The 230,686-nt window shown below is 42.6% G+C and carries 190 protein-coding genes, 1 tRNA gene and 23 pseudogenes (2 of these 214 running past the window's edge); 118 read left to right on the top strand and 96 right to left on the bottom strand.

From position 1 onward, the window contains the following. On the bottom strand, positions 1–946 hold the 5' portion of the coding sequence (locus VL20_RS15345; protein WP_052276995.1) for an ABC-F family ATP-binding cassette domain-containing protein. 749 nt of this gene lie to the left of the window's left edge; the window shows 946 of its 1,695 coding nt (coding positions 1–946); the start codon lies at positions 944–946; its stop codon lies beyond the left edge, outside the window. Positions 947–1,119: 173 nt separating this feature from the next. Here VL20_RS15345 and VL20_RS15350 point away from each other — a divergent pair, with 173 nt between their 5' ends. Then, positions 1,120–2,724, top strand: coding sequence for a CocE/NonD family hydrolase (locus VL20_RS15350; protein WP_128575232.1), 1,605 nt, complete (start codon positions 1,120–1,122; stop codon positions 2,722–2,724). Here the strand turns inward: VL20_RS15350 and VL20_RS15355 are convergent. The 3 genes from VL20_RS15355 to VL20_RS15365 all read right to left on the bottom strand — a co-directional run bounded on the left by VL20_RS15355 (position 2,707) and on the right by VL20_RS15365 (position 6,588). After that, the gene (locus VL20_RS15355; RefSeq protein WP_002794004.1) at positions 2,707–3,282 is read right to left on the bottom strand and encodes a hypothetical protein; all 576 of its coding nucleotides are present in this window, start codon (positions 3,280–3,282) and stop codon (positions 2,707–2,709) included. The genes VL20_RS15350 and VL20_RS15355 overlap by 18 nt on opposite strands. Before the next feature lie 494 nt (positions 3,283–3,776). Further along, positions 3,777–4,736: an aldo/keto reductase gene (locus VL20_RS15360; RefSeq protein WP_052276997.1), complete on the bottom strand. Its 960-nt coding sequence runs from the start codon at positions 4,734–4,736 to the stop codon at positions 3,777–3,779. A 358-nt stretch (positions 4,737–5,094) separates the two neighbouring features. Next, on the bottom strand, positions 5,095–6,588 hold the full coding sequence (locus VL20_RS15365; protein WP_052276998.1) for a polysaccharide biosynthesis/export family protein: 1,494 nt from the start codon (positions 6,586–6,588) through the stop codon (positions 5,095–5,097). Positions 6,589–6,718: 130 nt separating this feature from the next. On the opposite strand from VL20_RS15365, the gene VL20_RS15370 reads away from it, so the two are divergent. Beyond that, positions 6,719–8,917 carry a phosphoketolase family protein gene (locus tag VL20_RS15370; RefSeq protein WP_052276999.1) on the top strand — a complete coding sequence of 733 codons (2,199 nt, stop codon included), beginning with the start codon at positions 6,719–6,721 and terminating at the stop codon, positions 8,915–8,917. Between the two features lie 68 nt (positions 8,918–8,985). Here VL20_RS15370 and VL20_RS15375 read toward each other — a convergent pair whose 3' ends face one another. Beyond that, complete coding sequence (locus tag VL20_RS15375) at positions 8,986–9,921, bottom strand: 2OG-Fe(II) oxygenase (protein WP_052277000.1); 936 nt, start codon at positions 9,919–9,921, stop codon at positions 8,986–8,988. 84 nt (positions 9,922–10,005) lie between these two features. Between VL20_RS15375 and VL20_RS15380 the strand changes: the two genes are divergently transcribed. The 3 genes from VL20_RS15380 to VL20_RS15390 all read left to right on the top strand — a co-directional run bounded on the left by VL20_RS15380 (position 10,006) and on the right by VL20_RS15390 (position 15,489). Further along, positions 10,006–11,133 (top strand): ABC transporter permease, encoded by a 1,128-nt coding sequence (locus tag VL20_RS15380; RefSeq protein WP_052277001.1) that lies wholly within the window; start codon positions 10,006–10,008, stop codon positions 11,131–11,133. A gap of 114 nt (positions 11,134–11,247) precedes the next feature. Next, complete coding sequence (locus VL20_RS15385) at positions 11,248–12,474, top strand: glycoside hydrolase family 10-like protein (protein ID WP_052277002.1); 1,227 nt, start codon at positions 11,248–11,250, stop codon at positions 12,472–12,474. A gap of 135 nt (positions 12,475–12,609) precedes the next feature. Continuing rightward, positions 12,610–15,489, top strand: a complete 2,880-nt coding sequence (locus VL20_RS15390; RefSeq protein WP_052277003.1) for a UPF0182 family protein — start codon at positions 12,610–12,612, stop codon at positions 15,487–15,489. 149 nt (positions 15,490–15,638) lie between these two features. Here VL20_RS15390 and VL20_RS15395 read toward each other — a convergent pair whose 3' ends face one another. The 4 genes and pseudogenes from VL20_RS15395 to uvrB all read right to left on the bottom strand — a co-directional run bounded on the left by VL20_RS15395 (position 15,639) and on the right by uvrB (position 21,145). Continuing rightward, the gene (locus VL20_RS15395; RefSeq protein WP_052277004.1) at positions 15,639–16,718 is read right to left on the bottom strand and encodes a hypothetical protein; all 1,080 of its coding nucleotides are present in this window, start codon (positions 16,716–16,718) and stop codon (positions 15,639–15,641) included. Positions 16,719–16,746: 28 nt separating this feature from the next. Beyond that, positions 16,747–17,791: pseudogene (locus tag VL20_RS28980) on the bottom strand (IS630 family transposase). Positions 17,792–18,117: 326 nt separating this feature from the next. Beyond that, positions 18,118–19,137: a hypothetical protein gene (locus tag VL20_RS15410; protein ID WP_052278483.1), complete on the bottom strand. Its 1,020-nt coding sequence runs from the start codon at positions 19,135–19,137 to the stop codon at positions 18,118–18,120. Between the two features lie 4 nt (positions 19,138–19,141). Further along, positions 19,142–21,145: an excinuclease ABC subunit UvrB gene (gene uvrB, locus VL20_RS15415; RefSeq protein ID WP_052277006.1), complete on the bottom strand. Its 2,004-nt coding sequence runs from the start codon at positions 21,143–21,145 to the stop codon at positions 19,142–19,144. A 191-nt stretch (positions 21,146–21,336) separates the two neighbouring features. On the opposite strand from uvrB, the gene VL20_RS15420 reads away from it, so the two are divergent. Both VL20_RS15420 and VL20_RS15425 read left to right on the top strand, forming a co-directional pair. Then, on the top strand, positions 21,337–21,828 hold the full coding sequence (locus VL20_RS15420) for a hypothetical protein (protein WP_002760830.1): 492 nt from the start codon (positions 21,337–21,339) through the stop codon (positions 21,826–21,828). A gap of 80 nt (positions 21,829–21,908) precedes the next feature. Beyond that, positions 21,909–22,658 (top strand): class I SAM-dependent methyltransferase, encoded by a 750-nt coding sequence (locus VL20_RS15425; RefSeq protein WP_052277007.1) that lies wholly within the window; start codon positions 21,909–21,911, stop codon positions 22,656–22,658. Between the two features lie 192 nt (positions 22,659–22,850). Here the strand turns inward: VL20_RS15425 and VL20_RS15430 are convergent, their stop codons facing one another. Then, entirely contained in the window at positions 22,851–25,964 is a 3,114-nt protein-coding gene (locus tag VL20_RS15430) for a hybrid sensor histidine kinase/response regulator (protein WP_052277008.1), read from the bottom strand. 106 nt (positions 25,965–26,070) lie between these two features. Here VL20_RS15430 and VL20_RS15435 point away from each other — a divergent pair, with 106 nt between their 5' ends. After that, a complete protein-coding gene (locus VL20_RS15435; RefSeq protein ID WP_002788937.1) occupies positions 26,071–26,733 on the top strand; it encodes a class I SAM-dependent methyltransferase in 663 nt (220 codons plus the stop codon). 103 nt (positions 26,734–26,836) lie between these two features. Here VL20_RS15435 and VL20_RS15440 read toward each other — a convergent pair. Then, positions 26,837–26,923: transfer RNA gene (locus VL20_RS15440), tRNA-Ser, on the bottom strand. Between the two features lie 239 nt (positions 26,924–27,162). Between VL20_RS15440 and VL20_RS15445 the strand changes: the two genes are divergently transcribed. The 9 genes from VL20_RS15445 (at position 27,163) to psbC (ending at position 37,173) form a co-directional block, all read left to right on the top strand. Then, complete coding sequence (locus VL20_RS15445) at positions 27,163–28,104, top strand: homogentisate phytyltransferase (RefSeq protein WP_002788939.1); 942 nt, start codon at positions 27,163–27,165, stop codon at positions 28,102–28,104. Further along, positions 28,101–30,347 carry a hypothetical protein gene (locus tag VL20_RS15450; RefSeq protein WP_052277009.1) on the top strand — a complete coding sequence of 749 codons (2,247 nt, stop codon included), beginning with the start codon at positions 28,101–28,103 and terminating at the stop codon, positions 30,345–30,347. The genes VL20_RS15445 and VL20_RS15450 overlap by 4 nt, the downstream gene beginning before the upstream one ends. Before the next feature lie 163 nt (positions 30,348–30,510). Then, on the top strand, positions 30,511–30,879 hold the full coding sequence (locus VL20_RS15455) for a 2Fe-2S iron-sulfur cluster-binding protein (RefSeq protein WP_052277010.1): 369 nt from the start codon (positions 30,511–30,513) through the stop codon (positions 30,877–30,879). 14 nt (positions 30,880–30,893) lie between these two features. After that, a complete protein-coding gene (locus tag VL20_RS15460; RefSeq protein ID WP_052277011.1) occupies positions 30,894–31,715 on the top strand; it encodes an inositol monophosphatase family protein in 822 nt (273 codons plus the stop codon). 32 nt (positions 31,716–31,747) lie between these two features. Then, positions 31,748–32,689: a J domain-containing protein gene (locus VL20_RS15465; protein WP_052277012.1), complete on the top strand. Its 942-nt coding sequence runs from the start codon at positions 31,748–31,750 to the stop codon at positions 32,687–32,689. Between the two features lie 536 nt (positions 32,690–33,225). Beyond that, positions 33,226–33,702 (top strand): YbjN domain-containing protein, encoded by a 477-nt coding sequence (locus tag VL20_RS15470; RefSeq protein ID WP_012266813.1) that lies wholly within the window; start codon positions 33,226–33,228, stop codon positions 33,700–33,702. Beyond that, positions 33,665–34,426 (top strand): lipoate--protein ligase family protein, encoded by a 762-nt coding sequence (locus tag VL20_RS15475; protein ID WP_052277013.1) that lies wholly within the window; start codon positions 33,665–33,667, stop codon positions 34,424–34,426. The genes VL20_RS15470 and VL20_RS15475 overlap by 38 nt, the downstream gene beginning before the upstream one ends. A gap of 325 nt (positions 34,427–34,751) precedes the next feature. Next, positions 34,752–35,807: a photosystem II D2 protein (photosystem q(a) protein) gene (gene psbD, locus VL20_RS15480; protein ID WP_002737445.1), complete on the top strand. Its 1,056-nt coding sequence runs from the start codon at positions 34,752–34,754 to the stop codon at positions 35,805–35,807. After that, entirely contained in the window at positions 35,791–37,173 is a 1,383-nt protein-coding gene (gene psbC, locus VL20_RS15485; protein ID WP_002739004.1) for a photosystem II reaction center protein CP43, read from the top strand. The genes psbD and psbC overlap by 17 nt, the downstream gene beginning before the upstream one ends. Positions 37,174–37,282: 109 nt before the next feature. On the opposite strand, the gene cobD is transcribed toward psbC, so the two are convergent. The 3 genes from cobD to VL20_RS15500 all read right to left on the bottom strand — a co-directional run bounded on the left by cobD (position 37,283) and on the right by VL20_RS15500 (position 39,015). Next, positions 37,283–38,350, bottom strand: a complete 1,068-nt coding sequence (gene cobD / locus VL20_RS15490) for a threonine-phosphate decarboxylase CobD (RefSeq protein WP_052277014.1) — start codon at positions 38,348–38,350, stop codon at positions 37,283–37,285. A gap of 31 nt (positions 38,351–38,381) precedes the next feature. After that, positions 38,382–38,666 carry an HU family DNA-binding protein gene (locus VL20_RS15495; protein ID WP_002759570.1) on the bottom strand — a complete coding sequence of 95 codons (285 nt, stop codon included), beginning with the start codon at positions 38,664–38,666 and terminating at the stop codon, positions 38,382–38,384. 145 nt (positions 38,667–38,811) lie between these two features. After that, positions 38,812–39,015, bottom strand: a complete 204-nt coding sequence (locus VL20_RS15500) for a hypothetical protein (protein WP_002759569.1) — start codon at positions 39,013–39,015, stop codon at positions 38,812–38,814. Positions 39,016–39,214: 199 nt separating this feature from the next. On the opposite strand from VL20_RS15500, the gene VL20_RS15505 reads away from it, so the two are divergent. Together VL20_RS15505 and ureE are read left to right on the top strand one after the other, a co-directional pair. Beyond that, a complete protein-coding gene (locus tag VL20_RS15505; RefSeq protein ID WP_052277016.1) occupies positions 39,215–39,700 on the top strand; it encodes a DUF4168 domain-containing protein in 486 nt (161 codons plus the stop codon). 271 nt (positions 39,701–39,971) lie between these two features. Next, positions 39,972–40,448, top strand: a complete 477-nt coding sequence (gene ureE / locus VL20_RS15510; RefSeq protein ID WP_002747017.1) for an urease accessory protein UreE — start codon at positions 39,972–39,974, stop codon at positions 40,446–40,448. A gap of 886 nt (positions 40,449–41,334) precedes the next feature. On the opposite strand, the gene VL20_RS15515 is transcribed toward ureE, so the two are convergent. Together VL20_RS15515 and VL20_RS34090 are read right to left on the bottom strand one after the other, a co-directional pair. Next, on the bottom strand, positions 41,335–42,006 hold the full coding sequence (locus tag VL20_RS15515; protein ID WP_052277017.1) for a Uma2 family endonuclease: 672 nt from the start codon (positions 42,004–42,006) through the stop codon (positions 41,335–41,337). A 95-nt stretch (positions 42,007–42,101) separates the two neighbouring features. Continuing rightward, positions 42,102–43,327: pseudogene (locus VL20_RS34090) on the bottom strand (ISL3 family transposase). A gap of 420 nt (positions 43,328–43,747) precedes the next feature. Here VL20_RS34090 and VL20_RS15525 point away from each other — a divergent pair. Beyond that, positions 43,748–44,029 carry a hypothetical protein gene (locus VL20_RS15525; protein ID WP_002788965.1) on the top strand — a complete coding sequence of 94 codons (282 nt, stop codon included), beginning with the start codon at positions 43,748–43,750 and terminating at the stop codon, positions 44,027–44,029. Between the two features lie 23 nt (positions 44,030–44,052). Here VL20_RS15525 and VL20_RS15530 read toward each other — a convergent pair whose 3' ends face one another. Next, positions 44,053–45,033, bottom strand: coding sequence for an aspartate carbamoyltransferase catalytic subunit (locus tag VL20_RS15530; protein WP_052277018.1), 981 nt, complete (start codon positions 45,031–45,033; stop codon positions 44,053–44,055). 83 nt (positions 45,034–45,116) lie between these two features. Here VL20_RS15530 and VL20_RS15535 point away from each other — a divergent pair, with 83 nt between their 5' ends. The 3 genes from VL20_RS15535 to VL20_RS15545 all read left to right on the top strand — a co-directional run bounded on the left by VL20_RS15535 (position 45,117) and on the right by VL20_RS15545 (position 47,788). Continuing rightward, the gene (locus tag VL20_RS15535) at positions 45,117–45,746 is read left to right on the top strand and encodes a GUN4 domain-containing protein (protein WP_052277019.1); all 630 of its coding nucleotides are present in this window, start codon (positions 45,117–45,119) and stop codon (positions 45,744–45,746) included. 84 nt (positions 45,747–45,830) lie between these two features. After that, a complete protein-coding gene (locus tag VL20_RS15540; RefSeq protein ID WP_052277020.1) occupies positions 45,831–47,288 on the top strand; it encodes an efflux RND transporter periplasmic adaptor subunit in 1,458 nt (485 codons plus the stop codon). A 5-nt stretch (positions 47,289–47,293) separates the two neighbouring features. Continuing rightward, on the top strand, positions 47,294–47,788 hold the full coding sequence (locus VL20_RS15545; RefSeq protein ID WP_052277021.1) for an ureidoglycolate lyase: 495 nt from the start codon (positions 47,294–47,296) through the stop codon (positions 47,786–47,788). Positions 47,789–47,801: 13 nt separating this feature from the next. Here VL20_RS15545 and VL20_RS31785 read toward each other — a convergent pair whose 3' ends face one another. From VL20_RS31785 to VL20_RS15565, 5 genes are all read right to left on the bottom strand, one after another. Beyond that, on the bottom strand, positions 47,802–47,954 hold the full coding sequence (locus VL20_RS31785; RefSeq protein WP_167341550.1) for a hypothetical protein: 153 nt from the start codon (positions 47,952–47,954) through the stop codon (positions 47,802–47,804). After that, positions 47,941–48,819 carry an SDR family oxidoreductase gene (locus VL20_RS15550; RefSeq protein WP_052277022.1) on the bottom strand — a complete coding sequence of 293 codons (879 nt, stop codon included), beginning with the start codon at positions 48,817–48,819 and terminating at the stop codon, positions 47,941–47,943. Before VL20_RS15550 ends, VL20_RS31785 begins: the two co-directional genes overlap by 14 nt. Positions 48,820–48,822: 3 nt before the next feature. After that, positions 48,823–49,131, bottom strand: coding sequence for a hypothetical protein (locus VL20_RS15555; RefSeq protein WP_002737657.1), 309 nt, complete (start codon positions 49,129–49,131; stop codon positions 48,823–48,825). A 179-nt stretch (positions 49,132–49,310) separates the two neighbouring features. After that, complete coding sequence (locus VL20_RS15560; protein ID WP_052277023.1) at positions 49,311–50,372, bottom strand: ABC transporter permease; 1,062 nt, start codon at positions 50,370–50,372, stop codon at positions 49,311–49,313. 156 nt (positions 50,373–50,528) lie between these two features. Next, positions 50,529–51,047 carry an adenine phosphoribosyltransferase gene (locus tag VL20_RS15565; protein WP_002742074.1) on the bottom strand — a complete coding sequence of 173 codons (519 nt, stop codon included), beginning with the start codon at positions 51,045–51,047 and terminating at the stop codon, positions 50,529–50,531. A 216-nt stretch (positions 51,048–51,263) separates the two neighbouring features. On the opposite strand from VL20_RS15565, the gene VL20_RS15570 reads away from it, so the two are divergent. The 5 genes from VL20_RS15570 to VL20_RS15590 all read left to right on the top strand — a co-directional run bounded on the left by VL20_RS15570 (position 51,264) and on the right by VL20_RS15590 (position 54,070). Continuing rightward, positions 51,264–51,890 carry a DUF3038 domain-containing protein gene (locus tag VL20_RS15570; RefSeq protein WP_052277024.1) on the top strand — a complete coding sequence of 209 codons (627 nt, stop codon included), beginning with the start codon at positions 51,264–51,266 and terminating at the stop codon, positions 51,888–51,890. Positions 51,891–51,892: 2 nt separating this feature from the next. Next, on the top strand, positions 51,893–52,546 hold the full coding sequence (locus VL20_RS15575) for a DUF4335 domain-containing protein (protein ID WP_052277025.1): 654 nt from the start codon (positions 51,893–51,895) through the stop codon (positions 52,544–52,546). Between the two features lie 160 nt (positions 52,547–52,706). Next, positions 52,707–53,114: an adenosylmethionine decarboxylase gene (gene speD / locus VL20_RS15580; RefSeq protein ID WP_002735723.1), complete on the top strand. Its 408-nt coding sequence runs from the start codon at positions 52,707–52,709 to the stop codon at positions 53,112–53,114. A 59-nt stretch (positions 53,115–53,173) separates the two neighbouring features. Beyond that, positions 53,174–53,479, top strand: coding sequence for a DUF6464 family protein (locus tag VL20_RS15585; RefSeq protein WP_052277026.1), 306 nt, complete (start codon positions 53,174–53,176; stop codon positions 53,477–53,479). Between the two features lie 78 nt (positions 53,480–53,557). Further along, complete coding sequence (locus VL20_RS15590) at positions 53,558–54,070, top strand: L,D-transpeptidase (protein WP_052277027.1); 513 nt, start codon at positions 53,558–53,560, stop codon at positions 54,068–54,070. Here the strand turns inward: VL20_RS15590 and VL20_RS15595 are convergent. The 3 genes from VL20_RS15595 to VL20_RS15605 all read right to left on the bottom strand — a co-directional run bounded on the left by VL20_RS15595 (position 54,032) and on the right by VL20_RS15605 (position 58,104). Beyond that, positions 54,032–54,682, bottom strand: coding sequence for a TIGR04282 family arsenosugar biosynthesis glycosyltransferase (locus tag VL20_RS15595; protein ID WP_052277028.1), 651 nt, complete (start codon positions 54,680–54,682; stop codon positions 54,032–54,034). The two genes, VL20_RS15590 and VL20_RS15595, sit on opposite strands and share 39 nt — an antisense overlap. A 229-nt stretch (positions 54,683–54,911) precedes the next feature. Next, entirely contained in the window at positions 54,912–57,716 is a 2,805-nt protein-coding gene (locus VL20_RS15600; RefSeq protein WP_052277029.1) for a caspase, EACC1-associated type, read from the bottom strand. A gap of 10 nt (positions 57,717–57,726) precedes the next feature. Further along, positions 57,727–58,104 carry a hypothetical protein gene (locus VL20_RS15605; RefSeq protein ID WP_052277030.1) on the bottom strand — a complete coding sequence of 126 codons (378 nt, stop codon included), beginning with the start codon at positions 58,102–58,104 and terminating at the stop codon, positions 57,727–57,729. Positions 58,105–58,725: 621 nt separating this feature from the next. On the opposite strand from VL20_RS15605, the gene VL20_RS15610 reads away from it, so the two are divergent. Continuing rightward, the gene (locus VL20_RS15610) at positions 58,726–58,953 is read left to right on the top strand and encodes a type II toxin-antitoxin system Phd/YefM family antitoxin (protein WP_052277031.1); all 228 of its coding nucleotides are present in this window, start codon (positions 58,726–58,728) and stop codon (positions 58,951–58,953) included. A 374-nt stretch (positions 58,954–59,327) separates the two neighbouring features. Here the strand turns inward: VL20_RS15610 and VL20_RS15615 are convergent, their stop codons facing one another. After that, positions 59,328–60,056 carry a GDSL-type esterase/lipase family protein gene (locus VL20_RS15615; protein WP_024968709.1) on the bottom strand — a complete coding sequence of 243 codons (729 nt, stop codon included), beginning with the start codon at positions 60,054–60,056 and terminating at the stop codon, positions 59,328–59,330. A gap of 222 nt (positions 60,057–60,278) precedes the next feature. Between VL20_RS15615 and VL20_RS15620 the strand changes: the two genes are divergently transcribed. The 4 genes from VL20_RS15620 to clpB all read left to right on the top strand — a co-directional run bounded on the left by VL20_RS15620 (position 60,279) and on the right by clpB (position 64,855). Next, complete coding sequence (locus VL20_RS15620) at positions 60,279–61,172, top strand: methylenetetrahydrofolate reductase (protein ID WP_002768920.1); 894 nt, start codon at positions 60,279–60,281, stop codon at positions 61,170–61,172. Positions 61,173–61,291: 119 nt separating this feature from the next. Beyond that, positions 61,292–61,594, top strand: a complete 303-nt coding sequence (locus VL20_RS15625) for a hypothetical protein (RefSeq protein WP_002749864.1) — start codon at positions 61,292–61,294, stop codon at positions 61,592–61,594. A 22-nt stretch (positions 61,595–61,616) separates the two neighbouring features. After that, positions 61,617–62,102 carry a GNAT family N-acetyltransferase gene (locus VL20_RS15630; protein ID WP_002788994.1) on the top strand — a complete coding sequence of 162 codons (486 nt, stop codon included), beginning with the start codon at positions 61,617–61,619 and terminating at the stop codon, positions 62,100–62,102. A 92-nt stretch (positions 62,103–62,194) separates the two neighbouring features. After that, positions 62,195–64,855: an ATP-dependent chaperone ClpB gene (gene clpB / locus VL20_RS15635; RefSeq protein ID WP_052278484.1), complete on the top strand. Its 2,661-nt coding sequence runs from the start codon at positions 62,195–62,197 to the stop codon at positions 64,853–64,855. A 97-nt stretch (positions 64,856–64,952) separates the two neighbouring features. Here clpB and VL20_RS15640 read toward each other — a convergent pair whose 3' ends face one another. The 5 genes from VL20_RS15640 to VL20_RS15660 form a co-directional block, all read right to left on the bottom strand. Next, complete coding sequence (locus VL20_RS15640) at positions 64,953–65,501, bottom strand: zinc ribbon domain-containing protein (protein ID WP_052277032.1); 549 nt, start codon at positions 65,499–65,501, stop codon at positions 64,953–64,955. A gap of 157 nt (positions 65,502–65,658) precedes the next feature. Beyond that, complete coding sequence (acsF, locus tag VL20_RS15645; protein WP_002742302.1) at positions 65,659–66,735, bottom strand: magnesium-protoporphyrin IX monomethyl ester (oxidative) cyclase; 1,077 nt, start codon at positions 66,733–66,735, stop codon at positions 65,659–65,661. Positions 66,736–67,079: 344 nt separating this feature from the next. Next, positions 67,080–67,295, bottom strand: coding sequence for a hypothetical protein (locus VL20_RS15650; protein ID WP_052277033.1), 216 nt, complete (start codon positions 67,293–67,295; stop codon positions 67,080–67,082). Between the two features lie 138 nt (positions 67,296–67,433). Further along, positions 67,434–67,898 (bottom strand): hypothetical protein, encoded by a 465-nt coding sequence (locus tag VL20_RS32845; protein WP_284525814.1) that lies wholly within the window; start codon positions 67,896–67,898, stop codon positions 67,434–67,436. Beyond that, complete coding sequence (locus tag VL20_RS15660) at positions 67,847–68,581, bottom strand: hypothetical protein (protein WP_128575233.1); 735 nt, start codon at positions 68,579–68,581, stop codon at positions 67,847–67,849. Before VL20_RS15660 ends, VL20_RS32845 begins: the two co-directional genes overlap by 52 nt. Before the next feature lie 523 nt (positions 68,582–69,104). On the opposite strand from VL20_RS15660, the gene VL20_RS15665 reads away from it, so the two are divergent. From VL20_RS15665 to VL20_RS29000, 4 genes and pseudogenes are all read left to right on the top strand, one after another. Beyond that, positions 69,105–70,223: a hypothetical protein gene (locus tag VL20_RS15665; RefSeq protein WP_052277034.1), complete on the top strand. Its 1,119-nt coding sequence runs from the start codon at positions 69,105–69,107 to the stop codon at positions 70,221–70,223. Positions 70,224–71,399: 1,176 nt separating this feature from the next. Continuing rightward, positions 71,400–72,134 (top strand): hypothetical protein, encoded by a 735-nt coding sequence (locus VL20_RS15675; RefSeq protein WP_128575234.1) that lies wholly within the window; start codon positions 71,400–71,402, stop codon positions 72,132–72,134. Continuing rightward, entirely contained in the window at positions 72,083–72,547 is a 465-nt protein-coding gene (locus VL20_RS32860) for a hypothetical protein (protein WP_284525815.1), read from the top strand. Before VL20_RS15675 ends, VL20_RS32860 begins: the two co-directional genes overlap by 52 nt. A gap of 202 nt (positions 72,548–72,749) precedes the next feature. Then, positions 72,750–73,488: pseudogene (locus VL20_RS29000) on the top strand (IS1 family transposase); the annotation flags it as partial. 643 nt (positions 73,489–74,131) lie between these two features. Here VL20_RS29000 and trmD read toward each other — a convergent pair. Then, on the bottom strand, positions 74,132–74,827 hold the full coding sequence (gene trmD, locus VL20_RS15690; RefSeq protein WP_052277036.1) for a tRNA (guanosine(37)-N1)-methyltransferase TrmD: 696 nt from the start codon (positions 74,825–74,827) through the stop codon (positions 74,132–74,134). 373 nt (positions 74,828–75,200) lie between these two features. Between trmD and VL20_RS15695 the strand changes: the two genes are divergently transcribed. The 3 genes and pseudogenes from VL20_RS15695 to VL20_RS15705 all read left to right on the top strand — a co-directional run bounded on the left by VL20_RS15695 (position 75,201) and on the right by VL20_RS15705 (position 81,478). Continuing rightward, positions 75,201–76,055 carry a cyanophycinase gene (locus VL20_RS15695; protein WP_043995965.1) on the top strand — a complete coding sequence of 285 codons (855 nt, stop codon included), beginning with the start codon at positions 75,201–75,203 and terminating at the stop codon, positions 76,053–76,055. A 107-nt stretch (positions 76,056–76,162) separates the two neighbouring features. Continuing rightward, positions 76,163–78,795, top strand: a pseudogene (cphA, locus tag VL20_RS15700) (cyanophycin synthetase). 31 nt (positions 78,796–78,826) lie between these two features. Further along, a complete protein-coding gene (locus tag VL20_RS15705; RefSeq protein ID WP_052277037.1) occupies positions 78,827–81,478 on the top strand; it encodes a DNA methyltransferase in 2,652 nt (883 codons plus the stop codon). Between the two features lie 167 nt (positions 81,479–81,645). On the opposite strand, the gene VL20_RS15710 is transcribed toward VL20_RS15705, so the two are convergent. Continuing rightward, a complete protein-coding gene (locus tag VL20_RS15710) occupies positions 81,646–82,287 on the bottom strand; it encodes a cofactor assembly of complex C subunit B (RefSeq protein WP_052277038.1) in 642 nt (213 codons plus the stop codon). Positions 82,288–82,296: 9 nt separating this feature from the next. Then, entirely contained in the window at positions 82,297–83,025 is a 729-nt protein-coding gene (rpaB, locus tag VL20_RS15715; RefSeq protein ID WP_002734727.1) for a response regulator transcription factor RpaB, read from the bottom strand. Between the two features lie 233 nt (positions 83,026–83,258). Here rpaB and radA point away from each other — a divergent pair, with 233 nt between their 5' ends. The 10 genes and pseudogenes from radA to VL20_RS15760 all read left to right on the top strand — a co-directional run bounded on the left by radA (position 83,259) and on the right by VL20_RS15760 (position 89,902). Continuing rightward, a complete protein-coding gene (radA, locus tag VL20_RS15720) occupies positions 83,259–84,785 on the top strand; it encodes a DNA repair protein RadA (RefSeq protein WP_052277039.1) in 1,527 nt (508 codons plus the stop codon). A 45-nt stretch (positions 84,786–84,830) separates the two neighbouring features. Further along, the gene (gene petL / locus VL20_RS15725; protein ID WP_002752397.1) at positions 84,831–84,932 is read left to right on the top strand and encodes a cytochrome b6-f complex subunit PetL; all 102 of its coding nucleotides are present in this window, start codon (positions 84,831–84,833) and stop codon (positions 84,930–84,932) included. A 72-nt stretch (positions 84,933–85,004) separates the two neighbouring features. Then, positions 85,005–85,460, top strand: a complete 456-nt coding sequence (locus VL20_RS15730) for a DUF29 domain-containing protein (protein WP_052277040.1) — start codon at positions 85,005–85,007, stop codon at positions 85,458–85,460. Between the two features lie 11 nt (positions 85,461–85,471). Beyond that, positions 85,472–85,927, top strand: coding sequence for a DUF29 domain-containing protein (locus VL20_RS15735; protein WP_052277041.1), 456 nt, complete (start codon positions 85,472–85,474; stop codon positions 85,925–85,927). Positions 85,928–85,938: 11 nt separating this feature from the next. Continuing rightward, a pseudogene (locus tag VL20_RS15740) lies at positions 85,939–86,220 on the top strand (DUF29 domain-containing protein); the annotation flags it as partial. Between the two features lie 103 nt (positions 86,221–86,323). Next, positions 86,324–86,497, top strand: a pseudogene (locus VL20_RS29010) (DUF29 family protein); the annotation flags it as partial. An 11-nt stretch (positions 86,498–86,508) separates the two neighbouring features. Beyond that, positions 86,509–86,967, top strand: a complete 459-nt coding sequence (locus VL20_RS15745; RefSeq protein ID WP_052277042.1) for a DUF29 domain-containing protein — start codon at positions 86,509–86,511, stop codon at positions 86,965–86,967. After that, on the top strand, positions 86,960–87,889 hold the full coding sequence (locus VL20_RS15750; protein WP_002789021.1) for a lysylphosphatidylglycerol synthase transmembrane domain-containing protein: 930 nt from the start codon (positions 86,960–86,962) through the stop codon (positions 87,887–87,889). Before VL20_RS15745 ends, VL20_RS15750 begins: the two co-directional genes overlap by 8 nt. 266 nt (positions 87,890–88,155) lie before the next feature. Further along, a pseudogene (locus VL20_RS15755) lies at positions 88,156–89,006 on the top strand (Uma2 family endonuclease). Positions 89,007–89,281: 275 nt separating this feature from the next. Beyond that, positions 89,282–89,902 (top strand): metalloprotease, encoded by a 621-nt coding sequence (locus tag VL20_RS15760; protein WP_052277043.1) that lies wholly within the window; start codon positions 89,282–89,284, stop codon positions 89,900–89,902. 51 nt (positions 89,903–89,953) lie between these two features. On the opposite strand, the gene VL20_RS31790 is transcribed toward VL20_RS15760, so the two are convergent. From VL20_RS31790 to petP, 5 genes and pseudogenes are all read right to left on the bottom strand, one after another. Further along, the gene (locus VL20_RS31790) at positions 89,954–90,124 is read right to left on the bottom strand and encodes a high light inducible protein (RefSeq protein ID WP_002742489.1); all 171 of its coding nucleotides are present in this window, start codon (positions 90,122–90,124) and stop codon (positions 89,954–89,956) included. 88 nt (positions 90,125–90,212) lie between these two features. Next, positions 90,213–90,941, bottom strand: coding sequence for a Bax inhibitor-1/YccA family protein (locus VL20_RS15765; protein ID WP_043996014.1), 729 nt, complete (start codon positions 90,939–90,941; stop codon positions 90,213–90,215). Positions 90,942–91,307: 366 nt separating this feature from the next. Beyond that, positions 91,308–92,287, bottom strand: a pseudogene (gene chlG / locus VL20_RS15770) (chlorophyll synthase ChlG). 6 nt (positions 92,288–92,293) lie between these two features. After that, on the bottom strand, positions 92,294–93,370 hold the full coding sequence (locus VL20_RS15775) for a Get3/ArsA fold putative tail anchor-mediating ATPase NosAFP (protein ID WP_052277044.1): 1,077 nt from the start codon (positions 93,368–93,370) through the stop codon (positions 92,294–92,296). A 22-nt stretch (positions 93,371–93,392) separates the two neighbouring features. Beyond that, on the bottom strand, positions 93,393–93,584 hold the full coding sequence (petP, locus tag VL20_RS15780; RefSeq protein WP_002742483.1) for a cytochrome b6f subunit PetP: 192 nt from the start codon (positions 93,582–93,584) through the stop codon (positions 93,393–93,395). Positions 93,585–93,970: 386 nt separating this feature from the next. Between petP and VL20_RS15785 the strand changes: the two are divergent. Beyond that, a pseudogene (locus VL20_RS15785) lies at positions 93,971–94,582 on the top strand (IS4 family transposase); the annotation flags it as partial. Between the two features lie 103 nt (positions 94,583–94,685). Then, a pseudogene (locus VL20_RS15790) lies at positions 94,686–95,483 on the top strand (IS4 family transposase); the annotation flags it as partial. A 258-nt stretch (positions 95,484–95,741) separates the two neighbouring features. Here the strand turns inward: VL20_RS15790 and VL20_RS15795 are convergent. From VL20_RS15795 to VL20_RS15810, 4 genes and pseudogenes are all read right to left on the bottom strand, one after another. Further along, the gene (locus VL20_RS15795) at positions 95,742–96,074 is read right to left on the bottom strand and encodes a hypothetical protein (RefSeq protein WP_052277045.1); all 333 of its coding nucleotides are present in this window, start codon (positions 96,072–96,074) and stop codon (positions 95,742–95,744) included. A 143-nt stretch (positions 96,075–96,217) separates the two neighbouring features. Then, positions 96,218–97,114 carry an ABC transporter permease gene (locus VL20_RS15800; protein WP_052277046.1) on the bottom strand — a complete coding sequence of 299 codons (897 nt, stop codon included), beginning with the start codon at positions 97,112–97,114 and terminating at the stop codon, positions 96,218–96,220. 173 nt (positions 97,115–97,287) lie between these two features. Next, complete coding sequence (locus VL20_RS31220) at positions 97,288–97,716, bottom strand: hypothetical protein (protein ID WP_158499356.1); 429 nt, start codon at positions 97,714–97,716, stop codon at positions 97,288–97,290. Positions 97,717–97,882: 166 nt separating this feature from the next. Further along, positions 97,883–98,767 (bottom strand): annotated as a pseudogene (locus tag VL20_RS15810) (Uma2 family endonuclease). Positions 98,768–99,287: 520 nt separating this feature from the next. On the opposite strand from VL20_RS15810, the gene VL20_RS15815 reads away from it, so the two are divergent. The 3 genes from VL20_RS15815 to VL20_RS15825 all read left to right on the top strand — a co-directional run bounded on the left by VL20_RS15815 (position 99,288) and on the right by VL20_RS15825 (position 100,772). Then, positions 99,288–100,181 (top strand): Rpn family recombination-promoting nuclease/putative transposase, encoded by an 894-nt coding sequence (locus VL20_RS15815; RefSeq protein ID WP_052277048.1) that lies wholly within the window; start codon positions 99,288–99,290, stop codon positions 100,179–100,181. Positions 100,182–100,215: 34 nt separating this feature from the next. Next, entirely contained in the window at positions 100,216–100,476 is a 261-nt protein-coding gene (locus VL20_RS15820; protein WP_072927499.1) for a DUF4351 domain-containing protein, read from the top strand. Between the two features lie 86 nt (positions 100,477–100,562). Beyond that, positions 100,563–100,772, top strand: coding sequence for a hypothetical protein (locus VL20_RS15825; RefSeq protein WP_002789010.1), 210 nt, complete (start codon positions 100,563–100,565; stop codon positions 100,770–100,772). Positions 100,773–100,808: 36 nt separating this feature from the next. Here VL20_RS15825 and VL20_RS15830 read toward each other — a convergent pair whose 3' ends face one another. From VL20_RS15830 to VL20_RS15840, 4 genes are all read right to left on the bottom strand, one after another. Then, positions 100,809–101,558, bottom strand: a complete 750-nt coding sequence (locus VL20_RS15830; RefSeq protein WP_052277049.1) for a Uma2 family endonuclease — start codon at positions 101,556–101,558, stop codon at positions 100,809–100,811. 186 nt (positions 101,559–101,744) lie between these two features. Then, entirely contained in the window at positions 101,745–102,848 is a 1,104-nt protein-coding gene (locus VL20_RS15835) for an IS4 family transposase (protein WP_052277050.1), read from the bottom strand. A 186-nt stretch (positions 102,849–103,034) separates the two neighbouring features. Then, positions 103,035–103,247 (bottom strand): hypothetical protein, encoded by a 213-nt coding sequence (locus VL20_RS32865; protein WP_052275239.1) that lies wholly within the window; start codon positions 103,245–103,247, stop codon positions 103,035–103,037. Then, positions 103,222–104,055 carry a transposase gene (locus VL20_RS15840; protein ID WP_284525807.1) on the bottom strand — a complete coding sequence of 278 codons (834 nt, stop codon included), beginning with the start codon at positions 104,053–104,055 and terminating at the stop codon, positions 103,222–103,224. The genes VL20_RS32865 and VL20_RS15840 overlap by 26 nt, the downstream gene beginning before the upstream one ends. Positions 104,056–104,239: 184 nt before the next feature. Between VL20_RS15840 and VL20_RS15845 the strand changes: the two genes are divergently transcribed. Continuing rightward, positions 104,240–104,812: an ISAs1 family transposase gene (locus VL20_RS15845; protein WP_284525816.1), complete on the top strand. Its 573-nt coding sequence runs from the start codon at positions 104,240–104,242 to the stop codon at positions 104,810–104,812. A gap of 8 nt (positions 104,813–104,820) precedes the next feature. Here the strand turns inward: VL20_RS15845 and VL20_RS15850 are convergent, their stop codons facing one another. Then, positions 104,821–106,014, bottom strand: coding sequence for an IS4 family transposase (locus tag VL20_RS15850; RefSeq protein WP_052276899.1), 1,194 nt, complete (start codon positions 106,012–106,014; stop codon positions 104,821–104,823). Positions 106,015–106,113: 99 nt separating this feature from the next. Here VL20_RS15850 and VL20_RS15855 point away from each other — a divergent pair, with 99 nt between their 5' ends. From VL20_RS15855 to VL20_RS15880, 7 genes and pseudogenes are all read left to right on the top strand, one after another. Further along, positions 106,114–106,758, top strand: coding sequence for an ISAs1 family transposase (locus tag VL20_RS15855; protein ID WP_128575235.1), 645 nt, complete (start codon positions 106,114–106,116; stop codon positions 106,756–106,758). Between the two features lie 328 nt (positions 106,759–107,086). Continuing rightward, positions 107,087–108,421 carry an AAA-like domain-containing protein gene (locus tag VL20_RS15860; protein ID WP_002740891.1) on the top strand — a complete coding sequence of 445 codons (1,335 nt, stop codon included), beginning with the start codon at positions 107,087–107,089 and terminating at the stop codon, positions 108,419–108,421. 167 nt (positions 108,422–108,588) lie between these two features. Continuing rightward, a complete protein-coding gene (locus VL20_RS15865) occupies positions 108,589–110,421 on the top strand; it encodes a carotenoid oxygenase family protein (RefSeq protein ID WP_052277052.1) in 1,833 nt (610 codons plus the stop codon). Further along, positions 110,418–116,569: pseudogene (locus tag VL20_RS15870) on the top strand (AAA family ATPase). The gene VL20_RS15865 and the pseudogene VL20_RS15870 overlap by 4 nt, the downstream one beginning before the upstream one ends. Before the next feature lie 101 nt (positions 116,570–116,670). Then, entirely contained in the window at positions 116,671–116,820 is a 150-nt protein-coding gene (locus tag VL20_RS31225) for a hypothetical protein (RefSeq protein WP_158499357.1), read from the top strand. 142 nt (positions 116,821–116,962) lie between these two features. After that, positions 116,963–117,409: pseudogene (locus tag VL20_RS15875) on the top strand (glycosyltransferase family 39 protein); the annotation flags it as partial. Positions 117,410–117,697: 288 nt separating this feature from the next. Continuing rightward, the gene (locus VL20_RS15880) at positions 117,698–118,987 is read left to right on the top strand and encodes a hypothetical protein (RefSeq protein ID WP_284525818.1); all 1,290 of its coding nucleotides are present in this window, start codon (positions 117,698–117,700) and stop codon (positions 118,985–118,987) included. 257 nt (positions 118,988–119,244) lie between these two features. Here the strand turns inward: VL20_RS15880 and VL20_RS15885 are convergent, their stop codons facing one another. Then, entirely contained in the window at positions 119,245–121,323 is a 2,079-nt protein-coding gene (locus tag VL20_RS15885) for a thioredoxin domain-containing protein (RefSeq protein WP_052277054.1), read from the bottom strand. A gap of 77 nt (positions 121,324–121,400) precedes the next feature. Here VL20_RS15885 and VL20_RS15890 point away from each other — a divergent pair, with 77 nt between their 5' ends. Beyond that, positions 121,401–122,009: a chromophore lyase CpcT/CpeT gene (locus VL20_RS15890; RefSeq protein ID WP_052277055.1), complete on the top strand. Its 609-nt coding sequence runs from the start codon at positions 121,401–121,403 to the stop codon at positions 122,007–122,009. Here VL20_RS15890 and hemB read toward each other — a convergent pair. The 3 genes from hemB to def form a co-directional block, all read right to left on the bottom strand. Then, on the bottom strand, positions 122,006–122,986 hold the full coding sequence (gene hemB, locus VL20_RS15895) for a porphobilinogen synthase (RefSeq protein WP_052277056.1): 981 nt from the start codon (positions 122,984–122,986) through the stop codon (positions 122,006–122,008). The genes VL20_RS15890 and hemB overlap by 4 nt on opposite strands. A gap of 235 nt (positions 122,987–123,221) precedes the next feature. After that, positions 123,222–123,878, bottom strand: coding sequence for a GTP cyclohydrolase I FolE (gene folE / locus VL20_RS15900; RefSeq protein WP_002758386.1), 657 nt, complete (start codon positions 123,876–123,878; stop codon positions 123,222–123,224). Between the two features lie 863 nt (positions 123,879–124,741). Next, positions 124,742–125,200, bottom strand: a complete 459-nt coding sequence (gene def / locus VL20_RS15905) for a peptide deformylase (RefSeq protein ID WP_052277057.1) — start codon at positions 125,198–125,200, stop codon at positions 124,742–124,744. Between the two features lie 336 nt (positions 125,201–125,536). Between def and dnaA the strand changes: the two genes are divergently transcribed. Continuing rightward, entirely contained in the window at positions 125,537–126,871 is a 1,335-nt protein-coding gene (gene dnaA, locus VL20_RS15910) for a chromosomal replication initiator protein DnaA (RefSeq protein WP_052277058.1), read from the top strand. Between the two features lie 161 nt (positions 126,872–127,032). On the opposite strand, the gene VL20_RS32870 is transcribed toward dnaA, so the two are convergent. The 3 genes from VL20_RS32870 to VL20_RS15920 form a co-directional block, all read right to left on the bottom strand. Then, positions 127,033–127,161: a hypothetical protein gene (locus VL20_RS32870; RefSeq protein WP_284525819.1), complete on the bottom strand. Its 129-nt coding sequence runs from the start codon at positions 127,159–127,161 to the stop codon at positions 127,033–127,035. Further along, the gene (locus VL20_RS15915; protein ID WP_016516960.1) at positions 127,136–128,086 is read right to left on the bottom strand and encodes a heme o synthase; all 951 of its coding nucleotides are present in this window, start codon (positions 128,084–128,086) and stop codon (positions 127,136–127,138) included. The genes VL20_RS32870 and VL20_RS15915 overlap by 26 nt, the downstream gene beginning before the upstream one ends. Positions 128,087–128,197: 111 nt before the next feature. After that, complete coding sequence (locus tag VL20_RS15920) at positions 128,198–129,109, bottom strand: COX15/CtaA family protein (RefSeq protein ID WP_081417887.1); 912 nt, start codon at positions 129,107–129,109, stop codon at positions 128,198–128,200. Positions 129,110–129,532: 423 nt separating this feature from the next. Between VL20_RS15920 and VL20_RS15925 the strand changes: the two are divergent. The 3 genes and pseudogenes from VL20_RS15925 to VL20_RS15935 all read left to right on the top strand — a co-directional run bounded on the left by VL20_RS15925 (position 129,533) and on the right by VL20_RS15935 (position 132,959). After that, a pseudogene (locus tag VL20_RS15925) lies at positions 129,533–130,497 on the top strand (cytochrome c oxidase subunit II). 29 nt (positions 130,498–130,526) lie between these two features. Continuing rightward, a pseudogene (gene ctaD / locus VL20_RS15930) lies at positions 130,527–132,201 on the top strand (cytochrome c oxidase subunit I). A 134-nt stretch (positions 132,202–132,335) separates the two neighbouring features. After that, a complete protein-coding gene (locus VL20_RS15935) occupies positions 132,336–132,959 on the top strand; it encodes a cytochrome c oxidase subunit 3 (RefSeq protein WP_052277060.1) in 624 nt (207 codons plus the stop codon). 112 nt (positions 132,960–133,071) lie between these two features. Here the strand turns inward: VL20_RS15935 and VL20_RS32875 are convergent, their stop codons facing one another. Genes VL20_RS32875 through VL20_RS15945 form a run of 3 tightly spaced genes read right to left on the bottom strand, consistent with a single transcriptional unit; the run spans position 133,072 to position 135,318 of the window. Beyond that, a complete protein-coding gene (locus VL20_RS32875; RefSeq protein ID WP_284525821.1) occupies positions 133,072–133,203 on the bottom strand; it encodes a hypothetical protein in 132 nt (43 codons plus the stop codon). Next, entirely contained in the window at positions 133,179–133,541 is a 363-nt protein-coding gene (locus tag VL20_RS15940; RefSeq protein WP_002755494.1) for an acyl carrier protein, read from the bottom strand. The genes VL20_RS32875 and VL20_RS15940 overlap by 25 nt, the downstream gene beginning before the upstream one ends. Beyond that, positions 133,519–135,318 (bottom strand): acyl-CoA dehydrogenase family protein, encoded by a 1,800-nt coding sequence (locus VL20_RS15945; RefSeq protein WP_052277061.1) that lies wholly within the window; start codon positions 135,316–135,318, stop codon positions 133,519–133,521. Before VL20_RS15945 ends, VL20_RS15940 begins: the two co-directional genes overlap by 23 nt. A 162-nt stretch (positions 135,319–135,480) precedes the next feature. On the opposite strand from VL20_RS15945, the gene VL20_RS31230 reads away from it, so the two are divergent. From VL20_RS31230 to VL20_RS15955, 3 genes are all read left to right on the top strand, one after another. Further along, positions 135,481–135,627: a hypothetical protein gene (locus tag VL20_RS31230; protein ID WP_158499358.1), complete on the top strand. Its 147-nt coding sequence runs from the start codon at positions 135,481–135,483 to the stop codon at positions 135,625–135,627. Positions 135,628–135,756: 129 nt separating this feature from the next. Beyond that, a complete protein-coding gene (locus VL20_RS15950) occupies positions 135,757–136,884 on the top strand; it encodes a DUF262 domain-containing protein (RefSeq protein ID WP_052277062.1) in 1,128 nt (375 codons plus the stop codon). Beyond that, complete coding sequence (locus tag VL20_RS15955; RefSeq protein WP_052277063.1) at positions 136,884–137,540, top strand: MAE_28990/MAE_18760 family HEPN-like nuclease; 657 nt, start codon at positions 136,884–136,886, stop codon at positions 137,538–137,540. The genes VL20_RS15950 and VL20_RS15955 overlap by 1 nt, the downstream gene beginning before the upstream one ends. 274 nt (positions 137,541–137,814) lie before the next feature. Here the strand turns inward: VL20_RS15955 and VL20_RS15960 are convergent, their stop codons facing one another. Continuing rightward, positions 137,815–138,240, bottom strand: a complete 426-nt coding sequence (locus VL20_RS15960; protein ID WP_052277064.1) for a DUF29 domain-containing protein — start codon at positions 138,238–138,240, stop codon at positions 137,815–137,817. Between the two features lie 384 nt (positions 138,241–138,624). On the opposite strand from VL20_RS15960, the gene VL20_RS15965 reads away from it, so the two are divergent. Beyond that, positions 138,625–139,497 carry an FkbM family methyltransferase gene (locus tag VL20_RS15965; protein WP_052277065.1) on the top strand — a complete coding sequence of 291 codons (873 nt, stop codon included), beginning with the start codon at positions 138,625–138,627 and terminating at the stop codon, positions 139,495–139,497. 205 nt (positions 139,498–139,702) lie between these two features. Here VL20_RS15965 and VL20_RS15970 read toward each other — a convergent pair. The 6 genes and pseudogenes from VL20_RS15970 to sufB all read right to left on the bottom strand — a co-directional run bounded on the left by VL20_RS15970 (position 139,703) and on the right by sufB (position 148,391). Continuing rightward, positions 139,703–140,926: pseudogene (locus tag VL20_RS15970) on the bottom strand (RNA-guided endonuclease InsQ/TnpB family protein). Positions 140,927–141,616: 690 nt separating this feature from the next. Then, a complete protein-coding gene (locus tag VL20_RS15975; RefSeq protein ID WP_052277066.1) occupies positions 141,617–143,122 on the bottom strand; it encodes an RluA family pseudouridine synthase in 1,506 nt (501 codons plus the stop codon). A 33-nt stretch (positions 143,123–143,155) separates the two neighbouring features. Continuing rightward, a complete protein-coding gene (locus VL20_RS15980) occupies positions 143,156–144,418 on the bottom strand; it encodes a SufS family cysteine desulfurase (protein WP_052277067.1) in 1,263 nt (420 codons plus the stop codon). Between the two features lie 55 nt (positions 144,419–144,473). Beyond that, positions 144,474–145,798, bottom strand: a pseudogene (gene sufD, locus VL20_RS15985) (Fe-S cluster assembly protein SufD). 223 nt (positions 145,799–146,021) lie between these two features. Beyond that, a complete protein-coding gene (gene sufC, locus VL20_RS15990) occupies positions 146,022–146,792 on the bottom strand; it encodes a Fe-S cluster assembly ATPase SufC (protein WP_002795094.1) in 771 nt (256 codons plus the stop codon). A gap of 156 nt (positions 146,793–146,948) precedes the next feature. Then, complete coding sequence (gene sufB, locus VL20_RS15995; protein ID WP_052277068.1) at positions 146,949–148,391, bottom strand: Fe-S cluster assembly protein SufB; 1,443 nt, start codon at positions 148,389–148,391, stop codon at positions 146,949–146,951. A gap of 223 nt (positions 148,392–148,614) precedes the next feature. Between sufB and sufR the strand changes: the two genes are divergently transcribed. Next, positions 148,615–149,253, top strand: coding sequence for an iron-sulfur cluster biosynthesis transcriptional regulator SufR (sufR, locus tag VL20_RS16000; protein ID WP_052277069.1), 639 nt, complete (start codon positions 148,615–148,617; stop codon positions 149,251–149,253). A gap of 10 nt (positions 149,254–149,263) precedes the next feature. Here sufR and VL20_RS16005 read toward each other — a convergent pair whose 3' ends face one another. From VL20_RS16005 to VL20_RS16040, 6 genes are all read right to left on the bottom strand, one after another. Further along, positions 149,264–149,974 carry a Uma2 family endonuclease gene (locus VL20_RS16005; protein ID WP_052277070.1) on the bottom strand — a complete coding sequence of 237 codons (711 nt, stop codon included), beginning with the start codon at positions 149,972–149,974 and terminating at the stop codon, positions 149,264–149,266. 239 nt (positions 149,975–150,213) lie between these two features. Further along, positions 150,214–151,770 (bottom strand): CPBP family intramembrane glutamic endopeptidase, encoded by a 1,557-nt coding sequence (locus tag VL20_RS16010; RefSeq protein ID WP_052277071.1) that lies wholly within the window; start codon positions 151,768–151,770, stop codon positions 150,214–150,216. 139 nt (positions 151,771–151,909) lie between these two features. Continuing rightward, positions 151,910–153,136 (bottom strand): glycosyltransferase family 4 protein, encoded by a 1,227-nt coding sequence (locus VL20_RS16015; protein WP_052277072.1) that lies wholly within the window; start codon positions 153,134–153,136, stop codon positions 151,910–151,912. 210 nt (positions 153,137–153,346) lie between these two features. Then, the gene (gene purD / locus VL20_RS16020; RefSeq protein WP_052277073.1) at positions 153,347–154,612 is read right to left on the bottom strand and encodes a phosphoribosylamine--glycine ligase; all 1,266 of its coding nucleotides are present in this window, start codon (positions 154,610–154,612) and stop codon (positions 153,347–153,349) included. Between the two features lie 1,136 nt (positions 154,613–155,748). After that, positions 155,749–156,971, bottom strand: a protein-coding gene (locus tag VL20_RS29045) for an ISAzo13-like element ISMae28 family transposase (protein WP_128575236.1) whose coding sequence is annotated in 2 segments (ribosomal slippage) — positions 155,749–156,491 and positions 156,491–156,971 — 1,224 coding nt in all. Because the reading frame shifts where the segments join, the coding sequence is not laid out codon by codon here. A gap of 611 nt (positions 156,972–157,582) precedes the next feature. Continuing rightward, positions 157,583–158,851: a hypothetical protein gene (locus VL20_RS16040; RefSeq protein ID WP_052277077.1), complete on the bottom strand. Its 1,269-nt coding sequence runs from the start codon at positions 158,849–158,851 to the stop codon at positions 157,583–157,585. A gap of 443 nt (positions 158,852–159,294) precedes the next feature. Here VL20_RS16040 and VL20_RS16045 point away from each other — a divergent pair, with 443 nt between their 5' ends. From VL20_RS16045 to VL20_RS16060, 5 genes are all read left to right on the top strand, one after another. Further along, on the top strand, positions 159,295–160,659 hold the full coding sequence (locus VL20_RS16045) for a UDP-N-acetylmuramoyl-tripeptide--D-alanyl-D-alanine ligase (RefSeq protein WP_052277078.1): 1,365 nt from the start codon (positions 159,295–159,297) through the stop codon (positions 160,657–160,659). Positions 160,660–160,666: 7 nt separating this feature from the next. Further along, positions 160,667–161,617, top strand: a complete 951-nt coding sequence (locus VL20_RS16050) for a hypothetical protein (protein WP_052277079.1) — start codon at positions 160,667–160,669, stop codon at positions 161,615–161,617. 380 nt (positions 161,618–161,997) lie between these two features. Next, positions 161,998–162,120 carry a hypothetical protein gene (locus VL20_RS32880; RefSeq protein WP_284525823.1) on the top strand — a complete coding sequence of 41 codons (123 nt, stop codon included), beginning with the start codon at positions 161,998–162,000 and terminating at the stop codon, positions 162,118–162,120. A gap of 387 nt (positions 162,121–162,507) precedes the next feature. Next, a complete protein-coding gene (gene hemJ, locus VL20_RS16055; protein ID WP_002739167.1) occupies positions 162,508–163,095 on the top strand; it encodes a protoporphyrinogen oxidase HemJ in 588 nt (195 codons plus the stop codon). A 360-nt stretch (positions 163,096–163,455) separates the two neighbouring features. After that, positions 163,456–164,919, top strand: a complete 1,464-nt coding sequence (locus VL20_RS16060; protein WP_052277080.1) for a DNA phosphorothioation system restriction enzyme — start codon at positions 163,456–163,458, stop codon at positions 164,917–164,919. An 11-nt stretch (positions 164,920–164,930) separates the two neighbouring features. Here VL20_RS16060 and VL20_RS31495 read toward each other — a convergent pair whose 3' ends face one another. Further along, positions 164,931–165,071 (bottom strand): hypothetical protein, encoded by a 141-nt coding sequence (locus VL20_RS31495; protein ID WP_162490492.1) that lies wholly within the window; start codon positions 165,069–165,071, stop codon positions 164,931–164,933. Here VL20_RS31495 and nusB point away from each other — a divergent pair. After that, a complete protein-coding gene (gene nusB / locus VL20_RS16065; protein ID WP_052277081.1) occupies positions 165,057–165,710 on the top strand; it encodes a transcription antitermination factor NusB in 654 nt (217 codons plus the stop codon). The genes VL20_RS31495 and nusB overlap by 15 nt on opposite strands. A 215-nt stretch (positions 165,711–165,925) precedes the next feature. Here nusB and VL20_RS16070 read toward each other — a convergent pair whose 3' ends face one another. The 7 genes and pseudogenes from VL20_RS16070 to VL20_RS32885 form a co-directional block, all read right to left on the bottom strand. Then, positions 165,926–166,393 carry a CYTH domain-containing protein gene (locus VL20_RS16070; RefSeq protein ID WP_052277082.1) on the bottom strand — a complete coding sequence of 156 codons (468 nt, stop codon included), beginning with the start codon at positions 166,391–166,393 and terminating at the stop codon, positions 165,926–165,928. Positions 166,394–166,673: 280 nt separating this feature from the next. Next, positions 166,674–167,201, bottom strand: a pseudogene (locus VL20_RS29055) (ISAs1 family transposase); the annotation flags it as partial. Positions 167,202–167,386: 185 nt separating this feature from the next. Further along, positions 167,387–167,959 (bottom strand): annotated as a pseudogene (locus VL20_RS29065) (ISAs1 family transposase); the annotation flags it as partial. 178 nt (positions 167,960–168,137) lie between these two features. Continuing rightward, positions 168,138–168,449, bottom strand: coding sequence for an MgPME-cyclase complex family protein (locus VL20_RS16090; RefSeq protein ID WP_002789077.1), 312 nt, complete (start codon positions 168,447–168,449; stop codon positions 168,138–168,140). Positions 168,450–168,516: 67 nt separating this feature from the next. Beyond that, positions 168,517–169,239, bottom strand: coding sequence for a pyridoxine 5'-phosphate synthase (locus VL20_RS16095; protein WP_211571677.1), 723 nt, complete (start codon positions 169,237–169,239; stop codon positions 168,517–168,519). Positions 169,240–169,298: 59 nt separating this feature from the next. After that, positions 169,299–169,643, bottom strand: a complete 345-nt coding sequence (locus VL20_RS16100) for a YbaB/EbfC family nucleoid-associated protein (RefSeq protein WP_052277085.1) — start codon at positions 169,641–169,643, stop codon at positions 169,299–169,301. A gap of 151 nt (positions 169,644–169,794) precedes the next feature. Next, positions 169,795–169,917: a hypothetical protein gene (locus VL20_RS32885; RefSeq protein WP_260441193.1), complete on the bottom strand. Its 123-nt coding sequence runs from the start codon at positions 169,915–169,917 to the stop codon at positions 169,795–169,797. Between VL20_RS32885 and VL20_RS29070 the strand changes: the two genes are divergently transcribed. Next, the gene (locus VL20_RS29070) at positions 169,907–171,103 is read left to right on the top strand and encodes a DUF4377 domain-containing protein (protein ID WP_221634784.1); all 1,197 of its coding nucleotides are present in this window, start codon (positions 169,907–169,909) and stop codon (positions 171,101–171,103) included. The genes VL20_RS32885 and VL20_RS29070 overlap by 11 nt on opposite strands. Before the next feature lie 638 nt (positions 171,104–171,741). On the opposite strand, the gene VL20_RS16115 is transcribed toward VL20_RS29070, so the two are convergent. Continuing rightward, positions 171,742–172,563, bottom strand: a complete 822-nt coding sequence (locus tag VL20_RS16115; protein WP_052277086.1) for a hypothetical protein — start codon at positions 172,561–172,563, stop codon at positions 171,742–171,744. A gap of 422 nt (positions 172,564–172,985) precedes the next feature. Between VL20_RS16115 and VL20_RS16120 the strand changes: the two are divergent. The 8 genes and pseudogenes from VL20_RS16120 to VL20_RS32895 all read left to right on the top strand — a co-directional run bounded on the left by VL20_RS16120 (position 172,986) and on the right by VL20_RS32895 (position 179,397). Then, a pseudogene (locus tag VL20_RS16120) lies at positions 172,986–175,237 on the top strand (ribonuclease R family protein). A gap of 2 nt (positions 175,238–175,239) precedes the next feature. Next, positions 175,240–176,022 carry a DUF3153 domain-containing protein gene (locus VL20_RS16125; protein ID WP_052277087.1) on the top strand — a complete coding sequence of 261 codons (783 nt, stop codon included), beginning with the start codon at positions 175,240–175,242 and terminating at the stop codon, positions 176,020–176,022. 305 nt (positions 176,023–176,327) lie between these two features. Then, entirely contained in the window at positions 176,328–177,374 is a 1,047-nt protein-coding gene (gene fbp, locus VL20_RS16130; RefSeq protein WP_052278488.1) for a class 1 fructose-bisphosphatase, read from the top strand. 27 nt (positions 177,375–177,401) lie between these two features. Continuing rightward, a complete protein-coding gene (locus VL20_RS16135; RefSeq protein ID WP_052277088.1) occupies positions 177,402–177,860 on the top strand; it encodes a hypothetical protein in 459 nt (152 codons plus the stop codon). Between the two features lie 51 nt (positions 177,861–177,911). Continuing rightward, a complete protein-coding gene (locus tag VL20_RS16140; protein WP_002734063.1) occupies positions 177,912–178,103 on the top strand; it encodes a hypothetical protein in 192 nt (63 codons plus the stop codon). Further along, the gene (locus VL20_RS16145) at positions 178,096–178,440 is read left to right on the top strand and encodes a type II toxin-antitoxin system PemK/MazF family toxin (RefSeq protein ID WP_002752537.1); all 345 of its coding nucleotides are present in this window, start codon (positions 178,096–178,098) and stop codon (positions 178,438–178,440) included. Before VL20_RS16140 ends, VL20_RS16145 begins: the two co-directional genes overlap by 8 nt. A gap of 175 nt (positions 178,441–178,615) precedes the next feature. Beyond that, positions 178,616–178,966, top strand: coding sequence for a hypothetical protein (locus tag VL20_RS32890; RefSeq protein WP_284525824.1), 351 nt, complete (start codon positions 178,616–178,618; stop codon positions 178,964–178,966). Next, a complete protein-coding gene (locus tag VL20_RS32895) occupies positions 178,963–179,397 on the top strand; it encodes a hypothetical protein (protein WP_284525825.1) in 435 nt (144 codons plus the stop codon). Before VL20_RS32890 ends, VL20_RS32895 begins: the two co-directional genes overlap by 4 nt. A gap of 741 nt (positions 179,398–180,138) precedes the next feature. Here the strand turns inward: VL20_RS32895 and VL20_RS16160 are convergent. Together VL20_RS16160 and VL20_RS16165 are read right to left on the bottom strand one after the other, a co-directional pair. Continuing rightward, a complete protein-coding gene (locus tag VL20_RS16160) occupies positions 180,139–180,525 on the bottom strand; it encodes a type II toxin-antitoxin system VapC family toxin (protein WP_012265532.1) in 387 nt (128 codons plus the stop codon). Between the two features lie 5 nt (positions 180,526–180,530). After that, the gene (locus VL20_RS16165) at positions 180,531–180,755 is read right to left on the bottom strand and encodes a DUF2281 domain-containing protein (protein WP_002796731.1); all 225 of its coding nucleotides are present in this window, start codon (positions 180,753–180,755) and stop codon (positions 180,531–180,533) included. A gap of 763 nt (positions 180,756–181,518) precedes the next feature. Between VL20_RS16165 and VL20_RS16170 the strand changes: the two genes are divergently transcribed. From VL20_RS16170 to VL20_RS16215, 10 genes are all read left to right on the top strand, one after another. Further along, positions 181,519–182,985 (top strand): cation:proton antiporter, encoded by a 1,467-nt coding sequence (locus VL20_RS16170; RefSeq protein ID WP_052277089.1) that lies wholly within the window; start codon positions 181,519–181,521, stop codon positions 182,983–182,985. Between the two features lie 143 nt (positions 182,986–183,128). Next, positions 183,129–183,476, top strand: a complete 348-nt coding sequence (locus VL20_RS16175) for an NADH-quinone oxidoreductase subunit K (protein ID WP_002796737.1) — start codon at positions 183,129–183,131, stop codon at positions 183,474–183,476. After that, positions 183,473–184,909 carry a cation:proton antiporter gene (locus VL20_RS16180; RefSeq protein ID WP_052277090.1) on the top strand — a complete coding sequence of 479 codons (1,437 nt, stop codon included), beginning with the start codon at positions 183,473–183,475 and terminating at the stop codon, positions 184,907–184,909. The genes VL20_RS16175 and VL20_RS16180 overlap by 4 nt, the downstream gene beginning before the upstream one ends. Next, entirely contained in the window at positions 184,906–185,289 is a 384-nt protein-coding gene (locus VL20_RS16185) for a Na+/H+ antiporter subunit E (RefSeq protein ID WP_052277091.1), read from the top strand. The genes VL20_RS16180 and VL20_RS16185 overlap by 4 nt, the downstream gene beginning before the upstream one ends. Then, positions 185,286–185,537, top strand: coding sequence for a hypothetical protein (locus VL20_RS16190; RefSeq protein WP_002771873.1), 252 nt, complete (start codon positions 185,286–185,288; stop codon positions 185,535–185,537). The genes VL20_RS16185 and VL20_RS16190 overlap by 4 nt, the downstream gene beginning before the upstream one ends. After that, positions 185,534–185,803 (top strand): monovalent cation/H(+) antiporter subunit G, encoded by a 270-nt coding sequence (locus VL20_RS16195; protein ID WP_002752066.1) that lies wholly within the window; start codon positions 185,534–185,536, stop codon positions 185,801–185,803. Before VL20_RS16190 ends, VL20_RS16195 begins: the two co-directional genes overlap by 4 nt. Positions 185,804–185,811: 8 nt before the next feature. Further along, the gene (locus VL20_RS16200) at positions 185,812–186,354 is read left to right on the top strand and encodes a DUF4040 domain-containing protein (protein WP_052277092.1); all 543 of its coding nucleotides are present in this window, start codon (positions 185,812–185,814) and stop codon (positions 186,352–186,354) included. Continuing rightward, positions 186,354–187,016, top strand: coding sequence for a Na(+)/H(+) antiporter subunit B (locus VL20_RS16205; RefSeq protein ID WP_052277093.1), 663 nt, complete (start codon positions 186,354–186,356; stop codon positions 187,014–187,016). Before VL20_RS16200 ends, VL20_RS16205 begins: the two co-directional genes overlap by 1 nt. A 163-nt stretch (positions 187,017–187,179) precedes the next feature. Next, positions 187,180–189,279 carry a DEAD/DEAH box helicase gene (locus VL20_RS16210; RefSeq protein WP_052277094.1) on the top strand — a complete coding sequence of 700 codons (2,100 nt, stop codon included), beginning with the start codon at positions 187,180–187,182 and terminating at the stop codon, positions 189,277–189,279. 7 nt (positions 189,280–189,286) lie between these two features. Beyond that, positions 189,287–189,874, top strand: a complete 588-nt coding sequence (locus VL20_RS16215) for a DUF2290 domain-containing protein (RefSeq protein WP_052277095.1) — start codon at positions 189,287–189,289, stop codon at positions 189,872–189,874. Here VL20_RS16215 and VL20_RS16220 read toward each other — a convergent pair. Together VL20_RS16220 and VL20_RS16225 are read right to left on the bottom strand one after the other, a co-directional pair. Continuing rightward, positions 189,845–191,131, bottom strand: a complete 1,287-nt coding sequence (locus tag VL20_RS16220) for an RNA-guided endonuclease InsQ/TnpB family protein (RefSeq protein WP_052277096.1) — start codon at positions 191,129–191,131, stop codon at positions 189,845–189,847. The two genes, VL20_RS16215 and VL20_RS16220, sit on opposite strands and share 30 nt — an antisense overlap. 672 nt (positions 191,132–191,803) lie before the next feature. After that, positions 191,804–193,975, bottom strand: a complete 2,172-nt coding sequence (locus VL20_RS16225; RefSeq protein WP_052277097.1) for an EF-hand domain-containing protein — start codon at positions 193,973–193,975, stop codon at positions 191,804–191,806. A 368-nt stretch (positions 193,976–194,343) separates the two neighbouring features. On the opposite strand from VL20_RS16225, the gene lepB reads away from it, so the two are divergent. Beyond that, the gene (lepB, locus tag VL20_RS16230) at positions 194,344–194,946 is read left to right on the top strand and encodes a signal peptidase I (protein WP_052277098.1); all 603 of its coding nucleotides are present in this window, start codon (positions 194,344–194,346) and stop codon (positions 194,944–194,946) included. 53 nt (positions 194,947–194,999) lie between these two features. On the opposite strand, the gene VL20_RS16235 is transcribed toward lepB, so the two are convergent. The 3 genes from VL20_RS16235 to VL20_RS16245 all read right to left on the bottom strand — a co-directional run bounded on the left by VL20_RS16235 (position 195,000) and on the right by VL20_RS16245 (position 198,826). Then, entirely contained in the window at positions 195,000–195,959 is a 960-nt protein-coding gene (locus VL20_RS16235; RefSeq protein WP_249264883.1) for a ribose-phosphate pyrophosphokinase, read from the bottom strand. A gap of 216 nt (positions 195,960–196,175) precedes the next feature. Beyond that, positions 196,176–197,969: a translational GTPase TypA gene (gene typA / locus VL20_RS16240; RefSeq protein ID WP_002796752.1), complete on the bottom strand. Its 1,794-nt coding sequence runs from the start codon at positions 197,967–197,969 to the stop codon at positions 196,176–196,178. 152 nt (positions 197,970–198,121) lie between these two features. After that, the gene (locus VL20_RS16245; protein ID WP_052277100.1) at positions 198,122–198,826 is read right to left on the bottom strand and encodes a DUF1997 domain-containing protein; all 705 of its coding nucleotides are present in this window, start codon (positions 198,824–198,826) and stop codon (positions 198,122–198,124) included. 124 nt (positions 198,827–198,950) lie between these two features. On the opposite strand from VL20_RS16245, the gene VL20_RS16250 reads away from it, so the two are divergent. After that, positions 198,951–199,610: an SDR family oxidoreductase gene (locus VL20_RS16250; protein WP_052277101.1), complete on the top strand. Its 660-nt coding sequence runs from the start codon at positions 198,951–198,953 to the stop codon at positions 199,608–199,610. Between the two features lie 186 nt (positions 199,611–199,796). Here the strand turns inward: VL20_RS16250 and VL20_RS16255 are convergent. Together VL20_RS16255 and VL20_RS16260 are read right to left on the bottom strand one after the other, a co-directional pair. After that, a protein-coding gene (locus VL20_RS16255; protein WP_128575130.1) for an IS5 family transposase occupies positions 199,797–201,301 on the bottom strand; the annotation gives its coding sequence in 2 pieces (ribosomal slippage) (positions 199,797–200,542 and positions 200,542–201,301; 1,506 coding nt in all). A gap of 401 nt (positions 201,302–201,702) precedes the next feature. Beyond that, positions 201,703–202,068 (bottom strand): annotated as a pseudogene (locus tag VL20_RS16260) (Uma2 family endonuclease); the annotation flags it as partial. Between the two features lie 21 nt (positions 202,069–202,089). On the opposite strand from VL20_RS16260, the gene VL20_RS16265 reads away from it, so the two are divergent. After that, entirely contained in the window at positions 202,090–202,296 is a 207-nt protein-coding gene (locus VL20_RS16265; protein ID WP_052277103.1) for an ATP-binding protein, read from the top strand. A gap of 53 nt (positions 202,297–202,349) precedes the next feature. Here the strand turns inward: VL20_RS16265 and VL20_RS16270 are convergent, their stop codons facing one another. Further along, complete coding sequence (locus VL20_RS16270) at positions 202,350–202,652, bottom strand: hypothetical protein (protein ID WP_052277104.1); 303 nt, start codon at positions 202,650–202,652, stop codon at positions 202,350–202,352. A gap of 170 nt (positions 202,653–202,822) precedes the next feature. Then, on the bottom strand, positions 202,823–203,515 hold the full coding sequence (locus VL20_RS16275) for a response regulator transcription factor (RefSeq protein WP_002758477.1): 693 nt from the start codon (positions 203,513–203,515) through the stop codon (positions 202,823–202,825). A gap of 45 nt (positions 203,516–203,560) precedes the next feature. Between VL20_RS16275 and VL20_RS16280 the strand changes: the two genes are divergently transcribed. The 3 genes from VL20_RS16280 (at position 203,561) to VL20_RS16290 (ending at position 208,458) form a co-directional block, all read left to right on the top strand. After that, the gene (locus VL20_RS16280) at positions 203,561–204,925 is read left to right on the top strand and encodes a sensor histidine kinase (RefSeq protein ID WP_052277105.1); all 1,365 of its coding nucleotides are present in this window, start codon (positions 203,561–203,563) and stop codon (positions 204,923–204,925) included. A 586-nt stretch (positions 204,926–205,511) separates the two neighbouring features. Continuing rightward, the gene (psb27, locus tag VL20_RS16285; protein WP_043998990.1) at positions 205,512–205,913 is read left to right on the top strand and encodes a photosystem II protein Psb27; all 402 of its coding nucleotides are present in this window, start codon (positions 205,512–205,514) and stop codon (positions 205,911–205,913) included. 175 nt (positions 205,914–206,088) lie between these two features. Then, positions 206,089–208,458 carry an endonuclease MutS2 gene (locus VL20_RS16290; RefSeq protein WP_052277106.1) on the top strand — a complete coding sequence of 790 codons (2,370 nt, stop codon included), beginning with the start codon at positions 206,089–206,091 and terminating at the stop codon, positions 208,456–208,458. A 509-nt stretch (positions 208,459–208,967) separates the two neighbouring features. On the opposite strand, the gene VL20_RS29095 is transcribed toward VL20_RS16290, so the two are convergent. The 3 genes and pseudogenes from VL20_RS29095 to VL20_RS16300 all read right to left on the bottom strand — a co-directional run bounded on the left by VL20_RS29095 (position 208,968) and on the right by VL20_RS16300 (position 213,051). Further along, positions 208,968–209,174 carry a hypothetical protein gene (locus VL20_RS29095; protein ID WP_128575238.1) on the bottom strand — a complete coding sequence of 69 codons (207 nt, stop codon included), beginning with the start codon at positions 209,172–209,174 and terminating at the stop codon, positions 208,968–208,970. 12 nt (positions 209,175–209,186) lie between these two features. Further along, positions 209,187–212,290, bottom strand: a pseudogene (locus VL20_RS16295) (efflux RND transporter permease subunit). 83 nt (positions 212,291–212,373) lie between these two features. Then, positions 212,374–213,051 (bottom strand): C40 family peptidase, encoded by a 678-nt coding sequence (locus VL20_RS16300; protein WP_052277107.1) that lies wholly within the window; start codon positions 213,049–213,051, stop codon positions 212,374–212,376. 767 nt (positions 213,052–213,818) lie between these two features. On the opposite strand from VL20_RS16300, the gene VL20_RS16305 reads away from it, so the two are divergent. From VL20_RS16305 to trpE, 11 genes are all read left to right on the top strand, one after another. Beyond that, entirely contained in the window at positions 213,819–215,207 is a 1,389-nt protein-coding gene (locus tag VL20_RS16305; protein WP_052277108.1) for an LCP family protein, read from the top strand. Between the two features lie 2 nt (positions 215,208–215,209). Beyond that, positions 215,210–215,710: a pentapeptide repeat-containing protein gene (locus tag VL20_RS16310; protein ID WP_052277109.1), complete on the top strand. Its 501-nt coding sequence runs from the start codon at positions 215,210–215,212 to the stop codon at positions 215,708–215,710. A gap of 127 nt (positions 215,711–215,837) precedes the next feature. Continuing rightward, positions 215,838–216,425 carry an anthranilate synthase component II gene (locus VL20_RS16315; RefSeq protein ID WP_052277110.1) on the top strand — a complete coding sequence of 196 codons (588 nt, stop codon included), beginning with the start codon at positions 215,838–215,840 and terminating at the stop codon, positions 216,423–216,425. A 61-nt stretch (positions 216,426–216,486) separates the two neighbouring features. Continuing rightward, a complete protein-coding gene (locus tag VL20_RS16320; protein ID WP_052277111.1) occupies positions 216,487–217,296 on the top strand; it encodes an MBL fold metallo-hydrolase in 810 nt (269 codons plus the stop codon). Between the two features lie 180 nt (positions 217,297–217,476). After that, on the top strand, positions 217,477–217,704 hold the full coding sequence (locus VL20_RS16325; RefSeq protein WP_002758463.1) for a hypothetical protein: 228 nt from the start codon (positions 217,477–217,479) through the stop codon (positions 217,702–217,704). Further along, positions 217,704–218,144: a type II toxin-antitoxin system VapC family toxin gene (locus VL20_RS16330; RefSeq protein ID WP_002758462.1), complete on the top strand. Its 441-nt coding sequence runs from the start codon at positions 217,704–217,706 to the stop codon at positions 218,142–218,144. The genes VL20_RS16325 and VL20_RS16330 overlap by 1 nt, the downstream gene beginning before the upstream one ends. A 41-nt stretch (positions 218,145–218,185) precedes the next feature. Further along, positions 218,186–218,392 carry a Tse2 family ADP-ribosyltransferase toxin gene (locus tag VL20_RS16335; RefSeq protein ID WP_052277112.1) on the top strand — a complete coding sequence of 69 codons (207 nt, stop codon included), beginning with the start codon at positions 218,186–218,188 and terminating at the stop codon, positions 218,390–218,392. 29 nt (positions 218,393–218,421) lie between these two features. Next, positions 218,422–218,949 (top strand): hypothetical protein, encoded by a 528-nt coding sequence (locus VL20_RS16340; protein ID WP_052278489.1) that lies wholly within the window; start codon positions 218,422–218,424, stop codon positions 218,947–218,949. A gap of 65 nt (positions 218,950–219,014) precedes the next feature. After that, on the top strand, positions 219,015–220,652 hold the full coding sequence (locus VL20_RS16345) for an ABC transporter permease (protein ID WP_052277113.1): 1,638 nt from the start codon (positions 219,015–219,017) through the stop codon (positions 220,650–220,652). Between the two features lie 168 nt (positions 220,653–220,820). After that, positions 220,821–221,246 (top strand): photosystem I reaction center subunit II PsaD, encoded by a 426-nt coding sequence (locus VL20_RS16350; RefSeq protein WP_002740397.1) that lies wholly within the window; start codon positions 220,821–220,823, stop codon positions 221,244–221,246. Between the two features lie 134 nt (positions 221,247–221,380). Beyond that, the gene (gene trpE / locus VL20_RS16355) at positions 221,381–222,901 is read left to right on the top strand and encodes an anthranilate synthase component I (protein WP_052277114.1); all 1,521 of its coding nucleotides are present in this window, start codon (positions 221,381–221,383) and stop codon (positions 222,899–222,901) included. A gap of 998 nt (positions 222,902–223,899) precedes the next feature. On the opposite strand, the gene VL20_RS16360 is transcribed toward trpE, so the two are convergent. Beyond that, positions 223,900–225,060 carry a PulJ/GspJ family protein gene (locus VL20_RS16360; protein WP_052277115.1) on the bottom strand — a complete coding sequence of 387 codons (1,161 nt, stop codon included), beginning with the start codon at positions 225,058–225,060 and terminating at the stop codon, positions 223,900–223,902. A gap of 420 nt (positions 225,061–225,480) precedes the next feature. Here VL20_RS16360 and gloA point away from each other — a divergent pair, with 420 nt between their 5' ends. Next, positions 225,481–225,891: a lactoylglutathione lyase gene (gloA, locus tag VL20_RS16365; protein WP_002758448.1), complete on the top strand. Its 411-nt coding sequence runs from the start codon at positions 225,481–225,483 to the stop codon at positions 225,889–225,891. 217 nt (positions 225,892–226,108) lie between these two features. Next, positions 226,109–227,200 (top strand): annotated as a pseudogene (locus tag VL20_RS16370) (ISAs1 family transposase). A gap of 575 nt (positions 227,201–227,775) precedes the next feature. Here VL20_RS16370 and VL20_RS16375 read toward each other — a convergent pair. After that, positions 227,776–229,416 carry a DUF655 domain-containing protein gene (locus tag VL20_RS16375; RefSeq protein WP_052277116.1) on the bottom strand — a complete coding sequence of 547 codons (1,641 nt, stop codon included), beginning with the start codon at positions 229,414–229,416 and terminating at the stop codon, positions 227,776–227,778. A 350-nt stretch (positions 229,417–229,766) separates the two neighbouring features. Between VL20_RS16375 and VL20_RS16380 the strand changes: the two genes are divergently transcribed. Then, a protein-coding gene (locus VL20_RS16380; RefSeq protein ID WP_052277117.1) for a dynamin-like GTPase family protein crosses the window boundary here: on the top strand, positions 229,767–230,686 show its 5' portion. The gene runs 1,507 nt beyond the window's last position; 920 of the gene's 2,427 nt are visible here — the first part of the coding sequence; its start codon is at positions 229,767–229,769; the stop codon falls past the right edge of the window.

The following is a 230,686-nucleotide window of genomic DNA, read 5'->3' on the forward strand; positions in this document are numbered from 1 at the left end:
GAGGAAACTGGAATTTTAAGGTACGCACATCGGCAATTGGTGCTTCAATTTTTTCTACCTTTTCTAATTGTTTTTCCCGGCTTTTTGCTTGGGTACTGCGGGTGGCACTGGCCCGGAACCGATCCACGAAAGCTTGCTGTTTTTCTAGTTCTTTTTGCTGACGTTCGTAGGCACTTAACTGAGCAGATTGTTGTTCGTATTTTTGCTGTAGGTAGGCAGAATAATTACCTAAATAAGTGGTAGAAACTCCCCTTTCAGTTTCGACAATTTTGGTACAGAGACGATCAAGAAATTCCCGGTCGTGGGAAACTATGACCATGGGAGTGGTTAAATCCTTGAGGAATTTTTCTAACCATTCAATGGTTTCTAAGTCTAAATGGTTAGTCGGTTCATCGAGGAGTAAAATATCGGGAGTTTGCAGGAGAATTTTACCTAAACTCATCCGCATTTGCCAACCACCACTAAAGGAACTTACCAAGCGATCGCCGTCATCGCTAGTAAAGCCCATTTCTGGTAAAATTTTCTCGATGCGCGCTTCTAATCCGTAACCATCTAACGCTTCAAATTGTCTTTGTAGGCGATCCAATTGATGAATTAAGCGATCTAATTCTTCGGGATCAGCTTTTTCCATGCGCTGGGGAATTTCTATTAGTTGATGGTGGACTTGATTCGCTTCTTGAAACACCGTCCAAAATTCCTCCCGTACCGTCCGACGGGGATCCACTTCAAATTCTTGGGTAAGATAGCCGATATGGAGACTGGTAGGACGGATGATCTCCCCGGCGGTGGGTTCCACTTCCCCCATAATAATTTTCAGCTGGGTGGATTTTCCGGCCCCATTGACTCCCACCAACCCGATGCGATCGCCAGTTTTTACTTCCCAAGTGACATCTTTTAACACTTCTCCCGTCGGGTAAATCTTACTAATTCTCTCTAGTCGTAGCATCGCTGATTTTTCTCCAGTCCTAGGCAGTTGAGGCAGTCCGCCTCTATTGTAACATTTAGTTAAGCTTTATCTGGTCTTTGTCAAGTTTTCTCGATTGAGCCACCCGACAGTATTTTTGATCTGAAAGAGATAATAATGTTTAATCCCTACCCATAAAAAAAGAAACGGCTAGTTTGATCACCAAAGATGGCATTAGTTTAGCTGCCGATATTTATCTTCCCGATAGTAGGGAATCTTTTCCCATTTTACTAATGCGACAACCCTACGGAAAAACGATCGCTTCCACGGTGGTTTATGCCCATCCTAGCTGGTATGCACGTCAGGGTTATATTGTAGTAATTCAGGATGTCCGGGGACGGGGAAACTCGACGGGAAATTTTAATTTATTTGCCCATGAAATTAGCGACGGATTAGAAACCATTGAATGGGTTTTAACTATTCCTAATAATACGGGTGTGGTGGGAATGTATGGTTTTTCCTATCAGGGAATGACTCAATTATACGCCGCTACTAATGGTCATGCTGCTTTAAAAACTATTTGCCCAGCAATGATAGCTCACGATTTATATCGAGATTGGGGCTATGAAAATGAAGCATTTAATTTACAATATAATCTCGCTTGGGCAATACAATTAGCGGCGGAAACAGCTAGATTAAAAGGGGACGAAACTGCCTATCAAAAACTCTGGGTAGCTTCCCGAAATTTACCCCTTTTTTATCCTATTGCTGCCTCTCCCCAAATTCTGCAAGATTTAGCTGCTGATTCTTTTTATCACGATTGGATTACTCGTTATCTTCCCGATGACTATTGGCAAAATTTATCACCGCAAAACCTGTTAAAAAATATCGATTTACCGATGTTACATATCGGGGGTTGGTTCGATCCTCATCTCCGGGGAACTTTGGGTTTATACCAAGAAATGCAAGCGCGTTCTATCTATCCCCAACAGCTAATTATTGGTGCTTGGACTCATCTACCCTGGGGGAGAAAAGTAGGAGAGATAGATTATGGTCAAGAGGCAATTAGTCCCGTGGATAAAATGCAGCTGCAATGGTTTGATTATTTCTTAAAAGGTCAGGAAACGGAATTATTAAAAAATCCTCCTATGTATCTATTTCAAATGGGGTCTAATCAATGGCGATATCTGGAGAAGTTTCCCAGAGAAAATCAGCAAATTTATTATCTTGCTAGTCAAGGTTTAGCCAATCTGCGCGAGGATGAGGGGAAATTAAGCGCGATTTTGTTAGAACCTGCGATCGAGGATACCATCGTTCACGATCCTTGGCGACCAGTGCCATCTTTAGGAGGTCATAGCGCCCTACCGGGGGGAATATTCGACCGCACCATGCTAGACTGTCGCAGTGATGTGATTACCTACACTTCTCCCCCCCTAGGGAAAGATTTAACGATTTTGGGCAGTCCCCGTCTGGATTGTTATTGTCAAGCAGATGCGGTTAGTTTCGATATCTGCGCGGTGGTTTCTCAAGTTACCCCCGATGGTCGGGTTTTTAATATCACTCAGGGTTATAAACGGGTAAATAATCCCGAATCGCCCCTAAATATTGCCATGCAAGCCACTTTTATCACTATTCCTCAAGGTCATAGCTTGCGTTTGAGTCTCAGTGCCTCTTGCTTTCCTGCACATCCCGTCAATGCGGGGACCGGCAGCTATCCCCACGCGAGTCGGGCGATCAATTTTTCTATTATCACAATTAAGGTTTTTTGTCAAGGAAATTTTCCTGCAAAATTGTTATTACCTTTAGTCGGGGAAAGCTAAACCGCTGCGGGGATCGCGAATGTATAAACCTAACACCAGCGAGGAGATAACCGTATCCCAGACGGGGGTGAATTTGTCCGCATCATCGACCCAATAATCCATAGTAATTAAACATTGAACACCAGAACCAATACCCACGGCAATGCGCGAATAAGCTGGTCGATTTTCTTGGGGGTCGATGAATTGAATTTGCACCCAAACAATGCGGACAGTTTGGCGTTTTTCTTGGATAACTTCGCCAATTTCGTGAGGATTGCGGCTATCTTCACGAGCTAATTTTTTGACCATTCCTTTCAGGGGCAATTCTTTCCAATCTCCGGGGGGAAGTAAATTATAGGAAACCTCTAAACGACAATCATCATTGGGGGGTTTTCTATCCAAAAAACGAAAGGAATTATCATCGGGTTCAAAATGCCAATCTTGAGGAACTTCAAAGCGAACTGCACCGCGACCAGCTACAAAAATACTATTACCCGGACTAGATTTCCAGTTATGATCTGGATTTAAGTCGAGGGTTTCTTTAATCCATTGCAGATTGTGTTTTTTCGATTTAGCCATAGGGATAATCCTGCGGTAAGAATCGGACTATAGCTATCATTATACAGGCTTTTTCCTAAGAATTAAATAGGGTGCATCTCACTTTTGTAAATCTACTAAGTAAAACGTAGGGTGCGTTACTAACGCACCACCTATCATCAACTAAGTAGCCAGTTACAATCAAAGAACAGGAACTGAATCTCACTTTCGTAAATCTACTAAGTTGGGATTTGTAAAGGGAACTCTCTTTTAAAATTGGGCGTTACTTTCGATTTTATCACTCAATCCAAGCTTTTGGGGGGTTCTACCCCCCAAACCCCCCGTTGGGGTCGTGGCGCCGCCCCCAAACCCCGGAGCGCATTAGTTTTTCGGTGGGATGCTTAGACGCGATTGTTCATATTTTTGTACCAATTTAAGAGTCACTGATAATTGCTGATTGTCGGTATTTCTGCAAATGTTGAGATGCACCCACCAAAACTTCTGTCTTCACCATTAGGATAACTGCTGCATAATTTTTAAAAATCCCACAGCACAGGATTATCATCCAAGAAATCAGTTACCTGTTTACCAATATTATCAATTAATTGTAGGTCTTCTGGGGTTAAATTAATTGTCATTGCTTGAGCGTTATTAACTGCTTGAGCGGCATTTCTTACCCCAGCAATTGCATTAGTTTGGGGTTGTTTAATTAACCAAGCAAGAGATAATTGAGCTAGGGAACAATTATAGCGTTTAGCAATGGGTTCTAATTGAGTTAAAGCCGCTTGTACCCTCTGAAAGTTTTCGCCATGAAAGAGTTTATTTTTAATTCTATGATCCTCCGCTGCCAACTGATAACCATTTCTAAATTTTCCTGTTAATAAACCTTGGGCAAGGGGAGAATAGGCCAAAATAGAAATATTATTCTCTATACAATAGGGCATAATTTCCTTTTCTACCGAGCGCCAAAAGAGAGAATAGGGAGGTTGAATACTCTCAATTCTGCCGTATTGACTGGCTTCTTCCAGTTGAGAGCGGGAGAAATTGGAAACCCCTATAGCTCGAATTTTTCCCTGTGCCTTTAGATAATTAAGAGCGGCCATAGTTTCAGAAATAGGCACTATTTCTGTGTTCCATGAGCCACTAGGCCAATGAATTTGGTAAAGATCGATATAATCAGTTTGGAGGTTTTTTAAAGAGCGCTCGCAAGCTGCGATAACTTGCTCATATTTGAGGTGATTAGCAAAGACTTTGGTGGCATAAATTACCTGTTCTCGCACATCGGCTAAAGCTTGAGCGACAATCAATTCTGAGTGACCTTCCCCGTAGATTTCGGCTGTATCTACAGTGGTAATTCCTGCCTCAAAAGCTGCACGAATAGCCTTAATACTTTCCTCATCTTCAATACCTGCCCACATCTTTTTTCCTGCTTGCCAAGTACCCACAAGAAGGGGAGTAATTTCTATATTAGTCTGACCGAGATAGCGTTTTTGCATAACAGTTTTTTTGATGGGTTATGTATGCTTAGGGTTTTAGTCGGGTTTAGGGTTTAAAATCTCAGCTAAAGAGGACTAAAGTGACAAGGATAAAAACCTTTACCAGTAGGGGTGTAAAGAACAAACTTAACAAGCCACAAAAAAGACCTAATAAGCGGGTACTGAGGCTAATTATTTCGCCTTGAACATTATAGCTAATCGACAGGGCGATGAGGGCTAGAGTAAGGAGAAAAATCATAGTTTTCTTTCCTGAGTCTATTGAGCAGAAAAGCCGTGACTGCTCACGACTTTTTGCCGTTTCTATATCTATTATTAGCTCGATTACTGGGCTAATGACATCGGGGTAAAGTGAACTTTTTTAACGGAAAAGATTTAAAAATCCGTTGAAGAGGCCTGTCAGACCGGTAAAGGGACTTAAAACCGTGCCGAGGGTGTCGGTGGCAGAGGCCAGACCGCTACGATGAACCACAACCACATCATTATTACGGAGAATCGGGTTAGTTTTCTCGTTGATACCCTGGGAAAAATCGATGTTAATTGAGTTTTTGGTGACAGTCCCGTTAGGATTGAGACGAATTAATTCCACTGTGGACTGATTGGCGCGACGCTTATCAAAGTCTCCTGCGGTTAAAATTGCCTGATTGAGAGGGGTATTGGGAGGAACTTCAATTGTCCCCGGTTTTTTCACTTCCCCGACCACTTTCACGTTAATGGTTTTGGGGGCAAAACTGGCCGATGCTAGGGTTTCCGATTCCTTGGCCGAGATTTCAGTAGCGGTGGGGATAATCACCGTATCCCCTTCTTGGAGGATGATATCAGCGGTCATATCGCCTTTATCGAGCAAACTCCAGAGATCTACGGGGATTTTCTGCTGGGAACCGTCACGGGTGTAACGCAGCACTTGCACCTGTCGGATATCGGCGAGGGGTTTGATACCTCCCGCTTCTTGGATAGCTTGGGTTAGTCGGGCCGGTTGTCGTCGAATTCCCCGATTATTCTCTGTGGTGACGGTGTTAACTTGATTGGGGACAATGCGATGGGACCCCGGACGATAAACTTCTCCCACCACAGTAACATTAATTTCTCGATCGCTATCTAGTCCAAAATTGGCATCAGCTAATTGATTGACTTCCCCGACGCTAAGGGTCGTTTTAGTGGGAATAACGATGCTATCACCATCTCTAAGGCTAACATCTTGGGTTTTATCGCCTTTTTGGATTAATTGCCAGAGATTGGCTTGAATTAGCTGTTCTTGTCCCTTGAGGTTGCGTCGGATTTGAACTTGACCAATATCGGCCACGGTGGTTACTCCCCCCGCTTGCCGGATTATTTCGGTCAATAGGGGCGTTTTTTGGCTTTGTTCGGGGTTAATTGTATAAGTACCCGGACGATTGACTTCCCCCGCGATGGCGATTTGCAGAGGCCGGGGAGTGAGAATGCTAACAGTAACCACGGGACGCTTGAGATAGGTGGTGTAACGCTTGGCCAAGGTTTGGCCGGCTTCGGTGACGGTCATTCCCTCCACTTTGACGCTACCAATCAGAGGTAAAGTCAGGGTTCCATCGGCTAAAACAAGGAAATCGCCGCTTAAATCCGCGACTTGGTAGACGGTGACGCGCACTTTATCCCCTTCTCCTAGGGTGTACTCTTTGCTTTCTGCGGGGATAGGAGCAATCGCCTCTTTAGCGGGTGCAGCGCTACTAGGAGGAGTAGCTTGGACTGGGCGAGCTTCTAAGGAAGTTAGAGGGGCAATAGTGCCGATAATTAATAGATAACGCAGTGATTTGCTGATTAAATGCTGTAATTGGCCGCTATTTAACATGATCAATAGGATTAATTTTATCGTTAACATTGGCGATTAGTGTAGCACAAATAGTCGATCGCCTATGGAAACCCCCTGTAATATCGCATCTATCGAGAGTTACCGCTAACTGTAAGATAGTTTTAATGATTGCCTGTATGTAAAGGGGTATATTAATTTTATGACAGCTACTAGCACAATTCCCGATTTTTGTCAAGGGATAAAATATTTTGGGACTTCCTTACCCGAATTTGATAAATATGCAGGAAAAGCCGCTATCGCTGAGGGAAAAACCGCTATTATTGCCGCTAATGACCCAAATGCTATCTATCAAACTCTCCTAGCCGCCGATGCTTTGCGTTACCTCACCCTGCAAATCACCGCTACCAAAGAATCGGGACACCCCGGCGGTTTTGCCAGCGCTGCCGACGTAATTGCCTCTTTGATGATGTTAGGCCAGAAAAATATCTTCACCGAAGTGGGCCATCATGCCCCCGGTTTTTATAGTAACGTCTTTCTCGATCGCTCTCTCGAAGCCATGGGCATCAGCAACGTCAGGGAATTGGGAGAACGTTTTCGGGAAAAACACGGACTTTTAGGGCATCTTTCCGGACAAATCCCCGGACTGCTCGGGCCGGCTGGTCCTTTGGGCCAAGGCCAACATTTCGCCATGGCGGCGGCCAAATTACACCCTAATACCCTTTTCCCTGTGACTATCGGGGATGGTGGTTTAGGAGAACCGTATATTATGAGTAGTTTCGGTCATTTTCACACTGCTTATCCAGAAATTACCAATTTTCTGCCGATTTTAGTTTGGAATGGCTATTCCCAAGAACACCATAGCATGGTGTCCCTGAAAACTAACGCCGAAATGGAAGCCTATTGGCGCGGTAATGGTTTCGAGGAAGTGATTCTCATTAATGCCAAAGACTTCGATGATGCTAATCAAAATGGGGAATATGTAGATAGCACCAAATTCTCTTTTAACCAGCGTCTGGAGTTCATGAAAGCGGTGTTAATGGCCACGGATAAAGCCGCCCAATTAGCCCTAGGTGGTAAACTAACGGTGATCATTATTAAACAACTTAAAGGGGCGGGAGTTCACAAACGGGGAGCAGCTTCCCATAATCTTTATCCGGGAGATTCTTTAGAAAAAGATTATATCGTTACTGCCTTACAAGAACGCGCTTTACCCCCTGAAGCTTGGGCAATTGTTCGTACTAATTTCGAGCGCTCTGGAGGGGGTCCAGCAGCGGAAACAGTGGTAACGGAAAAAGTCTTCCCGCTGCCGGATTTAGGAACCTTACCGATGACCGAATATACTGTGGGTGGCGATAAAAAAGTGGCCACCACTGCTATGGGGGAATTTGTGGTAGCTGTGGGTAAAGCTGACCCCAATTTTGTCGTCACTAATGCTGATGGTAATGCCGCTTCGGGAATTAATAATATTAACGTCGGTTTAAAGATTATTCACCCCACCAGCGATGATACCTATTTCCAGAGTCCGAAAGGTCAAGTTTATGAGCCTTTAAGCGAGGATGCCTGTGCCGGATTAGCCGTCGGTTTATCTCTCTTGGGAGCGCGGACTTTATGGTGTTCCTACGAGTCTTTTGCTATCAATGGTTTACCGATTTGGCAGACTGTAACCCAAGCGATGGCCGAGTTACGTCGTCCCACCCCTTCTACTATTACTTTATTCACCGCCGGAGCCTTGGAGCAAGGACGTAATGGTTGGACACACCAACGCCCAGAGATTGAAAATTATTTCGCCGCTATGATGCGAAATGGTAATATTTTCCCTCTCTTTCCCTGCGATGCTAACAGTATTCAAGTCTGTTATGAATGGGCGTTAGGAACCAGCAATAAAGGCATTACAATCACCGCTAGTAAATCGCCTTTACCGGTGCGAACCACCTTTGAGCAAACCCATCAAGCTTTAGAAAAAGGCGGCGTAATTCTCCAGGAATCGGAAGGCAGTAAAAAAGTCGTTTTTGCCGTCATTGGTGATATGACTTTATTACCCGTCTTTGAGTCTGCACAACAGTTAGAAGCAGCGGGAATCGGTGTAAAAATCGTCTCGGTAATTAATCCCCGTCGTCTCTACCGTCCTAGCGATGTGATGAGTGAAACTAGCTCGCAAGCGGATAATAATTTCCTTGATGATGCTGGTTTTGATAGTCTCTTTGCTGGTGATGCTGTAATCGGAGTAACCGGTGGTACAAGTGCCATGTTAGAACCGATTATGTTACGCAGTAATGCGCGTCGGGATGTCTTTGCTTGGAAACGGGGAGAAACCACCGCCAGTGCTGGGGAAATTATGGCCTATAATGGCTTAACTGCCAATGCTTTAACTGCGCGTGCTACTCAGTTATTAGGTTAAGTTCCCAGTTAGTTTTTTTGGTTATTCCCTACTTTCCAATCAAAGAAAGTAGGGATTTTTTTCTCAGGTCATTTTCGCCAACGGAGTAAACTTTTAATAATTTGCCATAGGCGAGGATATTGGAGGGATAGATAGCGTTTAATATGGGATTTTAAACTAACTAAATCCTGAGATTCTTTCAGTTCTCTATCTTGATAAAAACGAATTAAATCATCCCGTCTTTTCAATAAAATTTTAATTTGTTGGTAATCTTCCGAGCTTAAAACTTGATGGGGTTGAATATTTTCTGGCAGCGGGCGCGGGATGTAAAAAGTTGTATGAGATGGGGATAATTCTTCGATAGGACGTTCTTTGCTATAGAGATAGATAGAAAGAGATTTCCGGGATAAATGCCGTTGATTTTCTGGTAAATTAATCTGAGAAAATCCATGCCATGAATATTCATTGGTTTCAAAAATAAGACAACGATTAAAGATAGGTACAAAAGATTTAATCCTATTCTCTTCCGGTTGACGAGGATTGGAATGTAACTCTAGATTCCCTCCCCAATCTGCTTGCCATTGGGGATTTAAATAGATTAATAAATTCAAGCGGCGATGATACCAGTGACGCTCATCAAGGTTAAAATCAATGTGAGGGTCTAATTCTTGACCGTGTAAATTTTCGTGGGTTCCACCCCCATAAAAACTAGGGTCTGGAATTAAATTATCGATACCAGTTAATTGGGAAATTAACTCTAAAAACTCTTGAGCTTGAACGTAGCGGCCAAACTGTTGATAAACACCCCCCAAACCGATTAAATCCTCATTAACCGCCTTCCCGCCAACTTTTCCTAACTCACTAATGGCTTTTTGCGGATTAAAACTCGGAAAATTTTCCAGCAAAATTTGCGCTTGCTCCCTAACTAAAAAATTATCGATGACCAAATGCTTAAACGGTTGCGCTGTCTCAAAATCTTGACGATAGACAGAAGATTTCTCATAAACAAGGGGATTGATAAACATTAGACAGCTTTTTTGTTGGTATGATGAATTGTAGCAATCAAACTAGCAAAATAAAGATTAACTCTCCTATTGACCTCATCGCCTATGGACTGGTGGCACAAACTCAAAGATAATCCTCTCGCCCGTTGGGGAGCAGTTTTACTGTTAATCTTCTATTTAAGCGTAATGGCGGCGGATTTTGTCGCTCCCTACTCTCCCTACTCCTCTCAACCCGGTCAGTCTCTCCTCCCCCCCACCCAAATCTTTTGGCGCTCGCAGTCGGGAAGTAACAAGGGTGAGTGGATTGGCCCCCACGTCTATCCCACCACTCAAAGTGCTATTAATATAGAAACTGGTGAGCGGAAGCTAATTAGAGATTTTAACAACCCCTTGCCGCTGCGTCTCTTGGTTAAGGGTGAAACCTATAATTTTGGTCAAATTCGCCTACCTTTGCCGCCAAAATGGGAGGAAGTAACTTTATTCCCCGGTATCCCTTTTGATCGCCATCTGTTCGGGGTCATCGGCGATGGTAGAATCAATATATTGGGAACTGACGAATCGGGACGCGATAGTTTTAGTCGCTTGATTTTCGGGGGCAGAATTAGTTTATTTATCGGTTTGGTCGGGATTTTAATTTCTTTCCCTATCGGTTTATTTGTTGGTGGCGTTTCTGGCTATTTTGGCGGTTGGTTAGATGCGATTTTAATGCGTTTTGTGGAAGTTTTAATGACTATCCCCGGCATATATTTACTCGTGGCTCTGGCAGCCGTTTTACCCGCAGGATTAACCAGCACCCAACGCTTTTTATTAATCGTCCTGATTACTTCTTTTATCAGTTGGTCGGGATTAGCGCGGGTAATTCGCGGTCAAGTTTTATCCCTGAAAGAACAGGAATTTATTCAGGCCGCTAAAGCTATGGGAGCAAAACCCCTTTATATTATTCTGCGTCATGTGCTGCCCCAAACTGCCAGTTATATCATTATTTCTGCTACGTTAGCCGTGCCGGGTTTTATCGTGGCCGAATCGGTTTTAAGTTTAATTGGTTTGGGAATTCAACAACCAGATCCTAGTTGGGGAAATATGCTTTCTCTGGCTACCAATGCCTCAATTATTGTTCTACAACCCTGGTTAATTTGGCCAGCTGCTTTGTTAATTATTCTCACCGTTTTAGCTTTTAATTTACTCGGTGATGGTTTACGCGATTCTCTAGATCCTCGCAATTTAGAGAGATAATTTAGTTATTATCAGTTATCAGTTATCAGTTATCAGTTATCAGTTATCAGTTATCAGTTATCAGTTATCAGTTATCAGTGAACTGATAACTGTAAAGTCTCCCCACTTCCCATTATGAATAAAATCAGTAAAAGTTTTAATAATTTCGCCGATAGTTTGGTGATTTATAGTCAAAGATACGGAAAAATAAGCTGGGTAATATTTTTAATTATCTTTGCTTGTATCATGACGATAACCTTTAATTATCCGGCACAATCGACCAATCAACCCCAAGAAAAACCCGAAATTCGTGGAGTTTGGTTAACTAATATCGATAGTGAGGTATTATTTAAACCGCAAACCCTAAAAGATGCCCTTGATAGGTTGGCTGATTTAAACTTTAATACTATTTATCCCACGGTCTGGAATTGGGGTTATACACTCTATCCTTCTAAGGTAGCAGAAAAAGTGACAGGACGAGCGATCGATCCCCATAAGTCTTTAAAAAATCGCGACTTTTTAGAGGAAATAATTAGCCAAGGTCATCGGAAAAAATTAAGAATTATTCCTTGGTTTGAATTTGGTTTTATGGCTCCTGCGGATTCAGAATTAGCCAAACGACATCCCGATTGGTTAACCCAAAGACAGGATAAAAGCGTGATTTGGTGGGAAGGAAAAGTGCATCAACGGGTGTGGTTAAATCCCTTACATCCACAAGTACAAAACTTTATTACCGATTTAGTCAGCGAGATTATTACTAACTACGATATAGAAGGAATTCAGTTTGATGACCATTTTGGTTATCCCGCCGATTTTGGCTATGATGAAACCACAATTAAACTCTATCAAAGGGAACATTCGGGACAATTACCACCGCAAGATTACCAAGATAAAGCATGGATTCAATGGCGGGCCGATAAAATTACTGACTATATGAATAGTTTGGCCCAGACGATTAAAAAGCAGCAACCTAGAGCGATTATTTCCCTATCTCCTAATCCCTACACTTTCTCCCTAGAATCCTATCTTTTAGATTGGCAAAAATGGCAAGAAAAAAACTTGATTGATGAATTAATAGTGCAAGTGTATCGAACTGATATGAACGCCTTTGACTGGGAATTATCCCAACCAGAATTACAGCAAGCTAGACAATCTATCCCCGTAGCTATTGGGATTTTATCTGGTTTAAAAGGTCGTCCGATTCCGATGGTTAATATTACTCAACAAGTGGAAAAATCGAGACAACAAAATTTTGGTGTTTCTTTCTTTTTCTACGAAACTTTATGGAATATCAGCAATGAATCCCCTTCCTATCGACGCAGGATTTTTCGGGAAATACTCCAGTCTGCTAATCCTAGCTAAAATGGCTGACTTTAAGCGAAATTATTGCCCTAACCTAGTCATAGTTTCTTAAGTTTATCTTTAAATTAAGAAAAAGCAGCAGGGAGAAACTAAAATCGCTAGAATGAAAAAAGACTCTCCCTTATCACTTTATCCATGTTGATCAGACATAACCGAAGCTCGATCGCTAAACCTATTTTACTGTTTCTCGGCTGCCTTGTGATCGGGGAGTTGGGGATATTAGTTTTAGCCAATAGCCTCTGGTTTACCGAGATGGGTTATTTAAACACTTTCCTGAAACAATTGTCTTGGCAACTAGGATTAGGTTGGGGAAGTGCGATTCTTTCTCTACTCTTTATTTTTACTAATTTACGTTTAGCCCAGCGTTTTCGTTGGCAAAAACCCAAAGAAGATAGTTATCCTCTTAGTCCTCAATCTCCTAGTATTAATTTACTCGGCCTTTTGATTATCACAACGGGAATTGGAGCTTGGATTGGGTCAATGTTATTGTATTACAGTAAACTAGCCCTCAGTCTCTGGACACCAGATTTTAATCTCCCTAACCTTAGTTCTTCCCTAAGTTCTCCTCTGCAAATAGTTTGGATTAGGCAAGTATTAACCGATATTTCCAGTAATCTTTGGCAAGGGGTAATTATCGCTTTTTTAGTCTTGGGATTATTAATTAAAACCGAGTATTTTTTGCGAATAATATCTATAGTATTAACTGTCATGCTATCTTTTATTATTGCTGGGCAGTGGGCGAACTTTTTAAAATATTTTTATGGTGTTCCTTTCAATATTAACGATCCTCAATACGGGAATGATTTAGGTTTTTATATCTTTCAATTACCCCTGTGGCAGTTACTAGAATTATGGCTCGGTGGTGTGGGAATATATACTCTTTTTGCTGTTAGTTTAACCTATCTTTTTTCGGGTGATAGTCTTTCTCTGGGAACATTTCCGGGGTTTTCTCGTCCGCAACTGCGTCATTTATACGCCCTGTGGAGTGGGTTAATGGGGCTGCTAGTATTACACCATATTATTCAGCGTTACCTGCTACTTTACTCTCCGGAAGGGGTAGTTTATGGTGCGGGTTATATCGATGTTCATGTTGGTCAATTTATTGAAATTATTCTGGGAATTATTGCAGGAATAACCTCTATATGGTTAGGAGAAAAAGCATTATTTGGTAAAAAAGACCGTCGCAAGTTATACAAAAACACTAAGAAAAAGTTGGTATTTTACCCCTACTTAGTTCCTGTATTTCTCTATTTAATTGTTTGGATAAGTGGCACAATTATCAGTGGACTATTACAAAGAACTGTCGTACAACCGAATGAATTAGTGAGAGAAAGACCCTATATTGAAAGAAGTATTCAATCCACAAGAGCGGCTTTTTCCTTAGATAGAATTGATGCCCAAGTTTTCGATCCACAGGCCGAATTAAATGCCGAAGTTTTAGAGAGAAACCATCTAACTATCGATAATATTCGTCTTTGGGACACCAAACCACTGCTAGAAACTAACCGACAATTACAGCAAATTCGCTTATATTATAAATTCCCTGATGCTGATATCGATCGCTATCGGGTACGCGTAGGACTGCCTGAAAAAATCGAGGAACGTCAAATATCTGAAAAACAACAGACCATTATTGCCGCTAGAGAATTAGATTATAGTGCGGTTCCCACTTCTGCTAACACTTGGGTGAATAAACACCTCGTTTATACCCACGGTTATGGGTTCACTCTTTCTCCGGTTAATTTAGTAGCTGCTGCGGGTTTACCTTACTATTTTGTCAAAGATATCGGCACAAATAAAGACGAAGGAGCCCTCCAAACTTCTAGCGAATTAATTGATTATAGTATTCCCATTGGTAAACCCCGCATTTACTACGGGGAATTAACTAATAATTATGTGATGACTCCCACCACCGTAGAAGAATTGGATTTTCCTAGCGGGGATGGAAATGTCTATAATACCTACGATGGAAAGGGAGGAATCTTAGTGGGGAAGGGGTGGAGACGTTGGCTATTTGCCCTTTATCTGCGGGATTGGCAAATGTTATTTAGCCAAGATTTTACTCCCGAAACTCGCTTGTTAATGCGTCGTGATATCCAAAATCGCGTGCAAACTATCGCACCTTTTTTAAATTATGATCGCAACCCCTATTTAGTAGCGGCAGATGTGGGCGATAGTAGTAGTAAATTACATTGGATTATTGATGCTTATACTATCAGCGATCGCTATCCCTATTCTGACCCGGGGAAAGATAAATTTAACTATATTCGCAATTCGGTGAAAGTGGTAGTGGATGCCTATCATGGAACAGTGAATTTCTATGTTGCCGATGAAAATGATCCAATCATTCAGACGTGGAGTAAAATCTTTCCTCATCTCTTTAAATCTTTAGCAGAAATGCCAAAAACTCTCCGCAGTCATATCCGTTATCCCGAAGATTTATTTAGTACCCAAGCAGAAAGATTATTAACCTATCACATGACCGATCCGCAAGTATTTTATAATCGGGAGGATCAATGGGAAATTCCCCTAGAAATTTATGGCACGGAACCCCAGGCTGTATCACCCTATTATTTAATCATGAAACTGCCCGATTCCGACAAAGAAGAATTTATTCTTCTCCATCCCTATACTCCCTCTAGTCGGCAAAATTTAATCGCTTGGTTGGCAGCTCGTTCAGATGATAGAGAGTATGGTAAGTTATTGCTCTATCAATTTCCTAAACAAAGGTTAGTGTACGGGCCGAATCAAATTGAGGCTTTAATTAACCAAGATCCAGATATTTCTCAACAGATTTCTCTTTGGAATCGGGACGGTTCTAAAGTTTTGCAAGGACACCTATTAATTATTCCCATTGAACAATCGCTGCTTTATGTAGAACCTTTGTATCTAGTGGCAGACCAAAATAGTGTCCCGACAATCGCTAGAGTAACAGTTGCTTATCAAAATAAAATTGTCATGGAACCAACCTTGAAGGAAGCTTTAGAAAAGCTATTCCAACGTCATCAGAGTTAAATTGCCGCTAATTGGCCACAAATTAGCAAGAAAGCTGATGCTGGTTCCAGAACGATCCTCAATATCCCCGAATTTGCCCAGAAAATTGCCTGCTCTGGTTAATCAGCCAATTTCAAAATCCAGTATCATTAAAGGATTGAGTTATTCTTTTAATTGGAAAAGTGGGCAATTAATTCTGTGCGAGATGAATTAATTATTAAAGGGGTAAACTCCTCCACTGGTAATAATAAAATGCGCTCGATGATTACGGACAAATCTGGGTCTAAACTACCAAAACGAGCTTTCAATAAATTTTCTATCACCAGACGTTCTCCTTGTTGAAGACCCTGTTGAAGACCCTGTTGAAGACCTTGTTGAAGACCTTGTTGAAGACCCTGTTGAAGACCTTGTTGAAGACCTTGTTGAAGACCCTGTTGGAGACCCTGTTGGAGACCCTGTTGAAGACCTTGTTGAAGACCTTGTTGAAGACCCTGTTGAAGACCCTGTTGAAGACCCTGTTGAAGACCCTGTTGACGGCCAGCATCCAGTTCTTCCTGAAGACGGGAAGTGTATAAAGGTGATAATCTCATAATTAACTCTCTGTCCTCCTGTTCAAGCTCTTGATCGTTAGTTAAAGAAGTTCTCAAGTTTAATAATAATTCTAGAGCATTTACCCGAAAAGGATGATCCTCTGGTAACGATTCTAGCTCATCGATCGCCCTTGCTTGTACTTTTCCCCGGCCTAAAATTCTTAACCAGAGAGTTGCTTCTGTTGGGGGTAATTGATGGATAACGGTGATTGCCGTGCGTAAAGAGGGAGCTAAAAAATAGATACCTTTCCCCCAATTCTCCTCATCTAATTTAGCTCCGAATCCTCCTAACAGTTGCGAGGAAGCGGTGGGAGTCAAAATCCAGAGACGGGGGATTTCTGCCTCGTTAACATTCGTTTTCTGACGATTTGCTTGACGATTAATTTCTCCTTCCACTTCCAACAGTTTTAACAGACAAGTCCTAATTTCTGTAGCAGTGACAGGATTGCGAAAGGGTTCAAATAAACAGGGATTAATCGCCATTTTTCCCAGTAATCCTAGCAGTTCTCTCGGATTATTATCGAGCATCTGGGGTGAAAACCAGACATCGATTTCTCGTACTTCTCCTCGTACAACCCGTGCCGATTTTACTTCTCCCAGAGAAGATAATAATTCTTCGAGATAATCTTTGGCAAACTGGTCATGAATAAATCTAGTCATAGGTTTATCTAAGATGATTTAATATACTTTAGACGTTCATAATCTGAGATTTATTAAACTTCTGAAATCGTAGAGTCAGCAAGGAATCCAGTTCTTTTTTATGTTTCAGATGGGCATCATTCAGACATTCATAAATAGCTGAAGAAAAGTCAGAAAAGTTCTCATAATATTTACCATATAAACATTTCTTTTTGACCAATTTCCACAGCCTTTCAATTAAATTTAGATTAGGTGAATAAGACGGCAGATAGAGCAGTTCTATTGACAAAGAAAGAGCTAATTCTTCAACAATTTTACATTTTTGATAGCGGGCATTATCTAAGACTAGAGTGATGGGAATCATTAGTCCTAAAGCAGCTATTTTTGACGTGAGTTCACATACTTGAGTTGCTGTAATATAAGTTTCATATGTTACCAGAATAACTTCATGGGTTATCGCATTTAATGCTCCTAAAACCTTAAAGCGTTTACGCCCGCTCGGTGACTTAACAAAAAGTCTCTCAAAACACCAAACAAAACCGAGAAATGCTCCCATAACAAAGTGAGGCGCATCAACAAAAAAAACAGCCCTTTTTCCTTCTTTAGCCTCATTTAGTCTGGGTTCTAGCTTTTTTTCTTTGTAGTCCTCTTGTTCATCTGGGTCAGCTTTAGAAGGAAGAGAACCTACTTTTAAACATTTCATTCCCATTGATTTTAAGAATTTTCTCACTTGGGTAGGACTTCGTTTTATTCCCGTCAATTCTTCTATCCTAATATACAGCTTCATTTATTGTGGCTGGTGGATTTTTCTCGAAGTATTTTTTGAGGGTTTCTTTTTGAGACTCTAATTCACTTTTAGGGCGATAGAAGTTGATTTCTTTTAATTTTTCTATTCCGCCTTCTTCATAATCTCGAAGATAGGTTGATAAGGTATTTGGCGAGATTCCTGCTAACTGACAAATTTTTTGGTGCGGTATCTTTTGGCTTTTTAACCAGAGAACTTCCATCTTCAGTTGAACCTGGGGATGAGGATGATGAAATCTTTCATAATACAGTGAGTTCTTTTCTTCTTCCGTGAATTCTAGGTTAATCATGTTTTTAATGAGTGCTTTGCTTCTAATTATGACTCTTAAACTATATTATTGTCCTTGAGTAAAAAATGCAAGTTGTAGCCGTGCAAAGTATAACTTAAGTGGGTGGGTGGAATTAAATATAAGATGAACGTAGGTTGGGTTAAAGCATGAAACCCAACGCCCGATTATGTTACGCTACCGCTAACCCATCCTACAAATAATTGTGCCTCCCTACTTATCTCGCGATTGCTTAATCCGAAATATCCCCAATTTGCCCAGAAAATTGCCTGCTCTGGTTAATCAGCCAATTTCAAAATCCAGTATCATTAAAGGATTGAGTTATTCTTTTAATTGGAAAAGTGGGCAATTAATTCTGTGCGAGATGAATTAATTATTAAAGGGGTAAACTCCTCCACTGGTAATAATAAAATGCGCTCGATGATTACGGACAAATCTGGGTCTAAATTACCAAAACGAGCTTTCAATAAATTTTCTACCACCAGACGTTCTCCCTGTTGAAGACCCTGTTGAAGACCTTGTTGAAGACCTTGTTGAAGACCCTGTTGAAGACCCTGTTGAAGACCTTGTTGAAGACCTTGTTGAAGACCTTGTTGAAGACCCTGTTGAAGACCCTGTTGAAGACCCTGTTGACGGCCAGCATCCAGTTCTTCCTGAAGACGGGAAGTGTATAAAGGTGATAATCTCATAATTAACTCTCTGTCCTCCTGTTCAAGCTCTTGATCGTTAGTTAAAGAAGTTCTCAAGTTTAATAATAATTCTAGAGCATTTACCCGAAAAGGATGATCCTCTGGTAACGATTCTAGCTCATCGATCGCCCTTGCTTGTACTTTTCCCCGGCCTAAAATTCTTAACCAGAGAGTTGCTTCTGTTGGGGGTAATTGATGGATAACGGTGATTGCCGTGCGTAAAGAGGGAGCTAAAAAATAGATACCTTTCCCCCAATTCTCCTCATCTAATTTAGCTCCGAATCCTCCTAACAGTTGCGAGGAAGCGGTGGGAGTCAAAATCCAGAGACGGGGGATTTCTGCCTCGTTAACATTCGTTTTCTGACGATTTGCTTGACGATTAATTTCTCCTTCCACTTCCAACAGTTTTAACAGACAAGTCCTAATTTCTGTAGCAGTGACAGGATTGCGAAAGGGTTCAAATAAACAGGGATTAATCGCCATTTTTCCCAGTAATCCTAGCAGTTCTCTCGGATTATTATCGAGCATCTGGGGTGAAAACCAGACATCGATTTCTCGTACTTCTCCTCGTACAACCCGTGCCGATTTTACTTCTCCCAGAGAAGATAATAATTCTTCGAGATAATCTTTGGCAAACTGGTCATGAATAAATCTAGTCATAGGTTTATCTAACATGATTTAATAACTTATCTCGTAATTGCTTAATCCGATCACGATATTTAGCTGCTGACTCGAATTCTAGATTTTTCGCCGCTTCTTTCATTTGCGCTTCTAGTTGTTGAATTAACTCGGGAATTTGTTCCAAAGAAAGCTCTTCTATATTCTCACAAACCTGATCTAATTGTTGGGAATTTAGACGACGGGAAATATCCAGAAAAGCTAAAATTGAATTACTCGACCTTTTAACAATCGGTTGCGGAATAATCCCATGTTTCTGGTTATATTCCTCTTGAATAGCGCGCCGTCTCTTAGTTTCTTCGATCGCATTAATCATACTATCCGTGAGATTATCTCCGTAAAGAATTGCCTGACCGCGAATATGACGAGCGGCCCTGCCGATAGTTTGAATTAAAGAGCGGGTAGCCCTTAAAAATCCTTCCTTATCTGCGTCTAAAATCGCCACTAAAGACACTTCCGGCAGGTCTAACCCCTCGCGAAGCAAATTCACCCCGATCAGCACGTCAAAGACCCCTTCTCGCAGGTCTTGAATAATTTCAATCCGTTGAATTGATTGAATTTCCGAATGTAGATATCTAACTTTAATTCCCCTTTCTTGCAAGTATTCGGTTAAATCTTCGGCCATGCGTTTAGTTAAAGTGGTAATCAAAACCCGTTCATTTAACCGCACTCGATCTTTAATTTCCCCTAATAAATCATCCACTTGTCCCTCGGTTGGTCGCACAAAAATCTCCGGATCTAAAACTCCCGTCGGTCGGATAATTTGCTCAACAATGCGATTTTCTGACTGTTCTAATTCCCAATCTCCTGGAGTGGCCGAAACAAAAATACATTGATTAACTTTCTGCCAAAATTCTTCCGACTTCAAAGGACGATTATCCGCAGCACTGGGTAAACGAAACCCGTGATCGATCAAAACTTTTTTTCGTGATTGATCGCCATTATACATCCCGCGAATCTGCGGCACACTAACATGAGACTCATCCACAACTAATAACCAATCTTGAGGAAAATAATCCACCAAACATTCCGGCGGTTCCCCCGCTAATCTACCCGCTAAATGCCGCGAATAATTTTCTACGCCATTACAATAACCCACTTCCTGCAACATTTCTAAATCATAACGAGTCCGTTGGTCTAAACGTTGCGCTTCCAGTAATTTGCCCGCTTTTTCTAACTCCAATAAACGGTTATCTAACTCGGTTTTAATATCCCGACAAGCCACCTCTAAACGCTCCTCCGGGGTAACAAAGTGACGGGCCGGATAAATACTAATTCGCTCTAATTTTTGCAAAACTTCCCCCGTCAGGGGATCGAGATAACGAATACTTTCAATCTCATCGCCAAAAAAATCAATTTTAATAACCCGATCCTCGTAAGCGGGAACAATTTCCAAAATATCGCCCTTCAGACGAAAACGACCGCGAGTTAACTCCAAATCATTGCGATTGTACTGCACTGACACCAAGGCCCGTAATAATTGCCTTTGGTCGAACTCTTGACCAACTGTTAAGGAAATCGCCGCTTTTAGGTATTCCGCAGGCATTCCTAAACCATAAATACAACTAATGGAAGCGACGACGATCACATCCCTGCGTTCAAACAGCGATCGCGTGGCCGAATGGCGCAGCATATCGATCTCATCATTAATCGAAGAACTCTTTTCGATGTAGGTATCGCTGACGGGAATATAAGCCTCCGGTTGATAGTAGTCGTAATAGCTGATAAAGTATTCCACGGCGTTATTGGGGAAAAATTGCCGCAATTCGTTGCATAATTGGGCCGCCAGGGTCTTATTATGGGCAAGGACGAGGGTAGGCCTGCCGATTTTCTCGATCACAGCGGCAATGGTGAAGGTTTTGCCGGTGCCGGTTGCCCCTAGGAGGGTTTGGAAACGATGCTGGTTTTGCAGGGAATCTACTAATTTATCGATCGCTGCCGGTTGATCCCCGGTGGGTTGAAAGGGTGCTTGTAGTTGAAAAGCGGTCATTAGCGGCTAGGTGTAGAGAACAGGCAAAATAAATTATCAATCAAATTACCAACACTTATAGGGTTTTGGGAAAGAAAGATGTATCTTAATATTAGAGAGGATTTTAAAAAAAGATTAAAAGTCTTCGAGAATACCCTAAACTTAAATCTTATCGTTTCCCCGAAGCTATTAACGGAAAGGAGTATCAGGTTATGACGGTGGAAAATCTAGAAACGAACGGGACTCAAACCCCAGCAACCACAGAAGAAAAGACCAGCAGCCCACGCGGTAAAGCTACTACGGCTAAAACCGCCAAAGATAAAGAAGTGGTCGCCCTTTCGGTGAAAAACAACGCTGAATCGGCTTCCAAAGCCTTAAAATTCTATCAACCTGAACATCGCTTACCCGAAAATCGTCCTGTTGGTACTAGCCATCTTCACTTCACGGAAGATGAAATGTTACCCGGGGGCCGTCCCGTGGAAGTTAGCCATCTGAAAGTGGTTAGTACCTATTCTTCCGTCGGTGGATTGCGTCCTGTCGGCTCTAGTGGTATGGAAGTCAGTAGCACTCTAGCGATTTCTGGCAATCGTCCGATCGCTCTCAGTCATCTGCACATTAGCGAAACTTATACAGTCATGGGTAATCGTCCCGTTGCTTCCAATGAAATCGATGATCCCGAAACTTTAATGGGATTTTTGGATTAATTGTTTTGTTGATCAAGACGGATTTTTTCCCTGTCCCGGACGGGGAATTTATTTTTTCTAGCCCACCGTTTTTAATCCCGATGCTGTTTAAGCAAAAATTTTTCTTAATTGTCTCGTTTCTAATAGTGGTTTTTTGCGGTTTCGGATTATTAAATCTTACCTACGATGCTTCAGTTTTAGCACCGCAGCAATATTATCAGATTCGATCGCTTCATAGTCGCGATGGTATCGGTAAATTTTATCTAGGACGGGAAATCGCTAAAGTCATGGGACACCAAGAAATGTTATGGTTAGAACGTCCTAGTCGCCGTTTCACAGAAAAACCCGATGATCTGATCACCGCACTACATTTAAAACCCACAGACCTGGTGGCAGATATCGGCGCGGGGACAGGTTATTTTAGTTTTCCTATGGCGAATTTAGTCGCACAAGTTTTCGCCGTCGATGTGCAACCGGAAATGTTAGGGGCAATTGATTTTTTAGCCGAGGAAAACCAAGTTAAGAATGTCACCACAATTCTCGGGACAGAAACCGATCCCAAATTGCCTATAAATGCGATCGATTTAGCTTTAATGGTCGATGCTTATCACGAGTTTTCCTGTCCCCGCGAGATGATGGAGAATCTGGTCAAATCCTTAAAACCCGATGGTAGGGTGGTATTAGTAGAATACCGTCGTGAAAATCCCCTGATTCCCATCAAGGCCCTTCATAAAATGACCCGCAGACAGGTAGAAAAAGAAATGGCCGCTATCGGTTTAGTGCCAGAAGAAATCATCGAGACTTTGCCCCAACAACATTTAATGATTTTTCGGAAAACAAATTCAAATTAGCAAGTTAAGTAGGTAGGCGTTAAAAATTATCAGATGCCCCCCTTATCAAGGGGGGACTAAGGGGGGATCGGCACCCCCTTATCAAGGGAGATCCCCCCGCCTACCGGCACCCCCCTTATCAAGGGGGGACTAAGGGGGGATCGAACCTAAAATCCATTTTTAATTTAATTATAACCAGCTACTTAACCCAAGCTAATCCGCGGGACTTTCTTTTTGGATTAACACCTCACCAGCGATTAAACGTTGGGCTGCCGACAGTAAAACATCCTCAATATAGGGCTTGACAAAATAACCTTTTGCCCCTTTAGCGGCGGCGAGATGCTGCATTTTTTGCGACCCTCGCGAGGTAATCATCGCTACTGGTATCCCTTGAAGTTGTTCATCCTCTTGCAGACGAGAGAGCAATTCTAACCCATTCAGGCGAGGCATTTCCAGATCGCAGAGAATCAGATCACAAGCTAATCCAGCCCGTAATTTTTCCCATGCTTCTAAACCGTCTCGGGCCTTTTCAATGCGATAACCAGCTTTAACCAAAGAAATCGCTAACATTTCCCGCGCCGTTACCGAATCATCGACAATCAAGACCCGAGGAGTCGATTGTGCAAAGAAATTAGCGGGATTACTGTCAATCATCGTTGTATCCGTGGATAAAGACCGATTAGAAGTCGCTTTAATACTATTAGCTAGTAACACTTCCCCCGCAATCATTCTTTCAGCCGCCGAGAGTAAATCTCTTTCCGTGTAGGGCTTGGTAAAATAACCACTAGCTCCTAATGTCGCCGCCACCTGACGATGACGTTCCGCTCCTCGGGAAGTCAATAAAGCCACGGGAATCGACGCTAATCGGGGGTCTTTTCGCAAATTATAGAGTAATTCTAGGCCATTCATGCGGGGCATCTCGATATCGCAGAAAACGATATCACAGGGCAAACCGCTGCGTAATTTTTCCCAAGCTTCTTGACCATCCCGGGCCTGTTCCACACGATAACCGGCTTTACTAAAGCTTAAAGAGAGCAATTCCAGGACAGTAATCGAATCATCGACAATCAGAACCATAGCCTCCGATTTTTGGCTAGTTTCCACCGCTACGGGAGGGACAGGTTGGCGCCAAAGACCACCGTTATCGGTACGCAGACGACCCCTGGCGATGTCAATTAACTCTAACACATCGCCGATCGGCATCACCGTACCATCCCCCAAAACCGTCGCCCCAGCAATCCCAGCCGTTTTCGGAATCGGTCCTTCGATCTGTTTGATGACGATTTCCAGTTCACCGATCACTTGATCCACCTGTACTGCGAGGAGATTATTACCACCGCGCAGGATCACGATCGAAAAAGAGTCTTCCTCCTGTTTGCCAGTATAAAAACTACCGCGACTTAGTTGCCGATTGTAGGAAAGCAATTCGCTCAAGGGTTGGAAGGGTAGTAAAGTATTTTGCCAGAAAACGCAGCGCCGTCCCTCCCGATCGATTTGCATCTCGCTGGCCCGGAAATCCTTCATATCTTCCACTCCGTCCATAGAGAAACCGATGCGCGCATGATTACTAACACAACAGAGGGCCTTACAGATAGTCAGGGTTAGGGGTAAACGGAGCGTAAAAGTGCTTCCTTTGCCCAGTACCGAGTCAATAGTAACGGTCCCGCGCACATCGATTAAACTGGTCCGCACCACATCTAAACCCACCCCACGACCGGAAAAATCATCGGCCTGATCTTTGGTACTAAAACCGGGGTGAAAGAGGAGTTCATAGACTTCTTGGGGACTGAGGTGTTCAGCTTCCTGAGCGCCGATCAGGCCTTTTTTGATCGCCTTGCCTTTCACCTGATCAGCATCAATACCGGCCCCATCATCACTAACGGTGATCACGGTTTGATTACCCTGTAGGAATGCCCCCACAGAGATGGTACCGAGGGCGGGTTTCCCTTTGGCCAGGCGTTCTTGGGGTGATTCAATGCCGTGGGTGATCGCATTGTTGACCAAATGGGTCATGGGACTATTGAGATGTTCGAGGATCATCTTATCGATGAGAACATCACCCCCTTCCACTTTTAATTTGGCTTGTTTATCGAGTTTCAGGGAAATATCCCGAATTGCCCGGGGTAGGCGATCGGCAGTTTGACTAAAGGGAACCATGCGCGATTTGGTCATCCCTTCCTGTAGTTGAGTGGTGGCCTGTCGCAGACTGTGCGTCACCTGATCGGTTTCATCGACGACAAATTGAAGATCAGAGGCCGATTCTCGCACTCGTACGATCAATTCGATCATCTCTTGGGATAATAAATGGAAATCGGTAAAACGGTCGATCTCTAGGGCATCTAGTTGACCGTCCATGGACGAATCCCCCTGATTTTCTCCCTGAACTCTACCGTAACCGATGGCACCACCGTAATTGCGACTAGCCAGTAAAGCCCCTTCTAGGAGGCTTCTTTCATAGAGATCCTGCATCCGAATGCCCACATCCCCCAGATGTTGGACGCAGGTTAGCAAATTATCTAAAAAGAGACGCAGGCGATCCTGTTCCTCTTCCAGGCGATTGCGTTTAACCACCAGTTCCCCGATCAGATTGCTGAGGTTATCCAATTGTTTGATCGGCACCCGCATCGTCTGTTCAAAAGCTTTACTGACAAGGGGACGCAGGTTTTTTGACCCGACTGGTGAACTGACACTGGCCGCCGGATTTGCTGCCATCACCTGATTGGTTTCTTCGAGGAGTTTTTCTAAATCCTTGAATTCATCCTCTAGGAGGCTTTCTGGGGCAATTTCCAGTGATTCTAACCCTGTCAGAGGTTCCACCGCCGCCACCGGGTCCACTGCTGGGGATTCCCAGAGAAGGACCTCTAGGGATTCAAAGATGTCTGGTAGTGGCGGTTGCGCCGGTGGCGTGGGTTTTTCCAGAAAAGCTTCTAAGTCTTCGAGGCTGTCGTAAAAATTAGGGTGGCTGATGGCTATAATTGCTTCTGAGTCTGGAACTGCTGCATCTTCTAGCAGCAGAGATGCGAGATCATCCCCATCTTCCAGTTCCGCCTTGGCAGCTGGCTCACGGGTAGAATAAAGATTATTAGTCGGGGCATCTTTCCAATTGATGCTATCGCCAAACAGTTCCTCTAATTCCCTTTCCGAGGTCAAGGAAGACGGGGTTTGGCTAAGAGAGTCCCCAGATCTGGCTGCTGGAGAGGGACTCTGCTCCAATAAAAAGCTGAGTTCGTCTAGAGCCTCATTACCGTCGGCGTCTTTGTCTTCTAAACTCTCTAACAACTGTTCGCTATCTTCGTTAAAGAGATGATCCGAGTCGGGTTTCATCATGATTTGCTTCCTGCCAAGTCTTCCTTTTTGGTTAACCAATACGGTCTCTCTAGCTTCAGATTACCCAGAATTTTACTCGATAACTCTATCCTTTAGCAATTTTTTTATGGCTAATCAAACTCTTGGACTCGATCAACAATTTTACTCCTATTATCAATCTATCTGTCTGCGAGAATCTCCGATTTTAGCTCAATTACGTCAAGAAACTGCCTCTCAACCCCTGGCAGTCATGCAGATTGCCCCCGAACAAGGTCAGTTTATGGCTTTTTTGGTACAGGCGATCGGGGCGAAAAAAGCCCTAGAAATAGGGGTTTTTACTGGTTATAGTTCTCTAGTGGTGGCCTTAGCTTTACCCCCAGAAGGCAAGCTGATCGCCTGTGATCTTAGCGAAGAATATACCAGTATAGCCCGCCGTTATTGGCAGCAGGCCGGTGTCGCCGCTAAAATCGATTTAAGAATTGCTCCGGCCCTGGAGACTTTAGATCAATTAATCGCCGGGGGAGAAGGTAATAGTTTTGATTTTGTCTTTATCGATGCCGATAAAAGTAATTATGATCCCTACTACGAACGGGCTTTACAATTGGTTAGAAGCGGCGGAATTATCGCTATCGATAATGTTTTTTGGTCGGGACGGGTAGCGGCGGCCGATAGCACCGATAATCGCACCAAAATTATCCGTTCACTTAATGCCAAAATTCAGCAGGATGAACGGGTCAATATCAGTATTATTCCTATTGGTGATGGGTTGACCCTGGCCATGAAAAAGTGAAGAAGTTGGCGAGATTAGAAAAGCTTTTGCTCTTGCGGAAACCACCCAGGACAACGCTACATCCTTTAAGCTCCTTAACGACAGCACTAAGTTATCAGTTCAACGGAGAGGGTGGGATTTGAACCCACGTTAGGTGTTACCCTAAAGCAGATTTCGAGTCTGCCGCATTCAACCACTCTGCCACCTCTCCACAGGGTTTGAGTCTGGATTATCATTTTAACAGATTACTTCCCCTAGTATTGATTTTTTTTGATAGACCTCTTGCATAATCTATTTTTGAGGGTTTAAAAACGTCAAAAATAAGGATTAAGTGGCATAAAATATCTAAATAGACCATTTAATCGATTATTATTCATTATTGATTCTCCTGACTACTGACGACCGACTCCTCAGCAACCATAACAATTTTTGATTTTTACCGGAGGTCTGATGAATCAAGCTCCTTTTCTTCCAGTTAACCATCCCCAGCCTAACTTTCTCCACTGGTTAGGGAGTCTCTGGAAATTTTCCCGTCCCCATACGATTATCGGCACTTCTTTAAGTGTTTTAAGTCTGTATTTAATTGCTTTAGGCAATATTAGCGATTTTTTTAGCCATTGGTCGGTTTTATTGCTCACTTGGACTGCTTGTCTTGCGGGTAATGTCTATATCGTCGGTTTAAATCAGTTGGAAGACATCGACATCGATAAAATCAATAAACCCCATCTTCCCCTCGCCAAGGGCGAATTTTCTCGGTTGACAGGCGGATTAATCGTGGGTTTTAGCGGTATTTTAGCAATTATACTGGCTTTTATCGGTGGTTTTTGGCTGTTAATCACCGTGGGGATTAGTTTACTCATCGGTACTGCCTATTCCTTGCCACCAGTGCGTTTAAAACGCTTTCCCCTCTGGTCCGCCTTCTGTATTTTTACCGTCCGGGGTGTCATCGTCAATTTAGGTCTTTTTCGCCACTACAACACAGTTATCAATCAAAATCAGTCTATCTATCCCTCGGTCTGGGTTTTAACAGCTTTTGTTCTTGTTTTCACCGTTGCGATCGCTATTTTCAAGGATGTTCCTGACCTAGAAGGCGATCGCATTTACCAAATTACCACTTTTACCCTGCTTCTCGGTCCTCAAAAAATCTTAACAATTTCCCTCTTGACAATTTCCCTATGTTATGCGGGGATGATTGCAGTCGGTCTCTTGGGGATAAACGGAATTAATTCTTCTCTGGCCATTGTCGCCCATCTGCTCCTACTTGTTCTTCTTTGGTGGCGTAGTCGCGGAGTAAATTTAGAAGATAAAAGCGAAATCAGCCAATTCTACCAATTTATTTGGAAATTATTCTTCCTAGAATACCTGATATTTCCCCTCGCTTGTTTAATATGAAAATATCTCCTTTTTTAGCGGCCATTCCCTTACTTTTGCTAGGTGGTACAAGCGCACCTAGTCAAGAAACCATCGATCCGCAATTATTAACCGGCAACCTTCGTTTAACCCTGAAAAATGGTGTTTGGAAACTGTGGCAAGATCAACCCGTTTATCAAAATCTTACCCTAGATTTAAGCTGTGATCACGCTGTTTGTCAGCCGTCGGTGTGGGGATACGCGCTCAAATTCAATAAAGAAGTGGATCACCAAGGTACGGTAAAAGCGATTAAATTAGACAATGCTTGGCGATTACAGGTGAAAATGAACATTCAAACTCACCCTTGGCAAGGGGAAGTCAGGGAAGCTATCTATAATATCGAAATTGTCCCCTACCAAGACCAACTTATCGGCAGTTATCAAGGCACTTTAGGGGGAAGAAGACTACAAAACCAAGTTAATGGCACAATTTCCCCTTTTTGGCCTAATCCTGTTCCTAATCACCAACCCCTACAACCGCGAGAACATCCCCGTTTAATCTTTCGCAAGTCAGAATTAACTAATCTCAGAGAAAAAGCGAAAACTCCCATCGGTCAAACTATTATCGCCCAATTAAACAACAGTTTACAAGAAAAAATTTATTACGATGGTTATGTGCCTAATGGGGGTTATCATGCCACAGGTCATTGTTTTTTAGCAATTTTAAATCAAGATAGAAAATCAGCAGAAATCGCCTGGGAAATTATCGAAAAAACCCGTAAAAATCGGGGAAGGAGAATCTTAGAACAAGCGCCAATTGTTGCTGGAGTCGCTCTCGCCTACGATCTTTGTTATGATCTTTGGGGAGAAAAGCGCCAACAGGAAATCACTCGCTGGTTATTCAGTGAAAGTAAAAAACTTCTCAGTGGTTTACCCAAAGATGGATGGAATGGAAACGCAGTTAGTAACTGGAATGCGCGGGCCAGAGGTGCGGCAGGATTAGCTAGTTTAGCGATTCTCAAAGAAGATGTACCACCCGATTCTCTCTATTCTCCCTCGGCACAGGTGGAAATGGCCAAACGTCACATCGAACGCTATTTTACCACAGCGATCGGCGATCGAGGATTTGGCACAGAAGGAGATTTATACACCACCGAACCCATGGTTCTCACTGTTTTTCCTTTTCTGCAAGGCTATCGAAATAGTCTCGGATTAGACTTAGTAACTGGTTCCTCGGCAGCCCAATTAATCCCCCATTATTTAACCAGAATTGTCCCTAAAAATGGTCAATTATTGATTCCTGCTTATGGCAGACATCAGATGTTTGTAGGGGTATCTTTATTAACTATCGGATTGGGAATTACCGATAAATCATGGCTACCAGCAATAAAATGGCGATTACAAGGTCAAGAAAAACAACTTTTTCACCCTCATTATCCCCATATTGCCCCTTTTCTTCTCGCTGGTTATCCATCTAATCTTACTTCCGAAAATCCCGAGCGCCAACTTTCCAGGGTTTTAGTTGATCAACAAAAGGGATTTTATGCTTTTCGTAATCGCTGGCAAAATGAAGAGGATTTTGTCGCTAGTATCTATCTCAAACAGCAACCTTTTGTGGGGGGATGGTCTTTTCCCGATGTCGCTAGTGTGAGAATTTGGGGATTAGGAGGACATTGGGCGAGTTTTGAGGGGTCAAAAGGCGACTGGAACTCGGAAAATACAGTTATTTTCCCGAAAACACCGCCTTGGCGACAGGCAAAACCGATATCTTTTCAATCTAGTCCCGATGGTTCGGGAGTAATTAGGTTAAAAACTGATAAAATCAGGGTTAAAGGGGCTGAACCACCCGCAGGAGTCGCTCTAGTTCGCTCTTTCGCCGTCGATTACAGTCTGTCCTCCGGTTCCCCCGGATTATTCGTCTTGATGGATAAATTATTAGGTAAAGTCGATCAACCAGAATTTATTAATAAAACTTGGGTGATGAATACCCAGGGAAATGTCATTCTAGGAAAAAATAGTTTTACTATCACTCAAAATGGGGCAAATATGCGGGGAACTTTTATCACTCCCGTGACTTTAAAAGTCGAGAAAACTAATACAGGTGAGCGCATTTTAGCCACGGGTAGCGAGGAGTTTTTTCTGGTGATGACCGTACAGAAAAGTCGTCCCCCAGCAGTTAAAATTATCGGTAAGGGATTAGATTCTATCGTACAAATTGGCTCCCAGGAAATCTCAATTATCGACGGTGCAGTTAGATTAAAAGAGATCAAGTTTCAAGAGCCATAAAAATTGGCAATTGAACCCAAAAAGTCAACAGTTGTCAAGGATAATTGTAAAGATGATGACTATTTTAGCAATTATTGATGATATAATTGAGACGGCTGACTAAAATAGCCCCTAAATTTAGAACTATCTAGAATTGCATCTATAATTTCTGGCTAACTAAACTATGACTAAATATTATCAAATCACCGTTCACAATCGTCAGACCGGCGAAAAAATTACCACCACCGTTCCCGAGGATAACTATATACTGCAAAGTCTGGAAAAACAGGGTCATCAATTACCCTTTTCCTGTCGTAATGGAGCTTGTACCAGCTGCGCGGTCAGGGTATTATCGGGAGATATCCACCAACCAGAAGCGATCGGACTATCACCAGAATTAAAAGCCAGAGGTTATGCTTTACTTTGTGTCAGTTATGCTCGTGGCGATATGGAAGTAGCCACCCAAGACGAAGATGAAGTCTATGAATTGCAATTCGGTCGCTTTTTTGCCCGTGGAAAAGTGCGTTTTGGTTTACCCTTAGATGAAGAATAGATTAGGGATTAATCGTGCCAGATACCAGCAGCCAATTAGAAAAATACCTAGACATTGCCAGCGAAGCCGCCCTAGCGGCGGGAACAATTATCCTCGATAATTGGGGTAAAATTGAGAAAATAGAAGAAAAAGGACGATCGGGCGATTTAGTGACGGAAATAGATCGTCGAGCAGAAACAGAAATTCTCAAAATTATTGGCCGTCACTTTCCCAAACACGGGATTTTAGCGGAAGAATCGGGAAAACTGCCAGGGACGGATAGCGAGTATCTCTGGGCGATCGATCCTCTCGATGGAACCACCAACTATGCCCACGGTTATCCCGTATCCGTCGTCTCCATCGGACTACTGATCGCAGGGATAGCAGCAGTGGGAGTCATCTATAACCCCTTTAGAAAGGAACTATTTCGGGCTGCCAGGGGTTTGGGGGCAACCCTGAACCGTCGTCCCATCCATGTCTCCCGGACGAGTGAACTAGAAAAAAGTTTACTGGTGACGGGTTTTGCCTATGATCGCTGTCAAACCTCCGATAATAATTATGCCGAATTCTGTTATCTGACCCATCTGACCCAAGGAGTACGCCGCAGCGGTTCTGCTGCCAAAGACTTAACCGATGTGGCCTGTGGGCGCTTAGATGGTTATTGGGAACGAGGGATTAATCCCTGGGATCTGGCTGCGGGAATTATTCTGATCGAAGAAGCTGGCGGTAAAATTAGCGCCTACGATGAGAGTCCTTTTCTGATGGAAACGGGGCGAATTCTGGCCACTAACGGACACATTCACACCCCCTTAAGCCAGGCTCTGCAAAAAGCTGCCTCTTGGAGTTTTCAGTTTTAATGGGATTATCATTTTAGAGTAGGGTCTGCTGTATGCCTTTTCCAATTTCCCAGGGATTATTTCAATTTGATTTAATCGATCACTTCGCTGTTTTAGGAGTCTCGATCGATGCCGAACATGAGGCGATTCGCGAGCGTTACTTAAAAATCGCCTATAAACTTCACCCCGATACCTGTCGCCTTTACACCCCCGCCGAAAGGGAACAGGCTCATCAGTTACTCGCCAAATTAGTTAACCCCGCCTACGAACATCTGGGCCGCGACCTATCTCGGGAAGAATTACGCCTTGTTTTAACACAAATTGGCAAGGCAATGGCGAGGGATTCGGGTAAAATCACCATCAATAGCGAACCAGCTAGAAAACTAGCCCAGTCCACCGCTAACTATGAATTAGCCTATCAAAAAATCCTGCAATCTTTGGCGATCGATCAATATACCGCCCTGGAAAATACCTATCAGAAAATCGCCCAACTCAGTGAACTCAATCTGGTTTATCTGATGTTAACCGAAGGTCAGGGCAACAAGAAAACTACCCCGAAAGTCTTTATCTCCCAAGGCAATCCTCGCCAGTCCGAGTTAGTGGTCGCGGCTACCACCACGGCAGCCCCAGCTAAAGCCAAGGAATCGCCCTTAGAAGCCTATATTCGCCGCGCCCAAGCCTCTCTTGACCAAAATAACCCCGCCCAAGCTTTGCGAGAATTGCGCGATGCCCTACGGGAAGAACCAGATAATAGCATCTGTCACGCCCTGCTCGGTTTAGCCTACCTGCGACAAAATCAACTCTCCATGGCCCGGGTTCATATCAATCGCGCCTGGCAAGTCAGCCCCAAAGATGCGACGGTGATTAGGTGCAAACGGGAACTGGATAAAGTAGTTAATCTTAATACTGAAATGGAAGACCAGAAGGGACAAAAAAAGGAAGGGAATCCTAAGAGCGGTTTTTGGTCCCTATTTGGTGGTAAAAAGAATAACTAGCTCAAACCATAACGGTATAAGCCTGATACCAAATCGTCATTTTAACCCGCCTGTTACCCACGCAGGTAACAGGAGAAAAGAAAAGATCAGCCCGAGACTCAAGCTCAAACTAGACAGACAAAACAGCTTACCCTGATCAGTAAGTGGGTGGGTGGAATTAAATATAAGATGAACGTAGGTTGGGTTGAAGCATGAAACCCAACGCCCGCATAGTTTACGCTACCGCTAACCCATCCTACAAATAATTGTGCCTCCCTACTTAATAATAATTAAGCTTTTTGCTTAAGTTGACACCAATGACCGCCGGCGCCCAAAATGTCATTTATCTTCTGTCAAGGTGGGTTAGGTAAAATGAGAAAAAAGTTCTGAAACCCTTATATAGAGAATGGTTAAGCCGTTGTCTTTTCGCTGTTTACTGTTTGCTGTTTACTAATCACAGGAAAAAAGCTCCCCACTCGGCTCTTCTATGTCTGTTTTGTTACTTTTTTCTTTTCTCTTGGGATAAGATTGTGATCGATCGAGTTTAGGGAATTTTTATGACCACGGAAAGTTTAGCGACTTCAGAAGCAATAGAGTCAATGACCGATGAATTTCTGGCTAGTACGAGCAGTCACCAAGAAATGATTGAAATGGTTATTTCTACTCTGCAGCAGAATGATACTGCTATGGTACAACATACAGAAAAAGGTTATCTTTGGAAGTTTCAGTATGGTAGCGTTGAGGTATTTGTACAGTTAACTGGGGAAAGCGATGATGATTTTCTAACGGTGTGGTCTTCTGTCCTCAAATTACCCGTTAAGGATGAATTGGGATTAACTCGCAAGTTATTAGCGATGAATTGTGCCGAAACCTTTGAATCTCATTTTGCCATTATGAATGATCAGGTGGTGGTGATTTCTCAGCGTACGGTGGCCGATTTGTCTGCTGGGGAGATTTCGCGAGCAATTACTCTCGTGGCGACGGTAGCAGATAATAATGATGAAATGTTACGAGAATCCTTTGGTGGCAGCTAAAATTTGGCGTTATATCCCTCCAATTATCTCATCGGCAGAGAAACAAATGGCGATCGATTCTTGGTTACTAGAGCAACACCGTTGTGGTGATCATCCCCCGACTCTGCGTTTTTATCAATGGTCGCCCCCGGCTATTTCCTTGGGCTATCATCAACGGCAATATCCCGATTTTTGGCGTGATTTGACTTGGCAAGGTCAAAAAATCTCCCTAGTTCGTCGTCCTACCGGTGGACGGGCTGTACTACATCAGGGGGATTTGACTTATATGGTGATAAATTCGGGGATGAAGGGGAATATTAGGAAAGTTTACTGTCAAATCTGTCGATTTTTAATCACAGGCTGGCAAAATCTCGGTCTAGAATTGTCCTACGGTGCTGCCGGCCGGGGATATATCCATTCTGCTAACTGTTTCGGTACGGCTACTGGTGCGGATTTAGTCGATAATTGGGGAAATAAATTTATTGGGAGCGCGCAACTGCAACGGGGTTCCTCGGTTCTCCAACATGGTTCGATGGTGCTAGAGCAGGATAATTCGCTGTTTGAGCAAGTTTTCGCCAGTGCTGCCCCTCAAAAGCTCAATTTAGCCCCAGATTTGACCCTACAGACAATTATCGCTACCCTGAAAACCGCCGCCGAGAAATGCTTTGATTGTCAATTGCTAGAGCAACCCCTAGAGGATTGGGAATGGCGATCAATTAAAAAAATGAATATAAATACTCATTGACAAAAAAGTTTTTGTGTGCGTAAAAAATCAATTATGAGTTAAGTTGTATAGATTTGTAATTTTTTGCTAATAATAGTTAAAGGTAGATAGAGGCCGCAAGGAACCAAAGTCTTATCGAACTCGAAATTATTGTCTAGCTTGTGCTAGTTTAAGAAACGTTAATCTTTTACAGTTTGTGAGGATTAACGAGCGATCGCAGCTAGTTTAGTTAAGCTAATCCAGTCAATCGATCGCGCCATCTTATAAGACAATGGGAGTAATCCCAGACTCAAAAAAGTTAAGAAATCTTGCCCGTGATTTCAGTTAAGCAAGAGGAAAAATACCCATGACCATTGCTGTCGGACGCGCCCCAGAAAGAGGGCTGTTTGATGCTCTCGATGACTGGCTCAAAAGAGACCGTTTCGTCTTCATCGGTTGGTCTGGTTTACTACTCTTCCCCTGCGCCTTCATGGCCCTAGGTGGATGGTTAACCGGCACCACCTTCGTCACCTCCTGGTACACCCACGGGTTAGCCAGTTCCTATCTGGAAGGCGGCAACTTCCTGACTGTGGCCGTCTCCACCCCCGCCGATGCCTTCGGTCACTCCATCCTCTTTCTCTGGGGACCGGAAGCCCAAGGTAACTTCACCCGTTGGTGTCAAATCGGCGGTTTATGGCCCTTTGTCGCTCTCCACGGTGCTTTCGGCTTGATTGGCTTCATGCTACGTCAGTTTGAAATCGCCCGTTTGGTCGGCATTCGTCCCTACAACGCCCTCGCCTTCTCTGGCCCGATTGCGGTGTTCGTCAGTGTCTTCCTGATGTACCCCCTCGGTCAGTCTAGCTGGTTCTTTGCCCCTAGCTTCGGCGTGGCTGGTATCTTCCGTTTCATTCTTTTCTTCCAAGGCTTCCACAACTGGACTCTCAACCCCTTCCACATGATGGGTGTAGCTGGTATCCTCGGTGGTGCGCTTCTCTGTGCTATTCACGGAGCGACGGTAGAAAATACCCTGTTTGAAGACGGTGAAGGTTCCAACACTTTCCGAGCTTTTGAACCCACCCAAGCGGAAGAAACCTACTCCATGGTCACTGCGAACCGTTTCTGGTCGCAAATCTTCGGCATCGCTTTCTCCAACAAACGTTGGTTACACTTCTTCATGCTCTTTGTCCCCGTGACTGGTTTATGGATGAGTGCTGTGGGTGTGGTTGGATTAGCGCTTAATCTACGGGCCTATGACTTCGTTTCTCAGGAATTGAGAGCGGCCGAAGACCCGGAATTTGAAACCTTCTACACTAAAAATATTCTGCTTAACGAAGGTCTGAGAGCTTGGATGGCTCCCCAAGACCAACCCCACGAAAACTTTATCTTCCCTGAGGAGGTTCTCCCGCGTGGTAACGCTCTCTAATATCCCTACCGCTACCGGTCGTGACCAAAGTTCCACCGGCTTCGCTTGGTGGTCCGGTAACGCTCGTCTTATCAACCTCTCCGGTAAACTGCTCGGCGCTCACGTCGCCCACGCTGGTTTAATCGTTTTCTGGGCCGGGGCAATGACCCTGTTTGAAACCGCCCACTTTATCCCCGAAAAACCGATGTACGAACAGGGTTTAATCCTGCTTCCCCACTTAGCTACCCTCGGTTTTGGGGTCGGTCCGGGTGGTGAAGTAGTCGATACCTTCCCCTACTTCGTCGCTGGTGTTCTGCACTTAATTTCTTCGGCTGTACTCGGTTTTGGTGGTATCTACCACGCTATCCGCGGACCGGAAACCCTAGAGGAATACTCTAATTTCTTCGGTTACGACTGGAAAGACAAAAACCAAATGACCAACATCATCGGTTATCACCTGATTCTCTTGGGTTGTGGTGCGCTGTTGTTGGTATTTAAAGCCATGTTCTTTGGCGGTGTCTATGATACCTGGGCCCCTGGTGGCGGTGACGTCCGCATCATCACCAATCCTACCCTCAACCCCGCAGTTATCTTTGGTTATCTGACCAAAGCTCCCTTCGGTGGCGAAGGCTGGATTATCAGCGTCAACAATATGGAAGATATCATCGGCGGTCACATCTGGATTGGCTTAATCTGTATCGCTGGCGGTATCTGGCACATTCTCACCAAACCTTTTGCTTGGGCGCGCCGCGCTTTCATCTGGTCTGGAGAAGCCTATCTGTCCTACAGCTTGGGCGCTCTTTCCATGATGGGCTTTATCGCCGCCGTTTACGTTTGGTTTAACAACACCGCCTATCCCAGTGAATTCTACGGTCCGACCGGTATGGAAGCTTCCCAAGCTCAAGCTTTCACCTTCTTGGTGCGTGACCAACGCTTAGGTGCTAACGTCGCTTCTGCCCAAGGCCCCACTGGTCTAGGTAAGTACCTGATGCGCTCTCCCACTGGTGAAATCATCTTCGGTGGTGAAACCATGCGTTTCTGGGATTTCCGCGGTCCCTGGTTAGAACCCCTCCGCGGTCCTAACGGTTTAGACCTCGACAAAATCAGAAATGACGTACAACCCTGGCAAGTACGCCGCGCGGCTGAATACATGACCCACGCTCCTTTAGGTTCCTTGAACTCTGTGGGTGGGGTTATCACTGACGTTAACTCGTTTAACTATGTGTCTCCTCGCGCTTGGTTGGCTACCTCTCACTTCACCCTCGCCTTCTTCTTCCTGATTGGACACCTCTGGCACGCTGGACGCGCTCGCGCCGCCGCCGCCGGTTTCGAGAAAGGAATTGACCGCGAGACTGAACCCGCATTGGCAATGCCTGACCTCGACTAATTTTCCTTAGTTCGATGGCAGCGGCTCCCGTCTAGTTGGCGGGAGCCTTTTTGTTGTTAATTTGCATGAGTAGAAAACGGGTTTCTCCGAGAAACCCGTTTTCTGTGCGTTACTCAACGGATTTAGTATCAGACGCGGCTAAAATACTCTCTAAAGCCGATAATAATCGTTGATTTTCTGCCGGTAAACGGACAGCGACCCGAAAATAATTGCTGCCCAATTCGCGGAAACTGAGACAATCGCGGATGAAAATTCGATGGTATTTTAATAAAGCTTCCTGTAGGGGTAAACAGGAAGATTGAGATTGTACTAAGAGGAAGTTAGCGGCACTGGTTTGGGGCTGTAATTGCGGAAAATTAGCTAATCCCTGCCATAAATCCTCGCGGGCTGCCGTTAACCAGTCCCAAGTTTGTTGTTGAAAATCCCTATCTTCAATTGCTGCAATAGCGGCAACCACAGCCAAGTTATTCACCGACCAAGGATCGCGCCATTTTTGCCATTGTAACAGGCGATCGGGATGGGCAAGGACGTATCCTAGACGTAAACCGGGGAGACTGTAAAATTTAGTTAGGGAACGCAAAATCACGAGATTAGGATATTCTGGCAACAGAGATATTAAACTCTCCTGTTGTGGCGGGGGTAAAAAATCCATAAAAGCTTCATCCACTACCACCAAACCAAATTGCGATAGATAGGGACGAATGGCCGCCACCGTCCAGAGTTTCCCCGTGGGATTGTGGGGATTATTGAGTAATAAGCCTTGTTTTTCGGGATTAACCGGCTTTAAACTGGTTAAATTTAGGGAATGTTGGCAGATTTTACCACCAAAACTTTTTAAGGCCCGTTCGTAATCATTAAAAGCGGGTTTTAGTACATAAACACTATCAAATGAGGCCAATTCTCGACCGGCCCAGGTTAATAACTCAGCCGCACCATTGCCCGGGAGAATCCAATCTGGTCCGATATTGTGCCATTGACCGAGGGCAGAACGCAACTGCCAATACGCGGGGTCAGGATAACGAGTCAGACTGGTTAAATGGCTTTTAATAGCGGTTAGGGCGCTTTCCGGCGGACCGAGGGGGTTGATACTGGCAGAAAAATCGAGAATAGAGGAAACCGGACAGCCAGCAATTGCGGCCGCCCAGTCAAGATTACCACCATGTTTAGGTCTAGGCAAAAGACTTACAGCGAACGAAACTCAACAGTAATTATTCCTTATCCGGAGCCACTCTGTCTTTAAACAGTTTACCCGCCGAGAAAGCCGGGACGCGAGTGGCCGGAATCTCCATCTTATCGCCGGTTTTTGGGTTGCGTCCTTCCCGGGCCTGACGTTCCCGGGCCTCGAAGGAACCGAATCCTACTAGGGTTACTTTGTCCCCCTCAGAAACCGCTTCGATAATGGTTTCGATGGCGGCAGTGAGAACAGCATCTGCTTGTTTTTTGGTGACAGAGGCTTTGAGAGCGATTTGATCGATTAATTCACCTTTATTCATGCGCTAACTCCTTTTTTTGCGGTTTTTCTGAGTTTAGGGTGGTTGTCAGTAGTTTATTATGGTTCCCCTGTTGAGGACTCGCCAGGATCGAGATCACTAAATAATGCCTCAAATCCTCATTGGCTATATATTCCACTGCATTATTCTAAGCGGGAATTGTCTCGATCGGAATCGCTGAAACCTTTAATTTATCTAGATTTCCCCCCAATTCCCCGCCAGGGGAGAGAAAAAAGGGAACAAGCGAGAGATTTACAGCGATATAAGCTAATAAAAAGAGATTAGATGGCGAAATTGCCGATAAATATTCTCTAAAAGCGATAGGCATCCTAACTTCCCAAAAATCGTTCATCGGTTCTCTCAAAGATTTTTGACTAATTTTGCCCCCAAAAACGTTAAAAAAGTTTACCAAAGCAATTTCTGCCCAAAAATTAAGGTTCGGGACCAGGAGATATTGGCTAGAATTGGAACTTATGATCGTTAAAAATATTCAAAAAAGCAGGATTTAACTGGAAAGTTTGCTATCATTATCTATTCAGCGACAAACTCGCATGGTGATTTACTGCTATCCCCTAGCCGATCTAGGTCAAAGCTTAAGACGTTCTTTTATTGTGACTTTTTTGGCAGTAATCGCCATTCTTGGCGGTGTGATTCCCGAATTTTCTTGGACGACGGAGGTGGTTAGTTTTCAGTCTTCCGCTTATACTCAAGATTTTACGGCTGACCAAATCAAACGTTATGCCAAAGCAGTTTTGTGGATCGAAACCGAAAGAAAAGAAGCTTATCAGGCAATTTCGCAAATTTTAGGGAAAAGTCCCCCAGCAATTACCTGTAACCAACGGGAAAGCTTTAATAATCTTCCAGCTAATGCCCAAAGAATTGCCGTAGATTATTGTAATAAATCAAAAAAGATTGTCCAAGATAATGGCTTCACCGCCGCTCAATTTAACGCCATTACTAACCGGATTAGTAGCGATGATAACTTGAGACGACAGGTGCAAAATGAGATGATTCGTCTGCAGCGGGAAAATAAATAGGGTTCTTCGTTACTTGGTATGGTTCGATAGGGGGGCATAAATCGACTAAATCCTTATCTGGCAAGAGATTTAATTGATTAGTTCGCTCTAGACAAAAAACAATTAACAAAAATCGCTAAATGCCTTTCTATATAAGGGTTCCATCCCTTATAACCCCTGTCCATTGCATAACACAAACCGAAGAGCCATAAATAGAAAAAGTTCCTCAGTTTTTCGGGTCAAGTTGGAGTCAGGGCTACAATAAGAATGTTTTTTCCCATTGACCAATATCATGTTAACTTTTACCGAGCGCTTACCCCCCCGTCATACCGCTAGTCCACCTCCCCCAGAAACGGTAGTTTTTAGCCTTCTACTTACGGCCGAAGAACGCACCCGCAGCCGTTATCGTCTCGACAGTCCCGAGGGTTTTTCCCTCTGTTTTCGTTTACCCCGCGGCACCATTCTACAGGATCGCGATTTCCTGCGGGGAGAAAACGGCGAAATTGTTCAAATTATCGCTAAACCAGAACCAGTTATCACTATTACCGCCCCTTCAACCGATTTACTCCTCAAAGCGGCCTATCACCTCGGTAATCGTCATGTAGCCCTAGAAATTAATCCCGATTACCTGCGTCTGGCCCCCGATTCTGTCCTACAAGCAATGTTAGAAGGTTTGGGATTAACTGTAACTGAAGAAATCGCCCCCTTTAACCCCGAAATCGGCGCTTATCAGCATTATCATGACTTGGAAGAGGCAAAAAAGGGATAGTTAGCTAATCTTGCCCAATGCTCTTTCTGATTTAGAGTAAGCAAAAATCAAACTCGGTTTCGACTTACCTCTTTTCGTACCATAAATTGTAGTTTTTGGCCATTATCTTAACAAAATTTAACTGACAAGAAAACAGTAACTTTTTAACAGCCTCTACGGGATATTTTCTTAATCAAGAGGCTCTCATTCTGCTAGTTTCTAGAATTTTAATCGGCCTCGGTGAATTGATTAATTATCAAAGTAAAAATCGAACTACGAGGAATGAATAACCATGGTACTTTCATAACTAGCACCAACGGCTGTAACCCCTGTCCTGTCTGATTTATCCACACCCACTGAGGTTAAAAAATTCCCTGCTCAAAACAATGACCTAATCTATTTTTGTGAACTAGATTCGGCTCTTCTCGACTTTGTGTGATAATTTTTGCTTATGTAAGGTTAAATGCTTACTGGGCAAGACTTTTAGGACTATTTTGAAAGAAGAAACTATCAGTATAGACCTCGTTTACACACAGAAACCAGAAGAGCCTAGATTCTAGTAACAAACTGAATCATTGAACCGCAAGAAGTTTATACAACTCTCGACGGACAAATTTATCTAAGTCAAAAATGTTAGGATTTTTCAACTATTATGGCTCTTCGGTTTGTGTTATGCAATGGACGGGGGTTATAAGGGATGGAACCCTTATAGAGAAAGGCATTTAGCGATTTTTGTCAATTGTTTTTTATCTAGAGCGAACTAATCAATTAAGTCTCTTGCCAGATAAGGATTTAGTCGATTTATGCCCCCCTATCGAACCATAACAAGTAACGAAGAGCCACTAAGTAGTCATGCAAAATTAATTACCTGCCCGATCGAGCTAAAACCCTTACGGGGCAATGATCGTCATGTGTAAATAATTTTGCCTAGGTACTTATTATCTATATTTTCCGTCAGCCAATTTTTAAAGTTTCTAATGGCTTCACTTCTCCCCAGTTGTTGACTTTGTTTAACAAATTGATTAATTAATTCAATAATCGGTATCTGAGGAAAATTGGGACTGCTTAAAGACTCAATATATTCTCCTTCTTGTAATAAATTAATCTGTAGGCCACTTTGAGTATAACGCCACAGTTCGGGAACACCTAACTGTCGATAATTATCTAAATAGGTACGGGAAGTAATATCAATTTCTAGGACTAAATCAGGGGGGGGATCACTTTCTAAATTAAGTCTATTTTTGCCAATAACGGCCTGATAGTTTTTAATATAAAAACAGGCATCAGGTTCAACCGCTTGATTCATCCGCTCGTTTTTAAATGTTGTTGATCCTAACGGTTCAAAATCAATATTGAGTACTTCTAACAAAAACTGAACCATATAACTAATGATTTCTTTATCTTTTTCATGTTCGGGTAAAGGTACCATAATTTCTAATATTCCGTTACTGTAGGATAACCGAGAAGCACGACTTTCTCCTAATTCTGATAATATTGTCTCAAATTTTTGCCAGTTAAGCTCTTTTAAAAGTAACTGTTGACCGGGATTGACGATAATTTGTTCTAAGGCTAATTGCATGGCTTTAGCTGAAAATGTTGATTTCTTAGTTTAATTATACCCTTACTCATAGGATTTCAACAAAAATTAGGTTCTTCCGAACTTACCATGTAAAATTAACTAGCAAAATGCCAATTTAATAAACATCTAAGACTAAAGTTTTTAAAGTTTATAAATCCATAGCCTCTCCTTTTAATCACCTTCAGTTTATTGTTAATTCCTTCCCCTATTCCCTGGGTTGTTCGGTTATCAAAATAGGCAGTTATTTCGTCAATATACCGCCGAATTGTCTGGCAGCTTTTAGGAAAGTAAGCCATCGCCTTTTTTATCCAATCGCTCAAGGCAAATAATCCCTCATTCCCCTCCGTATTTTTCTCAAATACTTCTCTAAATTCCTCTTTTAATTTGTGCATTTCCCCAAGTTTTGGAGACACTTTATATACTTCTTCCAATTTTTTCTTTTCTTTCTCTACTAAGTCTCCTTCATTCTTTAACAAGGCATATTTGCTCTTGGCTATTCCTGCTAAGATATTTTCTTTATTTTTCTTATTTTTATCTTGGCTGCCTCTCTTTTTACCTCCTTTCTGGCTTCATCTAGCTCGTTATTTACTTGTTTCATTACATGGAATCTATCTCCTACTATTGGAGCTTGAGGCATTAGTTTTTCTGCCACATTTTTATACCCTATCAACAGGTCTATACTTACTTCCTCTATTTGGCTCAAAACCTCTTCTCCCCAGTGTTTCAGATATTATGTTAATGCTTCTTCTGTTCTTTTTTCTACTAAGCCTACAATTTTCCCTTGGTCTATATTTACTAACACAGCATAGTAATTTCCTTTTCCCTTTATCATGGCTATTTCATCTATTCCTAGTTTTTTTAGAACCTGAGGTTTTGCGGTTATTAAGTCTTCTCCTAAGTCTTTGAGCATCGTTTCTATTTCTCGTTCGCTTACCCCATTTCTTTCTGCCGTATTTTTGAGATCACTATTCAGGAATTCGGTCACTATTTTTTTTCTAAATCTGTCTATGTAGGTTCTTTTCTTCGGCAAATAATTTAGTTCTTCTGTGAATTTTTTCCCACATTTCTCCCATCTCATCTGACGACGATTGATTCTCAGATATAATGCCTGTTCTCCAAAGGGTAAATCTCGGATTGTTAATTCATTGTTTTAATGAACTTTTTCCGTTTTACTTCCACAATGAATGCACTGGCTTTCTCTTGACATATTTTCTAAATGTAAAACAATTGCCATATCGGTAATAATTTGATAATTGGTAACTACAACTTCTTCTAGGTGAAGTAGCTCGGTCATTAACTTTAATTGTGGATTTGATGGCATAAGTATAGCTTGTGTCTAAAATTTCTGGTCTTGGCTGTCTATATTTTAACCAATAAATTGCTGTATTGCAAGCATAGTGAACTTTTAAAGATAAATTATTGTTTTATTGGTTAGCAATAATTGTCTGTTTTTTATTTAATTTTACATGACAAGTTCGGAAGAGCCTTAGATTTATTCAGCCAACCCTAGTTAAAAAAGAAAGGAGTAGGTTGCCATATCTAGTCCCTTGAGAACGGAATTCGGTATCGGTCAAAGTTTCTAGAAAAGCCCTAGGGATAGCTTGAGTATTTATACTTATTGCAATCTAGGTATGCTTCCCCTAAGATATAGTTGATCGGTAATCGTGCCGAACTAATTACCGAAAATTTGGGTTTAAAACCCTTGCCATGATGTTTTTATTGTATTCAGGAAATTGAAAAAATGAAGACCAAATCGATCATAAGCTTACTATCCCTTAGTATTATGGGGATGTCAATCTATGCAGGTCAAGCTAATAGTAGTGATTATCGAGCTTTGACTCCAGAAGAGAAATCACGGTTGACTGATGCTTTGCTAAAACAGGGTTGTAGGAATCCTAAAGCGATGAAATTTGATGTTGAGACTAACCTATTTGAAGCAGAAGATGCTGTGTGTGAGGGAGGAAGAAAGTATGATATTTACCTTGATAGAAACTTTAGGATTGTTTCAATGAAACCAGACTAAAAGAGCAAATCCCTGAGAAACTTTTACCGATCGCCGCGAAGATTACCGATCAGGTATAACAAAGCCATTCTGACAGCGACACCACTGGTAACTTGTTGGGAAATCAGACTAAAATCGGGATCGTCCATTAAATCGGAACTAATTTCCACTCCCCGATTCACAGGACCTGGATGAAGTACCTTCACCCCCGGTTGACAGGATTGCAAACGAGGACGAGTAATGCCAAAACTTTGATGATATTCGCGTAAACTGGGCAAAAGATTGGCAGTCATTCGTTCTTTTTGCAGTCGCAGGGTCATCACAAAATCGGCCTTTTCTAAAGCTGGTTCTAAATCCCAGTGGAGAAATATGCGATCGCACAATTCCCCAAAATATTTCGGCAGTAGGGTAGGGGGTGCGGACAAATGTACTTCCGCCCCTGCCGTAGTTAAACTCCAGATATTGGAACGAGCCACACGAGAATGGAGTATATCCCCAACAATAGCGATTTTTTTGCCCTCTAAAAGTTCTAAACGGGGATTTTCATCATCTAATAGACAACAAATCGTAAACAGGTCTAAAAGTCCCTGGGAGGGGTGTTCGTGTTGACCGTCCCCAGCATTAAGAATACTGACCCCCGACTGCAAACGATCCATTTCTGCGGCAATTAAATCGGGAACTCCCGACTGTTGATGTCGGATAACAAAAATATCCGTACCCATGGCCACATAGGTTAAAGCGGTATCGAGAATCGTTTCCCCCTTAGTCAAACTGGAACTACCCGGGGCAAAATTAAGAACATCGGCCGAAAGACGTTTCGCCGCTAGTTCAAAACTACTACGGGTGCGGGTGGAAGGTTCAAAAAAAAGATTTGTCACCACTTGACCTTGTAAGGCCGGCACTTTCTTGGTACGTCGCGAAAGAACTTCACGAAAACTAGAGGCCGTTTGTAGCAGGGTTTGGTATTCTTCCGGTTGCCAGTCTTGCAATCCCAAAATGTGGTGTCGGAGCCAAGTGAAAGCCATAGGAGTTAAGGAGGCGGTAAAAACGGCAAATTTCGTCTATGCTATTCTAGGATTTCTTTGCATCAGGTTAATAAATAGGGTTTATGAGAATTAATTTTTCCTTCTGTCAGATCACTCTCGCGATCGCTTTATTTCTCAATCCCTTGCCGGCGATCGTTGCCCAGACTACCACCTCTGGGGAAATGGTATCACCGACCACGGGCATTAATTACACTCGCCTGAAAAATTTCCTCGCTCAACAAAATTGGCGACAAGCTAACGATGAAACCCGTAATTTAATGCTGAAAGCGACCGGACGGGAATTACAGGGCTGGTTTACCATGGAAGACCTGCAAAAATTGGCCTGTTGGGATCTGCAAAAGATGGATCAACTCTGGAAAGAAGCTTCTGGGGGACGTTTTAGTTTCAGTACCCAATTTCGTATTTTTATTGAGACAGGTAATCGACCGGGGCGCTTAGTGGCGATCGAAAATTTTCAAACTTTTGGCGATCGTATCGGTTGGCGTAAAGATGGTGATTGGATTATTTTTAAAGAAAATCTTAACTATACCCTCAATGCTCCCGTCGGTCATCTACCGGCGCCCCGGGACGAATATCAGATCGCCGGTGGTCGCCTAGAATACACTACCCTCGCCCAAAGATTAGTTACCTGTAATATTGTTAGCTTGGATCAAAGACAAACAGCGATCACGGCGATAAATTCTCTAGAATAAAATTTAAGGAAAAGCTTCTCTCCTCATCTTCCCTTTTTTCCGATTTACTAGCACTTTTTCCGCTAAAAACCCCTAAATTTAACAATGATTAAACGATCCGTTAACGTATCGAGAGCGATCGGTTCGTCGATCGCCGTTTCCCTAATTGTCGCCGGTTGCGCCACCCAAACCCCCCAGGCCACCGGACCGGCGGCTGTTCCCGTCAAACTGCAAACCCTCGGCACCGACAAGTTAGTGCAAAGTAGCGAATTTGTGGGGACTTTGATCGCCCAAGAGCGTGTTAGCGTCTCCCCTCAGATTACCGGTCGGATTCGCACTATTTTCGTTAAATCTGGCGATCAGGTAACTCAGGGACAAAAAATCGCCGAATTAGATCCCGAACAACAACAGCAGCAGGTGAACGCCAGTATCGGCCAGGTAAATTCGGCCAAAGCGAACCTCAACGGGTCTGAAGCGGATTTAAGGCAAAGACAAGCGCAAGCGGCCGCAAATAAAGCCCAAATTGCTCAGAATCGGGCTAATGTGGCTAATGCCGAAGCCAATGTTAAAAGTCAGATCGCCACCTTGAGCGCCGCCGAAGCCGATTTACAGAGAGCGCGAGCCAATTTAGATTTGGCGGAAAAAAACCTAACAAGAGCCGAATTTCTGGTTAAACAAGGCGCACAGCCCCAACAGGACTTAGATGACCGCCGCCGCGACATTCAGGCCGCCAGGGCGGAAGTAGAGGCCCGGTCTAAAAATCGTGATGCGGCCCGTCAACAGGTGACGGCGGCTAGAGCTACTTTACAGGCAAACAAAGAAGCATTAAATATCGCTATTCAAAACGAATTAGCCTCACGGCAACAGGTGGCGGCGGCAGCGGCAACAGTGAACAGTCGTCAAGCGGCGGTAGCCAGTGCCGAGGGGCAATTAGGGGCGACGCGTCAGAATTTAGTTTTTAACACTATTACCGCCCCGATTGATGGTTTTGTCGGCGATTTTAATCAAAGAAAAGTCGGCGATATTATCTCCCTGGGTGAAGAATTAACCTCGTTGACTAATAATAAAACTTTGGAACTAAATGTGCAGATTCCCGTGGAATTACAACCGCGTCTGCGTGTTGGGTTGCCCGTGGAAATTATTAATCCCGATGGCAGTGCCGGGGTTCGCGGTCAAGTAACTTTTATTTCTCCCACCGTTTCCCAAGCTACCCAATCGGTTTTAGTGAAATTTGCCTTTACTAATGATGGCAGTCTTCGCAATAACCAATATGTGCGGACGCGGTTAATTTGGGATCAAAAACCGGGGGTATTAATTCCCACCACAGCAGTGACTAGCATCGGGGCGCAAAATTTTGTTTTTGTCGCCGAAAAAGAAAAGGCTAAAGAAGGTCAAGAAAACGCCGAGGAGCGTTTAGTGGTCAGACAAAAACCAATTCAAGTCGGCACAATTCAAGGGCAAGCTTATCAGGTTATTTCTGGAGTAAATGCCGGGGAAAGAATTGCTATTAATAATATTCTTTCTCTCCGAGATGGTACAGCTATAACTGTTAGTCAGCAGTAATTTTTATGAGTAATTCGATTATCGTTCGTCCCCTGTCAGCACAACTAATTACTGCCGAGAGTTTCCGTCCCTACGGTCAATTAATAATACCTAGTCATGACGGAAAACCGTTTGATGAAAGCGATGCACAACTGCATTTAAAGAACGGTGTGCCACGCTTTTATATTATGCGTTTACAGACTCGCGGACGTAAATTTAAGCGAATTACTCGTCATAGTCAATGTACCCAATGTCTTGGTTCTTTGGGGGGACAAGAGTGGTTTTTAGGAGTGGCCCCCCCTAGTCCTCATCCTCAACCGGATTTAGAAAAATTAAAGGTTTTTCGCATCCCTGGGGACTGTTTTATTAAATTAGAGGTGGGAACTTGGCACGCTGGCCCACTTTTTGATCAACCGGCAATTGATTTTTATAATCTTGAATTGAGCGATACTAATATTATCGATCATTTTACCTATAATTTTGCCCAAGAGCAGTCAATAGAATTCGAGATTGTTGATTGAAACAATTAATTTTTTACTTAACTTTTCGCAATCCTTTAGAAAGATAGGCAACGAAAAAAGCCAACACTCCCGTCATCCCTACCTCGAAATAATTGGCCATGAGAATAGCGGTAAAAAAAAGGAGTAAGATGATTAATATAGTCCGCTTTTGTTCAGGTAATTTCATCTCTAATTGCCTCTAATTCGGTTTTAATATTTAATGGTTGATAACCTAAAGAAAAAGCAAGAGAACTATCAAGAGAAACATCCTGCGGACGCGGCGCACTCATGGGAACATCGCACTGTAAACAGGGTTTTATTTGTTCTCCGGGAAGGTTAAAAACTGCCGCCATTAGTAAACCAAATTGATAACGAGAAACTCTTTCTTTACCCCCCAGATGAATGATCCCTTGCACTTTTTCTAATGCCAAAAGTAAACCATTCACCGCACTATTAACCCCAACAGCCGTCCGATATTCATCGGTAAATAGAGATAATTCTTTTCCCTCTTGCAGGGTTTTTAAAAAGGGTTGCAGAAAACTATTAGCACTGGGAGAAGGGGAACCAAACATCAAAGGCATTCGACAAATGGCTGCCCGAGGATATATTGCTAAAATACCCTTTTCTGCCGCTACTTTTTGCTCACCATAGATACTGACTGGAGAAACGGGATCATTTTCGGAATAGGGGGCATTTTTACCATCAAAAACTAAATCAGTAGAGGGAAAAACTAGGGGTATTTGATATTGACTACATAAACGGGCAATTTCTAGGGAAGCTGTCAGATTAATTGCCTCGGATGCTTGGGGAAATTCTTGACAGAGATTCGGTTTTGATTGGGCAGCCCCATGAATTACCGCATCGGGTTTAATCTGTTGAAAAAGTTCTTTAACTGCGACTAAGTCTGTTAAATTAATTTTAATTAAATTTGGGTCATTACTATTGACATTGTGATTAAGGTATGTACCGAAACTAGCCCAGGATGAGCGAGTTTTTTGGTAAATATGCCAACCTAAAAACCCACTAACTCCAGTGATTAACAGCGTTTTCATAGTTTAGAGATTAAATCCTTTTTCGTAGGCTAAAAACTGCACCTGTGGTTCCAACGGTTCACTAACTAAACCAATTCCTGCAAATCCCCATCGCTGCATTAGTCCCTTTAATTGTGTTCCTGAGAGAGTTTCCACAGAAAAATTATTGGCTAAATCCTGAGCATGGGTGTTGATATAACTTAAAGCATCGTAGGATTCTTTAAACAGAAGCAGATAACTAGCCGGAGTTTCGCTTTCACCTTTTCTCAGACGCGCTACTAGATATTGTCCGTCTTGTTTTGACCTGAGTAAATAATGAGTAGTTGCTAACATAGTTGGTTAGATAAAAAGTGATAAGGAAAAAAGGGGTTGGGGATTGGGTTTTAGGGTTTTAGGGTTTTAGGGTTTTAGTTGAAATTTCCCCCATCTCCCCCCGCAACGCGCACGCAGTGGTCTCCCCACTGATAACTGATTACTGTTTACTGATAACTGATAAAATTTACCCATTTCCCCTACTTTAAATCCTCCAATTTAATTCTAGGATCTACAGCTTTGAGAAGTAAATCAGCCAGAAGATTACCGATAATCAACATAGTAGCACCCATCATTAAACTGCCCATAACTAAATATAAATCTTTAGCCGTCACAGCTTGCAAAATTAAACGACCTAATCCGGGCCAGTTAAAGAAAAATTCGGCAATAAATGCCCCACTTAACAAACTAGAAAATTCAAAGCCCAAAAGAGTTATCAGGGGATTAATAGCATTGCGTAAAGCGTGGACATAGATAACTTTATTTTCCGGTAAACCTTTCGCCCTGGCGGTTTGAATATAATCCTGTCGAAGAACATCTAACAATTGTCCCCGCATCAATCTTTGTAATCCAGCAAAACTGGTAACTGTCAGGGCAATAGTTGGTAAAATCATATGCCAAGCGATATCTAGAACTTTACCAATAGGGGAATATTCCGAATAGTTAATACTGGTCATATCACCCACCGGTAAAAGCGGCGAGACATTTTGGGCGAGAATTAGCAGTAAAAGGGCAGTGATAAAACTGGGGAAACCTTGACCAAGATAACTGATAACTCGAAAAAATTTATCGATAAATTGGTTTTGTTTGACGGCGCTGACAATACCCAAGGGAATCGCAATTGCCCAGGTTAAAATTATGGAAGTCAAAGACATTAATAACGTCGCTGGAATTCTCTCTAATAATAGGGAAGACACGGGACGAAAATAGGTAAAACTCAGACCAAAATTAAACTGAGTTACCACTTGCCACAACCATTTAAAATACTGGACAATCGGCGGGTCTTTTAAACCAAAAAGGGCAATATATTGTTCTTTAGTTTCCTGACTAATCTTGGGATTAAGGTCAAGCAAAGCTAGAAACCCGCCGGGGGTTAATTGGATAATAGCGAAACTCAACGCCGAGGCCAACAACAGAGTTAATAAACCCTGGAGAACACGCTTGACAATATACAAAAAAGTTTCGCTAGTTAGGAGAGATTGTAACCCATTAGCACTCGATCGAGCGGTTGCATCCTTATAATTATCATCAGTCGCCGTCATAAGTAATCGTGCCAAGTTAATTTCCTAGTGGGGACTCCAATTCAGGAGACAGGAGATGAATAGTCGCGCAGAATTAATTGCCATTTTTGAGATAGGCACTCTTGCAAGAGTGTTAGCAAAATGTGTAATTAATTCTGCTTGGGTACTTAAAAAAACCTAATAATCGATAATGGTAATAATTGGTAAATCGGGTAATTTTTCCCGACCACCGAGGTCGATTAACTCGATGATAAAGGCAAATCCTAACACCTCACAACCAATTTTTTCTAATAAATCTGCCGTTGCTTTTGCCGTTCCTCCCGTCGCAATTAAATCATCGACAATTAAGACTTTATGATGGGATGCCACCGCGTCCTGATGAATTTCGAGGCTATCGCTTCCGTATTCCAAATCATACTCGATACTGTGAACGGCGGCGGGTAATTTGCCCGGTTTCCGGACGGGAATAAATCCCGCTTCTAACTGGTATGCTAAAGGAACCCCAAAGAGAAAACCCCGCGATTCCATACCGACAATGTAATCGGGGGATAAACCGTAATCGCGACACTTTGCCGTTAGGGTATCGATCGTGTAACGTAATCCTTGGGGATGATTGAGTAGGGTAGTAATATCGCGGAAGACAATACCCGGTTTGGGAAAGTCGGGAATATCGCGAATCAGTGATTTCAGATCCATTCGGTTTCCGTGTCTCGTAAAATGGGGGACAGCTAAGTAAGTAGTTATAATTAAATTGAAGATAGATTTTGCCTCTGATCCCCCCTGCCCCCCTTGATAAGGGGGGTGCCGATAGGCGGGGGGATCTGAGAACTTTTAACACCTACCTACTTATATATACAATACAATTTACAATACCCTGACTCGATCGCCCTTGTGTTTTAGTTATCCTATATCATGACCCCTACTAGCCTAACGCCCGAATCTACAGCATCAGCCCCAGAAAAACCAGTTATTTTAAGCGTTTTACCCGATTTTCCGATTGCCAGTCAGCAATGCGCCCTACATCTCCAACAGCATATCGATTTAATGCTGTTAGCGTTGGAATCCTTAGAAGTCGGTGCCGGGGAGGCCCTGTTAGCCCTCTGTAAAGAACTAGGACTCGATAAAATTGTCAAAAACCGGATTATTTTCTGGCGCTTACGCTGTACTAATCCCTGGCGAATTTCCTACACCCTCGACCGTCTCACCCTTGACCAAGCAAAAGCTTTAGTTATCATTGCCAGTTATCGGGCCAAACCCCTAGCTATATCCATCCGACAATTACTGTTAGCGCGGCAACAGATGGAATCAAAAGGTTTACCCGTGGATAATAATTTTCTTTTATCAGAATACCTAGAAAGATTTCGCTCCAATTTTCGCAGTCGCATGAACCCCCGTCGGGCCAAAGTATCGGTTTATCTAGCCGATGAAAATGCTTTAAATGAACTGGCTTTATCCCTTCTCGATCGGTTATTATTTTGTACTGGTACGACGGGAATGCAGCGGTTTTGGATTAGTTTATTTGATGGGGAGATCGTGTAGAAATGAGAAGACAGTATAGCTTGCCCAATTGTACCCTGATTCTCGATGGTTTCGGCGATGATTTCGCCCGAGCTAACCCCGGGGATAGCCGACCCTTACTCTCAATTTTGACTAACGTAGAATGTCGGTTAATCGGGGCCAATAAAGTCCTGCAAGGTGGTCGGGTTTTCTTGGAAAATTTGGTACAAGCGGTCAGTCAGTATGCCCAAGAATTTTTGAGTGGTGTTCGTCATCCCCAAGATCCCGTCCATGAACCAGATCATGTGTACCTAGAAAAGATTGACCAGAATCTCCATCGTCTGGTCTGGTATCCATCAACGGACTTGAATATCCCAGAAAGTCCGGTGAAGATAGAAATCAGTACCGTGCAGTTATTCGATTTAATAGAAGCGATTGACCAATTTTTTGCCGATACTCGCACTTTACCCGACCTAACCCTGAAATTACAGCCAGTTTCCCGTCGCTACCATAAGGTGAATGAATCGGTGGCCAGTCGAACAGTGCCTTTTTTGGCAGGATTAGGCAGTCTTGTCGCTTGCGCCCTACTTTTCTATCTGTTACCCGTCCCCCAAGTCCGTAAACCAGAAAATCCCCCCATTCCTGCCGCTTCTCCTAGTCCCACCGTCCCCACTAATCCTGTCCCCCCTCCTAGATAAAATTAGTCCCTTGCGCTTTTCCCCACACCCCACACCCCACACCGTCTCAGTTTTTAGAGAAAGTACCCGAAAAAAACCGGATCTTTTTTGCACAAGTTAGAAAATTGTGTTATACTCGTAAATCTGTGAAGGTTTTTCGATAGGGAGTATTGAAAAAAAAATGACCAAACTGGGAACCCATTTGATTGTCGATGCTTGGCAAGTACCTGCTGACCTCCTCAACGATCCCGAGCGCATTCGTCGCGCTATCCTCGATGGAATTACGGCAGGAGAAGCAACGCTGATCGATTTGTGTGTCCACCAGTTCAGTCCCCACGGAGTTACCGCGACGGCGACTTTAGCTGAATCTCATATCGCGATCCACACCTGGCCTGAACACGGCTATTTCGCCGCCGATTTATTCTTCTGTGGTGCCGGTAAACCCGTGGTTGCCATGGAAATTTTGACCAAATCCCTGCAAGCAGGTGAGATTAAAGTCCGGGAACTAACCAGAGGATTCCCCAGTTCTGGGGCAGTTTATGAAAGCAAAAAGGAAGAACCCCTTAAGTCTTCCCTAGTTATGGCCTAATTTCTAGCGCCAGCCTTAATAATAAGTTAGCAACACTGGCGATCGCCTAAACTGAAATCGTGATCAGGATAACCTTTGTTTTTATCCTCGCTCTCTTTCCCTCTCTGCTTAGTCTCTGGTTAATTAACCGATCCCAACAGAGATTAAGCAACCGTTTGAGAGGGATTCGCTATCGTCACGAATACAGCACGGTGATTGCCAGTGATTTTTTGTCAATCCCTCCAGGGACAGAAAATAAACCGGCCTTTATCGGTGATCTTAGTTGTCGTTTTAATGCCTATTCCCCCCACTTGCGTTGTGCGGTTAATCCCCCGGGTCCTTGTGAAGGTTGTCGGCAGTACGAAGCTAAAACTGGCACAGTATAAGCGGCTTGAAGTTGCAAAAAGTTCCCTGTTTGCTATCCTTAAAAATTATCGCTATCGCAATTGAGGAGTGTGGGAACAATGGCGTTCAAACGAAATTTGACCCTCTTAATCATCGGATTAGGATTAACTTGTTTACCCGTATATCCGGCCCAAGCTAACCAAATCAGCACCGTCACCCCGAATACGGCAGCCAATCAAACTCTCGCTACCCATCTGGTCCTGAAACTGAAAGAGAGAAAAGTTTACGTTTATCAAGATAAGCAACTTTTAGCACAATTTACCGTCGCCGTCGGCAAAAAAGGCTGGGAAACCCCCACCGGTAAATTTGAAGTGCGGGAATTAGTTCGCAATCCCGTCTGGAAAAGTCCTTGGACGGGAAAAGTCAGCGCTCCCGGTCCCAATAGTCCCCTAGGGGAAAGATGGATCGGTTTTTGGAGTGACGGCAAAAATTCCATCGGTTTTCACGGCACCCCTGCGGAAAATTCCCTCGGTCGCGCTGCTTCCCATGGTTGTGTGCGGATGCGGAATCGGGATGTGAAAGTGTTGTTTGATTTAGTCCGCATGGGAACCCCCGTCATCGTTCAACCTTAATTCTGGCAGGTATTTTTTTAAGATGGGCAGGTCTTCCGGGCGATCAATATCGGCTAATTTAGGCAGATAAGCGGTCTTTAAGGCCAGTTTAGCGGCGATTGTCTGAGTTTTTGCCAAGACTTCCCCCGTCCCCCAGGGAATACCGTCAAAAAGCTCTGGAAAGACCTGTTTTAAAGCAATTAGGTAGTATCCTCCATCTAACGCCGGCCCTAAAACCATATCGTGGGTTTTTAGGGCTTCAAAGGCTGCTAAAATCTCTTTTTCCCCGATTTCTGGGCAATCTGTGCCAATAATAGCGATCGCTGTCATCCCTTGAGCAAAACCATCGGCAAAAGCATTTTGCATCTTTTCTCCTAAGTCTTTTCCCCGTTGAGCATGATAGGAATAATGCACACCTAACCAAGTACGCATTTTTTCCTCGCTGCCGCCATGGTAGTAAATGATCAGAGAGAGAAAATTCCTCAAACCCGCTAATTTACTGAGAGTATATTCGGCCAGTTTGCGGTGCAATTCTTCGGCTCCCTCGGCTGCCAAAGCTGGAATCATACGGGTTTTTACTTTCCCCAATTCCGGGTAACGGGTAAAAATAATTAGTTGTTGTCTCCAGTCCACGAGTGATTGCGACGATGATATTCATTATTAGTTTTAGCCTACTGTCAATAGGAGGCAGCAAACCCAATAAAACAGGCTTTATTGGCTTAGTATAGATTATTTTAGTTGGTTATCTAATTCTGTGTTGGGTTTCGTTCCTCAATCCAACCTACAAAAGCGGCGATCGCTTGATTGAGTCGAAACCTTTTTCCTAGCGGCATTTCAGACTTTTTCAGCCAACCCTGATTAGCTAGGGACTAGGCTTTTTGGGTGAGTTTAAACAGGATAAACCAGCATCTTTAGCCGTAGGATACTTGATTGGGACAAAAGCAAAATCTGAACTTAGTGTCCGACACTCCACAATGCGAACAAATTCTACGGAGGGATTTTGGCGATCGCCATTTTCATCCAACTTCTTGCGATCGCCATTTTCATCGAATTGAATTGTCCCAGTTGCACCTTTAGTGACAAGAAAATCAAGAGACTTTAATTGTTCAAGGATATTAATTCGTGTGGGAGTATTTGCCTTTTCTAGAGCTTTTGTTAGAGCAAGAGTTGCATCATAGGATAGGGCCGTTATTGCATTAACAGAAGTTGTAGTCCATAAAATTTTAGCATCCTTAAGAAAATCCTGGTTAGGACTGGTTAAAGAATCCCAAGGAACCGCAATAACAAACTTTTGAAAAGGTTGTAGGTTGTTAATTTGTTCTAAGGTACGAGAACTACGAAGTCCCCATGATCCGATAACCCAATTTTGACTATTATTAAGTTTTATAAGTCTAATTGCATCGCCTTGAGCATCGCCAATTGCTTTTGGGAATAGTACAAGCCCTATTGTTTCTGTTATTTTTTCTTCTTTCTGTCGTCGTAACTCTTGGATGGCTTCTTCTGCCTTAAAATTATTTCCGAGATCAAATTCATCTAATTTTACTACAGTTCCAGAGAATGGAGGGCGTGTAAAAATAGTTTTAAAACTATTAAAAAAAGATTCACTAAATGGACTTCCTTCACTATAAAAGCCCACCACTTTTTTAATAGACTTTTCTTGCAAAAATTTTGCAATGGCAGGAGATTGTTGATCGCTGGAAAAAACAGTTCGCAGGAAATTTTTTCTGGGGTATTTAGTAAGCTCGCTAGTCGTTGATCCGGGAGAAATCAAAACTAAATTATTTTGATTATAAATATCCACCGTTGCCACAGTCATTTCACTGGGATAGTGACCAACAACCCCTAAAATTTCAGGACGCTGGGAAAGAGATGATGCTGTCTTTTTGGCTAGTAATTCGTCATTTTCATCATTAGTAATGACAACTTTTAATCCCTTACCATTAATCGCTTTTTTGTTGATAAAATTTTGATCTGGAAAATACTTGAGGAATGGATCATTGTCATTTAAAAGTCCCAGATTAATTTTTGTTTGTAATTGCGCTACTCCTCGTAACATTTCATTTGCTCGACTATCACCATCATCATCATTAAAGTCATTTTGATTTTTGGGAATACTAACAGCAACAGCAATCGTGTAATATGGCATTTTATTGGCTTCTAGTAAAGCATTATTTAAGTAAATTAACGTTTCTGGATCTAGCCTATCCTGTTGCCATGCGTCCTTAAATCTTAACAGGGCTTTTTGATAATCACACTGTGCAAAATATTCTGTACCTTTCTTCTTGTTAAACGATTGAGAGTAATTAAGAACTTCTTCTCCTTCACTAATAAAGTCTCCCGTTTGTTTTGGACAATCCGATGGAATTAATGGAGTAATAATATTATGGCGATAAATGGCAAATAAACTTACAACTGCTATTGATGCTATTCCTATGCTAACTGGCAGATTTAATTTGAAATTTTGGGGCTTTAAAGTTTTTATAGAATGCAAAATTTGGGCAATTTTTGCAGAAGGCGAAGTGATTGGTGGAATCGTCGGAGTAATGGGATAAACCTCATTTCGCACTTCTTCTTCAATCACCTGAATATCCTCATCCCTGAGTCCATAGATAATTTGCAGTTTCTTTAAACTCTCTCCATCTTTGTTTTTCAATGGAGTATGATTAGCAGCAGCTATTATTTTCCGAAACGCATTCCTATATTTCTTAATATTGTCTCGTTGCTGTAGCAGTGGTTTAAGAACTTCTGTTTCAATCGTTCTGGCTTCATCTGGTGAGAGATTTAATTGATCTATTGTTGCATCCAAAACTGCCCTATCTGCAGCAGAAAAGTCTTCCTCCTTAAAACAATAATCTTTAATATCCTCATCATTCCACTTTTTAATAATATCCTCAACTATTTTACGATACTTAAATTTAGGATCATTAGCAGCAAGAGGAGATTTGGCTAAATAAATAGTATCCTCTCCTTCAAGAGAAAGATAAAATTTGGGAGTCATTGCCGGGGCAGCTTCCTTTACTCGTTCGCTGGCATACTCATGCAATTCATTAACAGAAATTAATTGATCACCATCCTGATCTGCTGCACCAGTTTCAATTCCTTCAACTAGATATTTTGTATAGATGGACAAACCGTTATCTTCCGACTCAAAAGAATATTCAATTGGACTAGAAGAGGTCAAAATCGCCCTTCCTCTACCTCCTAATTCCTCTTGAATGTTAAGTTCCCCTTTGATTGGCATTCCCTGAACCAATGCTCCGCTAAAACAGCAGTCGAGAATAATTATCTGCCTTTGGGAATGACTATCTGTGATGTACTCTTGAAGTTTAGTTGCCGCTAAAGCTGTTGCAAGAGAAAAATTTCCCTTCTGATCACGCCCAGTGTCTCTTGTACTTAGAAAAAATCTAGCCTTTTGATCTTTAAGTCCATGCCCAGAAAAATATAAAAGCACCAAATCATCTTTCTGTCGATTAGCAAATAAAACCTCAACTGCTTTTTCCATGCTCCCTTTGTCTGGGTTAGGCAAAACTGTAACCTGATCAAAGGCTCCCATGTCCGGATGCTCTAATACTCGGCGCATTGCTTCAATGTCTTGAGTCGCGCTAGAAATTGAATGCAATCCTTCGGAATACTCGCTCACACCAATTAACAAAGCAAATTTTGCCATAATACCTTCTTTAACCTGAGATAAAGTCTTGAGCCGCTTTAATAGCCATTTCCAATTCTTCTCGACTGTGAGCCTTAACCGTCAACTTGCGACCATTGGCCTCTACCGACAATTCTATCGGTTTACCTCCCAGGCGATCGCCCAGAAACCCTAACAACTTTTTCCCATTAGCGGGGTTAACTTCGGTCATTAACATTCCTCCCAAAAAACCGCCCAATGACTTATTACCTTCAGGGGGATTGGGATCAAGAATACGTTTAACCGATTCAACTTCATCTGCCTGTTGTAGTTCTGTCAGTAATACTTGGGCTTGTTCGTCGCGTTCTTCAGGCTCCAGGTTAGGATCGTTAAAAGCGATCACCAATTTAATCGTAGATTTGTTACTCATAGGAAGTTGAGTTGAAATAATATAGGATAATACTAATCTTACTGAATTATGCAAATTTTACCATATACCATCTGAAATCTAAATAAGTGATCCCATTTTCATACTGCCCCTTGCCGAGTGCAGATTTCTTCACTGATGTTGTGCTGTTGCTGAACATAGAAGATCGATTTTTCAACCTGCTCCAAGAAATCATAACAATTATTGTGTGTTGGGTTTCCTTACTACTACTACAGGCTAATGGCGATAATTCCGCTAGAAAGTATGAGAATGTGTCTGACATTCCTGACAGGGGGTGAGTATTGGTATCATGATTAAAAGTAAGGATATAGATAGGGTTTGCGGCAAAAAGTAGGGGCGAAGCATTCGGATAGAAAATCTACGGTTTCACCGATAGGTTATTGCCCGAATGCTTCGCCCCTACAGGACGCGGGCCGATGAAGACGCAAGGTTTTGAACGACGATTCTCTCAAAATTTGCACCTGTTTCGCTCGTAAAGCCACAAAACTCTTACCTTGCCTACATTTCACATTTATTCAGCAAACCCTAGATATAACTTAATCCATCGCTTTTCTTGATTGAGATTAAACTAATGTTTGTGTTGTTGATCAGTGAGGTAAACTAATGACTACAGTTGAATTAAAACAAGCAAAAAATCAACTTAATGAGTTATTGGAAGCTGTACTTAAAGGTGAAGAAATTATCATCACAGAAAATAATGAACCTGTAGTTAAATTAAGTCCTGTAAAGTTAGCCAAGAAACCACCGCTTCAACCGAGAAGTGCTGCGGGAAAAGTTGTGATAGCCGATGATTTTGATGCCCCTTTAACTGATTTTGAAGATGATCAATAATTAGGCTCAAATTTTTAATAAATACTTATGTATTTCTTTGGTATGTCACTAATAATAAACAATTGAGAGACAACCATAAAATTATGATTAATGAAAGAGAAAATCTAGTTTATCTTAGTTAAGGTAGTTTTTGGAAAATGACGATCAAATATAGTCTGGAAAAAATTAACTTTTGATTCACCTTTCCGAGAATTGATTGCGTCACAAATTTAGAGCAATGATTGGCAAATTTTGCCCCTTAATTTACTACATTTTGAACGAGTAGTGCAATTGCCTGTTCAGCATTGTAGTAGATATGTAGGGGGTAAGTTCGGTTATATTACTGGCTCTTCTCGTTTCCGTAACACCGCTAGAACCACTGAGAACAGAGGACATCACTTTTGTGCAATTCCTGTGAAAGGTTGAATAAAACTATCCACACCGACAAAGGAGGTGAGGGGCGACCAGTTTAAAATATCCTCTAAAATTGATTGATAGCCTTGCACATTGGGATGAAGTCCATCTTCCATTAATCTTTCTTGACACCACAGATCACCCCGGTCCATCCAGAGATCAAATAAATCGAGATAGGGAATATTTTGTTCTAGACAAGCTTGTTTAGTGGTTTCCTTAAAACTATACTGATCGCCATGGTTGAAGTAAAAGCAATCTAAAAAGGGCATTTTCCGCTCATCCACCGGAATCATGCCTATAAACAAAACCGGGCAAAGAGAACGGGCCCGGGTGAGTAAATGTTCGATTTGAGTTTGAAAAAGATCGTGGTCGGTATAAGTACGACCATCGGGCCGGCCTAAGCGGGCTGTATCATTAACACCGACGGAGAGAAGGATCAGGTCAGGGAGACGATTGCGAATTTCCCCCCTGAGACGAAATTCTTGTTCTAAACGTTCGGACACTTGTACCACTCGATCGCCGCGAATCCCCAAATTATACAGGGCATGACCAGCACTTTCCATCCACAAACGACGTAGGCGCTCGGCCCAACCGCCACCCACGGGGTCGCCATAGCCATACACAAGGCTATCACCTAAAGCGACGATTTTGAGGGGATGGGTCATAATTAGGGCTTTGTCTTTAGTAGGTAAACGAGAAAGAGTTGGCATGATCGCTCGATCGAATCGGTTGTCCTTTACACTTGTAAACGAATTTGGTTAAACTGTCCGTGTATTATACTACATTAAAAATTTTTTCCTGCCAGTTAACTTAAATATCAGCCAGGCACTGACACCGACCAGTATAAAGCAGCCCGATGATCATTGCTTGCCTCCGAGCCATTTCCGGGCTAAATCTACTATAAAATTTATGGTTAAAACCTAGATAAATTGATGACTACTCGTTTACGACGCGCGGTTCAAGACCGAGAATTTTTGATTACAGCCGAGATTACTCCCCCGAAAGGTGGTAATGCCAGTCATATGCTAGAAATGGCCCTCTGGCTAAAAAATCGCGTTCATGCGGCTAATATTACCGATGGCAGTCGCGCCGTAGTGCGAATGTCCTCTCTGGCTGCCTCCGCTATTCTCTATCAACACGACATTGAACCCATCTGTCAAATGGCCTGTCGCGATCGCAATGTGATCGGATTACAAGCAGATCTAATGGGCGCTCATGCTTTGGGATTGAGAAATATACTAGCTTTAACTGGAGATCCGGTCAAAGCAGGAGATCACCCCAAAGCTAGGGCAGTTTTTGACCTAGAATCGGTACGTTTGTTAAAATTAATCGATAAATTAAATAAAGGTTTTGACTTTAACGATAAATCTTTACCTGATGGACCCCTAGAACTTTTTGCCGGGGCTGCCGTCGATGTGCAGTCAAAAAGTTGGTCCGGTCTTCAAAGCCGTTTTGAGCGTAAAATCGAAGCAGGAGCGCAGTTTTTTCAAAGTCAATTAGTTACGGATTTCGAGTGCCTTGATAAGTTCATGCAGCAGGTGGCCTCCCTCGCCGATAAACCGATTCTAGCGGGGATTTTTCTGCTAAAATCGGCTAAAAATGCCGTATTTTTAAATAAAAATGTGCCGGGGGTGCAAATTCCCGACCAGATCATTCAAAGACTCGCTGATGCACCTCATCCCCTCGAAGAAGGTATCAAAATCGCCGCCGAACAAATAAAATTAGCCCAGCAGTTATGTCAAGGTGTCCACATCATGGCGATTAAACGAGAGGATTTAGTCCCGAAAATTCTCGATCTGGCTGGTATCCCGCCAATACATAACTGAGATGAAAAGTCAATAGTTTTTATAAAAAATTAACTTTCATTTTGACTACTGGTCTTTTGACAAGAATTCTACCCCTAACCTAGTATGGTAAGGCTCAAAGCATCTTCGGGGTTAAAAGCATGGATTCCAATCTAGGTCAAGAAAAAGAGAATAGTTGTGGTGGGCGAAAATGGTTGTCGATCGGTATTGCTCCCACTGGTATAATTTCCATTGGCATTGTTCCCATGGGCGTTATTTCCATCGGTATTGTTCCTATGGGAGTAGTTTCCATTGGAACCGTGGCCATGGGGACAATTGCGGCCGGTTTTGTGTCCATGGGACTTTTCAGTATTGGTAGCGTTGGGATGGGATTAAATAACGGCCATTTTTCCAATCTTAATTCTCCCCCTGCTGAATCTCCCCACGAACATCATCAGCATTAAAATCAAGATTTGACCAGCAATCATGAATTATTCCATCCGTGCTGCCGTTTCTACCGATGTCAAGGCTATTTTTGACTTAATTGTTGCCTTAGCGGCCTATCAAGAACTCAGCCATTTAATGACAGGAAATAGTCAAGCTTTAGGGGAGCATTTATTCGGAGAAAAACCCTACATCGAAGCATTGGTGGCGGAAGTAGAGGGTAAAATAGTCGGTTTTGCCCTATTTTTTGCTAACTATTCCACCTTTATAACTAAACCGGGGATTTACCTAGAAGATATCTTCGTTTTACCCGATTATCGCAGTCAAGGTATCGGGAAAGCTTTACTAATGGCTGTGGCTAAAATTGCCGTCGCTAGGGATGCGGGACTTTTAGAATGGACTGTCTTAGAGTGGAATCAACTGGCGATCGATTTTTATGGAAAAATGGGGGCTAAGGTCTTCCAAGAGTGGCAAATTTGTCGTCTCACCGGGACAGCTTTAACCCAATTGGGTAATAGTGATAAATAAGTCAGACCTTTTGCCGAGCCTGGAACTTTGTGATCGATCGAGACTCCTTGCTATACTATACCTCTGACACTGGCTTTCCTCATTGGTGCAGAATGCAACCCACAGACTCGAATAAATTTACCGAACAAGCTTGGGATTCGATTGTTAAATCGCAAGAAATTGCGCGACGCTTCAAAAATCAGACCTTAGAGGTGGAACACGTTATTATTGCCCTCCTAGAGCAGAATAACGGTCTAGCCACCCGGATTTTACAAAAAGCTAATATTGAAATTCCGCGACTGCAACAACAGCTAGAAGTCTTCACTAACCGACAGCCGAAAGTGGCCATCGTCGATCAATTATACCTAGGTCGTGGTCTTGATCTGCTACTCGATCGCGCCGAAGCATCCCGGGAAAGTTGGCAAGATAAATTTATCTCCGTCGAACATCTTCTCGTCGGTTTTGCCGAAGATGAAAGGGTTGGCCGGAAATGTTTACGCACTTTCAATCTTGACCCCCAAGATTTAGAATTAGCCATCAAAGCTATTCGCGGTACTCAAAAGGTTACTGAACCCAATCAAGAGGAAAAATACGAAGCTTTAGATAAATATGGCCGGGATTTAACAGCAGCGGCCAAAGAAGGCAAATTAGACCCGGTTATCGGTCGCGATGAAGAAATTCGACGGGTGGTACAAGTCCTTTCGCGACGGTCGAAAAATAACCCGGTTTTAATCGGTGAACCGGGAGTAGGAAAAACCGCTATTGCGGAAGGATTGGCCCAAAGGATTATTAACGGAGATGTTCCCGAATCTTTGAAAAATCGTCAGTTAATTTCCCTCGATATGGGAAGTTTAATTGCTGGGGCAAAATATCGAGGCGAATTCGAGGAAAGATTGCGGTCAGTCATGAAAGAAGTTACCCAATCAGAAGGCCGAATTATTCTCTTTATCGATGAACTACATACCGTTGTCGGTGCGGGTTCTAGGGAAGGGGGATCGATGGATGCGGGCAACCTATTAAAACCTATGTTAGCTCGGGGAGAATTGCGCTGTATTGGGGCGACAACTTTGGATGAATATCGCAATCATATCGAAAAAGACCCCCCTTTAGAAAGACGTTTTCAACAGGTTTATATTAAGGAACCTTCCGTGGAGGATACTATCTCGATTCTCCGGGGTTTAAAAGAACGTTATGAGGTGCATCATGGGGTGACAATTACCGATTCGGCCCTAGTGGCAGCAGCTACCTTATCCCATCGTTATATTAGCGATCGTTTTTTACCGGATAAAGCGATCGATTTAGTTGATGAAGCGGCGGCAAAATTAGAGGTAGAAAGTACCACTAAACCCGCCGATTTGGAAATGATAGATCGTCGCTTAATGCAGTTACAGATGGAAAAATTCTCCTTAGAAAAAGAGGAGAAAAAAGATCGAGCTTTTCAAGAGCGTTTAGAAAGAATTATCGAAGAAATTGAGGAATTAGAAAGTAAACAAAAGCCTCTCGCTGACCAATGGCAAACGGAGAAACATATCGCCGAGGAAATTAAATTGTTACGAGAGGAAGAAGAACAATTGCGCCTACAGGTGGAACAGGCGGAACGAGCTTATGATCTCAATAAAGCAGCCCAATTAAAGTATGGCAAACTAGAAATTTTACAGGGGGAATTAGAAGTAAAAGAAAAAGAACTAGAAACGATTCAAGCGGCAGGTTCGACCCTGTTAAGACAACAGGTAACTGATGCTGATATTGCCGAAATAGTTGCCCGTTGGACGGGAATTCCCGTCAATCGTTTAATGGAATCAGAACGACAAAAATTATTAGAATTAGAGTCTCATTTACAGAAAAAAGTGGTCGGACAAAATGAAGCGGTCACGGCAGTAGCAGCGGCGATTCGACGCGCACGCGCAGGAATGAAAGATCCCTCCCGTCCGATTGGTTCATTCCTGTTTATGGGACCCACAGGAGTGGGTAAAACCGAGTTAGCGCGGGCCTTGGCGGGGTTACTGTTCGACTCCGAGGAAGCCATGGTTCGCATCGATATGTCGGAATACATGGAAAAACACGCGGTTTCCCGGTTAATCGGCGCGCCTCCGGGTTATGTGGGTTACGAGGAAGGGGGACAACTATCGGAAGCGGTGCGTCGTCGTCCCTATTCTGTGGTTTTATTGGATGAAGTGGAGAAGGCCCATCGGGATGTTTTTAACATTTTATTACAAGTGCTTGACGATGGGCGCATTACCGACTCTCAGGGACGAGTGGTGGATTTTCGGAATACGATTATCGTCATGACCAGTAATATTGGCAGTGACCATATTTTAAATGTTTCCGAAGATGCCGATTATGAGGAGATGCGGAAACGGGTTTTAACAGCTTTGCGGAGTCATTTTCGTCCCGAATTTTTGAATCGTATCGACGATTTAATTATTTTCCATACCCTCAAAAAAGAAGAATTGCGTTACATTGTTCGTCTGCAATTACAGCGTCTGGAAAGATTATTAGCAGAACAAAAAATCAATCTAGAATTAACTGCGGCAGCAGAAGATCATATCGTTACTGTTGGTTACGATCCCACCTACGGGGCGCGACCTTTAAAACGCGCTATCCAACGGGAGTTAGAGAATCCTTTAGCCACAAAAATTCTCGAACAAGCTTTTATGGAAGGGGATACGGTGGTAATTGATTGTCTAGATGAAGTTTTAAGTTTTAGCAAAAAGGAGCTAGAAAAGGAAGGGCAAACATTAGAATTAGCCGTGGTTAACCTCAGTTCGGATTAAAACCATATAGGGGATATATTCCCCCTCTGCGGGTCAATTCAGCCAATATAAACAAAATTTTGCCCCAAAAGGAGTTATAGATTTAGCTAAACAGGTTTTATCGCTGTAACTGATGACCACAGCTACTACAAAAGCGATCGGTTGCCGCTACTTTTGCCCCGCATTGACTACAAAACCGCGTTTTACTGACGGTTTTTGCGTCTCCCATACTCATTTTCATATCTCCCATTTGCATTTCCATGGGGGCAAAATTCATCGACATATTACCCATTTTCATCGGTTGCATCGGTTGCATTGGTTGCATCGGTTGCATCGGTTGCATTGGTTGCATCGGTGGGGAGGAGAAACTGGTAGCGGTTGTCGATTGAGAGGACTGAGAAACTCCAGAGGTATGAGGGGAGGAAAAACCGATACTGCTTCCTTGAATTTGGATTCTGTGGGGTCCGGTTTCAGTGATAATTTCAATAATTGCCCCTTGGGGAATTATCTCTATTTGGGGTTCTTGTGTCCAAACTCCTGTGGCAAAACTACTGCTAGACTGCTGTTGTTGTCCCACCGCACCACTAGCGAGGGTTACAATCGTCTGCAGCCCTTGATTATCGAGATAGAGACGTTGTCCTGTGGGTAATTCACTATAAATAGCCATATTTTTGACAGTGAAAAGTAAAAAGTAAAAACCTAGTTCACACCCCTAGGATCCAGTCTAGCGAGGATAGAAATGTTAGAGGATTTTCTTAAGAATTTTATCGACAAAAAAAGGGTGGTTTAACCCACCCTCACCATGTCTCAAGAAAACAAACTTTTTAACGGACGCTACCGGCTAATTTATCGACCCGAATCGGTTTCATCAGGTACAATTTGAGGAATTGCCAAGCGTTAGAGGCGAAGATAGGCAATTTCTTCAGGAATTTAACCGGTGCGGGACTGTTTTCGCTATCGATCGCCCGTAATCCCTCGTTATTGCGAACACAAATCTCTAGGCGATCATAAAATTCAGGACTATCCACATCGAGAACAATCGGGAAGACGCGGCCGGCGGTTTCATTGGTCTTCTCGATCACATACTTATCGTACTCGCGAGCGTCCAAACCAAGAATGGCGTAGAAACCGGAACGCTGAGTATCATTGAGGTACATCGTAGCGAAGACCGAAAGCAGGAAGAAACGACACCAGAGACGAGCGCGCCAATCGTTAAGAATATCAGGCTGCGCGCGCATGATCGCATCGAAGAAGTCCCCGTGACGGTTTTCGTCTTGACACCAATTCTCGAAGAAGTTAAAAATCGGATAAACCCGATCTTCGGGATGTTGTTCGAGATGACGATAAATGGTGATATAGCGCCAATAACCGATTTTTTCGGAAAGATAGGTGGCGTAGAAGATAAATTTCGGTTTAAAGAAGGTGTAGTTACGGCTTTTGGTTAAAAATCCCAAGTCAAGGGAGAGGTTAAAATCCGATAAAGCCTTATTAAGGAACCCAGCGTGACGCGCTTCGTCCCGGGACATGAGGTTAAAGCATTCTGCGAGAACGGGATTTCTGTTTTTTAAACGTCTGCCGAGTTCTTTGTAGAGAAGAAAGCCGGAAAATTCGGCCGTGCAGGATCTTTCCAGAAATTCCACGAATAAGCGGCGAGTTTCGCCATCAATATGCTCCCAAGAGCGATCGAATTCTTGATTGCGAACGAAGTGATGCCGGTTATAATCGGTACGGAATTCCTCTAAAATCGCTTTCAGTTCTTCCTCGTTAGCGGCGATCGACATTTCCGCCATCGCTTCAAAATCAGTGGTATAGAAGCGGGGAGTGAGGATCGTTTCTTTAGCGGGAACTTTTATACCCGGACGGATTTCCTCGAATTCTGGTTTTTGGATCGTGCTGACCATAGGGATTATTGATTTTACTCTGGGATGATGATTGAGACGAGTAAAGGCTCTGACGTGATAATGACGAGCCGTGAAAAAACGGCTAGGATTCACTATAGCAAGCTCTCAGCCCTAGACTCCCTTCCTGTTCATTAAAAGTTACAACTCTTAATTAAGCTGTGTGAACAAACCCAGATTTTTCGCTGGGAGTCTTGACAAATGTTCGGAGATGTGGGGTGATATGGGGAAAACTTCTGGCGATTGCGCCTAAATAGAGTATTATGCAGAAAGTTGACCTATATCTTTACTCTGGAGAGTGTTATACAGAAAGTTTCTGTATAATAGCTGAGAGGGGGACAAGCGAGCTAGAAGGTAGATAGGGCAAGCGATATCGCTCTTTGTCCTTTGATGTAATCCTTCAACCGATAGCGGCTAATTTGCATTAGCTCTTCTATATTTTTTGGGAACATTTGATGTAGCTGGAGCCAATGATAGAGATGTTGACCCACATCAAAACTACTGTGTCTGCGTTGACCTTTATATCTTTTTTCAGGTCTTGTGACATATTTTTGGATTCCCATATCCTTAATTTTTTTACCTTGCAGTGTGGCACTTGTATAGGCGATAGCTATAACAATTATCAGCTTTGATAGGTATTGCGGTGCTAATTGAGAACCTTCTAAGCTATAGCCTCCAGACCTGAGAGGGGGACAAGCGAGCTAGAAGGTAGATAGGGCAAGCGATATCGCTCTTTGTCCCTTGATGTAATCCTTCAACCGATAGCGGCTAATTTGCATTAGCTCTTCTATATTTTTTGGGAACATTTGATGTAGCTGGAGCCAATGATAGAGATGTTGACCCACATAAAAACTGCTGTGTCTGCGTTGACCTTTATATCTTTTTTCAGGTCTTGTGACATATTTTTGGATTCCCATATCCTTAATTTTTTTACCTTGCATTGTGGCACTTGTATAGGCGATAGCTATAACAATTATCAGCTTTGATAAGTATTGCGGGGCTAATTGAGAACCTTCTAAGCTATAGCCTCCCGACTTAAAATCTCGAAACATCTCCTCAATATCAAATCTTTTTTGATCGGCAATTATTGCCGTCTCTAAATCTCCAAAGTTAGTCAGAATATACCAAGGTTCTTTTGTTTTAAAACCCCGATAGGTTTTTTCCACTTACCAGCTAAGTTAAACGAGCCAAATCCCTGCTCTTTTGTCATATTGACATCATTCAAAAATAGTTTAGTTCCTGGACTTAAACCTAACTCTCTCATTTCTTGATAAATTCCTTCTTTTGTCTTGACATTTGTACTTTGTTTTTGTCTTAAGCAAAAGTACAAACTCTGCTTCTGAAGACACTTTCCTAGACTGACCGAGCAAAATTCTCTATCTCCTAACACCAGGATTTTATGACCTAATAGCACCGTCAATATTTTCCCCAATACTCGCTGCTGTTCTTCGAGATTACTACTTCCTTTTTTATCCAATATCTCCCAATAGATTGGGATGGCTATCTTGTCATAAATTAGACTCACCATCAAGATATTTATTGCTCCCCAACTCCTTCGGTCTATGGCAATATATACTAATCCTTTTATTGTGAATCTCTCCTGCTGTTTTAACATCTCTTTTAGGCAGACAAACCAGATTTTTTCAATATTCAGAATTTCCAGCTTTAAAAATCTTTTTAGTTTTTTTCTCCGACTCTCAAACAGGATTGGTATTGGTAAGGCTTCAGCTAATATCTCTAACTTTGCTTGCTTCAATATTTGCAAGGTTCCAACTACCATTAACAACAGTAGATATCTGGCTCGCCCCAGTTCATTTTCTAACACTTTCTGGTATAGTTCACTTATCATTTTCGTTATTTAGGTCATATATGGTAAATATGACTTATCTTTTTTGGGAGTCTGTGTCTGTATTCCATGCTACATAAGCTTTTCAGCTGGCTTGTCCCCCTGTCAGGTATAATAGACCTCTTGCATAAATCCGAAAACAAACGATAGAAACAATAATGGGAGGGACTTTCAGTTAATTATTTATTAGTAGTTGATAATCTTCAAAAATGTTGCTGTACAAGGATCGACTTAAGACTTTTGCAAGAGGTCTATTAAAGATCTTCCGCCAGCGGTTTCCGAAAGGCTACACCTGATGGAAAGCCACACTAGGGTTGGTGTGCTACGGGGCTTGGTTAAGATCGGTGTGCTTAGTTTGTCATCACACCACGAAGTTCTGGTTGGGCATGCAAGTGCGCCTAACAATTCAATGCAGGCGCGACGGACCTGACGGGCTGCAGCCTGATCTCAAACGTTATGCGCCTGAACCAGAACAGGCTGCTGCTTGTCATACTGAAGGAACATTTGCAAACGCTGGAAGGATCGCGTGGAAAACATTGATACACTTCACCAGCACTTAAAGCAGCCAGACATCACACTTGCCAAGTATGTTCGTGCGCGACATCTTGAACTGGCGGTGTCGATTACTGATCGGCACAAAATCTATCTGGACACACGATACTGGCTTCTATTTCGTGATGTCGTCCTCGGCCGGCGAACTGATGAATCACTAATTGCGCTGCTCGATCAAATACGCAACGCGGTTCAATCTGAACGAGCCATCTGTCCTGTATCGCAGGACAGTTTTTCGGAGGTTTTCGTTCAAAACGATCCGGTTACACTCGCGTCAACGATTAAATTGATGGACGAATTGTCTGGAGCCGTTTGCCAGACCGAGTTCTTTTCTCGTCTAGATGCCGAACTCTGGCATTTCATGGTTCAGAAAACGAAGGGTGACGCTGCCGTTTGCGACCTCGATCAATTAATGTGGACAAGGTGTGGCTATGTACTCGGATACGTATCACCTCGAAATGACGCGTTCACCAAGGAGCAATCGGACGCGATTGAAAAAGCGTTCTTCGATCAGATGTGGGTGGCAACTTTCTCAGATATTTTCGAGCATCTTGGTTGTTGTCCTAACTGGAAGGTTGATCAAAACTCCGTCAACAAAATGAACGTCGGCAAATTTGCTCACAACGACGATTTCAATTCGTTCGAGCAACTCTTCATGATCGAATTGGCCGGTTTCCTTGATTTGTCGCGTGATTCTCTTGCTCGGATAATTCATCGGATGTATTTGACGGAATTCGGTGACAAAGCCGACCCCAATGCGAAACCCGATCCCGCCGTGGGCAAAATGGCTGCGAATTTCGTGTATCAGGCGTTCCGCCTAAACAAACTTGATGACGAACTACCAACCCTGCGTACGTACGTCACCCTTCATGCCGCATTACGATGGCGCAAAAACCAGAAATACAAACCCAACGATCTCGCCGATCTTCGACATGTGGCAATGGCTCTTCCCTACTGCGACACATTCCTAACGGAGAGGCCACTATGTCACCTCATTCACGAAAAACATCTGGGGCTTACAGACCGATTCAAATGTCAAACCTTTGCCGACCCAAAACTTGCGTTAAAGTACCTTCGCGACATCGGCGTATAAAAAAGTGCGATCACACTACAGTAGCGATCGCCGATCTTGTAGGGTGCGTTCCCTAATGCAAGTCCTACTGCTCCACTGATCGATTTTTGGGGAACGCACCATGCACATTTATTGAAACTGTGGGTTAAAGTGCGATGCCGCTCTGGTGGGATCAGATCGCTATCGCTGTAGGGTGCGTTCCCTAATGTGGCTCTTACTGCTCCACCGATCGATTTTGGGGGAACGCACCATGCACATTGATGGAGGCTCTGGGTTAAAGTGCGATGCCGCTCTGGTGGGTTGAGTTGGGGAATGTTAGCGAAGATTCCCAATGTTTAGGTTAAAATAGAGGGGCAAAAGTTGCAACAGGGTCGCTTATTTTTAGCTGTGCTTCGTGTCACTGAGCCTTTACATTGAGCGTGTCGAAATGTGTCGAATTGCTGTTTTATAGAATCCATTTGGTATCTTAGGATACAGCTAATCGTCGTAGTAGAAGTCGAAGAAAACAGAGATGAATTTTGGTAGTGGAGTGTTCTAAAGTGCGCTCAAAATTTTTGACTAAAGATTTGCAGCGTTCCATCCAAGAATTACTTCTTTCAATCACCCATCGAGTTTTTACAGGTACGAATCCTGATCAACCCTTCTCCGCTTTTTCGGTTTTTGACGGTTTTGGAGACAGTTCAAACTGAATTTTAGTCATTATCTCTGGATAGACCTTAACCAACTCTTTCTCTATTTTGTCAGGATGATAACCATTATCTAGAAGAATAGTCGTCTTAGGCAGTTCCGACGGTTTTAACTTGAAATAGTCAATACCTCGAGTTAACAACTCAATCAATCCTTGGTCATCAGATAGGTTGGCGGGAGTACAATGAGCGAAAAAGGGAAAACCAAGACTATCCGTCGCTAGATGACGTTTAATTCTATTGGTGCACTTGTAGAAACAAAATCCTTTCGTCTCAACACTCGCATTAAGTAGTCGTGCAAAATTAATTTCCTAGTGAAGATAGGCAAGAGGCAAGAGGCAAGAGGCAAGAGGTGGTTAGATAGGTGTAATTAATTTTGCTTAGGTACTTACAGGTATTTTTGACCTGACAGGGGGACAAGCAAGCTGAAAAGCTTATGTAGCATGGAATACAGATACAGATTCAAAAAAAAGATAAGTCATATATAGTAAATATAGCCTAGATAACGAAAATGATAAGTGAACTATACCAGAAAGTCTTAGAGAATGAACTGGGGCGAGCCAGATATCTACTGTTGTTAATGATAGTTGGAACCTGGCAAATACTAAAGCAAGCAAAGTTAGAGATATTAGCAGAAGCACTACCAATACCAATCCTGTTTGAGAGTCGGAGAAAAAAACTAAAAAGATTTTTAAAGCTGGAAATTCTGAATATTGAAAAAATCTGGTTTGTCTGCCTAAAAGAGATGTTAAAACAGCAGGAGAGATTCACAATAAAAGGATTAGTATATATTGCCATAGACCGGACGAGTTGGGGAGCAATAAATATCTTGATGGTGAGTCTAATTTATGACAAGAGAGCCATCCCAATCTATTGGGAGATATTAGATAAAAAAGGAAGTAGTAACCTCGAAGAACAGCAGCGAGTATTGGGGAAAATATTGACGGTGCTATCAGGTCATAAAATAGTGGTGTTAGGAGATAGAGAATTTTGCTCGGTCAGTCTTGGAAAGTGGCTTCAGAAGCAGAGTTTGTACTTTTGCTTAAGACAAAAACAAAGTACAAATGTGAAGACAAAAGAAGGAATTTATCAAGAAATGAGAGAGTTAGGTTTAAGTCCAGGAACTAAACTATTTTTGAATGATGTCAATATGACAAAAGAGCAGGGATTTGGCTCGTTTAACTTAGCTGGTAAGTGGAAAAAACCTATCGGGGTTTTAAAACAAAAGAACCTTGGTATATTCTGACTAACTTTGGAGATTTAGAGACGGCAATAATTGCCGATCAAAAAAGATTTGATATTGAGGAGATGTTTCGAGATTTTAAGTCGGGAGGCTATAGCTTAGAAGGTTCTCAATTAGCCCCGCAATACTTATCAAAGCTGATAATTGTTATAGCTATCGCCTATACAAGTGCCACAATGCAAGGTAAAAAAATTCAGGATATGGGAATCCAAAAATATGTCACAAGACCTGAAAAAAGATATAAAGGTCAACGCAGACACAGCAGTTTTTATGTGGGTCAACATCTCTATCATTGGCTACAGCTACATCAAATGTTCCCAAAAAATATAGAAGAGCTAATGCAAATTAGCCGCTATCGGTTGAAGGATTACATCAAAGGACAAAGAGCGATATCGCTTGCCCTATCTACCTTCTAGCTCGCTTGTCCCCCTCTCAGATTTTTGACTGCTTGGTAATGATTCGGTAGTAGTGGTGTAGCTCTCTTGCTTACCTGGTATGAATTGTGTAAAATATTTATTAATAAAAATAATTGGAACCCGCTCAGTCTTTAAACCTCTAGCTTGCTCATGACTTTTATGATAAATATCTTTTTCTGGCTCCTGTCTGGCTTACTCAAATATCAGTCTAGCACCGAACAAAGTCCCCCCCCTAGTTCACCTCTATTCCCCTGTCAAGCGTTGTGGTTCTCACCATAGGATCAAGAATGGTTCTATTCCTAAGGGAAAACCCAAACGTCAAGGTAAAGAATGTGGTCGTCAGTTTGTGATCAATCCCACTAATAAAACCGTCTCTGACGAAACCAAGCAATTAATTGATAAACTCTTGCTCGAACGAATTTCCTTGCGAGGAATTGCTAGAGTAACAGGGGTAAGTTGGTGATGGTAACAAAATTATGTCAACAATAAACTGGCGGCTGTTCCCCGTCAAATAAAGGTTTCGGACAAACCAAAAGGTAAATTGGTTATAGAATGTGATGAAATGTGGTCTTTGGTTTTTTCTAAGACGATAAAAGTCTATATTTGGCGGTTAATTGATAGAAATACAAGAGAAATTATTGGTTGCTATGCGCGGAGATAGGAGTCGTCAATCAGCCAAAAAACTTTGGGCTAGTTTACCAGGCGTTTACCGACAATGTGCAGTTGCTTACACAGACTTTTGGGAGTCATATAAGACAGTAATTCCCAGTAAACGTCATCGACCAGTCGGTCAAGAAACTGGTCAAACTAATCATATTGAAAGATTAAATAATACCTTTCGACAAAGGATTTCTCGGCTGGTGAGAGAGAGTCTATCTTTCTCTAAAAAAATGGAGAATCACGTTGGGGCTGTTTGGTATTTTATCCATGACTACAATGCACAGCAAAGCAAAGGATTAAGCCGCCATCACTACTACCGAATCACCACCAAAAAATTTAAAGCACAACAGATCGGTTTAACGGGAGAACTAGAAATCCAAATTCCCAAATCTATTAGTCGTTTACGAATCCAAGGATCGGGAAGTCGTTTTGTTCATGGTGGCGCAAGTTTACAGGAAATTATTATTCCCATTGTTAAAGTCAATAAAAAAAGACGAGGGGATCTTTCTACCGTGGAAGTGGAAATTATTCGTAACTCTACCTCAACCATTACATCAGGGCAACTAGCTGTTACTTTTTATCAACAAAAACCCGTCACCGATAAAGTTCAACCTCGTAGGCTAAAAGCTGGCATCTATACCCCCATAGGAGAGTTAATTTCTGATCTCCACGAACTGACTTTTGATTCCCCATCGGAAAATCCAAGAGAGCGAGAATTTCCAGTAAGATTTATCCTAACCAGTCAAGGGAATAATATCAATAATCAAGAGGTATTATTACGATTAGAAGAAAAACTGACCAATACTTCCCATTTTACAGAATATAAATCTGTTTCCTATCCCATCCGTCGTTCCTTTACCGGTGATTTTGATTTTTAAGTACCCACACCCCACACCCCACACCCCACGGGAGCATTTTTGGCGATTAATCCTGTTCCTCTAGCCATTTTTGCCAGATATCCGGACGACGTTCCTTCGTGCGCTCCAGTTGTTGTTGATAGCGCCAATCGGCGATATCCTGATGATTACCCGATCGCAAAACCGGCGGCACTTGCCAACCGCGAAAGACCGGCGGCCGGGTATATTGGGGATAATCCAATAAACCTGCCTCAAAACTCTCCAATTTCAACGATTCTGCTTTACCTACCGTCCCGGGTAACAACCGCGTCACCCCGTTAATAATGGCTAAAGCCGGGATTTCCCCACAAGTTAGGACAAAATCCCCTAAAGATACCTCTCTAGTCACCAAATGCTCACAAACCCGCTCATCTACTCCTTCATAATGCCCACAGATGAGAATTAACTGCTGATAACTACTGGCCCAGGTTTTCAGTAAAGCTTGATTGAGAGGTTCCCCCTGGGGAGTCATCAGCACGATCTCCCGGGGTGGTAAAATTGCTAAAGACTCGATCGCCTCAAAAATTGGCTCTGGTTTTAATAACATTCCTACACCACCACCGTAGGGTTCATCATCGACACGACGGTGTTTATCATGGGCAAAATCCCGAAGATTGACCAAATTTACCCTAGCGATGTCGCGTTCGAGAGCTTTTGCCAACAACCCCGACTGCAGCGGTGAAGTAAAAAAATCGGGAAAGAGAGTAATAATGTCAAACTGCACGGGGAAAATTAAGGCCTAGACTGGGATAGTGTTTAATGTATCATTTTGTCACGGTTCGATCGGTTAAAATCTTGCTAATTTTGCGCCAGTCTATCTCGATAACATGATAGACTATGCTGTACTGTCTAGGGTTTTTTCTGGCTCTAGCTTGAGTGATCGAAGTCTAGCCTAGACTAAAAGTTAACTAACAGTCCGTCATTGCCAGTGGATCGAAGAAAATTGCTAAAATCGCCTCTACTATTGCTTGATGTCCCGAAAAATATTCCTAAACCGCATTTTTTTCCGTCAACCGCTCAGGGAAAATAACATCAAGATACCTGTACATCTTCCCGAAAAACCTTCCATCCCTAAAAATGTCTATTCGTTCAGTGACATGATCATCGAGCTAGAAACCCAACACCACCAAAATCCTACCCCCGTATCTCTCAAAACGGCGATTTTAGTCATTGGAGGTGCCGAGGATAAAGTCCACGGTAAAGAGATACTGCATACCTTTTGGAATCGCGCTGGGGGTAGCGAAGCAGTGATCGCTATTGTTCCCTCCGCTTCCAGAGAACCAGTTTTAATCGGCGATCGCTATCAGAAGATTTTCGAGGAAATGGGGGCAAAATACGTCAAAGTTATCGATATTCGCGATCGTGTGCAGGGAGAAGATGCCCAATTCCAAGCCTACATCGAAGAGTGTACAGGTGTATTTATGACCGGAGGCGACCAGCTGCGTTTATGCGGTTTGCTCTCCGATACTCCCCTGATGGAAAGAATCAGACAAAGAGTGCAACAGGGAGAACTAACCCTGGCCGGAACTAGCGCCGGGGCCGCCGTTATGGGTCATCACATGATTGCTGGGGGCAGCAGCGGGGAAGCACCCAATCGGGCCCTAGTGGACATGGCCATGGGATTAGGTCTCATTCCTGAAGTTATTGTCGATCAACACTTCCACAATCGCAATCGCATGGCCCGGTTAATGAGCGCTATCTCTGGTTATCCCGAACGTTTAGGAATTGGCATCGATGAGGATACCTGCGCTATGTTTGAACGGGATGGCATGATGACAGTAATCGGCTGCGGTACAGTGACGGTAATTGATGCTAGGGAAATGTCCCACACCAACCACCATCACGTCACCGCAAACGAACCCCTGAGTCTGCATAACCTGCGGGTACATATTCTTGCCTACGGTGATGGCTATCATCTCAAAAAACAGCAAGTGATCCCTAAATTGGCGTAAAAAAACTCCTGAAAAACTGTTCACGATGAACAGTTTACCCATCTCGGAAAACCAGACAATAAAGAACGGCTTCTTTGTGCTTCTCAACAGCGAACACCAGCTACATCATGAAAATTCTCAGAACCCAAACCCTGCGCGGTCCCAACTACTGGAGTATTCGTCGCGACAAGCTCATTGTTATGCGTCTGGATCTCGAAGATCTCGCAGAGAAGCCATCGAATGAAATCCCCGGCTTTTACGAGGGATTAATCGACGTTCTCCCCAGTTTAGTCGAACATTACTGCTCCCCCGGTTATCGCGGCGGTTTCTTTGAACGAGTCCGCACTGGCACTTATATGGGCCATATTATCGAACATATCGCCCTAGAATTGCAGGAATTGGCGGGAACTCCCGTCGGGTTTGGTCGCACTAGAAGCACCTCCACCCCCGGAGTCTATAACGTGGTGTTTGAGTACGTTGACGAGCAAGCGGGACGTTATGCGGGTCGGGCTGCCGTGCGTTTGTGTCAATCGATTGTCGATACGGGAACCTATCCTAAGGAAGAATTGGCCCAGGATTTAGCCGATTTACGCGATTTATGCAATAATGCCTCCCTCGGTCCGAGTACCGAAACTATCGTCAAAGAAGCACAAGCTAGAAATATTCCCTGGTTACTCCTGAGCGCTCGTGCCATGGTGCAATTGGGCTATGGTGTTCACCAAAAGCGCATTCAAGCCACTTTAAGCAGTTTTTCGGGGATTTTAGCCGTTGAGTTGGCCTGTGACAAGGAAGGCACGAAAACTATCCTCAAGGATGGTGGGATTCCCGTCCCCCGGGGTACGGTGATTCAATACTTGGATGAGTTGTCAGCGGCAATCGAGGAAGTGGGAGGATTTCCCATCGTGATTAAACCCCTCGATGGCAACCACGGCCGGGGCATCAGCATCGATGTTAAAACTCAACAGGAAGCAGAGGAAGCCTATGATCTAGCCAGTGCCGCCTCGAAAACTCGCAGCGTGATCGTAGAAAGGTACTATAAAGGCAGTGATCACCGAATTTTAGTCATAAACGGCAAAGTCGCCGCCGTGGCCGAACGGATTCCCGCTCACGTCGTCGGTGATGGGCGCTCAACTATAGAAGAATTAATCGAAATTACTAATCAAGATCCCAACCGGGGTGACGGTCATGCCAACGTTTTAACTAAAATAACTATTGACAAAACCGCCCTTAATGTGCTAGAGAAACAGGGCTATGAATTAACCAGCATTTTAGCCCACGGAGAGATCGCCTATCTGCGGGCCACGGCTAATTTAAGCACCGGCGGCATCGCCGTGGATCGTACCGACGAAATTCACCCCGAAAACGTCTGGATCGCCCAAAGAGTGGCAAAATTAATCGGTTTGGACATTGCCGGGATCGATGTGGTCACAGAGGATATCCGCAAACCCCTGAAAGAAGTGGACGGGGTAATCGTAGAAGTCAACGCCGCCCCCGGTTTTCGGATGCACGTCGCCCCCAGTCGCGGTTTACCCCGCAATATCGCCGCTCCAGTTATCGATATGTTATTCCCCCCGGGACTCCCAGTCGCGTGCCAATTCTGGCAATTACGGGAACTAACGGCAAAACCACCACTAGCCGCTTAATCTCTCATATTTGCCGGCAAACGGGGAAAGTAGTCGGATTTACCACGACGGACGGCGTATATATCGATGATTATCTGGTAGAAAAGGGCGATAACACCGGTCCCTACAGTGCCAGTATGATTTTGAAGGATCCCACAGTAGAGATTGCTGTGTTGGAAACGGCCCGGGGTGGTATCCTGCGATCGGGTTTAGCCTTTAATCAGTGCGATGTGGGGGTGGTGTTAAATGTGGCCGCCGACCATTTGGGTATCGGTGATATCGACACCATCGAACAAATGGCGAAGGTAAAAAGCGTTGTGGCCGAGGTGGTTAGCGCCGAGGGTTACGCGGTTTTAAATGCCGATGACCCCTTGACCGTTAGTATGGCCGAAAAAGTCAAGGGAAGAGTCGCTTATTTTTCCATGAGTCCCGATAACCCGATTATTCACGACCATATCCGTCGCGGTGGCATGGCCGCCATTTATGAGAATGGCTATCTGTCGATTCTAGAGGGAGAATGGACGCTGAGAATCGAGGAAGCAGTCAATATTCCCGTGACTATGCAGGGAATGGCTCCTTTTATGATTGCTAACGCCTTGGCCGCCTGTTTAGCCACTTTTGTGCAGGGTATCGATATCGAGTTAATTCGCCAAGGGGTGCGGACTTTTAAACCTTCCGTGGCCCAGACCCCCGGCAGGATGAACCTGTTTGACTTGGGACACCATCACGCTTTAATCGATTATGCCCATAATCCCGCCGGATACGAAGCCGTCGGCGGTTTTGTCGGCAATTGGTCCGGGGAAAAAGTCGGCGTGGTTGGGGGACCGGGCGATCGACGTGATGATGATTTAATTTTACTAGGGAAATTATCGGCCCAAATGTTCGATCGAATTATTGTTAAGGAAGATAACGATACTCGCGGTCGCCGCCGGGGGGAAGTGGCCGATTTAATTCTCCGGGGAATTAGCCAAGAAAATCCCAGTTTGCGGCCAGAAGTTATTCTCGATGAAACGGAAGCTTTAGAGAAGGCTTTAAGCACGGTTTCTGAGGGTGGTTTAGTGGTAATTTTCCCCGAAAGTGTCACCCAGGCGATCGATTTGATCGAAAAACATCGACCCCTGACCGATAATCAGGGTTAGAAGTTAGGAAAAATAGCTAGAAAATAAAGTAGTGCCAATTGTTACTGAGTACGATGGTTTAATCAAAATCAGCCGAAATCCCTATTATGAGACTCGGCTCGGTTCCGCTTATTTGGGTAATAGCCTGACACTGATGGGGAAGTTGCCGGATGAGAGTGTCGATTTGATTTGTACTTCCCCACCTTTTGCCTTAGTAAGAAAAAAAGAATATGGCAATGTGGACGCTGATGATTATGTTGAATGGTTTAAAATATTTGCTGGTGAATTTTATCGTATTCTCAAGCCCAAAGGCTCCCTAGTTATAGATATTGGTGGTAGTTGGCTTAAAGGTTTTCCCGTACGTTCTCTGTATCATTTCGAGTTAGTTATAGAACTTTGTAAACCGAGATTAGCAGGTGGACTAGGTTTTTTTCTCGCCCAAGAACTTTTTTGGTATAATCCAGCCAAACTTCCTACCCCCGCAGAATGGGTGACAGTCAGGAGGGAACGCGTCAAGGATGCTGTCAATACCGTTTGGTGGTTATCGAAGGAGCCGCACCCGAAAGCAAACAACAAGAGAGTTTTACGGCCTTATAGCGAGGCAATGAAAAACCTGATTAAAAATGGCTATGAGGCAAAACTGCGTCCGTCAGGACATGATATTTCTACTAAATTTCAGAATGACCGAGGAGGAGCTATTCCCCCAAATATTATTACTGATTCTATTCAGGAAAGAGGCGCGTCTATAGGTAGTCCAGTCCTGGGAGAGTTCAACTGGATTTTAGAGAATGATTTAGGGCAGCCAGTAAATGTTATATCTGCTTCTAACACGGCATCTAATGATTACTATCAAAGAAGATGTAAGGAAGAAGGGGTGAAACCCCATCCTGCTAGATTTCCGCAAGCTTTACCCGAATTTGTTATTAGTCTCTGTACTGAGCCTGGTGATTTAGTTCTCGATCCTTTTGCTGGTTCAAACATGACAGGACGAGTCGCTGAAACCCTTGAGCGTCGTTGGTTAGCGTTTGAATTAAATGAAGATTATATGATAGCGTCGCAGTTTCGATTTGAACAAGATGCTCCTTTGGTCGTGGCTCCTATAAAGGATAGAAAAACTCTGAAAGCACGAGCCTTAGAACTGGCTAAGGATTGTTCTGACAAAAGCTTGACCATGGCTCCTCAAAAACCTTTTGTTCAGTTAGATTTGTTTCCTGCAAGCGATGATAGTATGACAGACAAAAAAATCATCAGATTTACCTACGGCGACCAGTTTTCTCCTAAGCAATTTCAAGTATCTGAATTAGTACAACTTTGTTCTGATTGTCTTCCTGATCGTCGGGTGCTTCAGGATGAGATTGCTAAACGTTATTATGCTGGCCATTCCAGCCAAAACGATCTACAGAAAGGAGAGAATCGTGGCAAACTTGCCATGAATACATTTCTTTCCCTTCGTGCTTATAAGTTGGTTGAATCAATTGATGGTGATGATTGGCAGTATCGACTCACGGATATCGCTAATGAAATATTAGACAATCAACAAGATACTGAGACAGTTTTCTCAATTTTTGCTCGCCATATTCTTGTTAACCTAACTGGAATGTCCCTAATAAAAGCGATAGAAGCAATTAATAGCAGGGGAGATAAACCCCAGCTAGAAATCATCGCTTACGAACTTCAAGAAATGGGGTATTCACTCTCGACCAATTGTACTTATGTTAGTACCATGAGACAATGGTTACAAGAAGCTAAAGTCCTGGAGAAAAGTTATGAGATTAACTGGGATCGAGTCTATGATCTATTGGAACTCGATCAAGACTATATTGACGAGCTTTATACTCTTAGTTCCGAACAAAAATATTTTTTACTGGCTATGCTTCAGATGGCGATTACTGAGCTAACCGAGTGGAATAAAATTACCAGATACGCCACCAGTGTTTATAAAATACGATTCCCCTCGAAATCTTTTGTTCAGGATATTATTCAACCTTTAGTAAAAGTCGGCTTAATTGCAACTGAGAAAACGACTGGTGGACGAGGAGCGAAACCTAATCTTGTCAAGCTTACCGAGAAATCACAGATGGAACTGTTATCTAGATTATTACAATCTATATCCGATATTACAGAAATCTCCCAAACCGAGCTAAATCGAAGTTTTGAAGATGTTGTTAATGACCTAGATAATCCCGACAAACATATTAAAGGTAAAGCTCTTGAACTGCTGGCGATTTGGATGATTCGTCTAACCAGTCTTAGATTCACAAAATGGCGGAAAAGAGACTATGAAACTGGACAGGGTGAAGTAGATGTTCTGGCAGCATCAGACCGCTTTGTTTATCATCGTTGGCAAATTCAGTGTAAAAATACAAAGCGAGTAGATGTAGAAGTATTAGCCAAAGAAGTTGGTATGACCTTCGTAACAGGGTCTGACGTAGTTATGATTGTGACTACTGGTGAATTTACTAGAGACGCTTTTCAGTATGCTTATCGAATGATGGAAGTATCGAGATACTATATGGTGTTGATACAAAAAGAAGACATTGATGCAATTAAACAAGATAGAACCAATATTATCAAAATTCTTGATCGTCGTGCAAGGCGTGTGTTCGCCAAGAAAGAGTTGGGCTTAACTGATGATACAATTGATGAGATAGAAATTGAAGATAATTCACTGGCAGAGTCATTGGAAGTCTCCGGAGAGGAATAAAATTCCAGAAAATATTCAGCTTGGCATCAGTTAACGATTTTTAAAAGCTTCGATCGCCGCCGGCAAAGTATAGCTATCTCACCATTGAGATAACTGCTGTAGCTACAGGTCGATCGCTAACTGTTTACTCTCATCTTAACCAAATTCTTAAATCTTACTGAAATCGTCTAAAACTGACTGAAAGTGTCGGCTAATTTATCAGCAATTCCCTCGATCCAAATTTCATCTTGTTTAGTATAACTGCGCGGCGCATTGGCGGCCAAAATTAACACCCCTTCCTTACCGATGGGTTGACAGATTAAGCCTTGGGTGTTTTCTGGCAAATAGTCAAACTCGATTTTAGCGGGATATAAATTTAAATTAACTAAATAAACGGCTTTACCGGTTTCTAAAACTCTTTTGATAATATTACTAACTTTAACTTCAGAATTCTGGCTTAAGATACCGCGACGTAATAAAACTTTTCCCTGATAATAAACGATCAGAGATTTTGTCACGGTGTTAGTTAAAAGTAAATGGGAAGCCCAAGCAAGCTCAATTTTAACCTGTTCTGGCAAATCTGGGGCAAATTCCAGACCTTCGCGCCCGATTAATTCCACAGCATCCGGTAAGCGGGGTTGAACTCTTTGCCAGATTAAACCCACCAAAATTAAAACCCCACTCAAAATCACTCCCATCACATCCGAACGCGCTTGCGATGGGGTTAAATCGGCAGTGGCAAAACGATTAAACATTAATACCGTACCCCCGACGATGCCGGCGAACAGGGGTAACAGTCTTAAAATACGATTGGGATCAGCTGGTGCCATAGCTGAGAACTATTCCTCGTCTAGTTCTAAAATCCGCTGGAAAAGATAGCCTGTACCTCTAGCGGTGAGAATTAACTCAGGATTGCTGGGATCATCCTCTAATTTGGCTCGTAAACGGGAAATATGCACATCTACCACCCGCGTATCCACATGACGTTCGGGGGTATAACCCCAAACTTCCTGAAGGATTTCCGAGCGGGAAAAAGCTTCTCCCGATCGACTGACCAATAATTCCAGTAAACTAAATTCCATACCAGTCAGACGGATGCGTTCATCCCCCTTATAAACTTGGCGTTTATTGGTATCGATTTTAATGGAACCAATATGAATCACACCGGAACTAGGAATCCCCGGAGCGCCATTTTTCTCTACCCGACGCAACACCGAACGAATCCGCGCCTCGAGTTCTTTGGGAGAAAAAGGTTTAACTACATAGTCATCCGCGCCCAATTCTAGCCCGGTAATTCGATCGGCCACATCGCCCAAAGCGGTTAACATAATGATAGGAATATCCGATTCTTTGCGGAGTTCCTGACAGACACCGTAACCGTCTAATTTCGGCATCATCACATCCAAAACCACTAAATCGGGTTCGGCGGTGCGGAAGGTTTCTAAAGCTTCCTCTCCGTCGGCGGCGGTGACGACTTCATAACCAATCATCGACAAACGAGTCTCTAAGATACGACGGATGCTGGCTTCATCATCAACAACGAGAATTTTTTCCTTTTGGTTCTCCAACTGAATTAACACTCCTTAGTTAAATAGTGTGATGAATTTTAAAGTTAAATAACGAGCGTTCCTGTTTATAGAATATCCTTTGGCCGTTATCATTAAGCCTAAATTTCCTATTTTATTTCTTTTATGACAATTATCAATAACTTTAGGGTCTTCCTTCCCCCCTATCATACTTAATTAAATTTGACAAGAGAATTGATCCTCAAACCGCTTTTCTTCAACTTTTCTTAAAAAACATGGCGAAATCGCGAACAATATATATCTGTAGCGCTTGTGGGGCGGAATCTCCCCAATGGTTGGGAAAATGCCCCAGTTGTGACACCTACGGGACGCTAGAAGAACAAGTGATGGCTGGTGGCAATAATCCGGCGGGAAATCGCCCAGGATGGCAAAATAGTCGCCCAAATAACGGCAAAGGACAACGCAACCCGCAACCGCGCATCTCGGTGCGCTTCTCGGAAATTACCCAGTATGAACAGGAACGTTTTCCCTCTGGTTACGGGGAATTCGATCGCGTTCTCGGTGGTGGCATTGTTCCCGGTTCTCTTGTACTAATCGGCGGCGATCCGGGTATCGGCAAATCGACGCTTTTACTGCAAGTTACCAACCAACTCGCCCAAAGATTACCGCGCATCCTCTACGTTTCCGCCGAAGAATCGGGACAACAGATTAAACTGCGGGCTGCCCGTTTGGGGGTGGGAGTGGTTCCCGTGGAGTCGGAAAATAACGGCAATGGCAAGGAGAACAAAGCCTCTGAATCAACCGCAGAACTCGATAATCATCTCTACGTTTTGCCAGAAACCGATTTAGAGGAAATTTTGCGGGAATTAGAATCTCTACGCCCACAGGTGGCGGTAATTGACAGTATTCAAACTCTTTATTTTGGCGCGTTAACTTCCGCACCGGGATCCGTCGCCCAAGTTCGCGAATGTACCTCCGCCTTGATGCAGGTAGCAAAACGGGAGAATATTACTTTATTAATTGTCGGTCATGTGACTAAAGAAGGGGCGATCGCAGGTCCGCGAGTTTTGGAACATTTGGTCGATACGGTGTTATATTTTGAAGGCGATCGCTATGCCTCCCATCGTCTCTTAAGATCCGTGAAAAACCGTTTTGGGGCAACCCATGAGATCGGTATTTTCGAGATGGTGGACCACGGTTTGGTGGAAGTGGAAAACCCCTCAGAATTATTTTTAGGCAATCGCGACGAATTTTCCCCAGGTACGGCGACGGTGGTAGCCTGTGAAGGTACACGCCCGATTGTGGTGGAGTTACAGGCATTAGTTAGCCCCACCAGCTATGCTTCCCCGCGAAGATCGACTACTGGCATAGAATACAACCGATTACAGCAAATTCTCGCCGTTTTAGAAAAGCGCGTCGGCATTCCTTTATCGAAATTAGATGCCTATGTTGCCTCCGCAGGAGGGTTGGGAGTGGAAGAACCGGCGGCGGATCTGGGAGTTGCGATCGCTGTTGTCGCTAGTTTTCGCGATCGAGTCGTGGATCCGCGCACAGTCTTAATCGGGGAAGTGGGATTAGGCGGACAAGTGCGCTTAGTGTCGCAAATGGAACTAAGATTAAAAGAAGCGGCTAAATTGGGCTTTAAACGGGCGATTGTCCCTAGAGGTCAAGTTTATCCCGAAGATGTGGGCTTAGAAATTGTTCCAGTCGGCAAGGTAATCGAGGCAATTGTCGCCGCAATCCCCCCCCAGCAGCGCTTTGGGGAAGATATAGAAGACGAGGAAGGGGAAGGGCAAGAATAACGGTACAATGCTAAAAAAGATTAAATTACTTGGGAGATTTTCACCATGTCTGTGTTAGCTGTTGCTGCTTTAGCGGGTTATCTGATCGTTTTTACCGGAATTGCCCTCGGTCTCTTTTTCGGTCTGCGCTCCGCTAAAATTATCTAGTATATAAACAGGAAAAAAGCTTTAGTGATCGGTTTAACTGGTCACTATTGCCAATTCTAGGGGAAATAAAAAATGACTGTTATTCTAGACTTAAAAACTCTCTACGAAATTGATGATTCTCTCTGGTTAGAAGAAACTATCGAACTGCTCAAGGCTAAAAATTTTGAAGCGCTAGACTTAGAAAACTTGCTCGAGGAGTTAGAAGACTTGGGGAACGAAAAAAGGTTTCGTGTTGCTAGTTTTTTACAGCAAATTATTAGACATTGTTTATTATTACAATTTTGGATAAGCGAGAGAGATTATAATCAGGCTCATTGGCAAGCAGAGATAGTTAGTTTTAAAGATCAACTAAAACGTTATTTAACCACAAATCTTCGTAAATATCTAGAACAGGAATTTGAGCAAATTTACTTTGAGTCCGTGCGATATGTTCGTCAAAAAACCGATAATAAAGTCAACTTTCCCGATACTTGTCCCTACAGTTTAGAAGAACTTCTCGATCCTAATTGGCTACCACCTTACGAATAAAGGAGACGATAATGACTGTTATTCCCGACTTAAAAACTCTCTACGAAATTGATGATTCTCTCTGGTTAGCAGAAACTATAGAACTGCTCAAGGCTAAAAATTTTGACGCTTTAGATTTAGACAATTTAATCGAGGAGTTAGAAGATTTGGGAAACGAAAAAAAGTTTCGTGTTGCCAGTTTATTAGAGCAAATTATTAGACATTGTTTATTATTACAATTGTGGACAGGTGAACGAGAATATAATCAGGATCACTGGGAGTTAGAAATAGTCAACTTTCAAATTCAGCTAAAAAGAGGCTTAACCACCAATCTCCGTAATTATTTACAAAATGAATTAACTAACATTTATGAAGATGCAGTTTTCTTTGTGCGGAAAAAGACAAAGAATAAAGTTATTTTACCTGATACTTGTCCCTACAGTTTAGAAGAACTTCTCGATCCCAATTGGCTACCACCATACGAATAAAGGAGATGATAATGACTGTTATTCCCGACTTAAAAACTCTCTACGAGATTGATGATTCCCTCTGGTTGGAAGAAACTATCGAACTCTTAAAAGCGAAGAGATTTGACGCTTTAGATTTAGATAATTTAATCGAGGAGTTAGAAGATTTGGGTAACGAAAAAAAGTTTCGGGTTGCTAGTTTTTTGCAGCAAATTATTCGTCATGCTTTGTTACTGCAATTTTGGACAGGGGAAAGAGAATATAATCAAAGTCATTGGGAATCAGAACTGGTAAATTTTCAAGATCAATTAAATACCTAAGTACCTAGGCAAAATTAATTACACATATCTAACCCCCCTTTGCCTCTTGCCTCTTGCCCTTTGCCTTTCTTCACTAGGAAATTTATTTTGCACGACTACTTACCTAACGGCAAGTTTACGGAAATATTTAGAACAAGAATTTGATAATATTTATTATAAGGCAATCCGTTATGTGAGAAAAAAGACAACAAATCAAGTTACTTTCCCTAATACTTGTCCCTACAGTTTAGAAGAACTTCTCGATCCTAATTGGCTACCACCTTACGAATAAAGGAGACGATAATGACTGTTATTCCCGACTTAAAAACTCTCTACGAGATTGACGATTCTCTCTGGTTAGAAGAAACCATTGAACTCTTGAAGAATAAAAAATATGAAGCTTTAGACTTAGAAAACTTAATCGAGGAGTTAGAAGACTTGGGAAACGAGAAGAAGTTTCGTGTTGCTAGTTTTTTACAGCAAATTATCAGACATTGTTTATTATTACAATTTTGGACAGTCAAGAGAAAATATAATCGTAGTCATTGGCGCTCAGAAATTGTCAATTTCAAAAACCAGATCGATACTTATTTAACTAATAATCTCCGTAATTATCTCACTCAAGAATTACCTCGTATTTACCAGAAAGCCTTAAATTATGTTAGAGAAAAAACCGATAATCAAGTTAGTTTTCCTGGGGAATGTCCCTACAGTTTAGAAAATCTCCTTGATCTCGATTGGTTCCCTCCGGAAAATGAATAAAGGAAAAAACGAAATGCTGAAAAAGTTTCTACGTTGGCTGATTATTGGGGGAACCTTATTTTTTGTTCTCAGTAACCTTAAAAATAACTGGGATAACGTCACCTCAGTTAGAATTGAAAATCATGGCTGGTTATTTCTTTTCTTGGCACTTGTAACCACAGTTATCGCTCAAATTTGGGCAGGATGGGTGTGGACATGGATACTCAAAAGCTATCAACAACCGATTAAAACCTCCACAGGAATTGGGATCTATATGATTACCAATTTAGGAAAATACCTACCCGGTAATATCGGACACTTTTATGCTCGCATTGTGGCAATTAATAAAGCAGGAAGTGATTGGGGAACCGCTAGTTTAAGCGTTTTATTAGAACTTTTATTACTGGTGTGTGCAGCCTTAGCCATAGCAGTTATTGGTAGTGGTTTAGGTTGGATGAAATCTAGCTCAAGTCTAGGGATACAGATATTAGTTTTAGGATTAATTTTAATCGGCATTCATCCCAAATTTTTAAATTATCCTCTCAAAATCCTTAGCCAAAAGAAAAAGATTGCTCAAGAACCTGTTTATCTAACTAAATATCCTCTCGTCCCTCTCTTGGGTGAAACTGGATTTTTATTGTGGCGCGGTGCGGGTTTTATTTTAGCTTGGATGGTGTTAAAAATGATCACACCCGCTCAGATTTTACCCCTCTTAGGAACCTTTAGTTTTGCCTGGTTATTGGGTTTAGTTGTCCCCGGAGCGCCGGGGGGATTAGGAGTTTTTGAAGCCACAGCGATCGCACTTTTAGACACAGAAAAATTTCCCGCCGCTAACGTACTTGTCACCGTTGCTATCTATCGTTTAATTAGCATTCTCTCCGAAGTCATTGCCGCCGGAATCGGGACAAAATTAGTTAAAGATAAAGCCAAGTTTTTTAGTTAGCTTAAGAATATTATTCGGGTGTGTTAGCCCAATGTAACGCACCCAGAAGAAAAGTTTTGATCATTGTTAAGCGAAGATAATTTTCTCAACTCCTATCTATCTCCTGACTTGAAAGAGGGTGTGGGGTGTGGGGTGTAGGGAAGGAAACCTCTTTCATCTGTGGGGGTGAAAAATTTTTCATCGGGACTGACTCCTAAATTCTGATGTAATATTAGGATCAATAATCAGCAAAAATATGGATACTCCCACCTAGAGAGGCCGAAAAAATGACGATTGCCAAAAGCGACGAAACTGCCACCTCTCCGGCACTGATAGAAGAAGATTTCGAGGACTTCTGGGAACCCCCCCACCCCCCACAGACTTAATTTTTGATGATGGTGAACCCTTGGAAAGCAACCGACACCGCATTGCCATGAATGTCCTGATTCGCTCCCTACAGCAGGGTTATGGCGAACGAGACGACTTCTACACTGGTGGCAATATGTTTATTTATTTCAGCCGCGAACAGGCGAAAAATCGCGATTTTCGCGGGCCAGATTTCTTTGCTGTCCTCAATGTCGATGGCACGAGAGAGCGACAGGGTTGGGTAATTTGGGAAGAAGAGGGACGTTATCCTGATGTTATCGTGGAATTAACCTCTCCTAGTACCGCTAAGACTGATAAAGTGCGAAAAAAGGCAATTTATGAGGGAACCTTCCGCACGCCGGATTATTTCATCTACGATCCTTTTGATGGCAATTCTTTACAAGGATGGCATTTAGGGGCCGACCAACGTTACCATTCTTTAGAACGAAACGAGCGCGGCTGGTTATGGTGCGAAACCTTAGGCTATTGGTTGGGAACTTGGGAGGGTACTATTGACCGAGAAACGGCAATCTGGGCCAGATTTTATGACTCGGAAGGCAATTTAATCCCCTTGCCAGAAGAAGCAGCACAGGAGCAAGCAGCTGCAGCACAGGAGCAAGCAGCTGCAGCACAGGAGCAAGCGGCCGCAGCACAGGAGCAAGCGGCCGCAGCACAGGAGCAATTAAATGCTACTCAGCAAGCTCTGGAAGCGGAAAGACAGCGTTCTCAACGGCTGGCGGCTCGTTTGCGAGAAATGGGGATAGACTTGTAGTACAAGTGTAACGAATGTTCGGGGTGGGGAGATGGGGAAATGACCTGATGGGGAGCTTTTTGCCTGACTGACGGGCAGATTTTCAACACAATCAGTGGTCGTGCCAAATTAATTTCCTCAACCTTGAGGAGAAATTCTGTCAACTTCGATCAAAAGCCGCGTAAATTCTGTATTTTCTCTGAAAGTCTTATACATAGCTTTTAAAATTGTGATCGTAGCGGTAGGCTAATTCAGATCAATTAAACTTCTTCCTCACTCCCGACTTTGTTAGTACCATGAAACCTAACTCTGGCCTTAAACGGTTATTATCCCTGATATCTGCCGTTTCTTGTAGTTCCCTCTTGATTTTATCCCCTCTAGCCCAGAGAGCGCAAGCAGACGATATTACGGATGCCCTAGAAGCGGTAATTGAATATACGGCTCAATTACACCAGATCAATTTTAAGTATTTGTTAAGCAATGGGCCGATAACCACTCCCTGCGGCGTAATTTCCCTAGCGGCTTTCTGCACTGTAGATAATACAGTCTATGTCAATCTCAAGCAAGTTACTGGTATTAGCGATAATCCTCTATTTCCCCTTTACGCCGTCGCTCATGAGGCCGCTCACGCTGTTCAGTGGAATCGGGGTATTGGTGGCATCGATGAAGGTGGAATGAGCATCGGCATTGAATTACAGGCCGATTGTCTAGCCGGAGATACCCTTTCCTGGTTATTTACCGAAGCGAGAGGTTTATCCAAACAGGATTATATAATAGCAGGAAAACTTCTAGCGGAAGCGGCCTCGGAAGTGGGCGATTTTGAAGCTCCTAATCGCTCCCACGGCACACCACAACAGCGAGGTGATTCGGTCCTGCAAGGATTCTACGGGGAAAATCATGAAGCCTGTATGCGTTAGCTAACACTCAAGGCTTTATTTCCCCTAGAATGCCTAAAAAAGCCTAAAAAACTACTGTAACCCTAACCAAGATAGCAGACCTTGGCCAGTTAGATACTCAATCAACAGGGTGATCACAAAACCAATCATAGCGGCTCTACCGTTGAGGCGCTCGGCATAGTCATTAAAACCAAATTTGGGATCTTCTAATTTGGGGGTTTGAGTCGGTTGTGGTTCAGTCATGATCTTTACAGTCCGTTTACATTTCTTTACTATTCTAGCGGAGTTAGAAGTTAGGTTGTAACTAATTTCTAACTCCTCTCTATTTGCCCTAATCTCGACCGTTAAGAGCGATTAAAAGGCGCAGAATAAAGATAAATAGGTTGATATAGGTCAAATACATCGATAAAGCAGCACTAAGATACTGTTCATCTCTGTAGGTACGGGGCAAGATGTAAAAGTCCACCACTGCCGAACCAGCAAACAAGAAAACCCCGATGCCAGAAATAGCAATTTCTAACCAGGTGGGAGTAGCACCACCAAAGATAGAGAAAATTAGCTGACCAATGAGAACAATAAAGAGAGCGAGAATACCGATGCTAACGGTTTGAGTCAGGGCTAAACCATCTTTTTCCGACAGATTAGAGCCGATATTCCGTCCCAACACAAAAGCAATGCCGCAACCGAGGGCAGCAATTGCTACTCCTCGCAAACCGACACCGGAAGTACCTAAGGCCACATAGACGATTCCACTGAGAGTATAGCCAGAAAGAAGACTATAGAGAGTCAGCAGGGGCAGAGCAGTGCCTGTATTGCCTCTTTCCGCAGTATTACGGGCGACAAAAAATAAAATAATCTCGGCAACCAGGGCGACAAAGAAAGTCGGGAAGAAAATCTGGGGATAGGATTGGATCACACCTAAACCGCCATAGGTTCCCACCGCAGTCAAAATTAGACCGCCACCGAGATAGGGCAGGGCCTTGGGGATAACATTGGGGCCGATAAGTGCTTGGCTTTTAGCCTCGCGTAAAGCTTGGCGAAAATTACTGGTATTACTCATGGTGACTAGGTTCGAGATACTTGTCTCAATCAATCTTGTTAAACAGAAACTATTCTTGATTAGTTCGTCAAGAATGGCAAATCGGAGGGAAGAAAAAAAGGTAAATTTTTCCCCCGGCATCGATTCCCTCTTGATTGTAACGAAAAGACTAGGGATCGAGCTAAGTAGGTAGGTGTTAAAAATTGTCAGATACCCCCTTATCAAGGCGGGATCGGCACCCCCCTTATCAAGGGGGGATTAAGGGGGATCGAACCGAAAATCCATTTTCACCCCCCTTGACCGCTCAAGTTACCTTAAACAGAAGCCCAATTCAAGGCGATTATGTCCCATAAACTGGATATTTCCTGTTTTTATTAACTACAATCTTCAGAGTATCCCCTGACCTAAAGCCAAACCTGTCACCAACATTCCTAACACTAGAAAAGGCTGGGCGCTGGCTTGATATTTGACATCATTTTTGAGCGGATCCCGCAAAAAATACATATCTTGGAAAGTGATCTGAGGGATAATTAATAACAGTAAAATAGCGGCATAAAGATTCTGATGAATACTAATCAGATAGCCAGCAATTCCTGCTTGAAAAACATCGATCATAATCACACAAATCCAAGCTGCGGTGGTAATTCCGAACATAACTGGCAAGGATTTTAAGCCTAATTTTTCGTCACCCTCCACACTTTTAAAGTCGTTGACCACAGCAATGCCTAAACCCGCCAGACTATAGATGAGGGTTAGGATCATAATTGTCCAATTTAACTGACCAAAAAGGGCGTGACCTGCCCACCAAGGTAAGGCTATATAACTAGCACCGAGGGCATAATTTCCTAGCCAACCATTTTGTTTTAATTTTAAAGGCGGCGCTGAATAAATATAGGCAATAAAAGAACCAAATAGGGTTAAACAGAGCATGAGCGGGAAATCATGACCGGCCCAGCGATCAAGAAGATAAGATATTCCTAACCCAGCTGCTAATAAAACCAAAATCTGACCGACCACTTGGGGAATAGAAATTGCCCCCGAAGGAATCGGACGATAGGGTTCATTAATTGCATCAATTTCTCGATCATAAAAATCATTTAAAGTTTGGGTATAACCAGTCATCAATGGACCAGAAAGTAACATACAGGTGGCCGCTTTTAAGACATCTTCTAAAGACCAAGTATAATTCCCCGATGAAGCCGCCCACAGACAACCCCCCAAATTAGAGGAATCCAAGTGATCGGCTTCATCAATTGTAAGCGGATTTTCCAGAGGGAAGTTTCTGCCGATGAGGCCCCTTTCATGCCCAATAATTGGCGAGTTTTTGCGCCTCGATTATCCTTGTTTTCTATCTCGGTGTTCGACATAATCCCTTAAAAAGAAATAATTAAGTAACCGTCTTGGAATTTGGCCCCTTTTACCGCTCGTCCGGTTAGAGGCGGTGGTACATCAATATTACGCCGTTGATCCCCGGCTTCGATGGTTAATTCTGGACCCGATTGCGTCAGTTTTACCTGTTTTTTCTCGAATCCGGGTAAATAAACCTTTACCTGACCGGCTGCCGTATCGATTATTAACGGTTTGGGCGGCTGCACCGTGAGAAAATTGGGTAACTCGGCGATTAATTCCTGCCAATCTTCTCCTTGACGGTCGGGTAAAATCGCAGCCGGCAGCGGGGCAAAATCCTCCGTAGCACTCTGACAGCGATTAAAAATCACTCCCCCCACATTTAAACCGATTTGCTGCGCCCCACCCCAAAGATATTTGGCATCTGCGATCGCAATTGGATCATCATTGGTGACTAGATAGGCTAAAACTCGCCGAGGATCGGCTAAAGCGGAACGTCCCTCGTCTAGAATGTTATTATCGACCTTCTTCCCTAAACCGTCGGGATTAAAGGAGAAATTCAGCACGGCGGCGGCGATTGGTTGCAAAAAGGGAGAAAGGGTGCGACCAATCTCAGAATCGCTGAAAACCTGCCGGAAACGCCGTGAATACCAGCTGCCCACCTCTGGAATCCCTAACATTCGCAGACTGTTTATATCTCCGCTGCCGTCGTAGATGATGACATCGTAATTTCCGCTTTTATCCTGTTCCCGCAGGAAATTTAAGGCTAGAGCTTGGTCTATTCCGGGTAAAACGCCCAACTCTTGACCATAAACATTTTTCAAGGTGGGAGAACGCAAATACTGCTTTTCCAATTCCTTGACTTCTTCCCAACTTTTTTCTAGTAACTGGGTACTACTAAGCTGGACAACCGAGAGATTAGGGGCAATTTCCGTAATAGAGGAGCTAGGCGAGGCCTTGAGGAGTAATCCCCAAGCGGGACCAGAATCTTGCCCGATCAAGAGAACTTTTGACCCCAGACCAGCCATTTTCTTTGCCGAAGCGATCGCTATTGTACTGCGACCGCTGCCCCCCTTGCCCAAAAAGGTCAAAATTAAGGACATAATTAATTCCTAAGCGTTATATTTAGATGAGTTTGAGTTCATCCTCAAAAAACCAAGTAGCGGTCTTATCATCGAACTGGACAACAGCACCAACACCGCTGCCATCGGTCATCTTAAAATTTTTGATGACACCCACTTTACCCAATTTACCCGCTACGTCCGAGTTAACGCGGTCTCTTAAGCGACAGACCTTGACTTTTTGCCCGATTTCCATTACTTCCACAGTTTTAATAAGACGATAATTCAATAAACCAATCCTAAGTTTAATATAAATTCGTGTCAGATAAACCCCCAATGATCTTCGGTCATTAGTCTTTCTAAGATCATCTGCACTTAGCGATCATATATACTAGGACATTGAACAAAATCAACTTCTTGCTTAGGATAGGCAATAGGCAATAGGCAATAGGCAGTTAGATAAGTAGCTGGTTATAATTGAATTAAAAATGGATTTTAGGTTCGATCCCCCCTGCCCCCCTTATCAAGGCTATCCATTAGTCGGATCTTTCTTAACAAAAAGAGAAGAAACTTAAAAAAAGGGGAAACGATTGATAGGTATAGTTTTGAAAGAAGGAATTAAGGTGGAGGTAAGCAAAAAAAATGGAGAAATGGGCAGCCCAAGAATTACAGTATGCAGACCTAGGGGACACCAGAAGAAAGAAAAGGTTAATCAGTATCGTAGAAAACTTGGCCAGCCAACCTAGTACAAGTGTGCCATAAGCTTCGGGAAATCTAGCCGCAGCGAGTGCCACCTACGACTTTTGGAATTCCCCCTATTTTCACCCATCAGATATAATTGCCGCCCAAGCCAAAAGTACAGTAGAAAGAATCAAAGAACATCCAATAGTTTTGGCAGTGCAAGACACAACAAGTTTAGACTTTACGACGCAAAAAGCCAAAAAAGGAATGGGTTATCTAGATTGTAAAACATCCTTTGGACTCAAAGTTCATACCACCTTAGGAGTCTCACCGCAAGGAATACCTTTAGGACTGATTAATCAATATGTTTGGGCAAGAGAAGAAAATAATTTAGGGATTGCCAAGCAGCGAAAAAAAAGAGAAACCCAAGAAAAAGAAAGTCAAAGATGGTTAGATTCTTTGTCAGAAACACAACAACAAATACCCGAAGATATTCAAGTAGTAACAATCGGAGATTGTGAGGCAGACATATTTGATTTATTTGCCCAATCAAGAAGTCCTAACTCTCATTTAAGTACCTAAGCAAAATTAATTACACATTTCGATAAAGCTTTTGCCTCTTGCCTATTGCCTCTTGCCTGTCTTCACTAGGAAATTTATTTTGCATGACTACTTATTAATCCGAGGAACTCATAACCGAAAAGTTAACTATCTCGAAGACAAGCAAAAGTCAGGGCATCCAGAGCCTAAATATTTACATCAATCCATCAGAGAAGTTAAAGCCTGTGGTAGCCTAGATGTGCAAGTAAAACGCAATCCTAATCACGAGGCTAGACTAGCTAAACTAACAGTTAGATTTGCCAGTTTTGAAATACAAGTACCTAGCCATCACTCCAAGGCGACCCCTCGTCAACCGGTCAAATTACAGGTAATTTTAGCTGAAGAAGAAAATCCTCATAGCGGAGTTAATCCTATCAGTTGGCTCCTCTTAACTAGCCTAGACATTAGTAGCTTTGAATCGGCGATAACCTGTGTGCGCTGGTATAGTTATCGCTGGTTGATAGAACGCTATCATTTTGTTTTAAAAAGTGGTTGTGGATTAGAAAAACTGCAATTAGAAACGGGTAGGAGAATTGAGATGGCCTTAGCTACCTATTCAATTGTAGCTTGGAGATTACTCTGGTTAACCTATCAAGCACGCTTACACGGAGAGGAGAGTTGTGAAAGTTTTTTGGAAGAACATGAATGGCAATCTTTGTGTGCCACTATTCATAAAAAGGGTCCGCCACCTGAAAAGCCGCCCTCCTTTAGGGAAGCAGTCAGAATGATTGCTTCTCTTGGGGGGTTTTTAGGTAGAAAAGGTGACGGTGAACCAGGTGTTAAAACTATTTGGTTGGGACTGCGAAGGTAACATGATATCAGCCAGACTTGGAAACTATCTCATCAAATTGGTCCCCCTATAGAACCCCCTTGAGCCATATTGCACACTTTTCTCTTTTTGTCAAATTTTATGTTAAGAAAGATGTGACTAATGGATAGCTTGATAAGGGGGGTGCCGATAGGCGGGGGATCTACCCTTGATAAGGGGGGTGCCGATAGGCGGGGGGATCTACCCTTGATAAGGGGGGTGCCGATAGGCGGGGGGATCTACCCTTAATAAGGGGGGCATCTGAAAGTTTTCAATACCTACCTATGTGCGATTAATTGTGTCTAGCTACTCAAAAAAGGGGTTTTATTTGGTTTCTGGGGCAGGATTTTGCAGATTTTCTATTTGTTCCCTTTGCTTGCGTTTAAACTCCTCGGCCGCGTCGTTGATATTATTGAGGGTGTCTTCCTGAAATTCCGATCCGTCCCGGCTACGGCGAAAATTACTATTATGAATCAAGTCTAGAGGATTAAAACCACCGAGACTATCCCTGCCATCGGAACTACGTTCATTTTTTTGATAATCCGGCTGACTGGGGTTCAAGCTTTGAGCTAACACTTGCGGATTAAAATCAGTCCCGACTAATAAAATAGTAGCTAGAAATAAAGACGATTTGATCAACATTTTTTGAGTATTCATAATCTAACTAACTCCTCAGAAAATTATCTTGTTTTTGGTCGTGAGAAATTTACAAGCTTTTCAGTGAACAGTAAACTAATAACTGGTAACTGATAACTGATAACTGGTAACTGATAACTGATAACTGGTAACTGGTAACTGATTTAAGCAAAACGACGACGAAGTAAGGGCTGAATTGCTAAAAGGATTAGCAGATCAAAAGCTAAGAGCAAGGCTAAAACTGTCAAGAAAGTGAGGTCAAGCCAAGGGGTTTGTAAGACTATGCTATCAAAAGACCAGTGCTGATTGAAATAAATATAACGGATCGGTTCGATCGCATAGGTGAGAGGGTTGAGACTAGCGATTACTTTTAACCAATCTGCCATAAAGTTTAAGGGAGCGAGGGCGGTACTGGCAAATAAAAGCGGTAAATTGGTGACGAAAATGACGGCGATTAATTCGATATGTCCGGGGAGAGCAAAGGTTAAACTGAGACTTAAGGCAGTCATCCCCAAAACGATTAGGAACACAATCAAAGCGATCGCACCTAATCCGGCTAAACTAGGCCATCCAGCCCCTAAAAAGGCACTAGCGGCCACGATCGAGGCGGTTTGGATGAAACTGAGGGCGATAATATAGATGGTAGAAGCGGCCACGATCGAGTAACGAGTGGTTAAAGGTGCTACCAAGAGACGGTTAAGAAAGCCAAATTCTCGATCGAACATTACCGGCAAACCGGCATTTAAGGCCCCGGAAAAAGCGGTAAAGACAATCACTCCGGGGGCGAGAAATTTAGCATAACTGAGATCGTTGCCGAATAGACCCTGGGGGGCATTATAAAATAAAGCTCCAAATAAAATCAGCCACATAAATGGCTGAATTACCCCCGCGATTAGGGTTGAAGGACGACGTTGTAATTGGATGAACAGACGTTTAGTCATGGCCAGAGTTTCTTGCAGAAATTCCCCTAGCACATTTCCCCCATCGTCCACCGTTGCTGCTCTAGTGGGATTGGGGGCTAAACTAGCTTTTAAGGAAGAAGGTGTGATGGTTTGGCTCATGAAATATTTACCTCTAATGCAGTCTTAACGGGTAATTTAGATAGTCAACAGTTTATCAGTGATCAGATGGCTCTCTTGGGGTTCCGGTGAGGGGCAAATCCTCTCGAAAAAAAGGCTTACACTCTACCACTTCTCCACTATACAAGGGGCGTAAGCCCTGGGGGAGAGGAATATCAATTTTTATTAAATTGTAGCTTTTGATACAACGCGGGGGTGGGAAGTGTGTATCCTAGAAGAGTGAATGAAGAGGTGTAAGAAGCCCAGATGATAAAAATACGACAACTCGGCATTGTATCCGGAGTCGCTCTTGCGGCTTTGGTGACGGCTGGTGCAGCACAAGCCGCTTGCTTTGGTGGTAGTCCCTCAATCTGCTTGAATCTGAATCTTGAATCTTCAGCAAGCCTGCTCTCCAACAATTCGGCTTTAACAACCGCAAGATTCGGCTTCTCACGTACGATCACTTGGAAGGCGATCGATTCTACTGCTACAGTCGCTGCCCGGAAGGCGATTGTAGGTCGCCCTAAAATGCCAGGGTGACTGACAGTGCCTTCGCATCCAGTCAGTGTTCCAGAATCCACGCCCAGCTTTTTTGTTTGTATCACACTTAGCGGTTTAGTGCTAGGGAGTGCTGTTAGGCTTACTGGGGGCGGCACCGACACTTAAGCGCCATAGAAAACGCGTTTCTCAAAGAAACCCGTTTTCTAGAATACAGGTTTCCTCTCTCTTTTTTTGGTTTTTCGATACCTTGGAGAAGTCAGACCTTACACTTCATACTTCATCGGGGTTAATTCCAAGCGCTCTGAGCCTTTCAGCCAGCCGGATGGCTTTTTGTTCAGCCTCTTGTTTCGCCAAGCGTTCTTGAGCAGCGATCGCCTCAGCCTCTTGTTTCGCCAGCCGTTCTTGAGCAGCGATCGCCTCTGCGTTCATCGCTCTTTCCTCAGCCGTTAGATAGCGATTTCCCGACTGGTCATACCAGTATAACCATTCCCGATACCAGGCAATATGTTCTCCTTTTTCGTAAGTACCTAGGCAAAATTATTTACACATGACGATCATTGCCCCGTAAGGGTTTTAGCTCGATCGGGTAGGTAATTAATTTTGCATGACTACTTAACCCAGCGCCAAGCCAATTTCTGGCAACCAAACTCGATTATTCTCACTCTCTAGAAGTTGATATTTTCCTGAGATTAATTTATATACTTCTAATCTTTGTCGGTTTTTAAATCTTCCTCTTCTGCCACTGAAAGGATTGTAGATTACATAATACAGAATCCCCAGGCTTTGGTAATTTAGAAATTTCTCCTCATACTCACTGTTATATTTCTCGGAAATTACCTCTAAAAACAAAATCGGCAAGATATACTTTTCTCCCCACAAAATATAGCTTAACCGACCTCTTTCTCCCGTATCATGGTTGACTCCAACTGCTAAGAAACCATCGGGGACAAAAGCTGGTTCGTCTGGATTATAATAAACAGCCATATCTACCCCAAAATACCAATCATCTCGACCAGACCAAATTAAGGCTAATAAATTTAGCAGTAGGTTGGGAAGATCATTCTGTAACTGATTGTCCACTGGAGTTTCATCGGAAGAGGGCAATTCTTCGGCGCTAGGAAGAGGTCGATTTTTGTTATAGGTGAGGTTAACCATAGCTCCTACAAGCGTGGTGTTTAATTACTGCCAATTCTAACAGAAAATTACGGTTTTAGATTTCGTTGTTTTTGTGCAGTTTCTCAAAGCACTTCATCAAAACTCGGCTCAAGGCTTTCTTTAATGTCATCAACCTGATTAATTTCGGCTCTTCGGGACTTGGTATGGTTCGATAGGGGGGCATAAATCGACTAAATCCTTATCTGGTAAGGGATTTAATTGATTAGTTCACTCTAGATCGCAAACAATTGACAAAAATTGCGGTAATGTCTTTCTCTATAAGGGTTTCATTCCTTATAACCCCGTCCATTGCATAAGACAAACCGAAGAACCTTAATTTCTTGGTTAGGAGAGGCACTCAGGCACTCATGCAAGAGTCAAAGGGGAGAATAAATCAGGGGTGCTGTCCGCAAAGCTGGAAAATAATGTCTCAAGGGAGAGGAGGTACGGGTTTCCTCTCTCTTTTTTTGGGGGTTTTATGGGAAGATCGGGAAAGAGCTATGGTGCAATCCCGATCATCATGAAACGAGACTCGATATTTTACCGGCTTTTCCAACAATCCCCCTCCCTTCTCTTCGATTTACTGGAAAACCCACCTGCTAATGCCACCGAATACCGATTTGACTCCGTAGCCGTCAAAGAACCCAAATTTGAGATCGATGGCGTATTCCTGCCACCCGATAATGATAGTAGCGGGGTGATCTATTTTTGCGAAGTGCAATTTCAAAAAGACGAACGACTCTATGAACGGGTTTTCGGCGAATCATTTTTGTATTTTTATCGCCAGCGAGAACGATTTACCGATTGGCACATTGTTGTCATCTATCCCACCCGTAGTCTAGAACAAAGTAACACCCATCCCTACCGAGCGCTCCTCAATTGTAATCAGGTGCATCGAATTTATCTGAAAGAATTAGGGGAAATTCAGCAGTTACCCCTAGGGGTTGCCCTGATGGTACTCACTACTGTGGAAGAAACCCAAGCACCAGAAGCGGCCCGCTATTTACTAGCAAGAACCCAACAGCAAATTCCAGATCCAGAAGCAGGTCGCGCCATAATAGAAATGATTGCCACAATTATGGTGTATAAATTTACTAACTTGAGTCGAAAGGAGGTTGATGCAATGCTAGGACTACAATTGGCAGATACAAGGGTATATCGTGAAGCCAAGGAAGAAGGACGACTGGAAGGACAACTGGAAGGACGACTGGAAGGACGACTGGAAGGACGACTGGAAGGAGAATCTGCCCTGATTTTGCGTCTATTGCAACGTCGCTTTGGTGCGGTGGATGAGGTGTTGGCTGCCCGGATTCAGGCTCTAGAAATCGAGCAATTAGAGTACTTGGCTGAGGCTTTGTTGGATTTTACAGCATTAAACGACCTAGTGCTTTGGCTAAATCGCTATGGTGTATAAGTTGACTAACTTGAGTCGGCAGGAGGTTGATGCAATGCTAGGACTACAATTGGCAGATACAAGGGTATATCGTGAAGCCAAGGAGGACGGTCGCGAGGAAGGTCGTCAGGAAGGAGAATCTGCGCTCATCCTGCGGCTCCTCTCGCGTCGGATCGGTGAAGTGACTCCTGAAAGGCGATCGCAAATTCAAGCTCTCTCAATTAATCAACTGGAAGCTTTAGGAGAAGCTTTGTTAGATTTTACCCAACCCGAAGATTTGGAGGAATGGTTGCGATCGCATCTATCGCCCCTGTAATTGGGAGTAAGCCATCAGGGAGCAAAATGTAAAAATTTCTTAAATTGTGAATTATGCTAGGATTCGCCCTAGAATGATCAAAAATCATGACTACACAAGCAACAGTAATCCAAGGCACAGCCAAAGAAATTAGGGAAGCACTGGCACTTATACCAGATGATGAAATTGTCAGCCTTATGGTAGGTCGTCCCAGCTTATCTATTATTGCCAGAAAATTACAGCACGAGGCCGCAACTCTTGGCATAACAGCTGCGGAACACGACGCACTCATGGCATCGTTAAAACATGATTGGTGATGCGGGTTGTTGTTGATACCTTGGAGAAGTCAGACCTTACACTTCATCAGGGTTAATGCCAAGCGCTCTGAGCCTTTCAGCCAGCCGGATGGCTTTTTGTTCAGCCTCTTGTTTCGCCAGCCGTTCTTGAGCAGCGATCGCCTCTGCGTTCATCGCTCTTTCCTCAGCCGTTAGATAGCGATTTCCTGACCGATCATACCAGTATAACCATTCCCGATACCAAGCAATATGTTCTCCTTTTTCGTAACCCAGTGCCAAGCCAATTTCTGGCAACCAAACTCGATTATTCTCACTCTCTAGAAGTTGATATTTTCCTGAGATTAATTTATATACTTCTAATCTTTGTCGGTTTTTAAATCTTCCTCTTCTGCCACTGAAAGGATTGTAGATTACATAATACAGAATCCCTAGGGTTTGGTAATTTAGAAATTTTTCCTCATATTCACTATTATATTTCTCGGAAATTACCTCTAAAAACAAAATCGGCAAGATATACTTTTCTCCCCACAAAATATAGCTTAACCGACCTCTTTCTCCCGTATCATGGTTGACTCCAACTGCTAAGAAACCATCGGGGACAAAAGCTGATTCGTCTGGATTATAATAAACAGCCATATCTACCCCAAAATACCAATCATCTCGACCAGACCAAATTAAGGCTAATAAATTTAGCAGCAGATTGGGAAGATCATTCTGTAACTGATTGTCCACTGGAGTTTCATCGGAAGAGGGCAATTCTTCGGCGCTGGGAAGAGGTCGATTTTTGTTATAGGTGAGGTTAACCATAGCTCCTACAAGCGTGGTGTTTAATTACTGCAATTCTAACAGAAAATTACGGTTTTAGATTTCGTTGTTTTTGTGCAGTTTCTCAAAGCACTTCATCAAAACTCGGCTCAAGGCTTTCTTTAATGTCATCAACCTCGTGTTTATGATGGGGGAAAGTGGCAATTTCCTGAGAGGGGGACAAGCGAGCTAGAAGGTAGATAGGGCAAGCGATATCGCTCTTTGTCCTTTGATGTAATCCTTCAACCGATAGCGGCTAATTTGCATTAGCTCTTCTATATTTTTTGGGAACATTTGATGTAGCTGGAGCCAATGATAGAGATGTTGACCCACATAAAAACTACTGTGTCTGCGTTGACCTTTATATCTTTTTTCAGGTCTTGTGACATATTTTTGGATTCCCATATCCTTAATTTTTTTACCTTGCAGTGTGGCACTTGTATAGGCGATAGCTATAACAATTATCAGCTTTGATAGGTATTGCGGTGCTAATTGAGAACCTTCTAAGCTATAGCCTCCAGACTTAAAATCTCGAAACATCTCTTCAATATCAAATCTTTTTTGATCGGCAATTATTGCCGTCTCTAAATCCCCAAAATTTGTCAGAATATACCAAGGTTCTTTTGTGCGAAAACCTCGGTAAGTTTTTTTCCATTTACCAGCTACGTTAAACGAGCCAAATCCCTGCTCTTTTGTAAGATTAACATCATTTAAAAATAGTTGAGTTCCTGGACTTAAACCTAACTCTCTCATTTCTTGATAAATTCCTTCTTTTGTCTTGACATTTGTACTTTTTTTTTGTCTTAAACAAAAGTACAAACTCTGCTTCTGAAGACACTTTCCAAGACTGATCGAGCAAAATTCTCTATCTCCTAACACCAGGATTTTATGACCTAATAGCACCGTCAATATTTTCCCCAATACTCGCTGCTGTTCTTCGAGATTACTACTTCCTTTTTTATCCAATATCTCCCAATAGATTGGGATGGCTATCTTGTCATAAATTAGACTCACCATCAAGATATTAATTGCTCCCCAACTCCTTCGGTCTATGGCAATATATACTAATCCTTTTATTGTGAATCTCTCCTGCTGTTTTAACATCTCTTTTAAGCAGAGAAACCAGATTTTTTCAATATTCAGAATTTCCAGCTTTAAAAATCTTTTTAGTTTTTTTCTCCGACTCTCAAACAGGATTGGTATTGGTAAGGCTTCAGCTAATATCTCTAACTTTGCTTGCTTCAATATTTGCAAGGTTCCAACTACCATTAACAAGCTGACTGACGGACACATTTTTCAATACAAAGACAAGTACTGTTATGTGAAAGCCTCAAACTCCTGAATAAAAGAAAAGGTAATTTTGCCATAATAATCCTGACGAGCTTTGCGAGAAGCAAAACAGGGAAAAGGGTCAACAGAAAATAAGTGGTCAAGTCGCAAGAAGGGACGCGCCTTATGAACAACTCCCGCCAGCCAACGTCAACCAATTTTCAAATAACTCAAACCACGCCGAAAATGAGCATCAACCTGACGGCGAGAGCCAGATTGTTGAACCGCCATGCCAGTTAAAGTAGCAAAGAGAATAGAAATGGCAACAATGAGATAGAGACGTTCTAAACAAGCAGCAGAGCGAACACGAGAATGTTCCCAGTCAAAAACGCCCGATTTACTGCCCTTGAAAGAGATGTTCAATGGGAAAACGAAGACCATACTGCCAGAAGGTGTCAAGGGTAGGAGGTTCATCGCTCAGAATTGCCCAATTATCCTTAACCCCTGGAACAGAGGCTAAAGCAAGATGAGCAGTGATTCTAGCCTCCTGCCAGACTTGAACGTTGCGATCAAAGCAGGCTTGCCGTTTGGGAGGATAGAGTTCTCTGACCTCATAGCCAAAACCCCGACGGCGAACACCGTAAATGAGGGTATCGCAAGGTAAGCGAAGACACCAATGCCAAGTATTTTTCCTGAGCCATTGAATTAATTGCTGATTGGCAAAGCCTCGGTCGGCTAACAGCATGACATTCTCAAAGCCCTGAAGATAGCCTTTGGCTCTGTCCAACAAGGGTTCGTATTTCTCAAAAGCTAGGCTGGCACTACCATGTTCTAATCCCATCCACATCAAGGGGACGGCTCTCCCCCCGCAGACCACCGCTAGATAGACAAAGCAGTATTGATTCCACAACAGAGTGGTATCTATTGCTAGATACAGTCTTTCCCCCTTCTCCTTCCAAGTCTCGATGGCTTTCAATATTAAGGGGATGTATATCTTTTCCACCGCTACTCTTCCATTCTGGCAAAAGCGATTCCACCGTCTCTGATAACTATTGGCTTGTTCGGCTCTGCTTTGTACAAAGGGTTCCCATCTGGCTTGATTGAGACTTTGACTACTGAGTAGGGCTGTCACCATCCAACTGAGGACGGTTAAATGTCTTTTATCCACAAATCGGCTTCCTTGTTCTAGATAGGAATAAACTTGGGAGAAGATTCTGTTCTCGGTTTTCATCTTGTAGGGATTCTTGCTTTTTCCCTATCTACCCAGATATTTTTCTTTTTGGCAACCCTTGTCTTGTCAGGTTTTGACCCACTTGTGTCCGTCAGTCAGATCCCTAACTGTTAATTTGGTGACGACGAACTGGCCTGAGTTAATCTGAGAGGAAGTGAAAAATCCTGTATTTTAGTGGTTGAGTATGGCAGAAGGATTTGGTCCCCTAGTCTTGAACCCCAAGCAAGAGCGAGAGGCAAAACTTTTAAGAAAGAGTGTCTTGAAACATTTTCAGCACCTAGAAGACCCCAGAGCGGACAGGGGACGCAATCACAGCCTGGTATCCCTAATTGCCCTAGCCATTTTGGCGGTCTTAGCGGGTGCCGACGGGTTTGTCGCCATAGAAGCCTACGGAAAAGCCAAACAATCCTGGTTGAAAACCTTTTTGGAATTACCCAATGGGATACCTTCCCACGACACCTTGGGTCGAGTCTTAGGAATGCTAGAACCCGAGCAATTAAGGTCGGGATTCCTAGGGTGGATCGGGGAAATCACCGAAAAATTGAACCTAGAACTAATCCACATAGATGGGAAAACCGCCAAGGGTTCCTATGACCGTGAAAAGAAACTAAAGGCTTTGCACACAGTAAGTGCTTGGAGTAGCGAACATGGGTTAGTCTTAGCCCAAGAAAAAGTGGACAGTAAATCCAATGAAATTACCGCCGTGCCGCTCAGAAGTGCAATTGCTCAATCTCAAGGGAGCGATTTCAAGGGGTGACAAGGCGACTAAAAGGCTTGCTGGATAAGGCGCATAGCCGTTAGACCCCTAGAAAAATCGGGGTGTTTTCCTGGCTTGAGGCGGATCAAAGAAAAGGCGAGTTCCGAGTACGCGTCCATCGACTCGATCCAGAAGCTCCCATAAGTACCTATCCAAAAATCGCTATGTCTTTCCGGACCGCGTTTCGCTTCTTTGGAGCGACAAATATAATCGCGAGTTCCCGATTTCTTGAGATTTTGACCACGGGTTGTATTCAAAGAGTAAGCGATAGCGATTAATAAAATTAAGGCGAGAAAGCGAGGCTCGCTCACTTTCGTTTTTTCAAGATTATATCCTCCCGTTTGACAATCTTTGAACATCGCTTCAATCCCGAATCGAGATTTATATAACTTGAGAGTTATCTCTAAAGATTCTAGGTTGGTCAATAAATACCAAGGCTCTTTAGACCCTTTAGTTCGATAACCTCTTTTCCCATAAGTTGCTAGGTTGAACCCCTCGATCTCATGGCTTTTCGTGTGGGTCACTCCCCGAAAGAAGTTTCGCTCGCCCCGGTTCGGTTCTAACTCGGAAAGGGCTTGATAGTTTTCTCCATCTTTCAATCGCGTGTAGGTACTTTTCTTTTGACGGAAGATAAAAGCTACACCTCTGTCGTCAAGCCACTTCCCTAATTGCGCTGACTGAAATTCACGGTCTCCCATTACGACGAGCGGATAGGGTTTCAACAACCCTAAGACTGGCTTGAGGAATTTTTTCGGTTCCCCGAGAGCGCTACTTCCTTTTTTATTCAGTAACACCCAATATACGGGCAAAGCTCTCCGACCACAAATCACACTGGCGACGAATAAATTTCTACCCTTCCAATCGGTTCTATCTATGACGACTAATAATCTTCCCGCGTGTTTCAGTTTTTTGAGCCTTCTTCTTGGCTCTCGATTTTTATTTTTTCCGCTAAATTCTAGCTTGACGATCTGTTTGATCAAAGGAAACCACAAGAGTTTCACGTTTAGTTGCGGGAGCTTAAGAAATCTCTGCAAATTCCGTCTTCTACTTTCAAAGGTTATCGGTTGCGGGAAAAGAGCGGCCAGTTTCTCTAGTTGGACTATCCGATGACTTTGTAAGAGCAGGATTAGGAGCTGTAAGGTCAAATAGCTCGCCTCGCTAAGGTTCGCCTGTAAACAAGCCTGATAGAATGAAGGTAACATTTTAAAATTTTGAGTGGTTGTCCTAACCACTCTATTTCTTTAGGGGGTCGTTTGGCTAGACCCCCCGCTCTATCTAGCTTGTAGCCCCTCTGTCACCCCTTGAAGGGAGCGATAGTCACTTTGGATGCCATGGGAACCCAGACGGAAATTGCCCAACAAATCAAGTCTGGGGGCGGAGATGACGTCTTAGCCCTCAAAGGCAATCAGGGCAAGCTCTTTCAACAAGTAGAAGGCTGGTTTGACCAAGCTATAGCCGGGGATTGGCAAGGGATTGAATACAGCTACCACGAAAAGGTGGAGTCGGGGCATCACCGGATCGAAACCCGTCAAATTTGGGTGGTGCCGGTGTCCCAATTACCGCCCCTGCATCGGCAGAGTCTGTGGCCTGGCCTAACCACCGTAGTCATGGTTCGCAGTGTCCGCCAATTATGGAATAAAACTACTACAGAAATTCGCTTCTTCATCAGTAGTTTAGCAGCGGATGCCCAAAAACACGCCGAGGTGATTCGCGGACATTGGAGTATTGAAAATAGTCTCCATTGGGTACTCGATGTTACCTTTAATGAAGATGCCAGTCGGGTTCGTCTGGGGCATGGAGCGGAAAACCTAGGTCTGTTGCGCCGTTTAAGTGTGAATTTGTTGAAGCAGGAGCCCTCGAAAATGAGTCTGAAAATGAAACGTTATAGGGCGAGCATGGATGATAATTTCATGGTAAAAATCTTGGAGGCCAGTGCGGTTGACTGAAAAAGGAGGTGTCAATTAGACTTGTGAGCGTTCTCGCGCAGCGAGCGCGTTGCGACCAATCCAGTCTGGAATGAAAGAACCCAGTAGATAAAGTTCCTTCTGAGTTCATCGGTTTTCGAGGATTAGAAACCCCCTAAATTTCGGAAAATTACTCGGATAGAATCGGAACAAACGCCAAAATTTAGACTAACTTCTCGGAATTCAAGGGCTCGGTCAACGCGCGATTACCCTGTATCAGTTATCAGTTATCAGTTATCAGTTCACTGAGAAAACTCCCCACTCCCCCCACCCCACACCCCACACCCCACACCCCACACCCCTAATTCTTATGAGAGATTCCCTATCGAGCCGTCTAAGAGTACAACAACACTGCCTCAATCAGGTTAAATTAGCCGTGACAAAGCAGGGTTTTAGCAGTCAGCGCTCCTTAGCCAAAGAAGCTGAATTTAGTCTGGCTACTGTCAGCAACTTCCTGACTGGTAAACCGGTAGAACAAGCCACTTTTGAACAAATTTGTCGTCGATTATGCCTCGACTGGCAAGAAATCGCCGCCCTGAATTTTGAGCTAAAAACACCCCCTCAAGACAAAATTCCGGTTAATTCGGCAGCCAAGAGCGAAAAATTGGAGACATTGCCCCCCTATCCTAATGGGGCTGTTCCCCTTGGTTCCCCATTTTATTTAGAACGTCTTCCCCTCGAAGAACAGATAAGGCAGGAAATCAAGAAACCGGGGGCTTTAGTGCGGATAAAAGCTCCCAAAGAAATGGGCAAAACCTCCCTACTTTTGAGAATGCTCGATTTTGCTAAACAGCAAGGCTACCGCACGGTGAGTTTGAACTTAGAACAGGTGGACCAGACGATTTTGGCTGATTTAAACCAATTTTTGCGCTGGTTGTGTGCCAATGCCGCCCGTCAACTACAGTTAAAACCACAATTAGATGAGTATTGGGATGAGGATTTAGGTAGCAAGATTAGCTGTACGGTTTACATTCAAGACTATCTCCTGGAATCGATTACCGCCCCCATTGTCCTCGCTATTGATGAACTTAATCAGATATTTGAACATCCCCAAGTGGCCAAGGATTTTTTACCGCTGCTGCGTTCTTGGTACGAAGAATCCAAAACCCTACCTATCTGGCAAAAACTCCGTCTTATCGTCGTCCATTCCACAGAAATTTATGTTCCCCTGCAGCTCAATCAATCCCCCTTTAACGTGGGATTCCCCGCACAGCTAAGTCATTTTAGTCTGGAGGAGGTATTGCAATTAGCCCAACGTTATCAACTCACCTGGGAAAATCAGGAAAAAGTCCAACAACTGATGGAGCTAGTAGGAGGACATCCAGCTTTGGTACAAACTGCCCTCTACTATCTCAGTCGGGAGGAAATAACCATGACGCAAATATTAACCAGCGCCACCTCTGTCACCGGGATCTATGCCCATCACCTGCGGCGCCATTGGGCAGTATTAGAACAACAGCCGGAACTAGCAAAAGCCCTCGACCGGGTGATGAGCGCGGTGGAACCCGTACAATTAGACCCAATTCTCGCTTACAAACTCAGCAGTATGGGACTACTCAAACAATCGGGAGATAAAGTAGTACCAGGCTATGAATTGTATCGACGCTATTTTTTAGAGGTGAAATCCTCTATCAGTTATCAGTAAACAGTAATCAGTTATCAGTGAGGGTGTGGGGTGTAGGGTGTAGGGTGTGGGGGGAATAAATAAAATAATCTCCTGACGACCGGCTCCTATCTCCTGACTCCTATCTCCTGACGACCGACGACCGGCTACTAACCCCACCAACAAACTTTTTGCCGCAAACTCTACTTATGAATATGTCAAACAAAGATACTGTCCAAAATACTGTCAACGTTAGTAATTTTAGTCGCTCGCAACTCGGTCGGCCGGATGAGAACAATTTATATAAGGCAGTCGCCACAATTGCTGAGGGACATTGGCCGGAAAATCTGTCGGGATACGTTTTTATCGTCTGTCCTTTTCATAGAAAAAATGACCGTCATTTGTTCTCTGGCGAAGGTGTAATTATTAGATGGGACTTGCAAGGTAAAAATAATCAAGTTAACGTTTACAGTAAAAAACTAAAAACTTGGGATAGTTTTTGGCGAAAAGTTTTACCTATATTTAATATTAGTCAAGCCACTTTTCCCGCCGTGGTCAGCATTTTGGGTTGTTCAGAAATAGCGAATACTGCTATGGTTAAACTAGAAAAAGTTTCCGAAAATGAACAACTAGAAGAAACCAGATTAATTCTCACTGCCGATGCGGGACGTTACTGGGAAGTGGACCCCGTTTCCCTGGATACTATCACTCCGATTGGTTATTTTGACCAACATATTGTTTCCGTGCCTTTGTCTATTTTCCCAGTCCTAGAAAATACCGCTCACCCCTTCTACGACAAAAAGACCCAAGAATTTATCACCTGTGAATTAAAGCTAAAACTTGTATCGGGAGGTATGTTAAAAGATTTAGATAAATCGGTGTATATTGTTCTTTGGGATCAACAAAAACAACTTAAACCCTGGAAACTACAGGGAGCTATCCTCGATGGTAGTCCCCATTCGGTCATCGTCACCGAGGATTATATCATGATTCCCGATATGCCTTTTCAGATGGGAGTAGCCAAACTATTAGGTATCAGAATCAAGCCTGAAGAAACCTATCCGAAAACTCAAATTTATCTGGTTAAACGTCAAGACCTTAAGGAAGAAGAAACCACCGTTCCCTCGCGATTAATTACCTTCAATGGCGACAGTTATCACTTCCTTTGTAATTACCATAGTACCAACGGTCAAATTCAGCTTGTGGCCATCCAAAACGCCACTATTAGTTTAACCGAAGCGATCGAAAAAGACGATATCCAACATTTTACCGGTCAGGGTTATCCCCCCGAATACCACGGCATTCCCTGGATGTTTTCCTTTGACCCCGGAGTGCTGCGCAAAGTGGTTATCGAAGATGCCAGGGTGATGAGCGAACAAGCTTTCATCCATCCGGGGTGGTTCTCTACCACTCTCTACACCGCCGACCCGCGGGAATTGGAACAGGGATACAGCGCTATTTATCAGGTTTATGCCGGTTATGTGCGCGAATTAATCTGTCGTCGTCAGTATATGGATTGTCGCGACCAGAGTAATCGCATCCTCAGGGATGCCGAACTTCCCTGTCATGACTTGCCCTCGGTATTAGCCAAGGTTCCCTTCGATAAGGATTGGAATCAGTTAACTGAACAGATTAGCCAAGAAAAAAAAGCCAGTGATACTCATGTATCCCATTTAGGTCGGGGACTACTGGATTTTTATGTTTGTCCCGATGGCTATATTTTAGATAGCATTCAGTTTATTCCCCAAGAACAGGGCTATCTATTGACGACGGTTTTAACCCCGACCAGAGTATTAGAAGCTTGGTTATTTAACCCTGACAATCTCAAGGACGGACCGATTGCTAAACTGAGTTTGCCGGAAGATGTTCACTTTGGTTTTACCTTGCATTCCGAGTATTTCGAGCAAGCGCTGCCTTCTCCCCGTCCTTCCGTCTCACAGGTAAATCGAGTTCTTTCAGCCTTGCGGAGTCTGGTCTTGGTTCCCGTAGAATTTTTCCTAGGGAAACCGGCAGCCATTTACAATCGCCAAGTAAAAAAATGATTGTTCTCAACGGATACGACATTCTTGCCCAAATCTACGAAAGCGTTAACTCAGAAGTCTATCGGGCTATTCGCACCGTCGATAATCAACCGGTTATGCTCAAAATCCTCAAGCAAGAATATCCCACCGCACAACAACTAACCCACTACAAACAGGAGTATAAAACCATCTGCGGCCTGAACTTCGAGGAGGCGATTAAAGCCTATGGTTTAGAAACCTACCGCAGAACTCCCGTGATTATTTTGGAAGATTTCGGGGGTATATCCTTAAAAAAATGGCTAGAGGGCAAACCCCTGCCCTTAAGGGAGTTTTTAAGCCTTGCACCCCGAATAGTGGCTAATTTAGAGAAAATTCACAACGCCAAGGTTATTCACAAAGATATTAATCCTGCCAATATAGTTCTTAACCCCGAAACCGGACAAATTAAAATCATCGATTTTGGCATTGCCAGCGTCCTGCGGCGGGAAAATCCGGGGCTAAAAAATCCCAACGTTCTAGAGGGGACTTTAGCCTATATTTCTCCCGAACAAACCGGACGGATGAATCGTAGTCTCGATTACCGCACGGATTTTTATTCCTTGGGCGTTAGCTTCTATGAACTTCTCACCGGACAATTACCTTTTCCAGCTAACGATGCTTTGGAATTAGTTCACTGTCATCTGGCAAAACAACCCTTGGAGATTAATAGTCTCGTCAAGGAGAAAATTCCCCCGGTGGTGGAGGCAATCATCAGGAAACTGATGGCTAAAACCCCCGAGGAACGATACCAAAGTGCCTACGGTATTCGGGCAGATTTAGAGGAATGTTTAAGACAACTGGAAACAACGGGTAAAATTGAGGATTTTGTCATCGCTAGGCAAGATCTAGCCAATCAGTTCCAAATTCCCCAAAAACTCTACGGTAGGGAGGCAGAAATCGCCACTCTCCTCACTGCTTTTCAACGGGTAGCCACGGTGGATAAAAACTCCTCTCACACCGAACTGATGCTAGTTACGGGTTATTCTGGCATGGGTAAAACCACCTTGGTTAGGGAAATTTATCAGCCAATTACTGAAAAACGCGGCTTTTTTATCTCTGGTAAATTTGACCAGTTTCAGCGCGATATTCCCTATGCTGCCGTGATTAGCGCTTTGACTCATCTGGTTAAGCAACTTTTGGGGGAAAGTCAGCCACAACTGCAACTATGGCGACAAAAACTCCTCAAGTCTTTGGGGGCGAATGCACGGGTTATTATTGATGTGATTCCCCAACTAGAATTAATTATCGGTCCACAACCAGAGGTGTTACAATTAGGAGCGATCGCTACTCAAAATCGCTTTAATTTAGTCTTTAAAAATTTTATTCGGGTCTTTTGTTCCCCAGAACATCCCCTGGTCATCTTTCTCGATGATTTACAATGGGCAGACTTGGCTAGTCTCCAGTTGATAGAATTAATTATGCTCGATGGCGATATGGACTATTTGTTTTTAATTGGCTCCTATCGCAGTAATGAAATTAATTCCACCCACCCCCTAACCGCTACCCTCGATAAATTAGAGCAGGGGGCATAATTATCAATCAAGTTATTTTAAAACCTCTGGGTCCTGCACAGGTCAATCAGTTAATTGCCGACACCTTAAATCATTCACCAGAATATGTGCAATCTTTGTCCGCTTTAGTCTGGCAAAAAACCCACGGTAATCCTTTTTTTGTCAATGAATTTCTCAAAACTATCTACTGGGAAAATTGGCTATTTTTCCAATCGGGGCAAGAAACAACCACTAAAACCGATAATAATAGGGGCTATTGGCAATGGCATCTCGGCCAAATTCAAAGGATTGGCAGTACCGATAATCTGATTCAATTTATGATGGGCAAAATGCAGAAATTGCCTCCCGAAACCCAAGAAGTCTTAAGTTTAGCAGCCTGTCTTGGGGCAGAATTTAATTTATATAATCTGACGGTTATCTCTGAAAAATCACCTTCAGAACTTTTACCAATTTTAACTTCTAGTAGCGAAGCTGGTTTAATTATTCTCCTCTCAGAATTAGATGAACAATTACTGATTCAAGAATATAAATTTGCTCATGATCGCATTCAACAAGGAGCTTACGCTCTCATCGAAGACAGCCAAAAAGCCGTAATTCACCTAAAAATTGGTCGCCTACTTTGGCAGCATACTTCTGTCAACGAATTATCGGAAAAGATTTTTAAAATAGTTGATCATCTCAACCTTGGTTATCAACTAATTAGCGAGAAAAAAGAACGAGAGTCAGTGGCTAACTTGAATTTACTAGCAGCCCAAAAAGCAAAAGCCGCTAATGCCCAAGCTGGAGCCTTAAAATATATCAAAACCGCTCAAAAACTTCTCAAAAAATCAAGCTGGAAAAATAACTATCAACTGACTTTAAATATTTATTCTGAAGCCACAGAAATCGCCTATTTAAGTGGGAACTTTGAGCCGATGCAACGCTGGGCTAATCTCGTATTAAAACAGGCAAAAACTACCCTAGATAAAATCAAAGTTTATGAAGTAATCATCGAAGCGTATCACGCCCAAAATCAAGAACTAAAAGCGGTACAAATTGGTTTATCTGTCCTTAAAAGCTTCGATTTCCAGATTCCTGAATCCTTACAATCATCAGATATTCAAAAAGAACTAACTAAAACCCGACAAAAATTAGCGGGGCAAAATATCGAAGATTTAAGTAATTTACCGCCGATAAATGAGGAAGAAAAATTAGCAATAATGAAGATAGGGACTGCCATATTTCCTCCTGTTTTTATTGCCGCACCTCATCTCTTACCCATCCTAGTATCAAAACAGGTTAACTTATCAATTGAATACGGCAATAGTTATCTAGCGGCTTTTACTTATGTCAATTATGGCTTAATCCTTTGCGGTATTTTAGAAGATTGGGAAACGGGTTATCAATTTGGACGATTAGCTTTAAACATCGCTGATAAATTTCATGCCAAAGCCCTGATGCCGAAAATAATTGCCGTCTTTTCCGCCACTATTAGTATCTGGAAAGAACCGATTAAAAATTCCCTGTCCTTGTTAAAATCTTCCTATCAAACCGGTTTAGAAATGGGCGATCTCTACTACGGAACAACCTGTGCCTATCTTTACTGTTTTCATTCTGCCTTTATCGGACAAGAATTAACCGAATTAGCCCAAGAAATAGCTAACTATGATCTGGCTTTTGTTAAGCTCAAACAAGAAAACCCTCGCAACTATCTAAAAATCTATGGTCAAACAGTTTTAAATCTGCTGAGGCACTCGGAAAATCCCGGTCATTTAGAAGGACAGTACTATCAAGAAACTGTTATGTTACCGTACCATCTAGAGGCTAATGATCTCTACGGTCTCTGTGCTTTATTTGTTAATAAATTATACCTTTGTTATCTATTTGGACAGCACGAACAAGCCATTGAAAATGCTAACCAAGCCCAAAAATATCTGGGAGGAGCTACCGCTACTTTCTTGATTCCTCTGCATAATGTCTATGATTCCCTCGCCCATTTAGCTATTTATAATCATCTGGACAATGACCAAAAAAAGCAAGTATTAGAACGAGTGACGAATAATCAGAGAAAGCTGTGGGAATGGGCTAATCAAGCACCCCAGAACTATCTCCATAAATTTTATTTAGTGCAAGCGGAAAAAGACCGGGTGCAGCAATCCTATCTAGAAGCCATAGAAAACTACGATCTAGCCATCGCTAAAGCCAAGGAAAATGAATACATTAATGAAGAGGCACTAGCTAACGAACTAGCGGCGAAATTCTATCTCGATTGGGGTAAAGTAAAAATTGCCAAAACCTACATCAATGAAGCTGCTTATCTCTATTCTCTTTGGGGAGCAACCGCTAAAGTCAAAGATATAGAAAGCCGCTATTCTCAGTTAATGGTCAATAATTATGGTTCCAATTCCCCGACCGAAACTAGGAGAACTACCACCAGAAAAAATTCAGCCAGTCATTCGGGAGATCTGTTAGATTTAGCCACGATCATGAAGGCATCCCAAGCCATTTCTAGCGAGATAGTTTTAGATAAGTTACTCGCCACCCTGATGAAAATTCTCATCGAAAATGCCGGGGCGCAGCTGGGCTATCTTATCCTAGAAAGCGGCGGACAATTATCGATCGAAGCCTCCGGTTCAGTGCAGGAAGATAGGGTGACAGTCTTTAAATCTAATGCGATCGAAGAACATCTTCCCGTCTCAATTATTAACTATGTAGCCCGGAGCGGTCAAACCGTTCTTAATAACGATGCTGCCCATCAGGGCAATTTTAGCAACGATCCCTATATAAAAACCCATCAAACCAAATCGCTGCTCTGTTCGCCTCTCCTCGACCAAGGACAACTGCGGGGAATTGTCTATCTAGAAAATAACCTCACCGTCGGGGCTTTTACCCAAGAAAGATTGGAAGTGCTGCAACTGCTCTCTAGCCAAGCGGCGATCGCAATTACTAACGCCAAACTCTACGCTGAAATCAAAGCCAAACAGAGACAACTAGCGCAATTTTTAGAAGCCATGCCAGTGGGGGTATTTGTCCTCGATGCCGACAGTCAACCCTATTATGCCAATCAAACCGCCCAAGAGATTTTAGGAAAAGGGATAGTTAATATCACCACGGCTAATCAGTTGGGGAAAACCTATCAGTTATATCAAGCTGGAACCGATCGATTGTATCCCACCGAAGACCAGCCGATTGTCCGAGCTTTAAGGGGGGAAAAAAACACGATGGATGATCTAGAAATTCACCAAGGAGAGAAGATTATTCCCCTAGAAGTGTATGCTACGCCCGTTTTTGACGAAAAAGGGGAAATTATCTATGCGATCACCGCTTTTACCGATATTAGCGAACGAAAACAGGCGGAAGCGGAACGGATTCGCTTTACCGAAGAATTAGCCGAGTATAGCCGCACCCTAGAACAGAAAGTGCAGGAGCGCACCCTAGAACTCAGCCAAACCCTAGAAATTCTCAAGGCCACCCAAGCAGAATTACTGTTTGAAAATGAACTGCTCAGAAGTAGCGAAGAATCTAGCACCTTTGACTACCAAGTGGGGGGCAGTTTACCCATGGATGCTCCCACCTACGTGGTCCGCGCCGCCGACCGTTATCTCTATAAAGCCCTCAAACGCGGCGATTTTTGCTATGTTCTCAATCCCCGTCAAATGGGTAAGTCTAGTTTAATGGTACGCATGATCGATCACCTCCAACACGAGGGCATCTGTTGCGCTCCCATTGATTTAACCCGTATCGGCAGCGAAAATGTCACTTCTGACCAATGGTACAAGGGGATAGCCTTCGAGTTAGGGCGACGTTTTGGCCTGCTCAAAAGGGTTAATCTGAAAGCTTGGTGGCAAGAACGGGAAGATGTCTCGGCAGTGCAGCGCTTGGGCGAATTTATTGAAGAAGTGTTATTGCTGGAAGTGGGGATAGTGGAGGGTTCTCCCCCGAAACCGATAGCGATTTTTATCGATGAAATTGATAGCGTTTTGGGCTTAAATTTCGCAGTTAATGACTTTTTTGCCCTGATTCGTTCCTGCTATAACCAGCGTGGTTTTAACCCGCTCTATCGGCGTTTGACCTTCGCTTTCTTCGGTGTTGTCACCCCCTCCGATTTAATTACCGACCACCAAATCACTCCTTTTAATATCGGTCATTCGATTCAATTGGAGGGTTTTAAGGAACACGAAGCCCAGCCTTTACTGCGCGGATTGGCCGAGAAAGTTAGTAACCCGCAAACTGTCTTAAAAGAAGTCTTTGCTTGGACAAACGGTCAACCTTTTCTGACCCAAAAACTCTGTCAGTTAATTCGCACCGCCGCCTCGCCGATTCCCCCCAATGGTGAGGCCTCCTGGATTGAGGACTTGGTACAGAAGAAGATCATTGACAATTGGGAGGCTCAGGATGAACCGGAACATCTGCGGACTATTCGCGATCGGCTCCTCAACAGTCATCGCTCCCAGTTGCTCCTGAGACTCTATGAACGGATTTTAAGGGAAAAAGAGGTGATTGCTGAGGATAGCCCCCCAGAAAAAGAGTTACTTTTATCGGGGTTAGTGATCAAAGACCAGGGCCAGCTGCGGGTTCATAATCCCATCTATCGGGCCATCTTTAACCTCGATTGGCTGGGTTGCAGCTCAAATTTGTAGAAATATCCACTACAGAGCAATTATTGGGACTTAAACGCTCAATACAGATCAAATCGATTATAATCGCTACAGAGTCGGCACTTGACGTTGAGAGATTGGCAATGAAACAGACAACCCCCTCCGAGTCAGAGATAAATGAAGCTTACTTCGCCATGTTATCTTGGTGTTTTGTGCCTAAATTTCCCCGCAAGTCAGCCCCCTGTCTCGGCCAGTGCGAGTCGCTATTCTCGGAGCAACACGAGCAGTCGTGACTAAATTACTCGAATTCCGCTATTTTCCTTTCGTAAGATTAGAGCCATGAACAAAACAGATGTAATGAGTTGGATTTATTTTAGTCATCCAAAAAAAGCTGATATTGTCAATATTTTAATAATTATTGCCATATGGACTGTGATGGTAATTGTCGTCAATCCTTTGGGTAATTTTCCTCTTAATGATGACTGGGTTTATGGACTGGCAGTAAAATCGATTCTGGAGAAAGGTGATTTCCGCCTTCCCAGTCCAGCCCATACTAACCTATTTTTTCAAGCCTTTTGGGGAGCCTTATTTTGCCTTCCTTTTGGATTTTCATTTACTGCATTACGCTTCTCAACTTTAACCTTAGGATTAATCGGTGCGATTGGTACTTATGGACTGCTTAGAGAAGTTAATGCCAATCAGAAAATCTCTTGGTTGGGCGCTTTGCTGATAGTGGTTAATCCTCTATACTTTGGATTAGCTAACAGCTTTATGACCGACGTTCCTTTTCTGGCTTTAAGTATCCTATCTTTCTATTTTCTGATCAGGGGATTGAAGCGGGAATCAACTATGGAAATTATTCTCGGTATTTGCCTCGCTTATATCACGATTTTAATCCGTCAATACGCAATTATTATTCTTTTATCATTTGCCCTAGCATACTCGTTTAAACAAAGATTTAAAGGCTCTTCGGTTTGTGTTATGCAATGGACGGGGGTTATAAGGGATGGAACCCTTATAGAGAAAGGCATTTAGCGATTTTTGTCAATTGTTTTTGCTCTAGAGCGAACTAATCAATTAAGTCTCTTGCCAGATAAGGATTTAGTCGATTTATGCCCCCCTATCGAACCATAACAAGTAACGAAGAGCCGATTTAAATTAAAAATTTTATTGGGCAGTTCCCTGATATTTTTATCAGGAATTTTACTACATGAACTGTATCAAAAATGGCTTTATTCTACAGGACGCATGCCTTTAACAGCAGAGAATACCCTGACTATAATAGCAGAGAAGGTATTGATAGCTATAGGAAAATTAGATTTCGGCAACCACATTTTAATGATTTCAATTATATACCTGAGTTGTTTAGTCTTCCTTGCCCTAGCGATCTTTTGGACAAAAAAATTAAAATTAAAAATTTTGTTGGGCAGTTCTCTGATGGTTTCCTTGGTAATCTTACTCTATAAATTGTATCAACAATGGCTTGAATCTAAAGAGCGGACTCTTTTAATAATGGAGAATGTGTTGATGAATATGCAAAAATTAGATTTTGGCAACCATATTCTAATTATTTCAATTGGTTGTTTTATTTTCCCATTCATAGCGATATTTTTTTCTGGGAAATTTAAGGAAATATCGCGCCAACACCAAAGAATAACGCTCTTAGCTTTATCTAGCTTTTTTGTTGTCGTGATGGGTAAATTGATCCAGCAAGGCAAAACTATGCCCTTCATCGGTAATGTCCTAGTTTATTTTGGCTTAGGCCCTTTAACCCTTCGAGATACTTATATCTTGAAGGTAAATTATCCCCCCTATTCCCTTGGCTTAAAAATATTTTGGTTGATGATGACGGCGATTGGTGTAGTTGGAGCGCTTTTATTGCTTTACTATTTATGCTCAGGGATATTGCAAACCTTTTCTGAATCAGAAAAATGGTTGAATTTACTAATAATTTCTGCGATATTAGTTTATCTTTTTCTTTTGGGAATAAAGTATGCTTTTGATCGTTATTTTTTGCTGCTTGTACCATTATTTATGGTCCTTATAGTAATTTTAAACAAGGACATTGCCGAACGAGATATTGGCAAAAAAATAACTGCTTTTGCCTTGACAATGATCTTTATTTGGGGCGGATTTACTATGGCTGCAACCCATGACTACTTAGCCTGGAACCGAACTCGGTGGCAAGCCTTAAATGATTTGATGGAACAGGGAGTTACTCCTGAATATATCGATGGGGGATACGAATTTAATGGCTGGTATTTAAACGATATAAAATATCAGAAGCAGCGGGGTAAAAGTTACTGGTGGGTAAATCGTGATGACTACATGATTTCCTCTGGATTGCTCAAAGGTTATCAAGAAGTCAAACGCTATCCTTTTGCAAGATGGCTGCTTTTAAAGCAAGATAATGTTTTTGTTCTCCATAAGATGGCTGAAGATAAAACTAATGGGACTTAAACGCTCAAACGATCAAATCGAGTATAACCGCTACAGAGTCGGCACTTGACGTTGAGAGAGCGGCTATGAAATAGACAACCCCAGCCGCGATACCTCTCTGGCTTTGACCAATGGTGTGGGCGTTTTGACAATGGAGAAGAAAATCATCTCCATTCCTGTCCATTTTGGTCAAAATAATCAATGATCCTGAATCTTGGTGATTAAAAAAGCGTTAATTGCTTTTTTATCACTGTTCTCTGCTTGAGAGAGAAAAAACCTTAACCGAGTAGTATTGACTCCCCCCTCATCACCCCAGCAATTTGTCGGTCTAACTGTTCTAAATTTTCCGCCGGTTCAAGGCAGCATAACCCTTGACAAATTAACCCAAATGTGCTAATGGGCAAACTGGCATCGACGCGATACACCGCAGTGGGCAAATAGCGACTTAACAGCGGCTCGATCGAGCTTTCCGGGGCGCGCAGACAGAAACCGTGACGATAGTGATCGAGGGCAACAAATAAACTGGGGCAAGCGGTGGGGGACTCTTCTAGGATGGTACTAAAAGATTGCAAGGCCTTTTCGGCCCGATCGAGATATTCTAGATTTTCCGTCAATCGCGACAGACGCACCAAATTAGCGATCGCAATTCCGTTGGCCGAAGGGGTGGCATTATCCGTATGACCCCGTTCCTGCACGATCAGATCGAGACTATGATCGGACGCAGTATTAAAATATCCCCCCTCATCCTCGGCCCAAAACCAGCGATCAAATTCCCCCTGTAGTTCGATAGCCGCCTCTAACCAGCGAGTTTCTTGGGGTTTAGCGGTTTGCAAGTCCAGCAAAGCCTTAATAAAATAGGCAAAATCCTCCGATTGGGCCAAAACCGAGGCCTGACCCTGATAATTCAAGCGCTGAAAACGTCCATCTAACCACTGATGCTTGAGAATAAACTCGGCCGCTTGAGTAGCCATTTTCCAGTACAAAGGTTCACCAAAGACGGCAAAGGCCCGGGCTAAACCGGAAATCATCAAACTATTCCAAGCGACGATCATTTTCGTATCCGTTACCGCCGGAATGCGTCCCGGCCAAGAGACAGTTTTCGCCTCCTGATTGTCTCTGGCCGGGGGAAAAAGAGCTAATTGGGCTTGAGAACTGCCATAACGCCGAATAAATAACTTATCGAGCATATTTTCTATCTCCTCCCCTAATTCTCCCCCTTGCCGACGTTGCAGGACATTACGACCCTCAAAATTCCCCTCGGCAGTGACGGTAAAATTAGCTTGCAGCAGCCCCAATTCCTCAGTCGAGAGATAATCCCTTAACTCCAGATCCGACCAGACATAAAAGGCCCCTTCCTCCGGTTCCCCATCCGTGGCATTCTCAAAACTATCGGCATCTTGGGCCGCATAAAAATAACCTTCTGGGGCGGTCATTTCCCGTTTTAGCCAGTTAACCGTGCCTTTAATCCCTCTCTCAAAGGCCGCCTCTCGATCACCCGCACTCCACAAATTGGCTAAATATTCGACAATTTGCCCGTTATCGTAGAGCATTTTTTCAAAATGGGGAACTGTCCACGTCGAATCCACCGTATAACGATGGAATCCTCCCCCTACATGGTCATAGATTCCCCCCAGGGCCAGATCTTCCCCCCGTTGATAGGCCGCTTGCCGGAGGGAATCCTCAAAATCGTCACCAAAGCGACTACCCTGCAAAGCCAGATGAGAATATGGAATCATCGGAAAACTGGGCCGACCGTAGTTATTGGGATTAACCCGAATCACCGCCGTATTTGTCTCGATTCCTGTGGCTAAAAGGTAAGGAGCGGCTAAATTGGTCTCTGCTCGCGGTAAAATAGCTGATTGACGCAGTGCGCCCAGCATTTCGGCCGTAAATTTGCTTAATTTCTCCTTTTCCTCGTCATAATAACGACGTACCGATTGCAACACTTGCAGAAAACCGGGCCGGTTAAAGCGCGGTTGCACGGGAAAATAGGTGCCACCATAGAAGGGAATTAAACTATCCGGTGTTAGGAAGACATTCAGCGGCCAACCCCCTTGACCGACCATCATCTGCAATGCTTGCATATAGATGCTATCGATGTCCGGTCTTTCCTCCCGATCAACTTTGATCGGTAAAAAATACTGATTGAGATAATCGGCAATGGCTCGATCAGAAAAAGCTTCTCCTTCCATAACCGTACACCAATGACAGCTAGAATAACCGATCGACAGAAAGATCGGTTTATCTTCTCTCCTGGCAATTTCTAGGGCGCTGTCACACCAATACCACCAATTGATCGGGTTTTCGGCGTGTTTTCGCAGGTAAAGACTTTCAGATGCAGCCAGATGATTAGCCATGGGAAAAGGGGAATTTTTGCTCTTGCTGCTTATCAGTTTAAGCTAATTAGAGACTAACCGGAATCAAGCCTCTGCTCATGCTGAAAACTTCGATCGCCCTAGGATTTTTTCTCACTCAATCTTTGCCCCTTAATCCGCAAGTGCAGGGGGTGGCTAATCATTTAATTGGGGTCATGGATACGACGCAACAAGCGCAGACTAACTCCCGCATTGCTAAGGTGCAAATGATTACCTGTGCCGTGGATTTTGCCCCGAAACAGGATAATATTTATCTTTATCAAGAACAGGCGATTATCGATCGCTTAAATCAACCCTATCGTCAAAGAATTTTAGTCATTCAACCTAGCCCCGATAATTCCACTGTGGAATCAAAAGCTTATAAGTTAAATAATGCCCCTAACTTTATTAATTTTTGTAACAAAGACTTGACAGAAAGAAAATTAAATGTATCAGATTTGGCCGAGTCGGTGTGTACTGTATTTTTAAAACCGATAGCGGGGGGTTATCGGGGAGAAACTCCCCCCCAGGGTTGTCCCACGAATGCCAGAGGTGCGGTGAAAATAACTAATACAATTATTCTACATTCCCAGGGCATGGATACCAGCGATCGAGGTTATGATAGCCTTGGGCAGCAGGTATGGGGAGCGCAGGATAATTTCTATCAATTTCGCTGGCAAAAACCCTAAAATCGGCTTTCTTGTTTCATTAATGCCACATCGGCAGCAAAATAGGTCAAAATCAAATCGGCCCCCGCTCGTTTCATACTGATTAAAGTTTCCAAAATCAGGCTTTTTTCGTCAATCCAGCCCTGTTTCGCTGCCGCTTTAATCATTGCGTATTCACCACTGACGTTGTAAGCGGCGACGGGAAGATGGCTACTATCGCGCAGACGACGGATAATATCGAGGTAGGCCAGAGCGGGCTTAACCATAATAATATCTGCCCCTTCTGTTATGTCTAAACTGGCTTCCCGTAACGCTTCCCGACTATTAGCCCCATCCATTTGATAGGTTTTCTTATCACCAAATTTTGGTGCTGATTCTAAGGCATCTCGGAAGGGACCATAATAAGCAGAGGCATATTTAGCCGTATAAGCGAGAATTCCCACATCCAAATAGCCAGCCGCATCTAAAGCTCGACGGATCGCCCCAATCCTACCATCCATCATATCGGAAGGAGCGACGAAATTAGCCCCGGCTGCCGCTTGTGAGAGCGACATTTTCACTAAAACTTCTAGGGTTTCATCGTTGAGAATTTTACCGTCCTTAACAATACCATCATGACCATAAATCGAAAAAGGATCGAGAGCAACATCGGTAATAATAATTATTTCAGGGACTTCTTTTTTGATCGCTTTCACTGCCCTTGGCACTAAACCATCGGGATTATAACTTTCTCTACCGAAATTATCTTTTTTATCTTCGGCAATCAGGGGGAAAAGAGCGATGGCATTAATGCCTAAATTATAAGCATTAACCACTTCTTTGAGCAATAAATCAAGGGAATAACGATAACAATCGGGCATAGAAGGAATAGCAACCCTTTGATTTTCTCCCTCCATGATAAAGAGGGGATAAATCAAGTCATTAACGGTTAATTCAGTTTCACGAACAAGACGGCGAATCGCTGGAGTATAACGAAGACGACGGGGACGAATCAGCATGATAAGTAGTTGAACAAAAGTAAAGTTAACCGTGGGGTAAGGAGTCAGGAGTCGGTCGTCAGTAAGAATTGCGGCAATTTACATTTCTTAAGATAGACAACAGAATTTATGTCCGACTACTTAGCGGCGCGTCAAAAATAAAAAGTAAACAGTAAATAGCTGGTTTTGCTCTAGTTTTTTACCTAGGCAAAAACCGGGGATAGGACGATCAAATAATCCTGATCCCCCTGACTAATTAGTGAAAATCGGGACTATGACGAATCAAACTCATAAACTCTTGACGAGTCTTAGCAGAATCGGCAAAAATACCGCGCACGGCACTCGTAGAAGTCCAAGAACCGGGTTTTTCAACCCCGCGCATTACCATACACATATGAGTCGCTTCAATCACCACAGCTACCCCTTGAGGTTGTAGTAATCCTTGCAAAGCATCGGCAATTTGTGCGGTTAAACGTTCCTGTACTTGCAGTCGTCTGGCGTACATTTCACAGATGCGGGCAATTTTCGATAAACCGATCACTTTCCCGTTAGGAATATAGGCAACATGAGCGCGGCCGATTATCGGTAAAATATGGTGTTCACAGGAGCTAAACATATCGATGTCTCGGATTAAAACCATCTCGTTAGCATTCTCGTGAAAAACTGCCCCATTCAGCAATTCATCCAGGGATTGCTGATAACCAGAAGTGAGAAATTTTAGGGCTTTTACTACTCGTTTAGGAGTGTCTCGTAAACCTTCGCGATCGGGATCTTCTCCTAATCCTAACAGCAGTGTTCTTACCGCTTGCATCATCTCGGCTTCCGATACCGGCGATTTAGGTTCGGTAATCACTTCGGGAAAGTGATTGTAGTCATCATTGTCGAAAATTGCTTTGGACTTAGCTAAGGTCATAGATATTTTTACAGACTCCAATAGTTAATTGATCGGCAAAGTTTTCTGATTTTACCAATTGTCAATAAATACCCTTTGCTAGAGTATTTATTTTTCTGGGCATCTAGACGATAACTAATGAAAGCTATCGGTTTATTTCCTCGTCTTTGGGGTTATCTCCGGTGCGGAAACTTGGAAAAATTGATTTTCCTAGTCACCGAAAAAGTCTTGAGTATCTCCCTAGTTAATTGAGGGCAGAGTTCTACTGCATAATTAATTTATTTTGTCAAGTAGTTCATTTGTTTGTTAGGGCAGGTTTCCTAGAATGATAATCGTTATCATTTTAACAAAAAATTTAGATTTACCAACAAAAATTTTGTCGCCAGATAAAGATAGTCCCGTTAAGCTATTTAACTTATTTTGAAGATGTAGAGATATTTTGCGATTTTATCGCTTATATTCAGCAATATTACTGATTTTTTGGTATTCTTCCTCCGAGTATAAATCCGCCGGAGAAGCAAGGCGATCGAGAAAGAGGATTCCTTCCAGTTGACATCCTCGCCGCACTTTTAGGGCGGCGATTCCTAAACCTCACGATTTAAGTTTCTGCTTCCACCACCGTCGCATACCACAGTTAAAAAACCATGTACTGTCTTACACAGAGTCCACAGACTTTCGCCCCATTTCAGAAGCCCGATTCCCTGTGTCCCACGGTACGTTGACCGCCTATAGCTTCTTGTACTTGTTGCGCGCGACTTTTTACCCGGCCAAGCTTTTCTGGTCGGAACCCCCTAAGCCGAGTTTTCAAGGTGCTGCGCCGTCCACTTGGTTTTCGAGACTGGCCTTTTAATTCTAACGTAAAGCCAACCTAGAACGGCGGGGTTTCAGACCCAAAATTTCCGATGAGTTAATTCGTGTTGAAAGATGCGCGCGACAAAATCCCTGAAAAGTTGACGGATTTCGCGACCATTGCGATCGCAATAGGCCACCTCGATCCACTGATGACGGGGGACAAAACCGCGTAAATTGGGGACACTGAGGCAACCTTCCCAACCCTTGACCATTTCCTCGCTGACCCGCAAAATGCGAGGATTAATCACGGCAGTGGGTGGCATCATCGGAGCGTCGGGATAACGAGGATTGGGACCAGAAGCAACGATAAACAGACGCAGAGACCGAGCAACTTGGGGCGCGGCGATTCCCACCCCGTGGGCAGCTTGCACGGTGGTAATCAGGGAATCGATCAAATTTTGACAGTCAGCATCGAGAAGATTATCGATCGCTGCTGCTTTTTGCTGTAGAATTGGATTTCCTAATTGGGTGATTGTTAAGTACCTAAGCAAAATTAATTACACATATCTAACCACCTCTTGCCTCTTGCCCCTTGCCTCTTGCCTATCTTCACTAGGAAATTAATTTTGCACGACTACTTAAAACTTGCGTCATCTGTCTAAAGATTAATTGTTTCGCTCTGAAAATCATTTTATCTTGAGGGGAAAAATCTCGCTAAACTGATAAGGTTTCCCCGCAGCAGCACTAGAGCAACTTTGTTAATCAAAATTAACCGTGGATAGGCGTTGGGTTTCATGCTTCAACCGTTCGGCAAAAGCTCACGGCCGAAGCCCAACCTACGTTCATCTTATATTTAATTCCACCCACCCACTTAATCAAAATTAACCGTGGATAGCAGCACCCAACAACTTTGGCATCATCTCCTAGAGCGTCTAAAATTACTATTATCCCGTCCCGCTTTCGAGACTTGGTTTCAAACGGCGACGGTTAAAGAATGGCAAAACGATCGCTTAGTAATTCAGGCTGCCAATCCTTTTATTCTTAACCATCTTCAGAAAAATTATCTGTCAACAATTGCCGAAGTAGTGGAGGATATCGTCGGTTATCCCGTCGAGATTCAACTAACGGCACAACAGGGCGATTTAATCGCTATTTTCCAGCCTAACAGTAGCTTAGAATCAGAATTACCCCCCAGTAATCAACTTAACCCTAAATATAATTTTTCCCGTTTTGTTGTCGGCCCAACTAATCGCATGGCCCATGCGGCCGCTTTAGCGGTGGCGGAATTACCCGGACGCGAATTTAACCCGCTTTTTCTCTGTGGTGGGGTGGGGTTAGGTAAAACCCATTTAATGCAAGCGATCGGTCATTATCGTCTAGAATTATATCCTCAATCCAAGGTTTTTTATGTATCGACGGAACAATTTACTAATGATTTAATCACCGCTATCCGTCAAGATAGTATGGAAAGTTTTCGTAATCATTATCGTCATGCCGATATATTATTAGTGGATGATCTGCAATTTATTGAAGGAAAAGAATACACTCAAGAAGAATTTTTTCATACCTTTAATACCCTGCACGAAGCGGGAAAACAGGTGGTTTTAGCCTCCGATCGCTTGCCCAAACAGATTCCCAGTTTACAGGATCGTTTAATTTCTCGCTTTTCTATGGGATTAGTGGCCGATATCCAAGCACCAGATATCGAAACTCGCATGGCAATTTTACAAAAAAAGGCCGAGTACGAAAATCTGCGTCTCCCAAGAGAAGTTATCGAATATATTGCCGTTAATTATACTTCTAATATTCGCGAATTAGAGGGGGCATTAATCCGAGCTACTACTTATATTTCTATCTCCGGATTGCCGATGACGGTAGAAAATATTGCGCCGGTTTTAAATCCACCAATGGCCAAAATTTCCACTTCTCCCGATATTATTATGGCGGTAGTAGCGGAAAAATTTCAACTCTCGATCGCTGATCTAAAGGGAAATTCCCGCCGGCGAGAAATTAGTTTTGCTCGACAGATTGGGATGTATTTGATGCGTCAACACACGGATTTAAGTTTACCGCGCATTGGCGAAGAATTTGGCGGCAAAGATCACACCACCGTTATTTATAGCTGTGATAAAATCAACCTTTCCCAACATCAAGATCGACAATTACAAGAAATCTTAGCCCAACTAATCGAGCGAATTAACTCCCTCAGTCGCAATCAGTAGTCGGGGCGAATTATGAATTATAAATTGGGAAGTGGGAAGTGGGGAGATGGGGAGACCACTGCGTGCGCGTTGCGGGGGGAGATGGGGAGACCACTGCGTGCGCGTTGCGGGGGGAGATGGGGAGATGGGGAGATGGGGAGTATTTTCAGTGAACTGAAAACTCACATCTGAAAACTCACATCTGATAACTGATAACTGATAACTGATAACTGATAACTGATAACTGATAACTGATAACTGATAACTGATAACTGATAACTGAGATTAACTACAGGGGAATAAACTGGCAATTGTAGCGAGGAGACGAGAGGTCATGGGTAAACTATCGATCACCATAGCTGTACATAATAACATCATGTAAAGAATGGAATATTTAAACAGCGATCGAGCCATGTCTCGATCAAAAGGATTCTGTTTTAATTGCCAAGCTTTTTTCAGGAAAACAAACCCTAAAACCAAAGCCGCTAGACCATAAACAACACCACAGGCAGCCAAGGGATAAATCAGGAGGAAAGTGAAAGGAACGACGATTAAAGTATAGAGCCAAATCTGCTCGCTAGTGGCTTCTTCTCCTTTAACTACGGGCATCATCGGGATATCTACTTCCGCATAATCATCCTTGATCATTAAAGCCAAAGCCCAAAAATGGGGAGGAGTCCAAAGGAAAATAATGGCGAATAAAATCCAAGGAATCCAACCGAGATCGCCCGTTACTGCCGCCCAACCGACGAGGGGAGGAATCGAGCCAGCTGCGCCACCGATAACAATATTTTGGACACTATGACGCTTGAGCAGATGGGTATAAATCAGCATATAAAATGCGATACCGGTCATTGCTAAAAATCCGCTCAAAGTATTGACAAAAAAGACAAAAAGTGCTAGGGAAAGGGAGGCTAAAACGAGGGCAAAAATGAGGGCGTGGAGGGGTTGCACGCGACCGGAGGGAATAGGACGGGCGCGGGTGCGAAGCATGGTGTGATCGATGTCGCGATCATAGATGCAGTTTAAGGTTTGAGCGGCGGCGGCGGCGAGAGTGCCACCGAGGAGAGTAAGAAAGAGTAATAGGGGGGAAACCTGACCTTTAGAGGCGATTTCCATGGCAGCGGCCGTGGTAATCAGTAGTAGAGGAATAATTCGCGGTTTGGTGAGTTGATAATAACTTTTAGCGACTTGTAAAAAATTATCGTGGTGGCGAAGGGCTTGAGTTCCAGTCATCGTGATTAAATCCTTAGAGATGGCTTATAAGTAATGGGACAAAATTAACTTATTGGTTAGGATGGGCAATAGGCAAGAGGCGGTTAGATATGTGCAATTAATTGTGTCTAGTTACTTAGGAGCGAAAGAACGATCGCGAAGGGCAAAAGTGGTAAAAGCGACGAGGGTTCCCACCAATAGCGCACCGATGCTGTGGTGGGTAATGGTTAAGGGTTCCACCTGAAGATGCAGTTTCAGGGTGGCAACGCCTAAAAACACCTGTAGGGCGACTAATCCCCCGGCGCTAAAAGCTAGTTTTTTGAGGAGAGGATGGATAGCGGCAGCTCGCCAAGCGAAGAAAACTAGGGTTAACACCGAGATAGTGGCGGGAAAAACCCCGATAATGTGGCTATTCATCACCGGACAGAGTTGGGAAACCGTTAAACACTGATGGGCTGCCCAACGGGAACCGACGAGACCGCCGAGGAGACATTGCAGATAAACTAGACCGGTGGCGACCACTCCCATCCCAGTTAGTTTCCCGACTGTACCGGTGCCACGGTAGGGAGTCAGACAAGTAGCAATGACGATTAGGGTGGAGAAAAAGAGCAAAGCTGTGGCTAAATGGGCGGTTACGATGTCAAATCGCAGTAATTGGGTGACGGTTAATCCTCCTAGTACTCCTTGCAGGAGAATTAAAGCCAAGGCAGCGATCGCAGAGGGCAACAGCCAAGGGGGAAGATGGCGACGATACCACCAAGACAGACCGACGAGAGCGATCGTACTAAACCCGATCAAAGAGGCATCGAGACGATGAAACCACTCCAGAAATACCTGTAGATTCATCTGCTGACTGGGAATCCATTGACCGTAACAGAGAGGCCAATCGGGACAAGCTAAACCGGCGTTCATAACTCTGGTGGCAGCGCCCACTACCATGAGGGCGAAAGTAGCGATCGCAATTTTCCAGACTAAGCGGCGCATCCACACCTGAATATTGCCGGTTTCTCTTAGGGGTGTCGGGTTAAAAACAGATTCGGTCATCGGTTTGCCTGTTCTCAAGGAGTCTGTCATCAAAGAGCCTGGCTTGGTTTGCCAGTTAGTTAAGTAGGTAGGCACAATTATTTGTAGGATGGGTTAGCGGTAGCGTAACCCATGCGGGCGTTGGGTTTCATGCTTCAACCCAACCTACGTTCTTTGTTTGCCAGTTAGTTATCACTGTGAATGAGTTTTTTTACGACAAGTAAAACCTTTTAGATATTCTTTAGATTTCTGGCCATTTCCGTTACATTTGTTTACATAAACTCAGAATAAAACATAAAAATTAGTTATTTTAAATACTTTCCCTGAAAACGATCCCAAAGAAAAGATAAAATTCTCAGAAGATGCTGGTTAAATTTCCCATCTATAGGGGAATCATGTTTTAGCCTTGAATAAGTAGCCACTATTAAAAATATTGAAAAGACCGTGAAAATTCCCAGCAGTATCCTGACGCTTGTACTCGGGATCACCTTAACCTTAATTAGTCTCTGGTATGGCCAAAATCATGGCTTAATGCCTGTGGCCGCTTCCGAAGATGCTCAGGAGATAGATAATATCTTTAATCTGATGATGACCATCGCCACGGGACTATTTTTAATAGTTGAAGGCGTGATCATTTATATAGTGATTCGCTTTCGCCGTCAACCCGGCGATCAAACCGACGGGCCGGCAGTGGAGGGCAATGTCCCCCTAGAAATCTTCTGGACAGCCATCCCGACGGTAATCGTCTTTATCCTTGCCGTCTATAGCTTCGAGATTTATAACAATATCGGCGGTCTCGATCCCTTGATTTCCAAGGGTGACAAAGGAGAAATCGCCCACCACGGTCATCACCACGGCACGATGATGGCCCTGGGCGGCGATCGCAGAGTAGCCCTAGGTATTGGCAATTCCTACGATGGTGAAGGAGTTCCCCCCTAGTGGTCAATGTTAAAGGTATTCAATACGCTTGGATTTTCACCTATCCCGAAACCGGCATTGTTTCCGGAGAACTACACGCTCCCGTCAATCGTCCCGTGCAACTGAATATGGAAGCAGGGGATGTGATCCATGCTTTCTGGGTTCCCCAATTGCGTCTAAAACAGGACGTTATCCCCGGACAGGAAACGGTGTTATCGTTCACATCCAACCAAATTGGTCAATATCCGATCATTTGTGCGGAACTTTGCGGGGCCTATCACGGCGGTATGAAATCTAGCTTTGTGGTTCACTCCCAAGGGGATTACGACCAATGGGTGCAGGATAACACGATCGCCGAAGTTGACAGCGATCGAACCGTAGCTATGACCGCTAAAGATCGCTCTGATAGTCAATATTTGACCCCCTACACCGAAGAAATGGGCATAAACGGTGAAATCCTCGCCCAAGTTGCCCATCAGCAGCAAATGTAATTTTTCTTGTCATCTAAAATCTTGGCCTTATGACAGCATCAACGGAAATAACCACCCCAGCAACCGTTCCCGAGGTGATCCATCACCGCAAGTGGACGGATTACTTTACTTTCTGCACCGATCATAAAGTCATCGGGATTCAATATCTGGTGACTGCCTTTCTTTTCTTCTTTATTGGCGGTGCTTTTGCGGAAGTGCTGCGGACGGAATTAGCCACTCCTGACCCCGATTTCGTCTCCCCAGAACTATATAACCAATTCATGACCATGCACGGAACGATCATGATCTTTCTTTGGATCGTTCCAGTTGGGGCAGGTTTTGCCAATTATCTCATTCCCCTGATGATTGGGGCGGAAGATATGGCTTTTCCTCGTCTTAACGCTGTGGCTTTCTGGCTTAACCCCCCGGCGGGCTGCTATTATTATCCAGTTTCTTTGTTGGCGCACCCCAGTCCGGTTGGACTTCCTACCCACCTTTAAGCTTAATTAGCGGCAAATGGGGGGAAGAATTGTGGATTTTGAGCCTTTTATTGATCGGGACTTCTTCGATTTTAGGCTCGATTAATTTCATCACCACGATCCTGAAAATGCGGATTCCTGAGATGGATTTGTACAGTATGCCGCTATTTTGTTGGGCAATGCTGGCCACCTCGACTCTGGTACTGCTTTCCACCCCCGTTCTCGCTTCTGCTCTCGTTCTCTTGTCCTTTGATTTAATCGCCGGCACGAGCTTTTTTAACCCCGCCGGCGGCGGCGATCCGGTGGTTTATCAGCATATGTTCTGGTTTTACTCCCATCCTGCCGTTTATATCATGATCTTGCCCTTTTTCGGCACGATATCGGAGATATTACCGGTTCACGCCCGCAAACCGATTTTTGGTTATCGAGCGATCGCCTATTCCAGTCTCACCATCTGTTTCTTGGGTTTAATCGTTTGGGCCCACCATATGTTCACCAGCGGCACCCCCGGCTGGTTACGGATGTTTTTCATGGCGGCAACTATGTTAATCGCCGTTCCCACGGGCATTAAAATCTTTAGTTGGTGTGCCACTCTTTGGGGGGTAAACTTAGTCTCAATACGTCTTTATTATTTGGGATCGGTTTCCTGTCTTCCTTCCTCATCGGTGGTTTGACCGGGATTATGTTGGCTTCTGTTCCCTTCGATATCCACGTCCACGATACCTATTTTGTCGTCGGTCACTTCCACTATGTACTATTCGGTGGTACGGCAATGGCCCTGTTTGCTGCCGTTTACCATTGGTTCCCAAAAATGACCGGACGGATGTATAACGAAACTCTCGGTCGTATCCACTTTGTTCTCACTTTTATCGGTTTGAATTTAACTTTCATGCCAATGCACGAATTGGGATTATTGGGGATGAACCGTCGTATTGCCCTGTATGATGTGCAGTTTCAGGATTTAAATGTTCTTAGTACCGCAGGAGCTTATATTCTCGGTATATCGAGTCTTCCCTTCGCTATTAATATGGTCTGGAGTGCCTTTAAAGGTCAACCCGCCGGTCGTAATCCTTGGCGCGCTTTAACCCTAGAATGGCAAACCTCCTCTCCCCCAATTATCGAGAATTTTGAGGAAATGCCGATTCTTTGGTCCGGCCCCTACGATTACGGTATTGATATGGAAGAATCGGAAGCAGAGGAATCAGTACAGGATCTCCTCGCTGAAGTGGGCGCTGAATCGCAATAATCAGTTATCAGTTATCAGTTATCAGTTATCAGTTATCAGTTATCAGTTATCAGTGATCAGTGATCAGTGATCAGTGATCACTGATCACTGAAAAAAAGCTTCCCGTCTCCCGTGTAAACTAAGGACATTCAATCATGCAAGGTTCAACGCTCGAAGATTCTCAACTCTCTGTCAATTATCATCAGGAAACGGTGGAACACGGACATCATGGCCACCCGGATCATCGCTTGTTCGGTGTGGTTTTGTTTCTAGTGGCGGAAAGTTCCATCTTTTTAGGATTATTTGCCGCTTTCTTGTTCTACCGTACCATGTTACCCGTTTGGCCCCCCGCCGGCACGCCAGAATTAGAATTAACCCTACCGACAATTAACACGATTATTCTGGTGTCCAGTAGTTTTGTTATGCACATAGGACAAAAGGCGATTAAACAAAATAATAATGCCGGTTTACAATTGTGGTTCGGTATTACTGCCCTGATGGGCATTATCTTCCTTTGTGGTCAAGGATACGAATATTATCACGCTGAATTCGGTCTGACAACTAATGTTTTCACCAGCGCTTTTTATGCTTTAACCGGATTCCACGGTCTCCACGTTACTTTCGGTTTAGTGCTAATTCTATCGGTCCTCTGGCGTTCTCGTCAAAAAGACCACTATTCTAGTCAATCTCATTTTGGTGTGGAAGCGGCAGAATTATACTGGCATTTCGTCGATGTGGTCTGGATTATCCTGTTTTTACTGGTGTATCTCTTGAGATAATTTTTGTTATTTAGTAGGAGAAAAGGGCGATCAATTTATCGCCTTTTTTTATATATTTTAACTTACCGCAGTTATCCTATAAGTTATCCTAAATCCAGTTATTACAAACTGATTATTTATTCCCCCTGTTGCCTTTTGACTCTTGCCTTTTGCCTTCAGAAGCTGATAACTGATAACCGAGTAACTGATAACTGATAACTGATAACTGATCACTGATAATTAACGACGACCGAATAAACTCCAACCTTTGCCACCACTAACGGCCGGTTCAGCTTTTTCAGCGACGGGAGCAACTTCTGCGGGGGTTTCCTCACCGGAAAGATTAGAAAGATCGTAGTTTTCTACTAGGAAAAGAGACGCTTTTTCAATAGTAGAATAATCCCAGAAAAGGGTAGAAGGTAACTCTTGACCGACCCAATCTTCTAGATCACCCACCATCGTTACTGCATCGATCGAATCTAAACCATAACGGGTTAAAGGTTCAGTCACATTAATCGTTTTGGCATCCAAAGATAACTGATCGGCTAACTGTTTAACTAACCAATTTTGTACGAGATTATTAAGATTGGAGCTGGAGTTCATGGGTTTTTTCCTCGGTAGTTTGTGAAGGGGCTAATTGAAAAGGCACGATCGAAAAATGTTGATTTTCTCGATATAATTTCAGCAATTCTTGGGCAACATTTTCTACATACACCTCAGATAGAGTGTAAGGCAGCGGCCGGAGAGTTCGCAGTAATCGGTGTAAACTCAACACCAACCATTCCCCCCGGGCAAAAAATTCACCCAAGATGGAACGATTATAAAGCCAAGTGTGTAAACAAGCAGAAGCAGCGTGTAAAGTACAGTATTTCTTGGCAATCTCGAACAATTCGGGTGATTGGTCGTGACCATACTCGAATTTCGATTGACTAATCTGTTCATCATGAGCATTTAGTTCCTCTAAAACTAAATTACCCAACATCAATAGATTTTCTAATACCTCTGGGTCCACTTCGTCAGAATTTTTCAATCCTTCCAGCATATCAAGGGCAATCTCTAAACCCTGTAGGGAATCATCCATTCCCCGGCCAAATAATTCTAAATTATTGGGTTCAAAGGGAGGAACCGACTTTTCTAGGCTAAAAATCGCCTCTAAACGGGTTTTTAACGCCGACATGGTGTGCGAGTTGCGTTTAGCCCGATATTTGGTTAAAGGACGCAATTGTAGGATTAAAGCATGAAGATTGACGATAGAACTGCCGTCAAACATACTGATAATCGAATTATCCCGCAGTAGCTTCTGGAAGATGCCGAATTCGTGTTCTTCTCGCATATAAAAACGCGATCCCAAGACCACATAAACACTATTAACCATCTCCTCCAGACGGACGGTAACAAAATATTTTACCACCGAAGCCCAGACGCTAAACTGTTCGGGGATAATATGAAAACCTCTCGCAGCCGGAATCGTCTCGCAATCACAAATAAGGATGTCAAGGAAAGCATCCACGAGAGTGCGCCGGGGTTGGGGCAAATCCATCACAGTTTTGTTATAGATTACCCGATTAACGGCAAAACTGAGGGTAGTTCTCAAAGCGGTATCGGCTGCCCCGTGGGAAAAAGCAGCGCACAACATTCGGGTAATCTGGAAACCTTTCAGGGCTAATTCTAAACCGTCTCCCTCCTCGCGTAAACGCATGGAATCGGGGACGAAACAATCTTTAAAACCAATGCCACTCATATCCGAGGCCCGCACGCCATGGGTGTATATTTTCGGCAAATTATAGTATTTTTCGGGGTCTAATTGCCGTTTATCGACCATAAATAGGGTTAAACACTTCGGCCCGCCGTTAGCATCGGTTTTCGCCAAAATAAAGGAAATTCCAGAGATAGTCGCCCGGTTAATCGGCCATTTCTCCCCATTGAGAATATAACCTCCTTCCACCTTCGTCGCGGTTAGATCACCATTGATCAGATCGCTACCGTGTTCCTTTTCCGAGTAACCCAGACACATCGCCCCATAGTCATCCATAATAAAACGGGCGAGCTTCTGTTTCTGTTCTGGGGTTCCCGCCATCCAGTTTAAAAACGACCAGAATAGGGTGGTAAAAGCGATGCCGATAGTTTGATCCCGTCGAGACAGTACCCGCACAAAAGCGACAAATTCCTCAAAAGAGGTAAATTCACCGCCGCAATCGGTGGGAATGTAGTAGTGTTGGAGTTTCCAGTCGTATAACCAGCGAATTTCCTCATGGGGAAATTCTTCGCTCTCGTCAATTTCGATCACCCGCTTGTAGGATAGAGGGTTATCGGGATTGAGAGGATCGCCTAAGTCTTTTTCCAGTGCTTCAGCAGTCCAGTATTGCTTAAGCTTTTTCATAGTGCCTCTAGGACAGATACAATGTGTTTTTCGTCAATGCCTTCGGTTAGAAGACCCGACCATGCACAAAAATTAATGACCATTCTAGACTTTTGGCCGTACAATGGCAACAATTCCTAATTTCCCCTTTACCTTAAATGTGCTAGAAACCAGTCGGGTGGGGTGCTAGACTCCCTCTGCGGTAATTATGCCCAAATTGAGGTGATTAAACCGCACAGTGCGGTATTAGGTTTTATTGAGGCGGTGTTAGACCGATGGAAGTGGGATATTAGGATGGGGGAGGTTGCTCGACCGCAGGGATCGGTATGATTAATAGTTATGCGGCTCGTTCCCTGTTCATACTTTTTCCTTGAATGTAATATTCAACTGGCAGATTACGATTAGAATGTTTAAGGTACAAGTTTTGCTTGCCATAGGGTTTAGAAGTCTAGGAGCAATATGATGATGGAATCAATAGATGAACGGATAGATGCCAAAATTGGTGAGGTTCGTACTGAATCTATCGATCTCAGCTTTGGAGAAATCATCAGTTTATATTCTCAAAAGGAACTGATTATTCAACCAGAATATCAAAGGTTATTCCGATGGTCTAATCAACAAAAGTCTCGTTTAATAGAATCCATACTTCTTGAGTTGCCAATACCACAGATATTTACTATTGAGAACTCAGATGGGGTTTTGGAGTTAATTGATGGCTTACAACGCCTTAGCTCTGTGATTCAATTCATTGATGCCAATGTACTGAATTTCACTGATATAGATGGAGAAAAGCTGAAATCTCTAAAGTTAGAAGGTTGTGATCAGATTTCAGAACTTAATAATCTGACTTTTGAAGATTTATCATTGAGACTCAAGCTTAGGATTAAAAGATCCTCTGTAAGGACAGTAATTATTAAAAGGCAAAGTAATTCTTTTCTGCGTTATGAAATGTTCAAGAGGTTAAATACTGGGGGATCAATTCTAGCTCCACAGGAAATTCGCAACTGTTCTTCTAGGATGTTTGGTGAGCCAGGTATAAAGTTCTATAGGTTTCTCCAAGAAAGATCCTCCTATTCAAACTTTAAGACTTGCATAGATACATTGTCTCAATCAGAAAAAGAACAAAAGGGAGACGAAGAGCTTGTCTTAAGATTTTTTGCCGCAAAAAATGCTCAAGATCTCTTCCGGGGGAGTGTGAGAGATTGGTTAGACACATACATGGAAAATATATTATTTGAAGAAATACAATTTGATTATTCTACTGAAACACAAGACTTTAATAGATTATTTGATTACTTGAGCCAAATTCTCGGCAGTGGTGCTTTTGTTCAATATCGCGATCAATCACCAATTGGTGCTTTAGCTCCAGCTTATTTTGAAGCTGTTACAATTGGCGTGTTTAGGATACTAGAAAGATTAGAGAATCTGGATAATTCTTCTGTTAGGGATGAAATAATCAAAATTGTTCAGTCAAACAGCTTTAAGGATAATATTGGACCTGGAGCTAACTCCAGAACTAAGCTTTCTAATAGAATTGGATGTATTCAAGAAGGTTTAAATAAACTCAGCTTGTGGAGTAATTTTTAATGAGCAACTGGGCGAATGAGATCGAGGCTGATCTCAACTGGAGAGAAGGAGAACTGGCTGCAATTAAAATTCAAATATTAACGACTGATAGGGTTAAGCATCCTGTAAGGTATGAAGCTCTCTTGAGAGCTATTACTACTTTGCTATATGCTCACTATGAAGGTTTTTGTAGATTTGCATGGGATTCATACCTCGATACAATTCAAAGGCAAAATATTAAACGCAATCAATGCCGTGAGGAGGTTATAAAGCTATCGCTAAGGAAGCGCTTTAAAGAACTTGGAGGTGATTTGTCAGCAGATGGAGTTTGGAGCTTTTTTTCCAACGAATTGCCAGCTTTAATTAATGAGAATATTGAATTCAATATTCGCTTAGAAGCAGATAGCAATTTAAAGCCTATGCTGCTTAAAAAGAACTCTACAGATGCTGGTTTATCATGCTCAATGGTGGATCAACATGAGCTTTTACTTAAGACATTAGTAAGCAGGAGAAATAATATAGCTCATGGGCAGAAAGAAATAATTCATGATCTGACTGAGTATAACAAGTATGAAAATGCGGCTTTGGAAGCTATGTATGAGCTAGGACTATCTGTAATTGATTGCTTAGATAATCGGAAGTATTTGAAACCATCAAATCCGCCTAGCTCATCATGAAATCTACGCATTTTAAATAGCCATCGCTGTAGGGTGCGTTCCCTGATGTGGCTCCTACTGCCGCATCGATAGTGATTAAACCGCTGACTCATATCATTTTTCAAAAGTGATGACAGACTTAGTTGATTATTCCAAAGCGTAATTCTCCTCCGAGAGCGGAATCGCAATTTCAGATGTTAGTCACGACTATTGAAAATTGGTATCAATTGAAGTAAGGTGGGCAATAGCCACCCTATTGTTGTATGGATGTAAGTTAGACCGCAAGCTCCAGTTTTTAACCAGGGAACCAATCTTCATCAAGAATTTTCTCAATTGTCCAAGGACAGTCAACTGGTAAAGTTAATCCACTTTTGCGGCTCGCTTTTCCCAGTGCTTTTTGATAACAATAACCAAGCCGTTCTAAGGCATGATTGTAGATTACCTTAGAGCGAAACAGCAAGCTCAATTCCAATCTGAAATTATCTATCTCGTCTGTCCAGTGGGGTAGGTAGTAAGGATGCTTCCAGTAGGCGTAAAGTAGCAGGTGACTGAGGAGTTGAATAAGAAAGCTTTCTGCTTTGTATTTGCGTTCATCAACCATTTCCTCTAATTCCTCGGCTAAAGTTTGCCAATCTAAAGTATTGCGATCAGGCGATCGCAGTTTTGCTGCCTGGTCTTGCAGCCAGGCTACATAGTCTTTTTCATATAGGGTTTCAGCCATTAATTTTACCTCTATACTAATCTTTTTTTGTCCTATCAAAATATAGATCTCATTGTATAGCTCAAGCACCAAGAAAATGCTGGTTATTGAAATATTACATCCCATCATTCAGTCAATAGACCTCTGGTAAAAATCAAAAATTGTTGTTAGGGTTAGTGCGATGCCGAAGGCACTGCGTAGCAGTACGCCATTGCGGTAGGGTGCGTTCCCTAATCTGGCTCCTAGCTGCCGCACCGATAGAGACCCCACAGTGCGGTATTGGGTTTTATTGAGGGGGTGTCGGACCGATGGGGTAGGATAGTAGGACAGAGGAGGAGGCTCGACCGCAGAGAGCGGTATAATTAATATTTAGATGCCTTCATGGCTAACTTGAAGTGAGAGTATATGTTGAAAGGGACTATTTATTTGCATAAGTTCAATTATTTTCTTGGATTGGTTCGAGAGATTGGTGGCTGGGATTTCCTATACCGCTATGTAGTACGAGGATTTTATAAGATAACCAAGCTCAACCAGAAAATGGTTCTATTTAATAATGTAGAAATGATTTTGCCGTACGATAGTCGATTCGGAACGGAAATTTTCCTTAAGGGAAGCAAGTTAGATTGGGGGTCTGAAATTATCCTTCATCGATTCTTAGATATTAATAAAGACTTTATTGATGTTGGAGCTAATATTGGTTATTATAGTTTACTTGCTGCTCCTTCATCTAATCAGGTTTATGCCTTTGAACCCGATCCGAGAATGGTTGAACACTTAAAGAGAAATCTTTCCCAGTTTCAAAACTGTCATGTTCTAGAAGAAGCACTTTTTTCCGAGCCTGGCAGTATGGATCTTAATTTGAACTCAATGCCTGAACTAAATTCGCTGGTTAGGCATAGTCCCCAAGAGAACAAGGTGACAGTCAAGGTAAATACTTTAGACAAATTGATGTCTGATTATCCGTTACTGAGTGTTTCCTGTATCAAAACAGATGCTGAAGGAGCAGACTTCGATATACTAATGGGTGGCAAAAATCTTCTAATTCGAGATCAACCTTTGGTATTGTCCGAAATTTATCCAACAACCAAGCTCCTTGAATTTATTAAATCTATTGAATTTACCTGTTTTGCTTTCGTCAAACCTAAGGAGGAGGATGGAGATAATTCGCGACCAAAATTCATCAAGATTGAAACAAAACCGACAAACTTTCATATTAAGATGATTTTCTTAGTTCCTAATCGGCTCTTGTCAAGGTTTGAAGAGCTAAAAGATGTCTAACACTTCGTCGCTGCGGACGGAACAGAGCTTATTCCTAGCCATCGCTGTAGGGTGCGTTCCCTAATCTAGCTGCTACTGCCGCACCGATAGATTTTTGGGAACGCACCATGCTAATTCATTCGAGCAAGTGATTACAAGCTATAGTTAGTAAAAGTATAGTCAAATATAGACAGACTGAATTCCATTTCAGAAATTCCCTTCACTTTTACTTCGAGAGATTGATTCTCCTTGGGTGAACTACGCACCTCTCTATCCCATAGCGGTTAAACGCATTTGGGAATGCTTTTCGCAAAATATTGTAGGAACCCATGACATCAGATTGAACCAGAATCCCCTTATCTGTACGATATAACCCTCGCGAAATTCTTTTTCCTGAAAACACTGGCTTTTCAGTTATCTTTCCATAAACGGGGAGAGGATCGTCATTCAAAAAATTAGAAGCTGAGGTATAGGATTCTTCTTGAAGAATCACAGAGATTCCTTCTAATTGACATTTATAACTAATCATCTCAATTAATCGAGCATGAGGGATGGTCACAAATTTTTGATTGTTGACTTTTCCTAAGTTCACTTCTTGTTTCCAACCGTGATTTTTCCCAATTACTAAAGTTGTTATCTCTTGCTCAACTAAGAGATTTACTAAATAACGACTAGCCTGATGAAGATAATCATCTACTTTCTGATTACGGCAACGGGTTAAACGGCGAATCCTCTGGGAACTTTGACGATTACCTTTTAACAGAGATTGTAACTTAGCTCGACGTTGGTTATAAAATTGATTCAGGCTTTTTAACGGTCTGCCATTAATCAACAAAGGGATAAAGTCCGGTTGATTTGAAGTTACAGCCATCAAATTATCTATGCCTAAATCTATCGCAGCTATCTTTTCATTAGGAGCTAAGAACTGTTCGGTTTTCTCATAAATTACCTCGATTACATAACAATCACATTTAGGAACTATTCTGACTTCTGCTATGCGCTCCGCCACTCTTGTCGGCAAGGCAATTGAAGTACCTTATAGTTTGACTAACCCTTGCCTAAGACCTACTTTGCTTATAGCTTGAATCGTGTAAACTAAGAGATTTCGTCCTTTTTTTGGCTCCTTATAGCCAGGGATTTTGGGTTTTCCCAGAAATTTATCGGGGTGACTTTTAAACTCCGATGCAGCGGCAAAAAATGATTGCCAGTTCCGGTCTAATCCTCTTAAAACTTGTTGGGAAACTTTAGCGGGTAAAGCTTGATACTGTTCTGTCTTTTTCATGAGAGAGGCCATCTGATTATAGGTCAAATAGCCATGACCATAAATGAAGTTTTGTCGGATTAAATAATTGGCTGAGTTGTAAAGATTTTTAGACTGCCAAGATAAATTATCTATCTCAGCCCAAAATCTATGTCCTTTCTTGATAATGTGTCTTTCTGCTACTAACATTATTATCCGTTGTCTTTTAACTCAGCGTCGGGTTTTGAATGGTTGTCATCCGTTATGATAATTGTACGAGAAGGCAATTGATAACCTGTTAAATTCCCTTGTTTCCACCACCTCCAAGCCGTTCGATAACTTATTCCTGTTTTTTTTGCATAGTCTGATAGTTTTGTCTGTACATATTACCATGAATGACTATATATGACTATATTTGTATTGAAACTTTACAATACTTTAGAAGGTCATAATCTGAGATTTATTAAACTTCTGAAATTGTAGAGTGAGCAAGGAATCAAGTTCTTTTTTTTCTATGTTTCCGATGAGAATCATTCAGACAGAAAATCCCAACTATGGCACTGGTAATCCCGCTCGGACAAGCTGAAAAAGTTTAAGGGTTTTGAGTCCCTCGGATCGATTTCTCAACGTTTATTTCTAGCACTTTTTTAACCAAAAAAGTGCCAAAAACCTTTTTTAGCAAGGATTGCACTGATATTCAGCCAACCCTATTTATTTTCTGGCTGACCTTGTACCCATGTTAGTAAATCGGGTTATAGCGTTTCCCAATCTCATGAGGTACACCAAAATCTTAACTCCTGACTCCTGACTCCTGACTCCTCAAAACCTAAGACTCTGTACCTCACAACTAGGGGAATTGCTATATTATAGATAGTTTTTGGCCGTTAGCAATTATAGCTCTCAAAAGGGGGTGGGAATGATTAGGTCAATTTTAGTTTCGGTCTGAGGATGACGAAAAGATAATTGTTTAGCGTGTAGGTATAAACGGTCGGACTGCTTACCATTATACAAGCGATCGCCTAAAATTCCTATCCCTAATCCCTGTTGACTATGAACACGAATTTGATGGGTTCTTCCCGTGTAGGGAATAAATTCGAGGCGAGAATAATTGCCTTCTTTACCGACAACTTTAAAATAGGTTTGACTAGCTTTTCCCCTTTGCCAATCCACAGTTTGATAGGGTCGATTTTGCGGATTTCCCCAGAGAGGTAGGTCAATTATACCTGATTCTCGCTCAATAATTTCTGATAATATAGCTTCATAGATTTTCTCCACTTCTCGCCGTTGAAATTGTTGGGATAAACAACGATAAATATCTAAACTTTTAGCTAGTAATAATATACCCGAAGTTTCTCGATCTAAACGATGAACGGGAATGAGATTTTTCCCTTGACGACGAAAACGATTAACCACAGCATCTTGACTATCTTGATAACGTCCTGTTACCGATAATAATCCTGGGGGTTTATTAATAGCAATTATTCCCTCATCTTCGTAGATAATTTCTAGGGATGAACGTAAACCAGAGAGTAAAAAACCCATGAGAGGTTGACATCTTTCTTGACAAGCGCCATAAAATTCTCCCTGTTTTCTATCTCGATTCGATTCTCCCCACCAAAATTCGGCCATGGCGATGGGTTTTAATCCTTTCATGGCGGCATAATTTAATAATTTTGGGGCGCAACATTCCCCTGTTCCCGTCGGTAACAAATTACTACCCATCAATTTAGCCAAGGAGAGAGATTGTCCAGAAAAGTTATTTAAACAGTAGGATTGATACAGCAATTCCTGTAACTGTTTGGAGAGGTTCCTACGCTGTTGCTTAAGTTCAATAATTCTCTGATTGGCGAAGTTTATTTTCTCAATTAAGGGTTCTAAAACTTGTTTTTGTTCCTGTTTTAATTGCTTTCTTGCTCTTTTTTCCTGACGACTGAGATTATTTAACTTTTCTAATTCTTCTGGTTTTAAATTACCTAAATTTCTTAATCTATCTCGTTCCTGTTTATGGTTTTGATGTTGTTGCTGTAAAGCTTGGATTTTGCGCTCAAAATTTGCTTGATTGAGTCGATATAAATTATGTTCTGGGATTGATTGCAGGGTGATAATTTCCTGTTTAATTGTTTCTAAAAGTTGCAAAACTCGCTTTTCTTCCAGCACAATTTTTTCTCTCCCCACTAGGGACGGAACCCAGCCAGTAGCTTCTCCCTGTCCAGAAAAAGCTTTTAAAATTTCTATTTCGCCAGCAGCATTTTCTCCTAACAAAATGCCATACATTTTACCTTCAGGATTGGTGATAGTTGTCATCAAATCTTGGGCGATTTTTTCAGCCAAAAGAGTGCGGGGCAAGCGCAATAACTCGCCCGTTTCGGGACAAATTCCTTGATAATAATAGGTAACTTCCTTCACTCTTTAAGAACAGGAAAAGGGCTAGAAATCCCCCTAAGAAAAACAATTGGCAAAGAAATCGATAGTTTCCTGTAGGGCGACAATAAAGCTATCAATTTCTTCGCGGGTATTATAAAAATATAGACTTGCCCGCGCGCTGCCAGAAGCATCAAAAAGGCGGTGTAGAGGTTGGGTACAGTGATGACCAGAACGAATAGCGATTCCTTCGTGGTCTAATAAAGTGGCTAAATCACTAGCATGAATCCCTTCCACATTAAAGGCGGCTAAACTAGCCCGACCTTGGCCCGTTAAACTAGGTGGCGGCCCGTAAATTCTTAAACCCTCAATTTCTCCTAATTTTTTGAACAAATGGGCGGTTAATTCTTCTTCGTAGGCATGAATATTATCCATCCCTAAACCCATTAAATATTCTACCGCAGCACCGAGGGCAATCGCTTCGCCAATAGCGGGGGTTCCGGCTTCAAATTTGTGGGGCAGTTCGGCACAGGTAAAATGGTCTAAATAGACTTCTGCAATCATTTCGCCACCACCAAAAAAGGGCGGCATTGCCTCTAAAATCGCCTCTTTGCCATACAAAAATCCAATACCGGTGGGGGCGCACATTTTATGACCACTAGCCACCAACCAATCACAATCTATGGACTGCACATCAAGGGCCAAATGGGGGACACTTTGACAGGCATCAATTAATACTTTCGCCCCGACTTGATGGGCAAGGCTGACTATTTCGGCTACGGGATTAATACAGCCTAATGTATTGGAAACATGAAGGACAGCAACTAATTTAGTTTTGTCCGATAACAAGGATTTATATTGTTCTAAATCAAAGCTTTCTTCACTGGTTAACTGCACATATTTAATCACTGCCCCCGTCTTTTGGCAGACAATTTGCCAGGGGATTAAATTACTGTGGTGTTCCATCACCGAGAGAATAATTTCATCCCCTGCTTTTAGGGTATTTAATGCCCAACTGTAGGCGACTAAATTAATCGCTTCCGTGGCGTTGCGAGTATAGACAATTTCCTGACGAGAAGCGGCGTTAATAAACCTAGCCACCTTATCTCTGGCCCCTTCGTAGGCTTCCGTTGCCCGGACACTTAAAGTATGCGCCCCCCGATGCACATTAGCGTTATCTTTTTCGTAATAGTTTCGCAGGGTTTCTAATACTTGAATCGGTTTTTGGGAAGTGGCGGCACTATCGAGATAGATAAGGGGTTTATCGTGTACGGTTTGATGGAGGATAGGGAAATCGGCGCGGACTTTTTGGGCGAGGGTTTTTTCTTGGATAATTGTCATTTTAGTCAGGAGTCAGAGGGGTACTTTGGGCAGGTTGACACCCACCCCGGTAGAGTTATTCCACACTGCGACAGGCGACACATTGCCCCAATCTTTGGCGGAGGGATTCTAGAGGAATTTTAGCTAAAATCTCGGACGAGAAAGCATCAATTAACAAACTGCGGGCGGTGTCGGCGCTTAAGCCCCGGCTTTGCAGATAGAATAAATCATCGGCTTCCAGTTGGCTAATGGTTGCCCCGTGGGAACATTTGACGTTATCGGCGGTAATTTGTAATTCCGGTTTGGTGTTGACTCGTGCCTTGTTAGAAATTAACAAATTCCGATTTAACTGGGAGGCGTTGGTTAATTGGGCAGGTTTGGGAACAAACACTTTACCATTAAAGATGGCGTGAGCGCTACCATCAACGATACATTTATGCAGTTGGTTGCTGATGCCGTGGGGTGGTTGAGATAGATGGCGCTGTGGGTATCGGCGGTTTGTTGTCCGGTAATCATGGCTAATCCGTGCAGATTTGTCTCGGTTTGTTCTCCTTTTTGCAGGATATCGAGGTTATGACGGCAGAGTTTAGCGCCTAGATTTATCTCGTTGAGAGTGTAACGGCTATCGCGTCCTTGTTCAATTATCGTGCGTCCGATGTGAAAACCATCTCCCGATTCCCGTTGTACTCTGGTATGGATGACTTCGGCGTTGGCTTCGAGGTAAATTTCTGTGACAGCGTTGGTGAAATAAGAGTAATTTACAGGTAAATCGGAGCAATGTTCGGCTAAAGCTCCGTAATTCTCGATAATATTGACACTGGCTCCCGTTTCCGCCACGATTAGGCTATGGGGCTGATAAAAGCGGGGAATTTCCTCCACAACGGTGATAAATAGGAGATGTATGGGAGTTGTGACGACAGTGTTAGCGGTGACGTGAATTACTGCGACATCGCTTAAACCAGCTTGGTTGAGTGCGGTAAAAAATTCGGGTGTTTTTTCTTTCCCTAGATAGTTGACAAGAACATCTTTTTGTGCATTGGCGAGATTGCTGACGCTGACACCGGGGGGTAAAGCGGAGATATCGGACAATTCGGGCTGATAAATGCCGTTAACGAAGACTAAACGGCTGTTTTTGGCTTCGGGCAGTAAAAAAACAGCTAGGGCATTTTTATCGATTGTAACGGTTTGGGGGGCGCGAAAATCGATCGCCCATAGTTGACTTAAATCGGTGCATTGCCATTCTTCGTCTTTTTTGCCCGGAATGGCTAATTCCTGAGCTTTACTGGCTCCCGATTCTCTTAATTCGAGAATTTTACCGTTATCGATGGTGGGAACCGTTTCGCGAGACAATTTTAACAATAATTCTCCTGATTGTTCAGGTTTCGTGATTATGGCTGTCATTGGTAGGAGGGGGTTGGGGTGTGGGGTAGTGGGGTAGTGGGGTGTAGGGTGTGGGGTAGTGGGGTAGTGGGGTAGTGGGGTAGTGGGGTAGTGGGGTAGTGGAGCATTTGGCTGAAATTTCCCTAAACCCCTAAATCCCTATCACCCTATCTCCCGACTCCTGAATACTGACTCCTGAATACTGACTCCTGAATACTGATAACTGATAACTGATAACTGATGATTATTTAACGGCTAATACTTGTTCATCGAGGAAATCGTAGCCAGTTCTTTCTAATTCGAGAGCTAATTCTTTACCGCCACTGGTGACAATGCGTCCATCGTACATAACATGAATAACATCGGGTTCAATGTAGTTGAGCAGACGCTGATAGTGAGTGATAAGTAAAAAAGCGTTATCGGGAGTAGCTAAGTGATTGACTCCCTGGGCAACAATTCGCAAAGCATCGATGTCTAAACCGGAGTCAATTTCATCGAGAATTCCTAAAGTAGGTTCTAATAAGGCCATTTGTAGAATTTCATTACGTTTTTTCTCACCACCGGAGAAACCTTCGTTTAAACTTCTGCCAAGAAAGCTAGGATTCATCTGGACAACTTCTAGTTTTTTCTCGACTAATTCCTCAAAGTCAAAACTATCTAATTCTTCCGAGCCTAGATATTTTTGTCGGGCATTGTAGGCAACGCGAAGAAAATCGAGGTTACTAACGCCGGGGATTTCTAGGGGATATTGGAATGCGAGAAAGATACCCATAAGCGCTCGTTCATCGGGTTCTTTGTCTAAAAGATTTTCACCTTTATAAATTATTTCTCCCCCAGTTACTTCATAATCGGGATGTCCGGCGATTACTTTGGAAAAGGTGCTTTTCCCTGAGCCATTGCGTCCCATAATTGCGTGGGTTTCCCCTGCTTTAATTTCGAGGTTAACTCCTTTAAGAATCTGGTTTCCATCAATACTAGCGGTCAGATTTTTTACCGATAAAATTACTTCACTCATGGGATGTTTTTCTAGAACAAAAATATTAGTTTTTGGGGTTGACGGCGAATCATCAATTGATGGATAAATTGTCTTAGCTTTTGGTGGGTTACGGCTATCGCCTAACTTAGCTTTTGGTGGGTTACGGCTATCGCCTAACCCACCCTACTTTACTGATTATCCGACGGTTCCTTCTAGCTTGAGACTGAGGAGTTTATCGGCTTCGGCGGCGAATTCCATCGGTAATTTACTGAGGACATCCTTACAGAAACCACTGACTAACATAGAGACAGCATCTTCCTCGGAAATACCCCGTTGTGCGAAGTAGAATAATTGGTCTTCACCGATTTTAGAAGTAGAAGCTTCGTGTTCTACTTTAGCACTATTGTTATCCACCTGAATATAGGGAAAAGTGTTAGCTTCGGCATTATCTCCAATCAGCATAGAATCACACTGGGAGTAATTTCTTGCTCCCTTGGCTTTCGGTCCCATTTTCACTAAACCGCGATAACTATTTTGGGAATTACCCGCAGAAATTCCCTTAGAAATAATCGTACTTTTGGTGTTGCGGCCAATGTGAATCATTTTCGTACCTGTATCGGCCTGTTGTTTGTTATTAGTTAGGGCAATTGAGTAGAATTCTCCGACGGAATTATCGCCAACTAAGACACAACTGGGATACTTCCAAGTAATCGCTGAACCGGTTTCTACTTGCGTCCAAGAAATTTTAGAATTAACTCCTTTACACAGACCCCGTTTAGTGACGAAATTATAAATACCTCCCTTACCATTGGCATCGCCAGCGTACCAATTTTGCACCGTCGAATATTTAATATCCGCATTATCGAGGGCGACTAATTCCACGACGGCGGCATGAAGTTGATTACTATCGTACATCGGAGCGGTGCAACCTTCTAAATAACTTACCGATGCCCCTTCTTCAGCGACAATTAAAGTTCTTTCAAATTGTCCCGTCTCACCGTTATTAATCCGAAAATAGGTGGACAATTCCATCGGACAGGCGACACCTTTGGGGATAAAAACAAAGGAACCATCGCTAAAAACGGCAGAATTAAGAGCGGCAAAATAATTATCACCCACGGGAACGACACTGCCGAGATATTTTTGTACTAAGTCGGGATGTTCCTGTAAAGCTTCCGAAATAGAACAGAAAATAACCCCCTGTTCTGCTAGTTTTTCTTTAAAAGTTGTGGCGATAGAAACGCTGTCAAAGATAGCATCGACAGCGACATTAGAAAGGCGTTTTTGTTCCGAAAGGGGAATGCCTAATTTTTCAAAGGTTTCGATTAAAGTGGGGTCAACTTCTTCAAGACTGTTGAGTTTTGCTTTTTTCTGTTTGGGTGCAGAGTAGTAGATAATATTTTGATAATCAATGGCAGGATAGGAAACGTGCGGCCAACTGGGTTCGGTCATCTTTTGCCATTGATGGTAGGCCCGGAGACGAAAATCGAGCATGAATTCCGGTTCCTTCTTTTTCGCTGAAATTAGGCGAATAATCTCCTCATTTAAACCGCGGGGGATGGTTTCCGATTCGATATCGGTGATGAAACCGTACTTGTAGGGTTGGTTAACGAGATTTTTAACGGTGGTTGCACTCATGGGGGTTAGTGTTCTCTCTACGCGGTAGGCAGGGGAGGCAGTTAAACAACAAGAAAGTTGTTTAAATTGATTATATAATAGATTAACAACAAAGCTGTTGTCAAAGTCAGGGAAAATTTCAGAGGATGCTGGTAAACCTCTGTTATTCAAGTTACTCTGTAGGGGTAATTGGCCGCTCCTTGACCCTCAGCAATTGTACGCTAAAGCCTCTGTTTTTGGTATCATGACCACGACTCAACCCGCCTCGACGAAAGACGATATTCTGCAATATTTGCTCAAAAACGGTCAATCTACCGCCCAAGACTTGGCTGAGGAGTTAACTATTAGTCCGCAAGCGACGCGCCGCCATCTTAAGGATTTGGAGGGGGAAGGACTGATCGAATATTTTGCGGTACAAAATAAGATAGGACGACCCCAGCACATTTATCGTCTCAGTCGTCAAGGTCGTGGCCGTTTTCCCCATAATTACGATAATTTCGCTGTTTCTTTCCTCAATACTCTGGTGGAGACGGTGGGAGAGCAACAGGTGGGGGAAATTCTCAAAAAACAGTGGCAACGCAAAGCGGCAGAATATCAATTGCGCCTCGGCAAGGGGTCTTTAGGGGAAAGAATGAGAAAATTGCTAGAAATTCGCCAAGAGGAGGGTTATATGGCAGAATTAGTGGCACTGGAAGCAGAAAATAGTTATATCCTGGCCGAGCATCATTGCGCTATTGCTGAGGTCGCCGGTTCCTATCCCAGTATCTGTGGCCATGAATTAGAAATGTTTGCCATGCTACTGCCTGATTGTACGATCGAACGGACTCACTGGATCAACCAAGGTGAGCAACGATGTGGTTATCTAATTAAGTGCAAGGGTTGAAAGAGAAAGATTAGAGATTTTCATCGGGATTTATGCCCAATTCCCGCAGTTTAGCCGCTAATTTTGCGGATTTCTGCCTTTCCTGTTCAACTTGGGTTTCTGCCTGTTGTGCCGCTTCTGCGGGAGTGGGTACTAATTCACCTTCGGGGGTAAAATAGCGCAATTTATTGGCAGCTAAACCCAAATATAAGCCTAATTGTTGACTCCAGAGCCATCCCTGGGCATTGGGGGTAATCGGTTGATATTGACCGCTAATTAGAGTAAATCCTGCAAATTCTAAGCTTTCTGGGTCAAACCAAAAATAATCGGGAGTGCGAAATATATCCTGATAAATTTGTTTTTTCTCCTCTCGGTCAACTTTGGCGGTACTATCGGAGAGAATTTCGATAATTAAATTGGGATATTTGCCCTCTTCTTGCCAAACTACCCAACTTCTGCGGTTGGGATTGGGATTTGTCCCCAAAAAGACGAAAAAATCGGGACCACGGCAGAATTCTGACTTTTTCTGGTTAGGACTGTAATAAATGGTTAAATTGCCGGCGGCAAAATAATCTTCTCGCTCGCGCCACCACCATTCTAAACACTGAATTAATAAAATAATTTGTTGTAGATGTAGGTTACTTTCCCAGGGTGGTTCATCACTCCAAAATTCGCCTTCTGGGAAGATTATCTCAGGGTTTACATGAGACTCGACTAGGGGTAAGCTTTGAGCGATAGTCATGGTTTATCCAACACAGATAAGTAGGGAGGCACAATTATTTGTAGGATGGGTTAGCGGTAGCGTAACCCATGCAGGCGTTGGGTTTCATGCTTCAACCCAACCTACGTTCATCTTATATTTAATTCCACCCACCCACTTAGGTTGATATTTAATTATAAATTACAGCCTTCTCTCATAAAGATGAAGTAGGAGGGTATTTGTCATCATCTCTAGACTACCTCTAAAACCAGAGACTTCACCTAACCCGCACTGCTGCCCAATAAAAATAAACTTAACAGGGTGCCACCATTCCAGAGACTATGAACCAACATCGAGGATAATAAATTTTTCGAGCGGGTGTAAACAAAGCCAAGAACACAACCTAGGACGGTTAAAGGCAGCACTTCTGACAAATTTTGGTGAGCAAGGGCAAAAATCAAACTACTAAGCGCAATCGCACCCCAAACAGGCAGATAACGAGTCAAAGAAGCTAGTAAAAAACCGCGAAAGACAATTTCCTCGAAAAAAGGAGCGGCAAGGGAAGCAGTAAAGCCAAAACAGATTAAAGCGAAGGTATTCTGGGATTCTAGGGCTAAAGTCAGCAGCGGGTTACTGCCTCCTTGTCCTTGCCAAATTAGTTGATTGAGCAAAGAAACGATAATAACCAGGGGTAAAGCGACGACATAGCCGGCTAATCCCCAGAGAAACCAAGGACTAAAGAGTTTAAAACGAAACCAATCGGGAGGTAAAGGGCGAAAAGGCTTGATCGCTAGATATAAAACCGATAAACTGCTCACTGTTAAGGCTAAATAACTAACTACAACGTATATTGCTTTAGCTTCTAGGTTAAATTTTTCGGGGTTGAGACTCAAGAAACTCGATAAAATCCCGAAAATTACCGGTAAAACAATTTGTCCGACGAAAAAGAAACCGATAATTATTCCCCACCAGAGGGTTTCTCCTCCCCACTTAGTTTGCCAAGCGAGACTATCATCTAAAAAGAGCAGCGCTCGCTGTTGACGGAGAAGCCACTGCACTAATAAAAAGATCAACAGCACAAAACCGATTAAACCGCCGATAAGAGGCAACAAAGCCACTAAAATTAGTTTAATTAACGCATTAGCCGCCACTTCACTCTGTTTTTCCTCTAAAGCGAGTAAATCCTCTTGACGATTTTCGAGACTATATAATTTTTCCAGAATGGTATAACGGAACCATCCTTGAAAATTGCGATCGATTCTCGCTTCAGCATCGGCAGCAATTTCGGGGGGTTCACTGTACAATCCCTCTAACAGCAGCGCATTTCGTAAAATAGCAGGTTTATAGTTCTCAAATGCTGATTTTTCCTTGATGTCTTGCCAGATTTGCCGTGCTGAATCCAAGTCACCTTGACTAGCTTGAATGAGACTTAATTTCAGTTCTAAATCCTTTAGGGAATTGATTTCCCGCTCAAGGGATTTTTTTTGTTCGGGATTAACTGCTGATTTTTTTAGTTCGGTGATTGTTTTTTTGGCACTTTTCTGGGCGGATAAATACTGTTCCTCAGCAGTAGTATAAGGATCTTCACCGATCAGGGAGGTTTGCATTAATTTAAGATTAGCAAATTCCTCGCTATTAGGATCAGCATCGCTGCTTAGAGTCGTGACTTGTAGATTGAGATTGGTTTGATATAGTTGAATATTAGATTGGATTTGAGGCTGATTAACACTGGAAATTAAAGCTGTAACCACTGGAGTTAAGGCAATAATTGTTAAGACAAAAGCGATCGCTTGTTTGAGACTTTGCCAGGGGAGTTTTTTTGAGAAATTATCGAACATGAAAATAGTTAAGTGGGAGTTAGAGGTTAGCTGATGGGGTGATGGGGATTGGGTGATAGATGTTGGGGTTTTAGGGTTTTAGAGTTTTAGGGTTTTAGTTGAAATTACCCTATCCCCCCATTTCCCTATTCCCTAATTATTAACTAACTACTTGAGAAAAAAGCTTTTCGTATTGATCCAAAGTCTTTTCAAAGGCATAATTTTCTTCTGCGTATTGTCGTCCTTTTTCTCCTAGTATAGTTGCTAAATCTGGGTTTTTGTATAGCTTTAAAATAGCCGTAGCTAATGCCTCCGGATCTTCAGGAGTAACCACCAAACCACCACCACTACGCTTGATCGCCCTAGCAGCAGTTCCATCGGCGGGAACAGAAGCAATAATAGCACGACCACTAGCTAATAATACCTGAATTTTGGACGGCATATTAAAGGAAATAACGTTATGTTTTTGCATCACCATACCCACATCAGCAGCGGCTAACATTTCTGGTAATTTTTCCCGGGGTTGAAAGGGTAATAAAAGCACATTACTCGCCCCCTGTTGTTGGCGATACTTTTCTAGGCGATCAAGGGCTTCTTTTTTACCAACAATTACCACTTTAATCTCAGGAATATTAACTAAATGAACTGCGGCATCGATCAGAGTTTCTAAGGGTTGGGTTAGGGCAATATTGCCAGAATATAAAACAACAAACTTGCCCTCAAGATGATTTTCTTGGCGAAAATAATTATGGTTTTTCGGCAAAGGTTTAATAAAGCTGACATCGACCCAATTAGGAATTTCAATAATTTTCTGACTCGGCACATTTTTAGTTAGGAGATTTTTGGTAAAACCATCGGCAATAACCGAGATTTTGCTGGCAGTTTTGTAGGCAAATTTTTCGAGACTGCTAAAAACCTTAATCATTTTCTGATTAGTTAATAATCCCACATGAACTGCCGCATCGGGCAGAATATCCTGTAAATTTAGAATAATCGGTACTCCATATAATTTACTCAATAAAGCGGCGGGAACGCAAACGGGTAATCCGGGGACAGTTAAGAAAATTAGATCGGGTTTTTCTCCTTTGAGAGCCTGAAAGAAACTCAAAAAAACAAAGCTAAATTCAAAGAAAATTCGATTTTTTAAACTTCTTTGGGGGCGCGCCCAAACGTAGGAACGTTGAATTTTAACACCGTTGCGTTCTTCTTCCAGATAGATTTTTCCTCGGTATTCGGGATCGATTTCACTATTAGGATACCAAGGAAAAGCCGTCAAAACCCTGACTTGATGACCTCTTTTAACCAATCCCTCCGCCAATTCTGTCATCAGGGGAGCGATGCCGATCGGTTCGGGATAATAGTTATAAGAATAGAGCAAAATTCGCATAGGGATGGCAATTTGGTTGGGCGATTCAGTTTCATGATTTTATCAATAGTTACTGGTTTTTTGACCAGTCAGATGCGCTTTTGTCAGGGATTACCCTAGAAAGAGGTGAGGATTAGCGGTGAGAGATGCCGAAAAAAGGGGCAATTGGCTGCTAAATTAATCCTCAAAACCCATAACTATTCCCCCTTACCCCAGCCTCAATACTGACCCTTATTTTTCCCGTACCCGGTGGCCGATATCACGACGATAATAGATGCCCTGAAAGTGTATCCTGTTCACCGATTGATAGGCAAGTTCGATCGCCTGATTAAAATTGGCTCCCATCGCCGTGACACCCAAAACCCGGCCGCCATCGGTGAAAATATCGCCGTGTTTTAAAACCGTGCCGGCGTGGAAAACGATCGCCCCTGCAGTTTCAGCGGCCTTAATTCCCGTGATTAACTGGCCTTTTTCGTAGTGGTCGGGATAACCGGCAGAGGCAGCCACCACACAAACGGCACTACCGGAGCGCCATTGTAAAGAGGGGAAATCAGTTAATTTTTGTTGAGCGCAAGCCAGCAGCAGCGGTGCCAGGGGAGTTTCCAGTAGGGGTAAAACCGCTTGGGTTTCGGGATCGCCAAAACGACAGTTAAATTCAAGAACTTTTGGCTCTCCGGCGGGGGAAATCATTAAACCCGCGTAGAGGACTCCTCGATAGTCAATGCCGCGTTTTTGTAGGGTGGCGACGATGGGGGCAAGGATGTCTCGGTCCACCGCTTCGATAATGGCGGCGGTGGCTATGGGTGCGGGGGCATAAACTCCCATACCGCCGGTATTTTTGCCGGTATCGCCTTCACCGATCCGCTTGTGATCTTGGGCGGGTAGCAGGGAACGAAAGCTGATCCCATCGGTGAGGGTGAGGATAGACACTTCTTCTCCCTCTAGGAATTCTTCCACCACGACTTTAGTAAAGCCACTGGTAAAAAGATCATCGATCGCTTCTAGGGCCGTATCTACGGTTTCGGCGACAATTACCCCTTTTCCTGCGGCTAATCCGTCAGCTTTCACCACAATTGGCGCTCCTTGCTCTCGGATATAAGTTTTTGCTAATTCTGCATCGGTAAAGGTTTCGGAAGTGGCGGTGATAACTCCGGCTTCGTTCATTAATTCTTTGGCCCAGGATTTGCTCGATTCAATTAAGGCCCCGGTTTGTGTGGGGCCAAAAACGGCAATTTCTTGGCCGAGAAGATGATCGGTAATGCCGAGGGAGAGGGGATATTCTGGCCCGACAACCACCAGATCGACGCAATTTTCTCGGGCAAAACGGCTAATTTCAGCAAAATCCTCCATTGCTAGGGGGATATTTTCACATTGAGGTAAAATTGCCGTTCCCCCATTACCTGGAATACAGAACACTTGTTCTACTTGAGGCGATTGTAGGAGTTTCCAAGCTAGAGCGTGTTCTCGACCACCACTGCCGATAACGATAATTTTCACGGATAAACGCAGCCTAAATGACGATGGCTTAATTATCCCCTAGCTCTGGGGCGCCATTGGCTAGAAGTTGAGATTATTTAACTTTTTAATCGATTTGACGGATTCAGGATTCAGGAGTCAGGAGTCAGGAGATAGGAGTCAGGAGATAGGAGTCAGGAGATAGGAGATTATTTTATTTATTCTCCCCACTCCCCGTTACAGTAGAGCAGGAAGTCGCCTTCCCACCCCCTGCTTCAAAACCGGACTTACGACTTTCGCCGTATCCGGCTCCTGAGTAACTAGGCTACTGTCATTAGTAGAATAATAATGGGAATTATTATTTCCTTGTCTATTCAACTCTCTTGGCTGTATCCCCACCAGACAAGATTGTTGGTTTTAGGGCGTATATGACCGTTGATTGTTGCTTAGACTTCCTAGTTACCCGTCCTTTGTTAGCATATCTTTGATATTACTCAAAGCCTTGGCTTTTAAGGACATCCTCTCCCTCTATGGCTCTTCTCGACTTTGTGTGATAATTTTTGCTTATGTAAGGTTAAATGCTTACTGGGCAAGACTTTTAGGACTATTTTGAAAGAAGAAACTATCAGTATAGACCTCGTTTACACACAGAAACCAGAAGAGCCCCTCTATTGACTTGCGGATGGTTTCCTACTGCCCCGAACGGGCAGAGTCAATCAGGGTTACTTCGTTCCCTATAACCATTGGTTGAACCGTATTTGATGATAGGGACTTCCAGAGAATAAAATACCCAACAAAAAAATAGAAAAGTGTTTTTTTGAAAAAGTAATTATTTTTGTCTAGGAAAGAGGGCTCTTCGGTTTGTGTTATGCAATGGACGGGAGTTATAAGGGATGGAACCCTTATATAGAAAGGCATTTAGCGATTTTTGTTAATTGTTTTTTTCTAGAGCGAACTAATCAATTAAGTCTCTTGCCAGATAAGGATTTAGTCGATTTATGCCCCCCTATCGAACCATACCAAGTAACGAAGAACCACAAAGAGTCTCCCATTACAACCTATTTTTCCGAAAAAATAGGCAGCACAAACTCTTATACTTCCGAGCTTTTTCGAGTATAACAAGGACAAGTTAAAGAATCAAAGACAGTTTTTAGCTAACCATCTTAGTTAACTACAAACTAGGTCTTATCATAATAGATATCAATAAACCATTGTCCCAAATCGGGAAAGTCTTGATTCGTTGATTCTGTGAGACGTTCGATTTTTTCTTCGATTTTTTCCCTGGCTTTTTTAGTAAGCTTTACTCCTTTTTCATAAGTTTCAGTAATCAACTTAACAATCGGGTGTTTTCCTTTCCAAGTCATAGTTTGGGCGAATTTCAAAGCCGTTTCGATTTCATCTAAAATACTCCCATTCCAATGGTTTTCTAACACAGCCCAGGTTCGTTCAATAGGATTATATTTACTATGGTAAGGGGGATAGTAAGCTAAACGTATATTAACTTGATATTTTTGGGAAAACTCAACTATACGTTTCATGAACTGAGTTCGTCTCGAATTATTTTCTGGGCCATTATCTTGATTAATTATCAAAGTTTTAATTTTCTCAAAACGAGATTTTTCCGACTCCCAGAAATCTTCTAATATATCAACAATAAAGTCACTGGTGACTGTGGAGGCAGTGAAATACAAAAACAACTCATCAAATTCTGGAATAAATATTCCGTAAGGGGTTAGGGTTGTTTTCGGATTAAAATCATGATCGTTTGTTTCGACAGTTATTCTATTCTTACCTCCTCGATCAAATAGTCCAATATTAACACGGGCTTTGGCATCCAAACTAAGACGTAACATCGTAGGGTCTTCATCCGCTTCCCGATTAATGTTAGCTAATTCCTCAAAGATTGCCTCGGTTTCTGGAATTTTTTTTGAGGTAAAACTTTAGCGACTCTTTTCAGACGATAACCTAAGTTATTTAATTTAACCCGAATAGTTTCCTCGCTCGGTAAATCCTCATCACTGTACCCATATTTAGAGATTAATTGCTTTCGGACTTCGGCCGCACTCAGTCTCACATAAAGCCTTTGGCTTTTAAAACTTGGGTCAGTTTGGCTTTGAGAATCCACTAAACTTTTGATGTTTTCCAATAGAAAAGGTAAATGTTCTTCTGCTTTTTTCCGCCCCTTAGCTGAATGATTATCAACACAAATAATACCTCTTTTTAGTTCTTTAATTCCTTGACGAATAGTAGTTCGATTCCAGCCTAACTCCTGTGCAGCAAGGGTTTGTCCCCCATAGCCTAATTCTAAGACTGTTTGGGCCATGAATCTTCTTTTAGCTGCACCTTTTAATTGAAGTGCAGTTTCACTGAGCAATTTCTTGAGGGAATCAGTTAATTCCATATACACTTAAAAAGAAAAACTTGATTAATAATGTACAGGATTAATTCTACTACAAAATTGGAAGGAGGAGGCAACCATCGACCCCTACCTCCTACACTCCGAGAATGATTATTATTATTGAGCATGAATAGTTTATTTTTTGGAAGTCCCATACTGTCCACAACAGAGTAACGGGAATGCCTTACTGATAGTGGTATGAGCTATCAGCCCCAACTCTGTTAACTTTTGTTTCGAGCCTGTCAGCCTTTTGGCTCGTGGGTGTTGACGATGGTTAATTCGTATCTTCGCCCCAGGGCTATCCATAGGTTCTGGCTCAACGGGTTTCTGATTTAGGCTATCAGATACCGCTTTTTTTCCTCGCTCACTACCTCAGATGTACCAAGTCTAAAGCAGCAGGAAATGCCGTCACTCTAGGCATCTAGAGGACAGGACTAAGGTTATTACTAACCCGCACCTGTAAGGTTATAAAGTTATCAAGGTACTACATTTACCAAGCGGCTAATCCTCTAAACGTCTTACTGTCTAGTTTCTAGCCAACGAATCGCACCACACCCCACACCCTGTCCCCACGAAAAACTTTTTGCCGCAAACCCTAGATAGGGAACAGCTGATCACTGGATTTGACGGAGAAAGGACAAATCAACTTGGCCGAAATGAATACTAAAAGCTACTTGCAGATTTTCTAGGGATTTAACCAACCAAGGCACTTGATCGCGAGAATAACTCTCGTAGTGGTTAAACAGAATCGAAAAACGTTTATCTAATTGGGGTTTTGCCTGGGGACAGATCAAAACCAACTTGAGCAATAACCCCACAGTCCGAGTTACCCCCATATTGGTGATCATATCCATAAGAAGGTAATGATCGGGTTTTTGCCCGCTTTCCACCACCAGATAATTTAACAGTTGGCTAGAAGTACGCAGCATGAGAAATTCACTCGGTTTTTGTTGATCGCAGTGGGGTAGAGTATTTTGCAGGATATCGTCGAGTTTTTGGTGAAATTGCCCCTTGCCGTAGTCTAAGGAGGTAATTAGATAATCGTAGAGATCATTTTTGAAATCTTTATAGGTAGGGGTATAAACTGTATTCGCCAGAAAATTTTGCGAAAGCTCCTTATAAGTATAATTTCCTGCTACCGTCCCCAGATAATACTTGAGGGTGCGATTTAGCTCCTTATCATTGAGCAGGGTGGGATTTTCTACCGGTTGAATGATTCTCCCCGCTTCTTCCCTGATTTTTGGGCTATGAGCAACCTGTGCCAAACGTACCTGATAGGTGACATAACGAGAGAGATTTACCTCGAAACGGCTCTCGGTTTTCACCTTAATACGTCTAACGGTTTGTCGCTGTTCTCGGGGACTGTCATCACCGAGTAAATAGTAATCATAGAGATAGGGATAACGACTAATCAGGGTTCCCAGGGAAGCGGCGGTTTTTTCGCTGTATTGGCCGCTAATAATTCTCGCCAGACGCTGCATCCTAACGTAGTCATCCGAGAGGGTAAATTTTTTGACCAGATGGCGCAAATTATTGGGGCTGCTGTAATGTCCGGGACGTGGGGAGGGCAAATTTTCCAGCAGCGATACCAATTCGGGAATTGCTGGCTGATGGGTGGGCTGCGTTTGCCATCGATTCACTAAAATATGACAGCAGCGGTTAAAGAAATGATCAAAACGACTTTCCACATCTTTGGCCTTGACAAGACGCTCTAGGGCTAAATAAATAGGAGCTTCTCGATAGCCCCCACCTTCGATAAACAGACGACGAAAATCCTCGATTAATTGCTCGGGGGAATCTGTCCTGGCGCGGTCGAGCCAATAATCGCACAGTAGCTGTTCTTCGTCTCTTTTTGGTCTTTGTTCACTGTTTAGACTAGCCATGGTTATTTGATTTAGCCCTCCTAAATCAGTAAGTAGTCATGCAAAATTAATTACCTGCCCGATCGAGCTAAAACCCTTACGGGGCAATGATCGTCATGTGTAAATAATTTTGCCTAGGTACTTAAGCGGATGGATTTTAGGGCTAGGACCATAAAGGGGTCAATTGTGATTAGATAGTAGATGCTCCCTTCTGAGGATGCCCCTATTTTGGGTCATTGTAGTGACCGAGTTGATCCATTTTAGCTTGGCAAGTTTAGGAAAATTACCCTTGGCTTACCTGGCCAAGCTTGCGGACTATGCCCAGATTAATAAAAATTTAGGCAGCGTACCCTGCTAATTAAGTTAGCAAAAAGAAACCCCGATCAGATGTGATCTAAGTCACATTTAAACCTAAATCCATCTTCTAGATAATTCGGAATTTACTCTAAGTATTTCTATTGTCTATGCCCTGTCATTTATCCCTCAATCAACTCGCTCAACTATTATCCTTACAAAATAAGGGTGACATAAGTTTTAGTCCCGATAGTTTAGTATCTGGAATTAATACCGATAGTCGTAGTATTAAGTCTGGACAAGCATTTTTGGCATTAAAGGGTGATAATTTTAATGGTCATGATTTTATCGATATGGCTATAGAAAAGGGAGCGGCGACCTTGATTGTTGATCAGCCAGTGTCGGTAAATTACTCTAAAAATATTCCCGTATTCCTAGTCCAGAATACCCTAGAAACCTATCAGCAATTGGCCCATTGGTGGCGGAATCAATTTACTATACCCGTGATTGCTATTACGGGATCGGTGGGGAAAACCACGACTAAAGAATTAATCGCTTCGGTATTAGCAACCCGGGGAAAGGTACATAAAACCCTAGCTAATTATAACAATGAGATCGGAGTGCCGAAAACTCTCCTCGAACTGGATGAAACTCACGATAGTGCCGTAATCGAGATGGGAATGCGGGGACGGGGAGAAATTGCCCTGCTCGCTCAAATCGCCCAACCGACGATCTCAGTGATTACTAATGTGGGAACCGCTCACATCGGTCGTTTAGGGTCGGAGTCGGCGATCGCAGAGGCCAAATGCGAGTTATTGGCCGAGTCTCCTTCTAGTAGTATAGCAGTTCTTAACTACGATCACCCTTTACTTACCGAAACAGCTAAACGGGTATGGCAGGGGGAAACAATTACCTATGGCTTCTCTGGCGGCGATATAGTCGGGGAATTACTAGATTTAACTACTTTACGAGTCAATGGACTAGATTTTAACTTACCTTTATCCGGTCGTCATCATGCTTTAAATTTTATGGCAGCCTTGGCTGTAGCGAAAATTTTAGGCATCGATTGGACTTCTTTGCAACAGGGAATTAAGGTTAATTTACCCAGTGGTCGGGCCAAACGTTACCAATTAGCAACCGATATCCTACTCCTCGATGAAACCTATAACGCCGGTCTAGAATCAATGTTAGCGGCCTTGGATTTGCTGAAAGCTACCCCCGGTCAGCGTCATATTGCTGTTTTAGGCACGATGAAGGAGTTAGGGTCTTTTTCGGAGCAATTACATCGCCAAGTCGGTGAGAGGGTGCAAAAACTAGGCATAGATCGCTTGTTTGTCTTGGTGGATGACCCAGAAGCTAAGTTTATTGCTGAGGCCGCTACTGGTGTCGATTGCGAATGTTTTCAAACTCACGCAGATTTAATTAATCGTTTAAAGGAAGTGATCGATTTCGGCGATCGCATTTTGTGCAAGGCTTCCCATTCCGTCGGTTTAAATCGGGTGGTGGAGGAGTTAATCAGTGATATTGGGAGTTAGGGAATAGGTGTTAGAGAATAGAGCCTTTTTTAGCAAGAATAGCCGATTAAAAACTGTTTTTTCGGTGATTTTAGCTATAGTTTTCTTTTTTTCGGCCGCTCAAGTCTCTTTTGCTCAACAATCGAGACGACTGGAGACTTATCTCCCAGATCTCAGTGGTTTAGCTTGGGTAGAAGCAGATATTTTTCTAGGGGTTCACGATGCCAAAAATAAGGGCAAAAATAGTGATCCATCTCAAGCAAGGCTGAGTCTTTTACAGCTACCTACCCAGGAAAAACCGCTATTATGGCAGGTTTTAAGGGTAGATTGGCCAAATCCAGAGGGATTGAGTAACGATCTCGAAAGTATTACTCATATCCCTGAAACTAATTTGTTTTTGTTGGCTGAAAGTGGCGAGAAAAAACCTTTTCAACGGCTGTTTTTACTAGCATACAACCAGCAAAAAGTCAAGCTAGTTGAGCAAATAAATTGGCCGATTGCGGTGGAAAATGTAGAGGCGATCGCTGTTAGTCGGCAAGGCGATCGTTATCTATTTATCTACGCAGAACGGGCCGATAGTCAAGAGAGTACAAAGATTCGCTGGACGGATATCTCGCTCAATCCCTTAAAATTCGGGGAATTTCAGTCGGTAACTTTTCGGAGTCCTTTTGGTAGTGGTAAAAATATTCGCCCCATCTCCGATTTAGCCGTAGATAAGCAAGGTAATATCTACATAGCTTCCGCTTACGATCCAGATAGTGCGGGGGTGTTTAGAAGTGCAGTTTACCGTATAGGTCAAGTTACAGCCGATAATAACCTAATTCTTGCCCCTAATCCCCAAAAAATTGCAGAAATCGATGGCTCCAAAGTGGAAGCGGTGACTACCAGAGAATCTCCGAGAGGTAAAATAGAAGTCTTTATCGGTACAGATGACGAGAATTATGGCGGTTTTCTGCGACCTTTGCTGTTAGATAATTAGCTATCGGTCGTCAGGAGATTATTTTTATTTATTCTTCCCACTCCCCACTTCCCCACTTCCCCACTTCCCTGCTTCCTTCTCTTCAATAACTACTCGCAGCTAGAAATCCGTTAGACCTTAGCATACTTTGTGCTTTTTGTCAAAAAAACTTTTTTTTTGCAATAAAACTACACAAAAAAAAGATCATCGTTGTGGGTGAAATTGACTCATTTACCTGTCTTAATTAGGATCACCTTCTAGGTGTGGTCAGGGTTTCAATCGTTGCTGCCTAAAAAAGCATAGAATACCCCATTCTGAAATTCTATCAAATCGCTGTCACCTTCATAACATCGTTGTTAAATAAAAATCTTTCTCAATAAAATCTTAAGAATTTGTAAATATTGCGGAATGTTAATTTAAATATTCTCAAGTTTTTGGAGTCAGTCAATAATTTTTGCTTATCTTTGTCCAACATTGGGTTAGGAGACAGTTATCAGTTATCAGTTATCAGTTATCAGATGTGAGTTTTTAGTTTATTAGAGTTCTTGCATAATTAATTCTTGAGAGTTCAAAAATGACAAAAATAGACATAAAACTGCATAAAATGCCTAAATGGAGCATTTAATCGATTAATGCACATTCTTAATTCTCCTGACTACTGACTACTGACTCCTTACTCCTCACCTAACAGAAGATTGTTGATTTTTGCAAGAGATCTATTGTTGACTGAAAAAGCTCCCCACACCCCACACCCTAAACCCTACACCCCACACCCCACACCCTACACCCCTCTCCCTTCTCCCTGCTCCGCAACGCCTATTTTCCGTCTAAACTTTTGTATAGGGATAGTCTGGGAAAGTATAGATAACTCTTAGACTAATTAATTCGGGACTCACATCACAATATAGACTATGGCTTACTATTGGTTTAAAGCATTTCACCTGATTGGGGTAGTTGTTTGGTTTGCGGGACTATTTTATTTAGTACGTTTGTTTGTCTATCATGCGGAGGCAGCAACACAAACAGAACCCGCACAAGCTATTCTGAAAGCACAATACGAGATCATGGAGAAGCGACTCTACAATATCATCACCACACCGGGGATGATTGTCACCGTGGCCATGGCGATCGGTTTAATCTCCACAGAACCGGAAATTTTAAAATCGGGATGGTTACATATTAAATTATCCTTTGTGGCTCTTTTACTGCTCTATCATTTCTACTGTGGTCGCATCATGAAGAAGCTAGAAAAAGGGGAATGTAATTGGACGGGACAGCAATTTCGGGCATTAAATGAAGCACCAACCCTGTTATTGGTAGTTATTGTCCTTTTGGCAGTATTTAAGAATCAATTACCCCTCGATTTGACCACTTGGTTAATTGTAGCTTTAGTGGTATTAATGGCAGTGACAATCCAACTTTATGCTAAAAAACGTCGCCAAGATCAAGAAAAACTTCGGCAAAATACTCCCCAAAAAGAGGAAGTAGCGACCAGGTAAATTATCTCAATCATTGCCTAGGTTTCTAGGATAACATTTAAGAGTGGGTTGACAGCTATGGGATGGTCTTTTTAGTCCATCCCCATTGTATAGGTAGCAACCTTTAGCTTTTAGGTTTTTGGCTTTATGCTATTTTTAAATCTATACCAAAACTATTTAGGGTTTGCTGAAAAAGTACGGACGAAGCATTCGGATAGAAAATCTCCGGTTTCACCGATAGGTTATTGGCCGAATGCTTCACCCCTACAAAACGCGGGCCGATGAAAACGCAAGGTTTTGAACAACGCCATAAATAAAAACAATCTTCTGACTACTGACTTCTAACCCTAACAACAATTTTTGATTTTTACAAGAGGTCTTATGAATAGTTGCTGGATAGATTGGGAAAAAATAACTAGGGATTTTCTCAGTTCCCGCAAAATCAAGCAAGTTGCTGAATTGCGAGGATTCTATCGAGTTAATCCCTCTGGTATTCCTAGAATTCCTCCCAATTTAGAATTGAGAGACTACCAAAATACAGCGATTATCAGTTGGTTTCGTAATCGGGGACGAGGAACTTTAAAAATGGCCACCGGCAGCGGTAAAACTATTACTGCTTTAGCTATTGCCATGGAACTTTACCAAGCGATAGAACTGCAAGTATTATTAGTAATTTGTCCCTATCGTCACCTAGTCAATCAATGGCAACGAGAAGCGGAAAAATTTAATCTTAAACCGATTTTAGCCTACGAAAGTGTCCATATATGGCAAAGTCAACTATCCACAGAATTATATAATGTGCAAGCGGGTAATCAAAAATTTGTCACTATTTTAACTACTAACTCAACTTTTATTAGCGAGGGTTTTCAATCACAAATAAAATTTTTTCCCGATAAAACTTTAATCGTTGGTGATGAAGCCCATAATTTAGGTTCCCCCCGATTAGAAGAGTTATTACCCCGTTCTTTAGGTCTAAGATTGGCTTTATCTGCAACTCCTGAAAGATATTTTGATCAGGAAGGAACCGACGCTATTCTTGAATATTTTGGACAAATTCTACAACCAGAATTTACCCTAGGTGATGCTATTAGAAAAGGAGCTTTAGTCAATTATTTTTATTATCCAATCTTGGTTGAATTAACCGATAATGAGGCTTTATTATACGCAAAATTAACCCAAAGAATCGGCTGGACTTTGCAGAAAAATAGTAATTTAAATGGTAATGAAAACCTCACCGCTTTGTTAATGCAAAGATCACGATTAGTTGGTTCAGCAAGTAATAAATTACAGGCTTTACAACAACTGATGCAAGAGCGTTTAGATACGGATCATACTTTGTTTTATTGTGGGGATGGTTATCTAGAAAATTATACTGCTAATTATCGTCGTCAGGTAGAGGCAGTTACTCATTTGTTAGGCAATCAATTAGGTTATCGAGTTGCTATCTACACCGCAGAAACTTCCCTAGAAGAACGAGAAAAAATTCGCCAACAATTTGAGGAGGGTTATCTGCAAGGATTAGTGGCAATTAGATGTTTAGATGAAGGAGTAGATCTGCCATCAATTCAAAACGCAGTCATTCTGGCTAGTAGTGGTAATCCTCGACAATTTATTCAGCGTCGCGGGCGAATATTGCGCCCCCATCCCGATAAAAAACAGGCGACTTTATTTGATATGATCGTTATGCCACCCACCTTAGATCGAGAAACCTGGGAAGTAGAAAGGAATTTATTACGCAAGGAATTAAAACGCTTTCTAGAGTTTGCTCAGTTAGCTATTAATGCTCAAGAAGCTGAGACTAAATTAGGGGAGATTCAAGATAGATATTGTCTTTTGTCTAATTAAAACTTGAAAAGTTAAATCTTGGCGGCTTTTATGCTAAAATAGAAGTTAGTCAAAAATTGATCGCCGAGAAAAATTAACCAAACCAGATAGCGATCGATAAAGTTGTATAATTTTCCTTCCTCTCCTTCTAAATTTCTATGCCTCCCCGTCAACAACCCCGTCGCATTGCTCGAGAACTTGCCCTTTTGAGTTTAAGTCAGATTAAAGGCAATCCTGAAAACCTGGAACAGCAAACTTTAAACGATTTAATTTTAGTTGCAGTTAGAACCTTAACCGTCGAAATTCAAGAAACCTTAGAAACCGCTGCCGCTGAAATTAGTCGTGGTAATGAACGGATTCTCGCTAGTGATACTAAGGCAACAAATCTAAAAAGCGCCCAAACCATGGTAAAAGAAGCAATTTCTCTTACCCACAATGCCATTAATCGTTTAGGAACCGTGATAGATTTTCCCGAAATTGTCCAGTTATCTAGTCAGTACGAAGTGCGGGAATATGCCCTAGAATTAATCGGTACAGTCTATCGTCGTCGTGCGGAAATTGAACAGGAATTAACCAGTGCTTTAGTGGATTGGCAACTGCATCGTTTACCAAGAATTGATCGGGATATCCTGCAAATTGCCGTGGCAGAAATGCTCTATCTCGATATACCTCAAAAAGTAGCAATTAATGAGGCGATCGAATTAGCCAAACGTTATTCTGATGATGAAGGTTATCGCTTTATTAATGGCGTTCTCCGACGGGTAACGAATAAGCTAAACGAAACAGAAAAAGCCCTATCTACCCAGAGTTAAACTGGGGAGCATCTCACTTACGCGATGAGTAATTATACTTAGCCTAAAAGCCACTCTTAATCGTGTCTTGGAACGAAATAGAGGCTTTTAAAGACCGCGTACATGGAGAATTAAAACAAGAATTACCCTCGAAAAGCCTATTTTTCTACTAAGTATTTATGCTCATTGCAAAGGTGAGATGCTCCCGTTAAACTGGGAGTAAATTAATACTACAATCACCACATTTTATAGGGAAATTTCTGTAAATTGCTATTGTAGTATCGCTCATCTCCCGTGACTTCTTCGCCGATCCAATCGGGAATAGTAATGACTTGATCCTCTTGTTCTAACTCAATTTCAGCCATAATCAAACCTTGATTATCCCCCCAAAATTCATCAACTTCCCAAGTTAAATTATCCAGAGAAATGCGATGACGAATCTTTTCAATTAAAGGTTTCTTACAGAGGTTTTCTAACATGAGCGCCGCATCTTCTAGGGGAATTACATACTCGAATTCCTGACGACTCATGCCCTCAGTCTTGCCTTTAATGGTTAAATAACCCCGCTCTCCAACTACACGAACTCGCACAGTTGTCAATCCATCTTGGGTAGGAATATATCCCTGACGATACAACTTGCCAGTCGCAAGCGATCGCCAAGAATCCCCTTTAACTAGAAATTTCCGTTCAATTTCAACAGACATAAGTAGGTAGGCATTAAAAACTTTCAGATGCCCCCCTTATTAAGGTAGGGCTGTTTCATTTAAATTAAGTATAGCTGATTTTGAGTCAATAAATTTGACCGAAGATTCTCAAGTTTATCTTGTTCTAACCAAAAGAGTTAGTCACAATAACTAATCTTTAATCCTCTGCCAAATTTATTATGAATAAATTGATAAAGCTTGTTCCCAAGCCACTAAAAGCCTATCTCTCTTCAAATTGTCTGAGAGTACATCCTGTTAATTTAGCTAATTTTTCCGCTTCTTACGTCGATAAAACTATCAGTTTTTCCCAACGTTCAGCTAACCACCTCTGTCCCTCTGTTATTGAGAGAAAACCCAAACCTCTGAAAAGATTCAATCCTATAGTTGTGAGAATTGACCAATTGCTGGCCGCTTGAAAATCACTTATCTCGCTTTTATCTTCCTCAAAAATTACATCTTTTACCCAATGTAACTGATTTTCTATTTTCCAGTGTCCTCGAATAATTTTAGCAAATACTTGAGCGGATTCGGTTAGGCTACTGATATAGTAAGCTGTTTCTTCATAGGTTTTATCCCCGCGACTACCCCTTCTTTCTACTTTAATAACTCTTCGCAGATTTTCAAACCCTTGTCTTTCATTGTTCCTCACTTTAAAAACTTCTATTTTTCTTGATATTTTTCGTCCATGACTATTATCTTGTTCAAGAAAGCAACTTTCTGGCTTTGAGGAATTACTCAGGTCTTGTATTCGCTGATAAAGATTTTTCTGATTTCCTTTAACGGTGATAACATAATCATTTTGGCTCTTCGGTTTGTGTTATGCAATGGACGGGAGTTATAAGGGATGGAACCCTTATATAGAAAGGCATTTAGCGATTTTTGTTAATTGTTTTTTTCTAGAGCGAACTAATCAATTAAGTCTCTTGCCAGATAAGGATTTAGTCGATTTATGCCCCCCTATCGAACCATACCAAGTAACGAAGAACCATCATTTTTACTCTTGGCTATTAAGCTGATTGTTTTTTTCTGACAGTGTAAAGCATCCCCGGTAAAAACTTGATTTTGGAGAGAGCAATCCTCAATTATAGCTTGACCTTCGTTGATTTCAGACCCTTTTTTGTTTTCGATTCTTTTTAAGTGTAATACTAAGCCACTTTCTTGACTAAACAATGAGACAAACATGATAAAATTTTGTTGTTCATTATTAGGATTCTTTAGGGTGTTTTTGAGACTTTTTCCATCCATCCCTAGCCAATTTATGTCATCTCTTTGTCCATATTCTTCTAATGCCCATTCATTAAACATTTTTAACAAACTCTGCCAGTCAACTCCCATCATTACCCTTCTAATTGTTGAATAGGACGGGACTCTTTCTGGAATTATGTTAAATTCTTGACTGAGCCTGTGCCGATTATTTTTAGCCAACTCTCCTAGTTCTCTCTAACCTGAGTATCCTAGCATTGTTCCCAGTATTATTACTACTAATACTATCCATAAAGGGTGTCTTTTTCCTTTATCTTTCCGAAAGTCCTTGACTTGTTTCAGTTTTTCTATTAAGCTCAACATATCTTTCAAAAGTTCGCGTTCACTTCTCATTTTACAAAGACAGTGATCGCTTTTACTTTTGATATTCTGATGGGAGAATGAAACAGCCCTACCCTTATCAAGGGGGGCAGGGGGGATCGAACCCAAAATGTATCTTCTATTTAATTATAACCACTTATTTACCACAGACAAAAAAGGGTTATTTTAACGGATCGGAAATAGTATCGGAAGGAGCCTCAAACTGTCCAGTAATAACGTATTCTAGACGCAATTTCAGCCAAGTAATAAACTGTTGGTTGAGAGAAACAATTGCCGCTGCTGGTTGGGGAGTTTTCTTTTTGATATCGGCAAAAGCGGGAGTATCTAAAAAAGCTGGATTGGCAATTAACCAAAAATCAATTTCTTGACCTTTTTCTTGATAATTCCTGATTCTTTCCTTCAAAACTTCCTTTTCGATCGCTTCTTCTTCTAAAAACTTTTGACTGGCTACCAAATAATAATAAGTTGTCATCATCTTTCCTTTAATTTTTCAGTGTAATTGTTCCCTAGTCAGGAGATTAGCTGATAGCTGATAGCCTTTACAATTGCCCACGCATAGCCAATTTCATTTCCCTAACAGCCCGTTCCAACCCAACTAAAACCGCACGACTGATAATTGTGTGACCAATGTTCAATTCTTCCATATTGGGCAAACAGGCGACGGCATAAACATTCCAATAGGTCAAACCGTGACCAGCATTCACCCGCAAACCGAGAGAGGAAGCGTATTCACAACCTTCTTTAAGAATTGTTAATTGTGCTTGACGATCGCTCTCCTGTTGTGCTTCGGCGTATTGACCGGTGTGGAGTTCAATAAATTTCGCCCCCGTATTAGCGGCCGCTTGAATTTGGGCAAAATCGGCATCAATAAACCAACTAACGGGAATATTAGCCGATTGCAGGCGCTCGACAACCTGACAAAAACGGTCAAAATTGCCCAGTATATCGATCCCCCCTTCCGTGGTCACTTCCTCGCGCTTTTCGGGGACAAGGGTGACATAATCGGGTTTAATATCGAGAGCAATGGCGATCATTTCCTCCGTCGGGGCCATTTCCAGATTCAGATGAGTCCGCACCGTTTGCCGGAGAATCCGCACATCGCGATCCTGGATATGACGACGATCCTCGCGCAAGTGAACGGTAATACCATCAGCACCGCCGATTTCAGCCAAAACTGCCGCCGCCACGGGAGCTGGTTCCACGGTACGGCGAGCTTGGCGAATTGTGGCCACATGGTCGATATTGACACCCAAAGTCAGCAAAGTTGAACCTCCTTGTTTGTTAGTCCAACTTTCCATCTTACCATTGCGGTCAAAAGCGATTACATACTGGGGATATTTAAACCACTGGTCAGTTCTTCCATTTTGGCGCGCATGGTTTCCGTGGAGGCACTATAGGCGACTTTCATGGCTTCTAGAATAGACTCGGCCACAATCTCCAGATCTTGGGAGAGGAGAGCAGGGTCGATTTCAATACCCCGGGGTTCTTGGTTGCCACTGAGATAGACTGTCACGAAGCCATTTTCACTCTGGCCGGGAATTTCCATATTTTCCAGTTCTTCTTGCAGAACTTTGGCCCCTTGTTGCACCTGTTGCGCTTTTTGGAAAGCGTCTTGTAATTCTTTAATCTTACCGAGACCGAATCCGAATCCTTGTCCTTGTGCCATGGTGTTTTTTTTGTTTAAGGGGTCATTCAAGGTTTTTATTGTACTGCTTAAGGTGAACCGGGTCAACTTTTTGCCCTCAAAGGGCCAAAAAGTGATTAATGACAACGATGACTTTCTGACTGGGTTAAGGTTTGCGGGAACTTGTTCTCTCTTAATCCGTCACGGGATGGTCAGAAAGAGACATCCGAAAAATTATCCTAACCACTGAGTCGATTACCCCACGCCATAATAGAATTGTTGCTTTGACGAGGAGAATAGCAATTTTGAACGCCAAAAAAACGGGAATTTTCTTGACAATTGCCCTAAGTTGTGCTTTAGCGGGGAAAGCGGCGATCGCTAATACTTCCCCTTTGGAGGGGACTCGATGGAAACTAAGGGGGTGGACAGCCGGAAGTTTGGTGAAAGAAACGGAAATTACTGCCGCTTTCCAGAAAAATATCCTCAGTGGTTCGGCTGGATGCAACCAGTATAATACTGGCTATCAAGTCAATAATGACACGCTTCAGATCAACCAAGCGATCGCTACTACGAAAAAAGCTTGTCCAGAACCGGAGATGAAACAGGAAAATCAATATCTTGCTGCCTTGCAAGGAGTGGAACAATTCCAAGTGACAGCTAAAGGCGATTTACAATTATTTTATCGTACTCCCGAAGGTTTAGGAATACTCACTTTTACCCCCGCACCAACTACCACGCGCACGGAAAGGACAATTTATATCCATTCTAGGAAACAACCCTGTAGCCAAGGCACAACCAAAGACTGTTTACAGATGCGAGAGAAACCAGAGGAAAACTGGAGATTGTTCCCTAATAGTATCGAGGGATTTGATTATAAACCAGGATTTTTCTATCAAATTAAAGTTAGCGTTGAAACCGTCTCCAATCCAGCTACTAATCAAAGTTCGGAAACATGGAAGCTATTAGAAGTTATTAGCCAAACCCCAGAAAAAGAGACTCCGCGAGCTTGGTTTGATCGACCGTTAACTAATTGGAATAAAGCCAAGGCCCCTATCCCCAAATCTCCCGTTAAAACCGTGATCGATAACCAGTGTCGTGAACAGGTTCGTCCGGCAATTACTGCCAATGATCAAGCGCTTAATAAAGCAGGATGGTTACTGTACGGATCCGTGCAAACCTATGGTAAAACTAGCGTTATTTCGGCCATGAGTGGAGTGGATGGAATGTGCCGACCAATGGGTTATCAAGACTTTGTTTTTGTCGATGGTAAATTCGCTGGCACTCTTTCCCCGCGACCGATGGATTCCCGCACTGATGGTGCATCTCAGAGAATTGTTTTACAAAATAGCGATCGAATTATTGTGGTTTTTAATCGCTATAAAGATACGGATCCTCTCTGTTGTCCTTCCCAATTAAGTCGCGTTATTTATCAAATTGAAACAGTCAGCGGAGTGCCAGTGCTTGTTCCCAAAGAAGCGGAAACAGAAGCAGTGAGAAACTAATTCAGTTATCAGTTATCAGTTATCAGTTATCAGTTATCAGTTATCAGTTATCAGTTATCAGTTATCAGTTATCAGTTATCAGTTATCAGTTATCAGTTATCAGTTATCAGTTATCAGTTATCAGTTATCAGTTATCAGTTATCAGTGAGAAAAAGGGCGTTGTCAGATCAGAAGAGGAAAGATGCAATGCTCCGGTGCTGATTCGGAGCATCTTTCAATTTGACAACGCCGATTGTAGGGCTAATTCATGAATTAGCCCTACGCCGATTGTAGGGCTAATTCCACTGCTAAATCGATCGACTCTTGTTCCCCACTTAAGCCCAACTATCGGCACTATTCGTTCATTAAACACTAATTGTCAAGATGCAATGCAATCCTTGCTATCAAAGTAATTTCAGTTCCGGTGCTGATTCGGAGCATCTTTCAATTTGACAACGCCAGAAAAAGACTGGCAGCTAATAGCTTCTTTATTATATCTCCCGCAAAAGTGAGTTTTTAATCGCATTTTCCAGAAAAAGATCGCTTTTCTACTGCTAGGAAATAATCTATTTCTTTCTGCTTCTCCTGACTCGGAGAATACTGACTCGGAGACTCCTCACTTAACGGAAGATTTTTGATTTATGCAGCAGGTTTATTGATTAGGCACTGATACTAGATAAGTAGTTATAGAATTCTAATAACTCCTCATTAGTTAGCAGTAAACGAGACTTTTTGCCATAGGTAGAAATCAGGTATTCCCGACCTTTTTCTGTGGTCCAAGCTAATCGTTTCATCTCCACATCAATTTTAGTTTTAAGCACTGAATAATCGATTTCTTCGGGAATAACAACAACTGGTTCTGGTGCCGGGGGTTCTTCTTCAGTTAAACTCGCTTCTTCTGGCAATTCTGATAATAAGGAGTAATTATCGGTTTCCATTTCTAATAATAAAGGCTCTGGTTCTGGTAAAGGAATATCCTTAACTTGAGGTAATTCCGGTTCAATTTTAGCCGGGGGAATATCCTTAACTTGAGGTAATTCCGGTTCAATTTTAGCCGGGGGAATATCCTTAACTTGAGGTAATTCCGGTTCAATTTTAGCCGGGGGAATATCCTTAACTTGGGGTAATTCCGGTTCAATTTTAGCTTCAGGACGAGGTATTTCGGTGACTTTAGCCGTTTTAGTCGATTTTTTGGCACTAGGGACGGTTTTAGGTAAATCTTCCGGTAGAGAAATATTATTGGGGCTGATTTTTTCCACAAGCTGGAGATCGGGGGTGTTTTCAGCTTCTAAAAGCAGTAAAGCTCTTTCTCTGGCTCTATCTTCGGCGATTTCCACCGTATCTGCCGCTGCTAAACCTGTAACGACCGTTTTTCCCTCAATTTCGATGATCGCTCTCACAATATACTTGCCGTGATCGATTTGAACTAACTCGCTAATCAGGGCAACTTGGGGGTAACGTTGGCGTAACTTTTGCAACATGGTGACTTTTTCGAGTTCTTTTGTACTTATAATAAAATACTCTATCGTAATTATGGAAAAATGTAGCAAGTTCTTGCTAGGATCAAAGATTAGATAAAATTTTCAGTCCTAGGATTAGCCTTGCCCATGGTAACAAGATTCTACTAGGCTGAAGCTTCTGCCAGAAAGACGAGCGATCGCAAAAAAGTTTGCCAGTGTTCGCTATTGGCTTATCCTAAGAAAGGATTCGATAATTCTCAAGGTAGGTTCGGGTGTTCGATGCTTGCTTAGTTTACCTTCACTGTCACCTACAGCGATCGCAATTAGCCCGATAGAGATAATCTCTCGAGTCAATGGTTTAAATCAATCCTCTCATTATATAAGTATTTAAACTTAATTGTCCACCATTCCGTCAGTGTCTTGTAAGTAAGGATTATTGTTAGATGGACTTCTCGATCGCCACACTCCTCTCTCATCTTAGTGATGATAAATTAGCTACGGGTAAACTTCTCGAAAAAAAATTAGGCTGCGAAGACGATCCCGAAAGCTGCGAAAAATTGCAAGTGATTCTCGATGCTTTGGAACGTTTGGGAATGGTTGTCAAAGAACGGGGGCGCTATCGTCGTGTAATCGAGGAAAATATCGTAGAAGCAAAGCTGCGCTGTTCCAGTAAAGAATTTTGCTTTGCTATCCAAGATATCGAAGATGCTGATGACATCTACGTGTCGAAAAATCATCTCAGTAACGCTTGGAATGGCGATCGAGTTTTAGTCAAAATCATCCGTGAGGGAACCCGTCGTCGTTCTCCGGAAGGAGAGGTGAGATTAATTCTCGAACGAGCTAATCCTTCGCTTCTAGCGCAAGTAAAACAGGAAAATGAACAGTTTGTGGCGGTTCCCCTCGATGATCGCCTAAAATTTACCCTTAATCTCCTCGAAAATGGTCAAAATCTCCAAGAAAATATCGATCACCTCGTTCATGTTTCCGTCCTCCGTTATCCCCTAGGGGAAATGCCTCCCATCGGTAAAGTTACTCGCATTCTCGGTTCTACTGCCGAGGCCGCTGCCGACACGGATATCGTCTCCTGTAAACACGATCTACCCCATAATTTTCCGCCAGAAGCCCTCGAAATTGCCGATAATTTAGCATATTTCTTCGATAGTGGCGAAAAAGAACAACTGCGAGATTTAACTCCACTCTTCACCTTTACCATCGAAGATGACACCCCTCTAGATTATCCCCCAATCATTGAAAATGCCTTTTCTTTAGAGAAAATCAACCAAAATCGCTGGCAAGTGGCCATTCATATCAGCGATGTGGTCCGTTACATTGAACGGGGCGGATTATTGGATAAAGTTGCCAAAAAACGGGGAACTGCCGTCTATTTAGGCGAAAAAGTGCTGCCATTAGTCCCGGCTGCCCTTACCAGTCGTTGTTCCCTGTCACCCCAAGAACAGCGCCCCGCTATTTCTATCCTCGTCACCCTCGATGATAAGGGGGAGCTAGTGGAGTACGAAATCACCCGCAGCCTCATCCAAGTGGATCAACATTTTACCTATCAACAGGTGCGCGATCTGCTCAGTGAAGAAGATAGCGAAGCTGCCCCCACCGATACCGTTGAAACCCTGAAAGATTTATTTTTCAGCGTTTGCCCCACCCTAAAATCCCAACGTCTGCAGCGGGGTAGTTTTGATATTCAATTAGACAAAATCTCTCCCTACAAAGACGAAGGACGGGGGGGACTGTTCTCGCTTCTAATAATTTACCGGCCCGTTCTTTACTGACAGAAGTGGCAATTTTAGCCGGCAAAGTTGTCGCTGAACATTTACAGGCCTTAAAATTGCCCTGTATCTACTGTGGACAATCGGAACCGGATTGGGATGAATTGGAGGATTTACTCAAATTGGCCAATAATTTAGGGGCAGAATTAAATTTAACTGCCGAGGAGGAGATTAAACCCAATGACTATCAAAATCTCACCCGCACTTTTTCCGCTTCTTCATCGGTGAAAGTCCTCAATTATCTGCTGCAAGAAACTCTCAAATTAGTTAGATATAGCAGCCATCCTCTACCCCATTTTGGTTTGGCCTATCCTAGCAATTATACCCACTGTCTCTCCCCCCTACAAAGATATGCCGATCTTTGGGTACAACGGGTGTTAAAACTCCTACTAACCGAGGGGAAAGATCGCCGCAGCAAAATCGTCAAAGTCGGGGTTAATTTGGGCAGTAATAGCTGTCATGGACAGATTCATTGGAATATTCTCCCAAGTCAAATTCAGGAGGAGTTAGAAGAAGAAAGCCATCTAATTGTTTCCCATCTCAATGATCGCTCAAAAATTGCTGAAGATGCGGAAAAAGACCTAGAAGGATTGAAAAAAGCCGAGAAAATGAAAGAAAGAATGGGTCAAGTGTTTCGCGGCTTAATTACCGGTGTACAATCCTATGGTTTCTTCGTGGAAATTTCCGATTTATTAGTGGAAGGGTTGGTCCATGTTTCTTCTCTCAAGGATGATTGGTACGAATATCGCGCCCGTCATAGCTGTTTGGTAGGACGGAAAAATCGCGTTGCCTATCGTCTCGGTGATGAGGTAGAAGTGGAAGTAAAAGATGTAGACTATTATCGTCAGCAAATCGATCTAGTTACGGTTAGCGGTGGCAGTTCAGCAAGTTATGACGACTTAGAAGAAGATTAATTATGAATCAACCAACCACCGAAAAAATCGGGAAAACCCGCTTTATTCTGCCCTTTTTATGCGGTATTTTTCTCTTTTTAACTGGCTGTGTCCGTTACGATGTGGGCATTAATTTTCCCCACCAACACCACGGGGAAATTATTCAACATATCACCCTCGGACAACGTTTAACCAGTCTCAGTCAAACCGAAGCCACTAAATGGTTAAATAGTATCGAACAGAGGGCAAAATTACTTAAGGGGAAAACCGATCATATTTCCGAACGAGAAATAATTGTCACTATTCCCTTTAGTAATAGTCAGGAATTAGAGGAAAAATTCAATCAGTTTTTTGATCCTAGTTCTTCCTTTAAAATCAAAAATTCCCCTAATACCGATGATAGCAAATTACTGCAACTAGATTCAAAACTGGCAGTTACAGAACAAGATTGGTTCTTTTTGAACCAGAAAAACTTAAAATTAACCGTTGATTTGCGGGCTTTGGGTGTACTTTCCGAACAGGGAAATATTATCATTAGCCCCGGTTCCTTAGTCGATATCGACTTCGCTTTAAAGACTCCCTTAGCCGGTCAAAATATTGAAGATGACTCAGGATTAAATCCCCCGGTAGAACAAGTTGACAATCAGTTAATTTGGCATTTAAAACCGGGAGAAATTAACACCATTGCGGCAGCTTTTTGGGTTCCTAACTATTTAGGTATCGGCACAATAGTTATTGTTTTAATAACAGTTTTTGCCTATTACTTGAAATATAAACGCTTGCCCGGTGTATCCCCATCGACTTAAATTGAGAGGGCAACTAAGTAGTTATTGTTAAAAACTGTCAGACACCCCCCTTATTAAGGGGGATTAAGGGGGATCAACACCCCCCTTATCAAGGGGGGATTAAGGGGGGATCCATCTTCAATTTAATTATGAACAGCCACTTATTGACCGAGATTTAATGATCAATAAGAGAAAAATTAGCCAACTTATGAAACTGATCTAAAAATTGGCCCGCAATAGGGAAAATCTTGGCTAGGATCAAATCATAGTCATAATTGAGACTAGACGAGTTTCCCTTTTTTACTTTATTACTGGCAATTACAGTTATGGTTAGCAATATTCCCTTTTCTATCCCCGAATATAGCCTCGATCGAGATTGTACCACCCTCTCCCGTCACGTCCTGCAACAACTACAAAGCTTTTCCCCCGACGCGCAGGATTTAAGCGCAATTATGAGTCGGATTGCCCTAGCGGGGAAATTAATTGCCCGTCGTCTCAGTAAAGCGGGATTAATGGCGGATGTGCTAGGTTTTACCGGAGAAACCAACGTACAAGGGGAATCGGTCAAGAAAATGGACGTTTTTGCCAATGAAGTCTTTATCTCGGTTTTTAAGCAAAGTGGTTTAGTTTGCCGTCTTGCTTCCGAGGAAATGGATAAACCCTATTATATCCCAGAAAACTGTCCCATCGGTCGCTATACCCTACTCTACGACCCGATCGATGGTTCTTCCAATGTGGATATTAACCTAAATGTGGGTTCGATTTTTGCCATCCGTCAACAGGAAGACAATGATTTAGACGGAGAGGCGCAGGATTTACTGCAAAATGGTCGTAAACAAATCGCCGCCGGCTATATTCTCTACGGACCCTCGACTATTTTAGTTTACTCGATCGGTCGCGGTGTTCATGCCTTTGTCCTTGACCCCAGTTTAGGGGAATTTATCCTTGCCCAAGAGAATATTATTATCCCCGATCACGGTCCGATTTATAGTACCAATGAGGGCAATTTTTGGCAGTGGGATGAGGCAATTCGCGACTATACCCGTTATGTTCACCGTCATGATGGTTACACGGCCCGTTACAGTGGGGCATTAGTGGGAGATATCCATCGAATTTTAATGCAGGGTGGTGTTTTTCTTTATCCGGGTACTGTTAAAAATCCCCAGGGAAAATTGCGCCTAATTTATGAAACTGCCCCCCTTGCTTTTTTAATTGAACAGGCAGGAGGTAAAGCTAGTGATGGGGTGACAAATCTTTTAGATATCGTTCCCGATAAATTACACACCCGCACACCTTTAGTGATCGGTAGTATCGAAGATGTTAAATTAGTAGAGTCTTTTATCGCTGATCGTCGTCATCGCGATCGAGTTTAACTTATAGTTTTATTTAGCGATATTGACATGGATTTACAAGCTCTGAAGTGGACTAAAAATGTCAGGCGAAACGATGGTACATGGGCATATCGGGAATATAAGGTTTCTGATCGCTTCCAACTGGCATGGAAAGATGATGAAGTCAATGCCAATAAACCCGAAAAAGGTAGTTTGATACTACTCAGACAGCGAGGGTATGTTACCCATTTAGTAAAAGTTCTCGACTGCAAAGCCAAACGTGAAATTGGCAAGGATAATTACGACATCTATCGAATTGTTAAGGTGCTTTGGGCTATTGATTTTGATAATCCACCTGTATCAGCAAAAGCAGATAAGATGTTTGATTATCGAGTCAGGTATCAGGGTGGGAATGTGATGGAATTGGAGAAGTTACCAACTTTCAGACAGCGTTGGGATGACGATGGCGGTTTGGGGGGATTCCAAACTTACATTCGGAATTTATTGGGGCTGTCAAGCAATGACTAAGATCCTTGTTAAGCTTGTGTTATAGTATTGAGCAGATATAGAGTAACTGCTATGACTGCTATAGTTCAGGAACTTTTAGATACCTTTGACCGCTTGACAGACTCAGAGCGCTCAGATTTGCTATTAGAGATTCTGAAGCGGACAATTCACCTGGATTTTCCGCCCTTATCTGATGAAGATCTAGTCCTCAATGCCGAGGGAATTTTTCTAGAATTAGATGATCAGGAAGCTTCCTATGGATAGCCCTGATCGTGGTCAGGTTTGGCTGGTTGATCTGGGTTATGTGGCCAAAGTCAGACCCTGTTTGGTTATCAGTATTCCTGCGCGCAATCAAGAGCGTGCCTTAGCGACTCTGGTTCCACATACGACAAGCTCTCGTGGTTCAAGATTTGAAGTGAAAGTCCAAGCTCGCTTCCTTAGAGAAGGAGTCTTTGATGTACAAAACATCGTTACAATTCCCCATGCAAAGCTTTTGCGTAAATTAGGAAATCTGACATCTGAGCAAATGATGGAGGTTGAGAATGCGTTACTTTTTTGGCTAGGGTTTGAAGAGAGGAATGATCAAGAAAGCGAAGATTAGTCTGTGCGCTAGTTGCAGCGGAAACATAATCAATAGTTAGGGTTTGCGGCAAAAAGTTTTTCGTGGGGTGTGGGGTGTTTAGGTTTATTCAGCAAGCCCTAAATACAATCGAATCCCTTTGGGATAATTATTCTAGTATGAGAACATGGATTATTCTTAAGGAGCTATCTAAGTCATGACGATCACTACAGAAGATTTGCTGTTATCTTTGCCGCTAGTTAGCAGGGAAGAAATGTTAGCTGGAATGAGTTTTTTAAAAGCAGATTTAGAAGGACTATTTACTTCCGATCAATCCCTTAATTTACCGAAGGAATATCAAAATGATTATTTAAAAATTACTGGAGTTATAGAAAAAATCAGAGCAGCTCAAACTCTACATCAAGCGGAGAATATTTATTCTCTTGAATATCAACCAATAACAAGAGAATTTCAAGCTAAGTATTGTGAAGTTTTGTCTGCTGATAGCTTAAAAAAATGGCATATTATGATAATTATTTACGGAGTTTTATCGAGTTATTTCGAGTGAAGAAAATACTGTTAGATGCTTTGTTAAAATCAACAGATAAATCCGCTCAATATAATCGTATTTGCTTCGGTCTTACCATACTCTCAGAGATAATAATAGAAAAATATATTGGCTATTTTCCCCACAACTACCTAGAATCTTTTAAGATGATCGCCAAGGCTTTTTTAAATGATCCTAGCTTGCAACCAGAGAAAACAAGTCAGTTTAAGCAAGTTTTAATCTCTTTAAAGAATACGGCTAGAGCAATCCTCTGGCAAATACAAGAATACGAAAATCAAGAAACTAAACCTCTCAATTGGACAGACTTTTATACGTCGAATAAATCCGATACTGATCAAGTGCAGAAACAAAAAAATCAGCCAGCGATAGCATGGGCAAAATCTCGCTTGGAACAGTTAGAAAATCTGAGAAAAGTTAAGGGATGGGATTAAAAGAGTGATTGTAATTCTGGACTCTAACATTTTAAGCTTATTAGTAACCCCGCTCGGTGAAGACTGGCCAGAAGATCAAAAGTTATTTACAGAAGTTTATCAATGTACCGAATGGGTTTTATCGTCTGCTGGCAAGAGGAGCTTGTCTGACTTCATCTGATCTATGTGATTATGAGGTTAGACGAGAAGTAAAAGCGTGCAAGAATTAGATAAGTTAAGGAATGTAATTAAGTTTCAGAAAGTCAGTTTTATTTTACTACAAAAAGCCGCTTATCTTTGGGCTGAAAAGTTAAAGAAAATATTGATATAGATTGTATCCTATCGGCTCAATGGTCGCTACTCAAAGAAAAATATCCCAGTCGTCGGGTTATTATTGCCAGCAAAAATATCAAAGATTTCCAAAACATTACTGATTGCTCCCTCTGGGAAGATATACATTATTAAAGCGAAACCGCTTGCTTTTATTTTTTTCAATAATAATTATAGATCCAAAACAATCTATTTGCCACCCGAAAAATTCTTGATCAATAGGACTCGATCGAGGATAATTAGAGAAAGTATCTTTGCTGGTGAAATTGAGCTTTACTTTGTCTAGGAAAAACCTGCCTTAGACAAAGTAAAGATCAGAAAATCCTACACCATGGATACTCTAACGGTCGTGCGGTGCGCCAAACCCAACGGTTAAGGTGTTACCCATTGGATCATAATAAACGTTTACTTCTGCCATTTTTGTCTGATTAATTATAAGGTTGTAATGATTGGGTAGGAGCGAATTTTTTGGTCAACTGTAATAATGATTAAATCATTTTGGATTGCTTGACAAATTAGCAGTCTATCAAAGGGATCACGATGCAAGGGAGGTAATTTCATTAAATAGGCGATGCTTTCTTCATCAATCGTTAAACTCGCTATTTGATGGCGATCGCGTTGTTTGGGCAGATAAACTTCTGGTGATTCTGGCAAGGGAAGTTTACCTAATTGATATTTAATAATGGCTTCCCAGATGGAGGCTACACTTAAATATACGCTATTTTTAGCGTCTTTAATGGCATCACAAAAATCTTGTGAAAGTTGAGGATCTCCATTAAGAAACCAGAGAAAGATATGAGTATCGAGTAAAAGTCGCATGATTTTTATAAAGGGTTTTCAAAGTCCTGTAGGATTTCATCGGGTAAGGGATCGTCAAAGTCAGCAGGAACGGTAAATTCTCCTTGACAGAGGGCGTAGGGTCTAGGCGTTTTTGGCTCTTTTTGTTGATTCCTTCTGGCTTGGGTAAATAATAAAAAGTCAAGCAGTTCTTCAACAATTTCTTCGGAGATTTGAGATATTTCTTGGATCAGTCTTTCTCTAGTTGTCATTAGGTTTGCTCCTTTTAAGGTTGAATATTTAAGATTTGACGTTGTTGATTATTACGGCGATCGAGTTCTTGCTTAAGGGTTTCTTTTGTTATCGTTGGCATTCAATTTTTCTTGGCGGTCTAATTGCGGGAAATAGCTCTTATAACAGTATAGCTATTGGTTTGGCGGTTTTGGTCATTTACATAGGGTTTTCTGAATAATGGTAAAACCCTTTTAAAATAAGGCGGCTCTTCTGGTTTCTGTGTGGAAACTAGGTCTATACTGATAGAATATCCGCAAAATAGTCCTAAAAGTCTTTCCCAGTAAACATTTCACGATTCCATAAGCAAAAATTATCACACAAAGTCGAGAAGAGCCATAAGGCTTTTGACCTGTTAAAATCCGATGTTAGTGCCAGACAATCGGATTGGGACTCTCAAAAACCTTTTGAAAAATCTGGGAACGAGACGCATTCATTCCTTTAAGTGTGTCAATCTATTCTAGGGCTACAGAATTGGCTCCTTTATAAGCTTGGTTAAAGGCTACAAACACAGTTGAAAAAACTGCGATTGCCACCTTCATACCAAACAAGCGAAACCGCTTGCTTTTATTTTTTTCAATAATAATTATAGATCCAAAACAATCTATTTGCCACCCGAAAAATTCTTGATCAATAGGACTCGATCGAGGATAATTAGAAAAAGTATCTTTGCTGGTGAAATTGAGCAGATTAGTCTAGGAAAACCCTGCCCTAGACAAAGTAAAGATCAGAAAATCCTACACCATGAATACTCTAACGATCGCTTGGATAGTCGTTCCCTTTTTGAGCGGCTTTATTGGCTATTTACTGTCTCGCTGGGCTAAATATCTGTCCTTAATTACTTCTGTTATCTCTCTCGCCTATTCTCTCCTTCTATTTAGCCAATCCTCCCCCATAACCCTCAACCTACTGGATAATTATGGCGTGAAACTGGTAGCCGATCAGTTAAGTGCCTATTTTATCCTCACTAATGCCCTGGTGACGATGGCAGTTATTTTTTATAACTGGGAAAGTAGCAAAACCGCCTTTTTTTACGCCCAAGCTATCATTCTCCACGGCAGCATTAATTCTGTCTTCGTCTGTGAGGATTTTATTAGCGTTTACGTTGCCTTAGAAGTAATTAGTATTGCCGCTTTTCTGGTGATTGCCTACCCTCGCAGCGATCGCTCTCTCTGGGTTGCCCTGCGTTATCTGTTTATCAGCAATGTGGCGATGTTATTTTACCTTATTGGCGCAGTTTTAGTCTATAAAGCCAATAATTCCTTTGCTTTTGCTGGTTTAAAGGGCGCACCTCCCGAAGCCTTGGCTTTAATCTTCATGGGATTATTAGTCAAAGGGGGAATCTTTGTCTCGGGATTATGGCTACCGATGACACACTCGGAATCGGAAACCTCCGTCTCGGCGCTGATGTCGGGGGTGGTGGTAAAAGCTGGCATTTTTCCCCTCCTGCGCTGTGCTTTAATCCTAGAGGATTTGGATGGACTAATTCGGCTTTTGGGGGTGCTAACGGCGATTTTTGGCGTATCCTACGCAGTTTTTGAAAAGGATAGCAAGCGGATGTTAGCCTTTAGCACGATCGTGCAGCTGGGTTTTATTTTGGCTGCCCCACCGGTAAGCGGTTTTTATACCCTTACCCACGGATTAGTTAAATCTTCCCTATTTCTATTAGTGGGAGTTTTACCCAGTCGCAATTTTAAAGAATTACAGCAACAAGCGATCCCTAATTCCCTCTGGATTGCTATTGTTATCGCCAGTTTTTCCATCTCTGGATTCCCCTTATTATCCGGTTTTGGGGCGAAAGCGTTAACGATGAAAAATTTATTACCTTGGCAAGAGGTAGCCATCAATTTAGCAGCCGTAGGTACAGCGATCGCCACTGCCAAATTTATCTTTTTACCCCACGCAAAAGTTACCACTGGGAGAAAGTTAACCTTGAGTGGATGGTTAGGAATAATACTATTGTTAACTGCCTTGTTTATAGCCAATGCTGTCTATTTCGATGCCTACAACCTGGGAAATATCAGCAAAGCTTTAGGGATTATTGCTATCGGTTGGGGGTTGTATCTAGGGATATTTAAAAAGCTGTCCTTACAATTATCAAAAGCTGGGGAACAATTTGATAATCTCGTCGGTATGATGGCTGTTATGTTAATGCTTTTGTTTTCTTTAATCCTAGCCCAATTAGCTCCCTCATTCCTAGCTTTTAGCTAATACTAACTATAGATCTTCACCAATTTACCGATTATTCAAGGGAGAAGCGGCAAAGCCTGAGAATTTTTTGATCAATTGGGACTCGATCGAGGATAATTAGAAAAAGTATTTTGACTCATAACCAAATCTAATCAAGAAGCCCAGTGACGATTCCCCTGCTAGAGTTGTTTGTATTCGCCACCGTTTTGTGCGGATTTTTAGGAACATTCCTGAAAAAAAACTTAATCATGAAGATTATCGCCATGGATGTCATGAGTACCGGCGTTATCGCCTACTATGTGGTGATTTCTTCCCGTGACGGTTTATTTACTCCCATCCTCGGTACAGTTAAACAGCAAAATTACGCCGATCCTGTACCCCAAGCAGTGATTTTAACAGCGATCGTCATCGGTTTTTCGATTCAGGCGTTAATGCTGGTGGGAGTGATGAAATTAGCCAAAGATAACCCCACCCTCGACAGCAGCGAGATAGAAAAAAATAACACACCATGAATACTTTAACGATCGCTTGGATAAGTTTACCCTTTTTGATCGGCTTTATCATCTATTTATTGCCCCGATTAGACAAATATCTGGCTCTCGCCGCCACTATTATCTCTCTCGCCTATTCTCTCCTTCTATTTAGCCAATCCTCCCCCATAACCCTCAACCTACTGGATAATTATGGCGTGAAACTGGTAGCCGATCAGTTAAGTGCCTATTTTATCCTCACCAATGCCCTGGTGACGATGGCAGTTATTTTTTATAACTGGGAAAGTAGCAAAACCGCCTTTTTTTACGCCCAAGCTATCATTCTCCACGGCAGCATTAATTCTGTCTTTCTCTGTGAAGATTTTATTAGCGTTTACGTTGCCTTAGAAGTAATTAGTATTGCCGCTTTTCTGGTGATTGCCTATCCTCGCAGCGATCGCTCTCTCTGGGTTGCCCTGCGTTATCTGTTTATCAGCAATGTGGCGATGTTATTTTACCTTATTGGCGCAGTTTTAGTCTATAAAGCCAATAATTCCTTTGCTTTTGCTGGTTTAAAGGGCGCACCTCCCGAAGCCTTGGCTTTAATCTTCATGGGATTATTAGTCAAAGGGGGAATCTTTGTCTCGGGATTATGGCTACCGATGACACACTCGGAATCGGAAACCTCCGTCTCGGCGCTGATGTCGGGGGTGGTGGTAAAAGCTGGCATTTTTCCCCTCCTGCGCTGTGCTTTAATCCTAGAGGATTTGGATGGACTAATTCGGCTTTTGGGGGTGCTAACGGCGATTTTTGGCGTATCCTACGCAGTTTTTGAAAAGGATAGCAAGCGGATGTTAGCCTTCCATACTATTTCCCAGTTAGGTTTTATTTTAGCCGCCCCGGTAGTCAGTGGTTTTTATACCCTTACCCACGGTTTAGTTAAATCTTGCCTATTTCTGTTAGCGGGAGTTTTACCCAGTCGCAATTTTAAAGAATTACAGCAACAATCGATCCCTAATTCCCTCTGGATTGCCCTAGTGGTTGCTAGTTTTTCTATCTCTGGATTCCCCCTATTATCCGGTTTTGGAGCGAAAGCGTTAACGATGAAAAATTTAGTCCCCTGGCAAGAGATTATGATCAATCTTGTGGCGGTGGGGACGGCGATTTCCTTTGCTAAATTTATCTTTTTACCCCACGCCGGTGGCGAAAGTAAACAGAAGCTAACTATCGGTTTCTGGATAGCAATAATTCTGCTCCTTGCCGCCCTATTTTTATCCAATGCTGTCTATGTTGAAGCTTATAATATCCTCAATATTATCAAAGCTTTAGCCGTCATCGGTGCCGGGTGGTGGTTATATCTGGGAGTTTTCAAAAAGTTATCCCTAAAGTTATCGCGGGTCTGGGAACAATTTGATCATCTCGTCGGGATGATGAGTATAATGTTAGTTCTATTATTTTGGATGGTCTTAGCATGATCGGACATATAATTCTGCGTTTAACTATGTGGTTTTTACTCACCGCTAATTTCACCCCTGCTAATATTATGATCGGGGTGGCTATTGCTTTTCTTTTGCCCCGTAATTTCGCCTCTAGCGAAACTTTAGGCGATTGGTTAAAGGTAATAATTAAAGTCTTTATAGCTATTCCCCAAGCTTATAAAGAAGCGTTTGAAATTATCTTTCGTCCCCACAAGGAAGAAGAAATTATTTTCGAGAGAATTTCTGGTAAACGTTCACCCAGATTAGCTTTTTGGGATATATTTCTGATTACCTTTACCCCGAAAACTATCGTCACCGAATACAAGGAAAATGAGGGTTATGAAGTTCATGTAATTAAACGGAGTTCCCAGGGATGAATATTGTTCTCATTGCCATGATTGTCGCTTTATTAATTCCCCTTTATGAAGTGGCAAGAAATGATGACATCTGGCAAAAAATGGCCGCCTTTGCCAGTGCTTCCAGTAAATCATCGATTATTATTCTAGTGGTGTCAGTTCTGCGGGATGATTGGATGATTGGAGTGGTAGCAGTGATTATTCTCAGTGTCGGTAATGCCGGTTTTATGTTATTAGCACAAATTCTTAAACGATTGAACGAATCATGATTGACATTTTCAGTTATATCTGCATCGCTATCGGAGTTTTTTTCTGGTTTTGGGGAACGGCGCATCTTTTAGACAAGCGCTCGGTATTATATAAATTACACGGTCTATCTGTCGCTGATACTTTGGGTTCCATGGCGATTATTTTCGGGCTACTTTTGAAAGTTCCCCAAAATTGGCCTTTATTATTATTGGCAATAATTTCCCTAGCAATTTGGAACACCATGTTAGGCTACGTTTTAGCTTATACTTCTAGCGATCGAGAGTAAAATTAAAGATGAATGAAAGTTATCTCTATGTTATTGTTGCCCTCTTGCCTTTAACTGCGGCGATGGTGATGTTACAATCCAATCCCTACCAAGCTTTAGTAATTCGTGGAGTTTTGGGAGCAATAGCAGCCTTAGTTTATGCTTTATTAGGGGCAGCAGATGTATCTTTAACCGAAGCTTTGATGGGAACCATGTTAGCTGTAACTCTCTACGCGGTGGCGATTCGTTCTTCTTTAGTGATGCGTTTAGGAGTAATTGCTGAGGAAAACGATACAGTTTTAGAACAGTTAAAAACTCAACTACAAACGGTTTTAAGTAAACGTTTTATGCGTTTAGAATTAGTTGCCTACAGTGATAAACAAGCTTTGCAACAGGCACTTATGGATAAGGATGTTCATGCCGTCTGTATCCGTCAAGACAATCCAGAAACTATCCCCTACGAAATCACAATTAGATTACCCTATCTCTACGATATTTTTAAAAATGAATTAACGGCAGCCAACACGATTTTAACTTGTATTGAAACCCCCAAATTAGAGGAGAAACACTAATGAAATGGATTTACACTCTAGCCGCCATTGCCTTCGCTGTCAAAATGGTAATTATTCCCAATACTGCTTCCTCTGTATCATCCTTAGAAATTGTTAAATCCCTGGTGGACGACGGTGGTGTTCCTAATGCGGTTTCGGTAGTGATTTTTCGTAATCGTCTCTACGATACCATCTATGAAGTGGTTGTTTTTACCATTGCCATTATGGGGGCAAATTTTCTTTTAGCCACCGAAAAACCCGCCAGTAAAATCCATCAATTTACCGACCAACCTTCAATTATTTTAGCCCGTTTAGGGGCAACAATTACCGCTTTAGTGGGCATTGAATTAGCTATCCGCGGACATTTAAGTCCGGGGGGAGGTTTTGCCGCCGGAGTCGCCGGAGGTACGGCAATTGGTTTAATAGCAATTACCTCGTCTCCCGAATGGATGCAAGCAATTTATCGCCGTTGGCAAGCGGCAACATGGGAGAAAATTTCCGTCTTAGTTTTTATTGTTTTGGCTGCCATTACTCTCTCAGGATTTGAGTTACCCCACGGGGAATTAGGTGCGCTATTTAGTGGCGGCATTTTACCGATACTAAATATTTTAGTCGCCGTTAAAGTAGCTTTAGGTTCCTGGGCAGTAATCCTCGTTTTTATCCGCTATCGCGGTTTATTGTGAGAGGTTAATATCTATATCTATAGCTTTAGGTCAAAACTGGGGATTAACCGATGAGCATAACATGACTTGATGGTTGAAAAAATGCTATAGTAATTTTGTTGCCCTCCTCAAGAATCAATAGGCATCTAATGATTCTGCTAAAAGAACTCCCGAGGTAAAAATTATGGTTAACGTTATTCGCGGTTCTTCAGCTAAACCTGTATCTTCTCAAAGATTAGCTAAATATTTTGAGGAAAGAACAGATATAGAGGGAACATTGTATATCGGCTATCCTATTATTGGAACTCCCCAAGGAGGATATCAAATTGATGCTCTATTAGTCTCTCGTCAGCAAGGGGTTATTATTTTTAATATTGATGAGGGAAAAAATTATGATTTGGATATTGAAGGCACTCAAGACGAGAGCATAACCAAGTTAGAAGCAAAACTGCTGTCTTATAAAGAGCTTGTTCAAAAAAGAAAGCTAATAGTTAACATTTCTGTAGCCACCTATGCACCGATTTGGAATAATTATCCAGAAGGAATTAACCCAGAGGAATATCCTGTTCTTATTAAAGATAAAGATCTTGATGATTTTATCAAGAAATGTCAAGGCAATGATTCTGAATATTTCGAGAAAGTCAACTCAGTTATACAAGCTGTTACAACCATTAGAAAAAAAGACGCTCGCAGTTATGTTGTTAAACCAGATTCTAGGGGAGCAAAGTTAAAAAAATTAGAAGATTCTATCGCTAATCTTGATGAAACTCAAAATAAGGCTGTTTTAGAAACCACTAAAGGTGTACAAAGAATTAGAGGTTTAGCAGGTTCGGGAAAAACAATTGTCTTAGCGCTGAAAGTAGCTTATCTTCATGCAACTCATCCCGATTGGAATATTGCTGTTACCTTCTATACACGCTCGTTAAAGGATCAATACAAAGATTTAATTACTCGGTTTAGTTATGAGCATAAAAATTCCGAACCAGACTGGGAAAAAGTAAAAATTATTCACGCTTGGGGAAGTCCTGAGATAGAAGGAATTTATTATGAGCTATGTAAACGACATAATATTGAATATTTAGATTTTAGTCAAGCAAACAACCTAACATATTTGTTGAATGAAGACCCTTTTGAGTTTGTCTGTCAAAAAGCCTTGCGAGAGATTAAAAATTTTCATCAATATTATGATGTTATTTTAATTGATGAAGCTCAAGATTTTCCTCAAGACTTCTTAAGACTCTGCTATGAAATCTTGAAAGATGATAAACGTTTAGTTTATGCCTATGATGAGTTGCAAAGCTTAAATAGTAAAGTCATGGATTCTCCCGAAGTTATTTTTGGAAATGATAACCATGGTAATCCTAGAGTTAAATTGGAGAATTTACCCAGCGAACCCCAACAAGATGTAGTTTTAAATACTTGTTACAGAAATTCTCGTCCTATTCTTTCCTCTGCTCATGCTCTAGGTTTTGGAGTTTATTATCCACAGGGACTAATTCAAATGTTTGATAATCGTCAATTATGGCAAGATATTGGTTATGAGGTTGAAGAAGGAGAATTAAAATCAGGAGAATTTGTTAAACTGATTAGAACCCCCAAAACCAGTCCTAAATTCCTTGAAGAACATTCTTCTATCGATGATATTATCAACTTTAAATCTTTCGATAACAATCAGGAGCAATTTGAATGGCTAGTGGAACAAATTGCCAAGAATCTCAAGGAAGATGAATTAAGATGCCAAGATATTATGGTTATCCATCCAATACCTAAAAATGCTCGCAACGTTTTTGGAAAAGCTAGAGAAATGTTATTTACAAAAAATATTAATTCTCATTTAGCAGGTAGCACATCTTCTCCCGATGAGTTTTTTCAAGAAAACTCGATTGCTTTTACACAGATTTATCGTGCAAAAGGCAATGAAGCGGCAATGGTTTATTTCATTAACGCTCAAGAATGTTTATCTGGTTCACAAATTGCTAGTAACCGCAATATTTTATTTACAGCGATGACTAGAAGTAAAGCTTGGTTAAGAGTTATTGGTTATGGAGCAAATATGCCAGCTTTAGAGAGGGAATTTCAGGAAATTAAATCGAGAAATTTTGCTCTTGAGTTTACCTATCCAACCCCCGAAGAACTTCAACAAATGAAGAAGGTTTATCGAGATACTCTTAATACCAAGAGATATAAAAATGACAGGGAAAAGCAAGAATTAATTGCCAAGTTAAAAAGTATAGAATTTTCATCAGATGAAAAAAACGAAATTATCAAAATATTCCAAGAATAGTTAAGAAATGCTTAATGTTCAGAATATCTTTAAAGATGTTAAAAATTTAACGGCTAAATTGATAGAAGTAGGATTATCAAGTCAGCAGAACTTTCCGACTTTGAATAAATTGAGTCAAAATATTTCTGAGATTAGCTATGCCAATAGTTCCGACTTATCCATTGCCCTAAAAAATGTTGCCTATCAAGATATTTATGATGAGCTTGATCGCGGGAAGAATTATAATATTAAAATGATTGATGGAGCCTTGATTCAATTACTTTATCGCTTCCAAGGATCGCAGTTATTATCCCATAGACTAGCTTTCTTCTCATCCCCTTATTTAGAATCTTTTCAAAATGAGCCAGAACTATATGAAGAAGACGAGATATTTGCCGATATTATCGCCAAAAATATTGTAGCTGTACCGATTAGATTTGATTACGATCCTGATAATTTTCAAGAGATTCATCACCCCAGATGTCATCTCACCCTAGGACAATTCAAAAACTGCCGAATTCCAGTGTCCTCCCCTTTAACACCCAGCATATTTATTGCTTTTATCCTTCTTGACATACTCCCACCGTCAAGCTACGCTGTGACGGGGGATTCTTGACCTATCACTATCGGAAATTCCTTGTTCAACGAGACAGCTTAGATTCTCAATGTCTCCATTAAGAATCCAGAGGCCGGACTCTCCCAAGGCGTTTGGGTCGGTTTCTGTTTGCCCAACAGTACCGTTGAGATGATTTCCCAAATATTGCAACCCTTTTTTAAGAATATTTATTGCTGCATTATGATCCCTATCTAAGACTGTTTTACAATTGGGGCATTGATGAGTTCTAGTGCTTAATGTTTTTTGAACTCTCGTCCCACAAACTGAACAATCTTGGCTAGTGAAATGGGGAGGAACAGCAACACAAACAATCCGATAAATCTTGGCAAAATAATTCAACCATTCAGTGAATTGATACCAAGAAGCATCACTAATCGACTTGGCAAGCTTACGGTTTTTGACTAAGTTTCTTACCTTTAAAGCCTCATAGACTACCAGATCATTAGACTGGACTAACGCCAAAGCGTCTTTAATTGCTTTGTCTTTACGTTGTCTTGATACTTTCAAGTGAAGTTTAGCTACTTTTATCCGTTGCTTGTGATAGTTTTTAGACTGTTTCTTTCCTTGACGAAACTTTTTGGATAATCTCCTTTGTGCTTTTTTCAGTCGTTTTTCTGACTTTCTTAAATAACGTGGATTCTCTACAGTATTGCCTTGGGCATCGGTATAAAATTCCTTTAACCCTAAGTCAATTCCTGTTATTTGTCCCGTTGGTTTATGGTATTCTTGCCGTTCTACGTCAATCAAAAACTGGCAATAATAACCGTCAGCACGTCTAACAACTCTTACCCGTTTAATCTGTTGTTCTGAATAATAAACTAATGTCTTTTGACTACACCATAAATCAAATTCTCCTGCTTTAAAGCCATCGGTAAATCTGATTTTACGTCGGTCATCAGATAGTTTGTAGCCCGTTAATTTGTATTCAACAGAACGACTATGCTTTTTAAATCGGGGAAAACCCTTTTTACCTGGTATCTTGGCATGACAATTATGATAAAATCGACTAATTGATTGCCAGGCTCTATCAGCAGCCGATTGACGAGCTTGAGAGTTTAATTTATTTACCCATGGTGTCTCTTTATTGTCTGCTAGTACAGCACAAAGCTTTTGAAGATCATTACGGGTTGTCCCCTTATTGTCCATCCAATAACGAACACAAGAGTTACGTACAAACTGAGAAGTTCTAATAGCTTCATCAAGTTTTTGGTATTGTTCTGGTGTCCCGTTTTTTAACTTGGCTTCTACGACTAGCATTGATTAATCCTCGACCATTGGATAGTTTAATTATAACACAGTTTACCCACAGATGGTAGTATTAAAATCGTGCTTCGCAGTTAATATCCTGGTCGGATTTCATCCCCCGCAAAGGTGAGTAAGTACCTAAGCAAAATTAATTACACATCTAAGCCACTACTCCGTCAGACTTCTGGTGTGAGGAAACAGTGAACTGAAAACTCAAATCCGATCCCTAATAGCTGTCTCCCTTCTCCCGTCTCCCGTCTCCTGTCTCGGAGTCTCCTGTCTCCTGTCTCGACTAGGAAATTAATTTTGCACGACTACTTATCTTGTCGAAAAATCTAGCGGGGGCATTCATCCGACATTTTAGGTAACTTTTACAATACAGCCTATCATCTATATTCCGAGCAGATCAATTTTAACAATCAGCGATTTCCAGAAACCATAACTGAAATAAAAACAAATATACTACATTTTGCCATTAAATCTCCCTCTCTATAGTCCCTATCGGATTTACCCTCATACAGTTCAGCAAAACCTCGAAATTTTTTCTTAAAAAAGCTTGACAAAATCCCTCAACTTGACTTATACTTTCTAGTATAATGGTAATCCGTGCCTGCCTGCGAACAGCTATTTTTTGAGAGAATTAAAGGAGTCAGGGAAAATAAAGACTCCTTAACTGAAGACAGTTTATTTGTGGAATTGGTGCAGTAGATCGCGAAATTCCTGAAAACTAATCTGATGATCGCGACCAGTATCGGCCTGCTGTAACATAGCTTCGATTTCCTTGTCTGTCACCCCTGGTTCGATCGCCTGAAGATAAGCTTTTAACTCCTCAAGGCTAATTTGTCCCGAACCATCACTATCAAATAGCTGGAATCTTTCCAATAAAATTCTTTCCTGTTGATCACGATCGCTGTCACTACTAAAAGATAGACGATCAAAGACCTGAAAAGCGCGGGCGATATTTCGCCATAATTGACGGGCCAGAGGACGATGGAGAATCGTTTCCTCCTCCTGACCAGTAACTCCGTACTGGCGACGCAAAGACTCGACAGTTTCCGTTTCTGCGGCCGGCAATTCCGTCAATAAATGCTCGATCGCCTCCCTGGAACTCTTACCGGTTAACACTTCCAGCAATTCCGATCCCACCTGGCGATCGGGGTCTTTTTTCCAAGTCACCAACAAACTTTCCAACAAAGCATCGCGGTAACTCTGCAAACGCAACCAATCCTCGCGACTATACTGCTTGTCCGGATCGAGAAGTTCGGCCGATTCCACACCCAACTCCGTTAGAATTGCCTGATGTTCGGCCTCGGTAATCGTCAACTCTAAGCGCATTTGTTCTAGGATTTCGAGGCTGTGGCCGAAGTCAGTATATCCCTCCTCCAAAGCCTCTTTTAACAAGGCTTTATAGGCTTTTAAACACTTCTGGTGTGTGAAATCCGGCAGTATCTTGGCTAACACATACACCTCATCCGCATCCAAAGCTTCCAGCGATCGCCGATCGAGATATTTAGCAGTATCGAGACCCAGTTTACCCAACTGTTTACGCAATCTTCCCGCGAGTCCTTCCCGTTGGTAAAGACCCGGATTCCTTGTCCAAGTGCGATATAACCATAAACTACTCAAAACAGCCGGTAAAATATCAGCGAAATAATACCAAAATTTTGGCAAAAGATTAATAAAAGGACGACCAGCGAAAATAAAGAAGAAATTGAAAATCAGAAAAGTTCCGACAGTAAAGACGCGGTGACGGATAATTTCTGTAGTTAAAGGCGACTTTTTGCGAATTCTATCGACTTTGTAGGCATTTTCAACTTTTTTACCGAGAAAGTAACCCAAAAAAGTGCAGATTGCCAAAGTTAAGGGGACAGCTACCAGCTTCGGAATCGCAATTGCCTGACCAGCAAGATAAAAACCCGGTTGAAAGAGGGATTCTAGTTGATTTTCTTCGTGCGCCCAAGCTCCAGAGAAATAATAGTCCCAATTGCCAGCATAGAGATAATAATAGATAACATAGCCAAAAACTAAGCCAAAATAACCGTAATAAAGCCATTGGCGATCTCTGTTGGTTATCCCATCCCAATAGGCTCTTTCCGCATCGATATCGATACAGGGACTCTGACAGGCAACACAGGCACTTTGTTCGCTACCATCTTCATGGACAATACGACACATAGATTGAGTAATCCCACCGCGACTGTCTTCATGAGCGGTGCTATTCAGTAAACCCCTCGGTTCACAGTAAATCCTTTCCACTGGACTCATGGGACAGAAATAGTTACACCAAGATTTGCCCCCATACCAATAACCCACAAAGATCGCCACTAGAATAGTAAAGATTAAAAAGCTACCCAAGACTAAGCGATCGGAATTATCAAAGAGAATCCGTCCGCATAAACCCAAAAATAACAGACTTAATTGTAGATAGAGATAATTCCGGGCTAACCAAGAGTTTTTCGGCACTTTATAGATTTCATAGCGGACTTTCCCCGATTTATCGGTGTATTTTTTCTGACGCTGTTTACCCAAAGCGCGCGGTATTTGAGAAAGAAAGGATAAAGGACAGATACGCCGCCAGAGTTCGTGACCGAATACTAATAAGATAAAAATGCTACTAGGAACCACTATTCCCCAAAAAATCGGCGCACCTAACTGATAGGAGGATTGGGGTAAGCAAACTCCCTGCACTTTAATGCACAGATCGGGATCAACTCTCAGGGGACTAGAAAGATTATTAGAATCGGTTAATTTTGCCGAAATAGGGTCAAAAAATAGAGAAAATATCAGAATTAACCAAGCGATGGTCAGAACCCATCGCAGATAGTGCATCGAGCGTTCGGGAATTTTTGCAAACATATATCTGAGTCAAGTCGTTTTGCTAAATTAATATCCAAGTTTTCAATCGATCATTCGGGAATTTGTGCAAGAATAAATCTGAGTAGTGATGTAGAAGCGACTTTTAAGGGAGATAGGAGTCTAATCCTCGAATTATCAAGCTTTTCCTTTAATAGCGGCGAAAAACTCTTCTTTTTGATAGACTAATCTTACCTTTTTCTACCCCCGAGGAAATTCCCCTTCCGGCAGCAGAATGCGGCCTTGACAAATTAACAGTGATCCGGTAGATGTAGGGAGATTGTCTTAAAATAATATCTACGGTGTTAATATCACTAAACTAGAACATTAAAGAGCGCATTAGCTTAATTCTTCTCAAAAGTTAAAATTCTATGGCTGAAAGCTTGAACCATAAATCCGAAAAACCTTCTCCTCCTCCCGTCCCCCAAGAAAATCCTTGGCTAGAAGCAGTTAAAACCATTGTCACGGCTGGAATTTTGGCCTTTGGCATCCGCACTTTTGTGGCCGAGGCCCGTTATATTCCCTCTTCTTCCATGGAACCCACTCTCCAGATTAACGATCGCCTAATTATCGAGAAAGTTAGCTATCATTTTCATAAGCCAGAACGGGGTGATATCGTGGTTTTTAGTCCGACAGCCGCCCTGAAAGCTCAAAATTTTCAGGATGCTTTTATTAAACGGGTGATTGGACTGCCGGGGGATAAGGTGGAAGTCAAAAACGGTCTAGTTCACGTCAACGGTAAAGTTTTAGCGGAAAAGTATATCGCCGAAGAACCTAATTATACTTTCGGACCGGTGACAGTTCCCCCCGATCAATATTTGGTTTTGGGCGATAATCGCAATAATAGTTATGATTCCCACGCTTGGGGCTTCGTTCCTCGGGAAAACTTAATCGGTCGCGCTGTGGTGCGTTTTTGGCCCTTCAATCGTCTGGGAGGACTTGACAACCCCGACGCTGCCACAAATCAGAATTAACGTCAAGAAAATCAATATAAAAATTCCCCCTAAAACTAGGGGGATTCGGCCATCTATTTGAACATATTACTCACGGAATTGTCCTCATGAATGCGCCATATGGCCTCACCCAGAATCGGGGCAACCGGCAAGACTTTCAGTTGCGGGAAAAAATGTTCTTGCGGCACGGGAATCGTGTTAGTAACGATCACTTCCTCGACTATACCACTGGATAAACGCTCGATCGCAGGGCCAGAAAAAACCGGATGGGTGGCACAAGCATAAACCTGTCGCGCCCCCTTGGCTTTCAGTAACTGCGCCCCTTGAGCGATCGTACCGGCCGTATCGATCATATCATCGACTAAAACCGCCGTTTTATCCTTAACATCGCCGATCAAGTTCATCACTTCCGCCACATTATGGGTTTGCCGGCGTTTATCAATAATTGCCAGGGGCGCATCATTGAGTTTTTTGGCAAAGGCCCGCGCCCTAGCCACCCCACCCACATCGGGAGAAACCACGACGATATCGGGTAATTTTTTACTGAGAAGATAGTCCACCACCACTGGGGAACCATAAACGTGATCGAAGGGAATATCGAAATAACCTTGAATTTGGGCCGAATGCAAATCCATGGCCAACACGCGACTTGCCCCCGCTTCCGTGATCAGATTAGCCACCAGTTTAGCGGCGATCGATTCCCGGCCAGCGGTTTTGCGATCGGCGCGAGCATAACCATAATAGGGAATTACGGCGGTAATTTGTCGGGCAGAAGCACGACGACAGGCATCAATCATGATCAACAATTCCATCAAATGATCGTTGACGGGATTGCAACAGGGTTGAATTAAATAGACATCACAGCCGCGGATCGATTCCTGAATCTGGATGTACAATTCACCATCGGCGAAACGTTTACGAATCATCGGCCCCACATCCATACCCAGATAACGGGCCACCTCTTGGGCGAGAGGTACATTAGCGGATCCCGAAAAGAGACGAAGACGATTGCTGTCCGACGCGGCGGGAAACATCGGATGTCGCATCAAAGTAGCAGAATAGCTCACAGCAGATTCTTTACCCTCAAACTCAAGGCACTTTTTTCTATCATCTCAGTTTTGTTGAAAATCTGAGTGGATTTCTTTGTTAGATCTCAATCATAACCAATTACCGATCATCTTCGAGCCATTGCTGCTAAAAGGGGCAGCAACGGCCATGGCAAAATTGCCGCCAGATTTTGTCAAAACCGATTAACGTTTGGCTAACTTTTTCACCGGTAATTTACGCAGACGGATCGATTTCGGGGTAATTTCTACCAACTCATCTGGTCCGATGTATTCGAGGGCGCGTTCGAGACTCATATCCACGGGGGATTGTAACTGAACCAATTCATCCCCGGTGGCGGAACGATGGTTAGTTAACTGTTTAGTTTTGCAGATATTGATCTCCACGTCCTGGGGTCGGTTGCTTTCGCCGATAATCATGTTTTTATACACTTTTGTCCCCGGAGTAATAAAGAATACCCCCCGGTCCTCGGCGTTTTTGAGGGCGTAGAAAGTGGCGACTCCTTCCTCAAAGGCAGTAATCACGCCATTGTAACGGGTGGCTAATTCCCCGGAGAAAGGACGATATTCGAGAAAACTATGGTTCATAATCCCCTCACCGCGACTCAGACGGATAAATTCGCCCCGGAAACCGATTAAACCTCGGGCCGGAATCACGAATTCCAATTGAGTACGGCCATTGCTGCCCGTCTGCATATCCTGCATTTCCCCTTTCCGTTGGCCGAGACGTTCGATACTGGAACCCACCGCTTCTTCGGGTACATCTAAAACGAGGTATTCGTAGGGTTCGCAGGGTTGACCGTTAATTTCCCGATAGATAACCTGCGGCTGGGATACTTGGAATTCGTAGCCTTCCCGACGCATGGTTTCGATGAGAATGCCTAAATGCAGTTCTCCCCGGCCCGAAACCAGGAATTTCTCGGCAGAATCACTTTCTTCCACCCGCAGAGCGACGTTAGTTTCTAATTCTCGCATTAGACGATCGCGAATTTGCCGCGAGGTGACAAAAGTGCCTTCCTGACCGGCAAAGGGAGAATCGTTCACCGAGAAGGTCATTTGTAGGGTCGGTTCATCAACTTTAATTAGGGGTAAAGCTTGCGGGTCATCGGCTAAAGTTACGGTTTCCCCGATGTTAGCGTCGGCAAAACCAGCCACAGCAACGATATTACCGGCGCTGGCCTCGTTTAGTTCCACCCGTTTGAGGCCCTCAAAACCAAGAAGTTTTGTTATTTTACCCTTGACAACCGCGCCCGTATCCTTTACTAAAGCAGCCTGTTGACCAGCTTTAATTACGCCGTTATGGATGCGGCCGATAACGATGCGTCCTAAGTATTCCGAGTAATCGAGGGTGGTTACTTGCAGCTGTAGGGGTTTGTTAACGTCCCCGGCCGGTGGTGGAACGTGGTGTAAAATCGCCTCAAACAGGGGCTGCATATCTTTGTCTTCGTCTTCGAGGCTTTCTTTGGCGAATCCTTGCATCCCGGAAGCGAACAGAGTAGTAAAATCACATTGGTCGTCATCGGCACCCAGTTCCACAAACAGATCGAAAACTTTGTCCACGGCTAGGTTAGGATCGACGTTAGGGCGATCGATTTTATTGACCACGACAATCGGTCTTAATCCCTTTTCTAGGGCTTTTTTCAGCACAAAACGGGTTTGGGGCATCGGCCCCTCGTTAGCATCGACAATCAGGATACAACCGTCCACCATACCTAAAACCCGTTCCACTTCGCCACCAAAGTCGGCGTGACCGGGAGTATCGACGATGTTAATCAGGGTGTCTTGGTAACGAACAGCGGTGTTTTTGGCCAGAATGGTGATACCGCGTTCTCTTTCGAGGTCATTGGAATCCATGACGCAGGTGGGTACATCTTCCCCTTCTCGAAAGATCCCCGACTGTTTGAGGAGTGCATCGACGAGGGTGGTTTTCCCGTGGTCAACGTGAGCAATGATAGCAACGTTACGGATAGGCAGAGACATAAAATATTGAAGTAGTCTTAGGTTTATTTTTACAAGTAAACATTTCTTAATAATTCTAGCTTAGACTGACCAGCACCGTTAGCAAATCTTTATTTTTCCTTGCTTTCCCATCAGCAAGCTCTACTGATTACTGTTGACAGACTCCCCAAACCCTAGGCAAGCAACCCACCCTCACAGGAGTCGAGACGATAGAAAAGACGACTGGAGGCAGGGGGTAGGGGTAAATTGAAGCTAGAGTGAAAATCCTCTTGAACTTTGTAGGTTAAGCGGGGGGAAACTTGGCGAACAATTTGCGTCAATAGTTTATCACCGGTTTTTTGGAGAATGGGACGGGGAATTTTATAAATAAACTTGGGAAACTTAACCATAACATCCATACGCAGTTCCCAGGTGACTTGGGTGATAACCGCCGGAATATCCCGTCCTCGTTGCCGAAAAATTGCCTCAATTTCCTGACTAGGAGAAGATAGCGGCATTTCCTCTAGTTTCATAATTGCCTGATAATCCACTAGATAGCCCAAAAACGGTTGATCGGGAATGGGAACACTACGAGTATGATAGACTCCATTGACGGGCAGCTCTAGAACCACAGCGATTTTCGGCTCCAGTTCATAGCCAAAAGCACCATATTTACCGATGGTGATAATATAACCATTGTCACCGAAGGGCAGAGTTTTCATCGGTTCGGCACAACGACAAAACCAACCTTCGTGAGCGCGGAGATAATCGGCAACCTTGTCCTGATTGCTATACATATCCATAGATCCGGCAAAATGGGTTTGAAAACCGAGAAATTGATTGTCTTCTTTGACTTCTACAGATTCGCGAGCTAGGGAGTTAATGGGGGGACGCTGCATGACTTATAAACTGGGCAAATGATAGTACTAGAAACAGTTGGGGATTAACTGCCAAAGGATCAGGGAAATTTGTAGAATTGAGATTAGTGTAACGTATTGTTAAAAACTATTAGGTCAAGAAGCGATGAAAGCATTTGTAGCAGGAGCCACGGGGGAAACGGGACGGCGAATCGTTGCCCAATTAGTCGAACGTCAGATTCCCGTGCGCGCTTTGGTGAGAAACCGCGAGAAAGCGGCGGAAATTTTGCCCGCAGGGGTGGAAATCGTCGTCGGAGATGTGCAACAGGCCGATAAGTTAGAGGCACTCATCGCTGATTGTAGCGTTTTGTTATGCGCCACGGGAGCCAGACCGAGTTTTAATCCCACGGAACCTTTGTTAGTGGACTACTTGGGAACTAAAAATCTCATCGATGCCGCTAAAAAGAAAGGAATTGAGCATTTTGTTTTGGTTACTTCCCTCTGTGTATCGAACTTTTTCCATCCCCTTAATCTCTTTTGGTTAATTTTATTCTGGAAAAAACAAGCGGAAGACTATTTAATCAATAGTGGACTAACCTACACGATTGTGCGCCCCGGAGGCCTTAAAAACGAGGACAATCTTAATGCCATTAAAATGTCATCTGCCGATACCCTTTCTGAGGGCAATATTCCCCGCACAAAAGTGGCCTCGGTTTGTGTAGAATCCCTATTTTATCCCGCCGCTAACAATAAAATTCTTGAAATTGTTGCTCCCTCAGATGCTCCCAATCTCGATTGGACACAATTGTTTCAAAGTGTCAGCTAAACAGTAATCAGTAATCAGTAATCAGTAAGTAGGTGGGTGGAATTAAATATAAGATGAACGTAGGTTGGGTTGAAGTATGAAACCCAACCCCCGCATGGGTTACGCTACCGCTAACCCATCCTACAAATAATTGTGCCTCCCTAATTAGGGTTTGCTGAAAAAGTAAAAAACAAAAACTCTCAAAAATCAGCCCGAATTTAAGATAAGTTTTTCTGTTGAGAAATCAGCTTTTTTATCATCTTTTCTAATCAAAGAGGGATGAATAAAGCTAAATTTAGATGTATAAAGAAATAGGGACAAAAAAAGACAGTTAACCTGTCTAAGCAGGTTAGAAAGATTGATGACTAAAAAAGTAATGGCAATGGAAGTTTCTGAAGTTTTATCAAGTTTTGTCATGATACAATCAAGACTATATCTTCTTTTTGCTTGACCAAATTTACCTTCAATTGCATTCCGAATTCCTTCATCCTCAAGAGCTTGTTTTTTAGTTTCTTTACTAATATTTTTAGGTGGTCTTCCTAGAGGAACTCCACTGATTCTAATTCCTCTTTCTTTACACCAAGCTAGATTTTTTCTAGTTCGATAAATTTTATCAACATGAACTGATTCTGGATAATATCCTGTGAATTCTTTATACTCTTCTACTTGCGCTTGTAAGTCCCCAGATTCATTAAAATTATCCCAACTTAAATGGTCTAAAAATACATAACTCTCAAAACAGCTTACTGAGATTTTTGCTCCAAATTCAACTGGTTTTCCTGCTTTTCCTCTAACGATAGGGCGGATGTGTGGTTGGGTTATACTCACAATTCTATCATCAATTCTCGATGATTTATTTTCCCACATCCACAATTGTTGACGATAAACTTCTGTCACCACTAACAACATTTTGTAGTTTCTTTTGCTGAGACTACTTAACTCTGATCCCCCTCGATTAATTTCTCTATTTGAGATAGATTTCTTTTGATATATTGCAGTTGCTTCTTGATAGCTTCTCGTCTTTCTTTTTGAGAACAACGACGTTTTTTGGCTACTTTTAAATAATCTTTTCTCGCTCTTTTTCTATAAGTTCTTGGCTTTTTCTTCAGCTTGATTCTCAAACTTTGATAGAGACAATCTAGAATGTTTTCTGTTTTCTTTCTTGCTTGATTTAATATCCCTAAATCCTGGGGATAACTTAGATCAGCAGGTGCGCAACTTGCATCTAATATTAATTTTCCTTTATTTTTTATTTGACTCTCTTTTTCTTCTTCTTTTCTTTCACTTTTTTCTTCAATTTCCTTCTTTTTTCTCTCTCTCATCACCATTCTTTTATTAATTTTATTGATTAAATTCTTACTGATTCTTTTACGAAAATTAACGAACATTGTCGCATCAAATAGAGCTTCATTACTATAGGCTGACATCCCTAGAAAATACTGTAAATAGGGGTTTTCCTTGATTTGCTCTATGGTTTCCCTGTCGCTTGTTTTTAATTTTTCCTTAATAATTAATGCTCCTAATGCCATCCTAAATGGTTTGGCTGGCGCACCCATTTCTTCGTCAAAATTTTGGGCATATTCTTCTTCAAATTCTTCCCAGGGAATTAACTCTGCCATTATTATCCAGCGATTATCTGCTGATAATTTTCCCTCAAAAGGCAACTCAAAGTTTTCTGGGGCAATTGAAGACTCGTTCGTTTTTCGGTACATATGTTCTTGTCGGATAAGTGCAAGGGTATTTTAGCAATTTTAGCCGTTTTCTGTCCCTTTTTCTTGACTTTTTGGGAATTTAATATGGCTGTAATCCTTATATCATAAGTATTTCACAGTTATTCAGCAAACCCTAATTAATTAACTTAGGCTCTCCTAGACTGCTTATAGCAAATTAGTAGTTTAAATGAGCCTAAAGCCTTAAATAGCCTGGAATCCAACAAAGCAAAAAGCTTTTTTTATTAAAATTGCTTTTTTAAATTCTGGTGAGCCTTACTTGGCAAAGCTTGCGTCGATTATTTTTTGCTAATATATCATAACTACTCTAGAAGAGTTTTAACTTAAAACTTACATCTGATAACTGATAACTGATAACTGATAACTGATAACTGATAACTGATAACTGATTTAGTCTGATTTTGATCGGGAGAGAAAATTTCAATCAACCATTCAGGAGCGATCGCAAAATTATTTAATACTTTTCCCTCGGCATCGCGGGGAATATTTTCCCAGAGAAAAACTGAAACATCAGGAACTAGAGAACGACTGCCAAAACTACAACGCAATTCAGGATAGGCACGGGCAATTCGTTGGGGTTTTAGACTAGCGTTAATAGCCGGAACTAAATCACCTTGAATAGTGCTATGTTTACCTTGGGGCATCGGTTTAGGAATAATTTGACCGTCAATAAATTCCTTGGGGGGTTTAGTTTCTGGTAATTGTAGAAATTCCCTTAGGGTCAGGGAATTATTAACAGTGACAACCATAAAATTTTTTTATTGATCGTTATGATCGTTAATTTTATCGCAATTTATCCAAGCAGAGAAGATCAAAAACAGTTATATAAAAATGTCCGTCACATCGCTGGGACAGGGTTGGGTTTGGTGGTGGTGCAGAAATGCGTGGAACTACACGGTAGCTCGATCGAAATTGCTAGTATCTCCTGTAATGGAATCACTGTCACGATTCTATTACCGAAAGTGACCGGAAAATAAATAAATCGGAGCGAGAATGATTCTCAATGGGGGGAAAACTTCCGGGGAAGAAATTAGGAAACACCACCCAGACGGGCATATTCTAAAATTGACTGGCTAAGAGCATCGCGATCATCGCGGGTGAGGTAATAATTCCGGCCGCCGATATCATTGAGAAATCGCAGTAGAGCAAGACAAGCGGACTCTAGATCAGCCCGGTGTCGGGCAGCCGCTAAAGCTTGTTCAGAGGTGGCATAAACTAGGCAATCGCTAATTCCTTCGCTGCCATCCACTCGCCAACATTGAAAAGAATAACCCTGCATTTCTAGGATCAATTCAATCTGCCAACCGTGATAGTCAAATCGCGTGTAAATCATGTCAAGCAGCCCCGTTTAGGAGAGGAGAGTCACAGGTTTGACCGCTCTGATTGTCTAGAAGCCCTGCACCTGTCTAACTCTCTAATTTAACGGGTGATTATGGAAACCCTCTGCAAACTTCGTGCAGATTTCGTGCAGAAATGATTTTGTCCACTGTCCCAAGGCAGATATTACTTTAAACGATAACCAAGACCGTGAACGGTTTCAATAAAGTCTTCCGGCGCGCCGAGGGATTTTAGCTTGTGACGAAGACCGCGAATATGGGAAGTAACGGTTTCCTCGGCTGGAGAATCGTCCAAAGACCAAACTCGCTCAATAATACCCGATCGACTTAAGACCCGGCGCCCATGGGTAACAAGTAATTCTAAGAGAGCGAATTCCTTGGGGGTGAGGGAAAGAAGTTGACCGTTATAACTGGCCTCGTGGGTACTGGGATTTAACTGCAAACCCCCCCAAGATAATAAAACACTGCTGGTACTGCTGCCACGTCGGATCAAGGCCCGAATCCGCGCCATTAATTCGCCCAAATCGAAGGGTTTAGTGACATAATCATCGGCCCCTGCGTCTAATCCGTCGATTTTATCGATTACCGTATCCCTTGCGGTTAATAATAGGACGGGAACGGTGGCATTAGCAGAGACGGGATGATGGGATTCCGCTCGTCGCAGACGTTGACAGAGTAAAGTTCCGCTTAATTTTGGCAGGGTGACATCGAGAACTAAAAGATCATATTTGCCTAATTCTAGCCAATTCCAGCCTTCTTCTCCGTCTCTAGCCACATCGACAACGTATTGTCGCTCGCTCAAGGCCTCTCGCAAAATCTCGGCTAGTTGCATATCATCTTCTACTACTAAAATTCGCATGGTCTAGAGATGGAGTAAGCTGGAAATAGCGTCGGTTAACTCCTGATGAATTGGCTCAAACAAGGAAAATGGATCGCGGGAGGTTTCGGGCTAACTGTCTTACTGATGGGAACTATTAGCCTAGTTTCCTATCGCAATACCCTCGCCCTGCGTCAGCGCGCTGCTGAGGTGGAAGTTACCTACGAGATTATCGATAATCTCGCTAATCTTTACGCTAACATGGCGGTGGCCGAATCGGGAAGACGGGGTTATATCAAAACTGGCAGCCCTAGTGAATTGGGCCGTCATCGTCGGGCGATCGCTTTGATGCAATCTAACTGGCAACTCTTGGCTAAACAATTAGAAAACGGCACGGATTTTGAGCGCGAAATGGTGACTCAGATCGGGGATTTAATGTATCGGCGAATTGCTCTATTTAATCAATCGATCGCTACCTATAAATCTGATCAATCTGATGATATTTCTCAAGATGCAATCACGGTTAAAAGTGTCGATATCCGGGATAAGTTTCAAAATCTTCTTACCTATTTACAAGCTAGTCAGAAAAGGAATTTAAGAAGTAGCATCGCTAGTTCTAGGGATAGTATTCGCGAAAATTCTCTGTTGGGTTTACTGGGAACTTTTACTAGCTTTGGGATTATTTGCGGAGTTTATTTCTTAGTTTTTTGGCAAGAGAAACGGCGACAAAAAAGTGATGAAATTCACCGGTTATTACTACAGGAAAAAGAACTTTCCGATCTAAAAATTCAGCTTTTTTCTATGATATCCCATGAATTCCGAACTCCTTTAACCGTGATTCTTTCCGCCTCGCAGTTATTAGAAAATGGCTTAAAAGATGCAGAACAGTCGAGCAGAAAAAACCTATATAGAATCCAGTCTTCTGTCAAGCTAATGAATCAATTCTTAACAGATATTTTGATTTTAACAAGGGCAGAATCTGGTAATCTCAGTTGTCGGCTAGAGCCGCTCGATATTGAAGCTTTTTGTTTAAATTTAGTCGAGGATTTTCAATTTATCAATAAAAATAATACGCCGATTAAATTTGTCAGTCAGGGATTGATGATTCGTCCCTATCTAGATGAGAAACTGCTCTACTCGATTTTAAGTAATTTACTCTTAAATGCGATTAAATATTCCCCCACAGGAGCAGGGATTAGTTTGATTTTGGGGAAAGATAGCGATCGCATTGTTTTTCAAGTCCGGGATCACGGTATCGGCATTGCCGAGGAAGATAGAGGTAAGATCTATGAACCCTTTTATCGGGGTCAGAATGTGGAAAATATTATCGGCACGGGATTGGGGTTAGCAGTGGTTAAAAAATGCGTCGAACTCCACCGCGGCGAAATCGCCCTAGATAGCCAAGTGGATAAGGGAACAAGCTTTACCGTCAAACTGCCCATTTCACCCTAGTTCCAGCTTGAGAGGTCTAAATAGGGTCTGCTGAAAAAGTTTTTCCTGGGGGTAGGAGTCAGGAGTCAGGAGCCGGTCGTTTCAGGCTTTGTTGCCCTTGTTTTTTGTACCAAGCGATGTACTACAAGAAGGATAATGCAAGGTTTTTGAAAGTCCCAATCCTATTTTCTTGCACTAACATCGGACTTTAACAGGTCAAAAGCTTTATTTTAAAAGGGTTTTACCATTATTCAGCAAGCCCTAAAGATTACAAAATTTAACTTTCTTTCTTCCGAAATGGGACGAAAGCAACGGAGAATTTTTATCTTCTAGATTGATCGCTCGCAAAGTCCAATCTCGATCGATCCTGAAACCGCCACCAGTGCCTGATCGCGGCCCGAATTAGTCCAGAATCAACTCCCTCCGGGTTGATGGCATCGCAACTTTTAGGCAAAAATAGGGCTTTTACCGCCCAAAAAGCCTATATTTGGGCTATTTACCCGCCAGTTGACCCCTGATTTTTGCAGCCAGTTGACTCTCCTGGGGAACTGGTCACGGTTTCCTGATAGGATAAGGTGACTTGGGATTAACTTATGGTGTTGAAAATATGTCTCTAAAACCTTACATTTCTCGCTTATTAGCTTTGGTTCTCGTCCTGGTCATCGGATTGATGGGTTGTTCTAGTAGTTCGCGGTTAACCGGCAATTATGGACAGGATACCCTGACGGTGATTGAAACTTTAACCACAGCCCTTGATTTAGTCAAAGATGACCCGAATAAAGCGGCAGTTGAGTCGCAAGCAAAGGAACAAATCAACGATTACATCTCCCTCTACCGACGAGATAAAAAATCCGGGGGTTTGCGTTCTTTCACTACTATGCAAACAGCCTTAAACTCTCTAGCTGGTTATTATACCGCCTACGGTTCCCGTCCCATCCCCGACAAACTCAAACAACGTTTAAAACAAGAATTTAAACAGGTGCAATTCTCTCTCCAGAAAGGAATTTAGATACAGATTAGGGGTTGGGTGTTAGGGTTTTAGGGGGTTAGGGTTTTGGGGTATTAGTTGAAATCCCCCCATCTCCCCACACCCCACACCCCACACCCCACACCCCACTCCTGTAAAAATCAGACCAAATCTGGTTAGACTAGAAATACAAAGCGTATTATAAAAAACTACAAAATTGATTCAAGACGAAACCCTAGAATTATTGGAATGGCCGCGGCTATGTCAACACCTAGCTACTTTTGCAGCGACTAAACTCGGTGCGATCGCGATTCGTCAATTGCCGTTACCAGAAAGCAAAGAGGAAAGTTTAAACCTACTCTGCCAAACCAAAGAAGTTTATAGCTTAGAACAAAAATTAGATAGTCGTCTTTCCTTTGATGGGATTACCGACATCGGTGATGCCCTAGAAAGGGCGCATCTGGGGGGGTTATTATCGGGACAGGAACTTTTAAATATTGCCACGACTTTGGCCGGAGTGCGACGTTTACGGCGTTTAATTGACGAACAGGAAGATATACCAGTTTTAAAAGAGTTAGTAGCCGAAATTCGCACCTATCCAGAGATAGAACAGGAAATACACCGTTGTATCGATGAAGATGGCCGGATATCCGATCGCGCTAGTCCCCAATTACGGGAAATTCGGGGACAAATGAAGGTGATTAAAGAGCGAATTTACCGCAAATTGCAGGATATCATGCAAAAACAGGGCGGTGCTATCCAAGAAGCGGTCATTACCCAAAGAAGCGACCGCTGGGTGATTCCCGTCAAAGCAGCACAAAAAGAGCAAATACCGGGGATAATTCACGATACTTCCAGCACAGGAGCGACTTTTTACATTGAACCTCACTCTATCGTTGACCAAGGCAATCAACTGCGGCAATATCGTCGTCAGGAACAAATCGAAGAAGAAAAAATCCTGCGGCAGTTAAGTAATACAATCGCCGAAGCCTTTGACGACTTAGAATATTTACTTGCGATCGCTACTAGGCTCGATCTGGCCACCGCCAGGGCCCGTTACAGTTTATGGTTAGAGGGTAATCCCCCCCACTTTATCGATGGTTCGGAAACGATTACTTTACGGAATTTGCGTCATCCTTTGCTCTGGTGGCAAAAACACCATGAACAGGGGGGGGAGGTCGTACCAATAAATGTGCAGATTACCCCAGAAATTCGCGTTGTTGCCATCACCGGACCAAATACCGGCGGAAAAACCGTTACTTTAAAAACCCTCGGATTAGCGGCTTTAATGGCGAAAGCGGGCCTGTTTATTCCAGCGCGGGAACCGGTAGAGATACCCTGGTTCGATCACGTTTTAGCCGATATCGGGGATGAACAGTCTTTGCAACAGAGTTTATCGACTTTTTCGGGTCACATTCGCCGGATTGTCCGCATTTTAGCGGCTTTAAATTCTCGTTCCTTGGTTTTACTCGATGAGGTGGGAGCAGGTACGGATCCGGCTGAGGGAAGTCCTTTAGCGATCGCTATTTTACAATACCTCGCTGATCATAGTTTATTGACGGTGGCTACCACTCACTACGGGGAATTAAAAGCGTTAAAGTATCGAGATTCTCGCTTTGAAAATGCCTCGGTAGAGTTTGATGATCGCACTCTTTCCCCCACTTATCGACTATTATGGGGCATTCCGGGGCGTTCTAATGCTTTAACTATTGCCCAGCGTTTGGGATTAAGTCCCGAAATTGTGGCCGAAGCGAGAAATCATCTGGGGGGGTTATCGGAGGAGATAAATCAAGTAATTGCTGGTTTGGAAGCGCAAAGACGGGAACAGGAGTCAAAAGCTCAAGAAGCTAGTCAATTACTCCAACAAACGGAGAAATTTTATACAGAAGTTTCCACGCGGGCTAATTCTCTACAGGAGAGAGAGCGAGAATTAAAGCGTTATCAGGAGCAGGAGATACAAAAGGCTTTATTATCGGCAAAAGCAGAGATTAATGACGTTATTCGCCGATTGCAAGCGGGAACAAAAACTGGTAAAGATGCCCAAAAAGCCACAGAGGAGTTAACTGCGATCGCAGAAAGGTTATTACCAAAAACGGAAAAAACTAAGGTTAATTATCGTCCGCAAGTGGGGGAAAGGGTACGCTTGCCCAATTTGGGACAAACTGCCGAAGTTTTAGCAATTTCACCAGAATCAGAGGAGATTTCCCTGCGTTTCGGGATGATGAAGATGACCCTACCCTTAGATCAGATTGAGTCTTTGGATGGTCAAAAAGTGGAAACTGCGCCAAAAACTGCCAAAAATTTGCCCCAAACTCCCACAAAACCCCAGGAGACCCCTTTAATTCGTACTGCTAATAATACTGTCGATATTCGCGGTTCCAGGGTGGCAGAGTCAGAAACGGATATCGAACAGGCGATCGTCAGAGCCACCCCATCGGGTATATTATGGATTATTCACGGTAAAGGTACGGGGAAATTGCGTCAAGGTGTTCACGATTTCCTATCCCGTCATCCCCAGGTAAAACGCTTTCAATTAGCACCCCAAAATGAGGGCGGTTCGGGGGTAACTATCGCTTATTTAACTTAGGGTCTGCTGAATAGGTTTTTTGTCGGGTTAGAAGTCAGTTATCAGTTATCAGTTATCAGTTATCAGTTATCAGATGTGAGTTATCAGTTCACTGTTTACTGATCACTGAAAATACTCCCCAACTCCCACTCTGCAATAACTACTGGCAGCCAGAAATACGTTGGGTTACTATCATACTTTGTGCTTTTTGTCAAAAAAACTTTTTTTTTGCAATAAAACTACACAAAAAAAAGATCATCGTTATGGGTGAAATTGACTCATTTACCCGTCTTAATTAGGATCAACTTCTAGGTGTGGCAAGGGTTTCAACCGTTGCTGCCCAAAAAAGCACAAGATAACCCATTATGAAATTCTATCAAATCGCTGTTACCATTGGAACATCGTTGTTAAATAAAAATCTTTCTCAATTAATTCTTAAGAATTTATAAATATTACGGAATGTTAATTTAAATATTCTCAAGTTTTTGGAGTCAGTAGATAATTTTTGCTTATCTTTGACCAACATTGGGTTAGAAGTCAGGAGTCGGGAGATAGGGTGATAGGGTTTTGGGGTTTTGGGGTGTTAGGGTTTTAGTTGAAATTCCCCCACTTCCCCACTTCCCCACTTCCCCACCTCCCCACCTCCCCACTTCCCCACTTCCCCACTTCCCCACTTCCCCACCTCCCCACTTCCCCACTTCCCCACTTCCCCACTTCCCCACTTCCCCACTTCCCACTGTGCAAGAAGATTACTTTCTAGAGAATAAAACGTAAAAACAGGGAATAATAAACAGAGTTAACAGAGTTGCTAAAGACAAACCCGAAAAAACGACAATTCCTAAAGGTTGCAGGAATTCTCCCCCCTCTCCCAATCCTAAAGCGAGGGGAAATAAACCTAAAACCGTGGTCACGGTGGTCATCAAAATCGGTCGTAAACGTTGGGGAGCGGCCTTTAAAATGGCTTGTAGTCGAGTAAAACCGAATTCTTGCCGCAATTGATTGGCCAATTCCACCATAATAATCCCGTTATTAACCACAATGCCCACCAATAACACCACCCCGACGATGACAATGGCATTAATCGGGGTTTTGGTCAAATATAGTCCAAAAATTCCCCCCGCTAGGGCCAAAGGAACGGTTAACATAATCACCAAAGGGTCTATGAGTGAGTTATACTGGACGGCCATGACCACAAAGACTAAAAATACCGATAAACCCGCTAATAAACCCAAAGAACCCTGAATTTCTTGATTAGACATGGCAGCAGCACTGGGTAAAATGCTGATACCATCGGGTAAGGGAGTGGAATTTAAAACCGATTGTACTCCCGCGAGTGCGTCACTTAATTTCGCACCCTCGACTAAACTGCCGATAATAATAAAAACTTGACGCTGATTAATTCTCTGGATGACTGCTGGGGTTTTTCCCCCTTCAATCCTGGCGATATCTGCTAATTTTAAGTCTTCTTGTCTATTGACAAAAATAGGTATTTGTGAGATGTCACTAATTTTTTGCCGCGAGTCGGGGTCTAATTGCACCCGGATATCGATTAATCTTTCTCCCCGTTGCAGTTGGGTGGGGATCGATCCTTGAATAGCGGTCCGTAGCGTTTGTCCCACTTCCAAGGTACTCAATCCCAAACTATTTAAGCGGGTCCAATCGGGTTTAATCTGGATTTCCGGTTGTCTGGGGTCAGCATCGGGACGAAAACGGGCACTAGGGACTTTTTCATCGAGAATACTGAGGATTTCTTCACCAGCTTGCTCTAAAGTTTTCCCATCGCGTCCCTGTAACATCACATCCACATCGGCACCAACGGAGGGAGAGTTATTAAGAATAATACCGCGCACTTGACCGGGAGTGAGACGCAAACGCACGTTAACGAGGTTTAATTGCTCTAGTGCTTTGCTCATGCGTTCGATATATGCTTCTGTATTAGTGCCTTGTTTGAGATTAATCGTACTAGAAGCACGCAAAATATTTTCATTGGTAGTTGTGCCAAAAAGAGAACCGCCACTGGTAGTAAAAACGTACTTAGTCTCTGGTTGTGATAATAAAATCTTTTCTACTTCCCGCATCACCTGACGGTTAGCATTTAAATTGGTACCCGGGGAAATTGAGCAAAAACGTTCACCTGTCCGGTTTGAATACGACTAAAGACTTCTTGGGGGATATATTGCCAGAGATAAAAACTACTTCCCCCTAAAATTAAAAAGGCCAGTAGGATAACAGGTATTCTGTAGCGGATGATTTTAGCTAAACAACGACCGTAGAGGATGGTTAAACCTTCTAGACGTTGACTAAAGACTTTTAAGAGCCAAAATCGCTGAATACCACTAGAAACCCGCATATTTAACAAACGACTGGCTAACATGGGAACAACGGTTAACGCACACAGCAGAGAAGCAGCCACAGCAAAACTGATAGTGAGGATAATCTCGTTAAACAGCAGGGAAATAAAACCACCCAGTAATAAAAATGGCAGTATAGAGACGAGATTAGTCGCAGTGGAGGCCAATAAAGCAGATTCTACCTCTTGGCTGCTATTCCGGGCAATTTCTAAAAAATCTCGCTTATTTTGGTTTTGATTAACTTTGAGGGCAATATTTTCCAGCATGACAATGGAATTATCCACCACGATACCCACCCCTAGGGCCAATCCTCCCAAACTAAACACATTTATCGATAACCCGAATAACTTCATACAGATAATTGCGACGAGGGTAGAAAGAGGAATCGCTAGGGTAATGATAAAAGTCTGTCGCAGGGAACCGAGAAAGACGAATACAGTCAATCCTGCTAGAATTGTCCCCGCTAGTCCCGACGAAACCACGTTATTAACCGCATTTTGGATAAATACAGACTCATCGGTAGTGGGGACGACTTGCATCCCCCCGGTCATTAACCCGGATTTTTTTAATTCGGCAATGCGTTTTTTGACCCCTTCTACCACAGCAATCGTGTTCGCATTCGGTTGTTTTTGGACGCTAACCCTGACGGCATTTTTTCCATTTAGGGTGACAAAAATTCTTTGTTCTTCTGTCCCATCGATAACTCTGGCCACATCCCGCAGATAGATTTTTTCTTCGGGATTATTACTATCGGTCAGTGCTAAATCTTGGATATCCGCTACGTTTTTAAATTTCCCCACCGCACGGGTTAAAGGTTCCCCGGTTTCTCCCTCTAGTCGGCCCCCAGAGATGTCCTGATTGCGTCTTTTTAGGGTGTCTAAAACCTGATTTAATCCCACTCCTAAAGATTGTAATCGCTGCAGGTCAATATTAACTTGAATTTCTTCTCTAACTCCCCCAATCACGTCCACCACTGCAACTCCTCCCACAAACCCTAATTCTCTCCCTAATTCTTCATCAGCAAATAATCTTAAGTCTTTTAGGGGTAGGGTATCAGAAACGAGAGCAAATTCATAGACGGGTAAACGAGAGGGTTCAAATTTGTTTAAGCGCGGTTCCTCAATAATATCGGGTAAATTTTGTCGGACACGATTAAAACTTTCGGTAGCTTCATTTAAAGCAACGTTTAAATCTCCCCCCGGTTGAAAAAATAAATCTACTCGCATCCTTCCCTCGCGAGTTTCTGAATAAACTTGCACTACTCCCTCGGTAGCACTCATTCCTTCTTCTAGGGGTTTAGTTACTTCTTCGAGAATAACTTCCGGGGAAACCCCCGGGACATTCATCCTTAAACTAATGCGAGGATAAGTGATAGAAGGAAGCAAATCTACTTGTAAACGATTTAGAAAAAAAAGACCGATGATGATAACTGCTATAGTTAACATCAATACTCCTATGTGACGACGAATTGATAGACCGCTTAGGGAGATGTTTTCTGACATGATTATCTATGGGGGAGAGTAAACAGTGAACAGTAAACAGTGAACAGTAAACCCATAACTGATAACTGATAACTGATAACTGATTAATTGTGCATAACTCGACCGAAACTCCATAATTTTTGATAATAATAACGACTGACGCTATCCCTATCATCGGTGAGTAGATTGATAGCGATACCATTATTACCTGTTTCTTTTCCTGAACTGTGTATATATTGATTATTACCTAGATATAACGCCACATGATTAACTCTTTTATCACCAAAAAAAATTAAATCTCCTGGGAGTAATTCCTCTCGGTTTATTTTTTGACAAAAAGCCTCCTGTTGATAGGAATCCCTCGGCAACCAAATACCAAAAGTGGCAAAAGCAGCCTGGATTAATCCTGAACAATCGTAATTAGGTGCAAGGGTTCCACCCCAGAAATAATGATTGGTACGGTTCATTGCTTCCTGAGTAAAAGTGATAATCTCAGGAATATGTTTTTCTATTTCTGAACGAGTTAGAGGAATTTTTTGATAAGCTGTGGTGGCCACCGCAATTGCATCTAAATCTTCTCCGCATAACCAAGCTAAATAATTATCTTCCCTTAGCTGAATTTGTAGCCCTTTTTCGGTAATTTCTAGGGAAATAAATTTTAATTGTCTTCCCTGTTGTGCTTGGGTAGCTAACTCTTGACAACTGGGAGAATTGTAGAGATTTAAGTCTCTTATACAGAGATATTCCTGGGTGGATGATGGGGGAAGGGAGATGATTTGCATAAAAAATAGCTCAGAATTTATTGACAGAAAAAACTGCATTACTAGCCAAAAGCAAAGGGATAACAACGAGGAGAATAACCTTAGTTCGTTCTGTCATCTTCAAGTTTCCACCTCTCTTAATTCGGCTCTCTTATTCTTTGTGTGAGCAGTTTAACTTACTATAGAAGCGATCAATCTTTGTGTCCTCTGTGTCTGGAGTGGTTCCTTCCACTCGCTCGCCAGCAGGACTGTATCTTAGAATACATTTTACCCATCAAACCTAAGAGAGCCTTAATTCTTGGCCATAAAGATAATCTATAACCGAACTGAATCCCTGAAAAATTATTAAACCTATGGCATAATTAACCTTTCAGGGTTCAAAAACTGCAAAAATAAGGATTAAATGGCATACAATCGGTGAATAGAGCATTTAATCGTTTATTATTCGTTTTTAATTCTCCTGACTACTGGCTACTGGCCACCAACTCCTAACCCTAACAACAATTTTTGATTTTTACAACAGGTCTAGGATAGCCAGTTCCTTAACAATATGTTACAATAGCCGGCGAGAGGGGAGTGGCCAATATCTGGAACTTTTGGGCTAGAGATAGATTCTATCGATCAACAGTCACCTCCTGGGTGGGTGGAATTAAATATAAGATGAACGTAGGTTGGGTTGAAGTATGAAACCCAACGCCCGCATGGGTTACGCTACCGCTAACCCATCCTACAAATAATTGTTCCTCCCTACTTAAAGTAAGCTTTTAATCAGATGTTGAGGTTAGTCCATGGCCAATGTTTCGGGGCGGTTTGAAAAGCAAGAATACAGCCAAAACTCAGAAAATACCGTCGCGGTGGTCAGTTCAGTCATGTCCGGTTTAAAAAAAGCATCTCCCCTACAAAAGGGCTTATTTTGGGGAATAACCCTCAGTTTTACCGCCCTAGTTTCCGCCACTGTTGGGGCCACCGTCGCTTTAATTAGTCCCTTACCCGCACCAATTGGGGCTATCTTCCAAAAAACATCTTTTCCCACCCAAACAGACATCCTTGAGGATCAAGCTTGGAATAGCTTAATCAATCAGCAGCTTTCTCGTCCTGTTAATATTTTAGTTATGGGCATCGATCGAGTTTTAGATGCCAAAAACAGCGACGATGTATTTAAAGGTCGCAGCGATACCATGCTCCTAGTGCGCTTCGATCCTAGCGATAAAACCGTGAGAATGTTGTCTATCCCTCGCGATAGCCGCGTCAGAATCCCCGGCCATGGTTTTACTAAAATCAACGATGCTAACGTTCACGGTGGACCGACTCTAGCGGCAGAAGTGGTCAGTAATACTTTAGGGGATGTCACCGTTGATCGCTATGTGCGGGTGACTACCGATGCCTTCAAGGAATTAGTCGATTTAGTCGGGGGTGTAGAGGTTTATGTACCCGAACGAATGTATCATAAAGATGTCACCCAAAAATTAGAAATTGATTTACAAGAGGGTTGGCAAAATCTCAACGGCGACCAAGCAGAACAATTTGCCCGTTTTCGTAACCCGCAATACGGCGATATTGGTCGCGTACAAAGACAACAAATTTTATTAAAAGCACTCCAACAAAAGATTTTTAGTCCGACAATTCTCCCCAGTCTCCCGAAAGCAGTACAGGTTTTACAACAATATATCGATACGAACTTAAGCGTCGAGGAAATGCTGGCTATCGCTAATTTTGGACGGGAAATTAAACAGGATGACTTAAGAATGATCCTACTCCCCGGCCGGTTTAACAACCTCGAGGAATACGATGGTCGCAGTTATTGGATTTTGAACCGTCGCGAAATTAGAACCATTGTGGCTAATAATTTTACCGATAACTATGGGGGGGGAGAAACCTCCGTTTATAGTCTGCGGATTGCCATTCAAAATGCCACCCATACCAAAGGTTTAGCCCGTCGTACTCGCAATTATCTGGCCAAACAGGGCTACACAAATGTTTATATTAGCGATGACTCCTCCCAAAAGCTAGAAACCACCGCAATTATTGCCCAAAAAGGTGATGTTCAGTCCGCTAACCTCTTGAAAAATCAATTGGGAATCGGTAAAGTAGAATCATCCTCCACTGGTGCTTTAGACTCAGACCTAACTATTCGGGTGGGTGATGATGTGTCCCAGTTTTTTGACGCTCAACAGTAACAATGTTGAAAAATTTTTTCAGTCTGGTTTTAATTATTTTGCTGGCGATTCTTTGGCTACTTTTCGCGGCCCGTCCGGTGGCTTTGGCCCAAGATAAAACGATTAACTATAGTTTTGCCCAGCTGCAAGATCGGGATTTTTCCCATCAGGATTTGCGCGGAGGAGTTTTCGCAGCTGCCGCGATGCGGGGAGTTAACCTAGAAGGTGCCGATTTATCCTATAGCATTCTCACCGAGGCTGTCCTCTTAAAAGCTAACTTAAAAGGGGCCGATTTAACCGCCTCTTTGGTAGATAGAGTTACCCTCGATTTTGCCGATTTAACTAATACTATTTTTACCGATGCGATCGCTACTCGCAGCCGTTTTTATGACACAATTATTACCGGGGCCGATTTCACTAACGCCGTAATTGATCACTATCAGGTCAAGTTAATGTGTGAACGGGCCGATGGCATTAATCCAGTCACGGGAGTGGCCACCAGAGATAGTTTAGGCTGTGATTAGCAATTCCGGGCAGATTTTAGCTGACTGCTCAAAAATAGCCTACCCCCTACACCCCGGCTATCTCGATCAAGACAGCAGAGGTGTAGAATGAAAATACTGAGCGAGGCTAGAGAAAGGAGAGAGACTCTTGATAATCGTCATCGATAACTATGATAGTTTTACCTACAATTTAGTCCAGTATTTGGGAGAATTAGCCTCCGAGTTTCCGATCGCCTTACCGATCGAGGTCTATCGTAATGATAAAATCGATCTGGACAGAATCGAACAAATGCGGCCGGATGGGATTGTCATTTCCCCCGGTCCTGGTCGTCCGGTCGATGCGGGCATATCTCTGGAATTAATCGCCAAATTTGGCCCCCATTTGCCGATTTTGGGTGTCTGTCTCGGTCATCAAAGTATCGGTCAGGTATTCGGAGGGGATGTGGTCTCGGCCCCGGTCTTGATGCACGGCAAAACTTCCCCCATCTATCACAACAGTGAAGGGGTATTTCAAGGCTTAGAAAATCCTTTTACTGCCACCCGTTACCATAGTTTAGTGATCGATCGCTCCACCATGCCGGATAATTTAGAGATCACGGCCTGGGTAGAAGATGGTACGGTCATGGGAGTCCGTCATCGGGATTACCCCCAGATTCAAGGGGTACAATTTCATCCCGAAAGTATTTTAACCACTGCCGGCAAGGAACTTTTAAGAAACTTTCTCCGATCCCTCTAGTGTTTACTAATCCCCAACCCCTGAAATTAACCTTAACTTGATTAATTCTGCATCTACATTTATGAAAAGGCGAGATTTTATCTTATCGGTGGGGACAAGTTTCTTAACCGTGGCAGTAGGCTCAGTTTTAGCGGAAACTAAACCCAAACCCACTAACCCCACTTCCCCCCAAAAACCCGATAATTCCCTCTTAGTTCAATGGTTGGGTCATAGTTGCTTTTTATTCACCGGAGGAGGGCAAAGAGTCCTAGTTAATCCTTTCCGGGCAATTGGTTGTACGGCGGGTTTTCCTTTGCCAAAAGTAGAAGCAGATATCGTTTTAATTAGTAGTCAACTGTGGGATGAAGGGGCGGCCGAGGGTTTACCCGGTAATCCGAAAATTTTGTTTGAGCCGGGGGCCTACGATCTGGGTAAATTAAAACTACAGGGTATTAGTATCGCCCACGATCGCATGGGGGGGCAACGTTTCGGCATGAATGTGGCCTGGCGTTGGACCCAAGCAGGGATTAGTATTGTCCATTTAGGGGGGGCAGCCGCCCCGCTCGAATTAGAACAAAGAATTCTCCTAGGTTCGCCGGATTTAGCTTTTATTCCCGTGGGAGGTGGTCCCAAAAATTATAATCCCCAAGAAGCAAAACAGGCGATCGAAGTTTTACAACCGCGAATAGCTGTCCCGACGCAATACTTCACCAGTGCCGCCGATAAAAATGCCTGTGAATTGGTGTCTGTAGATGAGTTTCTCAAGTTAGTCAAGGATAAAAATATCCGTTTGATCGAGGACAATAAATTACGGATTCGTGCCGCCGATTTACCCAAAAAAGGGACGCTCATTCGCGTGTTTGACTACCGCAAACTGTTAGAGAAATCCTAATTTTTAGGAGCCAATGACCTAGTCCTATTGATTAACTAATTTTTTCTCGTGTAACGCACCATCAATTTCCTGATATTCCCCGGGTTACGTTGTTGCTAACTCGCCCTACAGCCCTGATCATAAATCAGGGTTATAATTATTTTTAAGAAATTCCAGAATATTCAGCCCCAAGGAATGTCTATGTTACTACAAGACCTAAAGGAAGAAGCGGTTAAGCTATCACCGAGCGAGCGACTTGCGCTGGTTAGCGCCATTATTGAGTCCTTGCAGAGTACCCCAATTGCTAGACCTGATCGTGCTGGTGCAATTCAACGGATGCGTGGCTTACTCAAAACAGACCAACTTGCACCAACCGACCAAGAAGTAGCTGCCATGTTGGAAGAGCGTCGGCTGGAGAAATACCTTTAGTGAGAGTTTTAATTGATACTAATGTTCTCCTAGATTTTCTATTGCAGAGAGAGCTATTTTTCCAAGATGCAGAACGACTATTTCAGGCGATCGATTCCGGTCAGATCGTCGGGTATGTCACAGCCACAACCCTCACGGACATTTTTTACATTGCTCGAAGACACACGCGCAGTATTGAGCAAGCACGGCAAGCAGTTTCAGAGACATTGACAGCAATGGAAATCTGCCCTGTAAACCGGGAGGTTCTAGAGGTAGCGTTTAGTTCAGGTTTGGCTGATTATGAGGATGGGATTCAGGTTGCTTGTGCTGTAGCTCAAGGACTTGATGCTATCTTGACCCGAGATAATCAAGGGTTTTTGAATTCATCGGTACCTGTGTTATCAGTTCAGGAGTGCTTGCATCGCTTGCAAGAGCCAAATAATAGCAAATCCACCTTATAAAATCAAGTTTACAGGCTTTTTGGTTCGTGAGGGGGTGAGGAGTGAAAAGTGAGCAGTTACAGCCAAAATTTGGCGGCATGGGCAAAGCTCCTTTGTGGCAGATTGATGACAGCATTATTGCAGGAGATTTACAGGCTGTCCAAGATAGCCCAACCCACGTTAGCATCATGCCAAGAGTTACAATGGCTCTAGAAAGGTACGAAGCGGCATTGGCAAAGACCCAAAAATATTGGGAAAAGGTGGATTAGTGGCATACACACAATAGGAGTCTATGAAAATGGCATGGATATTTAGTTTATCCGCAGAATGTGGTTCTGATGAGAGCAAGGCCGATAAATTTGCTCAACATTTTCAGGGAATGTCATTGTTGCTGTCAAATGGTCGCCAGTGCCAATGTCGCACAGACACATTCCAAGACATAGAAGAAAATTGGTGGTGTCGCGTTTCACCAAATAATCTTAGCGAAGTGGGAATAGACAGCCCTGAAAGTGCCTATTCAATGACAGAGTTAGGTATTTTACTCTATCAGTCCCTACGATTTGCCCCCACCTTCCGTTATGGACTGGTTGGTGTTGAAGTCGATGAATTTAGAACATACACTGAGCTTATCGAAGAATCATCCAATCTATCTATCCCAGGACTGGTTTTAGCGAAACCACTTGCAGGCGAGCTAGGAATATTGCCAGTATTTCGCTCCTTTAGCCCTAGTTATGTTTGGCAACCTTACGCAGGAGAAGTTTACAACCCGCTGATGACATCGCCAAATCTGAAAAACAAGCTTAATGAACTGCTGGCTGTAAGTTGACCTCACAAGCGAAGAAGGCATAACTAGACCGTTCTCTAAAAATTGCTTTAACAATCTTATTAAAAATGTTTTTGCTGAAAGAATATCGCTCTTTTTTTAGACAGGGATGGACAATTGCAGTTTTACTAATTGCCCTGCTTGTTTCCCTGCCAATTTTATCGGTGGCCAGTAGTTTATTAACTAACTCCAGTCAAGTCTGGCAACATCTGCTCGAAACTGTTCTCTGGGATTATCTAGTTAATTCTTTTTGGTTGATGGGTGGGGTGGGCAGCGGCGTTTTAATCATCGGTGTTGGCACCGCTTGGTTAATAACGATGTGTCAATTTCCCGGTCGTCAACAATTTCAATGGTTATTATTACTACCCCTTGCCGCTCCTGCCTATCTCTTGGCCTATACTTATACCAATATGATGGACTATTTTGGTCCGGTGCAGACGTTCTTAAGAAGTCTTCTTGGTTGGAATAGTGTCGAAGATTATTGGTTTCCTAATATCCGTTCTCTCTGGGGGGGGATTCTGATGTTAATACTGGTGCTTTATCCCTACGTTTATCTGTTAGCAAGGGTCGGTTTTTTAGAACAATCTGTCTGCACAGTGGAGGCAAGTCGCTCCTTGGGATGTAACCCTTGGCGCGGTTTTTTTACTGTCGCTTTACCCCTAGCAAGACCGGCAATTATGGCGGGATTGGCCCTAGCTTTAATGGAAACTCTGAACGATTTTGGTACGGTGCAGTATTTCGGCATTAATGCTTTTACCACGGGGATTTATAATACTTGGTTCGGTATGGGCGATCGTATAGCAGCGGGACAGTTATCAACAGTTTTAATGGTATTTATCCTCGTTTTAGTTTTCCTTGAACAATCCTCCCGTCGTCAAGCTCGTTACTATGAAATGACCAATCGTTTCCAGTCACCGACTAAGTACGAGCTAGGATTTGTTCGCAGTTTTTTGGCAATGATCTCCTGTTTTGTGCCGATATTTCTTGGGTTTATTGCCCCTGCTTTTTATCTAGCCTATCTAGCCTTTAATCATGCCCAAGAAACTTTTAATAATGACTTTTTTAGTCTGTCGGGAAACAGTTTTTTTCTGGCCAGTTTAAGCGCAATTATTGCGGTGGTTTTAGCTTTAATTCTCGCCTACGGGGAAAGACTTAATCCGAATAAAACTCTTAAGGGTTCTGTGCGGATTGCGGCCGCTGGTTATGCTATCCCCGGCATAGTTATCGCCGTGGGGGTTTTAATTCCTCTCGGTAAATTAGATAACTTTTTCAATCAGGGATTAAATATCAATTTAATTCTGAGCGGTACGATTTTCTGTTTGATTTTTGCCTATATTGTCCGCTTTTTAGCCGTAGCTTTTTCCACGTTAGAATCGAGTTTAAGTAAAATAAAACCTAGTTTAGATGATGCTTCCCGCAGCCTTGGCTATGGCACTGGTGCAACTTTAATTAAAGTGCATATTCCTCTTTTGTCGGGGGGATTATTGACGGCGGCTATGTTAGTTTTTGTCGATGTGATGAAGGAATTACCGGCTACTTTGGTGTTAAGACCTTTTAATTTTGATACCCTAGCGGTGCGCGTTTATCAATACGCCAGTGATGAACGTTTGGTGGAAGCGGCGGCACCGGCCCTGGCCATTGTCTTAGTGGGATTAATTCCGGTAATTTTTTTAAGTTGGCAAATTTCCCGACGGGCGATCGATTAAAGTGGTGGCCGATTCCTGGACAAGTTGGCGATCGGCCAGCAGCTTAGTTCTATAGTCTAGTACAAAATAATGTTACAGTTCTTGACAAGACTACTAGAGAGGGGGGGTGTCAGTGATAGGATTCCCTAAAACCCCTTTTCTTTATTTTTGTAGAGAGAACAAAATCCTATGACAGAACTTTCTGGAAAAGCTCCTAAGTTCGGTGGCAGCACGGGCGGTTTACTCGCCAAAGCCGATCTGGAAGAAAAGTACGCCATCACCTGGACAAGCAGCAAAGAACAAGTCTTTGAAATGCCCACCGGTGGCGCCGCTATCATGAACGAAGGCGAAAATCTCCTCTATTTGGCCCGCAAAGAACACGCGCTCGCTCTTGGTACCCAATTCCGGACGAAATTTAAGCCCAAAATCGAAGATTACAAAATCTATCGGATTTACCCCAGTGGTGAAGTGCAGTATCTCCACCCCGCTGATGGTGTCTTCCCCGAAAAAGTTAACGCCGGTCGTGAATTTTTCGGCAAAAAAGACCGCAATATCGGCAAAAACCCCGAACCAGCGACAATTAAGTTCTCTGGTGTCACTCCCTACGAAGCATAAATAATCCCTAAAATCGAGAGTGGGGAGTTAGATTTAGAAGCTATTTAGCCCCAAGATTTAACTTCTGACTCTCGATTTCTCTGATCGCAATCGGCTACAAGTGTTGTGCTATCCGTTTCTTGAACCATCAAAATATGATCTTCCCCGACTTTGATCGCTTTCGTCAACTCGCTGGCCAAGGTAACTTTATTCCTGTCTATCAAGAATGGATCGCTGACCTAGAAACACCCGTTTCGGCCTGGTATAAAGTTTGTGCCGATCAAGCCTACAATTTTTTATTAGAGTCGGTGGAAGGGGGCGAAACCTTGGGACGCTACAGCTTTTTAGGAGGCGATCCCGTCTGGGTATTAGAAGCACGGGGAAACACCACCACCCAGACTTTTCGCGATGGTTCTCAAGAGATTTTTTCGGGGGATCCTTTCGAGATTTTAACCCAATGTTTAGCCCCGATCGTGCCGGTTAAATTGCCGCAATTACCTGCGGGAATAGGGGGTTTATTTGGTTTTTGGGGTTATGAATTAATTAATTGGATTGAACCGCGAGTGCCTATTTATCCCGCTACGGATGCCGATCTACCGGATGGTATTTGGATGCAGGTGGATAATCTGATTATTTTCGATCAAGTTAAACGGAAAATCTGGGCGATCGCTTATGCCGATATTCGGGGTAATAATCCCGATTTAGCGGCCGCTTATCAAGCGGCCTGCGATCGAGTGACACAGTTAGTTCTGAAGTTACGATTACCCCTACCAACTAATGCCAAAACCTTGGAATTATTACCCGTTGGTCAGGGAAAAGAATTAGTCTATGAAAGCAATACAACTCAGGAAAAATTCTGTCAAAATGTCTTGAAAGCGAAGGATTACATCAAAGCGGGGGATATTTTTCAGGTGGTTATTTCCCAGCGTTTAAATGCTAATTATCAGGGTCATCCCTTCGATTTATATCGTTCCTTGCGTCTGATTAATCCTTCTCCTTACATGGCTTTTTATAACTTTAAGGATTGGCAAATTATTGGCTCTAGTCCTGAAGTGATGGTTAAGGCAGAACGGGACGAATTAGGTAAAATAAAGGCTACGGTCAGACCAATTGCTGGCACCCGTCGCCGGGGACAAAACTTGAGTGAAGACCAAGCTTTAGCAACGGATTTATTGCAAGATCCCAAAGAAATTGCCGAGCATATTATGTTAGTGGATTTGGGGAGAAATGATCTAGGTCGGGTGTGCGATCGAGGTACGGTTAAAGTGGATGAATTAATGATCATTGAACGTTATTCCCACGTTATGCACATTGTTAGTAATGTGGTGGGGTATTTAGCCACCAATAAAAGTGCTTGGGATTTATTAAAAGCTTGTTTTCCCGCGGGAACCGTCAGTGGGGCCCCGAAAATTCGTGCTATGGAAATTATTCATGAATTAGAACCCTGTCGTCGCGGTCCCTATTCAGGGGTTTATGGTTACTACGATTTCGAGGGACAGTTAAATAGTGCCATCACAATTCGCACTATGATTGTTCGTCCCCAAGGTAATCAAAATTATCTGGTTTCTGTGCAGGCGGGAGCAGGGTTAGTCGCTGATTCTGAGCCGGAGAAAGAGTATGAAGAAACCCTCAACAAAGCGAGGGGTTTATTGGAGGCAATTCGCTGTTTAAGTTAGATTTTTTAGCCCAGATCCAGTTAAGAGGATTTTGCCATGATTTCTGAGCAGGAATAGGGTTAACTAACTGGGGTTTGCGGCAAAAAGTTTTTCCTGGGGACAGGGTGTGGGGTGTGGTGCGATTCGTTGGCTAGAAACTAGACAGTAAGACGTTTAGAGGATTAGCCGCTTGGTAAATGTAGTACCTTGATAACTTTATAACCATACAGGTGCGGGTTAGTAATAACCTTAGTCCTGTCCTCTAGATGCCTAGAGTGACGGCATTTCCTGCTGCTTTAGACTTGGTACATCTGAGGTAGTGAGCGAGGAAAAAAAGCGGTATCTGATAGCCTAAATCAGAAACCCGTTGAGCCAGAACCTATGGATAGCCCTGGGGCGAAGATACGAATTAACCATCGTCAACACCCACGAGCCAAAAGGCTGACAGGCTCGAAACAAAAGTTAACAGAGTTGGGGCTGATAGCTCATACCACTATCAGTAAGGCATTCCCGTTACTCTGTTGTGGACAGTATCATCAAATACGGTTCAACCAATGGTTATAGGGAACGAAGTAACCCTGATTGACTCTGCCCGTTTGGGGCAGTAGGAAACCATCCGCAAGTCAATAGAGGGAGAGGATGTCCTTAAAAGCCAAGGCTTTGAGTAATATCAAAGATATGCTGACAAAGGACGGGTAACTAGGAAGTCTAAGCAACAATCAACGGTCATATACGCCCTAAAACCAACAATCTTGTCTGGTGGGGATACAGCCAAGAGAGTTGAATAGACAAGGAAATAATAATTCCCATTATTATTCTACTAATGACAGTAGCCTAGTTACTCAGGAGCCGGATACGGCGAAAGTCGTAAGTCCGGTTTTGAAGCAGGGGGTGGGAAGGCGACTTCCTGCTCTACTGTAACGGGTGTGGGGAGTTTTCTCAGTGAACTGATAACTGATAACTGATAACTGATAACTGACTCCTAACCCCACCAACAAACTTTTTGCCGCAAACCCTAGCTACTTGGGTTCAATGGTTACTAAAATCGAATAGGAGTCTGGTGGAGTCGTGTTAGTCGTAAACACGAATAAAATTTGGTTATTAGTAAGGGGATCGATGCCTGGAGGTAAACTGCCATTATGATCAGAGGCATATACATCCGGTACGGTTTGCTTTCCAGGATCCTCATAGGCATTACGCAACCCATTCACATGAACCACAATGCCATCTCCAGCATCTGCAGGAACAGGTGAATCCAAAGGTTTTTCCGGTACCCCGGGCAAATATTTGTCAGGTGCAGTAACAACACCGCAGTAAGGTTCGGAAGAACTGAATGTACAAGTTGATCCTTGAATAACTTTAGCTGTAACAGTTGCTGACACGGTAAGGATGGGTAGAGTTGCTTTGGTACCCCCAGTATCTACGTCGAGATTATAAGGTTTGACTATGCGGAATAATGGCAAGGCAGCTCTGGGGAAAACTCCGGTGCTGACAAAGTAGTTAACTTCCTCATTGGTAGTCATATTTACCTGAGCGTTGGCATTCAAAATCACTTGATTACCACGACCCTCGCGAACACAGGTATAAAAATCGTCGCCAAGGGCGGGGATTCGGTTAAAATTCCCAGGACAATTGGGGTTATTAGCAGGCGCTGCTAACATATCGGTGACGGGGGAACGTTGCCAAGTATCAATATTGTCGGGGGTGATGTAGTTGCCATTAGCGTCCAAGTTCGGACCGAAGCGCCACAGGACTCGTGGACCGGTCAAGCTATCATCAGTTCTAGGGATCTGGGTATAGTAAACGATCTGATCGGGGAGCGCCTGACCCGGATTGTTGGGGTCGGGAATTTGGAAAGCTAGAACTGGTCGCGCTCCTGTGGGTACGTTCTTACTCTTGATCTGCTTTTCAGAATTAGCGATTCTACTTGCTCGTCTCACTTCATCTGAAACAAACTCTAGAGTACGATTAAGATTATTTTGGATTTCACTATTAGCATTAGCTCGATAATTGCTTCTGAGCAGGTTAATTACGCCATTTCCCGACACCAAGACGGCAATCAGCATCATCAAACCTGCTAGTAAAACTTCTGTAATCGTGAAACCCGCTTGCAGACGACGATGAGCGGATTTTTTCTGTAAACGACCTAAGTGATTGATATACTCCAAATAAAAACGCATAGCTTTAACCCGTCCCAATTTCTCTGTTCTGTACTCCCCTAAATATTTAACATTTATTGCAGTCACAGAGGTTTTATTAAACTACTGGTCAATTAAGTCGAAAGGGGTTTTCGGAAACCACTGAAAATTTACTACTACCTACTACCTTCAAAATTTCCCTAGAAAACTCCCGATCAAAAATGTCTCGACCTGACTAACTTCACCAATAACTACATCATAGCCTAAGAAAATCCCATAGATAGTAATTGAAATATGGCCAGAAAGGTGATTTTGGTTACAGCTATTAATCGCTTTTGGGAGTGAGTGAGTTTTTGTACATTTGTATTAGTTGAATGGTTGACCCTCAAGGAGATAAGAAGGCCCAAGGACTGGTTACAATCAAGGATAGGTAATTTTTCGATCGATGTCATCTAAATAATCATGCGTCTCTTACACACCATGCTCCGGGTCAATAACTTGCAGGAATCTCTACAATTTTACTGCGATGTGCTAGGAATGAAGTTATTGCGTCAGAAAGACTATCCCAATGGTCAATTTACCCTCGCTTTCGTCGGTTATGGCGATGAGGCTAATCATGCTGTCATCGAACTGACCTATAATTGGGGAGTCGATCGCTACGAAGTCGGTAATGCTTACGGTCATATTGCCCTAGGCGTGGATGATATCTATAGCACCTGTGAGAAAATTAAAGCTCTTGGTGGCAATGTCACCAGGGAACCGGGCCCGATGAAACACGGTTCTACGGTGATTGCTTTCGTGGAAGATCCTAATGGCTACAAGATCGAGTTAATTCAATTAGGAACCCAGGGTGCTGCCGTGGCCACGGCTTAAATTTATTGTCGTCAAAAACTTAAGTAGCTGGTTATAATTAAGTTAAAAATGGATTTTAGGTTCGATCCCCCCTGCCCCCCTTGATAAGGGGGGTGCCGATCCCCCCTTAGTCCCCCCTTAATAAGGTAGGGCTGTTTCATTCTCCCATCAGAATATCAAAAGTAAAAGCGATCACTGTCTTTGTAAAATGAGAAGTGAACGCGAACTTTTGAAAGATATGTTGAGCTTAATAGAAAAACTGAAACAAGTCAAGGACTTTCGGAAAGATAAAGGAAAAAGACACCCTTTATGGATAGTATTAGTAGTAATAATACTGGGAACAATGCTAGGATACTCAGGTTAGAGAGAACTAGGAGAGTTTGCTAAAAATAATCGGCACAGGCTCAGTCAAGAATTTAACATAATTCCAGAAAGAGTCCCGTCCTATTCAACAATTAGAAGGGTAATGATGGGAGTTGACTGGCAGAGTTTGTTAAAAATGTTTAATGAATGGGCATTAGAAGAATATGGACAAAGAGATGACATAAATTGGCTAGGGATGGATGGAAAAAGTCTCAAAAACACCCTAAAGAATCCTAATAATGAACAACAAAATTTTATCATGTTTGTCTCATTGTTTAGTCAAGAAAGTGGCTTAGTATTACACTTAAAAAGAATCGAAAACAAAAAAGGGTCTGAAATCAACGAAGGTCAAGCTATAATTGAGGATTGCTCTCTCCAAAATCAAGTTTTTACCGGGGATGCTTTACACTGTCAGAAAAAAACAATCAGCTTAATAGCCAAGACTAAAAATGATTATGTTATCACCGTTAAAGGAAATCAGAAAAATCTTGATCAGCGAATACAAGACCTGAGTAATTCCTCAAAGCCAGAAAGTTGCTTTCTTGAACAAGATAATAGTCATGGACGAAAAATATCAAGAAAAATAGAAGTTTTTAAAGTGAGGAACAATGAAAGACAAGGGTTTGAAAATCTGCGAAGAGTTATTAAAGTAGAAAGAAGGGGTAGTCGCGGGGATAAAACCTATGAAGAAACAGCTTACTATATCAGTAGCCTAACCGAATCCGCCGAAGTATTTGCTAAAATTATTCGAGGACACTGGAAAATAGAAAATCAGTTACATTGGGTAAAAGATGTAATTTTTGAGGAAGATAAAAGCGAAATTAGTGATTTTCAAGCGGCCAGCAATTGGTCAATTCTCACAAATATAGGATTGAATCTTTTCAGAGGTTTGGGTTTTCTCTCAATAACAGAGGGACAGAGGTGGTTAGCTGAACGTTGGGAAAAACTGATAGTTTTATCGACGTAAGAAGCAGAAAAATTATCTAAATTAACAGGATGTACTCTCAGACAATTTGAAGAGAGATAGGCTTTTAGTGGCTTGGGAACAAGCTTTATCAATTTATTCATAATAAATTTGGCAGAGGATTAAAGATTAGTTATTGTGACTAACTCTTTTGGTTAGAACAAGATAAACTTGAGAATCTTCGGTCAAATTTATTGACTCAAAATCAGCTATACTTAATTTAAATGAAACAGCCCTACCCTTAATAAGGGGGGTGCCGATAGGTGGGGGGATCCCCCTTAATAAGGGGGGCTGACGATTTTAACACCTACCTACTTAGCTTGCCGTAACAAGGGAAAATTGCTAGTTTTTGTGGCTCTTCGGTTTGTGTTATGCAATGGACGGGGGTTATAAGGGATGGAACCCTTATATAGAAAGGGATTTAGCGATTTTTGTCAATTGTTTTTTATCTAGAGCGAACTAATCAATTAAGTCTCTTGCCAGATAAGGATTTAGTCGATTTATGCCCCCCTATCGAACCATAACAAGTAACGAAGAGCCGTTTTTGTCTGTGGCTAAAAATACAGACGAAGCAATCATCACCAGCTGACTTTGCCTTTGAGCTTGTTAATTTTTCCCTTACCGATTCCCGATACTCGATCCAAATCTTCTAGGGAAGTAAAGGGTTTTTCTTGCCGGGCTGCGATAATTTTTTCGGCTAATTTGCCACTGATACCGGGTAAAGTATCTAATTCTTCTTTTGTGGCAGTGTTTAAATTAATTAAGCGATCGCTTTTAATTGTTACAGATTGGGGGCAGTTTTTTCTATCCTGTTCGATCCGATTTTTAATAGTTTCCGGCAGTCCTAATTTAGCGGTACGGTAAAGATATTGAAATTCTCGATCGAAATGAGCAGCAACGGTGGGATTATCGATAATAACTAAAGCTTCATCATTTTGATGGTTAGCAGCTTTTGACCAATTATGAGAACCAGTAATCACAATTTTATCATCGATTAAACCGAATTTATGGTGTAATTTATCTCCCGGGGCTAGAGCGGGAACTCCTAGGGTATTAATTGGGTTTTGCCAAGGCTGATTATCTGGTTCATAACGACATTTATTACTGAGAGCAACTCCTAATAAATCTAATCCTTCGCTATAGTATCGGAAGGCAAAACTAGGATCAATTAAAGCTTTAATTTCTATCCCTTTTTGATGTCGTTGGGCGAGAATATTAGCCAAAGGCTGTTCCGTCAGGACAAACAGGGCTAAATTCACGGATTTTTTAGCTTTATTTAAAGTTTCACCGATCAGACCATTGCTAGTAATTGCCCAGGGATAAGCGGTAGAATCGGGGGAAAATTTGACCGTCAGACTACTATTACCGATAGTAATTGTTTGTGGTTTTCTCTGGGGTTTATCTAAGCCAAATTTAGGACTATCTTCCCTTCCCCACATCAGATTAAATTCTCTTTGAAAAACTCTAGCTAGTGGGGGATTAGTAATTACTAATAAGTGATTGGCATTCCCGACAGTTTTGGGATTAGAAAAGTCTCCATGAATATCACTTAAGGTATAGTTAGCTGAACTGATTAAAGTAGTGTAATTATCAATAACCATGAATTTATGGTGCATTAAACCACTACCTTTTGAGCGATCTGCACTATCATCAATTAGGGGAATACCAGCTTTTTTGAGGATAGTAATTGCATCTCTTTGGGCGATTTCCTCTGGACTTAATTTACCATCTCGATTTATATCAACTAAATCAAAAATATTTTGATAACGTTCCTGTTCTCGATCGCTTGATTTTTCTCGGTTTTTAGCTAAACTATGAATAGGTTTATTGTAAATATTTTCGAGGATAACCCTAACTTTAATTCCCTGCTGCTGACGAGCAACTAAAGCTTGAGCGATGGCGGGTAAACGTAACTCTTGCACCGCTAGATTGATCGAACTTTTTGCCGAGTTAATATTATCAATAATAACCTGTTCTAAATTATCCCCTGGGCGATTAATTTGGCGATAGGGATCGGTATAATTTGAACCCTGGGCCTGATTATAATTAAAATAGACTTGAATATATGGATCTTGGGGCAAGGGTTGGGGACGATTTTGGATAACATTGAGAGAATGACAACCCCACAAAAGAAAAACTGTTCCTAACAAAAATCCTAACTGTTTCATAGTCCGAATTTTTTTTAATCTCAATTTATCTATTGCCATTTTTATCCACATAATTATCATTATCCCAGTATTCAGGAGGAGTCAGGAGAGAATTTTTACCTAAGGAGGTTCTCGGAAATCGGTATGTACTAAATTGATTATAAGTAGTCGGACATAAATTCTGTTGTCTATCTTAAGAAATGTAAATTGCCGCAATTCTGACTGACTACTGACTACTGACTCCTTACCCCACAGTTAACTTTACTTTTGTCCAACTACTTAATCAATCCTGATTCTAGATTGAAGACGATGACTTTGTCCTTGATTGCTTAAATCGCTGACCAAAGATCTGAGATCTAGTTAGTGAATTTTGTTATAATCTAGGGAATAATAGCACTGTTCTTCTAGATCTGGGTTTTACCATGACTGAACTTTTACCCCAATGCAGTAATCTGGCTGGTAATGTTAACAGTATAATTGAACTATTCAAAGGCGAATCCTCTCTCCGCAATCAACAGGATAACAGCAAGATAGAAATTGCCCTACAAAAAGCCATTTCTCCCAAATTTGAAATCGTTTTTGCCGGTGCTTTTAGTGCTGGGAAATCAATGTTAATCAATGCACTTTTAGAGCGAGAATTGCTCTATAGTGCCGAAGGACACGCAACGGGTACAGAATGTTATATTGAGTACGCAGAAGCTGATGAGGAAAGAGTGGTTTTAACCTTTCTCAGCGAAGTAGAAATTCGTACTTTAGTCGATACCGTCTGTCAAAATCTGCAATTAACCAATCCCAGTAACATTAATTCCCCGGAATACTGTAGCCAGTTAAACCAATACTGTCAAAAAATTATCGAACAGGAAGGGGGAGAAGGCAAATCCGAGCGAGCTAAACAAGCTCAGGGTTTAAAATTATTAATTGAAGGATTTACTCAAAATCGTGAGCGGATCCATACGCTGCATAATGCCACCTATTCCATGGAACAATTTCACTTTTCTAATTTAGCAGAAGCGGCAAGTTTTGCCCGTCGTGGTAGCAATAGTGCCGTCTTAAAACGTCTAGAATATTACTGTCATCATCCTCTCCTTAAAGATGGTAACGTTTTGGTAGATTTGCCCGGTATTGATGCCCCAGTCAAAAAAGATGCCGCCTTAGCCTATCGTAAAATAGAGCATCCTGATACTTCGGCAGTGGTTTGTGTTTTAAAAGCTGCTTCTGCGGGAGAATTAGCCACAGAAGAAACGGAATTACTCGAAAAAATTCGCTCTAATGCTGGTATTCGTGATCGAGTTTTTTATGTTTTTAACCGCATTGATGAAACCTGGTACGCAGCCCAACTAAA

The sequence above is a fragment of the Microcystis panniformis FACHB-1757 genome, assembly GCF_001264245.1.
Lineage (GTDB): Bacteria > Cyanobacteriota > Cyanobacteriia > Cyanobacteriales > Microcystaceae > Microcystis > Microcystis panniformis.

Coding starts and splice junctions, on each gene's coding strand:
- VL20_RS15765 (WP_043996014.1), bottom strand. CDS start 90,941: ATGAGTAATACCAGTAATTTTCGCCAAGCTTTACGCGAGGCTAAAAGC.
- VL20_RS15890 (WP_052277055.1), top strand. CDS start 121,401: ATGCTGAAAACTTCGATCGCCCTAGGATTTTTTCTCACTCAATCTTTG.
- VL20_RS16170 (WP_052277089.1), top strand. CDS start 181,519: ATGAATACTCTAACGATCGCTTGGATAGTCGTTCCCTTTTTGAGCGGC.
- VL20_RS16245 (WP_052277100.1), bottom strand. CDS start 198,826: ATGCAGCGTCCCCCCATTAACTCCCTAGCTCGCGAATCTGTAGAAGTC.
- VL20_RS15410 (WP_052278483.1), bottom strand. CDS start 19,137: ATGACTAGATTTATTCATGACCAGTTTGCCAAAGATTATCTCGAAGAA.
- VL20_RS16320 (WP_052277111.1), top strand. CDS start 216,487: ATGAAAAGGCGAGATTTTATCTTATCGGTGGGGACAAGTTTCTTAACC.
- VL20_RS15630 (WP_002788994.1), top strand. CDS start 61,617: ATGAATTATTCCATCCGTGCTGCCGTTTCTACCGATGTCAAGGCTATT.
- VL20_RS15360 (WP_052276997.1), bottom strand. CDS start 4,736: ATGCAAAAACGCTATCTCGGTCAGACTAATATAGAAATTACTCCCCTT.
- VL20_RS15660 (WP_128575233.1), bottom strand. CDS start 68,581: ATGATAAGTGAACTATACCAGAAAGTGTTAGAAAATGAACTGGGGCGA.
- VL20_RS15615 (WP_024968709.1), bottom strand. CDS start 60,056: ATGCCAACTCTTTCTCGTTTACCTACTAAAGACAAAGCCCTAATTATG.
- VL20_RS15560 (WP_052277023.1), bottom strand. CDS start 50,372: ATGACGGCGACTGATGATAATTATAAGGATGCAACCGCTCGATCGAGT.
- VL20_RS15445 (WP_002788939.1), top strand. CDS start 27,163: ATGAATCAAGCTCCTTTTCTTCCAGTTAACCATCCCCAGCCTAACTTT.
- VL20_RS15830 (WP_052277049.1), bottom strand. CDS start 101,558: ATGGTTAACCTCACCTATAACAAAAATCGACCTCTTCCCAGCGCCGAA.
- VL20_RS16360 (WP_052277115.1), bottom strand. CDS start 225,060: ATGCGTTTTTATTTGGAGTATATCAATCACTTAGGTCGTTTACAGAAA.
- VL20_RS15540 (WP_052277020.1), top strand. CDS start 45,831: ATGATTAAACGATCCGTTAACGTATCGAGAGCGATCGGTTCGTCGATC.
- VL20_RS15575 (WP_052277025.1), top strand. CDS start 51,893: ATGAGAAGACAGTATAGCTTGCCCAATTGTACCCTGATTCTCGATGGT.
- VL20_RS16160 (WP_012265532.1), bottom strand. CDS start 180,525: ATGCGACTTTTACTCGATACTCATATCTTTCTCTGGTTTCTTAATGGA.
- nusB (WP_052277081.1), top strand. CDS start 165,057: ATGCCTCCCCGTCAACAACCCCGTCGCATTGCTCGAGAACTTGCCCTT.
- VL20_RS15800 (WP_052277046.1), bottom strand. CDS start 97,114: ATGAGCCAAACCATCACACCTTCTTCCTTAAAAGCTAGTTTAGCCCCC.
- VL20_RS16215 (WP_052277095.1), top strand. CDS start 189,287: ATGCTTAATGTTCAGAATATCTTTAAAGATGTTAAAAATTTAACGGCT.
- VL20_RS15775 (WP_052277044.1), bottom strand. CDS start 93,370: ATGTCCTTAATTTTGACCTTTTTGGGCAAGGGGGGCAGCGGTCGCAGT.
- clpB (WP_052278484.1), top strand. CDS start 62,195: ATGCAACCCACAGACTCGAATAAATTTACCGAACAAGCTTGGGATTCG.
- VL20_RS16190 (WP_002771873.1), top strand. CDS start 185,286: ATGAATATTGTTCTCATTGCCATGATTGTCGCTTTATTAATTCCCCTT.
- VL20_RS16005 (WP_052277070.1), bottom strand. CDS start 149,974: ATGACTATCGCTCAAAGCTTACCCCTAGTCGAGTCTCATGTAAACCCT.
- VL20_RS16275 (WP_002758477.1), bottom strand. CDS start 203,515: ATGCGAATTTTAGTAGTAGAAGATGATATGCAACTAGCCGAGATTTTG.
- VL20_RS15395 (WP_052277004.1), bottom strand. CDS start 16,718: ATGACTAGATTTATTCATGACCAGTTTGCCAAAGATTATCTCGAAGAA.
- VL20_RS15475 (WP_052277013.1), top strand. CDS start 33,665: ATGATGAAATGTTACGAGAATCCTTTGGTGGCAGCTAAAATTTGGCGT.
- VL20_RS15850 (WP_052276899.1), bottom strand. CDS start 106,014: ATGTTACCTTCATTCTATCAGGCTTGTTTACAGGCGAACCTTAGCGAG.
- VL20_RS15590 (WP_052277027.1), top strand. CDS start 53,558: ATGGCGTTCAAACGAAATTTGACCCTCTTAATCATCGGATTAGGATTA.
- VL20_RS15430 (WP_052277008.1), bottom strand. CDS start 25,964: ATGATGAAACCCGACTCGGATCATCTCTTTAACGAAGATAGCGAACAG.
- VL20_RS15675 (WP_128575234.1), top strand. CDS start 71,400: ATGATAAGTGAACTATACCAGAAAGTCTTAGAGAATGAACTGGGGCGA.
- VL20_RS16345 (WP_052277113.1), top strand. CDS start 219,015: ATGTTTTTGCTGAAAGAATATCGCTCTTTTTTTAGACAGGGATGGACA.
- VL20_RS16040 (WP_052277077.1), bottom strand. CDS start 158,851: ATGGCTAGTCTAAACAGTGAACAAAGACCAAAAAGAGACGAAGAACAG.
- sufB (WP_052277068.1), bottom strand. CDS start 148,391: ATGAGTGCAACCACCGTTAAAAATCTCGTTAACCAACCCTACAAGTAC.
- VL20_RS16145 (WP_002752537.1), top strand. CDS start 178,096: ATGGATAGCCCTGATCGTGGTCAGGTTTGGCTGGTTGATCTGGGTTAT.
- VL20_RS16010 (WP_052277071.1), bottom strand. CDS start 151,770: ATGTTCGATAATTTCTCAAAAAAACTCCCCTGGCAAAGTCTCAAACAA.
- VL20_RS16250 (WP_052277101.1), top strand. CDS start 198,951: ATGAAAGCATTTGTAGCAGGAGCCACGGGGGAAACGGGACGGCGAATC.
- VL20_RS15950 (WP_052277062.1), top strand. CDS start 135,757: ATGATGATGGAATCAATAGATGAACGGATAGATGCCAAAATTGGTGAG.
- VL20_RS31785 (WP_167341550.1), bottom strand. CDS start 47,954: ATGAAATTACCTGAACAAAAGCGGACTATATTAATCATCTTACTCCTT.
- VL20_RS16205 (WP_052277093.1), top strand. CDS start 186,354: ATGAAATGGATTTACACTCTAGCCGCCATTGCCTTCGCTGTCAAAATG.
- VL20_RS15565 (WP_002742074.1), bottom strand. CDS start 51,047: ATGGATCTGAAATCACTGATTCGCGATATTCCCGACTTTCCCAAACCG.
- VL20_RS16070 (WP_052277082.1), bottom strand. CDS start 166,393: ATGTCTGTTGAAATTGAACGGAAATTTCTAGTTAAAGGGGATTCTTGG.
- VL20_RS15845 (WP_284525816.1), top strand. CDS start 104,240: ATGGCAGAAGGATTTGGTCCCCTAGTCTTGAACCCCAAGCAAGAGCGA.
- VL20_RS16045 (WP_052277078.1), top strand. CDS start 159,295: ATGCCCTGTCATTTATCCCTCAATCAACTCGCTCAACTATTATCCTTA.
- VL20_RS15760 (WP_052277043.1), top strand. CDS start 89,282: ATGAAACCTAACTCTGGCCTTAAACGGTTATTATCCCTGATATCTGCC.
- VL20_RS15505 (WP_052277016.1), top strand. CDS start 39,215: ATGGTGATTTACTGCTATCCCCTAGCCGATCTAGGTCAAAGCTTAAGA.
- VL20_RS15370 (WP_052276999.1), top strand. CDS start 6,719: ATGACAGCTACTAGCACAATTCCCGATTTTTGTCAAGGGATAAAATAT.
- VL20_RS15825 (WP_002789010.1), top strand. CDS start 100,563: ATGACTACACAAGCAACAGTAATCCAAGGCACAGCCAAAGAAATTAGG.
- VL20_RS16305 (WP_052277108.1), top strand. CDS start 213,819: ATGGCCAATGTTTCGGGGCGGTTTGAAAAGCAAGAATACAGCCAAAAC.
- VL20_RS16185 (WP_052277091.1), top strand. CDS start 184,906: ATGATCGGACATATAATTCTGCGTTTAACTATGTGGTTTTTACTCACC.
- VL20_RS31225 (WP_158499357.1), top strand. CDS start 116,671: ATGAAACAGACAACCCCCTCCGAGTCAGAGATAAATGAAGCTTACTTC.
- VL20_RS16310 (WP_052277109.1), top strand. CDS start 215,210: ATGTTGAAAAATTTTTTCAGTCTGGTTTTAATTATTTTGCTGGCGATT.
- VL20_RS15600 (WP_052277029.1), bottom strand. CDS start 57,716: ATGGCAAAATTTGCTTTGTTAATTGGTGTGAGCGAGTATTCCGAAGGA.
- psbD (WP_002737445.1), top strand. CDS start 34,752: ATGACCATTGCTGTCGGACGCGCCCCAGAAAGAGGGCTGTTTGATGCT.
- ureE (WP_002747017.1), top strand. CDS start 39,972: ATGTTAACTTTTACCGAGCGCTTACCCCCCCGTCATACCGCTAGTCCA.
- VL20_RS15885 (WP_052277054.1), bottom strand. CDS start 121,323: ATGGCTAATCATCTGGCTGCATCTGAAAGTCTTTACCTGCGAAAACAC.
- VL20_RS15610 (WP_052277031.1), top strand. CDS start 58,726: ATGACTACAGTTGAATTAAAACAAGCAAAAAATCAACTTAATGAGTTA.
- VL20_RS16165 (WP_002796731.1), bottom strand. CDS start 180,755: ATGACAACTAGAGAAAGACTGATCCAAGAAATATCTCAAATCTCCGAA.
- VL20_RS16300 (WP_052277107.1), bottom strand. CDS start 213,051: ATGCAAATCATCTCCCTTCCCCCATCATCCACCCAGGAATATCTCTGT.
- VL20_RS15530 (WP_052277018.1), bottom strand. CDS start 45,033: ATGGCTTTCACTTGGCTCCGACACCACATTTTGGGATTGCAAGACTGG.
- uvrB (WP_052277006.1), bottom strand. CDS start 21,145: ATGACCGCTTTTCAACTACAAGCACCCTTTCAACCCACCGGGGATCAA.
- VL20_RS15835 (WP_052277050.1), bottom strand. CDS start 102,848: ATGTGTCCGTCAGTCAGCTTGTTAATGGTAGTTGGAACCTTGCAAATA.
- VL20_RS15390 (WP_052277003.1), top strand. CDS start 12,610: ATGTTGATCAGACATAACCGAAGCTCGATCGCTAAACCTATTTTACTG.
- VL20_RS16340 (WP_052278489.1), top strand. CDS start 218,422: ATGGCATGGATATTTAGTTTATCCGCAGAATGTGGTTCTGATGAGAGC.
- VL20_RS15915 (WP_016516960.1), bottom strand. CDS start 128,086: ATGACTGGAACTCAAGCCCTTCGCCACCACGATAATTTTTTACAAGTC.
- sufC (WP_002795094.1), bottom strand. CDS start 146,792: ATGAGTGAAGTAATTTTATCGGTAAAAAATCTGACCGCTAGTATTGAT.
- VL20_RS15965 (WP_052277065.1), top strand. CDS start 138,625: ATGTTGAAAGGGACTATTTATTTGCATAAGTTCAATTATTTTCTTGGA.
- petL (WP_002752397.1), top strand. CDS start 84,831: ATGTCTGTGTTAGCTGTTGCTGCTTTAGCGGGTTATCTGATCGTTTTT.
- VL20_RS15465 (WP_052277012.1), top strand. CDS start 31,748: ATGCCTTTTCCAATTTCCCAGGGATTATTTCAATTTGATTTAATCGAT.
- VL20_RS15860 (WP_002740891.1), top strand. CDS start 107,087: ATGAGAGATTCCCTATCGAGCCGTCTAAGAGTACAACAACACTGCCTC.
- VL20_RS16235 (WP_249264883.1), bottom strand. CDS start 195,959: ATGTTTCCCGCCGCGTCGGACAGCAATCGTCTTCGTCTCTTTTCGGGA.
- VL20_RS15795 (WP_052277045.1), bottom strand. CDS start 96,074: ATGAATACTCAAAAAATGTTGATCAAATCGTCTTTATTTCTAGCTACT.
- VL20_RS16200 (WP_052277092.1), top strand. CDS start 185,812: ATGAATGAAAGTTATCTCTATGTTATTGTTGCCCTCTTGCCTTTAACT.
- VL20_RS15495 (WP_002759570.1), bottom strand. CDS start 38,666: ATGAATAAAGGTGAATTAATCGATCAAATCGCTCTCAAAGCCTCTGTC.
- VL20_RS15555 (WP_002737657.1), bottom strand. CDS start 49,131: ATGTTAGCAACTACTCATTATTTACTCAGGTCAAAACAAGACGGACAA.
- VL20_RS15840 (WP_284525807.1), bottom strand. CDS start 104,055: ATGAAAACCGAGAACAGAATCTTCTCCCAAGTTTATTCCTATCTAGAA.
- hemJ (WP_002739167.1), top strand. CDS start 162,508: ATGGCTTACTATTGGTTTAAAGCATTTCACCTGATTGGGGTAGTTGTT.
- VL20_RS16265 (WP_052277103.1), top strand. CDS start 202,090: ATGATCGTTAATTTTATCGCAATTTATCCAAGCAGAGAAGATCAAAAA.
- VL20_RS16350 (WP_002740397.1), top strand. CDS start 220,821: ATGACAGAACTTTCTGGAAAAGCTCCTAAGTTCGGTGGCAGCACGGGC.
- sufR (WP_052277069.1), top strand. CDS start 148,615: ATGACCACGACTCAACCCGCCTCGACGAAAGACGATATTCTGCAATAT.
- VL20_RS15940 (WP_002755494.1), bottom strand. CDS start 133,541: ATGAACTCCAGCTCCAATCTTAATAATCTCGTACAAAATTGGTTAGTT.
- VL20_RS16115 (WP_052277086.1), bottom strand. CDS start 172,563: ATGTTGCAAAAGTTACGCCAACGTTACCCCCAAGTTGCCCTGATTAGC.
- VL20_RS15380 (WP_052277001.1), top strand. CDS start 10,006: ATGGACTGGTGGCACAAACTCAAAGATAATCCTCTCGCCCGTTGGGGA.
- VL20_RS15455 (WP_052277010.1), top strand. CDS start 30,511: ATGACTAAATATTATCAAATCACCGTTCACAATCGTCAGACCGGCGAA.
- VL20_RS15920 (WP_081417887.1), bottom strand. CDS start 129,109: ATGACCGAATCTGTTTTTAACCCGACACCCCTAAGAGAAACCGGCAAT.
- VL20_RS16090 (WP_002789077.1), bottom strand. CDS start 168,449: ATGACAACTTATTATTATTTGGTAGCCAGTCAAAAGTTTTTAGAAGAA.
- VL20_RS15935 (WP_052277060.1), top strand. CDS start 132,336: ATGCAAGGTTCAACGCTCGAAGATTCTCAACTCTCTGTCAATTATCAT.
- VL20_RS15815 (WP_052277048.1), top strand. CDS start 99,288: ATGAAACGAGACTCGATATTTTACCGGCTTTTCCAACAATCCCCCTCC.
- VL20_RS16280 (WP_052277105.1), top strand. CDS start 203,561: ATGAATTGGCTCAAACAAGGAAAATGGATCGCGGGAGGTTTCGGGCTA.
- petP (WP_002742483.1), bottom strand. CDS start 93,584: ATGGAAATCGGGCAAAAAGTCAAGGTCTGTCGCTTAAGAGACCGCGTT.
- VL20_RS16375 (WP_052277116.1), bottom strand. CDS start 229,416: ATGTGGATAAAAATGGCAATAGATAAATTGAGATTAAAAAAAATTCGG.
- VL20_RS15865 (WP_052277052.1), top strand. CDS start 108,589: ATGAATATGTCAAACAAAGATACTGTCCAAAATACTGTCAACGTTAGT.
- VL20_RS16100 (WP_052277085.1), bottom strand. CDS start 169,643: ATGGCACAAGGACAAGGATTCGGATTCGGTCTCGGTAAGATTAAAGAA.
- VL20_RS15750 (WP_002789021.1), top strand. CDS start 86,960: ATGAATAAAGGAAAAAACGAAATGCTGAAAAAGTTTCTACGTTGGCTG.
- VL20_RS15545 (WP_052277021.1), top strand. CDS start 47,294: ATGAGTAATTCGATTATCGTTCGTCCCCTGTCAGCACAACTAATTACT.
- VL20_RS15385 (WP_052277002.1), top strand. CDS start 11,248: ATGAATAAAATCAGTAAAAGTTTTAATAATTTCGCCGATAGTTTGGTG.
- VL20_RS15420 (WP_002760830.1), top strand. CDS start 21,337: ATGACGGTGGAAAATCTAGAAACGAACGGGACTCAAACCCCAGCAACC.
- VL20_RS15980 (WP_052277067.1), bottom strand. CDS start 144,418: ATGACAATTATCCAAGAAAAAACCCTCGCCCAAAAAGTCCGCGCCGAT.
- VL20_RS16180 (WP_052277090.1), top strand. CDS start 183,473: ATGAATACTTTAACGATCGCTTGGATAAGTTTACCCTTTTTGATCGGC.
- VL20_RS15365 (WP_052276998.1), bottom strand. CDS start 6,588: ATGTTAACGATAAAATTAATCCTATTGATCATGTTAAATAGCGGCCAA.
- VL20_RS15820 (WP_072927499.1), top strand. CDS start 100,216: ATGCTAGGACTACAATTGGCAGATACAAGGGTATATCGTGAAGCCAAG.
- acsF (WP_002742302.1), bottom strand. CDS start 66,735: ATGGTCAGCACGATCCAAAAACCAGAATTCGAGGAAATCCGTCCGGGT.
- VL20_RS15470 (WP_012266813.1), top strand. CDS start 33,226: ATGACCACGGAAAGTTTAGCGACTTCAGAAGCAATAGAGTCAATGACC.
- VL20_RS15710 (WP_052277038.1), bottom strand. CDS start 82,287: ATGGCACCAGCTGATCCCAATCGTATTTTAAGACTGTTACCCCTGTTC.
- VL20_RS15550 (WP_052277022.1), bottom strand. CDS start 48,819: ATGAAAACGCTGTTAATCACTGGAGTTAGTGGGTTTTTAGGTTGGCAT.
- VL20_RS15375 (WP_052277000.1), bottom strand. CDS start 9,921: ATGTTTATCAATCCCCTTGTTTATGAGAAATCTTCTGTCTATCGTCAA.
- VL20_RS15695 (WP_043995965.1), top strand. CDS start 75,201: ATGATCATCGAGCTAGAAACCCAACACCACCAAAATCCTACCCCCGTA.
- VL20_RS15570 (WP_052277024.1), top strand. CDS start 51,264: ATGACCCCTACTAGCCTAACGCCCGAATCTACAGCATCAGCCCCAGAA.
- VL20_RS15620 (WP_002768920.1), top strand. CDS start 60,279: ATGACTACTCGTTTACGACGCGCGGTTCAAGACCGAGAATTTTTGATT.
- VL20_RS31790 (WP_002742489.1), bottom strand. CDS start 90,124: ATGACTGAACCACAACCGACTCAAACCCCCAAATTAGAAGATCCCAAA.
- VL20_RS16325 (WP_002758463.1), top strand. CDS start 217,477: ATGTTACTACAAGACCTAAAGGAAGAAGCGGTTAAGCTATCACCGAGC.
- lepB (WP_052277098.1), top strand. CDS start 194,344: ATGGCTGAAAGCTTGAACCATAAATCCGAAAAACCTTCTCCTCCTCCC.
- VL20_RS15625 (WP_002749864.1), top strand. CDS start 61,292: ATGGATTCCAATCTAGGTCAAGAAAAAGAGAATAGTTGTGGTGGGCGA.
- psb27 (WP_043998990.1), top strand. CDS start 205,512: ATGTCTCTAAAACCTTACATTTCTCGCTTATTAGCTTTGGTTCTCGTC.
- VL20_RS15730 (WP_052277040.1), top strand. CDS start 85,005: ATGACTGTTATTCTAGACTTAAAAACTCTCTACGAAATTGATGATTCT.
- VL20_RS16125 (WP_052277087.1), top strand. CDS start 175,240: ATGAATCAACCAACCACCGAAAAAATCGGGAAAACCCGCTTTATTCTG.
- VL20_RS32890 (WP_284525824.1), top strand. CDS start 178,616: ATGACGATCACTACAGAAGATTTGCTGTTATCTTTGCCGCTAGTTAGC.
- VL20_RS16210 (WP_052277094.1), top strand. CDS start 187,180: ATGGTTAACGTTATTCGCGGTTCTTCAGCTAAACCTGTATCTTCTCAA.
- VL20_RS15525 (WP_002788965.1), top strand. CDS start 43,748: ATGAAGACCAAATCGATCATAAGCTTACTATCCCTTAGTATTATGGGG.
- VL20_RS15355 (WP_002794004.1), bottom strand. CDS start 3,282: ATGGCTAAATCGAAAAAACACAATCTGCAATGGATTAAAGAAACCCTC.
- fbp (WP_052278488.1), top strand. CDS start 176,328: ATGGTTAGCAATATTCCCTTTTCTATCCCCGAATATAGCCTCGATCGA.
- trpE (WP_052277114.1), top strand. CDS start 221,381: ATGATCTTCCCCGACTTTGATCGCTTTCGTCAACTCGCTGGCCAAGGT.
- VL20_RS16015 (WP_052277072.1), bottom strand. CDS start 153,136: ATGCGAATTTTGCTCTATTCTTATAACTATTATCCCGAACCGATCGGC.
- VL20_RS15500 (WP_002759569.1), bottom strand. CDS start 39,015: ATGAACGATTTTTGGGAAGTTAGGATGCCTATCGCTTTTAGAGAATAT.
- VL20_RS15535 (WP_052277019.1), top strand. CDS start 45,117: ATGAGAATTAATTTTTCCTTCTGTCAGATCACTCTCGCGATCGCTTTA.
- VL20_RS16220 (WP_052277096.1), bottom strand. CDS start 191,131: ATGCTAGTCGTAGAAGCCAAGTTAAAAAACGGGACACCAGAACAATAC.
- VL20_RS16225 (WP_052277097.1), bottom strand. CDS start 193,975: ATGTTTGCAAAAATTCCCGAACGCTCGATGCACTATCTGCGATGGGTT.
- radA (WP_052277039.1), top strand. CDS start 83,259: ATGGCGAAATCGCGAACAATATATATCTGTAGCGCTTGTGGGGCGGAA.
- VL20_RS16270 (WP_052277104.1), bottom strand. CDS start 202,652: ATGATTTACACGCGATTTGACTATCACGGTTGGCAGATTGAATTGATC.
- folE (WP_002758386.1), bottom strand. CDS start 123,878: ATGACCTTAGCTAAGTCCAAAGCAATTTTCGACAATGATGACTACAAT.
- typA (WP_002796752.1), bottom strand. CDS start 197,969: ATGTCTCTGCCTATCCGTAACGTTGCTATCATTGCTCACGTTGACCAC.
- VL20_RS15425 (WP_052277007.1), top strand. CDS start 21,909: ATGCTGTTTAAGCAAAAATTTTTCTTAATTGTCTCGTTTCTAATAGTG.
- VL20_RS15640 (WP_052277032.1), bottom strand. CDS start 65,501: ATGGCTATTTATAGTGAATTACCCACAGGACAACGTCTCTATCTCGAT.
- VL20_RS16135 (WP_052277088.1), top strand. CDS start 177,402: ATGGATTTACAAGCTCTGAAGTGGACTAAAAATGTCAGGCGAAACGAT.
- VL20_RS15945 (WP_052277061.1), bottom strand. CDS start 135,318: ATGAAAAAGCTTAAGCAATACTGGACTGCTGAAGCACTGGAAAAAGAC.
- VL20_RS16060 (WP_052277080.1), top strand. CDS start 163,456: ATGAATAGTTGCTGGATAGATTGGGAAAAAATAACTAGGGATTTTCTC.
- VL20_RS15450 (WP_052277009.1), top strand. CDS start 28,101: ATGAAAATATCTCCTTTTTTAGCGGCCATTCCCTTACTTTTGCTAGGT.
- VL20_RS15735 (WP_052277041.1), top strand. CDS start 85,472: ATGACTGTTATTCCCGACTTAAAAACTCTCTACGAAATTGATGATTCT.
- VL20_RS15960 (WP_052277064.1), bottom strand. CDS start 138,240: ATGGCTGAAACCCTATATGAAAAAGACTATGTAGCCTGGCTGCAAGAC.
- gloA (WP_002758448.1), top strand. CDS start 225,481: ATGCGTCTCTTACACACCATGCTCCGGGTCAATAACTTGCAGGAATCT.
- VL20_RS15435 (WP_002788937.1), top strand. CDS start 26,071: ATGGCTAATCAAACTCTTGGACTCGATCAACAATTTTACTCCTATTAT.
- VL20_RS15955 (WP_052277063.1), top strand. CDS start 136,884: ATGAGCAACTGGGCGAATGAGATCGAGGCTGATCTCAACTGGAGAGAA.
- VL20_RS16195 (WP_002752066.1), top strand. CDS start 185,534: ATGATTGACATTTTCAGTTATATCTGCATCGCTATCGGAGTTTTTTTC.
- VL20_RS15745 (WP_052277042.1), top strand. CDS start 86,509: ATGACTGTTATTCCCGACTTAAAAACTCTCTACGAGATTGACGATTCT.
- speD (WP_002735723.1), top strand. CDS start 52,707: ATGACCAAACTGGGAACCCATTTGATTGTCGATGCTTGGCAAGTACCT.
- VL20_RS15515 (WP_052277017.1), bottom strand. CDS start 42,006: ATGCAATTAGCCTTAGAACAAATTATCGTCAATCCCGGTCAACAGTTA.
- VL20_RS15605 (WP_052277030.1), bottom strand. CDS start 58,104: ATGAGTAACAAATCTACGATTAAATTGGTGATCGCTTTTAACGATCCT.
- VL20_RS16140 (WP_002734063.1), top strand. CDS start 177,912: ATGACTGCTATAGTTCAGGAACTTTTAGATACCTTTGACCGCTTGACA.
- hemB (WP_052277056.1), bottom strand. CDS start 122,986: ATGCTGATTCGTCCCCGTCGTCTTCGTTATACTCCAGCGATTCGCCGT.
- VL20_RS15650 (WP_052277033.1), bottom strand. CDS start 67,295: ATGGGAATCCAAAAATATGTCACAAGACCTGAAAAAAGATATAAAGGT.